The organism is Erythrobacter sp. YT30, from assembly GCF_001542875.1.
Taxonomy (GTDB): Bacteria; Pseudomonadota; Alphaproteobacteria; order Sphingomonadales; family Sphingomonadaceae; genus Erythrobacter.
In genome coordinates this window covers 1,306,919-1,534,125 of the sequence record NZ_LMAF01000002.1, presented here as the reverse complement: position 1 = coordinate 1,534,125, position 227,207 = coordinate 1,306,919, and the positions used below count along the sequence as shown (strand labels likewise).

At 56.3% G+C, this 227,207-nt stretch carries 219 protein-coding genes, 4 tRNA genes and 1 pseudogene (2 of these 224 running past the window's edge); 126 read left to right on the top strand and 98 right to left on the bottom strand.

Annotated elements, in window-relative coordinates; translation table 11 throughout:
• Positions 1-642: the 3' portion of a glutaredoxin family protein gene (locus AUC45_RS12065; protein ID WP_067602847.1), read on the top strand. It extends 105 nt beyond the left edge of the window; the window shows 642 of its 747 coding nt (coding positions 106-747); its start codon lies off the left edge, out of view; the stop codon is at positions 640-642.
• A gap of 65 nt (positions 643-707) precedes the next feature.
• Here AUC45_RS12065 and AUC45_RS15600 read toward each other — a convergent pair whose 3' ends face one another.
• On the bottom strand, positions 708-1,148 hold the full coding sequence (locus AUC45_RS15600; protein WP_082701111.1) for a helix-turn-helix domain-containing protein: 441 nt from the start codon (positions 1,146-1,148) through the stop codon (positions 708-710).
• An 83-nt stretch (positions 1,149-1,231) separates the two neighbouring features.
• Here AUC45_RS15600 and AUC45_RS12055 point away from each other — a divergent pair, with 83 nt between their 5' ends.
• The 9 genes from AUC45_RS12055 to AUC45_RS12015 all read left to right on the top strand — a co-directional run bounded on the left by AUC45_RS12055 (position 1,232) and on the right by AUC45_RS12015 (position 11,539).
• The gene (locus AUC45_RS12055; protein ID WP_067602842.1) at positions 1,232-1,870 is read left to right on the top strand and encodes a cation transporter; all 639 of its coding nucleotides are present in this window, start codon (positions 1,232-1,234) and stop codon (positions 1,868-1,870) included.
• Positions 1,867-2,241 carry a DUF3703 domain-containing protein gene (locus AUC45_RS12050; RefSeq protein WP_067602839.1) on the top strand — a complete coding sequence of 125 codons (375 nt, stop codon included), beginning with the start codon at positions 1,867-1,869 and terminating at the stop codon, positions 2,239-2,241. The genes AUC45_RS12055 and AUC45_RS12050 overlap by 4 nt, the downstream gene beginning before the upstream one ends.
• A gap of 4 nt (positions 2,242-2,245) precedes the next feature.
• The gene (locus AUC45_RS12045) at positions 2,246-2,890 is read left to right on the top strand and encodes a class I SAM-dependent methyltransferase (RefSeq protein WP_067602835.1); all 645 of its coding nucleotides are present in this window, start codon (positions 2,246-2,248) and stop codon (positions 2,888-2,890) included.
• The gene (locus AUC45_RS15780; RefSeq protein ID WP_156423838.1) at positions 2,887-3,306 is read left to right on the top strand and encodes a hypothetical protein; all 420 of its coding nucleotides are present in this window, start codon (positions 2,887-2,889) and stop codon (positions 3,304-3,306) included. The genes AUC45_RS12045 and AUC45_RS15780 overlap by 4 nt, the downstream gene beginning before the upstream one ends.
• A 62-nt stretch (positions 3,307-3,368) precedes the next feature.
• Positions 3,369-4,607 (top strand): TolC family protein, encoded by a 1,239-nt coding sequence (locus tag AUC45_RS12035; RefSeq protein WP_067602830.1) that lies wholly within the window; start codon positions 3,369-3,371, stop codon positions 4,605-4,607.
• 11 nt (positions 4,608-4,618) lie between these two features.
• On the top strand, positions 4,619-5,767 hold the full coding sequence (locus AUC45_RS12030) for an efflux RND transporter periplasmic adaptor subunit (RefSeq protein WP_067603887.1): 1,149 nt from the start codon (positions 4,619-4,621) through the stop codon (positions 5,765-5,767).
• A 43-nt stretch (positions 5,768-5,810) separates the two neighbouring features.
• Positions 5,811-9,053 (top strand): efflux RND transporter permease subunit, encoded by a 3,243-nt coding sequence (locus tag AUC45_RS12025; protein ID WP_082701177.1) that lies wholly within the window; start codon positions 5,811-5,813, stop codon positions 9,051-9,053.
• Positions 9,054-9,087: 34 nt separating this feature from the next.
• Positions 9,088-9,510 (top strand): hypothetical protein, encoded by a 423-nt coding sequence (locus AUC45_RS16035; RefSeq protein WP_233998745.1) that lies wholly within the window; start codon positions 9,088-9,090, stop codon positions 9,508-9,510.
• Between the two features lie 55 nt (positions 9,511-9,565).
• The gene (locus tag AUC45_RS12015) at positions 9,566-11,539 is read left to right on the top strand and encodes a heavy metal translocating P-type ATPase (protein ID WP_082701110.1); all 1,974 of its coding nucleotides are present in this window, start codon (positions 9,566-9,568) and stop codon (positions 11,537-11,539) included.
• A 108-nt stretch (positions 11,540-11,647) separates the two neighbouring features.
• Here the strand turns inward: AUC45_RS12015 and AUC45_RS12010 are convergent, their stop codons facing one another.
• The 10 genes from AUC45_RS12010 to AUC45_RS11965 all read right to left on the bottom strand — a co-directional run bounded on the left by AUC45_RS12010 (position 11,648) and on the right by AUC45_RS11965 (position 22,305).
• Positions 11,648-12,844, bottom strand: coding sequence for a tyrosine-type recombinase/integrase (locus AUC45_RS12010; RefSeq protein WP_067602827.1), 1,197 nt, complete (start codon positions 12,842-12,844; stop codon positions 11,648-11,650).
• Positions 12,841-14,013, bottom strand: coding sequence for a site-specific integrase (locus AUC45_RS12005; protein WP_067602824.1), 1,173 nt, complete (start codon positions 14,011-14,013; stop codon positions 12,841-12,843). The genes AUC45_RS12010 and AUC45_RS12005 overlap by 4 nt, the downstream gene beginning before the upstream one ends.
• Before the next feature lie 492 nt (positions 14,014-14,505).
• On the bottom strand, positions 14,506-14,793 hold the full coding sequence (locus AUC45_RS12000; protein WP_067602821.1) for a DCL family protein: 288 nt from the start codon (positions 14,791-14,793) through the stop codon (positions 14,506-14,508).
• A gap of 2 nt (positions 14,794-14,795) precedes the next feature.
• A complete protein-coding gene (locus tag AUC45_RS11995; RefSeq protein WP_197409562.1) occupies positions 14,796-16,964 on the bottom strand; it encodes a DEAD/DEAH box helicase in 2,169 nt (722 codons plus the stop codon).
• 427 nt (positions 16,965-17,391) lie between these two features.
• Positions 17,392-18,345 (bottom strand): DUF1837 domain-containing protein, encoded by a 954-nt coding sequence (locus tag AUC45_RS11990; RefSeq protein ID WP_067602815.1) that lies wholly within the window; start codon positions 18,343-18,345, stop codon positions 17,392-17,394.
• Between the two features lie 99 nt (positions 18,346-18,444).
• On the bottom strand, positions 18,445-19,533 hold the full coding sequence (locus tag AUC45_RS11985; RefSeq protein ID WP_067602812.1) for a hypothetical protein: 1,089 nt from the start codon (positions 19,531-19,533) through the stop codon (positions 18,445-18,447).
• Positions 19,526-20,506, bottom strand: coding sequence for a hypothetical protein (locus tag AUC45_RS11980; protein WP_067602810.1), 981 nt, complete (start codon positions 20,504-20,506; stop codon positions 19,526-19,528). Before AUC45_RS11980 ends, AUC45_RS11985 begins: the two co-directional genes overlap by 8 nt.
• 240 nt (positions 20,507-20,746) lie before the next feature.
• Positions 20,747-21,970 carry an integrase arm-type DNA-binding domain-containing protein gene (locus AUC45_RS11975; protein ID WP_067602807.1) on the bottom strand — a complete coding sequence of 408 codons (1,224 nt, stop codon included), beginning with the start codon at positions 21,968-21,970 and terminating at the stop codon, positions 20,747-20,749.
• Between the two features lie 164 nt (positions 21,971-22,134).
• Positions 22,135-22,210 (bottom strand) — tRNA-Thr (locus AUC45_RS11970).
• A 21-nt stretch (positions 22,211-22,231) separates the two neighbouring features.
• Positions 22,232-22,305 (bottom strand) — tRNA-Cys (locus AUC45_RS11965).
• Between the two features lie 155 nt (positions 22,306-22,460).
• Between AUC45_RS11965 and AUC45_RS11960 the strand changes: the two genes are divergently transcribed.
• On the top strand, positions 22,461-23,240 hold the full coding sequence (locus AUC45_RS11960) for an acyl-CoA thioesterase II (protein ID WP_067602804.1): 780 nt from the start codon (positions 22,461-22,463) through the stop codon (positions 23,238-23,240).
• Positions 23,241-23,249: 9 nt separating this feature from the next.
• On the opposite strand, the gene AUC45_RS11955 is transcribed toward AUC45_RS11960, so the two are convergent.
• The 7 genes from AUC45_RS11955 to AUC45_RS11930 all read right to left on the bottom strand — a co-directional run bounded on the left by AUC45_RS11955 (position 23,250) and on the right by AUC45_RS11930 (position 27,954).
• Complete coding sequence (locus AUC45_RS11955) at positions 23,250-24,068, bottom strand: crotonase/enoyl-CoA hydratase family protein (RefSeq protein ID WP_067602801.1); 819 nt, start codon at positions 24,066-24,068, stop codon at positions 23,250-23,252.
• A 124-nt stretch (positions 24,069-24,192) separates the two neighbouring features.
• Positions 24,193-24,624: a winged helix-turn-helix domain-containing protein gene (locus tag AUC45_RS11950; RefSeq protein WP_067602794.1), complete on the bottom strand. Its 432-nt coding sequence runs from the start codon at positions 24,622-24,624 to the stop codon at positions 24,193-24,195.
• Complete coding sequence (locus AUC45_RS15595; protein WP_197409561.1) at positions 24,621-24,977, bottom strand: JAB domain-containing protein; 357 nt, start codon at positions 24,975-24,977, stop codon at positions 24,621-24,623. The genes AUC45_RS11950 and AUC45_RS15595 overlap by 4 nt, the downstream gene beginning before the upstream one ends.
• Before the next feature lie 77 nt (positions 24,978-25,054).
• The gene (locus AUC45_RS11945) at positions 25,055-25,618 is read right to left on the bottom strand and encodes a hypothetical protein (protein ID WP_067602791.1); all 564 of its coding nucleotides are present in this window, start codon (positions 25,616-25,618) and stop codon (positions 25,055-25,057) included.
• A gap of 12 nt (positions 25,619-25,630) precedes the next feature.
• Positions 25,631-25,978 carry a hypothetical protein gene (locus AUC45_RS11940; protein WP_233998743.1) on the bottom strand — a complete coding sequence of 116 codons (348 nt, stop codon included), beginning with the start codon at positions 25,976-25,978 and terminating at the stop codon, positions 25,631-25,633.
• A 27-nt stretch (positions 25,979-26,005) separates the two neighbouring features.
• Positions 26,006-26,602, bottom strand: a complete 597-nt coding sequence (locus AUC45_RS11935) for a hypothetical protein (protein WP_233998741.1) — start codon at positions 26,600-26,602, stop codon at positions 26,006-26,008.
• A gap of 152 nt (positions 26,603-26,754) precedes the next feature.
• The gene (locus AUC45_RS11930) at positions 26,755-27,954 is read right to left on the bottom strand and encodes an LL-diaminopimelate aminotransferase (protein ID WP_067602785.1); all 1,200 of its coding nucleotides are present in this window, start codon (positions 27,952-27,954) and stop codon (positions 26,755-26,757) included.
• A 159-nt stretch (positions 27,955-28,113) separates the two neighbouring features.
• Between AUC45_RS11930 and AUC45_RS11925 the strand changes: the two genes are divergently transcribed.
• From AUC45_RS11925 to AUC45_RS11895, 7 genes are all read left to right on the top strand, one after another.
• Positions 28,114-30,072: an alpha/beta hydrolase gene (locus tag AUC45_RS11925; RefSeq protein WP_067602781.1), complete on the top strand. Its 1,959-nt coding sequence runs from the start codon at positions 28,114-28,116 to the stop codon at positions 30,070-30,072.
• Between the two features lie 150 nt (positions 30,073-30,222).
• A complete protein-coding gene (locus AUC45_RS11920; RefSeq protein ID WP_067602779.1) occupies positions 30,223-31,062 on the top strand; it encodes a phasin family protein in 840 nt (279 codons plus the stop codon).
• 322 nt (positions 31,063-31,384) lie between these two features.
• Positions 31,385-31,744, top strand: coding sequence for an ATP-dependent Clp protease adapter ClpS (gene clpS, locus AUC45_RS11915; RefSeq protein ID WP_067603882.1), 360 nt, complete (start codon positions 31,385-31,387; stop codon positions 31,742-31,744).
• On the top strand, positions 31,741-32,250 hold the full coding sequence (locus AUC45_RS11910; RefSeq protein WP_067602776.1) for a DUF427 domain-containing protein: 510 nt from the start codon (positions 31,741-31,743) through the stop codon (positions 32,248-32,250). Before clpS ends, AUC45_RS11910 begins: the two co-directional genes overlap by 4 nt.
• Positions 32,251-32,370: 120 nt before the next feature.
• Positions 32,371-33,630, top strand: a complete 1,260-nt coding sequence (gene lptF, locus AUC45_RS11905) for an LPS export ABC transporter permease LptF (protein WP_255356308.1) — start codon at positions 32,371-32,373, stop codon at positions 33,628-33,630.
• A 15-nt stretch (positions 33,631-33,645) separates the two neighbouring features.
• On the top strand, positions 33,646-34,743 hold the full coding sequence (gene lptG / locus AUC45_RS11900) for an LPS export ABC transporter permease LptG (protein WP_067602770.1): 1,098 nt from the start codon (positions 33,646-33,648) through the stop codon (positions 34,741-34,743).
• Positions 34,740-35,258, top strand: a complete 519-nt coding sequence (locus AUC45_RS11895; protein WP_067602768.1) for a GNAT family N-acetyltransferase — start codon at positions 34,740-34,742, stop codon at positions 35,256-35,258. Before lptG ends, AUC45_RS11895 begins: the two co-directional genes overlap by 4 nt.
• Here the strand turns inward: AUC45_RS11895 and AUC45_RS11890 are convergent.
• Complete coding sequence (locus AUC45_RS11890) at positions 35,255-36,352, bottom strand: fatty acid desaturase (RefSeq protein WP_067602764.1); 1,098 nt, start codon at positions 36,350-36,352, stop codon at positions 35,255-35,257. The two genes, AUC45_RS11895 and AUC45_RS11890, sit on opposite strands and share 4 nt — an antisense overlap.
• Before the next feature lie 133 nt (positions 36,353-36,485).
• Between AUC45_RS11890 and AUC45_RS11885 the strand changes: the two genes are divergently transcribed.
• Positions 36,486-37,655, top strand: coding sequence for a hypothetical protein (locus AUC45_RS11885; protein ID WP_067603880.1), 1,170 nt, complete (start codon positions 36,486-36,488; stop codon positions 37,653-37,655).
• A 344-nt stretch (positions 37,656-37,999) separates the two neighbouring features.
• A complete protein-coding gene (locus tag AUC45_RS11880; RefSeq protein ID WP_067602762.1) occupies positions 38,000-38,794 on the top strand; it encodes a response regulator in 795 nt (264 codons plus the stop codon).
• Positions 38,795-38,814: 20 nt separating this feature from the next.
• On the opposite strand, the gene AUC45_RS11875 is transcribed toward AUC45_RS11880, so the two are convergent.
• Complete coding sequence (locus AUC45_RS11875) at positions 38,815-40,530, bottom strand: CHASE domain-containing protein (protein ID WP_082701108.1); 1,716 nt, start codon at positions 40,528-40,530, stop codon at positions 38,815-38,817.
• Positions 40,531-40,697: 167 nt separating this feature from the next.
• Between AUC45_RS11875 and AUC45_RS11870 the strand changes: the two genes are divergently transcribed.
• The gene (locus tag AUC45_RS11870) at positions 40,698-40,901 is read left to right on the top strand and encodes a NepR family anti-sigma factor (RefSeq protein ID WP_067603876.1); all 204 of its coding nucleotides are present in this window, start codon (positions 40,698-40,700) and stop codon (positions 40,899-40,901) included.
• Positions 40,898-41,542: a sigma-70 family RNA polymerase sigma factor gene (locus AUC45_RS11865; RefSeq protein ID WP_067602759.1), complete on the top strand. Its 645-nt coding sequence runs from the start codon at positions 40,898-40,900 to the stop codon at positions 41,540-41,542. The genes AUC45_RS11870 and AUC45_RS11865 overlap by 4 nt, the downstream gene beginning before the upstream one ends.
• Positions 41,543-41,547: 5 nt before the next feature.
• Here the strand turns inward: AUC45_RS11865 and AUC45_RS11860 are convergent, their stop codons facing one another.
• Positions 41,548-42,837, bottom strand: coding sequence for a dicarboxylate/amino acid:cation symporter (locus AUC45_RS11860; protein WP_082701107.1), 1,290 nt, complete (start codon positions 42,835-42,837; stop codon positions 41,548-41,550).
• Positions 42,838-42,954: 117 nt separating this feature from the next.
• Between AUC45_RS11860 and glmM the strand changes: the two genes are divergently transcribed.
• Together glmM and thiD are read left to right on the top strand one after the other, a co-directional pair.
• Complete coding sequence (gene glmM / locus AUC45_RS11855; protein WP_067602756.1) at positions 42,955-44,292, top strand: phosphoglucosamine mutase; 1,338 nt, start codon at positions 42,955-42,957, stop codon at positions 44,290-44,292.
• Positions 44,293-45,114: a bifunctional hydroxymethylpyrimidine kinase/phosphomethylpyrimidine kinase gene (gene thiD / locus AUC45_RS11850; RefSeq protein WP_067602753.1), complete on the top strand. Its 822-nt coding sequence runs from the start codon at positions 44,293-44,295 to the stop codon at positions 45,112-45,114.
• Positions 45,115-45,135: 21 nt separating this feature from the next.
• Here the strand turns inward: thiD and AUC45_RS11845 are convergent, their stop codons facing one another.
• From AUC45_RS11845 to AUC45_RS11795, 11 genes are all read right to left on the bottom strand, one after another.
• Complete coding sequence (locus tag AUC45_RS11845; protein WP_067602750.1) at positions 45,136-46,008, bottom strand: LOG family protein; 873 nt, start codon at positions 46,006-46,008, stop codon at positions 45,136-45,138.
• Between the two features lie 58 nt (positions 46,009-46,066).
• Positions 46,067-46,453 (bottom strand): curli-like amyloid fiber formation chaperone CsgH, encoded by a 387-nt coding sequence (csgH, locus tag AUC45_RS11840; RefSeq protein ID WP_156423837.1) that lies wholly within the window; start codon positions 46,451-46,453, stop codon positions 46,067-46,069.
• Positions 46,454-46,455: 2 nt separating this feature from the next.
• On the bottom strand, positions 46,456-47,016 hold the full coding sequence (locus tag AUC45_RS11835; protein ID WP_067602744.1) for a hypothetical protein: 561 nt from the start codon (positions 47,014-47,016) through the stop codon (positions 46,456-46,458).
• Between the two features lie 51 nt (positions 47,017-47,067).
• Entirely contained in the window at positions 47,068-47,682 is a 615-nt protein-coding gene (locus tag AUC45_RS11830) for a hypothetical protein (protein ID WP_067602741.1), read from the bottom strand.
• Between the two features lie 101 nt (positions 47,683-47,783).
• On the bottom strand, positions 47,784-49,370 hold the full coding sequence (locus AUC45_RS11825; protein WP_067602738.1) for a hypothetical protein: 1,587 nt from the start codon (positions 49,368-49,370) through the stop codon (positions 47,784-47,786).
• A 114-nt stretch (positions 49,371-49,484) separates the two neighbouring features.
• Positions 49,485-50,282 (bottom strand): hypothetical protein, encoded by a 798-nt coding sequence (locus AUC45_RS11820; protein WP_067602735.1) that lies wholly within the window; start codon positions 50,280-50,282, stop codon positions 49,485-49,487.
• 61 nt (positions 50,283-50,343) lie between these two features.
• Positions 50,344-52,488, bottom strand: coding sequence for a hypothetical protein (locus tag AUC45_RS11815; RefSeq protein ID WP_233998736.1), 2,145 nt, complete (start codon positions 52,486-52,488; stop codon positions 50,344-50,346).
• Between the two features lie 387 nt (positions 52,489-52,875).
• The gene (locus AUC45_RS15900) at positions 52,876-54,594 is read right to left on the bottom strand and encodes a CsgG/HfaB family protein (RefSeq protein ID WP_067602729.1); all 1,719 of its coding nucleotides are present in this window, start codon (positions 54,592-54,594) and stop codon (positions 52,876-52,878) included.
• Between the two features lie 30 nt (positions 54,595-54,624).
• Positions 54,625-55,056 (bottom strand): curli assembly protein CsgF, encoded by a 432-nt coding sequence (locus tag AUC45_RS11805; RefSeq protein ID WP_233998734.1) that lies wholly within the window; start codon positions 55,054-55,056, stop codon positions 54,625-54,627.
• 338 nt (positions 55,057-55,394) lie between these two features.
• Positions 55,395-55,925 carry a group 1 truncated hemoglobin gene (locus AUC45_RS11800; protein WP_233998732.1) on the bottom strand — a complete coding sequence of 177 codons (531 nt, stop codon included), beginning with the start codon at positions 55,923-55,925 and terminating at the stop codon, positions 55,395-55,397.
• 10 nt (positions 55,926-55,935) lie between these two features.
• A complete protein-coding gene (locus tag AUC45_RS11795) occupies positions 55,936-56,811 on the bottom strand; it encodes a DUF3034 family protein (protein WP_067602724.1) in 876 nt (291 codons plus the stop codon).
• Between the two features lie 86 nt (positions 56,812-56,897).
• On the opposite strand from AUC45_RS11795, the gene AUC45_RS11790 reads away from it, so the two are divergent.
• Both AUC45_RS11790 and AUC45_RS11785 read left to right on the top strand, forming a co-directional pair.
• Positions 56,898-57,515, top strand: a complete 618-nt coding sequence (locus AUC45_RS11790) for a methylamine utilization protein (RefSeq protein ID WP_233998730.1) — start codon at positions 56,898-56,900, stop codon at positions 57,513-57,515.
• A gap of 47 nt (positions 57,516-57,562) precedes the next feature.
• Positions 57,563-59,821 carry a bifunctional diguanylate cyclase/phosphodiesterase gene (locus AUC45_RS11785; RefSeq protein WP_067602721.1) on the top strand — a complete coding sequence of 753 codons (2,259 nt, stop codon included), beginning with the start codon at positions 57,563-57,565 and terminating at the stop codon, positions 59,819-59,821.
• 18 nt (positions 59,822-59,839) lie between these two features.
• Here the strand turns inward: AUC45_RS11785 and AUC45_RS11780 are convergent.
• Positions 59,840-59,913: transfer RNA gene (locus AUC45_RS11780), tRNA-Gln, on the bottom strand.
• A 194-nt stretch (positions 59,914-60,107) separates the two neighbouring features.
• Between AUC45_RS11780 and AUC45_RS11775 the strand changes: the two genes are divergently transcribed.
• Positions 60,108-61,391, top strand: coding sequence for a Ppx/GppA phosphatase family protein (locus AUC45_RS11775; protein ID WP_067602718.1), 1,284 nt, complete (start codon positions 60,108-60,110; stop codon positions 61,389-61,391).
• Positions 61,392-61,395: 4 nt separating this feature from the next.
• Positions 61,396-62,064: an RlmE family RNA methyltransferase gene (locus tag AUC45_RS11770; RefSeq protein WP_067603868.1), complete on the top strand. Its 669-nt coding sequence runs from the start codon at positions 61,396-61,398 to the stop codon at positions 62,062-62,064.
• Between the two features lie 26 nt (positions 62,065-62,090).
• Here the strand turns inward: AUC45_RS11770 and AUC45_RS11765 are convergent, their stop codons facing one another.
• Positions 62,091-62,792 carry a cytochrome c family protein gene (locus tag AUC45_RS11765; protein ID WP_067602715.1) on the bottom strand — a complete coding sequence of 234 codons (702 nt, stop codon included), beginning with the start codon at positions 62,790-62,792 and terminating at the stop codon, positions 62,091-62,093.
• A 132-nt stretch (positions 62,793-62,924) separates the two neighbouring features.
• On the opposite strand from AUC45_RS11765, the gene AUC45_RS11760 reads away from it, so the two are divergent.
• The 10 genes from AUC45_RS11760 (at position 62,925) to AUC45_RS11715 (ending at position 72,499) form a co-directional block, all read left to right on the top strand.
• Positions 62,925-63,818 carry a prephenate dehydratase gene (locus AUC45_RS11760; protein WP_067602712.1) on the top strand — a complete coding sequence of 298 codons (894 nt, stop codon included), beginning with the start codon at positions 62,925-62,927 and terminating at the stop codon, positions 63,816-63,818.
• Between the two features lie 94 nt (positions 63,819-63,912).
• Complete coding sequence (locus tag AUC45_RS11755; RefSeq protein WP_067602709.1) at positions 63,913-64,638, top strand: hypothetical protein; 726 nt, start codon at positions 63,913-63,915, stop codon at positions 64,636-64,638.
• Positions 64,635-65,948 (top strand): DUF4350 domain-containing protein, encoded by a 1,314-nt coding sequence (locus AUC45_RS11750; RefSeq protein ID WP_067602706.1) that lies wholly within the window; start codon positions 64,635-64,637, stop codon positions 65,946-65,948. Before AUC45_RS11755 ends, AUC45_RS11750 begins: the two co-directional genes overlap by 4 nt.
• Positions 65,949-65,969: 21 nt before the next feature.
• Positions 65,970-66,926, top strand: coding sequence for a MoxR family ATPase (locus AUC45_RS11745; RefSeq protein WP_067602703.1), 957 nt, complete (start codon positions 65,970-65,972; stop codon positions 66,924-66,926).
• A 6-nt stretch (positions 66,927-66,932) separates the two neighbouring features.
• Complete coding sequence (locus AUC45_RS11740; RefSeq protein ID WP_067602700.1) at positions 66,933-68,294, top strand: DUF58 domain-containing protein; 1,362 nt, start codon at positions 66,933-66,935, stop codon at positions 68,292-68,294.
• On the top strand, positions 68,291-69,442 hold the full coding sequence (locus tag AUC45_RS11735) for a stage II sporulation protein M (protein ID WP_082701104.1): 1,152 nt from the start codon (positions 68,291-68,293) through the stop codon (positions 69,440-69,442). The genes AUC45_RS11740 and AUC45_RS11735 overlap by 4 nt, the downstream gene beginning before the upstream one ends.
• Positions 69,439-70,377, top strand: a complete 939-nt coding sequence (locus AUC45_RS11730) for an RDD family protein (protein ID WP_067602697.1) — start codon at positions 69,439-69,441, stop codon at positions 70,375-70,377. Before AUC45_RS11735 ends, AUC45_RS11730 begins: the two co-directional genes overlap by 4 nt.
• The gene (gene bla / locus AUC45_RS11725; RefSeq protein ID WP_067602694.1) at positions 70,374-71,330 is read left to right on the top strand and encodes a class A beta-lactamase; all 957 of its coding nucleotides are present in this window, start codon (positions 70,374-70,376) and stop codon (positions 71,328-71,330) included. The genes AUC45_RS11730 and bla overlap by 4 nt, the downstream gene beginning before the upstream one ends.
• Before the next feature lie 90 nt (positions 71,331-71,420).
• On the top strand, positions 71,421-71,615 hold the full coding sequence (locus tag AUC45_RS11720; protein WP_067602691.1) for a hypothetical protein: 195 nt from the start codon (positions 71,421-71,423) through the stop codon (positions 71,613-71,615).
• Positions 71,612-72,499, top strand: coding sequence for a fatty acid desaturase (locus AUC45_RS11715; RefSeq protein ID WP_067602688.1), 888 nt, complete (start codon positions 71,612-71,614; stop codon positions 72,497-72,499). The genes AUC45_RS11720 and AUC45_RS11715 overlap by 4 nt, the downstream gene beginning before the upstream one ends.
• A gap of 3 nt (positions 72,500-72,502) precedes the next feature.
• On the opposite strand, the gene AUC45_RS11710 is transcribed toward AUC45_RS11715, so the two are convergent.
• Positions 72,503-73,633 carry an isoaspartyl peptidase/L-asparaginase gene (locus AUC45_RS11710; RefSeq protein WP_082701103.1) on the bottom strand — a complete coding sequence of 377 codons (1,131 nt, stop codon included), beginning with the start codon at positions 73,631-73,633 and terminating at the stop codon, positions 72,503-72,505.
• A 173-nt stretch (positions 73,634-73,806) separates the two neighbouring features.
• On the opposite strand from AUC45_RS11710, the gene AUC45_RS11705 reads away from it, so the two are divergent.
• Complete coding sequence (locus AUC45_RS11705) at positions 73,807-74,757, top strand: SDR family NAD(P)-dependent oxidoreductase (RefSeq protein ID WP_067602685.1); 951 nt, start codon at positions 73,807-73,809, stop codon at positions 74,755-74,757.
• Position 74,758: 1 nt separating this feature from the next.
• Here AUC45_RS11705 and AUC45_RS11700 read toward each other — a convergent pair whose 3' ends face one another.
• From AUC45_RS11700 to AUC45_RS11690, 3 genes are read right to left on the bottom strand one after another with little or no spacing between them, the layout of a single operon-like run.
• Positions 74,759-75,697: an alpha/beta hydrolase fold domain-containing protein gene (locus AUC45_RS11700; RefSeq protein ID WP_067603862.1), complete on the bottom strand. Its 939-nt coding sequence runs from the start codon at positions 75,695-75,697 to the stop codon at positions 74,759-74,761.
• A gap of 46 nt (positions 75,698-75,743) precedes the next feature.
• Complete coding sequence (locus AUC45_RS11695) at positions 75,744-76,541, bottom strand: DNA-binding domain-containing protein (protein ID WP_067602682.1); 798 nt, start codon at positions 76,539-76,541, stop codon at positions 75,744-75,746.
• Complete coding sequence (locus AUC45_RS11690) at positions 76,538-77,410, bottom strand: DUF692 domain-containing protein (RefSeq protein WP_067602679.1); 873 nt, start codon at positions 77,408-77,410, stop codon at positions 76,538-76,540. Before AUC45_RS11690 ends, AUC45_RS11695 begins: the two co-directional genes overlap by 4 nt.
• Positions 77,411-77,723: 313 nt before the next feature.
• Between AUC45_RS11690 and AUC45_RS11685 the strand changes: the two genes are divergently transcribed.
• The 8 genes from AUC45_RS11685 to AUC45_RS11650 all read left to right on the top strand — a co-directional run bounded on the left by AUC45_RS11685 (position 77,724) and on the right by AUC45_RS11650 (position 83,031).
• A complete protein-coding gene (locus AUC45_RS11685; RefSeq protein WP_067603860.1) occupies positions 77,724-78,005 on the top strand; it encodes a DUF2282 domain-containing protein in 282 nt (93 codons plus the stop codon).
• Positions 78,006-78,079: 74 nt separating this feature from the next.
• On the top strand, positions 78,080-78,553 hold the full coding sequence (locus AUC45_RS11680) for a DoxX family protein (protein ID WP_067602676.1): 474 nt from the start codon (positions 78,080-78,082) through the stop codon (positions 78,551-78,553).
• A gap of 12 nt (positions 78,554-78,565) precedes the next feature.
• A complete protein-coding gene (locus tag AUC45_RS11675; protein ID WP_067602673.1) occupies positions 78,566-79,096 on the top strand; it encodes a sigma-70 family RNA polymerase sigma factor in 531 nt (176 codons plus the stop codon).
• Between the two features lies 1 nt (position 79,097).
• A complete protein-coding gene (locus AUC45_RS11670; RefSeq protein ID WP_067602670.1) occupies positions 79,098-79,760 on the top strand; it encodes a DUF1109 domain-containing protein in 663 nt (220 codons plus the stop codon).
• A gap of 82 nt (positions 79,761-79,842) precedes the next feature.
• Positions 79,843-80,994, top strand: a complete 1,152-nt coding sequence (gene ispG, locus AUC45_RS11665; protein ID WP_067603858.1) for a flavodoxin-dependent (E)-4-hydroxy-3-methylbut-2-enyl-diphosphate synthase — start codon at positions 79,843-79,845, stop codon at positions 80,992-80,994.
• Entirely contained in the window at positions 80,991-81,500 is a 510-nt protein-coding gene (locus AUC45_RS11660) for a thioredoxin family protein (protein ID WP_067602667.1), read from the top strand. The genes ispG and AUC45_RS11660 overlap by 4 nt, the downstream gene beginning before the upstream one ends.
• A gap of 33 nt (positions 81,501-81,533) precedes the next feature.
• Complete coding sequence (locus AUC45_RS11655; protein WP_197409560.1) at positions 81,534-82,454, top strand: histone deacetylase; 921 nt, start codon at positions 81,534-81,536, stop codon at positions 82,452-82,454.
• Positions 82,455-82,482: 28 nt separating this feature from the next.
• Positions 82,483-83,031: a TIGR02281 family clan AA aspartic protease gene (locus AUC45_RS11650; protein ID WP_067602662.1), complete on the top strand. Its 549-nt coding sequence runs from the start codon at positions 82,483-82,485 to the stop codon at positions 83,029-83,031.
• A 22-nt stretch (positions 83,032-83,053) separates the two neighbouring features.
• On the opposite strand, the gene AUC45_RS11645 is transcribed toward AUC45_RS11650, so the two are convergent.
• Entirely contained in the window at positions 83,054-83,725 is a 672-nt protein-coding gene (locus AUC45_RS11645; RefSeq protein ID WP_197409559.1) for a hypothetical protein, read from the bottom strand.
• A gap of 68 nt (positions 83,726-83,793) precedes the next feature.
• Here AUC45_RS11645 and AUC45_RS11640 point away from each other — a divergent pair, with 68 nt between their 5' ends.
• On the top strand, positions 83,794-85,245 hold the full coding sequence (locus AUC45_RS11640; RefSeq protein WP_067602659.1) for an NAD(P)-binding protein: 1,452 nt from the start codon (positions 83,794-83,796) through the stop codon (positions 85,243-85,245).
• 120 nt (positions 85,246-85,365) lie between these two features.
• Positions 85,366-86,067, top strand: coding sequence for a murein L,D-transpeptidase catalytic domain-containing protein (locus AUC45_RS11635; protein WP_067602655.1), 702 nt, complete (start codon positions 85,366-85,368; stop codon positions 86,065-86,067).
• Here the strand turns inward: AUC45_RS11635 and AUC45_RS11630 are convergent.
• Entirely contained in the window at positions 86,064-87,488 is a 1,425-nt protein-coding gene (locus tag AUC45_RS11630) for a L,D-transpeptidase family protein (protein ID WP_082701101.1), read from the bottom strand. The genes AUC45_RS11635 and AUC45_RS11630 overlap by 4 nt on opposite strands.
• 223 nt (positions 87,489-87,711) lie before the next feature.
• Between AUC45_RS11630 and AUC45_RS11625 the strand changes: the two genes are divergently transcribed.
• The gene (locus tag AUC45_RS11625) at positions 87,712-88,617 is read left to right on the top strand and encodes a DMT family transporter (protein ID WP_067602652.1); all 906 of its coding nucleotides are present in this window, start codon (positions 87,712-87,714) and stop codon (positions 88,615-88,617) included.
• A gap of 136 nt (positions 88,618-88,753) precedes the next feature.
• Here the strand turns inward: AUC45_RS11625 and AUC45_RS11620 are convergent, their stop codons facing one another.
• Positions 88,754-88,909, bottom strand: coding sequence for a hypothetical protein (locus AUC45_RS11620; RefSeq protein ID WP_156423836.1), 156 nt, complete (start codon positions 88,907-88,909; stop codon positions 88,754-88,756).
• Between the two features lie 210 nt (positions 88,910-89,119).
• Here AUC45_RS11620 and acnA point away from each other — a divergent pair, with 210 nt between their 5' ends.
• From acnA to AUC45_RS15895, 4 genes are all read left to right on the top strand, one after another.
• The gene (gene acnA, locus AUC45_RS11615; protein WP_067603852.1) at positions 89,120-91,792 is read left to right on the top strand and encodes an aconitate hydratase AcnA; all 2,673 of its coding nucleotides are present in this window, start codon (positions 89,120-89,122) and stop codon (positions 91,790-91,792) included.
• Positions 91,749-92,312, top strand: a complete 564-nt coding sequence (locus tag AUC45_RS11610; RefSeq protein WP_197409558.1) for a rhodanese-like domain-containing protein — start codon at positions 91,749-91,751, stop codon at positions 92,310-92,312. Before acnA ends, AUC45_RS11610 begins: the two co-directional genes overlap by 44 nt.
• Before the next feature lie 84 nt (positions 92,313-92,396).
• On the top strand, positions 92,397-92,960 hold the full coding sequence (locus tag AUC45_RS11605; protein ID WP_067602645.1) for a rhodanese-like domain-containing protein: 564 nt from the start codon (positions 92,397-92,399) through the stop codon (positions 92,958-92,960).
• A 101-nt stretch (positions 92,961-93,061) separates the two neighbouring features.
• A complete protein-coding gene (locus tag AUC45_RS15895) occupies positions 93,062-94,156 on the top strand; it encodes a hypothetical protein (protein WP_197409557.1) in 1,095 nt (364 codons plus the stop codon).
• 592 nt (positions 94,157-94,748) lie between these two features.
• Here AUC45_RS15895 and ruvB read toward each other — a convergent pair.
• From ruvB to ruvA, 3 genes are read right to left on the bottom strand one after another with little or no spacing between them, the layout of a single operon-like run.
• Positions 94,749-95,798, bottom strand: coding sequence for a Holliday junction branch migration DNA helicase RuvB (gene ruvB / locus AUC45_RS11595; protein WP_067602642.1), 1,050 nt, complete (start codon positions 95,796-95,798; stop codon positions 94,749-94,751).
• The gene (locus AUC45_RS11590; protein ID WP_067602639.1) at positions 95,795-96,268 is read right to left on the bottom strand and encodes a hypothetical protein; all 474 of its coding nucleotides are present in this window, start codon (positions 96,266-96,268) and stop codon (positions 95,795-95,797) included. The genes ruvB and AUC45_RS11590 overlap by 4 nt, the downstream gene beginning before the upstream one ends.
• Positions 96,268-96,876, bottom strand: coding sequence for a Holliday junction branch migration protein RuvA (gene ruvA / locus AUC45_RS11585; protein WP_067602636.1), 609 nt, complete (start codon positions 96,874-96,876; stop codon positions 96,268-96,270). The genes AUC45_RS11590 and ruvA overlap by 1 nt, the downstream gene beginning before the upstream one ends.
• A 252-nt stretch (positions 96,877-97,128) precedes the next feature.
• Here ruvA and aroC point away from each other — a divergent pair, with 252 nt between their 5' ends.
• The 6 genes from aroC to AUC45_RS11555 all read left to right on the top strand — a co-directional run bounded on the left by aroC (position 97,129) and on the right by AUC45_RS11555 (position 104,435).
• Positions 97,129-98,199: a chorismate synthase gene (aroC, locus tag AUC45_RS11580; protein ID WP_067602633.1), complete on the top strand. Its 1,071-nt coding sequence runs from the start codon at positions 97,129-97,131 to the stop codon at positions 98,197-98,199.
• Positions 98,200-98,434: 235 nt separating this feature from the next.
• A complete protein-coding gene (ahpC, locus tag AUC45_RS11575; RefSeq protein WP_067602630.1) occupies positions 98,435-99,001 on the top strand; it encodes an alkyl hydroperoxide reductase subunit C in 567 nt (188 codons plus the stop codon).
• A gap of 179 nt (positions 99,002-99,180) precedes the next feature.
• Positions 99,181-100,782, top strand: a complete 1,602-nt coding sequence (gene ahpF, locus AUC45_RS11570; RefSeq protein WP_067602626.1) for an alkyl hydroperoxide reductase subunit F — start codon at positions 99,181-99,183, stop codon at positions 100,780-100,782.
• A gap of 264 nt (positions 100,783-101,046) precedes the next feature.
• Positions 101,047-103,248, top strand: a complete 2,202-nt coding sequence (gene katG / locus AUC45_RS11565) for a catalase/peroxidase HPI (protein WP_067602623.1) — start codon at positions 101,047-101,049, stop codon at positions 103,246-103,248.
• Positions 103,249-103,399: 151 nt separating this feature from the next.
• The gene (locus AUC45_RS11560) at positions 103,400-103,765 is read left to right on the top strand and encodes a MarR family winged helix-turn-helix transcriptional regulator (RefSeq protein ID WP_197409556.1); all 366 of its coding nucleotides are present in this window, start codon (positions 103,400-103,402) and stop codon (positions 103,763-103,765) included.
• A 10-nt stretch (positions 103,766-103,775) separates the two neighbouring features.
• On the top strand, positions 103,776-104,435 hold the full coding sequence (locus tag AUC45_RS11555; protein WP_067602621.1) for a hypothetical protein: 660 nt from the start codon (positions 103,776-103,778) through the stop codon (positions 104,433-104,435).
• A gap of 83 nt (positions 104,436-104,518) precedes the next feature.
• Here AUC45_RS11555 and AUC45_RS11550 read toward each other — a convergent pair whose 3' ends face one another.
• Positions 104,519-104,986: a hypothetical protein gene (locus tag AUC45_RS11550; protein ID WP_197409555.1), complete on the bottom strand. Its 468-nt coding sequence runs from the start codon at positions 104,984-104,986 to the stop codon at positions 104,519-104,521.
• An 83-nt stretch (positions 104,987-105,069) separates the two neighbouring features.
• On the opposite strand from AUC45_RS11550, the gene AUC45_RS11545 reads away from it, so the two are divergent.
• Both AUC45_RS11545 and AUC45_RS11540 read left to right on the top strand, forming a co-directional pair.
• On the top strand, positions 105,070-105,744 hold the full coding sequence (locus tag AUC45_RS11545; RefSeq protein WP_067602618.1) for a hypothetical protein: 675 nt from the start codon (positions 105,070-105,072) through the stop codon (positions 105,742-105,744).
• 43 nt (positions 105,745-105,787) lie between these two features.
• A complete protein-coding gene (locus AUC45_RS11540) occupies positions 105,788-106,324 on the top strand; it encodes a hypothetical protein (protein WP_067602615.1) in 537 nt (178 codons plus the stop codon).
• Positions 106,325-106,327: 3 nt separating this feature from the next.
• Here the strand turns inward: AUC45_RS11540 and AUC45_RS11535 are convergent, their stop codons facing one another.
• A complete protein-coding gene (locus AUC45_RS11535) occupies positions 106,328-107,233 on the bottom strand; it encodes a LytTR family DNA-binding domain-containing protein (protein ID WP_233998726.1) in 906 nt (301 codons plus the stop codon).
• Positions 107,234-107,392: 159 nt separating this feature from the next.
• Here AUC45_RS11535 and AUC45_RS11530 point away from each other — a divergent pair, with 159 nt between their 5' ends.
• Complete coding sequence (locus AUC45_RS11530; protein WP_067603848.1) at positions 107,393-107,953, top strand: DUF2306 domain-containing protein; 561 nt, start codon at positions 107,393-107,395, stop codon at positions 107,951-107,953.
• A gap of 27 nt (positions 107,954-107,980) precedes the next feature.
• On the opposite strand, the gene AUC45_RS11525 is transcribed toward AUC45_RS11530, so the two are convergent.
• The 3 genes from AUC45_RS11525 to AUC45_RS11515 all read right to left on the bottom strand — a co-directional run bounded on the left by AUC45_RS11525 (position 107,981) and on the right by AUC45_RS11515 (position 110,536).
• Entirely contained in the window at positions 107,981-108,565 is a 585-nt protein-coding gene (locus AUC45_RS11525; protein WP_067602612.1) for a Smr/MutS family protein, read from the bottom strand.
• A 10-nt stretch (positions 108,566-108,575) separates the two neighbouring features.
• On the bottom strand, positions 108,576-109,799 hold the full coding sequence (locus AUC45_RS11520) for a murein transglycosylase A (protein ID WP_082701174.1): 1,224 nt from the start codon (positions 109,797-109,799) through the stop codon (positions 108,576-108,578).
• A gap of 80 nt (positions 109,800-109,879) precedes the next feature.
• A complete protein-coding gene (locus AUC45_RS11515; RefSeq protein WP_082701098.1) occupies positions 109,880-110,536 on the bottom strand; it encodes a Tim44/TimA family putative adaptor protein in 657 nt (218 codons plus the stop codon).
• A 297-nt stretch (positions 110,537-110,833) separates the two neighbouring features.
• On the opposite strand from AUC45_RS11515, the gene secB reads away from it, so the two are divergent.
• From secB to AUC45_RS11495, 4 genes are all read left to right on the top strand, one after another.
• Complete coding sequence (gene secB / locus AUC45_RS11510) at positions 110,834-111,364, top strand: protein-export chaperone SecB (RefSeq protein ID WP_067602606.1); 531 nt, start codon at positions 110,834-110,836, stop codon at positions 111,362-111,364.
• 58 nt (positions 111,365-111,422) lie between these two features.
• On the top strand, positions 111,423-113,039 hold the full coding sequence (murJ, locus tag AUC45_RS11505; protein ID WP_067602603.1) for a murein biosynthesis integral membrane protein MurJ: 1,617 nt from the start codon (positions 111,423-111,425) through the stop codon (positions 113,037-113,039).
• A gap of 201 nt (positions 113,040-113,240) precedes the next feature.
• A complete protein-coding gene (gene trpS, locus AUC45_RS11500; protein ID WP_067602600.1) occupies positions 113,241-114,260 on the top strand; it encodes a tryptophan--tRNA ligase in 1,020 nt (339 codons plus the stop codon).
• A 199-nt stretch (positions 114,261-114,459) separates the two neighbouring features.
• Positions 114,460-115,158, top strand: coding sequence for a DUF4136 domain-containing protein (locus AUC45_RS11495; RefSeq protein ID WP_233998724.1), 699 nt, complete (start codon positions 114,460-114,462; stop codon positions 115,156-115,158).
• 85 nt (positions 115,159-115,243) lie between these two features.
• Here AUC45_RS11495 and dut read toward each other — a convergent pair whose 3' ends face one another.
• A complete protein-coding gene (gene dut, locus AUC45_RS11490; RefSeq protein WP_067602597.1) occupies positions 115,244-115,702 on the bottom strand; it encodes a dUTP diphosphatase in 459 nt (152 codons plus the stop codon).
• Positions 115,699-117,411: a phosphopantothenate--cysteine ligase family flavoprotein gene (locus AUC45_RS11485; protein ID WP_067602594.1), complete on the bottom strand. Its 1,713-nt coding sequence runs from the start codon at positions 117,409-117,411 to the stop codon at positions 115,699-115,701. Before AUC45_RS11485 ends, dut begins: the two co-directional genes overlap by 4 nt.
• Positions 117,412-117,612: 201 nt before the next feature.
• On the opposite strand from AUC45_RS11485, the gene AUC45_RS11480 reads away from it, so the two are divergent.
• Positions 117,613-118,023, top strand: coding sequence for a hypothetical protein (locus AUC45_RS11480; RefSeq protein WP_067602591.1), 411 nt, complete (start codon positions 117,613-117,615; stop codon positions 118,021-118,023).
• A gap of 243 nt (positions 118,024-118,266) precedes the next feature.
• On the opposite strand, the gene ubiB is transcribed toward AUC45_RS11480, so the two are convergent.
• Both ubiB and AUC45_RS11470 read right to left on the bottom strand, forming a co-directional pair.
• Complete coding sequence (ubiB, locus tag AUC45_RS11475; protein ID WP_067602588.1) at positions 118,267-119,829, bottom strand: 2-polyprenylphenol 6-hydroxylase; 1,563 nt, start codon at positions 119,827-119,829, stop codon at positions 118,267-118,269.
• Positions 119,830-119,833: 4 nt separating this feature from the next.
• Complete coding sequence (locus AUC45_RS11470; RefSeq protein ID WP_067602585.1) at positions 119,834-120,613, bottom strand: class I SAM-dependent methyltransferase; 780 nt, start codon at positions 120,611-120,613, stop codon at positions 119,834-119,836.
• A gap of 56 nt (positions 120,614-120,669) precedes the next feature.
• On the opposite strand from AUC45_RS11470, the gene mutM reads away from it, so the two are divergent.
• The 4 genes from mutM to AUC45_RS11450 all read left to right on the top strand — a co-directional run bounded on the left by mutM (position 120,670) and on the right by AUC45_RS11450 (position 124,824).
• A complete protein-coding gene (gene mutM, locus AUC45_RS11465) occupies positions 120,670-121,485 on the top strand; it encodes a bifunctional DNA-formamidopyrimidine glycosylase/DNA-(apurinic or apyrimidinic site) lyase (protein ID WP_067602583.1) in 816 nt (271 codons plus the stop codon).
• A gap of 164 nt (positions 121,486-121,649) precedes the next feature.
• Entirely contained in the window at positions 121,650-121,910 is a 261-nt protein-coding gene (rpsT, locus tag AUC45_RS11460; protein ID WP_067602580.1) for a 30S ribosomal protein S20, read from the top strand.
• 442 nt (positions 121,911-122,352) lie between these two features.
• Positions 122,353-123,813, top strand: coding sequence for a chromosomal replication initiator protein DnaA (gene dnaA, locus AUC45_RS11455; protein ID WP_067602577.1), 1,461 nt, complete (start codon positions 122,353-122,355; stop codon positions 123,811-123,813).
• A 159-nt stretch (positions 123,814-123,972) separates the two neighbouring features.
• On the top strand, positions 123,973-124,824 hold the full coding sequence (locus tag AUC45_RS11450) for a HesA/MoeB/ThiF family protein (protein ID WP_082701097.1): 852 nt from the start codon (positions 123,973-123,975) through the stop codon (positions 124,822-124,824).
• Positions 124,825-124,854: 30 nt separating this feature from the next.
• Here AUC45_RS11450 and AUC45_RS11445 read toward each other — a convergent pair whose 3' ends face one another.
• Positions 124,855-125,199 (bottom strand): hypothetical protein, encoded by a 345-nt coding sequence (locus AUC45_RS11445; protein ID WP_067602574.1) that lies wholly within the window; start codon positions 125,197-125,199, stop codon positions 124,855-124,857.
• Positions 125,200-125,202: 3 nt separating this feature from the next.
• Complete coding sequence (locus AUC45_RS11440; protein ID WP_067602571.1) at positions 125,203-125,910, bottom strand: NAD-dependent deacylase; 708 nt, start codon at positions 125,908-125,910, stop codon at positions 125,203-125,205.
• A gap of 36 nt (positions 125,911-125,946) precedes the next feature.
• Here AUC45_RS11440 and dapB point away from each other — a divergent pair, with 36 nt between their 5' ends.
• Positions 125,947-126,687, top strand: coding sequence for a 4-hydroxy-tetrahydrodipicolinate reductase (gene dapB / locus AUC45_RS11435; RefSeq protein WP_067602568.1), 741 nt, complete (start codon positions 125,947-125,949; stop codon positions 126,685-126,687).
• A 14-nt stretch (positions 126,688-126,701) separates the two neighbouring features.
• On the top strand, positions 126,702-127,352 hold the full coding sequence (nth, locus tag AUC45_RS11430) for an endonuclease III (protein ID WP_067602566.1): 651 nt from the start codon (positions 126,702-126,704) through the stop codon (positions 127,350-127,352).
• Between the two features lie 265 nt (positions 127,353-127,617).
• Here the strand turns inward: nth and AUC45_RS11425 are convergent, their stop codons facing one another.
• From AUC45_RS11425 to AUC45_RS11410, 4 genes are read right to left on the bottom strand one after another with little or no spacing between them, the layout of a single operon-like run.
• Positions 127,618-127,917, bottom strand: coding sequence for a GIY-YIG nuclease family protein (locus tag AUC45_RS11425; protein WP_233998721.1), 300 nt, complete (start codon positions 127,915-127,917; stop codon positions 127,618-127,620).
• A gap of 39 nt (positions 127,918-127,956) precedes the next feature.
• Complete coding sequence (locus AUC45_RS11420) at positions 127,957-129,213, bottom strand: dicarboxylate/amino acid:cation symporter (RefSeq protein WP_067602561.1); 1,257 nt, start codon at positions 129,211-129,213, stop codon at positions 127,957-127,959.
• A 7-nt stretch (positions 129,214-129,220) separates the two neighbouring features.
• The gene (dapE, locus tag AUC45_RS11415; RefSeq protein ID WP_067602558.1) at positions 129,221-130,378 is read right to left on the bottom strand and encodes a succinyl-diaminopimelate desuccinylase; all 1,158 of its coding nucleotides are present in this window, start codon (positions 130,376-130,378) and stop codon (positions 129,221-129,223) included.
• A gap of 39 nt (positions 130,379-130,417) precedes the next feature.
• Positions 130,418-131,077 carry a glutathione S-transferase family protein gene (locus AUC45_RS11410; protein ID WP_067603839.1) on the bottom strand — a complete coding sequence of 220 codons (660 nt, stop codon included), beginning with the start codon at positions 131,075-131,077 and terminating at the stop codon, positions 130,418-130,420.
• A gap of 116 nt (positions 131,078-131,193) precedes the next feature.
• On the opposite strand from AUC45_RS11410, the gene AUC45_RS11405 reads away from it, so the two are divergent.
• Positions 131,194-131,625: a VOC family protein gene (locus tag AUC45_RS11405; RefSeq protein WP_067602555.1), complete on the top strand. Its 432-nt coding sequence runs from the start codon at positions 131,194-131,196 to the stop codon at positions 131,623-131,625.
• Between the two features lie 37 nt (positions 131,626-131,662).
• On the opposite strand, the gene AUC45_RS11400 is transcribed toward AUC45_RS11405, so the two are convergent.
• Positions 131,663-132,895 carry a hypothetical protein gene (locus tag AUC45_RS11400; RefSeq protein WP_156423834.1) on the bottom strand — a complete coding sequence of 411 codons (1,233 nt, stop codon included), beginning with the start codon at positions 132,893-132,895 and terminating at the stop codon, positions 131,663-131,665.
• 84 nt (positions 132,896-132,979) lie between these two features.
• On the opposite strand from AUC45_RS11400, the gene AUC45_RS11395 reads away from it, so the two are divergent.
• Both AUC45_RS11395 and AUC45_RS11390 read left to right on the top strand, forming a co-directional pair.
• Positions 132,980-133,309 (top strand): PadR family transcriptional regulator, encoded by a 330-nt coding sequence (locus AUC45_RS11395; protein WP_197409554.1) that lies wholly within the window; start codon positions 132,980-132,982, stop codon positions 133,307-133,309.
• A complete protein-coding gene (locus tag AUC45_RS11390; RefSeq protein ID WP_067602546.1) occupies positions 133,306-133,794 on the top strand; it encodes a hypothetical protein in 489 nt (162 codons plus the stop codon). The genes AUC45_RS11395 and AUC45_RS11390 overlap by 4 nt, the downstream gene beginning before the upstream one ends.
• 61 nt (positions 133,795-133,855) lie before the next feature.
• Here the strand turns inward: AUC45_RS11390 and AUC45_RS11385 are convergent, their stop codons facing one another.
• From AUC45_RS11385 to AUC45_RS11370, 4 genes are read right to left on the bottom strand one after another with little or no spacing between them, the layout of a single operon-like run.
• Entirely contained in the window at positions 133,856-134,293 is a 438-nt protein-coding gene (locus AUC45_RS11385; RefSeq protein WP_067602543.1) for a response regulator, read from the bottom strand.
• 7 nt (positions 134,294-134,300) lie between these two features.
• A complete protein-coding gene (locus AUC45_RS11380) occupies positions 134,301-136,223 on the bottom strand; it encodes an ATP-binding protein (protein WP_067603837.1) in 1,923 nt (640 codons plus the stop codon).
• A gap of 23 nt (positions 136,224-136,246) precedes the next feature.
• Complete coding sequence (locus tag AUC45_RS11375) at positions 136,247-136,900, bottom strand: response regulator transcription factor (protein WP_067602540.1); 654 nt, start codon at positions 136,898-136,900, stop codon at positions 136,247-136,249.
• The gene (locus AUC45_RS11370) at positions 136,897-137,994 is read right to left on the bottom strand and encodes a sensor histidine kinase (RefSeq protein ID WP_067602538.1); all 1,098 of its coding nucleotides are present in this window, start codon (positions 137,992-137,994) and stop codon (positions 136,897-136,899) included. The genes AUC45_RS11375 and AUC45_RS11370 overlap by 4 nt, the downstream gene beginning before the upstream one ends.
• Positions 137,995-138,183: 189 nt before the next feature.
• Here AUC45_RS11370 and AUC45_RS11365 point away from each other — a divergent pair, with 189 nt between their 5' ends.
• From AUC45_RS11365 to AUC45_RS11330, 9 genes are all read left to right on the top strand, one after another.
• Complete coding sequence (locus tag AUC45_RS11365; RefSeq protein WP_197409553.1) at positions 138,184-138,765, top strand: phosphoribosyl-AMP cyclohydrolase; 582 nt, start codon at positions 138,184-138,186, stop codon at positions 138,763-138,765.
• 137 nt (positions 138,766-138,902) lie between these two features.
• Positions 138,903-139,097, top strand: coding sequence for a hypothetical protein (locus AUC45_RS11360; protein ID WP_067602535.1), 195 nt, complete (start codon positions 138,903-138,905; stop codon positions 139,095-139,097).
• An 82-nt stretch (positions 139,098-139,179) separates the two neighbouring features.
• Positions 139,180-139,863 (top strand): DUF2490 domain-containing protein, encoded by a 684-nt coding sequence (locus AUC45_RS11355; protein ID WP_067602532.1) that lies wholly within the window; start codon positions 139,180-139,182, stop codon positions 139,861-139,863.
• A 177-nt stretch (positions 139,864-140,040) separates the two neighbouring features.
• Complete coding sequence (locus AUC45_RS11350; protein ID WP_156423832.1) at positions 140,041-140,478, top strand: SxtJ family membrane protein; 438 nt, start codon at positions 140,041-140,043, stop codon at positions 140,476-140,478.
• Between the two features lie 25 nt (positions 140,479-140,503).
• Complete coding sequence (locus AUC45_RS15890; RefSeq protein WP_197409552.1) at positions 140,504-140,653, top strand: DUF5989 family protein; 150 nt, start codon at positions 140,504-140,506, stop codon at positions 140,651-140,653.
• 15 nt (positions 140,654-140,668) lie between these two features.
• Positions 140,669-142,507 (top strand): carbamoyltransferase, encoded by a 1,839-nt coding sequence (locus AUC45_RS11345; RefSeq protein ID WP_067602525.1) that lies wholly within the window; start codon positions 140,669-140,671, stop codon positions 142,505-142,507.
• Entirely contained in the window at positions 142,507-143,916 is a 1,410-nt protein-coding gene (locus AUC45_RS11340; RefSeq protein ID WP_067602522.1) for a hypothetical protein, read from the top strand. The genes AUC45_RS11345 and AUC45_RS11340 overlap by 1 nt, the downstream gene beginning before the upstream one ends.
• A gap of 373 nt (positions 143,917-144,289) precedes the next feature.
• On the top strand, positions 144,290-145,621 hold the full coding sequence (locus AUC45_RS11335; RefSeq protein WP_067602519.1) for a DNA methyltransferase: 1,332 nt from the start codon (positions 144,290-144,292) through the stop codon (positions 145,619-145,621).
• Positions 145,614-146,030 carry a DUF5681 domain-containing protein gene (locus AUC45_RS11330; protein ID WP_067602516.1) on the top strand — a complete coding sequence of 139 codons (417 nt, stop codon included), beginning with the start codon at positions 145,614-145,616 and terminating at the stop codon, positions 146,028-146,030. The genes AUC45_RS11335 and AUC45_RS11330 overlap by 8 nt, the downstream gene beginning before the upstream one ends.
• A gap of 14 nt (positions 146,031-146,044) precedes the next feature.
• Here AUC45_RS11330 and AUC45_RS11325 read toward each other — a convergent pair whose 3' ends face one another.
• Complete coding sequence (locus tag AUC45_RS11325; RefSeq protein WP_156423831.1) at positions 146,045-146,686, bottom strand: hypothetical protein; 642 nt, start codon at positions 146,684-146,686, stop codon at positions 146,045-146,047.
• 322 nt (positions 146,687-147,008) lie between these two features.
• Here AUC45_RS11325 and AUC45_RS11320 point away from each other — a divergent pair, with 322 nt between their 5' ends.
• The 6 genes from AUC45_RS11320 to AUC45_RS11295 all read left to right on the top strand — a co-directional run bounded on the left by AUC45_RS11320 (position 147,009) and on the right by AUC45_RS11295 (position 154,117).
• The gene (locus AUC45_RS11320) at positions 147,009-147,212 is read left to right on the top strand and encodes a helix-turn-helix domain-containing protein (protein ID WP_067602510.1); all 204 of its coding nucleotides are present in this window, start codon (positions 147,009-147,011) and stop codon (positions 147,210-147,212) included.
• A gap of 242 nt (positions 147,213-147,454) precedes the next feature.
• A complete protein-coding gene (locus tag AUC45_RS16200) occupies positions 147,455-147,793 on the top strand; it encodes a TrbC/VirB2 family protein (protein WP_067602507.1) in 339 nt (112 codons plus the stop codon).
• Between the two features lie 244 nt (positions 147,794-148,037).
• On the top strand, positions 148,038-148,655 hold the full coding sequence (locus tag AUC45_RS15770) for a hypothetical protein (protein WP_067602503.1): 618 nt from the start codon (positions 148,038-148,040) through the stop codon (positions 148,653-148,655).
• Positions 148,652-149,089, top strand: a complete 438-nt coding sequence (locus AUC45_RS11305; RefSeq protein WP_067602500.1) for a hypothetical protein — start codon at positions 148,652-148,654, stop codon at positions 149,087-149,089. The genes AUC45_RS15770 and AUC45_RS11305 overlap by 4 nt, the downstream gene beginning before the upstream one ends.
• Before the next feature lie 85 nt (positions 149,090-149,174).
• A complete protein-coding gene (locus AUC45_RS11300; protein ID WP_082701096.1) occupies positions 149,175-153,452 on the top strand; it encodes an RHS repeat domain-containing protein in 4,278 nt (1,425 codons plus the stop codon).
• A gap of 47 nt (positions 153,453-153,499) precedes the next feature.
• On the top strand, positions 153,500-154,117 hold the full coding sequence (locus AUC45_RS11295; protein ID WP_067602493.1) for a tetratricopeptide repeat protein: 618 nt from the start codon (positions 153,500-153,502) through the stop codon (positions 154,115-154,117).
• Positions 154,118-154,125: 8 nt separating this feature from the next.
• On the opposite strand, the gene virB11 is transcribed toward AUC45_RS11295, so the two are convergent.
• The 7 genes from virB11 to AUC45_RS11260 are packed head-to-tail and all read right to left on the bottom strand — an operon-like array spanning position 154,126 to position 161,376.
• A complete protein-coding gene (virB11, locus tag AUC45_RS11290) occupies positions 154,126-155,103 on the bottom strand; it encodes a P-type DNA transfer ATPase VirB11 (protein ID WP_067602490.1) in 978 nt (325 codons plus the stop codon).
• The gene (locus tag AUC45_RS11285) at positions 155,100-156,167 is read right to left on the bottom strand and encodes a TrbI/VirB10 family protein (RefSeq protein WP_067602487.1); all 1,068 of its coding nucleotides are present in this window, start codon (positions 156,165-156,167) and stop codon (positions 155,100-155,102) included. Before AUC45_RS11285 ends, virB11 begins: the two co-directional genes overlap by 4 nt.
• The gene (locus AUC45_RS11280) at positions 156,164-156,865 is read right to left on the bottom strand and encodes a TrbG/VirB9 family P-type conjugative transfer protein (protein WP_067602484.1); all 702 of its coding nucleotides are present in this window, start codon (positions 156,863-156,865) and stop codon (positions 156,164-156,166) included. Before AUC45_RS11280 ends, AUC45_RS11285 begins: the two co-directional genes overlap by 4 nt.
• On the bottom strand, positions 156,862-157,596 hold the full coding sequence (locus AUC45_RS11275; RefSeq protein ID WP_067602482.1) for a virB8 family protein: 735 nt from the start codon (positions 157,594-157,596) through the stop codon (positions 156,862-156,864). Before AUC45_RS11275 ends, AUC45_RS11280 begins: the two co-directional genes overlap by 4 nt.
• On the bottom strand, positions 157,593-158,789 hold the full coding sequence (locus AUC45_RS11270) for a type IV secretion system protein (RefSeq protein ID WP_067602479.1): 1,197 nt from the start codon (positions 158,787-158,789) through the stop codon (positions 157,593-157,595). Before AUC45_RS11270 ends, AUC45_RS11275 begins: the two co-directional genes overlap by 4 nt.
• Positions 158,789-161,164 (bottom strand): VirB4 family type IV secretion system protein, encoded by a 2,376-nt coding sequence (locus tag AUC45_RS11265; protein WP_067602476.1) that lies wholly within the window; start codon positions 161,162-161,164, stop codon positions 158,789-158,791. Before AUC45_RS11265 ends, AUC45_RS11270 begins: the two co-directional genes overlap by 1 nt.
• On the bottom strand, positions 161,143-161,376 hold the full coding sequence (locus AUC45_RS11260; protein WP_067602474.1) for a type IV secretion system protein VirB3: 234 nt from the start codon (positions 161,374-161,376) through the stop codon (positions 161,143-161,145). The genes AUC45_RS11265 and AUC45_RS11260 overlap by 22 nt, the downstream gene beginning before the upstream one ends.
• A 639-nt stretch (positions 161,377-162,015) precedes the next feature.
• Here AUC45_RS11260 and AUC45_RS11255 point away from each other — a divergent pair.
• The 3 genes from AUC45_RS11255 to AUC45_RS11245 all read left to right on the top strand — a co-directional run bounded on the left by AUC45_RS11255 (position 162,016) and on the right by AUC45_RS11245 (position 167,413).
• A complete protein-coding gene (locus AUC45_RS11255; RefSeq protein ID WP_067602471.1) occupies positions 162,016-162,981 on the top strand; it encodes a deaminase in 966 nt (321 codons plus the stop codon).
• A 95-nt stretch (positions 162,982-163,076) separates the two neighbouring features.
• Positions 163,077-165,803 carry a xanthine dehydrogenase family protein molybdopterin-binding subunit gene (locus AUC45_RS11250; protein ID WP_067602468.1) on the top strand — a complete coding sequence of 909 codons (2,727 nt, stop codon included), beginning with the start codon at positions 163,077-163,079 and terminating at the stop codon, positions 165,801-165,803.
• Positions 165,800-167,413 carry a ferritin-like domain-containing protein gene (locus AUC45_RS11245; protein WP_067602465.1) on the top strand — a complete coding sequence of 538 codons (1,614 nt, stop codon included), beginning with the start codon at positions 165,800-165,802 and terminating at the stop codon, positions 167,411-167,413. The genes AUC45_RS11250 and AUC45_RS11245 overlap by 4 nt, the downstream gene beginning before the upstream one ends.
• A 389-nt stretch (positions 167,414-167,802) precedes the next feature.
• On the opposite strand, the gene AUC45_RS11240 is transcribed toward AUC45_RS11245, so the two are convergent.
• Both AUC45_RS11240 and AUC45_RS11235 read right to left on the bottom strand, forming a co-directional pair.
• Positions 167,803-168,453 carry a hypothetical protein gene (locus AUC45_RS11240; RefSeq protein ID WP_067602462.1) on the bottom strand — a complete coding sequence of 217 codons (651 nt, stop codon included), beginning with the start codon at positions 168,451-168,453 and terminating at the stop codon, positions 167,803-167,805.
• A gap of 62 nt (positions 168,454-168,515) precedes the next feature.
• Complete coding sequence (locus AUC45_RS11235) at positions 168,516-169,346, bottom strand: 2OG-Fe(II) oxygenase (protein WP_067602459.1); 831 nt, start codon at positions 169,344-169,346, stop codon at positions 168,516-168,518.
• Between the two features lie 520 nt (positions 169,347-169,866).
• On the opposite strand from AUC45_RS11235, the gene AUC45_RS11225 reads away from it, so the two are divergent.
• From AUC45_RS11225 to AUC45_RS11215, 3 genes are read left to right on the top strand one after another with little or no spacing between them, the layout of a single operon-like run.
• The gene (locus AUC45_RS11225; protein ID WP_156423830.1) at positions 169,867-171,618 is read left to right on the top strand and encodes a hypothetical protein; all 1,752 of its coding nucleotides are present in this window, start codon (positions 169,867-169,869) and stop codon (positions 171,616-171,618) included.
• A 2-nt stretch (positions 171,619-171,620) separates the two neighbouring features.
• Positions 171,621-172,652: an ABC transporter substrate-binding protein gene (locus AUC45_RS11220; protein ID WP_067602450.1), complete on the top strand. Its 1,032-nt coding sequence runs from the start codon at positions 171,621-171,623 to the stop codon at positions 172,650-172,652.
• A 30-nt stretch (positions 172,653-172,682) separates the two neighbouring features.
• Positions 172,683-174,356: an ATP-binding cassette domain-containing protein gene (locus AUC45_RS11215; RefSeq protein WP_067602447.1), complete on the top strand. Its 1,674-nt coding sequence runs from the start codon at positions 172,683-172,685 to the stop codon at positions 174,354-174,356.
• 344 nt (positions 174,357-174,700) lie between these two features.
• Here the strand turns inward: AUC45_RS11215 and AUC45_RS11210 are convergent, their stop codons facing one another.
• From AUC45_RS11210 to AUC45_RS11195, 4 genes are read right to left on the bottom strand one after another with little or no spacing between them, the layout of a single operon-like run.
• The gene (locus AUC45_RS11210; RefSeq protein WP_067602444.1) at positions 174,701-175,639 is read right to left on the bottom strand and encodes an ImmA/IrrE family metallo-endopeptidase; all 939 of its coding nucleotides are present in this window, start codon (positions 175,637-175,639) and stop codon (positions 174,701-174,703) included.
• A 27-nt stretch (positions 175,640-175,666) separates the two neighbouring features.
• Positions 175,667-176,149: a helix-turn-helix transcriptional regulator gene (locus tag AUC45_RS11205; protein WP_067602441.1), complete on the bottom strand. Its 483-nt coding sequence runs from the start codon at positions 176,147-176,149 to the stop codon at positions 175,667-175,669.
• Position 176,150: 1 nt separating this feature from the next.
• Positions 176,151-176,786, bottom strand: coding sequence for a hypothetical protein (locus tag AUC45_RS11200; protein ID WP_067602438.1), 636 nt, complete (start codon positions 176,784-176,786; stop codon positions 176,151-176,153).
• Positions 176,783-176,992, bottom strand: coding sequence for a ribbon-helix-helix protein, CopG family (locus AUC45_RS11195; protein ID WP_233998719.1), 210 nt, complete (start codon positions 176,990-176,992; stop codon positions 176,783-176,785). Before AUC45_RS11195 ends, AUC45_RS11200 begins: the two co-directional genes overlap by 4 nt.
• 152 nt (positions 176,993-177,144) lie before the next feature.
• Between AUC45_RS11195 and AUC45_RS11190 the strand changes: the two genes are divergently transcribed.
• Genes AUC45_RS11190 through AUC45_RS16195 form a run of 3 tightly spaced genes read left to right on the top strand, consistent with a single transcriptional unit; the run spans position 177,145 to position 180,001 of the window.
• Complete coding sequence (locus tag AUC45_RS11190; protein ID WP_067602435.1) at positions 177,145-178,287, top strand: multiubiquitin domain-containing protein; 1,143 nt, start codon at positions 177,145-177,147, stop codon at positions 178,285-178,287.
• 17 nt (positions 178,288-178,304) lie between these two features.
• Positions 178,305-179,669 (top strand): ThiF family adenylyltransferase, encoded by a 1,365-nt coding sequence (locus AUC45_RS11185; RefSeq protein WP_197409551.1) that lies wholly within the window; start codon positions 178,305-178,307, stop codon positions 179,667-179,669.
• Positions 179,666-180,001 (top strand): DUF6527 family protein, encoded by a 336-nt coding sequence (locus AUC45_RS16195; protein WP_082701095.1) that lies wholly within the window; start codon positions 179,666-179,668, stop codon positions 179,999-180,001. Before AUC45_RS11185 ends, AUC45_RS16195 begins: the two co-directional genes overlap by 4 nt.
• An 83-nt stretch (positions 180,002-180,084) precedes the next feature.
• On the opposite strand, the gene AUC45_RS11180 is transcribed toward AUC45_RS16195, so the two are convergent.
• Positions 180,085-180,279 (bottom strand): hypothetical protein, encoded by a 195-nt coding sequence (locus tag AUC45_RS11180; protein WP_067602431.1) that lies wholly within the window; start codon positions 180,277-180,279, stop codon positions 180,085-180,087.
• 100 nt (positions 180,280-180,379) lie between these two features.
• Between AUC45_RS11180 and AUC45_RS11175 the strand changes: the two genes are divergently transcribed.
• The 13 genes and pseudogenes from AUC45_RS11175 to AUC45_RS11125 all read left to right on the top strand — a co-directional run bounded on the left by AUC45_RS11175 (position 180,380) and on the right by AUC45_RS11125 (position 195,098).
• The gene (locus tag AUC45_RS11175) at positions 180,380-180,853 is read left to right on the top strand and encodes a DUF2924 domain-containing protein (RefSeq protein ID WP_067602429.1); all 474 of its coding nucleotides are present in this window, start codon (positions 180,380-180,382) and stop codon (positions 180,851-180,853) included.
• On the top strand, positions 180,846-182,510 hold the full coding sequence (locus AUC45_RS11170; protein WP_067602426.1) for a recombinase family protein: 1,665 nt from the start codon (positions 180,846-180,848) through the stop codon (positions 182,508-182,510). The genes AUC45_RS11175 and AUC45_RS11170 overlap by 8 nt, the downstream gene beginning before the upstream one ends.
• Positions 182,511-182,830: 320 nt before the next feature.
• Positions 182,831-183,157, top strand: a pseudogene (locus tag AUC45_RS16190) (Arm DNA-binding domain-containing protein); the annotation flags it as partial.
• Between the two features lie 309 nt (positions 183,158-183,466).
• Positions 183,467-184,024, top strand: a complete 558-nt coding sequence (locus tag AUC45_RS16030) for a site-specific integrase (protein ID WP_233998710.1) — start codon at positions 183,467-183,469, stop codon at positions 184,022-184,024.
• Positions 183,978-184,655 carry a hypothetical protein gene (locus AUC45_RS11160; RefSeq protein ID WP_156423829.1) on the top strand — a complete coding sequence of 226 codons (678 nt, stop codon included), beginning with the start codon at positions 183,978-183,980 and terminating at the stop codon, positions 184,653-184,655. Before AUC45_RS16030 ends, AUC45_RS11160 begins: the two co-directional genes overlap by 47 nt.
• Positions 184,656-184,699: 44 nt before the next feature.
• Complete coding sequence (locus AUC45_RS16185; RefSeq protein WP_082701093.1) at positions 184,700-184,888, top strand: helix-turn-helix domain-containing protein; 189 nt, start codon at positions 184,700-184,702, stop codon at positions 184,886-184,888.
• Positions 184,881-186,032: a reverse transcriptase domain-containing protein gene (locus tag AUC45_RS11155; protein ID WP_082701092.1), complete on the top strand. Its 1,152-nt coding sequence runs from the start codon at positions 184,881-184,883 to the stop codon at positions 186,030-186,032. The genes AUC45_RS16185 and AUC45_RS11155 overlap by 8 nt, the downstream gene beginning before the upstream one ends.
• Positions 186,033-186,246: 214 nt before the next feature.
• Positions 186,247-188,796 (top strand): type I restriction-modification system subunit M, encoded by a 2,550-nt coding sequence (locus AUC45_RS11150; RefSeq protein ID WP_067602414.1) that lies wholly within the window; start codon positions 186,247-186,249, stop codon positions 188,794-188,796.
• Complete coding sequence (locus tag AUC45_RS11145) at positions 188,789-189,898, top strand: restriction endonuclease subunit S (RefSeq protein ID WP_067602411.1); 1,110 nt, start codon at positions 188,789-188,791, stop codon at positions 189,896-189,898. The genes AUC45_RS11150 and AUC45_RS11145 overlap by 8 nt, the downstream gene beginning before the upstream one ends.
• Positions 189,895-190,311 carry a hypothetical protein gene (locus AUC45_RS11140; RefSeq protein WP_067602408.1) on the top strand — a complete coding sequence of 139 codons (417 nt, stop codon included), beginning with the start codon at positions 189,895-189,897 and terminating at the stop codon, positions 190,309-190,311. Before AUC45_RS11145 ends, AUC45_RS11140 begins: the two co-directional genes overlap by 4 nt.
• Complete coding sequence (locus AUC45_RS11135; RefSeq protein ID WP_067602405.1) at positions 190,311-193,367, top strand: type I restriction endonuclease subunit R; 3,057 nt, start codon at positions 190,311-190,313, stop codon at positions 193,365-193,367. The genes AUC45_RS11140 and AUC45_RS11135 overlap by 1 nt, the downstream gene beginning before the upstream one ends.
• Positions 193,357-194,106, top strand: coding sequence for a M48 family metallopeptidase (locus tag AUC45_RS11130; RefSeq protein WP_067602402.1), 750 nt, complete (start codon positions 193,357-193,359; stop codon positions 194,104-194,106). Before AUC45_RS11135 ends, AUC45_RS11130 begins: the two co-directional genes overlap by 11 nt.
• Positions 194,103-195,098 carry a hypothetical protein gene (locus AUC45_RS11125; protein WP_067602399.1) on the top strand — a complete coding sequence of 332 codons (996 nt, stop codon included), beginning with the start codon at positions 194,103-194,105 and terminating at the stop codon, positions 195,096-195,098. The genes AUC45_RS11130 and AUC45_RS11125 overlap by 4 nt, the downstream gene beginning before the upstream one ends.
• Positions 195,099-195,435: 337 nt before the next feature.
• Here the strand turns inward: AUC45_RS11125 and AUC45_RS11120 are convergent, their stop codons facing one another.
• The 3 genes from AUC45_RS11120 to AUC45_RS11110 form a co-directional block, all read right to left on the bottom strand.
• On the bottom strand, positions 195,436-197,379 hold the full coding sequence (locus AUC45_RS11120) for a tetratricopeptide repeat protein (protein ID WP_067602396.1): 1,944 nt from the start codon (positions 197,377-197,379) through the stop codon (positions 195,436-195,438).
• Positions 197,380-197,995: 616 nt separating this feature from the next.
• Entirely contained in the window at positions 197,996-198,964 is a 969-nt protein-coding gene (locus AUC45_RS11115) for a hypothetical protein (RefSeq protein ID WP_067602393.1), read from the bottom strand.
• Positions 198,961-201,054 (bottom strand): hypothetical protein, encoded by a 2,094-nt coding sequence (locus AUC45_RS11110; protein WP_067602390.1) that lies wholly within the window; start codon positions 201,052-201,054, stop codon positions 198,961-198,963. Before AUC45_RS11110 ends, AUC45_RS11115 begins: the two co-directional genes overlap by 4 nt.
• 430 nt (positions 201,055-201,484) lie before the next feature.
• Here AUC45_RS11110 and AUC45_RS11105 point away from each other — a divergent pair, with 430 nt between their 5' ends.
• From AUC45_RS11105 to AUC45_RS11090, 4 genes are all read left to right on the top strand, one after another.
• Positions 201,485-201,724, top strand: coding sequence for a hypothetical protein (locus AUC45_RS11105; RefSeq protein WP_067602373.1), 240 nt, complete (start codon positions 201,485-201,487; stop codon positions 201,722-201,724).
• A 128-nt stretch (positions 201,725-201,852) separates the two neighbouring features.
• Complete coding sequence (locus AUC45_RS11100; protein ID WP_067602370.1) at positions 201,853-202,416, top strand: recombinase family protein; 564 nt, start codon at positions 201,853-201,855, stop codon at positions 202,414-202,416.
• On the top strand, positions 202,413-202,595 hold the full coding sequence (locus tag AUC45_RS11095) for a hypothetical protein (protein ID WP_067602367.1): 183 nt from the start codon (positions 202,413-202,415) through the stop codon (positions 202,593-202,595). The genes AUC45_RS11100 and AUC45_RS11095 overlap by 4 nt, the downstream gene beginning before the upstream one ends.
• Before the next feature lie 63 nt (positions 202,596-202,658).
• Positions 202,659-203,120 carry a hypothetical protein gene (locus AUC45_RS11090; RefSeq protein ID WP_067602364.1) on the top strand — a complete coding sequence of 154 codons (462 nt, stop codon included), beginning with the start codon at positions 202,659-202,661 and terminating at the stop codon, positions 203,118-203,120.
• Positions 203,121-203,651: 531 nt separating this feature from the next.
• Here the strand turns inward: AUC45_RS11090 and AUC45_RS11080 are convergent.
• Together AUC45_RS11080 and AUC45_RS11075 are read right to left on the bottom strand one after the other, a co-directional pair.
• The gene (locus tag AUC45_RS11080; protein WP_067602359.1) at positions 203,652-204,074 is read right to left on the bottom strand and encodes a hypothetical protein; all 423 of its coding nucleotides are present in this window, start codon (positions 204,072-204,074) and stop codon (positions 203,652-203,654) included.
• Positions 204,075-204,225: 151 nt separating this feature from the next.
• A complete protein-coding gene (locus tag AUC45_RS11075; protein WP_067602356.1) occupies positions 204,226-204,453 on the bottom strand; it encodes a helix-turn-helix domain-containing protein in 228 nt (75 codons plus the stop codon).
• 119 nt (positions 204,454-204,572) lie between these two features.
• On the opposite strand from AUC45_RS11075, the gene AUC45_RS11070 reads away from it, so the two are divergent.
• Positions 204,573-205,235, top strand: coding sequence for a hypothetical protein (locus AUC45_RS11070; RefSeq protein ID WP_067602353.1), 663 nt, complete (start codon positions 204,573-204,575; stop codon positions 205,233-205,235).
• 75 nt (positions 205,236-205,310) lie between these two features.
• Here AUC45_RS11070 and AUC45_RS11065 read toward each other — a convergent pair.
• Together AUC45_RS11065 and AUC45_RS11060 are read right to left on the bottom strand one after the other, a co-directional pair.
• Positions 205,311-205,386 (bottom strand) — tRNA-Lys (locus AUC45_RS11065).
• Positions 205,387-205,538: 152 nt separating this feature from the next.
• Positions 205,539-207,104: a tetratricopeptide repeat protein gene (locus AUC45_RS11060; RefSeq protein ID WP_067602350.1), complete on the bottom strand. Its 1,566-nt coding sequence runs from the start codon at positions 207,102-207,104 to the stop codon at positions 205,539-205,541.
• Positions 207,105-207,340: 236 nt separating this feature from the next.
• Here AUC45_RS11060 and AUC45_RS11055 point away from each other — a divergent pair, with 236 nt between their 5' ends.
• Positions 207,341-207,859: a PEP-CTERM sorting domain-containing protein gene (locus tag AUC45_RS11055; protein WP_067602347.1), complete on the top strand. Its 519-nt coding sequence runs from the start codon at positions 207,341-207,343 to the stop codon at positions 207,857-207,859.
• Between the two features lie 255 nt (positions 207,860-208,114).
• Positions 208,115-208,615, top strand: coding sequence for a PEP-CTERM sorting domain-containing protein (locus tag AUC45_RS11050; protein ID WP_156423828.1), 501 nt, complete (start codon positions 208,115-208,117; stop codon positions 208,613-208,615).
• Between the two features lie 73 nt (positions 208,616-208,688).
• On the opposite strand, the gene folK is transcribed toward AUC45_RS11050, so the two are convergent.
• From folK to AUC45_RS11030, 4 genes are read right to left on the bottom strand one after another with little or no spacing between them, the layout of a single operon-like run.
• Positions 208,689-209,165 carry a 2-amino-4-hydroxy-6-hydroxymethyldihydropteridine diphosphokinase gene (gene folK, locus AUC45_RS11045; RefSeq protein WP_067602341.1) on the bottom strand — a complete coding sequence of 159 codons (477 nt, stop codon included), beginning with the start codon at positions 209,163-209,165 and terminating at the stop codon, positions 208,689-208,691.
• Positions 209,166-209,170: 5 nt separating this feature from the next.
• Positions 209,171-210,037 carry an N-carbamoylputrescine amidase gene (gene aguB, locus AUC45_RS11040; RefSeq protein ID WP_067602338.1) on the bottom strand — a complete coding sequence of 289 codons (867 nt, stop codon included), beginning with the start codon at positions 210,035-210,037 and terminating at the stop codon, positions 209,171-209,173.
• Between the two features lie 16 nt (positions 210,038-210,053).
• A complete protein-coding gene (locus AUC45_RS11035) occupies positions 210,054-210,911 on the bottom strand; it encodes a class I SAM-dependent methyltransferase (protein ID WP_067602335.1) in 858 nt (285 codons plus the stop codon).
• Positions 210,912-210,937: 26 nt separating this feature from the next.
• A complete protein-coding gene (locus AUC45_RS11030) occupies positions 210,938-211,783 on the bottom strand; it encodes a class I SAM-dependent methyltransferase (protein ID WP_067602332.1) in 846 nt (281 codons plus the stop codon).
• A gap of 151 nt (positions 211,784-211,934) precedes the next feature.
• On the opposite strand from AUC45_RS11030, the gene msrA reads away from it, so the two are divergent.
• Positions 211,935-212,489 carry a peptide-methionine (S)-S-oxide reductase MsrA gene (msrA, locus tag AUC45_RS11025; protein ID WP_067602329.1) on the top strand — a complete coding sequence of 185 codons (555 nt, stop codon included), beginning with the start codon at positions 211,935-211,937 and terminating at the stop codon, positions 212,487-212,489.
• On the opposite strand, the gene AUC45_RS11020 is transcribed toward msrA, so the two are convergent.
• Entirely contained in the window at positions 212,486-213,733 is a 1,248-nt protein-coding gene (locus tag AUC45_RS11020) for an RsmB/NOP family class I SAM-dependent RNA methyltransferase (protein WP_067602325.1), read from the bottom strand. The genes msrA and AUC45_RS11020 overlap by 4 nt on opposite strands.
• A gap of 58 nt (positions 213,734-213,791) precedes the next feature.
• On the opposite strand from AUC45_RS11020, the gene AUC45_RS15580 reads away from it, so the two are divergent.
• The gene (locus tag AUC45_RS15580) at positions 213,792-213,962 is read left to right on the top strand and encodes a DUF1674 domain-containing protein (protein WP_082701091.1); all 171 of its coding nucleotides are present in this window, start codon (positions 213,792-213,794) and stop codon (positions 213,960-213,962) included.
• Positions 213,963-214,228: 266 nt separating this feature from the next.
• Here AUC45_RS15580 and AUC45_RS11010 read toward each other — a convergent pair whose 3' ends face one another.
• The 4 genes from AUC45_RS11010 to AUC45_RS10995 form a co-directional block, all read right to left on the bottom strand.
• Positions 214,229-215,635, bottom strand: coding sequence for a cytochrome P450 (locus AUC45_RS11010; protein ID WP_067602319.1), 1,407 nt, complete (start codon positions 215,633-215,635; stop codon positions 214,229-214,231).
• 61 nt (positions 215,636-215,696) lie between these two features.
• The gene (gene hemH, locus AUC45_RS11005; RefSeq protein WP_067602316.1) at positions 215,697-216,731 is read right to left on the bottom strand and encodes a ferrochelatase; all 1,035 of its coding nucleotides are present in this window, start codon (positions 216,729-216,731) and stop codon (positions 215,697-215,699) included.
• A 79-nt stretch (positions 216,732-216,810) separates the two neighbouring features.
• Positions 216,811-219,093, bottom strand: a complete 2,283-nt coding sequence (locus AUC45_RS11000; RefSeq protein WP_067602313.1) for a molybdopterin cofactor-binding domain-containing protein — start codon at positions 219,091-219,093, stop codon at positions 216,811-216,813.
• 3 nt (positions 219,094-219,096) lie between these two features.
• Entirely contained in the window at positions 219,097-220,092 is a 996-nt protein-coding gene (locus AUC45_RS10995; protein WP_067602310.1) for an Mrp/NBP35 family ATP-binding protein, read from the bottom strand.
• A 96-nt stretch (positions 220,093-220,188) separates the two neighbouring features.
• On the opposite strand from AUC45_RS10995, the gene hflK reads away from it, so the two are divergent.
• From hflK to AUC45_RS10980, 3 genes are all read left to right on the top strand, one after another.
• Positions 220,189-221,379, top strand: coding sequence for a protease modulator HflK (gene hflK, locus AUC45_RS10990; RefSeq protein ID WP_233998708.1), 1,191 nt, complete (start codon positions 220,189-220,191; stop codon positions 221,377-221,379).
• 2 nt (positions 221,380-221,381) lie between these two features.
• The gene (hflC, locus tag AUC45_RS10985) at positions 221,382-222,227 is read left to right on the top strand and encodes a protease modulator HflC (protein WP_067602307.1); all 846 of its coding nucleotides are present in this window, start codon (positions 221,382-221,384) and stop codon (positions 222,225-222,227) included.
• Between the two features lie 200 nt (positions 222,228-222,427).
• Positions 222,428-223,963, top strand: coding sequence for a Do family serine endopeptidase (locus AUC45_RS10980; RefSeq protein WP_156423827.1), 1,536 nt, complete (start codon positions 222,428-222,430; stop codon positions 223,961-223,963).
• 115 nt (positions 223,964-224,078) lie between these two features.
• Here the strand turns inward: AUC45_RS10980 and AUC45_RS10975 are convergent, their stop codons facing one another.
• The 3 genes from AUC45_RS10975 to AUC45_RS10965 form a co-directional block, all read right to left on the bottom strand.
• Positions 224,079-226,313, bottom strand: a complete 2,235-nt coding sequence (locus AUC45_RS10975; protein WP_067602304.1) for a transglycosylase domain-containing protein — start codon at positions 226,311-226,313, stop codon at positions 224,079-224,081.
• A 130-nt stretch (positions 226,314-226,443) separates the two neighbouring features.
• On the bottom strand, positions 226,444-226,857 hold the full coding sequence (gene msrB, locus AUC45_RS10970; protein WP_067602301.1) for a peptide-methionine (R)-S-oxide reductase MsrB: 414 nt from the start codon (positions 226,855-226,857) through the stop codon (positions 226,444-226,446).
• 116 nt (positions 226,858-226,973) lie between these two features.
• Positions 226,974-227,207, bottom strand: the end of a protein-coding gene (locus AUC45_RS10965; protein WP_067602298.1) for a glutathione S-transferase family protein. Its footprint extends 438 nt past the window's final position; only the last 234 of its 672 coding nucleotides appear in the window; its start codon lies off the right edge, out of view; the stop codon is at positions 226,974-226,976.

Sequence of the window (227,207 nt, the reverse complement as noted above, 5' to 3'; positions counted from 1 at the left end):
GTGGACGATCACTACCTCACCACCCGCGAGGAGACCGACGCTTTCAAGGAGAAGTACGGCGTCAAGACCACGCCGCAGGCATGGATCGGTGATGAGCGCATCGGAGGCTACACCGACCTCGCGGCGCATTTCGGAAACCCTGTCGAGAAGGAGGGCACAAGCTATCAGCCGGTTGCTGCGCTCTTCGGCATGATGGCACTGATGGCATTGGGTGCGGCATGGGTCGCCACCGGGCAACCGCTGTCGATCCTAACCGCCGAGTGGTTTGTGAGCTTTTCGATGTGCGGCCTTGCCTACCTCAAGCTGCGCGATGTCGAGAGTTTTTCGACCATGTTCCTGAATTACGACCTGCTTGCGAAGCGCTGGGTGCCCTACGGCTACATCTACCCGTTCGCCGAGGGGCTGGCAGGTGTCTTGATGACGGCGCATATCCTGAACGTAATCTCGATTCCCGTCGCGCTCTTCATCGGTACGATTGGTGCGGTAAGCGTCTTCAAGGCGGTCTATCTCGACAAGCGAGAACTCAAATGCGCCTGCGTCGGAGGTGACAGTAATGTACCGCTTGGGCTCGTCTCGCTCACCGAGAACCTCTTCATGATCGGTATGGCGATCTGGATGATTGTGAAGCCTGCATTGCTGTAGTTTGCTCAGCATGCGCGCCGCTAACGTTCAGGCCTCAAGCCGCACTTTCAGGACCCACTCGGCTCCTAAAGCCCTTCGACTTTTTCGTGTCGGTCAGTATCACATTGGCTGTGATCGCCGAGAGCTTCGATAACCTTGCAATCCGCTGCGGCACCACCGCCGCAAGCCTTGGCGATACGCTCCAGCTCGTTTTCCAGAGACGAGAGTTGGGCGATGCGTTGTCTGACAAGCGCAAGCTGCGTTTCGGCGATTTCGTTAGCCGTAGAACAATCCATCGTCGGGGTAGTTTGGAGCTGCAGCATCTCGCGAATGGCATCCAAAGAGAAGCCGAGATGGCGCGAATGCTTTATGAAGCTGATGCGCTTTACATCATCTTCCCGATACATTCTCTGCCCGCCGGCGCTGCGCTCGGGCTTCGTCATTAGTCCGACACGCTCGTAGTAGCGTACCGTCGTAATCTTCACGCCGGACCGCCTGGAAAGCTCTCCAATCGCTATAGATCCCATATACTTATCATTTTCCGCTTGAAGCTACAGTCACTGTAGCTTGTATCAAGCTGCCTGTCATTACGACTCGGGAAGAAAGAACAATGTCAGGCTGTTGCGAAGAAAGAGTGTTTGATGGCTTGTCACCGGCCTACAAGCGGGCATTGATTGCGGTCATAGCGATCAATGCGACCATGTTCGTTGTCGAAATGTGGGCCGGAATGACCTCCGGCTCGCAGGCGCTGAAAGCCGATGCCCTTGACTTCGCTGGGGACGCCGCAACTTATGGCCTCAGCTTGGCTGTGATCGGCGCATCCATTCGAACGAGAGCCATGGCTTCGCTGATCAAGAGCGGTTCTCTCGCGTTCATCGCCATTGCAGTTCTTGGAATGACCGCATTGCGGTTTGCAGAAGGCGTGCCGCCTGAGGCGCAGACCATGAGCCTGGTCGCTCTGCTTGCGCTCGCCGCGAATGTAACGAGCGTTATCATTCTGCTCAAATGGCGCGACGGCGACAGCAACGTTCGCTCGGTCTGGCTGTGTTCGCGCAATGACGCGATTGGCAATGTCGCGGTGATCGTCGCGGGCCTTCTTGTCGCCGCGACCGCGAGTGCTTTGCCGGATTTGCTCGTGGCAATCATGCTGGCAGGCTTGTTCCTCCGGTCGTCCATCGCCATCGCGCGGCAGGCGATGTCAGAGCTTAGGTCTGAGCGCCTTCATCTAAGTGGAAGTGAAAGCAAATGAGCGTCCTCGCGAAAGAGCGCATTCTCTCTCTGATTGAGATTGAAAAAGCCGCTTTCCAAAAAGCAAAACAAGAAGGAAATCGTGGGGCAGCGTGGACCGCACTAGAGCGCGAGCACATCCTCGGTCAGGCATTTCTCTGGCTGCATATTCGATCGCATGTTGCGATGCTCAGGTTTGCTCTCACACAAGGCGAAATTGGCGAAGCTATCGGACAGTTCGTGCGACTGGTTCTGGCACCGCTCGGCAATATGACGGGCAAGTTACCCCGGGGAAATACGGGACGGTCCAATGTGAGCGCCTTTGCGCCAATGCCCTATCCCGATGACCTCGCAGAAGTGCTGTCGCGATCTGACGAGGCTCATAGGCAATAGCAAAATGGGCATACTCTCAAACGCACAGGTAGAGCGCCTTTATGACAGGAACGCGGGCGTCTACGACCTACTGGTGACCGGGTTCCGATGGGTCGGATTGAGCCGCTGGCGCCGCAACCTCGTCGAGAGGATGAACGTCAAGCGGGGCGATCATGTCGTCGACTTGTGCGCTGGGACCGGTGCTAACCTTCCGTTCTTGCTCGACAGGGTCGGAGCGGAAGGCAGAGTGACCCTTGTGGATTTATCACAAGGCATGCTGGCCAAGGCGCGTAAGCGTGCATCGCGCCGTCAGGCAAAAAATGTGGCGTTTGTCCATGCGGACGTAGCGGGTTTCCAATTTCCAAATGGTATAGACGCGGTGATCAGCACGTTCGGCCTGGAGATGCCGCCGGACTATGCAGACATCATCGGACGCGCCTCCGATGCACTGCCTGCAGGCGGACACTTGGCGCTGCTAGGCCTCAAACACCCCGAAAGCTGGCCGCGCTGGCTAATCAATATCGGCATCCTTCTGACTAAATCGTTTGGTGTGTCGCGCGAATATGAAGAGTTTCAACCGTGGATACCCGCGCGCGAACATCTTCGTGAAGTTCATTTCCGCGAGTTTCTGTTTGGCTGTGCCTATGAATTTGTAGGCGAAAAGGCGTGAGCGGCCTCGAACAACCTTTCCAGGATAGCTCCTTGCATCATGCGCGCTGGAACCCTAAAAACACTTCAGAAATGCGACGCTTAGTCATGCCTTTTCTCGCGCTTATCGCACTGCTCTTCAGCAATCTTCTGATGCTGCCCGATGTGCATGCAGAACAGGGCGAGACGTTTGCCCACGCCGCGGACCACGTCTACGCGCATGGCGCGGAACATTTCGATGCCGACTTCCCGGATGACAGTCAGACCCAGCAGGATCACACGGGTGGCCACCATCACAACTGCAGTTTCAATCTTAGCGAAACCGGCAATCTCGCATCGAATGCATTCTGGCATCGAGAACCGTTGAAGCGGCCGCTGCGTGTAGCACCAATGGCGTCGCGCACGCCGTCCGTACCCAAGCAACCACCCAAGGCCTGACCGAAACCTTTTTCTGAGGTGAGCGCAATCCCGTTCACCCGGTTTCAGTCAGGAGATACGAAATGCGGTGCATTGCACTGGCCGCGGCGCTGATGGCCGCGTCCACCGGTTCGCAAACATGGGCACAAGACACGATCACGCTCGACGATGCGCTTGAACGCGCGGACGTTGGCAGCGGCGCGGGAGACGCTGCGTCTGCCAATCCGAGGGTTTACGGACCTCAGGCGCAGGAGGAGGCAGCGCGCGCAGCAATTGAGCAGGCGCGGCTGCGACCCAATCCGGAACTGAGCTTCGAGGCGGAGAATATTGCGGGAACAGGAGCGTTTTCCGGTCTCCGATCCAGCGAGTACACGCTGGGCTTCGCACAGCAGATCGAGCTTGGCGGCAAGCGCCGCGCGCGCATCGGAAGCGCGCAAGCATCGGCGAGGATCGCGGGGGTTCGCCGGGATATGTCGACCGCTGAACTTGCGCTGGCCGTGAGGGAGCGCTACATTGCGGCAGTCGCCGCTGGACAACGCGTCGAACTCGCGCGTGAAATCGTAGAGCGCAATCGCGAACTTGCGCGTATCGCAACCGTGCTGGTCGAGCTCGGGCGTGAGCCTCCTCTGCGCGCCATGCGAGCGCAGGCATCGCTTGCCGAAGCGGAAGCGCAATTGCAGGCTGCTGAAGCTGACGAGATTGCTTCGAGGCGAGCTCTCACTGCGCTGTGGGTGCCCACAGAAGTACCTTGGCGTGTCGCGTCTTCTTTCCCCGACATTAGTCCACCCGTTGCTACGAATGATGCATCTGATCCGCTGCCGTTGCGATTGGCCGGTTCTCGCACCGCACTCGCGCAGGCCGAGATCGCTCGCGAACGCTCGCTTGGCGTGCCGGACCCGACGGTCATGGCGGGTGTGCGGCGCTTCGAGGGCAGTAACGACCAGGCCTTCATTATCGGCGTTACCATTCCGCTTCCTTTCGGCAACCGCAACCAGGGCAACATCGCTGCCGCCGAAGCGCAGGCGCGCGCTGCGCAGGCGCAGGAAGCGATTGTCGAAGCCGATTATCGATTGGAGTTCGAGCGCACTCGAACGCTTTATCTTTCTGCCGAGACGAGGGTCGAAACCTTGTCACGCTCGAGCCTGCCGCAAGCCGAGGAGGCGCTCAGATTGGTCGAGATCGGCTATCGCAACGGACGCTTCCCCCTGATTGAAGCCCTGGCTGCCGCCGAGGCGCGCGACGCTATTCGTGAAAACCTGATCGAAGCAGAAGAGACGCGGGCCACCCTTGCAGCGCGCCTGATCTGGCTGGCGGCAGAGTGAGGATCACAGTCATGAAACGTAGCTACCTACTCGCATCCATTGGCCTTCTCTTTCTGGCTGTTATCGCGATTTGGGCTTTCTGGCCCACAGCTTCAGAAGAGCACGGCGAAGAAGAACACGGCGAGGAAACCCGCACGCTCGAGGGCATTGTGCAGATCGATCAGAGGCAAATCGAGGCCTCTTCGATCGGCATCGAGACGGTCCGGACTGGCTCTGTCACCGAGCTCGTTTTCCCGGCAACCGTCGCCGCTGCACCCAACGCGAGCGCTCGTATCGACGCGCGTGCTTCCGGGGTCGTGCGCAGCGTCAACAAAACCCTCGGCGATTACGTGCGGCAAGGAGAGGCAATCGCAAGGATCGAAAGCGCCGATGCAGCGGGACTCGCATCGCAGGTCGCAACAGCGCGCGCTCGCGTCAATGAGTTGTCGGCACTCTACGATCGCGAACGTCGCCTCTTCGAAGCAAATGTCACCGCGCGACAGGACCTCGAAGCGGCACAGGCCAATCTTCGGGTTGCACAAGCGGAATTGTCTCGCGCTCAGGCGGCTGCCGCGGCAGCGGGAGTGAGCGGCGATGGACGCTCTCTCGCCGTCACCAGTCCAATTGCCGGGCAGGTCACCAGCGCCCCGATTGTTCTGGGAGCCTATGTGTCTGCCGGCGATGAGCTGTTCCAGGTCGTCAACGCCAGCGGATTGCAGGTCCAGGTCGCACTTCCTGCAAATGATGCAGCGAGGATCAGGCCTGGGGACGAGACTACTCTTGAATTGGGGCGGGGCCGCGAGATCGGCGGGCGCGTGCGTTCGATCACGCCCGCACTTGACCCCGAAAACCGTAGCGCCACTGCCGTAATATCGCTCGCGCGGGGCGCACCTGACCTCCGACCGGGAGCATTCTTGCAGGCACGGATCCGCCCCTCGGGTGAGGCCGATGATGCGACGATTTCGGTACCTGACGATGCTGTGCAGACGGTGGAAGGGCGCGAGGTCGTCTTTGTCCGCATGGCAAGCGGTTTCCAGGCTATGCCGGTGACGACCGGTGCAAGCTCAGCGGGGCGTATAGAGATAAGGTCGGGTCTGCGCGAAGGTCAGCAGATCGCAACGCGCAATGCCTTTCTTCTGAAGGCCGAGCTCGGAAAGGAGGAAGCCGAGCATGGCCATTGATACCTCAACTCCGCTCGGGCCAGAGAAACAGCACCGATCAGGAATGATCGGTTCGATCCTTGATCTCTCGGTTCGCTTCCGCTGGGCAGTTGTGTGTATCGCTCTCGGCGTCGCGATCTGGGGTGCATTCAACCTCGCGCGTCTGCCGATCGATGCGGTGCCCGACATCACCAATGTGCAAGTGCAGATCAACACCGAGGCTCCGGCACTCTCTCCCTCCCAAATCGAAACGCAGGTTACCTTCCCGGTCGAAACCGGCATGGCGGGCATCGAAGGGCTGGAAATGACCCGCTCGATCTCTCGCAACGGGTTCAGCCAGGTAACCGCGATTTTCGAGGAGGGCACCGACCTCTATTTCGCGCGGACGCAGGTGGAAGAAAGGCTAGCAACGCTTGCCGCCTCGCTGCCTGAGGGTGCCGAGCCTTCGATGGGGCCAATCTCGACCGGGCTCGGCGAAGTTCTGATGTACACCGTCGAGTTCGACCGATCCTACGGCGAAGATGCCCCGAGCGGCGGACCGATGGGATGGCAACCCGATGGAAGCTTCGTCACCGATGACGGTGAGGTGCTGGATACCGAGGTGGCGAGAGCGGCATACCTGCGGACAGTTCAGGACTGGATTGTCGCACCGCTCATGCGATCGACCGATGGCGTTGCTGGCGTCGACACGATTGGTGGTTACGAAAAGCAGTACCTCGTGCAGCCCGATCCAGATCGCCTCGCGGGATACGGCGTTTCAATCGAGCAAGTCATCGCGGCACTGCAAGCCGCAAACCAGGCCGACGGGGCAAACTTCGTCGAGCGCGCGGGCGAGGCCCTGCTAGCCAGAGTAGATGCCCGGTTGGGTACCGTCAAAGATATCGAGCAGGCCGTTATCGCGACGCGCGAAGGCATTCCTATTCGCGTTGCCGATATTGCCACGGTTGAAGTCGGCGGTGATCTGCGAACAGGCGCAGGTTCGCTCAACGGCGAAGAGGCAGTCATCGGCACAGTGTTGATGCGCGCGGGCGAAAACAGCCGCACAGTCGCAGCCGGCGCGGCCGAGCGACTGGAAGAGGTGCGCGGGTCTCTGCCTTTCGGAGTTGCGGCGGAAATCGTCTACAATCGCTCCACCCTGGTGGATGCGACGATCAGGACGGTTCGCAACAACCTGACCGAGGGTGCGCTGCTGGTCATCGTGATCCTGTTTCTGCTGCTCGGCAATATTCGTGCCGCGATCATAGCCGCACTGGTGATCCCGCTTTCGATGCTGATGGCAGCCATCGGCATGAACCGGCTGGGCGTATCAGGCAATCTGATGAGCCTTGGGGCGCTCGATTTCGGGCTGATCGTCGATGGCGCGGTCATCATCGTCGAGAACAGTATCGCCCGTCTCGCCGCCAGGCAGGAGCATGAAGGCCGTCTGCTTTCCCTGCCCGAGCGGCTCGTCGAGACACGCCTTGCCGCGCAGGAAATGATCAAACCGACGGTCTATGGACAAGCGATCATCCTGCTTGTCTTCGCCCCTTTGCTCACCTTCAGCGGGGTCGAGGGCAAGACCTTTTCGCCCATGGCCATCACCGTGATGCTCGCGCTGGCATCGGCCTTCATCCTCTCGCTCACCTTCGTTCCGGCGATGGTTGCGCTTTTGCTGAACAAGGAGGTCAGTGAAACGGAAATGAAGCCGATCCGACTGGCCAAGGATCGCTACGAGCCTCTGCTTCGCAAGGCGCTCGCTCGCCCGTGGCCGGTGATAGGAACGGGTGCAGGAGTATTTGCACTCGCAGCGCTGATCTTCACCTTTCTCGGGAGCGAGTTCACGCCGCAGCTCGATGAGCGAGATCTGGCCGTGCAATCGCTGCGTATTCCTTCGACCCCGCTTGAGCGTTCGCTAGATATGCAAAAGCAGGTCGAAAGCCGTCTTGAGCAGTTTCCGCAGGTCGACCTGGTCTTTTCTCGCACCGGAACGGCAGAGGTCGCTACCGATCCGATGCCGCCGAATATCTCGGACGCCTATGTCATCCTCAAGCCACGAAGCGAGTGGCCCGATCCCTCGCTCACGAAGGACGAACTGGTGAACGAGATGGAAGAAGCGCTCGGCGATCTGGTTGGTAATCTCTACGAATTCAGCCAACCGATCGAACTGCGCTTCAACGAGCTTATCGCCGGGGTGCGCGGCGATGTCGCCGTGAAGCTATACGGCGATGATCTTGCCGCCATGACAGCGACTGCCAACGAAGTCGCTTCCGTTCTTGGAGGGATCGACGGCGCGGCAGACGTGAAGGTTCAGCAAGTGTCGGGGTTCCCGACTCTCGACATCGCTTTCGACCGTCCCACGATTGCGCGCTACGGCCTAACCGTCAAAGAAGTTGCGCAGACCGTTGCCGTCGCTCTGGGCGGTCGGAATGCTGGACTGGTTTTCAAAGGTGACCGTCGCTTCGACATTGTTGTCCGGCTTTCCGACGCCAATCGCAACGACTTTGATCAGCTGGGTGTCCTGCCGATTGCCTTGCCGAGCGGTGGCAGCGTTCCGTTGCGCGCCGTTGCAGAATTCAGGGTAGTGGACGGTCTGGCGGAAGTGCGACGGGAGCAGGGCCGCCGACTGGTGATCGTGTCTGCGAATGTCCGCGAACGGGATCTTGGGTCATTCGTGAGCGAAGCCCAAGCCGCGGTTGCGGACAACGTCACGCTTCCGTCAGGGTCCCTCATCGAGTGGGGCGGCCAATACCAGAATCTGCAACAGGCGCAGCAGCGACTTTTCATCGTCGTCCCGCTCGTCTTCGCGGTAATTCTGCTCTTGCTTTATATGGCAGTGGGCAGCTGGACTTCGGCATTGGCCGTGTTCAGCGCGATCCCACTCGCCCTGGCCGGTGGCGTGTTCTTTCTCGCACTACGTGGCATGCCGTTCTCTATTTCTGCTGCGGTCGGCTTCATAGCTCTTTCAGGGGTCGCGACGCTCAATGGACTGGTGATGATCACGGCCATCAAGCAGCGCCTTGCCGAGGGGCTGGCGCTGGTCGACGCAATCATAGAGGGCGCTATTGCACGTCTGCGTCCGGTCCTGATGACAGCTCTCGTCGCCTCCTTGGGCTTCGTTCCGATGGCCATTGCAACCGGAACGGGGGCGGAAGTTCAGCGTCCATTGGCTACAGTAGTTATCGGTGGCCTCATTACCGCGACCGCTTTGACGCTATTCGTACTACCCGCCATCGTCAGCCTAATCTTTGCCAAGAGAGTAGCCCAAGAAGCCGCGACGGATGAAGGCGAAACCATCGAAGCGCCGTCTCGTCCGCTGCAAGGAACGTGACGCGAGGCGAGAGGTTGGATTGAAGGAGAAGAAGATGAAGAAATTCAAGATTGCAGTAGCGCTCGCCGGCACTGGCATGATGGTCGGTCCGGCCCTGGCACAAGACGATGTCACGCCAGCGCCTCTCGCCGGAGTCTGGAGCCTAGGGGAAACGGCGTCATGCGAGGCTGGTCCGGCATGGGTATTCTTTGCAGATGGCTACTATGCGGAAGTGCAGCTTCCGGACGGAGCGCCAGCAGCCGTGGGTATCTGGCGGGATGAAAGCGATGCAATAGCCTATACTCACGCACATATGCCATTCGCGGGGCACGAACGCCCGATGAGGGTTCGTCATCTCACAATCGAAGAGCGCAGTTCAGAGCGGTTGGTCACGCGCAATTATCGAGGCGTAGCACGTATCTTTCATCGGTGCCCAGCCACGTCGCTCAAAGCGCCTGAAGGTCAGAGCGTACACTGACGCAGTTCAGGCGAGCTCTAGAGCGAGAAAGAGATCAGGGTAGGCATCTAAAGCAATGAAAAAGCATGAACACGAAGGCGACCATTCGCACGATCATGGCGGCATATTCGGTGAACGAACCGAGCTGATCTTTGCTCTGCTGTCCGGGATCAGTCTGGCAATAGGCTTCGGCATCGAGCAGCTGGCAGATCAACCCCCGGGGTGGGTTCCTCTCTCCTTCTATATCGCAGCCTATTTCTTCGGTGGCTTTTATACGCTGAAGGAAGCCGTTGGAAACGCCCTGGCAGGCAAGTTCAAGATCGATTCCCTGATGCTCGTGGCAGCCACAGGCGCTGCAATCCTGGGTGAGTTCGCCGAGGGATCGCTACTTCTGTTTCTCTTCAGCCTCGGCCATGCGCTCGAGAATTACGCGATGGGCCGGGCCAAACGCGCTATTGACGCGCTTTCGGAACTCGCGCCCGAACGCGCGACTGTTCTGCGCGATGGTTCGCCGGTCGATGTTCCCGTTGAAGACCTTGTCGTAGGCGATGTCGTCCTCGTTCGTCCCAACGAGCGGTTGCCAGCAGACGGTTTCATCGTGAAGGGCCAATCGGCCATCAATCAGGCGCCGGTCACTGGAGAGAGCATTCCCGTCGACAAGTCGCCAGCAGAGGATCGTGACGCCGCGCGCACTACGCCAGCCTCTATCAAGGCTGAATCGAGGGCATTTGCGGGCACGATCAATGGCAGCGGCGCGCTGGAGGTTGAGGTAACGCGCAAGGCCAGCGAAAGTACGCTGAGCAAAGTGGCCGAGCTCGTAGCGCAAGCAGAGACCGAGCGCTCGCCAACTCAGCGGATGACGGACAAGTTCGAACGTGTCTTTGTGCCGCTCGTTCTCTTGCTTGCAGCAGTCCTCCTGTGCGCGCCGCTGGTGATTGATGAGCCATTCAGCGAAAGCTTTTACCGCTCCATGGCCGTGCTGGTTGCGGCGAGCCCCTGCGCACTCGCTATCGCGACACCAAGCGCTGTGCTCTCGGGTGTGGCCCGGGCCGCGCGCGGCGGTGTCTTGGTCAAAGGTGGAGCCGCGCTGGAAGACCTCGGGACGCTCAAGGCGATTGCGTTCGACAAGACCGGAACGCTTACCGAAGGCGAACCTCGGATTACCGAAGTCATTCCTGCTCCAGGCGTCGACGAAACCGAATTGCTTTCTGTCGCGGTCGCGGTGGAGGCGCTCAGCGATCACCCCTTGGCACAGGCGGTGGTTCGCGATGGCAAGGCGCGCATGGACGGCGCGGCTATTCCCAGCGCAGAGAACCTCGAAAGCCTGACAGGTCGCGGAGTGAAGGCACAACTTCAGGGTGAGACCGTCTGGATCGGCAAAGCGGTGATGTTCGGAAACGACGGCTTGAAACCGCTAACCAGCGAAGTGGCCGAAACAATTGCGCAGCTTCGCGAGAAAGGCTGCACGACCATGGCTATTCGCCATGGCAATCGCGACCTCGGCGTGATCGCCATGATGGACACGGCGCGCGAGGGCGCGAAAGAAACCCTTGCGGCACTGCGCGAACTTGGAATTGAGCGCATGCTGATGATCTCCGGCGATCACACCAACGTGGCCCAGGCGATTGCTGCCGAAGTAGGACTTGACGAAGCACGGGGCGACCTGATGCCGGACGATAAGGTCGCGACAATCGAGGCCCTGAGTACCGAGGCGAAAGTGGCCATGGTCGGCGACGGCGTTAACGATGCTCCAGCGATGGCCCGCGCCACGGTCGGTATCGCAATGGGAGCCGCAGGTTCCGATGTCGCGCTTGAAACCGCTGATGTCGCGCTGATGGCCGACGATCTGCGACACCTGCCTTTCGCTGTAGGTCTTTCGCGCAGATCGCGCAGTGTCATACGCCAGAACGTCTATGTCAGTCTGGGAGTGGTCGCGATCCTTGTCCCAGCAACAATATTTGGTTTGGGAATCGGACCCGCTGTCGTGATGCATGAGGGTTCGACACTTCTGGTAGTATTCAACGCTCTCCGCCTTCTGCGATTCAAATAGAAAACGCATGATGGTGGCTATCGCAAATTCGATATAGTCTGTTCGTTCAGGTTAAAGGGAACGTAAGCTAGTGAATAAAGACATGCGCTTTCCACCCAAAGCCGCCAGCTATCTGAGCATGCGTTCGATCGCATTCCCGATTTCCTGCACCGCCTCGAGCAAATGCCCATCATCAAGATGCGCATATCGGGCCGTCGTCTGCACATTGGCATGACCGAGCAGCCTCCCGATCATCGGCAAAGTTTCCTTGTTCATCGCAGCGTGGCTGGCAAAGGTGTGACGCAGATCGTGGATGCGAACGCCGGGTAATCCGGCTTCGTCTCTGAGCCTGCGCCAGAAGCCATTCACGCATCGAAGAGGCTTGCGATAGCGGTAGTTCCAAAACGGGTATGGAATCCTCTCGAAGCGCGGAAGCGCGGCGATCACTTCGCGGGCAGCCGAGCCAAGCCATACCGTTCGCGGTCCGGTCTTGCTGTCGCGCAAGTGCAGACGGTTGCCCTTGATGTCGGCCCATTCGAGCGTAAGGATTTCGCTCTTCCGACAGCCGGTCAGCAAGAGGAGCGTGATGGCCGCACCGACGCACTGCTTGGTGCGATCCTCTGATACGCGCAGTTTTGCCAGCTCAGCACCCAGACGGGCCAGTTCATCATTGGAAAGGAACCGCTCGCACTGGCGCTTGCGGTTGGGCCGAACGGAGCGGCACGGATTGGTGTTTTCGAGCCGGTAGCCCCATTCCTCTGCCTTGTTCAGCATGTGCTTGAGGATTTCGAAGGTCCGGTTCGATGCTCCCGGCCCGGTCCGATTGTTGAGGTCCGCAAACCAGCTCGTGACGTGGCCCTCGTTGAGTTGGTCGATGTAGACACCCGCGAAGGCGTCATCGAGATAGCGACGGCGGTAGCCGGTGTGCGTTTCCAGCGTCGATGCTTTCCAGCGTGGTGCCCAGCGATCCCAATATTCGGTCACGAAGTCGGCGAAGCTCGGCGCGGAACGGATGCGCTGGCGTTCGGTGGCCGGATCGCGACCGACCTGCGCGTAGGCGATAACGCGACGCGCGACCATCTGAGCCTGATAACGAGTAAGGACCGATGCAGGCCCGATTGTCACCGTGCGCATGCGCCCTGCCATGCGGGTCTGGACGATGTAGACGTTGCGACCACTCGGATAATGCCGAATGCCGAAGCCGTGCTCGACACCCAGCCAGGTCGTCGTTCGCGCCTTGCCTCTGGGAACGAGCTTGAAGTTGACGGTTGCCCCGACCTCGGCAAGCGCCTCCTCGACGATCTTCTTGAGACTGGCGGCAGTCATGGCCTGAGACCAATCGCCTGCGCCAGCGAGCCAGATACCCGTTCTGCGGCTTCGCCGATCACGTCATCGGACAGGTGGGCATATTTTGCGGTCGTCTCGACCAGCTTGTGGCCAAGCAGCTTGCCAATGGTCGATAGCGGCACGTTGTCCATGATCGCTGTCGAAGCGAAGCTGTGGCGCAGATCATGGATACGAACGTCGGGCAAAGCGCAGCGCCGCCGGAATTTGTACCACCAGGTATCGAAGTTCAGCGGGCGTTTCCCGGTCCGGTTCGGAAAAACGAGATCGCAATCTTCGCGCCGCTCGATCCCGGCAAGGACATCCTGCGCCTGCGTGTTGAGCCAAATCACCTTGGGACCAGTCTTGCTGTCTGGCAGCAGCAGTCTGGGCGGCTTCACCCACTCCCAGCGCAGGTTCTTGATCTCGCCCACGCGCGCGCCGGTGAACAATAGCAGGCGAGCGATTGCGACCTCTGCTGGCCGGTCCGCCTCAGCATCACGCAAGGCCGCTCCGATCCGGCGATACTCGGCTGGCGTCAAATAGCGCTCGACGCTCTGCCGCTTGTAACGCGGCATGCCTCGGCAGGGGTTCGAACCTGGCCGACGCATCTTGAGCGCTTCGGCATACTTGAACAACGCGGACAGCACGGGAACGGCGCGGTTGAACTTCACCTCGCTCTCTCCCGCGCATCCATCGCGCCAGCGGTGGATGTCTGGTGGGAGGATGTCCGCTACGCGCGTGTCACCAAACGTGGGTTTGATGGTGAGCTTCCATGCGGTCCAATTCCGCTTCGTGGTCGAAGGCTTCCAGACGCGCGAAAGATCGTCCCAATAGGCCTCAACGAAATCGGCCATCGTAGGAGTGGCCTTGACCACTGCGCGTTTTGGCAATCCGTCGAGCGCGGCTTCGGCGAGGATGCGGCGAGCCTGCGCCCTCGCCAGTCCCGCCTCAAGCTCGTCGGTCCGGCCAAGGGTTATGCGACGATGCTTACCGCGATGCCGCAAGCGAACGAACCAGAAATAGTTGCCGCTCGGCCTTACGCGCAGGCCGAAGCCTGCAAGTTCGGTATCCCAGATGCAGTATTCGCGCTCGCGCAGCGGTAGTTTGCGGCGGGCAAAATTACCATCGAGAAGTGCTCTGCGCGCAGACCTTCGACGCTTGGGGACCATATGGCATTCGCCCTCGTGCAAACTGCCCCCAGAACCCTTGGAAATACTGGCATTTGCGGGGACCGAGCGGCATTCAACAGCGCCCTCTCTACCGAGCACCTTGAGCGTCTCACGCACTGATTTTATTGCACTTTTTCCCAAAACACAGCAGTGCTACTGCGTACGGTGTGCCTGTCAAGTTCCAATGTGCGCGGATGGTGCCAGTCATATTGGCTGACTGATTCTTGGAAAGCATTGGCCTTCTTCACCATCGGAGCGTGAGCAACGTTTCCTACTGTGCGGACTCTTCTGCTTTGCGCCCCTATTTCGGTCGTTCAATGCGGTCGGCTGTTCTCAAGAAAGCGAGACACTAGCGTCCGACCTACCCCGGTCAAAAAAAACCTCAATGACACAGGGTTTGAGCAAGACACCGCTGGCCTAATGTCGGCTTATCAAACTTAGTGCCGTCATATGTTGGTTGATGGAATAGGGTCGAGAGCTGTAGCTTATTGGTCAGAGGCAGGCCTTGAATGAGAACTTTTCGGTCGAACCATCGACTCGGTTGATCCAAAAGCACCTTGTTCCAAAGTCCGCCGAACGAATGCTAAAGCTATCCACGCCAGCTCCAATTTTCTCTGATGCTTCAGGGTGGCGATCTAATAGAAGCCTGAGGACGGTTTCATCTTCTTGCGATACTTTGTCTGCAAGATCGTATCTGTAGAGCATCTCTCTGAAAAAGTCTTGAGCATCTCCTTTCCTGGCAAAGTGATGCTCGCCAATCGTGACGGGTTTTGCTGGCATATTTAGTTCCTAGTTGTGTCTGCCAATGGCACCTTCTCTAATACCTCTTTGGTGATGAGATTAGGGACATTCATCCCTTCGAATTCAGGTGCATACCTTTGTATCCATCTCACGCAGCCGTTCCTATCCAGGTCATCCTGAGCAATCTTTTCATAGAGTTCGACCGCAGTCATTCGGGATAGCCCCAGCTCCATAAGTGACAGCAAAGTTTTACTCGAGACGCCAAATTCTAGAGCAACACCAATATCGAATTCCTCATCGATCAGGTCGGAGCGCTCAACTTCAACGAGATGATGGTTGAGGACATCGACGTAAGAAGACAGGTATTTGGGGGCCTTGAAGCGCGCCGTTTGCTCAACAATTTCCAACGTCTCACGGATGAGATTGGGTAGCCGGTATGAGCGCCCATTCCGCTTTTGATAGTCGATGCGGTTTCGGATAATCGTGGCAAGGGAATACCCCTTGAGCCACTCGACAACGATCAACGAATGAAGTGGAATTAGACCAGGCGGCAGAAAAACGGGTACGACGTTCACATTGACCCGCTCCATGATCGTTACGAAGCGATCATATGCGTCAACGCTTTCGGACGGCACAGGCAATAAATTTGAGGGGTCGTTCTTGTAAGCACGAAAAGCCTCCAACAACCGCTGAAGTCCAATAATGTTTACGCCAGGATGGCGGATTGCCAACTCGATTGGAAGGTCAATTTCATCTGCTATCTGCGTGAGTTTGGATTCGAGAAGTTCAATGGTTTCTGCGCTATGCCGCTTCGCCAACGGTGCCGCAGAAAGTGAGCCGAGCCGCAAATAGGTGTTTATCAGATACGCACCAACTTGTTCAAATTCATCCGAGTTCGAGATGTTGCTGTTGTCGTCGGACAGCCGTGCTTCAAGATATGAGGCTAAATCCTCATTCTGCCCTAGAACCGCGTCCGTTTCTCGTTTGATAGGATAGCGCGATCTTCCAGGCACGCCCATCGGCCAGGCTGTTGGGTGAGTTGGCTCAATACAAATTATGTTTCCTTGAAATTCATCGCCCCAGCGGCCGGCACGCCCTGCAAGGTTCCAGAAATCGTGAGGTTCCATCGGGTGGCCCCGACCTTTACGGGGGCCTCTGACCACGATCGTTCTGCACGATAGGTTTACGCCTTCAATGAGCGTGGAAGTGCAGGCCAGAAACTTGATCTTACCGCTCTTGAACAACCGCTCAATCTCCATTCGAATGAGCGCAGGCATGTTCCCATAGTGAAAGGCTACGCCGCGCTCCACCAAAGGGGCTAGCTGGTAATCTCGATGGACTGCCTTTCGGGCCAAATCTGCAAGATCAAGAAGCTCCTGATCTTTATCATCTTGCTCGTCGAGTAGCTGACTAATGAGTAGGGCGACATCTTCGGCCTCTGCCGCTCCATTGCAGTAGACTAGCGTTCCGCCACGCTCCCCAGCTGCGGCGGCAATGAAGGCTAGTTTTTTCTTTACGGTTCCAGCTTTGTTATCGAGATGCAAGACCCCCAACGGCAGGTCGCTTTCCTCTCGCACCAAGTTTAGTGTCCACTCTTTTGGCTTGCCCCTAACTTGCTCCGCCAAGATCACGTTTTGAAGGACCGTTGGCGTATCACTGTCGATTGATGATTGAGCTATGCCATCTGGCGCATCGGTTAGAAGCTCTTCTGGGTTTTGCGTGGCTGGGCTGACGAAAACAGCCTTCAAGGCGGGGTTGATCCTTGAAATTCGCTCAACCGCATCCTGGAGGATAACGCCGCGCTGATTGTCTCCGATCTTGTGGGCTTCATCGACGACCAAAAGGTCGATCAGACAATTCTCTTTGAGCATGTTTATCAGTAGGTGCAGGCGTTCCTGAGTGAAGACGAATATCACTTTCTTGTCTTGCGCTCGAGCCTCGGTGTACTTTTCGACCAAGGGTATCGAATGGACTGAGACGTTTTCGGTATCCTTGAGAAGGGTCTTCAACTCGCTTTCGATTTCTGTGACCAGTGCTCGCGTCGGGGCAAGGTAAACTGCGACGCGGCTTTCTGATGTGCGAACGTAATTGTTGAGCCATTGCAGTATCAGGAATGTCTTTCCCGATGCGGTCGGTGCGGAGGCTGAAACCCATGTGTCTTCTGTCTTGGCACCGGACCAAAGCTTTTGTTGAAAGTCATTGACGGTCAACCAAGAACCATCGGTTTCGACAAGAACCGAATCCTCCATCTCGCGGCGAAGCGCTTCAAGGCGCATTGAAACACCGAGCCGCTCATTCCTATTCGCTTTCACAAGTTCTCGGTCTTCGGCTAACTTCGCTGCCCTATGGTTGGACAGCTTTTCTAACAAGACGGCTCCGGCGTCCCTCACTTCGATTTCGGCCGACAGCGAGATAGCCGCGGTAGCAATGCGCAGAGCCGCTTCCTGGTGTTTCCGCGTTTGAGACTTGGCCAAAATGCTTGCGGCTAGGAGCAGGCGATTCCAATCGAAGGTCCGCTCGCCATCTTCTTCCCGGTCAACTTCAGTGATGTTGTCGATCTCTAATGCCACCGTGATCTGGGTAACCGCTTCGATCTCACTCGAAAGAGCCTCATCGATCAGCCAGTCAAATAGCTCCTCACTCTTCATGCTTCAGACCCAAAGCTTCTAGGAAACTCGCACGAAAACCTTCAGCTGACGGCATCGGCACGCAAAGGAACTGAATATCGAAATGTTGCAGCTTCTCCTCAAGAATCCGCTTGGAAACATTTCCGAGTCGTTTCGTCATCTCAGCTTTCGCTGCTTTAGCAATGTCTTCAGCTACTCCCTTTTCGTCTTTTCCAGGGTAAAAGTCAGCATCGAATCCGACGAGCGCCACACCGCAGTATTCAACTCGGTTTGATTGAGTAGAAGTCTTGTCGAAGTATTTCCTGAAGGCTGCTGTCAATTCGGGATCATTCAGATCAGCCTTGTCGCTAAGGAGGACCAAATCGCGCTCGCGAGATGAACCTTCATGGTCTTCTTCCAGCAAAAATGGGGCAAGAGAATTCAGGCAGTCTCGAATAGCGGTCGCCGGGTCGCCATATACTTTCGATTCTCCCCAAAAGAGCTTCAATAAACCTTCGTTCGAAACACTCGCGTAAACTCCATCAGCTCCATGATAGTGCATGCGAGAATCTGTCTTTAAGTCCATTTTGCAAAGGACTTGAGGCAATCCCAAGAAGCGCTCTGCTAGGATGTAGAGGAGCATTTCTCCACCTTCTCCAGTCTTGGAGAGATCGGTGAAAGTCGAGACAGCTTCGTGGTGAAGAGCGGTTGTGGCGCTTGAAGATTTGAACTTCGCGTCACGCTCACGTGCTGCTTGCATTCGACTCTTGGGTATTGCGTAGTCGGCAATCGCGTTGCGAAGGAATTCTGCAAGTCGCTTGGGGTTGACCCGCCCGTTTCCATCAATATTCAGGCAATGACAATGAATGCGCACACTGCAGCTATCAACAGTCAAATCCTTTTCGATCAGGCTCAGATGTACATCCAATTCTTCGGGATCGCCCGCGATAATCTCTTGCAGGTCATCTGGTGAGATCGTCGACAATACTGGTCTCCGCGACTTTAAGGGGTAGTTACTTGTACGGCGACCTGAGGTTGGTCTACTCCGTGGTTCTGAGGTGCACGCAAAAATAGGGACGCGCTATCACGGATCGAACTTTCGTCTGATGTAGGAAAATGGGCCAAAGACAATTATTATCCCCCATCCAATCAAGCGAGCTACCGCTCGCAGCCCAATCCAAGCTGCCTTCCATTGAGTTTGGGTGTGCTTGTTATCCGAGGCGAAGTTTCCTTCGGGTTGAGTGAGAAATCGTTCCCACAGCCCACCTTCCCTCAATTGTTCTTGAAGTCGTGTAGAACGCAAGGCCTCTGAGTGATCAAACGCAGGGTCCAAGTGATTGACCGCATACTCATCTAGATAACCAATACGTGCTCCAGGTCCCGTCCCAGGAATCATGAATTGGGCGAACAGCACCGGCATGTCTCTGCCACCCATATGATTGAGGACGGCTCCGACGCGATCATTCTCTGCCAGCGAGGCCCAATCGAAATCCGGTCTAACGATGCTGCCAACGGTAATCACTCGTCCAAACTTAAGGTCCTCGAACTCCGGGTCTCTCAAAACCTGTGTGAAGAGATGCGTGCCAAAACTATGTGCGATTATATCTGGCCTTTCGACAAGGCCTCTGGCTCTTGCATAGTCAATCGCCTTCCTCATTCTGCGCCCGAATGATTTGATTTGACGTTTTTGTAACGGGCGCGAAAGCACGTCGATTGTTGCCCAGCCGTACTTGTAGATCAAAATCGGAGCCGCATAACGAAGCTTATTGGCGATAAGCCAACTAAGGTCTTCCTGCCATGTTCCTCGTGTGTTGAAGCCATGAACTACAATCATCCATGGGATGTCTCTGCTTGGTTTCCCAACAATGCGGTATCGGGTGGAGACGATTGGCTCCTCGTCCTCAAGAGCGAACTCAAAGTTGCAATTTGCGCATTCACCCGCTGCCAACATACCGTCGTCGATGGTCTCGCCGCACTGGTGGTTCGGGCAGAGAAGATGATCGATCCGCCTCATCAAACCATCGACAACTTGGCTTTCAAGAAAATCGACCAGAGGTTGGTTAGGCCACGGCTCACCTCTCACTGCCGCAAACTGCTGGGCCGAGAATTCGAGCTCGGTGCCGTTTTGTTGACGACCCTTTATCTCATAGAGCCAGTCTTCGGCTTTAGTCATTTGCTGGAGCTGTGTTCAACCGGATGAAGCGATCAATGACGAAGTGCACAAATTCCCGTTTGCATTGTGCCCATATGCGGATGCGTCCTTCTTCCCCGGCGACTTCTACTGAGACCGGTTGGACCTGGTCATCGTTTTGTCGCACTGCGAACCTACCCTGAGCTCGCGTGAAAGCTTCATCGTTCACAGCTCGACGGGCTTGTCGAACAGCCTCGACTTGGTTGATTCCACCTTCGGCACTGGTTGACTTGAGTTCGACATATCCATCGTCAACTTCCATCCGAGTTTGCCTCGTTCCATCTTGGCGGCTGGCAGTCTTAACCGCTTCGGAAAGAGAGATAATCGGCCTAGGTGCATCGCAAAGTCCAATCTCTCGAAGCGCCTGCCAGACCACTGCTTTGGCTTCGACATGATCGATATCCTTGTTTCTATGGATTAGAACTACGCAGTGATCTTCATCGAAGCGCCAGATGAAGCGGACAACGCTCCTCTCGCGCATGAGCCGGTAGGCATCGAACCGAAAGAGGTCGCCATCGATCTCTCGTTCAAAGTCGCGAGCTCTCGCGCGAGGCCATGATTGCTTTCCGATGTGCCAAATAAGGGACACGCCTTGCTCATCGAGATCGATGCCGGACAGTGAATAATCATCTGGAAACTCGTAACTTTGTGGCGCTTCTAACAACTCAGCAAACTGGGTCGCTCTTATGGTCGCCGGAACTGTTTCAATCGGTATAGTCGGGCTAGCAAAGACATAGAGATGCTGGTTCCCCCAACCTTCAACCTCGGCCAGCCAGTCTTCGATGATCTCCTCAGTTAGGGCCCCGTTTTCAACCGCTTCCATGAGGTTGTTTGCAAAATCTCGTTTCGTAGTCCCGATTTTGATTTGATGCTGCCGGAGTAGTTCTTTGATGAAATCGTTCCCTTGTGCGAGAACTACGGTACGAATAACGTTCTTTAGTTCATCGATTGTCATGTTTTATTCCGGCCTCATCTATGAGTAGGCCTCAGGTATAGCAAGTACGGTACTCTTCCAAAAGGCCTAGGAAAGTCAAGGGAATGCAATCGGTACAAAGGTCGCGGAATGGAGTCGACGCATCTCAATGCGGGCCGTCAGGTAAGGGTTCAAAAAGCGCCATTACTCGGATGCGCCCCGCATAGGACATGACCACGTTGACTGTTGCTAAGTCGAAGAATTTAGGTCGCGCGGATGTCGCTATTGCCTTGCCGCAAGAAACGGCAACACCTTCGCACCCGCCTTCAAATCGTCCAGATAGTCGCTCCACCATTGGGCCATCTGCACACGCTCGTCCCAATAGTTGCCGCGATTGTAGATGCCCCTGATCGCGTTGCTGTCACCGTGCGCGAGTGACCTTTCGATGGCGTCAGGGTGCCACTTCCCGCTTTCGTTGAGGAAGGTGGATGCGGTCGACCTAAAGCCGTGCGCGGTCACCACGTCGGGGCCGTAGCCCATACGGCGCATTGCCTGGTTGATCGAGTTGTCGCTCATGTATTTCAGATGCGATTGCTGGGCGGGGAACATCTTCTCGAAGCCGCCCGTGTGACAGTGCAGCTCGCGTAGCAGGAGCATCACTTGGTCGGACAGAGGCACCGCGTGGAGGCGACGCAGCTTGGTCCGCTCGGCGGGAATGTTCCAGATCCGCTGACCCCAGTCGATCTCGGACCATTGCCCCATTCGCATCTCACCCGGACGGGTCATGATGTGAGGTAATATCTGCATGGCAATACGCACCAGCGGCGTGCCCGTGAATTCGTCGATATCGCGTAGGAGCTGACCGAACTTGTCGGGGTCCAGGATGGCTGCGCGATGGGTCACGATGGGGGTTGCCAAGGCATCGCCCAGATGGGCTGCAGGATCGCTCTTGCAGAGCGAACAGGCGATCCCGTGCCGGAACACCCTACTGGCCAATGCGCGGGTCCGGTTGGCGCTTTCACGGTGCCCTCTGCGCTCGATCTTCTTGAGGCTTTCGAGGACCTCGACCGGCTCGATATCATTGATCGGGCGCCGCCCGATGTCGGGTTCAAGTAGCGAGACATACCAGCGCGCTTTACGGATGGTCGATTCCGCCTTCCCGCTGTCTTCCATGCGCACTTTGATGAAATCCTCGGCGACGCTCTTGAAGCTGTTTCCGGCGTTCATGCGCGCCAATCGCTTCTTCCGCTTGCGCTCCAGCGTGGGGTCGATTCCGTCGAGAACCTTGAGCCTTGCCACATCCCTCCGCTTGCGCGCATCGGCGAGGGAGATATCTGGCCATGCTCCCAGAGCCATCCGCTTTTCCCTTCCGGCTATGCGAAACTTGTATCGCCAGAGCTTCGAGCCGTTCGGAAACACCTCCAAATAGAGGCCTTTTGAGTCGGTTTTCCGAAATGACACGCTTTTCGGGCGTAACCTACGGATTTCTTGCGCTAAAATCGGCATTTGGGGGCATGACCTTTCTGGCTGGCTTTATGCCCCCTTTCATGCCCCCAAATGGTGATAGACGTGGGGGCATGACGCGGGACAAAGCGGGAACATCAGAAAGTTACAAATACCCCAAAAACCGCTGAAAATCAACGGTTTCGGGACGATTTGGGAGAAAGCTCTGGTGCCGCTTACGTGACTCGAACACGTGACCCCATCATTACGAATGATGTGCTCTACCAACTGAGCTAAAGCGGCACATTCTCATTGCTGAGAAGGTGGAGGCCCGAGCCGGAATCGAACCGGCGTACACGGATTTGCAATCCGCTGCGTCACCACTCCGCCATCGGGCCGAGCCGCACTCCTTCAAGAGGAGGCGAGCGCGCGCACTAGCGATTCGCGGCGGCAAAAACAATCCTCCTCATGCGCTCTGAGCACGCCTATTCATTTCGCGACCTTCCGCAAGGTCAATCTGGACCGCGGGCTATGCCCAATGCAAAGAGGCGCCATGACTATTTCCAGCCTGCTCGAACCCATCACCGGAAAGCCCGGTCCGGCCACCCTCAGCCAAGCGAATGACTGGATGCAGGGGCGCACGCTCTACGGCGGCGCATCGGCGCTAATCGCTTTTACAATGGCTCAGCGAGCATTTCCTGATTTGCCGCCTCTGCGCGCTGCCCAAATCGGGTTTGTGGCGCCAGTGGGTGAGCAGATTGAGCTTTCAGCTGAAATCGTGAGGCAGGGGCGCAATGTCACTCAGGTTCGTAGCGAGATACGGAACGAGAAGGGCGTAGCGTTGACCGCTTTCTGGCTGTTTGCGGCAGAACGTGAGGCCAATGCAGTTCGCGCGGCTGAGCCGCTCCCTGGCTGGCCGGGTTCACCATCGGATAACGAGGTGACCATGAAGGGTCAGGGACCAAGCTTCATTCAGAACAATTTCGAAATCCGATTTGGGCAGGCAAAAGACGCTGATCACGGCGCCACGATCAGGCGCTGGGCTCGGCTAACAGAGGATCACGATCTGGATCCAGTCAGCAAGCTTGTCCTGATGGGTGATGTCATGCCGCCAGGGGCGATGCGGATTATGCAGCGCATGGGACCGATCAGTTCGATCAATTGGTCGTTCAATGTCCTCGATCCGAACACGCAATCAGAAGATGGGTGGTATCTGGCAGAGAATGCCAGCCAGCATGCTGACTCCGGTTATTCGTCCGAAAGACTGCGCATGTGGGATAGCGAAGGCCGACAGGTTCTAGATGGGCTTCAATGCGTTGCAGTCTTCGGTTAGCGCGAACCCTTAGACATCGGCGAACTTCGGTTTGCGCTTTTGCATTCCTGCCATGACCGCCTCGACCTGATTTGCCGTGCGCATAATGCCATGCTGTTCGATACTCTCTTCCAGCAGGATAGCATCTGTATCACGTTCCATCATGCTTGCCTGGAGGCGTTTCGCTGCGCGAATAGCATGCGGGTTGCGGTTCGCTATTTCGGTTGCAATCTCGGTCGCTCGGGCCAGCGGGTTTGTATCGACATGGGTGGCGAGGCCAAAACCTTGCGCTTCTTCCCCATTGAATTCGCGATTAGTGTAGATGAGCTCACGCAGCACATCATCACGCACGAGGCCGCGCCACAGAGCATAACCGCCCATATCAGGGACCAGACCCCATTTAAGCTCCATGATCGCCATGCGGGTTTCTGGGTGGGCAATGCGTATATCGGCTCCGCTCGCGATCTGAAGTCCGCCCCCGAAGCACACTCCATGCAGTGCCGCGACCACGGGAACCGGCAACTTGCGCCAGGTCATGGCCACCTGTTGAAACTTATTGGCATTGCCGTAAGTGCGCTCTGTCAGTTCAGGCTCATCGGGTGATGGCGTGCGAGTGAAACTCGCTGTATCAAGACCGGCACAAAAGGCTCGCCCCTCACCTGATAGCACCACCGCGCGCAGGCCTTCCAGTCTGTAAAGGTAGCTCCCTGCCTCAATGATCGCAGTGAACATTTCAGGGTCGAGCGCATTCATTTTTTCCGCGCGCGTTAGCCTGACCTGCGCGACACCGCTCTCGTCCAATTCAATTGAAACGCGATCGCTGACGGGTTTTTCGAGAGTAACAGCCATTTTTGAATGTCCCGTGCCTTGAATCAAATCCAGTGGCACAAGTGTGACTCTTCTCAGCGCGACTGTCCAGCCGCACCCGCTTACTCAAAGCTGCTCATTTTGCGAACACTCGCCCGCCGTAACGTCAACCTGACTGGCTTTCGCCCAAATCGCTGCAATCATCCGCATCTTTGCCTGTATCTTTAGCAAAATTGCTCGGACCGGGCGGTACGTCGAGAAAGTATCCCTTTTCCTTATGCGTCGCGAGGATGTGCGACAGTCCATAAGGTTCAAGCTTTGCTCTTACACGCGCAACATGGACAGCGACGCTGTTTGTCTTCGGCTCGAATGCGATGCGCCACACGTCGGCAAGAAGCTGCTGCTTTGAAAAGGCGACGCCTGGCTCCTCGGATAGCCTCCATAGAAGTTCGAATTCACGGGGGTGTAGACCAAGCCAACGATCCTCCACTCGGCCATCCCTATGAAATAGATCGAGCGTAACATCGCCCGCCTCACGGAACCTGGGAATAAGCGTGTCGCTGTCTGGAAACAAATTGTAAGCTGGTGTCGATGTCATAGATCCCCCCCTGCGCGCATCGAATAAACTGCAGTGCGTGTAAAAATCAGGTGGTCAGCCAACTCGATGTCCAGCGCTTCTGATAGCGCAGCGATCCGCGAAGTTACCTGGATGTCCATCGCACTTGGCCTGCAGTCACCCGATGGATGATTGTGCGCGATGATCATTACCTTAGTTTCCACATTTAGTGCTTTAGAGAATAAATCACGCATTCGTAAAGAAAGTTCTGAAGAATTTTTGCCCTCAAAGGTGATTTCGCCAAGAAAGCATCGATTTTTACCCAAAAAGACAGCGTGAAGTCTTTCACTCGTATCGCAGCTTGAGAATACACGCGACCTCATGTAATCAATCATCAATCGTAGACGCGTTTCGCTTGTGCAGTTTTTTGCAGCACTCGTAGATGACTGCTCGTGTCTAAGTTTTGAGATCATCAATTTTTCCTCTCAGTGAAGAAATCGTGTCCCAATATCCTGATGAGTGTCCACTTTTTTCCGGTGTTTTGAGAGGCGAGAGACCATTGGCGAGATATGCGCCAGTCCCTGTAGGGCCCATACTTTCGCTTGCGCTGAATATGGCGGGCAAGGCCAATGCCGAAGAACAGTAGTTGCAGCCAGCCAGGGGCAATCACCATAACGGCATAGGCGATGGGAGAAATGGCCTCGACAAGACCGCGTGCGACATGAGCTGTCATTGCGAGCAATTGCATGGCAGCTATCCACAGCATGTAATTGCGGTTCGCAAACAGAGCGCAAGTGATCCAGATAAGGCCGGCAAAAAGATCGGTCGCAGCAATATAAAATTCGATATCGCCGGATTGAAAGAAGCCGCCCCCTGTTGCCTGATACAATAGGTCAAGCAGTTCAAAAAAGACCAACCACGTGAGCGCAAAGATCCTCTCGGGACCACCTCCCCAGATCAGGGCGGCTACAATCAGAATGATTGCAACCGCGTCCTGAATAAAAGGGCGGTAGTCCGAGAAAACTAGTTCAAGCATGACGCTCTGGCATCAGCTCACGTGGCTCAGTTCGGGTGTAGCTGCATCCTCGACAATGCTTGCGCGCTCGACATCTGTTGGCACGTTTTTATCGCCAGCCATTTTTTCGCGGGCGACTTTGCTAAGCTCATCATGAACCCGCAAAAGGTTGGTCGACATTGAAAGCGCCTGGTCTTCAGCTTGATTGAGGCGCATCAGAGCGCGCTGGCCAACGTCAACCTCCACTTCTGGGTTTTGACGTGCAGAAATCATGGCCTGCTTCAAGCGGGCAAAAGCGATCATGGATTCATCGGCGAGAGCTTCCGCTTCGCGCATAAGTTTTTTGATGTTGTAGGCGTCAGCGGTCATGCGTTCGGTCATTGGTGGTCTCCACGGCCGCCTCGCTCGTCAGGCTTGGCCTTGTGTGTCCACGGAGATTGATGCCTTGCCGTCCAGTGCTTCGCTTATTGTAATCGCTGCGGTCGCCATCAAAACCACTGCAGCTAAGAACCCAAAAGCGATCACAATGATCGCTCCAAATCGAAACAAGGCGGCGTGTTCACCATCGAGCACTCCGGGGACGACTTTTGGTTCTCCAGGTCGCAACCAAGGCGCCTGTTCAACCATCGGCATAACATCGTTTATCGTCAGGTTGCCGCGGTCGTCCCGTAGAAAGGACTCGCTGACTTCTGCTGGGATTGGGACCTGATTTTTGCTGTATGCAGGTTCGCTTAACCCTGCCACCTCGGGTATTTTCGTAACGTCTTCAGAATTCGGTAAGGGGATCGCAGAGTTTGCTTCACCCCGCCCGTCCTCAGCCTGCGCTTCTCTAGGATCAGACATGGGATCTGGAAGTGTGGCGCGATACTTTTCGACCAGGTCGCCAAGGCTGCCGGCATCATAAATGTCTTTCAGGGCCCGGATATGCTGATTGATCCGGGTCTCGGATACACCGAGATCCTGAGCTATAACTTTGATCGGAACCCGACGATCAATGCGCACCATCACAGCGTGCTGTCGATCAGTCAGCGGTTTCGACGATTTCGGTGGCATCCCGGCCTCCTTAACCCGACTGATCCGCCTTACTATCTGAATGGTCTATCTTACAAATCGCTCCAGTTCTTTGGCAAAAAAATCGTAAATGCTTGAATTCAATACTAGCTTGCTGGGGCATTGATGCCCTTTGATGTGAGATAGCGCTTAATATTGCGCGCAGCCTGTCGCAGCCTCTGCTCGTTTTCAACCATGGCGATGCGAACATATCCTTCGCCTTCTTCTCCATATCCAACGCCTGGCGCCACAGCGACTTTTGCTTCGGTCAGTAATTCTTTAGAGAATTCAAGGCTTCCCATGTCTGACAATGCAGGCGGCAAGGGGGCCCAGGCAAACATGGATGCGGACGGCGGCGGGATTTCCCAACCCGCTCGTCCAAACGATTCGACCATCACATCGCGGCGTTTTCGATACAGTGATCGGTTCTCTTCAACGATGTCCTGTGGCCCATTCAAGGCCGCGCATGCTGCCGCCTGAATGGGAGTGAACGCTCCATAATCCAAATAAGACTTCACCCGCGTTAGCGCCGCAATCAATTGCCGATTGCCAACCGCAAAGCCCATCCGCCAGCCCGCCATTGAATAGGTTTTGCTCATGCTGGTAAACTCCACTGCAACGTCCTTTGCCCCCTTAACCTGAAGAATGGACGGCGTGGGATCATCGCCATAATAGAGTTCAGAATAAGCGAGATCTGATAGCACCCAGACCTCGTTATCTCGTGCCCAGTCGACCAGCCTCTCATAGAAAGCCAGATCGACGGTTTCGGCAGTGGGATTGGATGGATAGCTCACGACGAGAACACTTGGCCGTGGCACAGTGAAATTCATCGCACTTTCGAGCGAGCGCCAATAATCCTCGTCCGGTGTTGTGGGTACCGACCGAATGGTGGCGCCTGCTATAATAAAGCCAAAAGTGTGGATCGGGTACGACGGGTTTGGCGCAAGCACGCAATCTCCCGGCGCAGTAATCGCCGTCGCAAGGCTTGCAAGCCCCTCTTTCGAGCCCATAGTGACGACAACTTCTGTCTCAGGATCAAGATCAACCCCGAAGCGCCTTTGATAGTAGTTAGCCTGCGCTCGCCGAAGCCCAGGAATGCCTTTGGACTGCGAATATCCGTGCGCATCGGGCTTCGCTGCCACTTCGCACAGCTTGTCTATGACATGTTGCGGAGGCGGCTGATCAGGATTGCCCATGCCCAGATCAATGATATCATCACCACTCTGGCGAGCAGCGTGACGCATGGCGTTCACTTCCGCGATGACGTACGGCGGAAGGCGCTTCATGCGATAGAATTGGTCGTTCATTGCGTACCCTACCCACATCTGAGCAATCAAAATGACAGCAGACGTAATCATTGTTTAGGCCATAATCGGTCGAACTTGGAAGGCGTTTTCGCTAAGGTTCCCCGGATAGCCGGATCCTGGGACTCGGAATGGCTAGAAATTTGAAGGATTGATTTTGCTATGGCTTCCAAGAACTCCACAGAAAGTGCTGCGGCAGAATTTCTTCAGAGCGAACCATTCAAGGCATTTTTCGACATGCAGGGCGGCGCAATGCGCGAGATGCTGGCTTCGGCCATGTCGCCATCACTTGGCGCCGGAGATTCAAGCGCGATAAATCTGCCTCATGCTTTGCCCGAAGGCTTAAGCCTGGGCGACTTGGGGGAATGGGCAAAGGCAAGTGCCCAGTTGCAGAAGATGTGGCTCGAATTCGTTTCGCATCAAGCCTCTCAATCAGCTTCGAAAGCGCCGAACTCTTCTGGTCTTCTGGACCCGGCGCAGTGGCTGATGATTTCGCAGAGCATGCTGAAGCAAATGCCAAAGGGTCTGCTTGAAGCACAATCAAAGTTGACGCAGGACACGCTGCAATTGTGGCAAGGCGTCTTTGAGCGAATGACAGGGCAGGACCTTTCCGAAAAGGGGGCGGAGGAATTGCCCGCCCTCGAATTTCCTCACAAGGATCGGCGCTTTGCTGATCCAGCGTGGCGTGATCTGCCTGCGTTTGCACTGCTCCATCAAACCTATTTGATGCTGGCCGAGTATTTTCAGCAATCGGTGAAATCCATGGGCGGGCTCGACCCGATGAAACGGCAGCAATTGGAATTTGCGATTGGCGCGCTGTCGGAAGCCATGAGCCCTGCCAACTTCATGCTCACCAATCCGGTCGTAATGAAACGCACTGTGGAGACGCGCGGACAAAACCTCGTGCGTGGTATGGAGCATTTGATCACCGATCTGAAGCGCGGTCAGCTCACCCACACGGATCCGGACGCTTTTACTCTAGGCGAGAATCTTGCGTCGACACCGGGCAAAGTGGTTTTCGAAACAGAGTTGTATCAGCTGATCCAGTACAACCCTTCGACCAAGGATGTTTATGAAGTCCCGCTGGTCATCTTCCCACCTTGGATCAATCGATTCTACATCCTCGACCTCACTGAGAAGAAGAGCTTCATCAAATGGGCCGTCGATCAAGGCATCAGCGTTTTTGTTGTCAGTTGGAGATCAGCCGACGAGAGCCTGAAGGATGTTGTGTGGGACGACTACATCCGCAGCCAGATCGAGGCGATCGACGAGGTACGTGATCGCTTGTCAGTGCCGCACGTTCACACAATCGGGTACTGTGTGGCAGGCACCACTTTAGCTGCAACACTCGCAATTCTGGCCCGGCGAGGAGAAGCGGACCGGGTTAAGAGTGCGACCTTTTTCACCGCTCAGGTGGATTTTGAGAAAAGCGGCGACCTCAAACACTTTATCGATGATGCGCAGTTGGAGATGCTCGGCAGTCTCGGCGGTCAGGGGTACATCGATGGGCGGTATCTCGCGGCGACATTCAATGCGCTACGCGGCAAGGACCTGATCTGGAACTACGTCGTCAACAATTATCTGCTGGGCGAGGATTATCCCGCTTTTGACCTCCTTCACTGGAATGGGGACGTCACCAACCTCCCTTCGAAGTGGCACAATGACTATCTGCGTGACCTCTATCGTGACAATAAGCTGGTAGTGCCCGACGCATTGGAAGCTGATGGAACTCCGATCGATCTGACGCAGGTCGAAACACCTACCTTTGTGCAAGCGGGGCGCGAAGATCATATCGCTCCTGCCGAAAGCGTTTGGCGGATCACCGATCACTTCAAAGGGCCGCTTGAGTTCCTGCTTGCAGGATCGGGCCATATCGCGGGCGTCGTGAACCCTCCGGCTGCTGGCAAGTATCAGTATTGGCTGGGCGACAGCAAAGCCCCTTCACTTGAGGCGTTTGTTGAAAGCGCGGAGGAACATCCGGGTAGTTGGTGGCCGCATTGGATGGAATGGCTCGATGCGCAAGCGCCGAAGAAAGTGCCAGCGACCGGAAAGCGCAAGCCGGGTGGACGCGGTGATAAAGTCATCGAGGATGCGCCTGGACGATATGTGAAGGCACGTTAAATTTGCAAAGCACATGCGTGGTGGGCTTCGCAAAACTCTCCTACATCAATAAATTCAGCTCCTTAGCAATTTATTGTGCACTGCACAAAAATGCTTGACTTCGCAGTCGCAATCGCTATTTTGTGCAGTGCAACATAAAGCGAGGATGACATGGCAGAAGCCAACACCAAATCGAAAATCGATGCCGCGGCTGAAAAAGCATACGAAGAAGCGGCAACGAAAAGTTCAACTGCGAGTGCGGCCAAGGTTGCTGACGCTGTCGAAGCCGATGCGCCTAAGGCAACTGCAAGCGCCAAGACTGTGAAGAAGGCAGTTTCTGCGCCTCAGAAGAAAACTGCCACCGCCCGCAAGCCAGCTGCGAAAAAGGCTCCCGCCAAGAAAACGGCTGCCAAAACCGCAACTGCGAAGAAAACTCCGGCCAAAAAGACACCGGCTGCTCGTAAGAAGCCTGCCGCAAAGAAAACCCCGGTTGCTGCCAAGAAGGCTGCACCAAAATCGGCCACCAAGACAACAACCAAGACCACCGTCTCAAAAATTAAGGATACCATCATGGCAACTGCAGAAAAAACCGACATCACCGCACAAGCCAAGGAAATGGCTGCTGACGTTCAAGAGCGTGTGAAGACTGCTTACGCGAAAACCGGCGAACTCGCTGGCGAGCTGGGCGAATTCAACAAAGCCAACGTCGACGCAATGGTCGAAAGCGGCAAGATCTTCTTCGCCGGCGCACAAGAGCTGGTGAAAGACAACGTCGAAACCGGCAAGAACGTCGTTGAGACCGTCACTGAAGACGCCAAGAAAATGGCTGCTGTTAAGTCGCCGACCGAACTTATGCAGCTTCAGGGCGAACTCGCTCGTCGCAACTTCGACGCTGTCGTTTCTTTCGGTTCGCAGCGCACCGAAGCATGGGTCAAGCTCTACAACGATGCTTTCGCACCAATCTCGAACCGCGTGAGCGTTGCTGCCGAGAAAATCTCGAAAGCTGCTTAAGCGAAAAAGAGTTTCTGAACCGGGCCTCTCTCCTCTCTCCCAAACCCGGTTTATGAAAACGCGCCAATGAGCGCAGGGCCGGATTGATCTTTCAGGATCAGTCCGGCCCTTACTTTTGTCTGGTGGATTTGCCCGGCCAGGCATTCCAGCTTCACGAACAATGGCCCAAAGCCGGGACCATTTGAACCGTCGAGCCGTTATCATCCCTCACACATCTTGCGATCAGGCCAGCTAATCCCATAATGGAGGATCAATGAGTCGCCCTCTTCCCTCTTTCCCGTCTGCAAACGAACTGTTCAGCCTTCAAGAGGCTGCGCATTGGATAGGCAATGTCGACTCGACTGCTGCAGGCGACGATGATGATAAGAGCGGCGATGGCGATTCAGATAATGAAGTCGGCATCGCGACCAAGACCCGCACCAAGCCGAAGAAACCCAGCCAATACAAAGTGCTGCTTCTAAACGACGATTACACGCCGATGGAGTTCGTCGTGATGGTCCTGAAGCGGTTCTTCAACATGGATCTGGAACAGGCGACGCGGGTCATGCTGCACGTCCACCAAAAAGGCGTCGGCGTGTGCGGTATCTTCCCATATGAAGTCGCCGAAACCAAAGTGAACCAGGTTATGGACTTCGCGCGCAAAAATCAGCATCCGCTGCAATGCACGCTTGAAAAAGCGTGAGCCTTTTTAGCGGCCATCCCACGCCAGATCCGGTAAAACCAGGACAGGAAAGCGTCTGGGATTATCCCCGCCCTGCAATCTGCGAGCCCACGACACGCCGTATCCAGATTATCCATCACGGGGTCCAATTGGTCGACAGCCGCAATGCGTGGCGCACGCTCGAAACTTCGCATCCTCCCACCTATTACATTCCGCGCGATGATATCGCGATGGATTTCCTGAAGCCCAATCCGCGCCGGACGATGTGCGAATGGAAGGGACAAGCACACTATTTCGACTGCGTGATTGAAGACGAGAGATTGGACGCAGTCGCATGGACATATCCCGACCCCACGCCCAGTTTTGAAGGGATACGCGATCACCTCGCCTTCTATCCAGATCCGCTCGATCAGTGTCTCGTCGATGGCGAACAAATAACGCCGCAGCCGGGCCAGTTTTATGGCGGCTGGATCAGCCAATATGAAGCCGGCCCATTCAAAGGCATTCCAGGAAGTCGTTTCTGGTAAATCAATGGCTAAGGCGGCGAGGTGTATTCCGCCGTTTCAGGGCATGACGAAGCGTTAATTTCGCGCTAGGGGCGGAGCGAAAGCACGTCGAAACAAATCGCCTGAAGAGGTGCCGCCAAAGTGTCCAGCACAGTATCGAGCCCGCTGAACAGTCTCGACCGGTATATTTTCCGGCTCGTCCTGTTTCCCATGCTCGGAATCTTTGCGCTTGCCGCTTCGCTGCTGCTGCTCGACAAAATGCTGCGCCTGTTCGATTTTGTTGCGGTTGAAGGCGGCCCCGTCGGCGTTGTTTTCAAAATGCTGGGTGCATTGATCCCCGAATATGCAAGCCTTGCCATTCCCTTGGGTTTGCTGCTGGGCGTGCTGCTTGCGTTCCGCAAACTTGCGACGTCTAGCGAACTCGATGTGATGCGCGCCGTTGGGCTTTCTTATTGGCGTCTCCTGCGCGTTCCCTATGCCATCACACTCGTGCTGGTGGCCGTCAATGTCGCGCTGGTATTCTATATCCAGCCGATCAGCCGATATTATTACGAGCAGATGGAATATGAGCTGCGTTCGGGTGCATTAGGCGCTTCGATTAAGGTGGGCGAGTTCACGACTCTGGCCGACCGAATGGCGCTCAGAATCGAAGGCAGCGAAGATGATGGCCAGCGCCTTCAGGGTATTTTCGCGCGCGTAGCCAACAGCAAGGGTCAGGTGCTCTCTATCAGCGCGCGCGAGGGATCATTCCTCGCCACTCAGGACAGCCCCGACACAATCATCCTGCGCCTTTCCGAAGGGACAATCGTGCAGGATACCGGCAGCAAGACACCGCGCGTTCTTTCATTCAGCCGCCACGATCTGCCCATTGATCTGCCAGCCATCGAAGAATTCCGCGCGCGCGGCGATGAAACACGCGAATACATTTTACCCGAGTTGCTCAGGATTGGGTGGAGCCCAACAAGAACCGAAGCAGAGCGAGACGCAAGCCAGGCGACTTTCAATTTCCGCATGGTCGAAGTGGTGATGATGCTATTGATGCCGCTGCTCGCAGTGGCGCTTGCGATACCGCCCAAACGATCAACCAGTGCGCTAGGCGTCTTCGTCTCAATCGTGATGGTGGTCTCCTATCACAAGATCAATCAATACGGAGAAGACATCGCGGCGCTTGGGAGGATCGATCCAATCGTCGCCTTGTGGGGGCCGTTCTTTGTCTTCGGAGCGCTCATCATCTGGATGTTTTATCGCGTCGCCTATGTCCCCGGCGCCCAGCCTTTGGGCGCGTTGGAAACGGCGTTCGCGAAAGTGACCAAGAAACTTGGCAAACTATTCGGACGGCAACAGCCAAAGTCCACAAGTCATTCGGATGTAATGGATGCGGAAATGGCCCCGGCCGAATAACGCAGATCACATTGGATGCAGCTCGACTTTTTCCCTTCGCGCACTCTGACGCTTTACCTCGCCAAGATGTTCATCATCCGCATTCTGGCGGTTTTGGTGATGCTCGTGCTGGTGCTGATGGCGCTCGATCTGCTTGGCAATACCGGCGATATTCTGGCGCCAGAGGGTAATGGGCAGGCCGAAATCCTCAAATATGCGAGCCTTCGCATTCCGCAACTGATTGCACGGTTCCTGCCCTATTCTGTTCTGTTGGCGACCCTGATCGCGCTCGTGACGCTCAATCAGAACAGCGAAGTGGTGGCGATGAAAGCTGCGGGACTTTCCGCACACCAAATCCTTGCGCCACTGCTGCTAACCGCTGCTCTCATCGCTGCAGTCAGCTTTGCTTTTAACGAACGGATCGTTACCCGCGCCAATGCGACGCTTAAAGTCTGGGAAGCGGTCGATTACGGCCCAATCCCCGAGGAATCCGGGACGCGAGCGAATATCTATCTGACCGATGGCACGAATATTCTTACAGCATCCTCGCTTGCAGGCAGAGACGAAGATATCCGGCTGCGCAATGTCACTTGGTATGCACGTATGCCCGGTGGGATCATCAGCGAGCAGGTGCGAGCAGAAACAGCGAGTTATGCAGGGCCCGGCTGGCGTCTCAGCAACCCTGTCAGCTTCAATGTGGCTAGCGCTAAAACTGAAAGCCTCGAAAGCCTTGTCGTCGGTGAGCTTCTTACGCCTGAGCAGATTGATCTCCAATCGGTCGATCCTGATGCGCTAAGCTTTTTTGAGCTTAGTGAGACGATCGACGCCTTCGAAGCAGTTGGGCGGCGCACATCCGAAATGCGGGCGAAATGGTGGCACCGGTTGGCGGGGCCTTTGTCCGCGCTCCTGATGCCTCTGTTGGGATCAATCGCCGCCTTTGGTCTTGCGCGATCGGGCCAGCTTTTTGTCCGCGCGATCATCGGGATGGCATTGGGATTTGCCTACTTCGTGGTCGACAATGCCGCTCTCGCCATGGGGAGTTTCGGCGGATACCCGCCTTTCCTCGCCGCATGGGCGCCGTTCCTTTTGTTCTTGCTGGTGGGTGAGACTGTCCTTATCCGGACCGAGGAATGACCGATTGGTCCCTGCGCCTGGCGCGCCCGGAAGATGCTGACGCCTTTCACAGGGTTGAAGAGGACGCCGCGAAACTCCTTATCAACGAGCCAAGCCTTGAAGGCATTCCCGTACCGCCCAGTCGGAGCGCCGATGAATACCGCGAGATGATCCGACAGCGCCATTGCCTCACAGCATGCGCTGAGGACGAAGTGATCGGCTTCGCTGCTGCACGCCGCATTGAACGAGAAGTGCATTTGCACGAACTCAGCGTCGCGACTGCATTTCAGAACAAGAGGATCGGAGCAACGTTGCTGGGCGCTCTCAAAATCGACTGCCGCAACGCTGGGATCCGCGCTATCACGCTGAACACCTATCGCGACATCCCATGGAACGCTCCATTTTATGAGCGCCACGGATTTGTGATTATCGAAGATCTGGAAGCTTACCCCAGACTGGCGAAAGGCCAAGACGCGGCGGTCGAATTTGGCCTGCCGAGAGATCGTCGCTGCGCGATGATCTGTTTTCTGGACTAGCCTTTCGTCCCCATAGTGCTTTTGGCAATTCGGCCTACCAAATTCGCCATTCCGGGATGGTTTGCGCCGTCATAGGTTGAACCGTCGCCCAACTCTTCTTTCAAGCGCCGATGCGCCTCTGGTAGGTCGTGATAGGGCATGGAAGGCATCAGGTGATGAAGTGCGTGATAGCGCAGACCCACCGGCGCCCAAACTTCCGCAATCTGGCCCGGCGGGGGCACATTTACGCTGTCGAGGAACTGCGCTGTCACAGTCATCGGCTCACCCTCATTCTCCCAAAGGTGGGCGACCAGCGTGCGAAGCTGGTTCAAGGTGGCGGTAAGAGACAGGATGATAAGCGCCGTCAGCAGCGGCTGCCAGCCGAGCACCTGAGTGCTAAAAATGAGCGCCCAAGACCAGACGAACACGCCAGCTTCTTGCCAAGCTACGCGCTTTCGGAATTCACCTTCAGGCGGCTTGCGACGGAAATCTGGATTGATTGAAAGCGACGAAAAACGCTGCCACGTAAAATTCCTGATCGAAGGAATAATCACTCCCAATGGCACGAGCACAGCCGCGCGAACAATCAGTGCAATCGGCGCAAGAAGTGCAACAAGCACAAACAAAGGCAGACTCCACGGCTTCATCAGAGCAAGCGGGAGATATTCTGGATCCTCAATGGTGCCGTATTGCGTGCGCTTGTGGTGGATCACGTGCACGCCTTCGTACATGAAGCTGGGCGTCAGCAACGGGATTCCGACGAGCAAATTCCACCCTGTTCGAAAGCCCGGCAAGGCATTCTTATGAATATGCGTGAGTTCGTGGATGAACATCAGTGCGCGGTAAAGCGCCAGCGCAGCCACCAGCCCTGCAAAAATCGAAATAGCGATATTCGTAGACAAGATCGCAGCCGCAATCCCTGCATATCCGATCCCAGCTGAAATCAGCATGTCGGGCCAGTAAATACCGGGGCGCGCGTCGCCAAGGTCCTTCGTCAGATCGCGCGCTGCGCGCAGCATGTCCTTGTCATCGTTGGTCTGGAAATCGGCACGCGTTGCACGCGGTAGATCCCGCGCATTTGGTGTGGCCGAAGAATGAAGCGTGTGCATGGTCATGACTGTGTTCTCGGCGCGTTATTACCGCAATTCCTTTCCAATCGCCAAATTCGTTATGTTGGCAAGAGTGATCGAGTGGCTTGCTTGTCTAGCGCGAGCACGACAGACAAGCCTTGATCGATATCAATACGGGATGAATGGCTTGGAAGACGCGCAAATAATCATTGAACCGGTTGACGACAAGAAGGGGCGCGCCCGATTTGTCGATCTAGGCCGGGAATTCGCTGCGCGCCTGCCTCATTCGGTGCCGCAATTGCGCAGCGAGCAGCTGGAACTGATCAATCCTGCAAAGAACCCCCTATTCGGCCACACGAAGGCGCAATTGTTTATCGCGCACCGCGGTAGCCGGCCCGTAGGGCGCATTTCTGCCCAGATAGATGAGCTCGCTCTCAAATCGCCACCGGAACAGGGTTTTGGCCCCGGCACAGGTATGTTCGGCTATTTCGATGCCGAAGATGAGATGATCGCGAAAGCGCTAATCGCACGAGCAGAGGAGTGGCTAAAAGCCGAGGGTATGACGCGTGCGCTCGGCCCAATTTCCATGGCCATGTGGGAGGAACCCGGATTGCTTATTAAGGGCCAGGATCATGCGCCGATGGTGATGATGGGGCATCACCCCGTGCACTATGCAGACTGGATCACAGGGGCAGGTTATTCGCGCGCAAAGACGCTTTACACTTATGATCTCGATATCACGACCGAGTTTCCCCCGCTGGTTCAGCGCATCGTTAAATCTGGCGAGCGCAATGACCGCATCACGGTCCGCCATGTCGATAAATCGCGTTGGGACGAAGATGCAGCGATTGTCCTCTCAATCCTAAATGATGCGTGGTCCGACAATTGGGGTTTTGTGCCATTCACTCCCGAAGAAGTGGCCTATGCGGGCAAAAAACTGAAACCGATCATCAAGGAAGAGCTAAACATGATTGCCGAGGTGGATGGCCGCCCGGTTGCCTTTATGCTGGTTTTTCCGGACGTGAATGACGCGCTTGCAAAGATCAGAGGCAAGCTGTTTCCGTTTGGCTGGTTCCACATGCTGCGCTGGCTGCGGAAACCTCTTGGTGCGGGGATGCGGGTGCCGCTGATGGGCGTGCTCAAAGAATTCCAGAATTCGCGCTTGGCCAGCCAACTTGCCTTCATGATGATCAGCGCGATCCGCGAGAACGCGCACAGCAAGTACGGTTCATCGCGCGGAGAGATTGGCTGGATCCTCGAAGACAATCAGGGAATGGTCGCGATTGCTGACACCATCAATAGCCAAATAAATCGCGAATATGCGATTTTTGAAAGAACGCTGACCTAAAGCGATCAGAGCAGCATCAACAAAAAAGGCCTCTACTCCGGAGAGTAGAGGCCTTTCGGGATCGTATCACCAGCCGCTTGGACGGGAGGGGGGGTCTCGGCGGTGATAATGACATAATGCGCGGGCTGAAGAGGGGTTCCCGGCAACGATTATTTTTTCTTCTTTTCCATCCAGATCGGAGCAAAATCACGGCTTGAGCATTTCTTTTGCATCGATCAACGGGGTGCACTTGGAACGCGTTTCCGATCTCAATCCGAGGAATAGCCATTCGCGCAAAGCCCGCGATCTTGCTGGCTTATCGCGAAAGAGCGCGTTAAAGGCTGAACGAACATTCAGGAAATAATATGTCTCTCGCTCAACAAGTTGCCGCCAACCTGCCGTTCCTGCGCAGATACGCCCGTGCTCTTACGGGCTCGCAAAGCACCGGCGATGCATTCGTGCAGGCCACTTTGGAGGCGGCTCTCGCTGATGAGGAGCTCAAAGCTTCGCTCGATAACGGGCGGATCCCACTATATCGCGCGTTCAACAAGGTTTGGTCGAGCGCTTATCTTGATGTGCCGCATGCTGATGATTTGGCCGGCGAACACGAAGTCGGCGCTCAAAATCGCCTTGGATCGATAACACCGCTCAATCGTCAGGCACTGCTTTTGACGACTTTGGAGGATTTCTCTCCTGCACAGGCTGCTCAGATTATGGATATGAGCACCGAGCAGGTCGAAGGGCTCGTCGCCGAAGCGGTGGCAGAAATTGATCGCGAACAGGCGACCAGCGTCCTGATTATCGAAGATGAACCGCTGATCTCCATGCAGTTGGAAGACCTTGTTTCATCACTTGGACATGAGATTTTCGGCACGGCCGCGACACGCAGTCAAGCCGCTGAATTGCTGGGCGATAAGACGCCGGGACTGGTGCTTGCTGATATCCAGCTTGCCGATGGATCGTCAGGCCTTGATGCAGTGGATGATATTCTCGAGATCGCCAGCATGCCCGTGATTTTCATTACGGCTTACCCCGAGCGCTTGCTCACCGGGGATAGACCAGAGCCGACTTACCTCGTGACCAAACCGTTCCAAGAACAAACCGTGCGAGCCGCCATTAGCCAGGCTCTGTTTTTCGGGTCCAGCAAACCCATGGGCTGATCGGCTGGTACGGTTCGGTCCTAATCCATGGCTCTTATCTTGAACTCGCCCCGCTGACGCACGGGCACACGCATTACGCAGCGCACCCCTTCTTTTGCGAACGTAAGATCAACAGGGTTTTTGAGTTCGTGCGCAATGATCTTTTCGATAAGGTCAGTACCAAAACCCCTGCCGCGGTTTTCGCTAACGGGAGGGCCATTGCGCTCGATCCATTCGACTTCGGCAAGATCGTCAGAAATCAGAGACCATTTCACAGCTACTGATCCATTGGGCACGCTCAGGGCACCGTATTTTGCAGCGTTAGTCGCAAGTTCATGGACAGCTAGACCAAATGACAAGGCGTCATTAGGCGCAAGCTCCACGTCGGGCCCTTCGAGCCTCACGTCATGATCTGTCGCGGCGCTAAATTGTCCAAGCTCGGCATCAACGACCGATGCGATTGGCGTCGTTCCCCAATCGGTGCTGGTCAAAAGATCGTGTGTTGCCGACAGGGCCCGAATGCGCCCCTCGAAACTGTCCGCAAACTGATCAAGGTCACTCGCCCTGCGGCGCGTCAACGACAGGATCGACAGAACATTGGCGAGTGTGTTCTTGACCCTGTGATTGAGTTCGCGCGTGAGAGTAGCCCGGATCGAATACTGCTCTTCAAAAAACGCAAGGCGCGACTGATCCTCATAGGCCTGCTGGGTCAGAAGCCGGGCAAGTAGCATCAAGAGACCTGCAACAGAGAGCCCAAACAACAGGGTCAGCATAGAAAGCGGAGCGAGCACCAGACTGCGACGCGATTCGATTACCAATTGCAGCTGTCGGTTGGCGATAGTGACTGGCGATTCAAACTGGTCTGAAACACTGTCATCCAGTGATCGCGCGACAAGCAAGTGCCGTGTGTCTTTACTGCCGTCATAAAGCCTCACCCCGTATTTCTCGGGCGATGCCACTTCTATAGCTGCGTCAAGAAAACGGCCCGCGTGAAAGGGGCTAAAGACAAATCCAGCAAGCTCGCGATCATTCCCAGCTCCGCCGGGTACAGGACGATAAACAGGCATGAAAATCACAAATCCAGGGGCCGATTTGGTTTTGGTTTGAGCAAGGCTTATTCGGCCGGACGCGGTTGGCAGAACTGTGAGCAGAGCCTCTTCCATCGCGGCAGCGCGCACCGGATCTGAATAGAGGTCAAACCCGAGCTTCTGAGGGCTGCTGCCTGAATTGCGCGAAAAATAGGTCACAGGTGCCAGCGCGGTTTCATTATCATCGCTGTAGGGATGCACGCCGGGAAAGTCTGGCTGATAGGCTTCGATCCGTTCTCGAAACGCCGGGACGTCCTCTGGCTCGATAAGCTCGGCCCAGCCAATGCCTTCAGCGCCCTGGTAAGTCAGGTCGAGACGGAGTTCGGCGACAAATTGCTGGAAATCCTGTGGCGTTATGTCTTCGCGGCTGGTGAGCAAAGCAGCACCCGCGCGCAAATAGGACGAAAAGCTCGATCCCCGGCGTTCCAATGCAGATTCAATTGCTTGGCCATAAGCTTCAAGCTGAGCCTGCTCGCGCGCACGGGCATTGCTTTCTACCGCGAACACACTGAGAGCAGTGATCGCAGCCACTGCAGCAAAGATCGCGAGAGGTATGGCACGCGGGTATTCGATCAGCCAACGCCGCGTCCGGTTGGTTGCTGTTTTCGGGCCATTCACCGTTTCGGCAGACAGCTTTTCCCCGGTCGCACTGTTCAAAACTTCGCCCATTTGGGTCTGTAAAATCCCACGCTTCTATCGTGCACACTTGTGTGCACGGAACAAAAAAGCCGCGGGATCGTTCCCAAATCAGCAACAATCGCGAATATGGATTGCTTGGTTTTTATCGCCGGAGAGCAAGCTCGACTAGCGATCAGTACCAAGCTACAGAACTGAATATGGGATCCAATAAACACCCCTCCAAGGATGCGAAAAGCGCAGCTTCGCAGTCGGATGATCCCGACTGGGCAGCTGGCCTGAAGCAATTGTACGATGCGGTGGTTGAAGAAGAACTGCCCGATGCGTTCAAGAACTTGCTGGCGAAGCTTGACGACCCTGCACCGGATGGCGGTGCTGGCCCAGATGACGGTTCTCCTGCGTGACAGACAGCAAGACCAAAACAGATAAGCCTCCACCTCAGCCCAAGCGCACCGCAAAAGAGAAAGCGGAGTTCAAGCGCGAGCTGACCGAAGTGGTTCCGCACCTGCGCGCATTCGCTCGCGGGCTATGCGGCCGCCCGGATATGGCCGATGATCTGGTGCAGGAAGCGCTTTTGAAAGCGTGGGCTGCGCAGGAACGCTTTGAACCCGGTACATCGATGCGTGCCTGGACCTTTGTGATTTTGCGCAATGCCTATCTCACCGATATGCGCCGCAATCGGTTTCGCGGCGAATATGATGAGGGCGTTGCCGAGCGCATATTGACAGCGCCAGCAGGGCAAGAGGAACCCATCCATCTATCCGATATGCACCGTGCTTTGCTTACCTTGCCTCCCGAACGACGCGAGGCACTGTTGCTGGTGGGCGCTGGCGGCTTTTCTTATGAAGAAGCAGCACAAATCTGCGGCTGTGCGGTTGGAACAATCAAGAGCCGTGTGGGCCGCGCGCGAGCTACGCTCAATTCGATGTTGGCCGAAGGAGATATTCCAAAGCGGTCAATCGAAGATGAAACAGCACATCGCGCTATCCTTGAAGAGCTCGACGATGTCTCTGCCGGGTTTGACGGCAGCATCGACAAAAACTGATTTCGCTAATCCTGCGACCGATCAACCGCACTCGTCACGGCGAGGTTCATCGTTACGTTTCCTAGCGTGCGCATGATATCGGGGATCATTTCAACCGCAACCAGCAGCGCGAGAGGTTCAACCGGCACACCCATCGCAATCGCAATGGGTCCGATGGACACGACAAAGCTGATCGAACCGGGCAGGCTGACTGAGCCGACGCTGATAATGACGGCAACGCCAATACCAATCAGCATGAGCGGCATTGAAACGGTAGCTCCCGCAATCTCGGCGACATAAAGCGCGACCGCCAGGTTCATTGCCACACTGGTTGCGCGGAATATCGCAACGGCTAGCGGCAGAACAAACTCAGCAGTGCTAGGGCGCAATTTGAGGCGGGCTGCACTATCGAGCATGGCAGGGAGGCTTGCGAGCGAGCTCTGCGTGGATACGGCAACGGCTTGGGCAGGCAGGATCGCCCCAGCAAAGCGCCACGGCGCAATCCCTCCCAACGCCCAAGCCAAACCATAAGCGAGCAAAAAGATAAACCCGCCCATAGCGGAGACGATCACAATATAGTGAGCGAGTGCGGCAAACGCTCCGCTCCCGGCTCGCATACCTACTCCAAATGCCAACGCCGCAACGCCGATCGGAGCGAGCCACAATACCCAACCGATAATCAAAAGCATCGCATTGGCAAGCGCGTGGAAGAACCCAAGCAGGCTCTCGCTTTGATGCCGCGGCAATCGCGACAGCGCGATCGCAAACAGCGCGAAAAAGATGGTGAGCGGCAACATCGCAGTTTCAGCCGCCGCTGCGATGATGTTGGGCGCCACCAGAGATTTCAGGAATTCAAGCGGGCCAGGCACCTCACCGCTAACCTGTGCTCCATCAGCGATGAAGAATGCAGCGTCCTTGGGAATTTGAAAGGCTTCCAAAAGAAGCGGGAAAGCGAGCGCCGTAAACAGGCCACCCGTTATAGCCACGCCCAATACCAGCAAGATGAAACGCTGGGCTGCCTGGCCAGCGCTTGCAGCTTCGATCATTTGAGTGAGGCCGAGCACAAGAAGGCTCGCGACAAGTGGGATTATCGTCATCTGCAATGCGCGCAGCCACAAAGTGCCGATGACCGATACAATCTCTGTCACCCAAGCAGGCAGGTTCACTTCTGAAAGGCTAACCCCTGCCGCCAAGCCCAGTACCAAAGCTGCAAATGTCGCCACCACTGGCAGTTTGATCGTCACCAGTTGAAAGCGTTGTTCGACTGCAGTCGCATTTGTTTCAGAACCCGTCGGCAATGCGTTCCCCCCAGTCATTCATGTCACACTTTTTAGCTTGTTGATGGCCGCAATTGCCCTTCCCTTTGCGCGATAACCGCGCTTAAAGCACCTGACAATCACAGCGCTTCTTCGCGCGGGTAAGGGACTGCTTGAATGACACGCAAATTCTTTGGCACAGACGGTATTAGAGGCCGCACCAATGATGGCGTAATGACTGCAACGACCGCGATGCGGATGGGTCAAGCGGCAGGCAATTATTTCAGGCGCGGCGGCCACCGCCACCGCGTTGTGATCGGCAAAGATACACGTCTTTCAGGCTACATGATGGAAAGCGCCTTGGTCGCTGGTTTCACTAGCGTGGGAGTCGATGTGATTATGACGGGACCACTGCCCACCCCGGCGATCGCATTACTCACACGCGAAATGAGGGCTGATTTGGGCGTAATGATTTCAGCAAGCCACAACCCGTATATGGATAATGGGATCAAGCTGTTCGGTCCCGATGGTTTCAAATTGTCTGACGAGGTGGAGCTTGAAATAGAACGATTGCTGGAATCAGAGCCCGATCTTGCGCCTGCCGAAAAGATCGGTCGCGCACGCCGGATTGAGGATGCGCGCGGCCGGTATATTCATGCGGTCAAGCAATCCATTTCCAGCGAAACCCGCTTTGATGGGCTCAAAGTCGTGGTCGATTGCGCGCATGGGGCATCGTATCAGGTGACACCCTCAGCCATCTGGGAATTGGGCGCGGACATCGTGACACTGGGCGTCAATCCCAATGGCACCAATATCAATGACGGGGTCGGCTCCACCGCAATCGAAGCGCTTCAGGCGAAAGTCGTCGAAGAAGGCGCGGACGTTGGCATAGCGCTCGATGGCGATGCCGACCGGTTAATTGTCGTCGATGAGAAAGGCCGCAAGGTGGACGGCGATCAGATCATGGCGTTGATCGCCACGCGCATGCAGGAAAAAGAGATGCTGCGCGGGGGCGGCGTGGTGGCGACTGTTATGTCAAACCTGGGTCTGGAACGGTATCTGAACAGCATCGATCTCTCTTTGGAGCGGACCAAGGTTGGCGATCGCTATGTCCTTGAGCGCATGAAAGAAGGCGGGTTCAATGTCGGGGGGGAGCAATCGGGCCATATGATCTTGCTCGATCACGCGACCACTGGCGATGGCACCGTGGCGGCGTTGCGCGTCATTGCGAGTCTTGTTCGGAGTGAAAAACCAGCGAGCGAAATCCTGCACCTGTTTGATCCCGTCCCGCAATTGCTCAAGAATGTGCGGTATTCGGGCGGAAAGCCGCTTGAGAATACGACCGTGAAGCAGGTGATTGGCGATGCCGAGAGCGAGCTTCAGGGCAAAGGGCGCCTTGTCATCCGCCCATCCGGCACCGAACCTGTGATCCGCGTGATGGCAGAAGGCGATGATCCGGCGCAGGTAAACACCGTGGTAGACCGGATTTGCGATGCCGTGCGCGCGGCGGCTTAGGTGAGCAGTGCCCGTTTAAAGACACCCCCGCGCATTCTGGCGATTGCCGGATCGGACAGTTCAGGCGGTGCCGGCATCCAGGCCGATATAAAGACGATCACCATGCTGGGCGGTTATGCGATGACCGCGATTACCAGCGTCACGGCGCAGAACAGTGCGGGCGTTCAGGCTATTGCTCCGATGGGCGGAGAGATCGTTTATAAGCAGATACGGTCATGCGTAGAAGACATCGGTTATGACGCTATCAAGATCGGCATGTTGCATGATGAGGAGATCATCAGCGCTGTTGCAGAGGCCCTGCATGACACCGATGGCGACATCATTCTTGACCCCGTCATGATCTCGACAAGCGGAGCGGCCCTGATCGCGCCTGAGGCCATTAAAGCTATGAAAGAAAAGCTTTTTCCGGCAGCCTCCATCATCACCCCAAACCTTCCCGAGCTCGGCCACCTGGTAGGCAGAACTCTTTCCAACACCCACGAAATGTTGGAAGCGGCCTCCGAACTTGCCCAGCGCTCTTTTTCAGACATTGTCGCCAAAGGCGGACACACGGATGATGAGCGGATTGTCGATCTGCTCGTTAGCTACAAAGGCGATTTGATCGAGCAGTTTGAACACACCCGCATTCAAACCCAACACACGCACGGCACGGGCTGCACTCTGTCATCAGCCATCGCGACCTTGATGGCCCATGGCCAACCGCTGCATCACGCTGTCAGACTGGCTCGCAATTTCGTTGTCCGCGCTATTGAGGCCGCGCCGGGATTTGGTGAAGGCAATGGGCCATTGGGCCATCACGCGGTGCGAAGTCTGGCTGACTAGCAGGGTTAACGCCCCAAAAGCTTACCGCTCCAGCTCGTAAAATTCGGCAATGTGCGTCCAGGCTTCGTCGGCGGTCTCGCACCATTTGAACAGATCGAGATCCTTCTTCGAAATCGTGCCTTCCTCGGCAATCGCTTCGAAATTGACGACCCGGTTCCAGAAATCCTTGCCAAACAGCAGGATCGGCATGGGCTTCATCTTGCCTGTCTGAATGAGAGTGAGCAGCTCGAAGAATTCATCAAAGGTGCCAAACCCGCCGGGGAACACCGCCACAGCCCGCGCGCGCAGCAGGAAGTGCATTTTGCGCAGCGCGAAGTAGTGGAAATTGAGGCTGAGATAAGGCGTCACATAGGCATTGGGTGCCTGCTCGTGCGGCAGGATGATGTTGAGGCCAATGCTTTCCGCGCCTGCATCGCTGGCTCCACGATTGGCCGCTTCCATTATCGAAGGGCCGCCGCCTGAGCATACGACGAACTGGCGCTTACCCTCTTCGATAATCGCCTTTTCCGAAATCAGCCGGGCAAGCTTGTAGGCTTCATCATAATACTTGGCTTTTTCGGCGAGGCGCTGCGCCACCTTTTGTTCAAATTCATCGCCGTTCTTGGCCGCATCAATTTTCGCCTGGGCCTGATCGGGTGAAGGGATGCGTGCAGAGCCATACATCACCATGGTCGAACCAACGCGCGCTTCATCAAGCAGCATTTCAGGCTTCAAAAGCTCCAGCTGAAACCGCACCGGTCGCAATTCATCACGCAGCAGAAAATCGGTGTCGCGAAAGGCGAGCTTATAGGCGGGATGCTCGGTCTGCGGCGTGCGATCAGGCGCTTCATCCGCAAACCGGCTTTCCTCGCCAGCGTGGTAGAATTTGTGATTGGTCAGCTCTTTATCAGTCATGATCGCCCCCTAGGCGCGCAAAGCCCGCGCAGCAAGCAAGCAGTTATGCTGAAACCATTCAGCTGGCCGGGCAGCTTCCCTCTTCAAGGGTATAACGATCTTCGCCCTGCTCGACTTCAAGAGTGGCGCACCAATCGCCGTCGGTTGAAACCTTAACGCGCGAAAGTGTCGCCTCAACGCCAGGTTTAAGCCGGGTCTTGCCCGAATGCCGCGTGGTCGAATTGCCTTTGACATCAAGATGGTAGCTCACCTCAACCGCATTGTCGCTATGGCCGATTACGCGAATTTCCACTTCGCCAGAACGCGTTTCCCGTTCAAGTTTCAGTGCCTGCGTAGCACCCATATCTGCCTCCCCTGCTGTGTTCATCGCCGGAGCAGAAGCCCCTGCCACTGCTGCTGTTATTGCGCCTGTGATGCCTGTTAAGCCTATGATGAGCGCTCGCATGGTCATCCTCCTCCTTGCGGCGGAATCAGGAAAATCCCGCCATCTGGCAATTGCTCAACGCCGGGCACATCAACAGGAAGTGTATCGCTATCCTGCCCGAAGATATCGGTCGCATCCGGATTTTGATCGAGGAAAGTCGCAAGCTGATCGGGGCCGATTTCGCGTGCGATCAATTCGGGCGTTGGCTGCTGGCCGCGCTCCCGGATGACCTGCCATGCTTCAGCAACGCGGCCAAACAAGGCCGCTTCGGGTGATTGGATTGGCTTGGAAATGGCGGATTCAGGGGATTTGCCTTCTCCATCGGGCACTTCCAGATCGCCGGGCAATTGGCCGACTTCGGAACGCCTTTCATTTTCAGACGGGGTGGCTTCGATCTGGAAGTCATCGGTGCCGCCGCTCGATTGCGGGACGACGATCTGTTCGACATCCAGCCGCGATTTTTCAGGAGACGTTTTTAGTGCCAATTGCTCCGCCTCGTCTTCCGACTGGGCAAAGCCATGGCTCGTGGCAAATGCACACAACGCCATTGCTACAAGCAGCTTCGATGGCGCCTGCTTGATCACGATGATCGTTGTTTCTGGATCATGGTGTGTTCTCCCAACCGCTGCATTCTATCAGAAATTGCTCTGGCTGACAGCAATGCTCGCGCCGCCTGTCTGCTCGATCGATAGGACAAGGCCATTGCCGGCTTGCGACAGGTCGGCTGAATTATCGTTGCCCGTCTGCGAAAGCGCGAGGTCATTGCCCGATCCCGACTGCGACAGCAGCGCGTTGTTGTTATCGCCGCTCTGGTTCAGCGTCGCCAGATTGATCGCACCGGCAAGCGCGCTCTGCGTCAGAACAGCGGTGTTGCCATTGCCTGTCTGGATGATGCTCGCATCGTTGCCCGCACCAAGCGCACCGGATTGATCGACCGACGCCGTATTTCCATCGCCTTGGGTGTCGAGCAACAAAGTGTGCTCGCCATCGCCGGACTGCACGGCGGTGATCTGATTGTCGGCCCCGTTCACTCCGATATCGGCAAGATTGCCATCACCCTGCTGCGTCACCTGCGTCACATTGGCAAAGCCGATCTGATCGACCGAGACCCGGCTATCAAGACCGGCATCACCCTGATCGACGATGATCTGCTGCCCTTCGCCATCGCTGGAAACGGACGCCGTCACCTGCGCCAAGGCCGGAGCAGGCATCAACACAAGAGCAAAAGCGAGAGCGATTAGAAGTCTCATTGGATTTCTGATCCTAAAGAAAGGCCAGCCTCCTTACCATAATCATGCGAAATTCTGGAGGCGGCGACACGGAGGCCGCCTCCAGAACATGGCCGCCCGCATTATTGCGTGACGGTTGCCATATTGCCGCTGCCGCTTTGCGTGACAGTCGACATATTGCCATCGGTCATCTGCGTGACGACGGCGGTGTTGAACGAACCGGTCTGGAAAATCTCCGACATGTTGCCATTGCCAGATTGGATCAGAGTGGCGCTGTGATCATTGCCATCCTGTTCGATCAAAGACATGTTGCCGTTTCCGGACTGGCTCACCGATGCAAAGAAGTTCTCCGTCGGCGGGCTGTCTTCGCGCTGGATGATGCGGGATTCGTTGTCATCCCCGGCCTGCGTCACGAACGCGCTGCTGTCTTCGGCGCGGTTGGTGACGAATGAACGGTTCATATCACCGATCTGATCGACACTGACGAGCGATCGATTGCCGAACTGGTTGACGACCGACTGGTTCTCACTCCCGCCCTGCATGACGGTTGCAACCGCATCATTGCCGCGCTGGATGACCCGCGACGTGTTCATATCGCCGCCTTGCGATACGGTGACATCGGAATCCACCGGACGCACTCCGCCTGGCGATGACTGATCGATAAAGCTATCATTGCCGTTGCCGCCCTGATCGACATTCGCGGTTACGAATGAGCCATCCTGAATGATTTCAGACGTGTTGCTGTCACCATCCTGATTGACATCGGCCATGTTGTCATCGCCCGATTGGGTGATCAGGCTGGTGTTGAAATCGCCGTCCTGATTGTCGATCTCAGCGCGGTTACGGTCCCCTGACTGGATGATGGACGAGGAATTGTTGTCACCATTCTGATCGGAAATCCGGGCGGTGTTGTCATCGCCGCCCTGGCTGATGAAGCTCGAATTGTTCGAACCGTCCTGATCGACAAAAGCGGTGTTGTTATCGCCGTCCTGAATGATGTCGCTCTGGTTGAAGTCCTGACCTGACGCGAGGACTGTGCCCCGCCCTTGCTCATTCACATTGGCAAAGTTGTTGTTGCCGTTTTGAATGACGCTGCTGGCATTGCCGAAGTCGCGCTGCTGGACAAAGGCTTCGTTGGTAGAGCCGTTCTGGATGATTGAACTCTCGTTTGCGGCACCTGTTTGTTCAACAGTCGCGATGTGATCGCCGGCACCCGATTGCAGCACGGTTGAGAAGTTGCCGAAGCTGCCATCGCTTGCAACGAGACCGGGATTGCCCTGCGAGACCGTTGCGGTGTTGTTGCTGCTGAGCTGTTCGACAGCGGAGAATTGTGAATCGTCGATCTGGCTGATCGTTGCGCTGTTGCTGTTCCCAGACTGGGCAACAATCGAGCGCGACAGCACCGCTGCGGTGGCCGTGTCCTGGGTGACATCGGCGGTGTTACCATCGCCGCTCTGGTCAATCGTGGACTCGTTGATCGGGGGCGCAGTGCCGAGGAAATCGCTGCCGTCATCGCTTTGCGTGACATTGGCGGTGTTGCCCGCACCCGATTGGGTGATGGTGGATTCCCCGCCCGCAATCGAGCCGGTCTGATCGACACTCGCATTGTTGCCGGTATTGGATTGAGTAACGGTGCTCGTCGAATTGTCCGCCATGGCAGGGACTGCCAAAGCGAGAGCGGCTGCACCTGTTAGCAATAGCCGTTTCATTGTGTTGCTCCTTGTAGCCTCAAACCCAATGCTGATTTTGTCCGAAGGGCTCGGGTTTGAATGAGAGCTGCCCGGTCCGCTCTCACCTCTAAGAGCAGACCGGAAAGCGCTGTATTATTGGGTCACATTGACCGTACCATTCGTGCTCATGACCTGATTGACCGTCGACGTATTGCCATCGGTAAGCTGGTCCACGCGGGCAAAGTTGCCGGACATGCCCTGATCAATGCGGGAATAGTTATCGTTCCCGCTTTGCAGCACATGCGCCCGGTTATCGGCGCCCGTTTGTGTCACGAATGAATCGTTGAAATCGCCGGGTTGCAGGACTTCAGCGAATTGATTGTCGCCAAATTGGTCGACGTCGCTGTGATCAAAGTCCCCGACAATGCTCTGGTTGACCATCGCAATCTGATTGGTGCCCAACTGCTCGACAAAGCTTTCGACATTGTCGGCCTCGATCTGATCAACATAGGCGGTGTTGTTGCCGCCCCCTGCCTGGATCACCCGAGACATATTGTTCGAGGTATCCTGCGATCCATCATTGACGAAGCCCTGCTGGACTTCGGCAAAGTTCCCATCCGTGCTCTGCTCAATGTAAGAGCTTTGCGCGGAATCGTTCTGGATCACATAGGCCTGGTTGTTGTTGCCAGTCTGGAAAATCTCCGACGTGTTGGTCGGAGTTACACCCGCCAATCCGCTATCGGATTGGGTCACATTTGCGAGGTTATTGGCACCTGACTGGTCGATCAGAGAGCTTGCCCCATCGAGCGAGCCCGTCTGATCCACCATAGCCTCGTTTCCAGTGTTTGACTGGATAACGGTGCTGGTGCTGTCATCGGCCATGGCAGGCGCCGCGATGATTTGAGCCATCGCCGCTCCTGACAATCCTACCGATACAATCAGCTTTTTCATGAAAACCTCCCAAGAGGAAGAGTGGGAGCCTTCAGGAAGAAAGCCCCCACCGCTTCACATCTTACTGCGTGACAGTCGCCATGTTGCCGCTGCCGCTTTGCATCACGTTGGAGATGTTTCCATCGGTCATCTGCGTCACCAGTGCGGTGTTGTTGTCACCCGACTGCGTGATGAAGGAGCTGTTGAAGTTCCCGCCATCGACAATGAGTGTCGCAGAGTTCGTGAAACCGGTTTGAGCAATCTCAGACGAGTTGCTGTTCCCGGTCGCATCGACAGTGGCATCAAGACTGGTGCCATCCTGGGTGATCAATGACGAGTTGCCATTGCCCGTTTGGGCCACGGTTGCCTCGTTTAGGAAGCCAGCCTGGAAAATCACCGAGCTGTTGCCATCGCCGATCTGATCGATCTGCGCGTCGTTGTTTTCGCCGAACAGCGCTCCAAAGAAACCGCCCGCAGCGTCCTGACCAACGCCGGAGAAGTTGCCATTGCCCTGCTGGTTGCTTCGCACGTTCGATTGATCAGCAAGCTGACCAACGGCCGCGATGTTTCCGCCACCGATCTGATCGATGTCGATATTGGAATCGCCGCCAAGTGTGAACAGCGCGCCATCGGCGTTCTGACCAACCAAAGCGAGGTTTCCAGCACCCGCGCCCGTGCTGTCCTGATCGACAGTCAGCGTGAGATTGCTTCCAGTCTGGCCAACAAGTGACACGTTGTCATTGCCGGTCTGGGTCACGTCGATATCGCCGCCAAGAACAGCCTGGCCGACGAGCGAGGTGTTGCCATCGCCGTTTTGGATCACATCAACAGTGCCGCCGAGTGCCAGCTGGCCTACGGCTGAAGTGTTGGTGTTGCCGGTCTGCGAAACATTCACCGACGAAGCACCTGAGATTTCAAGCACTGTCGAAGTGTTGGCATCGCCATCCTGCGTCACCATCACGTTTGATGCAGCTGCCAGCTGATCAACGTCAGACACGTTGCCAGTGCCGTTCTGTGATACGTCAACTGTGGAACCCGCTGCCAGCTGATCGACATCGGAATCGTTGCCTGATCCGGTTTGCGAAACAACTACAGAGCTGTTTGCGCCATCCTGATTAACAAGCGAGTCGTTGTTGTCACCGTTCTGGCTAACGGAGGTGAAGTTGTCGGTGCCAGCCTGATTGACCAACGAGTTATTGAAGGTCGAACCCGACTGATCGACAAAGACTTCACCGCTGAAGCCCGACTGATTGATCGTCGAGGTGTCATTGTCACCTGTTTGATTGACTTGGGCAAAGTCTTCAGTGCCCGACTGATTGATGGTGCTGGTGTTGCCATCGCCATCCTGGTCATCAATCCGAGCGGTGTTGCTATCGCCGGTCTGCAGAATGATGCTGGTGTTGTCGTCGCCATTCTGATCGGTGATCCGCGCAATGTTGTCATTGCCAAGCTGATCGATATCGCTTGAGTTGCCCGAGCCATCCTGATCGACAAAACCGACATTGTTGTCACCAGACTGGAAAATATTGCTGGTGTTGAATGCGGTGCCTGGGCCAGCGCCCTGCTCGTTCACTCTGGCGTTGTTGTTGTTGCCAGTTTGAAGAATGAAGCTTTCGTTTCCGCCATCGCGTTGCTGCTGAACGAATGCTCGGTTGTCAGCGCCTTCCTGGATGATGTCACTGATGTTTTCTGCACCGTTCTGGTCGACCGTTGCGGTGTGACCGCCGCCGCCGCTCTGCGTGATGCGCGACACGTTTTCATAAGTCACATCGCCCAAACCGCTTTGGCCCTGGCTGACTGTCGCCGTGTTTCCATCGGAAATCTGAGTGATTTCGGAAAGCTGGCCGTCATCAAGCTGCGTGACAGTCGCGGTGTTTGACGAACCGGACTGATCGATGTCAGATGAATTCGTCGTGCCAAGGAACGGTGTCTCACTCGTTTGATCAACCGTGGCAGTGTTGTCACTACCGCTTTGATCGATGACGGAATCGTTGTTTGGCGGAACGCTTCCAGGTGCCGCGTCATCAGCCTGTGTCACCGTTGCGCTGTTGTTTGCACCGGTCTGATCGATCAAGGAATCGCTTCCGGAAAGCGATCCGGTTTGGTCAACGGTTGCCTCGTTATCGACATTGCTCTGATTGACTGTGCTGTTTGAATTGTCAGCCATGGCAGGTGCGGCAACGGCAAGCGCTGTCACAGATGCTGCTGTAAGTAGTAGACGTTTCATCATTCCAACTCCTCATGCGTGGTGCATCTCGCATCTTGCGACGAGGGCACCGACTTTCACTTTCGGGTTGGGACAGCCGCTTTTCCGGTCATCGAAACCCGATCCGGTACACTTCCCGCGCGGCTACCGGTGTCACCGTGCGAGACGGGAATTTTGGGAGGTTGGAGCGCTGCTGCGGCAAAACCGACAGAACAGCCGCGTGCTTGCCAAGCATATGGCAGCACGTCATAACGCCCGCGTGGACGTTAAGTTCGCAACCTGGGCAGCGTTCCCGTGAACCTGTCCAATCCGGCTCACCAGCGATCTGACGCCAATCACATTCGCTGGTGGGCCACCCTTTCTCAAACTCCGATGTTCATCGATCCCCGCGCTTTTGACGCGCAAAATTCACGAACGACGAAGTTCAATTCTTATCGTATCCTTCTCCTCTTCGAAGAGTGAGCTCAGCCATTCACCAACCGCGATTGCGGCTGAATTAAATGGCTGATCCTGTGTAACTGTTTCGTGCTCAAGCGCGGTGATCGTCGCATCTCTGACCGAGCGGCCCGACAAATGCGTGCGGGCTGCAAATGCCCGATTTTCGCGTTCGAGCGAGACCCGGACAATGGCGCGGGCATTGTGATTATCGCGGCTTGCAGTGACGAAGTGTTCAAACGCCTTTGCCCCGCCAATCCATGAATTGCCGCTGTCGACTGCGCGCCGTGCAAGCTCTGCGACGAGATCCATCGCCGCAATCTGCGTCAACCCATCAACCGAACACTGCGCCAGATTGGCCCCGCTCCAATCAGCGAAGGATGCAGCGGTAATCGGGTGCGCTTGCGGCGTGAGCAAATCGTCCGCACTGTAAGCCAACGAGACTTTCGCTGGAGCAGGCGCTGGGACTGATGCCCGAGCGAATGCTGGCACCGATGCCGACGCCGATGCCGATGCTGGCGCACGCAGCGGGACACGCACGATGGCTTGCGCATCTGCATCGGGCTCGGCCGCCATGGAAATCTGCCTCGCGGCCGCCTCATCGGCTGGCGCGGACATTTGCTGAAACGCTGGCTGCGCTACACCCGATTGCTGTCTTGGAGTTTGCGAAGGCGCTTGGCGGACAGGAGCGCCGCCTTGCGGTGCTGGCCGTGCGCCCTGATTGACAGCAGGGGCCTGACGGGCCTGCTCCATCGCCTGACGCGCGACTTTCTGTGTGCCGCATTGACCCACAACTGCGCCGCCATTGCGGGCTCTTGGCAGATCGACGAGCGTGTCGGGAATGCTATCGCGGTCCGCCACATATTGCGTCAAAAGCTGCGTCACTTCCTGTTCGGAGCTGTCAAAGCACCACAGGTCCTGCATCGCGCCTTCCATGATGAGCGAGTAAACAGACGCCTCGATCGCCTGGCGCAGCGCAAGCTCGTCGGGCTCATTATAGGTCACGCCTGCCTCAAGCTCGAGCAATTCGCGGAAAGCGACGAAGCGGAATGCATCCGCACCAACCGCTACCGATGCGATGGATTTGCGCGAGCTGACAGAGGCTAGCACTTCGCCCGTTTTCACGCTGACAGCGCGCAGATAAACGGTGACCGTGTCCTCGCGATATTGCGTGCGGCCACCAATCCCCAGCAGCCGAGCGCCAGAACCGCCCGTCTTGGTGTTGGAATCGTAACCGATAATCCCGCCTTCAAGCAGCACGCCTGCAAACAGCAGCGGAGGCAAGGCCTGCGGGTTGATCTTGGTTTCACCCAGATAGCTCGCGCGCATTTCGCGGATCACGGCGCGTTCACGCAGCAGGTTTTCCAGCCGCTCACGCTCAACAACGGTAAACCACTGGCGATTGCCCGCCTCGTGCAGGGTTTTCACAAGGATTGAAGTCGCGCCTTGCGTCACCGCGCGTGACAGCGTTTGCGCGCCATCGGTCGGTTTGAACTGCCCAGTCTGATCGGTGAAGTTATAAACGGCGACCGCAGCGCGCTGGCCCGATGGCGGAAGTGCGTTCAGCTTGGCCGTGACAGGCGTTGCCTTTGGCGCCTTTGCAGGCTCCCACATCTTGGGATTGTGCGCGGCGCATCCGGCCAAAAAGCTGGCAAGAACAGCCCCAACAGCGATTGTCTTGAATTTCTTCATTTGACCGAAATCTCCCCCCAGCTCGCAGACTTATGGTTGCAGGAGCGGGACTACGATCTCGGTGACGGAACCGTCGGCGAAATTGGTGATGGTCAGCGTGACGCTTTCAATGCCGCGCACGAAGGACACCTCCTGATCGCCAAAGCGGATGGTGCCGGTGTCCTGAGCGTTCTCACCAAAAATCAGATCGGTAACCTGCGTCGCGAGCGCCGACAACAGGCGGCTGTTCAGCGTGCGCAGGAATTGCTGGGCAGGATCGCTGCGATCAACTGCGTCAGGATCTGTGGTGTTGTTCTGCGCATTGGCGACCGCCAGAAGATGCGCTGAGTTAAAGGGGTTTCCGCCAAAGGAAGGGTTGGTGAATTCAAACACCAAATCCGATGCGGATGCGCTCGTCGTCATGGCCAGACTAAGTGCACCTGTGCCTGCTACAAGCCACACGGGCCGATACGATTTTCTCACTCTACCTCTCCATCAGTTACGCCATTTCGCGCAACGTCTCTAAGTTTTTGCGAGCGACTTTTTGAGAACGACTCGGATGTGCCTCCGATTTCTTTGAAAGTTAGTTGTAAATTAACGGGAATAGCAAGGCTTGTGGCTGGCTGAACCGAAACAGCTTTGCCAGAATTCCAGTAAACCGCTGAAACTTATGGTTTTATCATTGGTAGTAGTGGGATGAGTGTTCAGAAATGGGACAATCGCCCGCGTTTGGTGAAGGCGATATTGTTAACGCTCACGCTTCACCAGAACACAACTATGCCTGAACAGGGCAAGGGCGAGTGATCATTGAAAACGCAAGCTTATCTCTCGATCACATCCCGCGACATCGGAGCGAGCTTTGAGAGCAGCTTGTTCTGCGCGGCGAAGGGGACGTCCGCTTCGCCCATGGCCAGTTGGAGGTTCTCGACCAAAGCGTTGAGATCGGCCTTCTTCACGCCCATTCCGGCATGCGCTGTCCGCATGTCGCGACCGGAATAATCGCAGCCAGCATTGAGTAGATAGCAGAATTGTTCGCCCAGCGTCCGCTTCAGCCGAACCATGTCGTGCGCCACAAAAATGTCGGCGATCCTTGGATCGGCTTCGCTCAATTCAACGGTGCGTTCGGCAATGCGCTGGATTCCCTCACGCCCTCCAAATGCCTCGGCGAGCCGCTCCCCTTCAAAAGGCTGTGCGCCAGCATTTGCGTTGTCCTGATCATACGGATCGACCGGGAATTCACCGGTCTCAGGATCACGCACGCGCTCTTCGACGCCAAATTCCTTGTCCCAGTCCACGCCCTGTTTGGGTGCCTGCTGGAACAGCATTAGTGCGGACAAAAATGTCGAAATCATTGCATTTCCCTCAAAAAGCCAGCTGCGCGGACAAAAACGCGCCGCGCTGGTCTTCGAATGTGGCGATTGAGCCCAGATCCACATAGGCAGCCGTCAGCGTGACGTTGTCGGTCACCGCATAGGCTGCGAAAAGATCGAACCAGTCATCCTCGCCAAGTCCCAGATTGTCAGGCTTTGTGCGCAATTCAGCGCCAATCACCGCCCGGCGGGAAAGCTGGTAGGCAACCGAACCTTCAAATTCGAGCGAATAGCCTTCACCGGCTGCGCTTCCAAATCCCAGCAATCCCAGCTGGTTTGCTTCGGTGTACCGAACGGTCGCGTTGACAAGCAGGCTCTGCCTCAAAAAGAGCTTGGTCGCGCTTACCGTGTAATCTGTGCCTTCGTCATCCTGCGCTCCAACAGCGAGCGCAACCGGCCCATCAAGGTTGCGCTTGTGCTCAACCCCGATGCTGATCTGCGGCACATGCGGATCGCCGTAAACGATGTCGCCAAACAGGCGCACCTTGGCACCATAGATATCCTGATTGAGCGTAAAGCCCTGCCCCAGGCCGAGTGCTGTTCCGACATCACGAGTGTCAAAATTCTGCCTCGCATAGGACAGCTCCACCCGGTTCAAAACGCCGATAGAGACGCCGTGGCTCTGCCAGCCGTAATCCGGCAATTCGATCACGGTGACATGGGCAGAGGCCCCGATCCCGTTTTCAAGTTCGCGTCCGGCTATCGTCGACCATGTGGCAAGCCCGCCCCCGCTCGTTCCCTCAACGGTCGAAACTCCATTGGTGAGAACCAGCTTATCGCCCTCAAACCACTCAATATCCTCCGCTTGCAGAGGCGCATGCACGGCGATCAGGGTAAGGCAAATGGGAAACGGCAGGATTGATTTCATACCGCCCGATAAAGGCAACGTGGTTAAAGCGAATTTAAGCACCGGCGGATGGTTTATTAATGACTTGCGACTAACCGCGATGCGTTGTGATTTATCGTTTTTTCCTCGCGCTTTGCCTTTTCGGCGCCGCCACCGGTTATGGGCTGGCAGCATCATCTTCAGGAAACAGCCTTCGCGTCCAGATAGTGGACGAGAATGGGGTTCCCGTTCGCAATGCCGTTGTCGAAGTGATGCCCGCCCGCGGCACCCCTTCGCGCATTCGGTTTCCGTGGCGCATGGCTATGGCCCAACGAAACCAGGAATTCACGCCCGGCACGCTGATCGTGGCGAAGGGCAGCACGGTCGCCTTCCCAAATCTCGATCGGGTGCGTCACTCGGTCTACAGCTTTTCAAAGCCGGCACGGTTCGAAATTGATCTTTATGGGCGCGATCAGACCCGCAGCCACCGCTTTCCCGTTGCCGGCAGCGTCAAGTTGGGCTGCAACATCCACGATAACATGCGCGGCTATATCCGTGTCACCGAAACCCCGTTTGCCGCCAAGACCGATCACAATGGCTATGCAACGCTCAGCGATCTTCCGACAGGCTCTGCGAAACTCACGGTCTGGCATCCAAGATTGAGAGCCCCTGCAAACGAGAAGAAAAGCGCGCTTTCCATTGCCAGCGGCAAGCGCAATCACAAGATCAAGGTTAGCCTGCGGTGAAATTTGCATTGCCCAAACCTGGCTCGTTGCGATTTGGATCGCTGCGGATGCGGATCGCTGTCCTTTACGCAGCGCTCTTTGCAGCAGTGCTTGCGACCGTTGTTACCATAGCGGGCGGAGGGCTGGCGCGGTTCGGTGAGGCAAGCGCTACGCGCGATATGCAGGCCAATGCCCGCGTTTTTGACGAGATCATCGACCTAAGAGCAAACCAGATGCGCGATGCCGCCGATGTGCTGGCACGCGATTTCGGCTTTCGCGAGGCTGTTGCGACCGGTGATGACGCGACCATTGGCAGCGCCCTGACCAGTCTGAAATCCCGGTCCCGCACCGATGTCGCTTTCGTGGTGACACTGGAGGGCGAATTGCTGGCGTCTGCCAACACGCCGATCAAATCGGTGGAGTCCTTGTGGTACCGCCTCGATGAAGGGCAGGATCGCGGCATGATTGATGTGGGCGGTGAGCTTTCGCTTGCGGCCGCAGCCCCGATCAAGGCGCCTGATGTCATCGGCTGGCTGGTGCTTGCGCAGCCGCTCGACGAAGTGGAACTGTCGCGCCTCAGCGAACTCGCCGCCATCGATATCGAAGCGCGCGTTGCAAGCCAGGCTTCGCTGGATGAGGCGTTGCAAAGTGCACCCGACAACACGGTAATCGAGCGCCAGAGCGATGAGCGCTATCTCTATCACCTCTCCGCGCTCCCCGCGCTTGAAGATGAATTGTCTCCGCGATTGGTGTTGCGGCATTCACTCACTACTTCCTTGGCGCAGCTATCGGGTCTGCAATGGTTGCTTGCGCTGCTTGCGCTTGGCGGGATCGTGCTGGTGGTAGCGCTCAGCTGGCGTGTTGCGAAATCTGTCACCTCACCGCTACAAAAGCTCGCAGAGGCAACGCGTCTTATCGGTGATGGCCGTGATGTGGAGCTGAAAGTCGAATCCCATGACGAGATCGGCCATCTTGCTGGCAGCTTTAACAAAATGGTGTCCGCCATCGAAGAGCGCGAGCGGCAAATCGTCCATGTCGGCCTCCATGATGATTTGACCGGCCTGCCAAATCGCAAGCTTTTCGTCGAGCAGCTCAACCAGTCACTCGCCCGGCTTCGCGGCGATGAGCAATTGATGGTCGTCTACGCTGATCTCGACAATTTCAAGGTCGTGAACGATACGCTCGGCCATCCCAGCGGCGACGCGCTGCTTCGCGATGTGGCCGCCAATCTGTGCAAGGCGCTTCCCGAAGCACTTATAGCGCGTCTGGGCGGTGATGAATTCGCCATGCTGATCGATGAAATTCCCGATAGCGAAAGCCTAGCCTCCATCGGTGATCGCATCCAAAGCTGCTTTACGCGGACGATCGAACTGGAAGGCCAGCAGGCCGATTGCAGCGCCAGCATCGGGATCGCCGTTGCACCCACTGATGGCACCGATGGCACGACATTGATGAAGAATGCCGACCTTGCTTTGTACCGCGCCAAAAGCCAGGGCAAATCGACCTATCACTTCTTTGAACCATCGCTAGATGAGCAAGCCCGCAAGCGCCGCCAGACCGAACTCGATCTGCGAACAGCTTTGCGCGAAGGGCATTTTGAACTGCATTACCAGCCGCTCTACAGCCTTACGCAGGAGCGCCTGACCGGTTTTGAAGCGCTGATCCGCTGGGAGCATCCCGAACGGGGCCGCGTGAGCCCGGTTGAATTCATCCCGCTGGCCGAAGAAACTGGACTGATCCTCCCGATCGGCGAATGGGTCATCCGCGAGGCATGCCGGCAGGCGGCTGAATGGCCAAAGGATGTCTCGATCGCGGTCAACATCTCGCCCAAGCAGTTTTCCTATCCGGGCCTTGCGAACACGATCATTCAGGCCCTTTCTGGAAGCGGGCTTGATGCGAGCAGGCTGGAACTTGAGATCACTGAAAGCATCTTCATCGCCGATGTCGAAAAGACACTGTCGATGCTGCACAGCCTGCGCAATCTCGGCGTGCGTATTGCGCTTGATGATTTTGGCACCGGCTATTCCTCGCTCAGCTATTTGCGCTCCTTCCCGTTCGACAAAGTGAAGATTGATCGCAGCTTTGTTGAGGATCTGGGCCAGGGCGGAAACGCCCACGCAGTGGTCCGCGCGATCACCACACTCGCTGATGCGCTGGGCATGGACACACTGGCCGAAGGCGTGGAGCTTAACGAGCAACTCGAAGTACTGAAACGCGAAGGCTGCCAGAACATTCAGGGCTACCTCTTCGCAAAACCGATGGCCGCAAGCGATGTTGCCGAGCTGCTCGACGACGGAACGAGGACGCTGGCGAACAAGGTCGCTTAAGCCCTCGCGCTTTATCGCTGGATGCCCCGTGAGGATTCGAACCTCAATTGACGGAGTCAGAGTCCGTAGTCTTACCATTAGACGACGGGGCAATCGGCTGTGAGGCTGTCTTAGCGCCTCTCAAGAGAGCCGCGCATCTAGGTTTGTGCCTCGGCAAGGTCAACCCGCAATGACCGCTCCTTTGCCTGCAAATGGCATGCAACTTGCCCTTGAAGGCACCTTGGGTTAGCTTGGATGTCAGGTGCACAGGCAAAAAAGCCTGCGTGATATTTGAAGGCAGTACTTTATGGCGGAGCCGTTTCCGCCGGACGCAAACAAGAGTGCTGGTGCAAAAAAGGGCAATACGTCCGGAAAAGTAGCTGATTTTCGCTACAAGCGCCCTTTCCAGCCACAGCAAGCGCAAAGCAAGCGCCGCAAGGGCAATCGCCCTGATGCCAATGGAACAAGATCCAATGGCAAAGCGAACGCCGCCACGAAGCCCGCTCACGTTGCCAAAGACGCCGGTGTTGAAAGACATCGTTCAGCGCGTCCGATCCCTCGTCATAACCGGCAGCCTCGCCCCAATGAGGCTTATGCCGCGCTTGATTTGGGGACGAACAATTGCCGCCTGCTGATCGCGCGTCCATCAGGCAAGGATTTCACGGTCATCGACGCTTTCAGCCGGGTGGTGAAACTGGGCGAAGGTCTGGCGACAAGCGGCAGATTGTCGGACGAAGCGATGGACAGGGCCATGGGCGCCTTGTCGATCTGTGCTGACAAACTGCGACGCCGAAAGGTCCGCCTCGCCCGCTCTGTCGCGACCGAAGCATGCCGCAGGGCAAGCAATGGCGAGGCCTTTATCGAGCGGGTCAAGCGCGAAACCGGCATTGTGCTCGACATCATAAGCGCAGGCGAAGAAGCGCGGCTGGCAGTGCTTGGCTGCCACATCCTTTTGGAAGCGGGCAATGGCCCCGCGGTCATTTTCGATATTGGCGGGGGATCAACCGAGCTCGTCCTGCTGGAGCCGGGCGGTAAAGTCCCACGCATTCTCGATTGGCAAAGCGTGCCATGGGGCGTTGTTTCGCTCACCGATACCGTGGGACGCGGTGAGAATAGGCGCGAGGCACGCATTGCCCGCTATGCCAAGATGCGTGAACTTGTGTCCGAAAGCTTTGCGCCATTTGCGCAGCGTATCGCCGATTCCGCCGCACATCCCGACATTCGCTTGCTCGGGACGAGCGGCACAGTGACCACTTTGGCGAGCCTTCATCTGGAATTGCCGCATTATGATCGCAAAGCCGTCGACGGATTGATCGTCCCTGCGACTTCGATGCGTTCGATCAGCGAAGACCTCGCCGGTATGTCGCCGGAAGAGCGCAGCACTCTACCCTGTATCGGGGAAGACAGGGCAGATCTTGTGGTGGCGGGATGCGCTATCCTCGAATCCATTCTCGACCTCTGGCCCGCGGCGCGCCTTGGCGTCGCTGATCGCGGCATTCGAGAGGGGATCTTGCGCAGCCTTATGGCGTCCGAGCGGCAGGGTGAGCGATCTTTGCGCGCGCTTGAACAATTGCGTGCAGGCAAGGCTTGAAACAATGAGCCGATCAGGCCGCAATCCCGACCGCCGCGTAAAAACCGCCAAAAAGCGCACCGCATCATCAACGCGCTGGCTTGAGCGGCAGTTGAACGATCCTTACGTCAAGCAGGCGAAGGCAGATGGTTATCGCAGCCGTGCGGCATACAAGCTGATTGAGCTCGATGAAAAATTCGGCCTCATTCGCGGCAAATCGCGCGTGGTTGACCTTGGCATTGCGCCGGGTGGCTGGGCGCAGGTGGTGCGCAAGAAAGCGCCCAAGGCAAAGATTGTAGGCATTGATCTTTTGCCGACCGAACCGATCGAGGGCGTCACCATATTCGAAATGGATTTCCTTGATGATGCCGCCCCGCGAAAGCTTGAAGATGCATTGGAAGGGCCGCCCGATCTGGTGATGTCAGATATGGCCGCAAACACTGTGGGTCACAAACAGACCGATCATTTGCGCACGATGGGCCTTGTTGAAGCAGCAGCCTGGTTTGCAACCGAAACCCTGTCGGAAGGCGGCGCTTTTATCGCCAAGGTGCTGGCTGGCGGAACGGACCGGGATTTGCTCGCACTGCTCAAGAAACACTTCACACGCGTCAAGCACGCAAAGCCCCCGGCTAGCCGCAAAGGCTCATCCGAATGGTATGTGATTGCTCAGGGGTTCAAAGGGCGCGGCGAATAAGGCCCCGCCCTTATCTCAGACTATTCTCAGCTTTCAGCTGCTGCTGTTTCTTCTGACGTTTCTTCAGCGGCATTCTGCGCATCCTCAGCCGTTTCGACTGCGTCTGCATCTGCTGCTTCTTCCCCACCTTCAGCAGCCTCGGCAACATATTCTGGAACAGGAAGATTCGAACCCTGTTCGTTCATGTACAGGGCGACCGCTGCGCGGTCTTCCACCTTGGACAGGCCAGCGAAGCCCATCTTGGTGCCTTCCATGTAGCGTTTGGGAGCTGCGAGCCACTGGTTCATTTCTTCCCAGCCCCAGTTTCCGCCGAACGATGCCATCGCGTCCGAATACTGATAGCCAGCTTTCGCGCCCACAGGTGCGCCCATGATGGCGTGAAGGTTGGGACCAATGCCATTCGCCCCGCCAGCTTCAATCGAGTGGCAGCTTGCGCATTTCTGGTACACCTTTTCGCCGGCGGCAACATCAACCGATGCCATATTCAGCGCTTCGGCCATGCTCATTTCAGCAGGGATAACGCCGCCCTCTTCCTCGACGCCTTCGATTACATAGCCCAATTGTTCGGGCCGTTCAGGCGAGGAGCCGTGGAAGTACATGCCGCTGACCACTGACAGGCCAAGCCCGACAATGCCCGCGAACAGCACCCAACCGGCTGCGGTGTTGAACAGATCACCCTGATCCGATTTGGCTTCGGGCGCGTTTTCTGATGTGGTTTCTTGATTCATCCCGAGCGCCCATTAATGGGGCGTTTCGCGCGGCGCAAGACCCATCGCAACATCACGCATTGCGGTAATTGCAATTGAGCAACCCATCAGCCTTGCCGTGGCTGCATCTCGGCATTAGCACGCTGGGCAATTATGCGATCTTTTCCTGCTCCAGCTTTGCCGATTGTCGATGATCTGCGCGCCAAGGCCGCTGCCGATCCCCAGAGCGCAATTGCGTTTCAGGGATCGCCCGGTGCCAATTCTCATCGCGCAGCGGCAGAAGCGCGTCCGAATGCTCTGCCTCTGCCATGCTTCAGCTTTGAAGATGCGCTGGACGCTGTCAAAGATGGCCGCGCTGGTGAAGCGATAATTCCTATCGAAAACTCGCAGCATGGCCGGGTGGCCGATATTCACTTCCTGCTTCCAGAAAGCGGGCTTTCGATTACCGGCGAATATTTCATGCCCATCCATCACGCACTGATGGCAAAGGGCAAAGGCCCGTTGGAGGCTGCATACAGCCATCCCCAGGCACTTGGCCAGTCGCGCCACTACTTGCGCCAGCGAGGCATCGTGCCGCTAAGCTATGCCGATACAGCGGGTGCTGCTGCGTTTGTGGCGGAAAGCGATGATCCAACCATTGCGGCCATCGCGCCTGCCATTGCAGCGGAATATTACGGGCTCACCATCGTCGATGAGAATGTCGAGGATAGCGCAGACAATATGACGCGCTTTGTGATCCTAGCGGATAAACCCGCCTTTCTCACGCATGACCCAGAACTTGAGGCGATGACGACATTCGTCTTCGAAGTGCGCAACATTCCGGCTGCCCTTTACAAAGCGCTCGGCGGATTTGCGACCAATGGCGTCAACATGACGAAGCTCGAAAGCTATCAAATCGGGACTAGCTTTGCGGCAACGCAATTCTACGCCGATATTATCGGTGCCCCCGGCAACCCCGCCGTGGACCGCGCATTGGAGGAATGTGGGTTTTATTCCAAGCAATTGCGCGTTCTTGGAACCTATCCGATGGCGCGCAAGCGGGGATAAGCCGAGGTCACTGCGCCAAACCTTACCAATTCCATACCAGTGGCACGCCAATGCTGTTGCGAAACCGCCTTTGCCATGCCACCAAGCGTGCCGAATGACTTTCGCGGCACCACCGACTTTTGATGAAAGCGATGTTGCGGACCAGCCCGCAGATCCCGTTCCCTCAAACACTTTGGGGGAAAGCTGGGAGAGTGTGCGCAATGACAGCGACATTCAGTTCGAGCAGATCGAGATCCCGCCAATCCCTCCGCGCCAACCGTCCGCTTTCGAAAGGTGGCTGGATGAAGTCTTTCAATGGCTCGGCGAACTGTTCGCGCCGATTGGAACGCTCATCGCAAACACGTGGTGGCTGCTGCAATGGGTGCTGCTTGGGCTTTTGATCGCGTTTATCCTCTATCTGATCGTGCGCATGTATGGGCCGATCGCGCGGCAAGACACGGGTTCCGAAGCTGAGGAAGTGCCAGAATGGCAACCCGACAGGCAGGAAAGCCTTGCCCTTCTGGAAGATGCTGACCGTTTGGCAGCCGAAGGGCGCTTTGACGAGGCGACGCACCTGCTTTTGCAGCGAAGCGTCGGCCAAATCGCGCGGGCACGCCCTGACTGGGTTGAACCATCAAGCACAGCGCGCGAACTTGCAGCGCTGAAATCGCTTCCCGATGCGGCGCGCAAAGCGTTTGGCACAATTGCCGAACGCGTTGAGCGCAGCCTCTTCGCGTTGCGCTCTCTGGATCGCACGGATTGGGAAACAGCCCGTGCAGCCTATGCAGAGTTTGCCCTTGCAAAAATTGACGGCAGGCTCGTGAAGCGGGCGGCGTTATGAGCGGTTCTGAAGCCATAGCGACAGCGCAATCAGGCCGCGCAGCATCGCCGTTTGGCAAGGCGACGCTTTTGTTCGTCATCGTCATTGGCTTCGCTGCGTTTCTGGCGCTTCTCTATTTTCTATCGGGCGGTGATGATGGCCAAAGCGACAATAATGGCGCTGCCCACGCTGCTGCGACCGGGCTTAATGGATATGCGGGGCTTGTTCGCCTGCTGGAGAGCGAGGGATACGACGTCGAGACTTCTCGTTCGCCGAGCGGACTTGAAACCAGCGATCTGCTCGTCCTGACCCCTCCGAGCTTCATGAACCCGGAAGATCTTTCGGAAATTCTGCAGGACCGTGAGTATGTGGGACCAACACTGGTTATCCTCCCGAAATGGTGGGCAACGCTGCCTCCGCGCAATCTGCCCGATGACGTGTCTGACAAATTCAAGCGCGGATGGGTGCAATTGAACGATGGGACACCTGTCGGCTGGAGCGAACAGCTGCCTGAACCCTTCAAATTCGAGCACCAGATCGAACAGCTGGAAGACGATGAAAAACCCGGATGGCAAGGGTATGGCCTTTCTGGCGAACTGCCCACGCGCACCATCGCCTATGTCGAGGAAAGCGAGCTTTTCGCGCCGCTCGTAACCGACACCGCTGGCCATGTGCTGGCGATGAATGTCCTCGGCAGTGAAGGCAGCGAGTATTACGACAACGCCCAATGGACAGTCTTTGTCGTCGAACCTGACCTCATGAACAATTTCGGGCTCGCGGATGAAACACGCGCAGCCGCCGCGCTCGCGCTGGTGCAGGAAGCTGGATACGGCCCCGGTACACACGTCACATTCGATCTTACGCTAAACGGTTTTGGCGGGACGATGAACCTGCTCACGCTCGCATTCCGTCCGCCATTCCTAGCCGCAACGCTTTGCCTCTTGCTGGCGATGTTCATCGTCGGCTGGCGCGCTTTCCTGCGCTTTGGCCCGGCGGCTGCCAGCGGCCCCGATATCGCTTTTGGTAAGAAACGCCTTGTCGGCAATGGTGCTGGCCTGATCGTGCGCGCTGGCAGGCTTCGGCTTTTGGCGGAACCCTATGCGGCTTTGTCAGCGGCGCGCATTGCCCGCGCCATGGGTCTCGCACGGCATGATCCCGAGACCATCGATACGGCCATGCAATCGCGTCTGCCGCAAGAAGAACCCTTCACACACCGCGCGGCCAAGCTGCGCAACGCCACAAGTGCATCAGAAATCGTGCGTGCTGCCAAATCGCTGAGCGAACTGGTCACCACGATTGAAGATGCCAAGCACAAAAATTCCGGAAATTAAGAGGACAACCGCCCGATGAGTATGAGCCTAGAGGAACTGCGCGGCCTAGCGGACGCGATCCGCGCCGAAGTCGCAAAGGCGATTGTGGGTCAGGAAGAGATCATCGATCAATTGCTGGTCGCAATGGTGAGCGAGGGGCACGTCCTTCTCGAAGGGCCTCCGGGCACCGCAAAGACCTTTCTTGCCAATGCCTTTTCGACCGCACTCGGCCTCGATTTCGGGCGCATCCAGTTTACGCCTGATCTTTTGCCGGGCGATATCCTGGGTTCGAACCTGTTCAACTTTCAGACGAGCCAGTTCACGCTGACGCGCGGGCCGATCTTCTGCGAGCTGCTGCTGGCTGATGAAATCAACCGTACACCGCCCAAAACGCAGGCCGCTCTGCTCGAAGCGATGCAGGAGCGCCGTGTGACGCTGGATGGCGAAACCCACCAATTGCCGACACGCTTTATGGTGGTTGCGACTCAAAACCCGATTGAGAACCAAGGCGTCTATCCACTGCCAGAAGCGCAATTGGACAGGTTCCTGTTCAAGCTGCTCGTTCCCTATCCGGATGAGGCGGAAGAAGCGCGCATCGTCACCAGCTTTGGATCACGTCAGGGGCCACAGCGTCCTGCTGATCTTGGCGTAACTGCGGTGGCGGATGCTTCAAAACTTGTCGCGGCGAGCTCTGCACTCGGTCATGTGACAGTGGCCGAAGAGATCACCCAATATGTCGTGCGCCTTGTACGGGCGACGCGTGACCATGCTGAATTGTCGGTCGGCGCCAGCCCGCGTGCTGCTGTTCTTCTCGCCAATGCCGCGAGAGCGCGCGCTGCACTTGATGGCCGGGCCTATATCATTCCAGATGACGTAAAGGCGCTCGCTGTGCCGGTCCTTCGCCACCGTCTGACATTGAGCCCGGCTGCCGAGATCGAAGGCCGCGATATCGAAGCGCTTGTCGCCGAGCTCGTCGAAAGCACTAAGGCGCCCCGGTAACACTCAATGGCGCTATCCCGCCCTGCCTTTCTGGCCAAGCTGCCTCCTTTCCCTGTCGTCCCCACAGAGCGGGCGGCATGGACAATCGCAGGCTTCGCGCCCGTCGCGGTGGTGATCGCAGCGACCACGCCTGCGCTTTGGCTGATTGCGCCGATCGCGGCAGCGGCGTTGTTTGTGTTGATCCTGTTCGACGCCTATCTCGCCGGCAATGTCGAACATTGGGAGGTGAGCGCGCCATCAGACGCGGAAGTGGGCCAGCCAACGCCCGTCAAAGTCACTGCGCACTTCAAAAGAGGATCGCGCGCCAATGTTCGCGCAGCGCTCGAATTTGATCCGCGCCTTGGCAATGCTGGCCGCGCTGAATTCACGCTTGAAAGTGATCGGTTTGACAGCGGGCAGGCAGGCTCGGTTGAGCTGAAACCCGAACGTCGCGGAACGGCAGACGTCACGCGCGCATGGCTTCGCTGGTCTGGGCCTTTGGGCCTTGGCGCGCGCAATGCGAGCCGCGCGCTCGACACCGAAATCCGGATATGGCCCGATCTGTCACCTGTTCGCAGCAAGGAATTGCAAACCTTCCTGCGCGATGCACAAACGGGCCTCATTGCTCGGCGTATCAGAGGCGAAGGCACGCAATTTGAGTCGCTGACCGAATACGAAGCCGGCATGGATCGCCGCCGGATCGACTGGAAAGCCAGCGCGCGCCATGTTCACCTCTATGCCCGCGAGAACGAAAGTGAGCGCAACAATCAGATCGTCTTCGCCTTCGATTGCGGTCAGGCGATGTGCGAACCCGTCGATGGCATGCCCCGGATTGATCGCGCGGTCACAGCCGCACTGACCTGCGCATTTGTCGCTCTTAAAAGCTCGGACAAGGTCTCGCTTTTCGGCTTTGCTCAACGCCCGCAGATCATGACTCCGTTCGTAAGCGATGCGCGCGCTTTTCATCGTTTGCAAAGTGCAGCAGCAGGCCTCGACTACGAGGCAACCGAGCCCAATTTCACTCTCGCCCTCGCGACACTTACCGCGAAACTTCAAAGGCGCTCGCTGATCGTCCTCTTCTCCGATTTCACCGATCCGACGGCGGCGGAATTGATGATCGAGAGCATCGGGCGACTGGTTGACAAGCACCTCGTTCTGTTTGTCACTATCGCCGACAGCGAGCTTGAAGAACTCATCAACGAAGAACCTGGCGACATTGCCACAATGGCTCGCTCCGTCACTGCCGATACGCTGGCGACGCAGCGTTCGATCGTGCTTCAGCGCCTGCGCCGGATGGGTGTCGATGTGATAGAGGCGCCGTGGAATCAGATCGGCTATCGCCTGATTGACCGCTATTTCGAAATCAAGAATTCAGAGGCCATCGGATGAACCGGCCTGCGACCAAGAACCCAGACGCCATCCCAGGCGCCCCGGCTCCTCAAGAAGAGGCTGCGGGTGCAGCGACGCCCGCCAAATCGAGAGGGCGGTTCGCCAGCTTTTTCGGCAAAAGCGAAATTGCAGCGCCTGCAGATATTGAAAGCGCTGCCTTGCGATCAGACCGCTTCCGGTTGGAGCGCGAGGGCGATTGGCGCCGGCTGGAAGACATCGTGCAACGCATGGAGCGCGGCGGATTGCGGCGGATCAGCGATGACGATCTGCTCGCGCTTCCGACACTCTACCGAACGGCAGCCTCCAGTCTTTCCGTCGCGCGCGAAACATCGCTCGATGCAGCAACGCTCGTATACCTTGAAAGCCTCGTTCAGCGGGCATGGTTTCAGGTCTACGGCCCGAGAAAGGGTCTGATTGGCTGGCTGCGTGACTTTTTCCTAGGTGGGTGGAGCCGCGCCGTTCGCGAAATCTGGCTTGAATGCTGCATTGCGCTGTTCGTGATGGTAGCAGGCGCGATCGTTGGCTGGCTGCTCGTGGTTCGCGATGTTGAGTGGTATTACCGCCTCGTCCCAACTCAATTCCTCGATGCCCGCGTCCCAGGCGCAAGCCGGGAGGCTTTGGCTGAAACGCTTGCGGTAGAGCAAGATGCGGGCGGGCTGTCGGTCTTTGCCGCCAGCCTCTTCAGCAACAATGCCGCCGTTTGTATCTTCGCCTTTGCGCTGGGCTTTGCATTTGGCATCCCGACGCTGATGCTGCTCATTTACAACCTCGCCTTGCTGGGCGCGATGATGTGGCTGTTTGCGGGGCAAGGGCTGGAGGTCGAGTTCGCAGCCTGGCTGAGCGTTCATGGCACGACCGAGTTTTTCGGTATCCTGCTATCGGGTGCAGCAGGTCTTCACATCGGGCGATCCATGGCGTTTCCGGGCAATCGCACTGTTCTTAAGGCGGCGTCGGAAGCTGGCCAGCGCGGCGCGGTCGTCATGGTCGGCGTTGTCTTGATGATGGTTGCAGCCGCCCTTCTCGAAGCATTCCCGCGGCAATTGGTCGACGGTGCGCAAAGCCGCTTCATGATTGGCGGGATGATGCTCGCCTTCTGGCTTGCCTATTTCTACCTGTACCGGCCGCGTCCAGTGGGAGCGAGCGGATGAACGCACGCACCGGCATCACCCCTGTTGGCGGCGTCAACAAACGCGAGCGCACCCTAATCACGCCTGAAGGGATCGCAGTGCCCATAGTGGTAGCTTCGCGCGGCGCACGGGCTGGCGCGCTCATTCTCGATTTTCTTATCCTGCTGTTCGGAGTGATCGTAGTGAGCTGGGTCATTGATATGATCGCAGGAGGATTGTTCGACGATGGGGTCGTCGTTGATGAGACGCAGGCGTCGAATGCCCGCGAGTTTATCGCCATCATCGGCATCCTAACCGGCTTCGTGGTCTGGTACGGCTACTTCCTCGCACAGGAACTGGGCCCGCGCGGCGCAACTTTGGGCAAGCGTGCGGTGGGCATCAGAGTAGCCGCACATGGCGGCGCGCGCCTCACACCCGAAGCCGTGATCGCGCGCAATCTCTTGCGCGATATCGAGATATTCTATCCCATCGTTTTCATAATCGTACTTGCCCTCATGAGCTCATTCCAAGAAGATATGGGCGGCACTATCTGGGCTGCGACTATCTGGTTTTTCGTCTTCCTGCTCTTCCCCTTCTTCAACAAGGATGCCTTGCGAGCAGGCGATATCATCGCGGGCACCTGGGTTGTCGAAGCACCGCGCACCAAGCTTGCCGAAACTCTTTCGACCCAAGGCGCAGCTCGCGGAACGAGCCATGTCACCGGCGTACGGTATGATTTTGGCGATGAAGAATTGTCGATCTATGGCGAACGCGAATTGCAGACATTGGAGCGGATGCTGCGTGAAGCAGAGCCCGAAGCGCTTGCCGCTGTGCATGAAACGATTTGCCGCAAAATAGGCTGGGATCCGGGCGCTGGCGATGAACGCGCTTTCCTTGAAGCGTTCTACGCACAGCTGCGCGCAAAACTTGAAGGTGATATGCGGTTCGGCAAACGCAAGGCGGACAAGTATTCATGAGCAATTCCGTGCCCAACTTCACTCGCCGCATGGCAATCGGCTCTGGTCTGGCACTTGGCCTTTCAGGATGCTTGCCGCCCGATCAAAGCCCGCTAGGACGGCTCCAGTCGCGCATGCGCATCATCGAGGCGAATGCGGGCGGTACCCTGGGTGCAGAGCTGTTCGATGCGGCAAGCGGCCTTTCAATAGGTCTCAATCAGGACAGGCGATTTGGTCATTGCTCGTCATTTAAGCTCTCACTCGCCGCCAAGATTTTGAGCGCCAATGCCGCAGGTGAAATCGATGGCAACAAGCTTATTCGGTGGAGCGAGGATGATCTGATGTTCGTCTCGCCGTTCACCACACAAAGGCTGGATGAAGGCGCGACCATGCTGGAGCTTGCTGAGTTCACGCAGAAGTACTCAGATAACGCTGCAGCCAATATCCTGCTGCGCGAATTGGGTGGGCCAGCAGCGCTTACCGGTTTCTGGCGATCCATTGGCGATGATGTGAGCCGCCTTGATCGCACAGAGCCAGCGCTCAACAATGTGCCCGTCACCGAAGTGCGCGATACGACGACACCGGCGGCGATGGCGCGCACCGTCGCAAAGCTGATTTACGGCGATGCTCTGCCCGATGCAGAGCGGGCCATACTCAAACAGTGGATGATCGACACACCCACCGGCGTACGGCGTGTTCGCGCCGGGCTTGAAGAAGGATGGGTTGCGGGCGACAAGACTGGCACTTCATTCTGGCCGGGCATGGGCAGCCTTTACGTCGATATCGGCTTTGCCGAGGCCCCACAAAAAGGCGACACACCGCGCCCGCCCATCACGTTCGCCACGTATTACCGCGCCCGTGAGACGCATGACAGCATCGACCCTGCCTCTGAGGCCACGCTTGCCCAGGTTGGCAAGATCATTTCAGATTTCGTGCTGGGCGATTATCGCTTCTCAAAAATCAATCCCTTTTAGTCCGCGATCCGGAGTTCGGCACGTCGGTGCCAGCGGGACTTTCCAATCCGTTGCAATTTGCTATCCTTCGCTTCTTGGGGGGATAGGATTGTGGAACGCGCGCTCAAAATCATTGCTGGCATCCTGCCGCTGATCTTTGCTTTTGCCTTTCTGGTGCCCGTCATTGATCAGGGGATGGCGGCTATCGGAATTGCCGCACCATTCGGCCTTGCCTCTCTCACCTTTGCGCTGATTGTCGGCGGCACATGGGGATTGATCGCTACGATCACGGGGCGCTGGATATGAACGCCCATTCCGCCATCCTTCCCGATGATCTGTCGCAGCTTTCTGATGCCGAGCTCAGACGGCTCGAACTCAAGATCGCGCGCAAGCATTCGGGCATGTTCCCATGGGGAGCCGTGGTCTGGGCGTTCGCAAATATGGCGGTCTGGCTGAGCCTTTGGCCGCTTGTCTTTACCGGACTGATGCCGCTTTGGGTGGCTTTCCCCATTGCATGCGCCAACATGGCGCTCGTCTACCTGCCCACCCATGAGGCGCAGCACGATATCATTGCTAGGCCCGGCACAAAGCTGCGCTGGCTCAATGAATTGGTGGGCCATTCAACCAGCTGGATGATTGTCTATCCGTTTGAGGTTCTGCGTGTCACCCATCTCGATCATCACAGGCACACCAACGATCCTGAACTGGATGTCGATATCACCGTGAACGCACCCGGCCCGTGGCACGCCTTGTGGGGTATCATCGCCCAGCGCCAGCCTCGTGCGAAGCGCAATCGCGATTATGCCGCCGCGCTAACCCGCGCCGGGCGCACCGATCTGATCGTGCTTAGTCTTGCTTACAAGCTCGGGCACATTGCGATCCTTAGTGCACTCGCCTGGAATGGATATGCGCTGGAAGCGCTCTTCCTTTGGTGGCTGCCTTATCAGATTGCCATCACCTATATTATCTTCTTCCTGTCATGGGCGCCGCATCATCCGGGCGCTGAGCAGGGCCGCTATCGCAACACGCGCAGCTGGCGATCAAAGCTTGGCAATATCGGATCGATGGGGATGCAGTTTCACATCGTGCATCACCTGCATCCCTATATACCGCTTTACCGGACACCGATGGCGTACTGGGAAATGCGCCCTATTCTGGAAGCGCGCGGCTGCCGGATTGAAGAGCTTTAGCGATCAGTGATCGGGCGTTTCGGACGCCTCTTCGCTTTCTTCACCGCCAAAGATCGCGACTTCATTCACACCTTCGCTCGTCGCGCGGCCGCGATACATGCCCGCCGTGTTGAAGCTGAAGAGCGCATCACCGGTGTGCGTCACAAGGATGATACCGCCATCGCCGCCCAACTCTTTGACTTCGGCCATCACGGAGTCTGCGATATCCTGCGCTCGATTGACGGCATAAGCTTCGAGATCGATTTCCTCGTCAGCAGGAGCATAAACCGTCCAGCCTGACACCTCCATGCGGAGCCGCGCGCAAATCTCGTGCGCAACGCCCACGCGGATAAAGTACTCGCCCCAGCCCGTTGCAGACAGAGCGCAGCTGCGATTGTCGGCATAGGTGCCTGCGCCAATCACTGGGGCATCACCAATGCGGCCCCACCGCTTTCCTGTCATTCCGCCGGTTGAAGTCCCGGCGGCGAGATTGCCATCCTGATCCAACGCCACAGCGCCAACCGTGCCGAACTTCAGATCCACATCGAGCGCAGATAAAGCATCCGCTTTCATGCGTTCCAAAGACTGCCTGCGCGCTTCGGTGGCAAACCATTCTGGCGGGGCCGTCTCCAGGCCTTTTTCGTTTGCAAATTGCTCTGCGCCTGCACCGCTCAGGAAAACATGCGGGCTATCAGTGCGCACTTCATCGGCAAGCAGGATCGGGTTCTTGATCGATTTCACTCCGGCTACCGCGCCAGCGCTGCGATCGCGCCCGTCCATGATCGAGGCATCGAGCTCATTTTCGCCTTCCCAGGTAAACACCGCCCCGCGCCCGGCATTGAACAGCGGCTCATCCTCCATCAGCACAATCGCGGCCTTGATTGCATCCATCGAGGTGCCGCCTTCCGCCAGAATCGCTGCGCCTTCATCCAAGGCTTTCTGCAATGCCGCCTCGTACTGGGCGACCTGTTCGGGCGTCGTGTCCTCGCGCCGGATAGTGCCTGCCCCGCCATGGATCGCGATAGACCATTTGGGCTCCGACTCAGGCTCGGGCTGTTTATCTTGTGCTGTTGCGGGCGCAGCAAACATTGCGAACAATGCAGTCAAAGTGATCAAGGCAGCAGCTGCAATTCGAGTGTCGCGCAGAACGGTCATGGGTATCGGCCTTTTATCGGCGTGGTCGGTTAAGTGATCAAACGTAGGAGAAGACGTAATTCACCCCCGCACCCGCGGCAAGAGGAGATCAGGCCGCCGCCATCGCACATTCGCGAATGACGCGCTGCATCTCCAATGCTACCTGACGGCGCAAGCTATTGGAGAGCATAAAGATGAGCGCATTTGGCAAGACGAGCACGACGGACGAGGTGCTTGAAGGCAAGGATCTAACCGGCACGCGGGTGTTCGTAACGGGTGCGACATCTGGGCTTGGCAAGGAAACGGTGCGCGCCATGGCAGCGAAAGGCGCTGAAATCATACTAGCCGGGCGCAATCAGGATACGCTTGATACAGCGGTGCAGGAGATCACCTCTTCCCATCCCGATGCAAAGCTCGACACCATTGTCTGCGATCTCAGCTCACTTGAAAGCGTGCGTGCATGCGGGGCCGAAGCGCGCGAGCGGTTTGAGGCGATTGATATCCTCATCAACAATGCTGGCGTCATGGCGACGCCCAAGACGCACACAAAGGACGGTTTTGAAAACCAGTTCGGCACCAATCACCTTGGCCATTTTGTGCTGACCAGGGAATTGATGCCCCTGGTCGAAGCAGGCGATGACAAGCGCATCGTCAACCTGTCGAGCCGCGGCCATCATATTGCGCCTGTCCACCTCGACGATCCCAATTTCGAAAATCGCGATTACGAACCCTTCCTCAGCTATGGCCATTCGAAGACCGCCAACGTGCTCTTCACAGTGGGTTTGGAGCAGCGCTTCGCTGACAAGGGCATCCACGCCTATGCCGTGCATCCGGGCGGGATCAACACCAATCTCGGACGCCACATGGATGAGAAAATGCAGGAAGGCTTGATGGCGAACATCATGGCGAGCGATCCGAATTTCCAATGGAAGACCGAAGCCCAAGGCGCGGCCACTTCATGCTGGGCTGCGACCGCTGACGAGCTTGAAGGCAAAGGCGGTGTCTATTGCGAGGATTGCCATGTGGCAGAGGTCGATGATGAAAGCCGCAACAGCGGTGTGCGCAGCTATGCGATCGATCCCGACACGGCGAACAGACTGTGGGCGCTGAGCGAGGTGATGACCGGAACCCAATTCAGCAGCTGAACTACTCGGCCAGAAATTCGCTCAACAGCGCGAACGTATCCTTCGCCTCGCGGGTTGGGGTTACCGCCATGAACACGTGCGGGGCTTGGGCAAATTCGTACAGCATTGCATCAACGCCAAGCTGATTGAGCCGGGCGCTGAAAGTGCGCGAGTCCACGATAAAAAGATCATGCTGACCCGTCCAGATGCGCGTTGGTGGCAGCTTCGAAAGGTCCTCAGACGAGGCATAAAGCGGGCTGCATTCAGCGCTTGCCGGATCGCGGCCTCCTGCGAACAACTTGCCGCATTCACGCAGCGTGCCGATCTTGAGCATGAAGTCGTTCGGCTCGACCTCGGCAATTGCGGGGTCTTTCAGGGTCAAATCAAGCCACGGGGCAAACAGCGCCAGCTTTCCGGGCATGATGTCGCCCGTGCGTACCAGCCGCAAAGCGAGCGCCAATGCCATATGCCCACCAGCGCTATCGCCATTTAGGATGATCTTGGATGAGTCATGCTGCTCGGCCAGTTTGTCATAAATCTCATACGCCAGCGCATCCTGCGCTTCATGGGAGCTTTCGGGCACCACATCGTAAAGCGGCACGGTAATGCTGACCCCGCACTGATCGATCATCGCGGCGACAAGCGGCCAGTGCTCCTTGAACATCGGCAGCACGAACCCGCCGCCGTGGAAATACAGCATGTGCCATTCGCCATGGCCGGACTTTGGGTGCAACGTGACGACCTTTTGCCCTGCCGCTTCCCACCAGATCACATCATATTTCTTCGCCATTTTTGGAGGCATGGCTGCATCGCGGGGCAGCTTTCTGGTGGCCATGTAGGTTTGAAATTCGGATGCCGAATGCGGGAAAACAGGCTTGCGCCGCGACATGATCCATTTGATCGCCTTAAGCAGAAAGCTTGCCTTTTCTGTGCGCACTTGCGTCGTTGTCGCGGTTAGCATCTTGTTTTCTCCCTTGAGCGGAAGAGTGAAGCGAGTGGCCCCCAAGTCAAGTCTCGAATGCGAGAACGAGCCCTTCATTGAGCCACTCGCCGAGCATCCCGCCAGCTTTCATCGCTGCATTTTGGATGGCTTCCCCGTCAGGATTGTCGCCCGCCAAAAGACCAATGAGATCGCCATAGCTTGCGCCGTTCTGCATCGCCATAAATGCACGCGCATTGTCTGGCGCGATGATAAGAAAGGTGGGCGTTTCACCCTCGCGCCAAACAAGCACTCCGCGCTGGCCTTGCTCTGATGGAGCAGCCGGGTTGTCGCTTTCGGCATCAAGCGAGCGCCATATGCCTGCCAGATCGTGCTCCACAATCCGGGCGGTGCTGCGCGGTGTGAATGTCAGCTTGAGATTGGCCCAATCATCATCCGCAAAGTCTGCAGAGGCAGCGGCAAATTCGGCTGCGGGCAAAGGTTCATGATCAGCGGCAGAAGACGCCTCCAGCATCGCCCATTCGAGCCAGGCAAGTTCAGCGACCTCTGGATTATCACCAAACAGCTCAGCGCATGTCGCATCAAATCCCGCCCCCACAGCTTCAATCGTCCAATGCGAGGGAGGATGAGAAATCACGTGATGCATGCTCGCCTGCCGAAACGCATCATCGCCAACATAGCGCGCGGTGCGTTCAAAGCTGCTTGCAAGCGCATCCATCACCGCTGAGCGATAGTTCCCGCGATAGACCGCCATGCCCGCTGCCTGGCGATTGCCCCAGCCTGCGGGCAGGGGCGCGCCATCATCCAGAATCGCGCGCATAAACGCGGCCTGGGTTTCGGCTAAATCAGAGGCGGTGTCGCTCACGCTGGCTCCAGCAAGCTTTCGCGGGCAATCCCGCGAGCGCGGTCCAATTCGCTGAGAAGCTCGGAAAGCGGGGGGATGTTGTCGTCCCGCTCGATCATCGTTGCAACGGGCCCCGGGAGCATTGCGATGGCATCAGCATAAAGCGCCCAAACATCGTCGCAAACCTCGCGATCGTGCGTGTCGATGATGATATCACGCTCTGGCGTTGCTGGATCATGCCCCGCGAGATGGATCTGCCGCACGCGATCAAGCGGTAGGCCCTTAAGATAATCATGCGCGGAAAAGCCGTGATTTTGCGCAGAGACATAGATGTTGTTCACGTCAAGCAGCAGATAGCACCCTGTCCGGCGCGCCATTTCGCTCAAGAATTCCCACTCACTCATCTCATCTCCCGGAAAGGTGAGGTAGCTTGAGGGGTTTTCAAACAGCATCGCGCGGCCCAGCGCTTCCTGCGCAGCATCGATATTGTCGCAAACCACCTGCAATGCCTGCTCGCTAAGCGGCATGGGCAAAAGATCGTGGCTGTTATGCGCGCTCGTCCGCGTCCAGCATAGGTGATCAGACACCCATAGCGGCTCAATACGGTCTGCCAATGCGCGCAGCCGGGTAAGGTATTCGCGGTTCAATCCGTCAGCCGAACCAATCGACATTGAGACCCCGTGCAAAATCACCGGATAGAGCGCGCGCGCCTGTTCCAGAATGCGCAGCTGCCGACCGCCATCAATCATGTAATTTTCGCTGATGACTTCGAGAAAATCGACCGGCACCCGCTCTTCTTCGGGCGCGTCGAGAAAATCGGAATAGTGCGCAGATCGAAAGCCAAGGCCGAACCCGCCAAAGACATCGATCTCATTCGATTGTTGTTTCATAACGTGTTCCTATCAGCATTCTTGGCAAAATTCTTTGCAAAGTGAACTGCGATTTTGGCCATTGTCGCTCGGCAGCTATTCGCGCTTCGCAAAAGGCATTTCGGCATTTCACCTCAACGCGTTACAGTGCGCACAAGAAGGGAGGGGATGCAGCAGATCACGCTGCGCATTGTACGCGATCACGGCCACGCCTGATCGTGCAGCAAATCAAAAAAATGTGCTCGAATTGTAACCGCTCGCCATAGCCCAGCGAATGGCCAGTCAGCACCGGCTATCTCGCCGGGTACGCTGAAAAGAGTTTTGGAGACCAATGATGAACACGAAGACTATCGCTAATTTTGCTGGCCTTGCCCTTACCGCAGGTATCGCAGCAGGCCTCGCCACAACCCCTGTCGCAGCCCAAGGCGCGAAAGAGAAGTGTTACGGCGTAGCCAAGGCAGGCAAGAATGATTGCGCCGCTGGTCCGGGCACAAGCTGTGCTGGCACATCGACCAAAGACTATCAGGGCAATGCCTGGAAATATGTCGATAAAGGCAGCTGCATGAAGATCAAAACGCCCAAAGGCAACGGCTCTTTGAAGCCGATCAAACGGTAATCAAGAATGAGAGCATCGGCGGCGATGTTCAGGCACAAAAAAGCATCGCCGCCCCGCTCGACTAGGAGGTTTCAATGAACAGTATCGTTTCAATGTATCGCGGATTGGTCGGCTTTTTGTCGGGCACATTCATGGAAAGCGTCGGGCTCTTGCTAGCGCGCATCGCGCTCGCATTGGTTTTCTGGCGTTCCTACAAGACCAAGGTTGTCGAAGGCACCTTGCTTGAAATCGATGAGACGCAGTATTTCATCTTTGAAAACGAGTTTTCGGGTCTGCCAATCCCCACCGATCTTGCCGTTCCGATGGCCACATACGCAGAATTTGCGTTCCCCCTCTTGCTGTTCGTCGGCCTGTTCACCCGCTTTTCTGCGGTGTCGCTGATGATCATGACTTTGGTGATCCAGTTCTTTGTATTCCCCACCGGTGATCACTTCTGGGGCTGGGCAATCACTCCGATCGCTTTGGCACTGGTCCTGATCTCTCGCGGCGGTGGTCTGTTTGCGCTTGATCGCGTAACCGATCGACTGTTCCCTGCGAAGTCTGCATAAGATTGCACCAAGATGATCGCTGACGAACCCACTTTTTCCCGCCTCATGGTGGCAGCACAGGACGGCGATAAAGCTGCCGCCAACGTGTTGCTTACCGAGGTAGGGGTGTGGCTTGAGCGGTATTTTCGCCGCCGGGTCCCGCCGCATCAGATCGATGATCTGGTGCAGGAAGTGCTCATTGCGTTCTACACCAAGCGCGCGACATGGGATCCAGCAAGAGCTTTTCTCCCATGGCTTTCAGCCATTGCGCGCTATCGCTGGGTGGATCACCTGCGCAAAGTGTACAAGCACGATGCCAAGGAACTGATGGAAGACGACGCCGTAGATGACAGCGAAGAAGATGTTGTCCTGGCGCGCATCAGCCTTGATCGGCTGTTTGTTCAAATCCCGGAAAAGCAGGCTGAAGTGATCGAAATGGTGAAAATCGGCGGGCTCTCGATCCGCGAAGCCGCCGAAAAGACCGGGCAGAGCGAAAGCCTGGTAAAAGTTAATATCCATCGCGGCCTTAAAAAGCTGGCCACGCTGGTTGAGGAAGCTGAGTAAAATGGAAAAGTATTCGAACCGCGCAGACCTGATCGCTGCCTTGAGCGACGATTTGACCCCGGTAGCTCGGGTCAAGCCGCGCGATGGTATGCTGCTGATTGTGTTTGCGACCCTTGCAGCAGCGCTCGCATCGATTGCGATCTTTGAGTTTTGGCCGGGGATGCTGAACGGTGAGGCATCGGCGTTTTTCTGGATCACCAATGGGCTTCTTGCGGTTCTGGGAAGCGCGAGCATGGTCGGACTGGTCGGCGGCGCTCTGCCTCGTGTTGGAACGCGCGGGAATGCCCCTTTCTGGAGCGCTGCAATGCTGGCCGTGATGCCAATCGCTGCGCTTATCACCCTGCTGTCGGTCGAAGCTGGTCACGATCATGCGACCAGCTTTGCTGACCCTGCCGTGTCCTATTGGGAATGCGCAGCGTACGGCCTTTGCGCATCTGTCCTAGTGGGCCTTGCTGCGATTGTGTGGCTGCGCCGCGGAGCGCCCGTATCGATTGAACGTTCTGCTTGGCTGACTGGCCTATCTGCAGGTGCGTTCGGATCGCTTGCCTATGGCATTACCTGCCCGCTTGATGGGGTCGGCCATGTCGGCATCGTGCATGTTGCACCGGTTCTGATATCAGCACTGGTCGCACGTATCGTGGTCCCGCCTCTGATCCGTTGGTAATTTCGAACACTGAATCTGAGCAAGGGGCAGCGGCTTAACGCATGTCATTGCCCCTTCACTTTGACGCGACTATATGGACGCCATGTCTGTGAGACCCTGGCGCGATATCGAAAGGCGGCACTGCCGTCAGATCATGGTGGGCGATGTGCCCGTTGGCGGCGATGCACCCATCACCGTCCAAACCATGACCAACACCCCTACAGAAGACGCAGCGGCAACGATCGATCAGATCCGACGTTGCGAAGAGGTCGGCTGTGATATCATTCGCGTGTCATGCCCGACTGAAGAGGCAACCGCTGCCTTCCCGTTGATCACCCGCGCGGCCAATATCCCGGTCGTTGCCGACATCCACTTTCATTATAAACGCGCTCTTGAGGCTGCCGATGGCGGCGCGGCGTGTCTTCGCATCAATCCCGGCAATATCGGCTCTGCTGAACGCGTGGCCGAAGTGGTGCGCGCAGCGAAAGCCAATGGCTGCGCGATCCGGATCGGAGTGAATGCAGGCAGCCTTGAGAAAGACCTTCTCGAAAAATACGGTGAGCCTTGCCCCGAAGCGCTTATTGAGAGCGCATTGGATCATATCAAGCTTTTACAGGATCACGACTTTCACGAATTCAAGGTGGCAGTCAAAGCCTCCGATGTGTTCCTAGCCGTCGCTGCCTATCATGGGCTTGCCGACGCAGTGGATTGCCCACTCCACCTCGGCATTACCGAGGCTGGCGGATTGATCGGCGGGACTGTCAAATCCTCGATCGGTATGGGCTCGCTTCTTTGGGCAGGCATTGGCGACACAATCCGCGTTTCGCTTTCAGCTGAACCTGAGGAAGAGGTGAAAGTCGGATACGAGATGCTCAAGGCATTGGGCCTGCGCACACGCGGAGTTCGTGTTGTTTCCTGCCCCAGCTGCTCGCGTCAGGGTTTTGACGTGATCCGTACGGTTGAAACGCTGGAAAAGCGGCTTGAGCACATCAAGACGCCCATGTCGCTTTCGGTCCTTGGCTGTGTCGTCAATGGCCCGGGCGAAGCGCGCGAAACCGACATCGGCCTCACCGGCGGCGGTAATGGCAAGCACATGGTTTACCTCTCCGGCATGAAAGCACACGCAATCGATGATGAAGCCATGCTCGATCACATCGTAAAGCTGGTTGAAGAAAAAGCCGCCAAGATCGAAGCGGGTGACGAAGTGGCATTTGACCCACACGCCGCGGAAGCGGCCACGGAAGCAGCTGAGTGATCAAAGCCCTATTGAGCGGAGTGTTCGCGGCGTTCATTCTGGCAGGAGGCGTTGCGCTGACCGGCATGGCATCGCCTGCCCACGATTATCCCGAAGCAGAATCCTATGTGGTTTCGCCCAATGCGAGCGCCAATGTCGATGCCGCCCTCGCCCGTGCGGCGAAGGCCAACAAGCGCGTCCTATTGGTGATGGGCGCGAACTGGTGCCACGACAGCCGCGCTTTGGCAGGGTGGCTGGCAACTGATCGGTTCGAAGCCTTAATCGACGCAAAATACGAATTGGTCTTCGTCAATGTAGGCATGCCTCAAAGCGGCGATGGTCATAATCTCGAATTGGCAAAGCGCTTCGGGCTCCAAGATCTGCCCGGAACGCCGAGCGTGCTGGTGCTGAGTGCTGACGGCATGCTCCTGAACGCTGACACCGCGAGCACCTGGCGGAACGCTGCAAGCCGCGAGGAAGACGCGATTTACGATGAGCTCGCCATGCTCGCGGACAAGGCGGCATAAGCTCTGCTCCACGTCGTCCACCACGCTGATTACATGGCGCCGCAGCCAACGCGGGGCACTTTTCGGTTCGATAAATACTACCTCGTGATGGAGCAATTGCGCTCATCCGGCGCTCTCATCACCGAACACGCACCAGAAGCGATGCCGCGCGAATGGCTCGAAGCGGTGCACGATCCCACCTACGTCGATGAAGTGTTCCGGGCTCAGGTGCCGCGCGAAAAGGAGCGCCGCATCGGCTTTCCGGTGACAGAGCGCATCAGAGACCGGGTTCGCCACACCAATGGGGGCACCTGGCTCGCTGCCCAGCTCGCCCTGCGGCATGGCTATGCAGCAAATTCTGCTGCAGGCAGCCATCACGCGCTAGCTGACACCGGTGCGGGATACTGCGTGTTCAATGATCTGGCCGTCGCATCCAATCGCCTCATTGCTGAAGGCGATGCGCGCCGCATCCTGATTATTGATTGCGATGTGCACCAGGGCGACGGCACTGCCAGCCTCACGGCGGGACGCGAGGATATCTTCACGCTTTCAATGCATGCAGAAAAGAACTTCCCGGTGCGTAAAGCCAGATCAAATCTCGATATCGCGCTGCCAGATGGCCTAGATGATGATGGCTATATCGAGGCGTTAGATCGCAACATTCCCCGCATTCTTACTGAATTCGCACCGGACCTTGTGCTCTATCAAGCTGGCGTCGATCCTCATAATGACGACAAGCTAGGCCGGCTTGCGCTGAGCGATGAGGGACTGGAACGGCGCGATACTTACGTTTTGGAAGCCGCGCGCTCGCGCGGGCTGCCGATCGCATCGGCTCTGGGCGGCGGATATGGCGATCAACACGAAGTCGCCGCGCGCCACGCCCGATCCATGCTCACCATGGCAGCGCGCAATGCCGATTTCGCGCCGCCAGTGCCCAAAAAAAATCAGGTTAGCCATCCCTTTAGGGAGCTTTAAGTATCGTGCGCTAAGCTCGAGGGACACGATGCTACAACGAACCATCATCTTTGCGGCAGTCATTTGCGGTTTTGCCGTGCTTATCGTCCCTTTCGGAGACGACGAAAGCGCGGGTTCTGAGCCCGCTACTGAAACAGCCAACGCTTCGCCCTTCTCCGCGTCAAGCAACAAGACTTTTGCCACGAATTCCGGCTCAGGCGGCTTCGGCGGAGAGCACATCCTTTCGCGAGAGCGAGACGGACACTTCTACGCCAACGCCACGATCGATGGATCAAACATGCGTATGCTGGTGGATACCGGGGCAAGCGTGATCGCCTTGACCGGTAGGGACGCGCGGGCAGCGGGTGTCCATTGGGACGAAAGCGAAGTGCGCCATATCGGATCAGGCGCAAGCGGCGCGGTGTACGGAGTTCCGGTCACGCTCAGCCAGGTTGAGATTGGCGGCATGGAGCGGCAAAATGTCGACGCGGTCGTGATCCCGCAAGGCCTTGATATTTCGCTGCTTGGCCAATCCTATCTTTCGCAAATCGGCAAGGTCGAGATTGAGAACGATAGAATGGTCATGCGCGCACGGTAACGGATCGGCGCATTGCGCTCCATCAAAAGTAGATATCGACGTAATCGGTCAGCCCATCGCACCAGTTAAAATCGCGCAGCCGCCAATATTTGCGGTTCTGGGTGATGGCAAAGCGCCATCCTCTTTTGCTGACATTGCAGCGCCGCTCTTCATCTGGTGTGCCGGTAATCTTGATGGTGCCATCGTAGAGGAAATAGTCAGGGCCGATCTCGGTGATAAAACCCTCAATATCGAGGTTGCCGCCGTCCGTGCCTTCTTGACCACCTAAAAGCATCCAGTAGCCATTTTCGTCCACCGCGACCCAGGTCGGACCACGTTCCTCCCAGCTGATCCATTGCAGGGTTACTCCCGTGTTCCCGAACAGTCTTTCCGCCATGGTCGGATCGAGAATTTTGGTCGGCTCGGCAGGAATTTCCGCTGCTTCGACGGTCACAGTTTCAGGAGTGTCGGTCCGGCTGCTGCGAACAACGGTGAGCTCGCGCAATTCCGGATAGGGAGACGGAGTGACCTCGCTTGGTGCAGGCGGTTGAGGGGAGGGCTTGGGCGACGGTGCACTCGCTGGCGCAGCATCAAGCTGCGAAGGTGCAACCGCTGCCGCAGTCTCACCTCCATCGGCTTGGACCGAAGCAGCACAGGCGGGAAGAACCGTCATCATCGCCGCCGCGCCCAAACCGAACAGCATCCGCGTATCCATTTCACTTCCCCCAAAGCGCTATTTGCATTAGCGCGGCCTAACACGTCGCAAGGAAGGATAGACGCGATATGGCCGATCTGGAAACCGATTATCTGGTGATAGGCGCTGGCGCTGTAGGCCTGGCCTTTGCTGATACACTCCTTGAAGAAGATCCTGATTGCCACATCACAATCGTCGATAAGCACGCGCGGCCCGGCGGGCACTGGAATGATGCCTATCCCTTTGTCGCTCTGCACCAACCGAGCGCAACATACGGCGTTGCTTCCATGGAAATGTGCCCGGACCGTGTCGATACGCATGGGCACAATAAAGGCATGTATCCCCTTGCGAAACATGCAGAAATTCTTGCCTATTATCACAAGCTGATGATGGACCACATGATCCCGAGCGGTCGCGTATCCTATTACCCGCTCACCTCATACGAGAGCGGCAATGAAGGCGAACACCGCGTCAAAGGGATCCTGTCGGGCGAAGAGCAGACCATCAAAGTCCGGCGCAAGCTGGTGGATGGCACATTCTTTCAGACATCTGTGCCCACAACGCACACGCCCGGCTTTGAGATTGCGCCAGGAACGCGGTTCGCAACGCCTGCAGACCTTCCAGCTTTATGGCAGCACGCCGAGAATTTGCCCGATCACTACATTATCATCGGCGCCGGCAAGACGGCGATGGACACGGGCGTATGGTTGCTTGAAGCGGGCGTTGCCCCGGACAAGATCGGCTGGGTGCGACCGCGCGACAGTTGGATGTTCAACCGCAAGCTGTTGCAACCGGCCCATGCAGGCCTTGAGGGGTTGATCGATTTTCAGGTCGCACTGGTCGAGTGCGCGAATGGATCGGAAAACGGCGATGAAATGCTGGCCAAACTCGGCGAACGCGGCGTGATGCTGCGGCTCGATGAGGACGTCACGCCCAAGATGTTCCATTTCGCAGTTATTTCAGAAGGCGAAGTCGAGATGCTGCGCGGCATCAAGCAGGTCTTCAGGCAGGGCCGCGTCACCAGCATTGAGCCCGGCAAGATGCACTTTGGCGAGGAAACGGTCAGCCTTCCGGAAAACACGCTTTTCATCGATTGCACCGCAAGCGCTGTCCCATTTGAAGCGCGCGCAAATACACGTCCATTCTTCGATGGAGATACGATTACGCTGCAACTCGCGCAGACACCGTTTGTGCCCTACAGCGCAGCCTTGGCGGCATTTGTTGAGGCGAATTTTGACACTGATGAGGAAAAGAACAACCTTCTTCCCCCCGCTCCGCTGACCGACAGCACCGATACTTATCCTTATGCGGTTATGGCCAATTTGATGAGCACGGGTATTCTGTCGAACAATGAAAAGACCAATGAATTCAACGCGCGATGCCGCTTGCACCCAACAGGGCCTGCAATCGCGAAAATGATGGAAGAGAACGACCCGCGGCTCGCCCAGTTTGCCAGTGTGGGTAAGAAAATCCGCGACAACATGCCGGGCGTCATCGCGCTCGGCATGAAGGCCAAGGCAATCCACGAAGGGGCTGCATGAGGAAATTAGACGTGCCGCAAGCGGGTCAGAAAATGTCCCAAAATGGGAAAATGCTCTGTGGAGGGCTGCCTATTTTGACGTTCACGGGAACCTCATACTCTTGCTATATATTGTGACACCATGAAAAGACGCGATCTTCTCAAAGGCACTTTGGCCGCCGGTGCAGCGCTTACGTTGCCCGCCAAGCTTGCTGCGCAACCGGCAAAGGGCTCCCTGCGCGATCGCAAGCTTTTTGAAATTGCTGCGCGTGAGCTCAGCCGAGTGGGCGAACACATCTGGAAGCGCGATATCGTCGGCATTGCCGATTATGGCCTCCACTCCTCGCTTCCGCGCTTTCACTTTGTGAACCTGAATTTTCAATTCGTGGAATCGTATCATGTCGCGCATGGCCGCGGCTCTGATCCAGAGCATGATGGCTGGCTCAACAATTACTCCAATGTCGAAGGCTCCAATGCGACAAGCAAGGGCGCCTATGTCACATGGGAATGGTATCAGGGCCGGTATGGCACATCGGTGCGCTTGGGCGGGCTCGATCCAACCAACGACGCTGCCTTGCGCCGCTATATCGTGATGCACCAAGCCGCTTATGCCGAACCTTCGCATGTCGAACGCTGGGGCAGGCTGGGCCGCTCCAATGGCTGCTTTGCGCTGGGTGCTGAGGATTTTCGCAAGGCGCTCCTGCAGCTATCGGGCGGACGCCTGATCTACGCCGACAGCCTTGGTCTGATGGAGGACGGCAGCCTTGCCCAAGGCCCGCAGTTCAAAACACTCCAACCCGAAAGGCCGAGCGCGATGCAGCGGCATAATCCGGGCGCGTTTTAACCCTCTGCCAGAGGGTTATTCTCGATCACGATAATCTCGTCATCAATCTCATAGCTGCGATCACGTTCGCGCGGTTTTTCGAGGCTCGCCAGAACGGGAGCGTCGCGGTCATAAATGTCCTTGAACGTCGTCATCTCGCCGTTCACATCGGTCGCCATGGTGAAATACGTGATGTAAGCGGGCAGTTTCCGCTCATTCATCACCTTGGTGTATTCGCCCGAAGTTGAGATTTCGACGGCTTCTTCCTTGGTCGCGCCTTTGCCGAGGATCGCAACCATCATGGCAACTTCCAACGCGCTTTCGGTGCGAATGCAGCCATGGCTGAGCGCACGATCGGCCTTGTCGAACAGGTGGCGCGAGGGTGTGTCGTGGAAGAAAATTGCGTGCGGGTTGGGCATTTCGAGCTTCATCCGGCCAAGCGAATTGGTCGGCCCGGGCTGCTGCACCACAGTGATCCAGCCATTTGCGCCCTTAGTCGCCTTGTATCCCTTGGCCTTTGCCCAGCCAGGATTGTTAAGCACGCGCTGGCCCAGTCCTTCACCTTTGACGATGGATTGCGGAACGGTCCATGTGGGGTTGAAGACAACGCCTGAAACATCCTCTGCTAGCTGCGGTGTCGCGGTGCGGCCAGGCTTGCCCACGATCGTGCGATAACTCTTGATGATCCTGTCACCAACGGTGAGTCGCAGCTGATATTCGGGCACATTGCTGATCAGGTAGATCTTGCCAAGATCGCGCCCCAGCCAGCGCCAGCGATCCATGTTCGCGCGGATCAGCTTACGCTTCGCAGTCTCGGTTTCGGGGGTCGCAGCCAGTTCGGCTTTCAGCATGGCGTAATCGGGATGGGAGGGGTTGAGCTCCATCAGGGTTCCCGCAACATCGCCCGTTTCAAGCGCTTTCGTCAGCAGATCTCCAGTGCGATAGGTCTCGCGATCCGGATCAACCACAAACCATTGCTTGCGAGCATCTTGCGGTGTGCGGCCATCGCGCAGATCTTCGACCAACCAGCCGAAATTTCTGGACGCTATCTGGTTAAGTTCAGCCGACGGACCCGACGCAATCGCGGTTTGCAGGGCTTGCAGATCATAGTCAGCCGGATCGAGCCCTTCTGAAGCGATCCCTTCGATCACGGCGATCAGGCTTTGTGCGTTCTCGACGCTCCATTCCTGCACCAAAGGCGCGGGTTCTTCGAGGCCGCCCTGGATGATCGGCTCCGAAATCATGGCAGGCGCAGTGACCTCCTGGGTGATTTCCTCGCTCGCTTGCGCATCTGCTTCGGCTTCTTGAGCGATGGCAACACCTGAAAAAGTCGATACGCCAGTCAGCAATGCCGCGCCAGCAAGGCCGCTCTTCGTCAGTCCATTGAGGCCATGGAGCTTACCCAAGCCCACACCAGTGCCAGTGCCCGTCCAAATTCGCATAGTGCCTTACCTAATTATCCCAACCCTCAACCGAACCTGCAGCCAAGGACGCAATTCCGATCCAGTGAGGCGAGATATATCCTTTCTGCGCCGCGACTATCAACCAGATTGCCTTACAATCGCCTGAATCCTGCACATTTATTCCGTTTATCGCGCATATAAGTCGGATTGTCAGAAGATGCGCGCGTGACCTTGCTGTCGCTGACGGTTAGGGGGAACGCCAATGCAAGCGCCTTCCGCCAGCCATTCTCCCATCGCAGCTCTGTTTGCAGCCTTTGCTGGCGTCGGATTTCTGTCGCTGATGGATGCATTCATGAAGGATGCGGCGCTGGAAGCAGGCGCCTATACGGCGACCGTTCTAAGATCGCTGGCCGCGACCGCTATAATCGCACCCATATGGCTCGTCCGCCGACCCAAATGGCCCAGTCGGCCGGTTATGAAGCTGCATCTTGAACGCGGCATCATTTCCGCCTTCATGGCTCTGAGCTTTTTCTTCGCGCTCACCAAGCTGCCTCTCGCAGAAGCTATTGCATTAAGCTTCGTCGCGCCGCTGCTTGCGCTCTATCTCGCACGTATTCTGCTGGGCGAGGAGATCAAGCGCGCCGCGGTATTTGCCAGCCTTTTAGGGTTTGCCGGAACGCTCGTGATCATCGGCGGGCGCATGGGCGATGGTTCTTTTGATGAAGATGCTGCGCTTGGCATGACATCCCTGCTTTTCTCCGCCCTGCTCTATGCCTACAATTTCGTGGTGATCCGCCGCCAGTCGCAGGTTGCAGGCCCATTGGAAATTGCGACCTTTCACAGCGGCATTGGCGGTCTTGTCCTGTTGCTCTTCGCGCCTTTTCTATGGATCAGTCCGCCCACTGCCATTGCGAGCGATATCGCGGCCGCAGGATTGCTTACCGTTTTGGGCGCGATGGCGATCGCATGGGCCTATGCCCGCGCAGAAGCGCAGGCCTTGGTTCCGATTGAATATTCAGGATTTGCCTGGGCAAGCATTTTCGGCTGGCTTTTCTTTGGGGAGAGCGTGACGCTCACCACCCTTGCGGGAACGGCGCTTATTGTTTCGGGTTGCTGGATTGTGGCGCGTGCGTCATCGGCGAAGCAGCCACAAACAGAACCGGCATAGACCAAAACCGCAGCTCAAAATAAAACCGGGGCGGCTGCATAAAGCGGCCACCCCGGCGTCGCGTTTCCTTGGTCAGGGTTGGAAACGCGATTCTTTCCTCAACTAATGCGTACCCGAGAGAGTGCCCTCGTGACTGTCAGTCTGCAGACTGCGGCTCGGAAGTGGCCGCTATCGACGCATTTCCCGACGTCACGAGGGCGATTGTGAAACAGAAGCCGACCAGCATGACCGCGGCCATCAAACCTGCCCAAAGGCTGTTTTTCTGAGCCGGCGCGTCCTCGTCTGTACCCATGCTGTGCGACTCCTCCCCGCGCTTCACAACACGCAAAGGTTTGCCACGGCATTGACGCAAAGCGGTAGTAAACTCTGGTAACATTTCACCCGGGCGCGCGCGGCAAATACCGCTCTTGACCTCGCGCCCATGAAAGCGCAGGTGATCCGAGCACTTACGCGCCATTGGGATTTGGCGCTCCAAAACAAAGCCAAAGGGAAATTCGACGCTATGACAGCTATCGGCAAGGACACGCTCGCCACCCGTTCAACGCTTGACGTAAACGGCAAGCAGTACGCTTACTATTCGCTCGCCAAGGCATCAGAGCAGATGGGTGATGTGTCGAAGCTGCCGATCTCGATGAAAGTGCTGCTCGAAAACCTGCTGCGTTTTGAAGATGAAGGCTTCACGGTTGGCAAAGAGCACATCCAGGCAATCGTCGACTGGCAGCAAAATCCCAAAACAGGCAACGAAATCCAGTACCGCCCTGCGCGCGTGCTTCTACAGGATTTCACCGGCGTTCCTTGCGTTGTTGACCTTGCAGCTATGCGCGATGCGATCAAGGAGCTGGGCGGCGACACGGCAAAGATCAATCCGCAGGTGCCCGTCAACCTCGTGATCGACCACTCGGTCATGGTCGACGAATTTGGCCACCCCAAAGCGATGGAAGCCAATATGGCGCTCGAATATGAGCGCAACGCTGAGCGGTATGACTTCCTCAAATGGGGATCGAAGAGCTTTGAAAACTTCTCAGCCGTGCCTCCCGGAACCGGCATCTGCCACCAGGTAAACCTAGAACACATCGCGCAAGGCATCTGGTCGAGCGCGGATGAGAACGGCGAAATGGTCGCCTATCCTGACACTTGCGTCGGCACCGATTCGCACACAACGATGATCAACGGTCTTGGCGTGCTCGGTTGGGGTGTTGGCGGGATTGAAGCTGAAGCCGCAATGCTCGGCCAGCCGATCTCGATGCTGATCCCTGAAGTCGTCGGCTTCAAACTGACCGGCAAGATGGCCGAAGGCGTTACCGCGACTGACCTTGTCCTGACCTGCGTGCAAATGCTGCGCGAAGTCGGCGTGGTTGGCCGTTTCGTTGAATTCTATGGCGAAGGCGTTGCCAATCTGACCCTCGCTGATCGCGCAACCATCGCCAACATGGCGCCCGAATATGGCGCAACGTGCGGGTTCTTCGGCATCGATGACAAGACCATCGATTACCTGCGCCTCACGGGCCGCAGCGAAGAGAATATCGCTCTTGTTGAAGCCTATGCCAAAGAACAGGGTATGTGGTTCGATCCGGCGCACGAGCCTGTATTCTCGAACACCCTCGAGCTCGACGTCGCAAGCGTCGTCCCAAGTCTTGCCGGACCGAAGCGCCCGCAGGATCGCGTGATCCTCCCTGAGGTGGACGAGCTGTTCAACGGCGATCTTGCCAAGGTCTACAAGAAAGAAGCTCCCGTCCGCACGGCAGTCGAAGGGAAAGATCACGATATTGGCGATGGTGACGTCGTGATCGCGGCAATCACCAGCTGCACAAACACTTCCAACCCCGATGTGCTGATCGCCGCCGGCCTTGTCGCCAAAAAGGCAAACGAGCGCGGCATGCAGCCCAAGCCCTGGGTAAAGACATCGCTTGCACCGGGAAGCCAGGTGGTCACCGATTACCTCGTGAAATCCGGGCTTCAGGACGATCTCGACGCTATCGGCTTTGACCTCGTCGGTTACGGCTGCACGACCTGCATCGGCAATTCAGGCCCGCTCGCCCCGCCGATCAGCAAGGCAATCAACGGTAACGATATCGTCGCTGCGTCGGTGCTCTCAGGAAACCGCAACTTCGAAGGGCGCGTCAGCCAGGACGTGCGCGCCAACTTCCTCGCATCGCCGCCGCTCGTAGTCGCCTATGCGCTGAAAGGCACCGTCACCGAAGACATCACCACCACTCCGCTTGGTCAGGATAAAGAAGGCAATGACGTGATGCTTGCCGATCTGTGGCCAAGCAACGCAGAAATTGCCGAACACCGCGCAGCAAATATCGACCGTTCGATGTTCGAAAGCCGTTATGCCAACGTCTATGATGGCGATGAGCACTGGCAGGCAATCACGGTAGAACCATCCGACACCTATCAGTGGCGCGCAGGCAGCACCTATGTCGCCAATCCGCCCTACTTTGAGGGCATGGGCATGGAGCCTGCTCCGGTTGAAGATATCGTGAACGCCAAACCGCTCGCGGTTCTGGGCGATTCCGTCACGACCGACCACATCTCACCGGCCGGCGCAATCAAGGAAGACTCGCCCGCAGGCGAATACTTGAAGAGCAATCAGGTCGCGAAGAAGGACTTCAATTCATACGGCTCGCGCCGCGGCAACCATGACGTGATGATGCGCGGCACTTTCGCCAATATCCGCATCAAGAACGAAATGGTCCCCGGCGTTGAAGGCGGCGTAACAACATACAACGGCGAACAAATGCCGATTTACGACGCGGCGATGAAGCACAAGGCGGACGGCACCCCGCTGATCGTCGTGGGCGGCAAGGAATACGGCACGGGCTCTTCACGCGACTGGGCCGCAAAGGGCACGATCCTTTTGGGCGTGCGCGCGGTCATCGTTGAAAGCTTTGAACGCATTCACCGCTCAAACCTTGTCGGTATGGGCGTTCTTCCACTGCAGTTCACCGGCGGTGACACTCGTGAGACGCTGAACCTCGATGCGGATTGCACATTCTGCATCAAGGGTCTCGCGGACCTCACGCCTGGTCAGCAACTGGAAATCGACGTCACTCGCGGCGATGGCACCAGCTTCACTTTCACTGCGCTCTGCCGCATCGATACAGCGAACGAAATGGAATATTACCGCAATGGCGGCATCCTCCATTACGTGCTTCGCAAGCTGGCTGCGTGATCGGATGATGCGGCGCGCTTTCTTGGCAGTCGGTGGCGGGCTCTCAAGCCTGGCGCTCGCAGCCTGCGCGCCGCAATCGGATGACAAGGACGGTGCTCCAGACGTCCTCCCTTTACCTGAATTGGCGTCAGTCGCGGAGCCAAGCGAAAGCGTGCAATATGGCAGGGATACTGGAGCGAGAGCATCCCAGGCTGCCCGCATCATTGACATCGGTGTCGATGAATTGGCGGCGATAGTAGCGCGAGGCGATATCCGTCTCATTGATGTGCGCAGGGACGAAGAAGTCGCAGACGGTGTCATTCCCGGTGCTGAACACATTGCGATGGCAAGCTTTGATCCCGCAGTCGTGAGCGAGGGCGATGATCGCCCCATAATTCTTTATTGCAGGTCTGGACGCAGATCAGGTCTGGTTGCCGAGAGACTGGCAGCACATACGGGCGAACCAGCCACTCATCTTGAGGGCGGCATTCTCGCTTGGCAGGCGCAGGATAATGAGCTCGTCATGCTTCCCGCCGACTAAACCTTTATTGGGCAGCGTTCGTCCATTCATCTGTCTGACATACCTCCTCCTTCATGATCCGCGGTGAGGTCAGGAGGAAGAGACATGGCGAAACCCGTATTGCTGGCAGGTGCTTTGCTATCCGCGATCGTGGCGTCACCCATTTCCGCCCAAAGTGAAAGCAATGAAGCGCAAGAAGTCGACTATGCAGGCTTTGCAGCGCTTACCGAAGAAGTAGCGGGAATCCGGCAAGAGCGGCTTGTCCCTCTCGAACTGTTCGAAGCCTACGCGTCAAAACCTGACACGTTGATCCTCGACACCCGATCGGTCGCCGCTTTTGAACAAGGCCACATTGATGGTGCCGTCAATCTGCCGTTCTCAGACTTCACCGAGGACAAGTTGCGCAAGGTCATTGGCGATAACAAAGACCGAATGATCCTGATTTATTGCAACAACAATTTCAGCGACAACGTCTCGCCAATTCCGCTCAAGAAGGCGCCACTGGCGCTCAACATCCCGACTTTCATCAATCTTGTGGGATATGGCTACACCAATGTCTGGGAGTTGGGCGAAACGGTGACGACCGCTGACGTGGCATGGGTGGGAACGACCCCAATGGCTCAGTTCCGCGCGCAACTCTCGCAGCTGGAACAGCAGGGCCAGCAATAAGCGCCTTGGCAAAAGAAAAGGGCGGCTTTTCCTACCGGAGAGCAGCCCTTCTTGTTTCTATCGCCTCAGGTTAAGCGGCCGCGCCGTCACTGCCTTGTTTGATGCCGAATTTTCTGCGGCCAAGGATGGCTGCTGCGGCTGCACCAAATAGGATCATCATGGGCGGTGCCGGAACATCTGTGCCGCCACTCGATGTGGTGGTCGTACCGCCCGAGCTCGAAGAACTGCTCGAACTTGAAGAGCTGGACGAAGACGAACTCGACGTCGCGCCGGAGCTGGATCCGCCGGACGTGCTTGAACCGCCGCTAGTGCTGCTGCCGGAACTCGAGCCGCCGCTTGACGATCCGCTTGAAGAAGACGAGCTCGACGTGCTGCTTGAGCTTGATGAGGAGCTGGTGCTGCTCGTCATATCACCAGAGCTTGATCCGCCCGACGAACTGGATCCACCAGAACTGGATGAACCGCCTGAGCTGGAAGAACCGCCGCTCGATGAACTGCTATCGCCGCCCGAAGAGCTGGAATCGCCCCCTGAAGAACTGGAATCGCCACCTGACGAGCTCGAATCCCCACCTGAGGAGCTGGAATCGCCACCCGACGAGCTCGAGTCCCCTCCCGACGTGCTCGTATTGCCGCCGCCGCTCGAAGAACTCGAGGACGAGGATGAACTGCTGCTCGATGAAGAACTGGAGCTGGATGAAGACGATGAACTCGAGCTTGAAACAGCGCCGGTACTCGACGTCACCGCACCTGTTGAAGAGGATACGTTACCGGAACTCGTGCTGGTGCTCGTGCTGACTGCGCCGGTGCTCGACGAGACCGAACCCGTCGATGTGGAGACTTCACCTGTGCTCGATGAAACTGTCCCGGTTGAAGTGGAGACCGCACCGGTGGACGTCGATACTGCACCGGTGGATGTCGAGTTATCGATATCGATGTTGATATTGATGCCATCGCCGGGCTCGCCGCCACTCGTGGTGGTCGACGTTGTCCCGCCAGAGCTCGCGACTTGCTCCCCATCGAGGAAGTTGTTGACGGTCACATCGCCCGATGACGATCCGCCACCGCCGAAGAAGCCGCCCAGAAAGCCGCCTCCAAAACCACTAAATCCGCCGCCGCCACCGACGACAACGGGCGCTGCGCCAAACCCGCCGCCACCTTGGACAGGGGCAATCGGAGGCAGCGGAGCCGGCGCATAGGCTATCTGCGCAATCGGTGGGCATTCAATCGGATCGTAATACGCCTGGGTCGCGCCTGCGGGTAGCGGAGCCGAAGCGGCGACCACGCCGGGTGGCAGCGGCTCGCATTCGACGGTGCGCTCAATAATGCGGCGACGCTGCTCAGGGATGACACGTTCGCGCGTCTTGATATAGCGAGGTTCATTCGGGAGCGGCTGCAGCTTGGTCCCATCGCGCGGCACATCCAGATTGGTTGTGTAATCGGGATCGTCAGTGTTCAACGGCTCGGCCACTCGAACAGCCCCGCCCTGGACCAGAGCGACACCTGCGACAGCAGCGGATAGCTTTGCAGCAGCCAGTTTGAACGACATAGCTTTAGACCTTGCTTGCGTGTGAAGACATCATGCAGCGAACCCGCACCCCTGCCCCTTGCAACCCTGTAATGCCCTTCCCGCGCATCACACTGCAATAAGTTTAACCATATTTAGCCAGTCGCTTCTGCCTCAAACCGCCGAATTACCGCGATTTAGCACCTGACTGTCCCGATTTGAGACCAATTGGTTAGCTATCTGTTAGCCCCGAACAGCGGCCAATCGCGCGTTGCGCGCCTACTTTACGAATCGTCGAAGAGGCCCGGAGTGGACTGCGCTGAACCTTGGGAGGGGCGTGCAGGGGGCGCCATTTCCAGATGTTCCCACCCCGCATCGTTGAGCATTCGCCCGCGCGCGGTGCGCGCCAACAGCCCCAACTGGATCAGGTAAGGTTCGACCACATCCTCCACCGTATCACGCGGTTCAGCAAGGCCAGCCGCCAGTGTTTCAACGCCAACCGGGCCGCCCTTATAAGTGCTCGCAATCATGGTGAGGTATTTGCGATCCATCGCGTCAAGGCCAAGTCGGTCAATCTCGAGCCGGGTGAGCGCGTCATCAGCAATGGTTCGAGTAATAGTCTCGGCCTTGGCGACCTGCGCGAAATCTCTGACTCTTCTCAGCAGTCGGCCTGCGACGCGCGGCGTCCCGCGTGATCGGCGCGCAATCTCGCGCGCGCCGGTCTCGTCAATTGCCATGCCGAGCAGCCGCGCCCCGCGCGTCACCACCTGATCGAGCTCATCGTGAGTGTAGAATTGCAGGCGAACAGGAATGCCGAACCGGTCGCGCAAAGGCGTGGTGAGCAGCCCCTGCCGCGTGGTCGCCCCGATGAGTGTGAAAGGCGGCAAGTCGATCCGAACGCTGCGTGCCGAGGGCCCTTCACCGATAATGATATCGAGCGCGCGGTCTTCCATCGCGGGATAGAGCACTTCCTCAACCACGGGATTGAGACGGTGAATCTCATCAATGAACAGCACGTCATGCGGCTCAAGATTGGTGAGGAGCGCCGCAAGATCGCCTGCCTTCGCAATGACGGGACCGGAAGTGGCGCGAAACCCGACGCCGAGTTCAGCAGCGACAATCTGGGCAAGTGTCGTTTTGCCAAGGCCTGGAGGCCCGAAGAACAGCGTGTGATCCATCGCCTCGCCCCGAGCTTTGGCGCTTTCGATGAAAACGCGCAGATTGTCGCGGGCAGCTTCCTGACCGATAAATTCGGTGAGGGATTTAGGGCGCAGCGCGGTGTCGGGATCGCCAGCTTGCCGGTCGGGACCATGTAAGGGGGCGGGATCATTCATTGGAATCCCTCAAGTGTAATTAATGCGCCGACTATGATGCAAACGACTGGAACGGGTCGCAGCAACAATTGCGTTTTTTCTGCAAAGCTAGGAACTGTATCAGGCTCGTCGTCAAACGTACTATCGAGCTCTCGCTGAGCTCCATTTTTTGAGAACCTAGTAAAGGCCCGAGCGGCTTTTAAATGCAACAAAGCCGAGTCGTATGTAGACTTAACCCGCAACCCTCCAATGCCGATCGACCAAATGAGACCTCCAAAAAACCATGCGGCGGCATAGAAACGGGAGACATCGTTCACGCCTTCGGCATTTAACAAAGCAATAATTGCGCCGCCACAAACTGACAGTTCAGTCGCAAGCAGCCATTTATCAAGTGAAGCTCCTTGCTCACGATAAAAGTCTGCGATTTCTTGATGATAATCAGCATGCTCTTTGGCTGCCGCCCTTGCCTTCGCGATGTCGTCCATCTCCATCACCCAGCCGCCTTTTTCAGCGCCACGCGGATCAGGTCGCCCTCGGCTGCGTCTTCGCCCAATTCGGCGGTGGCGCGGGCGACGGCTTGGGCGGCAATCGCGGGTTTGAAACCCAGATTTTCAAGAGCGCTCACCGCATCTGCGCTCGCTCCCCCCGCTGCCGAGATCGCGCCTGCTGGCACGCCCGCGAGACCGCCTCCCGGAAGCGCGCCTGCCTTGTCTTTCAGTTCATTGACGATCCGCCCGGCCAGCTTTGGCCCGACGCCATTGGCGCGCGCAACGCTGGCCGCATCGCCAGCGGCGCAGGCATCGCGCAGTTCTCCCGTTGAAAGCGCCGAAAGGATCGCAAGGCCCACTTTGCTCCCAACACCCTGCACCTGCGTCAACAGGCGGAACCAGTCGCGCTCTGCGCTCATCGCAAAACCGAGCAGGCGCATATCGTTCTCGGACACCTGCAAATCGGTGTGGATAGTGCAGGCCTCACCCACATCGCCGAGCGCTGACAGCGTTCGCGCCGAGCAATGGACCAGATAGCCCACTCCCTGCACATCCACGATGGCCCAGTCCTCACCCGTCTCGTCCAGTCTGCCCGATAGCTTTGCGATCATGATATGTTCTTGGCGTAAGCAGCGGGGTAATTCTAGTGGGGAGTCTTTGTTTTGCGCAGCGTGTTCACGCTGCTTTGCCTCGGCCACCCGCTCCCTCCACCCTTCCACCCGGATTATCACACCGGATTACGATCCGGGTGGAAGGGTGGAGGGAGCGGGTGGCCTGGAGAGTTCCGCAAACAAAAAACGCTGCGCAGCCGTGCTCCACGACCAAGTCTCGACACTTGCGCACTTTTCGGTAAGGCATTTCCCATGAGCTGGAACACATTCGGACGCGCGCTGCGCTTTACCACTTGGGGCGAGAGCCATGGGCCGGGGCTTGGAGTGGTGGTCGACGGGTGCCCTCCCGGCCTTGCTCTCACCGCAGAGCAAATCCAGCCATTCCTCGACGCTCGCCGTCCGGGGCAGAGCAAATTCACAACCCAGCGGCAGGAGGCTGATCAGGTCAAAATCCTCTCTGGTGTATTTGAGGATACGACGACGGGCACGCCCATTCACTTGATGATCGAGAATACCGATCAGCGTTCCAAAGACTATTCCGAAATCGCCAAAAGCTATCGCCCCGGCCACGCTGACTACGCCTATGACGCGAAGTACGGCATCCGCGATTACCGCGGCGGCGGGCGGTCGAGCGCGAGAGAAACCGCGGCGCGCGTCGCTGCGGGCGCAGTGGCGCGGGCGATCATCCCAGAGGTGACCGTCACCGCCTATGTCTGCGAATTGGGCGGCGATGCAATCGATCCCGCGAACTTCTACACGGACGAGATTACTCGCAATCCCTTCTTCTGCCCTGATGCAGCCGCGGCCAAGCGTTGGGAAGAAAAGGTCGATGCCGCGCGCAAGGCTGGCAGCTCATTGGGGGCGGTGGTCGAATGCGTGGCAACTGGCGTGCCAGCCGGATGGGGCGCGCCGGTCTATGCGAAACTCGACAGCGATTTGGCCGCAGCCATGATGACGATCAACGCGACCAAGGGCGTGGAGATCGGCGCTGGCTTTAAAGCCGCAAGGCTCACCGGCGAAGAAAACGCCGATGCGATGAGCCCGGGCGACGATGGCCAACCGGTTTATGCCAGCAATCACGCGGGCGGCACCGCCGGCGGCATCTCAACCGGGCAACCGGTGGTGGTGAGAACAGCCTTCAAGCCAACCTCCTCCATCCTTACGCCGGTCCCTTCGATCACATCGGACGGCGAAGCCACCGAGGTGCGCACCAAAGGCCGCCACGATCCGTGCGTCGGCATCAGAGGCGCACCCGTGGTCGAAGCGATGATGGCGCTGGTTTTGGCAGATCACAAACTGCTGCATCGCGGGCAGATGGGCTAGGAATTGCGCCCACGAAACGCGGGCAGTCAGGCTGAAATCCACTACTGCAAGCCATAGCTTGAATCGCTTTCGGAACAATCCTTTCCGGTTCCCGTTTCTACCATTGAAATTATCGATCTTCGCAATCGCACAAATCAATTTTGATGCGCCGCAACAATCCCTATTTCGCGTGTCGAGTTCTTTTATGAAACAGGCACTTCAACCCACCAAATCCGTTTAGGAGGAATACCAAATCATGGGCATTATCGGATCAACCATCCAACCGTTCAAAGCGACCGCTTTTCAGGCCGGCCAGGACTTCTTCGACGTTACAGAGAAGGACATCGAAGGCAAGTGGGCTGTCTTCTTCTTCTATCCAGCCGACTGGACATTCGTCTGCCCGACCGAGCTTGAGGATATGGGGGAAAAATACGCCATGCTTCAGGATATGGGCGTAGAAGTCTATGCTGTCAGCACCGACACGCATTTCAGCCACAAGGCATGGCACGACAGTTCTGAGAAAATCGGCAAGCTGAAATTCCCATTCCTTGGCGATCAGCTCCACACACTGTCGAAGCAGTTCGGCGTTCTGCGTGAAGAGATGGGCCTTGCTGACCGTGCGACCTTTGTTGTCGATCCCGATGGTGTGATCCAGATCATGGAAATCACTTGCGAAGGCGTGGGCCGCAACGCAAACGAACTGACCCGCAAGATCAAAGCCGCACAATATGTACGCGCGAACCCCGGTCAAGTCTGCCCAGCCGCATGGGAAGAAGGCGCCGACACGCTGGCACCTTCGCTTGATCTCGTCGGCAAGATTTAACCGATGCCTTTGGGCGGCGCATTTCCCTCCACCATTGTGCCGCTCCGTGTCCGGGCCCACCCCACAATTGGGCCTGCTCGGACATAATCCGGCCCGAACCGCTTCACCCCCCTCCCCCCTGTCGAAGCGGTTCGGGCCTTACTAATTCCAACTGATCTGATTTTTCGACGGAGTTCGTCATGCTCGACGCCAATATGCAGAACCAGCTGAAGCAATATCTCGCCAATCTGCGCGAGCCGATTGAGCTTGTCGCGGCGCTTGATGATAGCGCCAAGTCTGAGCAGACGCGCGAACTCCTCACCGAGATCGCCGACCTTCACGACATGGTTTCCGCTCATTTTGACGGCGATGATCAGATTGCGGGCGGTCGTCGCCCAAGCTTTGTTATTCGCCGGGCATCCGATCCACAAAAATGGGTGCGGTTTGCCGGGCTTCCGATGGGGCACGAGTTTACTTCACTGGTGCTCGCTTTGCTGTGGGCCGGTGGCCATCCGCCCAAAGTGGATGCGGACTTGATTGAGCAAGTGCGCTCACTCGAGACCGATCTCGAGTTTGAAATGTTCTTCTCGCTCACCTGCCACAACTGCCCCGATGTGGTGCAAGCGCTAACTCTGATGGCGCTTGAAAACCCGCGCATCACCGCAACCCTTATTGAGGGCGGGACGTTTCAGGATGAGGTTGAAAACCGCGACATCCTTGCTGTCCCGGCGACATTCCTCAATGGCGAGAGCTTCTACAACGGCAAGATCGAGCTCGCTGAAATTCTCGCCAAACTGGATAGCGGCGCGGATGAGAAAGCAGCAGAGAAATTGTCTGCCAAAGAACCCTTCGAAGTGCTCGTTATCGGCGGCGGTCCGGCAGGTGCAGCATCGGCCGTCTACACGGCGCGCAAGGGCTTTCGCACAGGCATTGCAGCCGAACGATTTGGCGGCCAGCTGATGGATACGCTCGGCGTGGAGAATCTACCCGGCACGGTTTACACCGAAGGGCCGAAACTCGCCGATGATCTCAAAAAACAGATCGGCGAATACGAGATCGATCTGATGGATCTGGCCCGCGCGACGCAGCTGAAGCCAGCCAGCGAGGCGGGCGGCATGCACGAGGTCACCTTTGCCAATGGCGCGACGCTAAAGGCGCGATCCCTTATCCTGTCGACAGGCGCGCGCTGGAAAAATCTCGGCGTTCCCGGTGAGGCGGAATACCGCAACAAGGGCGTTGCCTACTGCCCCCACTGCGATGGTCCTTTGTTCAAAGGAAAACGCGTTGCCGTCATCGGCGGCGGCAATTCAGGCGTCGAAGCGGCGATCGATCTTGCAAAGATTGTTGGCCATGTGACGCTGATTGAATTCGATACCAAGCTGCGCGCAGATGAAGTGCTTCAGGCAAAGCTGCGCTCCATGTCCAATGTCGATATCATCACCAACGGTCAGACGACCGAGATCACAGGTGATGGCAAACGCTGCAACGGGCTGGTCGTGAAAGACCGCGATACGGCAGAAGAGCGCCGAATTGAACTTGAAGGTGTCTTCATCCAAATCGGCCTTGTGCCGAACACAGAATGGCTCACCGAAACGGGTCTTGAGCTGTCGAAGTACGGCGAGATCGTGATCGATGAAGAAGGTACGACCAATCTGCCGGGCATCTTTGCCGCAGGCGATGCGACCACGGTGCCGCACAAGCAAATCGTCGTCGCGATGGGCGAAGGATCAAAAGCCGCATTGGGCGCATTTGATTACCTGATCCGCAACGAGGCGGTTGAGGATATCGCGCAAGCGGCCTGACGCTTTTCCCGCCTTCGAACTGGTCACCAGGATTAAAAGTGAGAAGCCTCCGCTGATGCGGGGGCTTTTTGCGTTGGGGCGCCAGAACCCGATCTGTCTCCCATCCCACAGGGAAAGACTAAGTCACCGCCCATTCAATCGATCCAGTAAATCAAACTCCCCAGATTAATCGATTGGACTGATAAGACGACATCTATCATCCTGTTGCCATTAATCGAGTTTATGCGAGTCCCGCGCAGGGGCTTTTGAGAGGAGACTGAGACAATGGATGTGAAGACCGGTGATATGAGTGGCTGCCCGTTCCACGGCGATGCTGAAATTCGCGGGCTGTTTGGGCGCACCAATCGCGATTGGTGGCCCGAAGCAATGGAGCTTCGCATTCTGATGGAAGGCGGCCGCAGCGCCAATCCATTCGGCGAAGACTTTGATTATGCCGAAGCTTTCAACGCAATCGATTACAAAGCGCTGAAAGCTGACCTTACCGCGCTGATGACGGACAGCCAGGATTGGTGGCCAGCCGATTATGGCCACTACGGCCCGTTCTTCATCCGCATGGCGTGGCACGCTGCGGGTACTTACCGCACGGGCGATGGGCGCGGTGGTGGCGGGAGCGGCCAGCAGCGTTTCGCACCGCTCAATTCCTGGCCGGACAACGGCAACCTCGACAAAGCGCGGCGCCTTCTTTGGCCGGTAAAGCAGAAATACGGCAAGCACATCAGCTGGGCCGACCTCTTCATCCTTGCTGGCAATGTCGCGATTGAGAGCATGGGCGGCCCGGTCTTCGGATTTGGCGGCGGCCGTGCCGATGTTTTTGAGCCTGAAAGCGTATACTGGGGCACTGAAGAGCAATGGGTGAATGAAGGCGTTGAAACGCGCATCATCCCCGATGAAGGCAAAGCGCTCGAAAACCCGCTCGCTGCAATCCAGATGGGTCTAATCTACGTGAACCCAGAGGGCCCCGGCGGCGATCCTGATCCGCTCGCATCGGGCCGCGACATGCGCGAAACCTTTGCCCGGATGGCGATGAATGACGAAGAAACAGTCGCTTTGACCGCTGGCGGCCACGCTTTCGGTAAAGCGCATGGCGCACACCCCGCCGATACGTTTGGCGATAGTCCTGAAAGCGAAGTCCTCGAATTGCAAGGCTTTGGCTGGCTCAACGACGAAGACGAAATTGCCAAAGGCAATATCACCACTTCAGGCATTGAAGGCAGCTGGTCGAACAATCCGACTTCGTGGAGCCATGACTACTTCCGCATCCTGTTCAAATACGATTTTGAATTGGTCGAAAGCCCGGCTGGCGCGAAAATGTGGACGCCGATCAATCCTGATCCCGAAGACATGGCACCAGACGCGCGCGATCCTTCTAAGAAGGTCCGCACGATGATGACCACAGCTGATATGGCGCTTAAAATGGATCCGGATTACCGCGTAATTTCCGAGCGTTTCCTTAAGCACCCAGAACAGCTCGACGATGCATTCGCGCGCGCATGGTTCAAGCTGTGCCACCGCGATATGGGTCCGAAAGTCCGCTATCTCGGCCCGGAAGTGCCTGAAGAAACGCTGATCTGGATGGATCCTGTTCCAGAAGGCGGCGCGCCTTCCGATAGCGCGGCCTCCGCATTCAAATCGGCCATCTTGGACAGCGGCCTTACCGTTTCTGAACTCGTCAAAGCGGCCTGGGCTTCGGCTTCGACCTATCGCAATTCAGACCACCGCGGCGGTGCCAATGGTGCGCGCGTGCGCCTTGCTCCGCAAAAGGACTGGAAAGCGAACGATCCGGAAGAGCTCGACAAAGTTTTGGCCAAAATTGACGAACTGCGCGGGGATATCTCGATGGCCGATGCGATCGTGCTTGCCGGTAACGCTGCGGTGGAAAAAGCCGCCAGTGACGCCGGCCATTCTATCGCAGTGCCGTTCACCGGAGGACGCGGCGATGCGGGCGATGAGCACACCGATGCTGCCAGTTTTGAGCCGCTGGAGCCATTTGCTGATGGTTTCCGCAATTACCTCAAAACGAAAGCGGACGTGCGCACTGAAGAAATGCTGATCGACAAGGCACATTTGCTCGGCCTCTCCATGCCGGAAATGACCGTACTGGTCGGCGGTATGCGTGCTCTTGGTGCCAATGCTGGTAATACCAAGCATGGCGTGTTCACCGATCGTGTGGGCCAGCTGACGCCGGACTTCTTCACCAACCTTCTCGACATGGGCACCAAGTGGGCTCCGGTCGATGGGTCAGGCGATGAGGAATATGTCGGCACTGATCGCAAGAGCGGCGCAGAAAAATACCGCGCCACGCGTGCGGATCTCGTCTTCGGCTCCAATTCGCAACTTCGCGCAGTGGCCGAAGTCTATGCGGAAAACGGCAATGAAGCGAAGTTCGTTGCAGACTTTGTCGCGGCATGGACCAAGGTCATGGACAATGACCGCTTCGACGTCGCTTACGCGAAGTATCATGCCTAAGACCCAGGACCCCCTGCCCCCTGAGCCCTGACTGACCCCTTGAGGTCAGGGTCGCAATTGCCCCCGGTGCGTTATGCGTGCCGGGGGCTTTGTTTTGAGCGATGCGATTATGCGGTTGAATTTAAGTGTATATGCATCTATATGCATTTCCATGACTACTGATCTCGCCACCATCGTCTCCTCTTGCCACATGCAAGCTGCTCGTTCGCGCGCTCGCCGCCTGACTGCTTTGTACGAAGCAGCGTTTGCACCTCTGGAGCTCACTGGAGGTCAGTTTTCGATACTCGTAGCAGTCGGTCACGCGGGAAATCCGGCAATTCACGAACTGGCGGACTATCTCGCCATGGATCGCACCACGATGTCCCGCGCGCTGCGCCCACTTGAGCGGCGGACACTGATCGAATTGGCGAACGATCCTGACGACAGCCGCAGCAAACGCGTCACCCTGACATCTTCAGGGAGCGAACTGCTGGAGCGCGCAATTCCACTCTGGCAATCTGTCCAAAGCTCAATCTAGGAGAAGAACGATGAGCAACCATACTGCACCGAGCCCATCTCAGATCGAAATAGATGCATATGCACTATACAGAAACGATCATCGTGTTGAGCATCCCAAGGCGAATAAGGGAGGGTGGCTCTTAGGCATCGGCTTCGGCCTTTATTCGATTGCAGCGATCATGCTTTCTGCGACGGGCATCTATGCAAACAGCCATCCCGCTTTCGTCGCGATGACAGTTGTCGCCGCAATGGCGTCTCTGGTGATCGCGTATTTAACTGTCCCGTCGATCCGAGCATTTGTCGAGCGTCTTGGCCCCTATGGCCTCGCGACTTTCCATGTCTGGCGCGTGTTCGCTGCGGCAGCATTCCTCTACTACGGATCGCAGGGTTGGCTGCCCGGCCTGTTCGTCAATCTGGCGGGCTGGGGCGACATGCTCGCAGGAGTGCTTGCCGCCGCACTGATCCTTTTGCCCGTGACGACCCGCCGTATCGTTGCATTCCATGTGGTCGGTTTTGCTGATTTCGTGGTCGCAGTCGGGACCGGGTTGACGCTGCAATTGCTCGCCGTCCCAACGATGAGCACCATCGCGCACCTGCCGATCGCTCTTATCCCGCTTATCGGTGTGCCGCTTTCAGGCGCTTCACATATCGCAGCGTTTCACCTGATGCTTAAGCAGCGGAATGGCTAACTCTTGGCAGACACCGTAACGAAAAGGCCGCCGGAACGATCCAGCGGCCTTTTCATTCGTTTCAAACCAAAGACAAGGTAGACTTACTTCTTCTTCGGCTTCTTGTTCGCGCCTTTGAACATTTCCTTGTCGTAGGTTTCCGGCGCAGGCGCCGTTTCCGCTTCGACGCCAGCAGCGATTTCTTCTTCGGTCAGAAATTTGATCGCAAAGCCCAAAGCGCGCGTCTTGCCCCAGCTATCTAGGCTGACCTTGCTCTCGCCATAGGTCACGTTGACAACCGCATCGGCGCCCATCTTTTCGCCGCGTTCCCAAACCTCGTTGTAGATCTTCTGCTGCGATGGCTCTTTGCTGAAAATCGTCGCCTTGCGCACGCCGGCTGAGACCGGCCCCACAATGCGGTAAGGTTTATCAGTGATGTCATACGGGAAAACAGGCACGCCCATTTCCTCGTTCACCACGGCATGCTCGCCATGATCATCAGCCATCGCCGCACCAAGCGGCATAGCAGCCGCGAGGCCCAAAGCGGCCGCGGACAAAACCAGTCGTTTCATTAATTACCCCTCCGTCACAATGACTTGAAGCTTGTAATGCAAGTCGCAGGCGATAGACAAGAGCCATATAGGGGGATGGGGATATGATCGAAGCCTTGCTGATGCTGGCAATGCAGGGAGAGCCTGCGGGACAATTGGAACAGGATGTGAGTCCTGATCTGAGCGCTGAGGAGCAAATCGAGCAAGCAGGCGAATTGGCGGAAGCGCCTGATCCACCCGCGTCAGTTCCGCCGCCACCCGTCAAACCCATAATCGACATACCGCGCGATACGCCTGTGCGCCTTATGGTCCTCACCGAAGTTTCAACGAAGGATCACCAGCCCGGCCACCGCTTTCGCCTTCGCGTGAATGAGCCTGTACTGGTCGATGGCCGCGAAGTTATTCCGGTGGGAGCCTTTGCATGGGGCGAGTTGCTGAGCGCGGAAAAGAGCGGCAATGTCGGCAAAAGCGGCAAGCTGTCTGCGCGCCTGCTCTACATCGAATATGACGGCCTCGAAATTCCGCTTGATGGAGAGACACAGTCCGAAGGCAAGTCTGGCAAGGGTGAGACGATCCTGGGTGTTCTGGCCGCAGGACCGCTTGGCCTTTTTGCCAAGGGAAACAACGCAAAGCTGAAGGCGGGCGAAAAGATGACGGCTTTCATCGCGGAAGATGTGAGCTTTGGTGGCGATGACCCGGTAGAGCCAGTTGCAGGAGCGCAAGCTCAGATCGAGACAGCATCTGCGCCAATTTCAGCAGAGCAAGCCGTTGCCAACTAGGCATAAGGCCCGATCTTGTCTGGCCTTGTCCGTTATTTGGGCGATGTGCGCTGCTCATCCACTCACAGCGCAACAGGCCGGTGATGAGCAAACCCAGACGGCTGTGCCTGCTGCACCGCGAGAGGTCCGCGACAATCGTCTTATCATCCCCGCGAACACGCGGATCGGTTTCACATTGGCTGAGACTCTTTCGAGCAAGAAGGTCAAACGCGGCGACCTCATTCAACTGACCTTGCGCGATAGCATCACTCACGAAGGTGCGGTGATCGTCTCTGCCGGCAGCCCAGCGGTGGGTGAAATCACCCGCGCTCAGGAAAATGGCTTTATGGGTCGCGGCGGAAGGCTGGCAGTGCGGATGCTTTACCTTGATCTTCCAGACGGCCCGGTTCGCGTGTCCGGTCCCTTGGGCGATGCGGGCAAGGATCAGACGGCTTTGGCAACCGCGGTCACAACCGCGACATTGGGCTTCGTCTTCTTTGTAAAGGGCAAGTCAGCCGTCATCGAAGAGGGTACGGCTTTGGACGTCATTCTCGATCGCGAGGCACGCATTCCGTTGCCTGCTGATTGGCCGCAGCCGTAACGGTCAAATCCAGCCAGCCTCTTTCAATTCGCTCACTTGCGCTCGGCTTACCGGGGCTTCGATGTCACAGGCGAGCTTCAGGCGGACATTGCGGCCATCGCGCTCCACATCTTCAACCGCTCCGCGCGCCACCCACCAGCTGCGATGGACTTGGCGCCCGTCAATCTCGGACAAATGCGCGATCGCGTCGCGCAGTCGCATCAGCACGAGTTCTGAACCCAGTGCGGTGTGCACACGGACATAATGGTCCTCCATCTCAAGCGCGATGACATCGCTGCCTAATTCTGCAGGCAGTTGATCGAGGAGTGGATTGGAGGTTGAGGTTTCAGGCTGGGGCGCGACTGGTTGAGGTTCTGGGTCAGCAACGGGCATGGAAGGGACAGCCGCCGGTGCTACAGTCTCTCGCGATGCGTTCGCTCTCGGGCCGATAAAGTTGAACAGCAGTGTCACCCCGCCGCCAATCACGAACACATAGAAATAGCTCTTCAAAGCTTCTTCTGGAGAAGGCGTTGGAGGCCAGTTTGGCGCAAATTGCACAAAGTAGACGAGGATCGTCATTGGCACGGTCGCAATAAGCGCCGCTGCAAGCCAGAGCGGCGATTTGGGCAGATCAAGCGCTTCGTGCGCACGGTCCACGAAATAGCCCATGGGCGAATAGATCGCGTAGCCGAGATACGAAAAAATCAGCCAGGTGATAAGGCGGACGGCGAAAGGATACTCAATTGATCCGAAAGGTCCGATCACTGCCAGAAACACGCCGATCACCGTCATAATGCCAAGATCGGTGATCGTGCTACGCCAGAAACTAGCGCGCCGGCTGAGCTTTTTCGGCCCGCCGTAATCATGGGCAGTCAATTCGCCTGATTTGTTGCCGTGCTCGTTTCCCATTCCGACTAATTGCCTGCCCATTCGCGCTTCGTAAAGTGGCAAACCCTCGTAAATCGGCGGGTTTTGGCGCCACTTCGCGAAGATGGGTGCCCGGCGGCGTAGACCAGATTGCCCGCGAATGGGGCGGCGGCAATGTGGGTTTCAGCAAACACGAACCCACCTGTCAGGAGCATCGCACCAATGACTTCTCTCGTATCCAACTCGCCGCTGGTCCAGCTTTTCAGAGCGCCTGCAAAGCCCGCTTTCGACATCAGCCCGCGTGTCCGCGCAATCGTCGCCATCGCCGCAACCAGCATGAGCCTTGCTGTCATCTACGCGCTATTTCGCGGATTTACCGGCCTTGCCCCAAGCCATCCCAATACCCGCGATCTGGCAATCGTGCTGCATGTCGCAACGGTGATCCCGGCAATCCCTTTGGGCGGCTATTTGCTGCTCGCACCAAAAGGAACCAAATGGCATAAACTGCTCGGGAAAATGTGGGTGGTCTTGATGGTGACGACTGCTCTTTCAGCCTGCTTCATCAAATATGGCGGCGGTCTCGATTTTCATGTGAGCCCTATTCACATCTTCGTCCCGCTTACTCTGATTGCGTCCTACAAATTGATCGCAACCGCGCGCCGGGGCGACATGAAAGGCCACAAGCGAGAAATCCTGAGCCTTTATCTCGGCGCGCTGATGATCCCCGGTATTGTCAGCATGGCACTACCCGGACGCCTGATGCACACTTGGTTGTTTGTGTGAGCGGCAATCCTGCGACAGCTCGAACGGCTAACGCGCACGCTTCAGCACCACGTAGAGCGCACCCTCGCCACCGTGCCGGATATGGGCGCGGCGGATCGCAGCGATACTGTCAGCATGGTTGCTCGCAGCGAGCCAATCGAGCAGTTTTGCCCGGATCGCGCCGCGCTTGGTCGCCCGGTCAGCAGGATCAACGGGCCTCTCGCGCCCCGCAATCACCAGCACCACGCGCGCGCCCATCGCTTTTGCCTGATCAAGGCCGCTGGTGATCCTCGTATAAGCGCTGTCCAAAGTGTGCCCGTGCAGGTCTAGCGTGTAATCGGGCGCTATCTGGCCTGCTTTAAGCTTGCGGTTCCAATGTCCATCAAGCGTCTGATCCTGCCCGATGCGAGGGCGAGGCTTTGGAGGCGGCACGCTGGGTGTCGCAGGGCGAGTGGGCATGACAGGGCGCGCTTGTGGCTTGGCGAGGTTAGGCGCGCTGCCCGCTTTCATCTGCTCGCCTTCACCATCATGCTTTAGTATCGGGGCGCGTTTTCCGGCGAGCGGCGTCACCGATTGCGCAAGGCGCGACCATGCCGCAGCCTCTGTATCCGATAACCCGCGCGGCGGCTTCATTTTGGCGTGCTCATTGCTCGGCGTTCAACCGATTAACGGTTCCGCGCGGAAGCAATATGTATGCCTGTCCGCGCCCGCTCATCCCGCCAGCAATCTCGCGCGCTTCTTCGCCTGCACCCCAGAATGTGTCGAAGCGGTTGGCGCCTTTGATAGCGCCACCAGTGTCCTGTGCGATCCAGAGCCCGTCGGCCACATCGCGATCAAGATCGAGGAAAACGGGCGCGCCATAGGGTACAAAGCGCGGATCGACAGCGACAGAGCTTTCCCTGCGCACTGGTACACCGATAGATCCCAATGGCCCATCCCCTTCAAGCTCGCGGAAGAAAATCCAGCTTTTGTTGAGCCGCATGAGCTCCCGGCCTTCTTCCGGGTTCTCGCGGATATAGGCCATGATGCCTTGCATCGACCCTGCATATTGACCCGGCCCATCACCCAGCAGCCCGCGATCGCGCATCACGCCGCCAATCCCCGTGTATCCGCGCCCGTTCTGGCCGTCATAACCGATGCGGATGATCTCGCCCGATTCCGTCCGGATGCGGCCTGAACCCTGAATTTGCAGGAAGAAGAATTCGACCGGGTCAGCGGCATAGGCGATCACGGGGACACGTCCATCGAGCGCGCCCTCTTCAATCTCTGCCCGCTCAAAGTAGGGGACGTGATTGCCGTTCTCATCAATGCGGCCAAGTGGGGCGCGGCCTGTGCGCTCGGACGCCGGAGTGCCTTCGGGCCAGCCACGCACCAGATCATCGGGGAGCGTGTAAACGGGGACATACCCTTCGCGGTAGAAGCGCGATCCAGCGATTTCAGGTTCGAAGTATCCAGTCGCAAAGGCTTCGCCATCGCCAATCACCGCCGTTTCAAAATACGACATGAAGAACGTGTCGGCCGTGCCGGGGTTTTCAGTGGCCTTGTCGCACGCCTCTTGCCAGTCGGATGGCTTGGTGAGCCCCGTGCGATCTTCGCGTGTGGTGAGCGTCGGGCAGCTTTCGATAAAGGAGCGGAGCGCAGCCTCAGCATCAGCGTCGCTGAAGACGAGTTCGGCCCTGCCAAACCGCTCGCTTGCAATCCGCGGCCCCGCGCGCACCCCTGCCAGCATCGCGCTGGTAGTCTCTGGTCCCGGGACGCCTGTGCCAGGCACGGGAGCAGGCGCGGCAATTGGCGGAGTGCTTTCGGGAATGAGCCGGACACAACCTGCAAGCAGAAATAAGGCGAAAATCGCAAGGGGGGAGCGCATCATCATGCGCCTTTGTCTATGCCGATGGAGTGACGGGCGCAATCATCTCGCGCCGCAAGTCACCCTAGCATGCCGTCAGATCAACCTTCGTCGGTTTCGTCGAGCAGCCAGTTCGGATCGCGCGACGATGTGCTGCGGGCAAATGTCCAGACATCGCGGCTTTCGATCGCATCATCGAGCGAACCGGCGATCACATTGCCATCCTTGTCGCGGGTAACAGCAGCGATATCGGCCACAAAGAGCACTGAAATGCGCGCCATGCCGCGGTCAAGCGATGCTGAATGGATGCGGGTTTCCTCAATGCGGATGAGTGAATTATCGAGCGTCTCACCGGCAGCCTCGCGCGCGTCGATTGCAGCGATGAAGCCTTCATAAACATCATCATCGCACAGATCGCGCAGCGTATCGCGGTCACCTTCCCAGAAAGCCTCAAGCACCATTTCATAGGCAGCTTTTGCGCCGTCCATGAAAATGGGGAGATCAAATTTGGGATCGGCATTGGCGATATCGCGAATTCCGCGCTCAACCGCTGGCATCAACCCGTCCATTTCGATCGAACGAGCAGGCGCTGGCGCGATTGTTGTCGCAGGCTGAGCTGACTGAGCCTGCTGATTCGCACCCGAATCAAAGCGATGCGGGACCGATTCCTCTTCATGCTCAGCGCGGCGTCCCAGCACAGAATACAGCCGGTAGCCCAGAAAAGCGGCAAAAAGAGCGAGGATTACAATTTCAGTCACATCAATTATCCGGTTTGTAAGCTGGCAACCACACACACGTTATGCACGATAGCCTTAAGAACCTCTCACTGCCTTAATTAGGCATCAAATACAATTCAGCAACGCCTGATTGGTTGCACATTGCGCCAATTTGGTCACGTAAAGTGCAAGCAAGATCGCCAAATGCGGCAAACGGGGCTGTTTCCCGGCGCAGTTGCGAGCCGCATTGCACCCTGCTAGGCGCGCGCCAAACAATTGCCGCACTCATGGAACGGGCGGAATGAACTTGTCCTTACAAATCTTGAAAGAGCTGACCTGATGGCCGACGACAACAACGTCCTTACCGATCTAGACAACCAAGCTGCAGGCGCAAATGGCGCTGACAACCAGCCAACCGCCGCTGTCATCACGCAATATATCAAGGATCTCTCAGTCGAAAATCCGAATGCGCCCGATGTCTATCAGTGGACCGATCAGCCGCAGATCGACGTGCAATTCAACATCGGTGCTGATCCGGTGGGTGAAGAAGTCCACGAAGTGACGCTAAAGGTGAACATCACCGCGACTGCAGAAAAGGGCCAGGCGTACATTATCGAACTCGCCTATTGCGGCCTCATCGGCATCCGCAACCTGCCCGAAGAACAGGCGCACGCTTTCATGTTTGCAGAAGCGCCCCGCATTCTGTTCCCATTTGCGCGCCGCGTCATTGCCGATGCTGTTCGTGATGCCGGTTTCCCGCCGCTGATGATGGACCCCATCGATTTCAACGGCCTTTACGTCCAGCAATTGCAGGCCAAGCGCGAAGCCGAAGCAGCAGGTGCTGGCGGCGATACACCTGCCCCCAATTGATCAGGACTCAATTGATTAGGCCGAGTGATCGGATAAGCGAAAGCGCGGGCAAGATGATATGAGCCTGCTCAAAAACGTCGGGACAATTGGATCGCTGACTTTGCTCAGCCGGATCGCCGGGATGGCGCGCGAGATGATTTTCTCGCGCGTGCTCGGCGCGAATGCAGTGACCGACGCGTGGTTTCAAGCATTCATCATCCCCAACGTGTTCCGCCGCTTGTTTGCCGAAGGAGCGTTTTCGGCAGCCTTCGTTCCGATGTTTTCAAAACGGCTGCACGGGCACGATGAACCTGAAAAAGGCCTCGAAGAAGCACGCAGCTTCAGCGCCGATGTGCTGAGCGTCTTTCTGCCAGTGCTGATCGCGCTGGTTGCGGTATTCGAACTCGCCATGCCCGGTGTTATCTGGCTGCTTTCAGAAAAACCGGTTGATCCCGAAGGTTTCGATCTCGCGGTTGATTTCGCGCGGATCATGTTCCCCTACATTATCCTTGTCAGCCTGGTGACGCTGTTCACGGGGATGCTCAATTCGGTATCGCGCTTTGCTCCCGGGGCAAGCTTTCCCATCATCCTCAACATCGTGCTGATCGCGGCGCTTTTGACGGGCGAGTGGTTTGCGGCGAATTCGGGCGCGAGCGTCGAACAAATCGCATACGGCATTGCCTGGGCGGTGATGGGCGCGGGGGTCATGCAGTTTGCATGGCTGTATTACTGGACCCGCGTCGAAGGATTTCGTCCCAAGCTCTTATGGCCGCGCATCACGCCAGAGGTAAAGCGGCTCGGCATTATCGCCCTACCCGCTGCGATTGGCGGCGGCGCGTATCAGATCAACACTTTGGTGCAGCTCTATTTCCTAAATCAGCTTGAGGATGGATCGGTCAGCTACATGAACTACGCTGATCGCCTCAATCAGCTGCCGCTCGGCATCATTGGCATCGCGCTTTCAACCGCGATCCTTCCGACGCTCAGCAAATTTGTAGGCGGCGACAACAAGGAAGGCGCGGACCGCATTCAGTCAGACGCGATCGAACTGTCGATGTTGCTCACCATTCCGGCTGCGGTCGCATTGGCGATCTGCGCCGAGGCTTTTGTCACCATGATTTTTCAGGGCGGGCGGTTTGATCTCGCTGATGCGTCTGCCACCGGAAACGTGCTTGCAGCACTCGTGATGGGATTGCCTGCCTATGTGCTCGTAAAAGTGCTGGTGCCAAATTTCTACGCGCGATCTGATACCAAAACGCCGGTAGTCGCTGCCTTTATTTCGCTCGCCGTTTTCATCGCATTCAACTTCGCTCTGCTCGATACTTACGGCGTTGTCGGCGTCGCTTTTGCCAGCGTTATCGGCGCTTGGATCAATGTAGCCTTCCTTCTGATCGTGCTGGCCCAACGAGGCCATTATCGCATTCCCGGCCTTCTGCTGTTTCGGATAGCGCGCCAGGTGCTTGCCGCAGCTGCCATGGGCGCGGCCTTGTACTATGCGAACGGCCTTCTGGCAGATTGGTACTCGGCTGGCGTGTTCGCAAGGCTGGGTGCGCTCGCCGTCCTCGTCGGGGCAGCGGCTTTGGTCTATTTCGGCATTGCCTTTGCAGTCGGCGCGATTGATCGCCAGCGCATAATTCAGCTGACACGCAAACAGGCCGCGCCTTCCGACAAGACGGAAAGCGATCTTGCCCCCTAGAAATGGTGTGTTAGTAGCCGTCGCCATGAAAGTGATGACGCCCATAACCGGTTCAGCCCCGCTGCGATCTGTAGTGCGCGGGCGGGCGGCCCCTTATTGGCCGATTGGTCGATGGCTAGGCCGCTCCTGAAAGAGCCCCTGAGAGATCTCAGCGCATCGGCCTTATTGCTAGGCCAAAATCATCACTAGAAAGAATTCATCATGAGAGTCGTATCCGGAATTCAGCCCACCGGGCAGCCGCATCTTGGCAATTACCTTGGCGCCATCGTCAATTACGTGAAATTGCAGGATGAAGCACACGCTGCAGGCGGGGAATGCTTTATCTTCCTCGCCGATCTGCACGCTATCTCCATGCCGCATGACCCGGCCGAACTTTCCGCGACCACTCGCGAAATGGTCGCGACTTTGGTGGCTTGCGGGCTCGATCCATCAAAAACGGTGCTCTTTAATCAAGCACAGGTTCCCGCCCATGCCGAATTGCAATGGTTGCTGTCCGGCACGGCGCGCATGGGATGGCTCAACCGGATGACGCAGTGGAAGGATAAAGCGGGAAAGAACCGCGAAGGGCAGTCCATCGCGCTCTTCACCTATCCCGTGCTGCAGGCCGCCGATGTGCTGCTTTATCAAGCGACCCACGTGCCGGTGGGTGAAGACCAGAAACAGCATCTGGAGCTTGCCCGCGACATCGCCCAGAAATTCAACAACGATTTCGCAAGTGAGGATGCGCCCATTTTCACTCTGCCCGAACCTATCATCCCGCCAGAGGCCGCGCGGATCATGAGCTTGCGGGACGGCAATGCGAAAATGAGCAAGTCCGATGTATCCGATCTCGCGCGGATCAATCTCATCGATGATGCCGATACGATCATGAAAAAGGTCAAAAAGGCAAAGACCGATCCCGAACCTTTGCCAAGCGAAGAAGCGGGACTTGAAGGCCGCGCAGAAGCGTTGAACCTCGTCAGCATTTACGGCGCCTTGTCAGGGCAGAGCGTATCAGATGTGCTGGGTGAATTTGGCGGGCAAGGATTTGGCGTATTCAAACCCGCTCTTGGCGAATTGATGATCGACACACTCAGCCCCATCAACACGCGTTTCCGTGATTTGATGCAGGACCGCGAGGCATTGGACGCCATCCTTGCTCGCGGCGCTGCAAAAGCGCGTGAAGCAAGCGGCGATACGCTTGCCGCGGCGTACAAAGCACTGGGTCTGGTGCGCGGTTGATCGCTGCTGAGGCACGTTCAAACCCCGTTCACACCTTGGTTTTATCATATCGCGCGACAGTGGCGCCTTACTGGTTGAGGTCAGGTGCCTGCACCTTGCGCGCCGTTCATGCGGATGCGGATGGATGCAGGTGTCACGCGTGGGGAACGCAGAACGTGTCACTGACGTTTGACTCTAGTGAAAACTCAAAGGGTATGTCATGTATACAACCAAGATGACCTCAAAATCGCGCACCAGTTCCCGTGGCCGTCTGGCCCGCATCGCGCTTCCACTGGCAATCGCTGCTGGACTTTCTGCTTGCGCTCCCGCTTTCAAAGCGGATGTTTCGCGCTTTCAAAGCCAACTTCCCGCCCCTCAAGGCGAAAGCTTCGCCATTGTCGCTGGTGATCCGCAACTGGAAGGCGGGCTCGAATTTTCGCTCTACGCCGATCAGGTTGCAGCGGAGATGGCCGAACTCGGCTACACCCGCGCCAGCGATCCTTCGAGCGCATCCTTGCTGGTAAGCTTCGACTATGATGTCGATAATGGCCGTGAACGCGTGCGCACGGTGGGCGGCGGATTTGTTGGTGACCCGTTCTTTGGTCCCGGCTTCGGCTTCAACCGCGGATTCGCGTTCCGCCGCAATTACGCTTTCGGCTTCTACGATCCTTTCCTCGCCGGACCGGACGTGCGTAGCTACACCGTTTACACCAGCGAGATAGATCTGAAGATCGACAGCACCGCAACGGGTGAGCGCGTGTTCGAAGGAAAGGCGCAAGCGCTATCGCGCTCAAACCGCCTGCAAAAACTGGTGCCGAACCTGGTCGAGGCTTTGTTTGTGGACTTCCCCGGCAATTCGGGCGAAACTCTGCGCATCACGATCAAGAATGATGAAACGAAGGTGAAAGAGCTCGACTGATCGACCACACTGATATTCACCCACCAACCTTGGATGGGACGGAAAGGCGGCGCAAGGGATCAGCGCCGCCTTTTTGCGTTTGGGATTAAAGCTTTGCGTGCCCGCCTGTAGAGCCGAAACCGCCTTCGCCGCGCTGGGTGGCGTCAAGTTCTGCCACCTCATCCCAAGCTGCCTGAACGACGGGCGCAATCACAAGCTGCGCCACGCGATCTCCGCGCGCGATTGAAAAGGGTTCATCGCCGTGATTGATCAAGATGACTTTCAATTCACCGCGATAATCGCTGTCGATGGTGCCGGGCGTGTTGGGCACAGTGATGCCGTGTTTAAGCGCAAGGCCTGAACGCGGGCGCACCTGAATTTCAAATCCATGCGGGATCGCCATGGCAAGTCCGGTGGCTACCGCATAGCGCACACCTGGCTTGATCACCGTATCCTCGGCGCTGACAACATCCATACCGGCTGCGCCATCGGTTGCATAAGCGGGGAGAGGCAGGCCTTCACCATGGGAGAGGCGCTTCACCTCGACCCGCACCGGATTGCTCATTCAGCGGCCTCTTTTTGAAGCGCGGACGCGATGCGTTCGACCAGTGTCATGGCCACTTCCTGTTTCGGCATTTCATCGAGGCTTTCAACGCCTTCACCCGAAATGATGTGCACGCGGTTTTCATCGCCGCCCATTACACCTGTCCCATGCTCATCGCTCGACACGTCATTGGCGATGATCCAATCGGCGGCCTTGCGCTTGCGCTTTTTCTGGGCGTTATCGATGAGGTTTTCGGTTTCGGCGGCAAAGCCAATCACCAGCTCAGGTCGCTTGCTGCCAGCTGCCACGTTGGTGAGGATGTCGGGGTTTTCCGTCAGCATCAAGGCAGGCGGAGCAGAGCCGCGCTTCTTGATCTTTTCATCCTTGTATTCCTTGGGACGCCAATCGGCGACGGCTGCAACCATGACAGCGACATCGGCGGGCAAGGCGGCTTTCACCGCGTCACTCATCTCCGAGGCGCTTTCGACATCAACGCGCTTTACGCCTGCCGGCGTCTGGAGCCAGACGGGGCCCGCCACCAAAGTCACTTTCGCACCCAGCGCGGCGGCCGCTCCTGCAATGGCGAAACCTTGTTTTCCGCTTGAACGATTGGCGATGTAGCGCACCGGATCGATCGATTCCCAAGTTGGCCCTGCGGTGACGAGAACGTGGCGTCCTGCAAGCGGTTGATAGTTGGGATCGCTCGCAAATTCACCAACCGATGCTGTGGCAGCTTCGACGGCGGCACCATCTGTAGCTTCTTTTGCAGCGGCTTTCTTCGGGGCAGGTGCTTCCTCGACGGTCTCTTCTTCAATCACCTCTGGCTCGGATTGACGCTCGTTGAATTCGTGATTGATCGCGTCAGGATCAATCGGAGGCGCTGACCCTGCGCTGCCTTTTGAGGCAAGGATTGGTCCATCGAGATCGGGATTGAATTCAATCTCTTCTTCTTCAACCGGCGGCAAATCTTCGTCAGCGATCTCTTCATCGAGCGCTGCGTATTCTGCTTCGAGCTCTTCCTCGGTCCGCTTGGGCGTTGAACGCGGGATGATCCGCGAGAGCAATCCGCCAAGTCCGCCGCCTGAGCTTTCTTCAGTCTCGTCTTCTGGTTCCAATGCTTCAGACGCAAGATCATCAGCCGCATCGTTCGCAGCAACAGCAGGCGCGCTGGGTTCTGGCACTTCAAGACCAAGTTGCTCAGCAACAGCGCGCCAGATCGCGTCGGGCTCTGGCAGGCGACCGTATCCAAACTCGCCGCACGCCATCGGCCCCTCATCGGGATCGAGCACAAGCGTGCCGCCTTCGCGCAGGGCATCGATATTGCGCTGGGTTGAGGCGTGTTCCCACATCCGCACATTCATCGCGGGCACTGCCATCACGGGCTTGTCCGTCGCGAGGATCAGGGTTGTGGCGAGATCATCGGCAATTCCGTTCGCCATTTTCGCCAGCAAATCTGCCGTTGCCGGACACACCACCACCAGATCAGCCTCACGGCTCAACTGAATGTGCCCCATTTCGGCTTCGTTCTTGAGATCCCAAAGCGTGGTGTAAACCTGGTTTTCACTGAGCGCGGCGAGCGACATGGGCGTCACGAAGTGCTGACCACCCTTGGTCACCACGCACGTAACATCCGCCCCGCCCTTGCGCATCAGCCGGACGAGCTCGCACGATTTGTAGGCCGCGATCCCGCCGCCTACGACAAGTAGAATTTTTGGTCCGGCTCCGGCCACTTTTGACCTCTATTGGCGTGGGCGCAGCTTGACGAACAAATGCGCCAAACCTTCCCCATGAAACACTCGTATTGAGAGACCTAGCCTTCCCACGCTCATCGGCCAAGTCCCAGCGGACTTCCTTGGGACACAATGGTAAATTTTTCGCTATTGTCTGTTGGGCAGGAAGCGTAGGAAGTTGCCGGGTCGAGGGAGAAAATCATGATAATCGCGCTGCGTTTTCTGCTAATTCTGGGCGGCGGAGTGCTGCTGTTTATGGCGGCAGGCTTTTTGAGCGATCCGGTGGGATCGGGAGCGGACTTCGGACTGGTGATTGAGGGCGCGCACGCCACCACGTCTGCACGGGCCGATTTCACGGCTTTCTTTGGAGTCTCCGGCATTTGTTATCTTTGGGGCGCGCTGGCTCGGCGCGCCGATCCGCTGATCATCGGCGCTGCCCTGATGTTGGTGGCGCTGGCTGCGCGACTTCTCTCACTATTTATCGATGGAAGTTTTGAAGGTTTCATCGCGCCGATAGTGTTTGAAACGGTGTTCGGCGTTCTAGCACTGATTGGCGCAGCGGCGTTGCCGGGCACCAAAAAGCGAAGGGGCGGAATACAAAGCGCTCTTTAGACTGCTTTCCTACTCTCATCGAGAATGGCAGCGCGAAGAAAGCGCTCTTTCCCATTGTCGACTTCAACGCAAATCTCCTCGCGTGTTGAGATGAGAGCGTCCTGTCTGCACAAGCCGATTGCAGCAGTTTGAGCGGATTCAAGGCCTCACACCCCGTGTCCGTCAACCTGACCAAAATCATCTATACCGCTGTAAAGAAGAGGTTATTTTCTAAATCGTGAGGGTGACAGGGTGTAACCTTTGTCACCCTAATAGGCCGGTTATCATCAGCGCGAGCATTGCGCCGGCCCCGCCCAACCCAGCTATGAAATAGCCGAGAACCCCCGGTCCGGTCCTTTCCTTGCGATCGGTGAGCAAGCGAATTTCCGGCAGCGGCGGTGCTTCGGGCGCGCCGCCCTTGGGCGGAAACTTTTCTTCCAGACGGCGAACGAGGCCGGGAAGGCGTAGCAGGGTTTCAGTGTCTTCCTTGATGCGGTCAGCCAACGCGGATTCGGGGCCAAGCTCATCGCGGATCCAGCTGCGCACATAAGGTGCAGCGGTGTCCCACATATTGATATCAGGATTAAGCTGGGTCGCGATCCCTTCAACCATCACCATGGTCTTTTGCAACAGCAAGAGATGCGGCTGTGTCTGCATGTCAAAATCGCGGGTGATCGCGAACAGGCCATCAAGCATTTGCCCGACTGAAAGCTCTTTCACGGGCTTGCCACGCATGGGCTCACCCACGGCGCGCAGCGCAGTCGCGAATTCGCCGACCGAATGGTAACTCGGCACATATTGCGCTTCGAAGTGAATTTCGGCGACGCGCTGGTAATTGCCTGTGGTCAAGCCATAGAGAATTTCGGCAAGCCACTGCCGCGCGCGCCTATCAATGCGGCCCATGATGCCGAAATCAATCGCGACAATCGTGCCATCGTCCTCGATGAACAGGTTTCCCTGGTGCATATCGGCATGGAAGAATCCCGCGCTGATCGCCTGAGTGAGGAACGAGATCACCAGCTTTTCGGCGATCTTATGCAGATCGTGCCCGCGTGCTTCGAGTTCGTCGAGGCGCGAAATCTTGACCCCGTCGATCCACTCAATGGTCATCACTTTGCCATTGGTGCGATCCCAATCAATCTCGGGGATCCTGTAGCCACCAACACCCGACATTTCCTCGGCAAGCTCGCTGGCGGAGGCAGCCTCGCGCCGCAGATCGAGTTCAGAATTGGTCCAGCGTTTGAAATTCGCAATCGTCAGGCGCGGGCGAAGGCGTGTTGCCTCACCGCCCATCGCCTCAACATGAGCTGCCGCCCATTCATAGGTCTGGATATCGCGAGCGAACTTTTCCTTGATGCCGGGGCGCAGCACCTTGATCGCGACTTCGCGCCCATCGGTGGTGACACCCTTATGAACCTGCGCAATGCTGGCAGCGCCAACCGGGTCTGGATCGATCTCGCTGAACAGGTTCTCAATCGGTTGGCCAAAGCTGGTTTCTATAACGGCCTTGATGTCGCCAAACCGAACAGGAGGGAGGCTGTCCTGCAGGCTGAGGAGATTGTTTGCCGCTTCCTCACCAACAAGATCGGGGCGGGTCGCCAGCGATTGTCCGAGTTTGATCGCGGCGGGGCCAATTGCGCGGAATGCGCCCGCATAATCAGGTTTGCCGCTTTTGCCTGTCAGAGTCGCCCAGCGCGCAAGCTTCGCCAGCCGTTTTACAGGCGTTGGCGCGTTGGGATCATCCTCAATTCCGACAAGCGCGCGCCGCCGGGCAAGCGTAATGCCCCACCGTGCGAGACGCGTAAGATGCACAACGGGCGCCGTCACTGGATCAGATTTTCCATCCTGAATGGATCGCGACCGCGCCGCCCAGAATGATCTCGGCCTTGGTGTTCACAAAGCCAGCAGCAGCGATCATCCGCTCAAATTCTGCAGGCTTTGGAAATTTGCGAATGGATTCGGCGAGATAGCGATAGCTTTCTGTATCGCCTGCAATCACCTGCCCCATGCGCGGCATGACATGCATGGAATAGAGATCATACACCTCGCGAAAGCCTGACCATTCCGTGGTCGAAAACTCCATGCAGTAAAAGCGTCCGCCGGGGCGCAGCACGCGATAAGCCTCAGCCAGGGCTTTCTCTTTGTAAGTCACGTTCCGGATTCCGAACACAATCGTGTAAGCGTCGAAGGAATTGGAAGGAAAGCTCACATCCTCAGCATTTTGATGCGAGAAAACGAGGCTGCCCGTTTCCTCGGCCTCACTACGCTCCATGGCACGTTCGGCTCCGACATCCAGCATATCCTGATTGATGTCGGCGACGGTCACATTCGCCCCGCGATCAGCCATGCGAAACGCAATATCGCCAGTGCCGCCAGCCATATCGAGGATGTTTTCGCCGGGTTGCGGTTTCACCCGCTTCACGAACCTGTCTTTCCACCCGCGATGCATGCCGAATGACATCGCATCGTTCATAATGTCGTATTTCTTGGCGACGCTGGTGAAGACGTCGCCCACTCGGCGCGTTTTTTCTTCAGGCGAGACCTCTTCGTATCCGAAAGAGACGGTTTCGTCCGAGGGTTGTCCAGAAGATTTGGGGGTACTCTGAGTCATGTGATGCGCCCTAGAGGGAATTGCAGCATTGGCAAAGGGTGTTAGTGGGATGGGAAATGCCTGAATTACCAGAAGTTGAAACTACGGTTCGCGGTCTCGCCCGGTTCCTTGAAGGGGAGCGGATATCGCGCGTAGTTCTGAACCGCCCCGATCTTCGCCGACCGTTTCCCCAAGATCTCGTCCAGGTGATGACAGGCGCGACGGTGTCGAGCCTTTCCCGGCGGGCTAAATATGGCCTCATCCATCTCGATCGCGATCAAACGGTTGTCTTTCATCTGGGCATGAGCGGACGTTTTCGGATCGATCCTGAAGAGGCCGACAAGCACGATCACATGCTGATCGAAACGGCAGATCACGCTTTCGCCCTGTGCGATCCGCGCAGATTCGGCTCTGTCGACATGATGGCCACAGGCTCTCTCGGTGATTGGCCGCAATTTGCAAGCCTTGGCCCCGAACCCTTGGGGCCCGATTTGACGTCCGAATACCTCAAGGCCGTTCTCAAAGACAAAACGCAGTCGATCAAGCTGTGCCTGCTCGATCAGCGTATCGTCGCGGGACTTGGCAATATATATGTATGCGAAGCGCTTTGGCGTGCTGGCATTCGCCCGACAAAGGCAGGGGGCAAGGTGACAAAGCCCCAGCTTGCCCGGTTGGTGCCAGCTATCAAGGATGTGCTCGAAGCGTCCATTCGCGATGGCGGGTCATCTTTACGCGATTACGCCGCGCCCGATGGGGAACTTGGCTATTTCGCGACCCGCTTTGATGTGTATGGCCGCACTGGCGAAGCCTGCCGACGCGCGGATGGCGGCATCATCCGCCGGATCGCGCAAGGTGGGCGTAGCACCTGGTATTGCGCTAAGTGCCAAAAGTAGAAGTGCTGGCAGCAAGCGAATCCTTGACCTAGGCGGGTCTTGCGCATATGTGCCGCGCTTTCCGACGCCCGGATCGAATCTGCGGCGCCGCTTTCAATTTCGAAAACGCCTGAACATTTGGGTCGCTTCAAGCGGCCGCCACAAAACGCGAGACAGACAGAATTATGGCCAACACGCCGCAAGCCCGCAAACGGATCCGCCGCAACAATGCCCGCGCGGAAGTGAACACCGCCCGCATGAGTCGCATCCGCAGCTTCATCAAACGAGTCGAATCGGCTTGTGAAGCTGGCGACAAGGATGCAGCTGCAAAGGCTCTGAAAGCTGCTCAGCCTGAAATGGCACGCGGCGTTGCACGCGGAGTGCTCCACAAGAACACTGTCGCGCGTAAAATGTCGCGCCTTACTAAGCGTGTGGCGAGCCTCTGATTCGCGGCTTTAGCTGAGGGAAATCACGCAAGTGGTTTCCGTGGAATTTCTAAGGGCTTCGCCGGATTGGCGGGGCCCTTTTCATTTGACGGAAATATGACAAGCGCGTGCGTCAGCGAAGTCAGCTTTTCCCGCGATTCGCAGCCTGTCGAAGCTGAATTTCTTGTCAAATCAAGGACATGAACGGACGCCTGCGGGCTTGCGCCGAGTCAACAGAATTATTGCAAGAATATTAAAATTTGGTCCTTGCTTCTCAGGCCAATGCGCTCTTTATTCATTTCTCACCCGGAGCGGGACAGTCCGGGTTCTTACAGTCTAGCCGATAGGGGGTCGCTCGCAAGAAGTGCTTTTGCGGGGTGGGTGAGCTTTGCCTGTCGCACAGTGTAAAACCATCTCGGATCGCGGTTCCGGGGTTGAGAGAGTTATGGGGAATTGAAACCTGATGGTTCACAGAATTGATAAGGCGCGGGCAACGCGTCGGCACTCGGATGAAGATTTGATGGAAGATGCTGAAGCCGTAAATTTGGCTGCTGATTGGTCTGATATCAGCCAAGGCCTTCGAAAAGACCTCGGACACCAATTGCACAGCCAGTGGATCAAACCGATCCAAGTCGGCGGCATCAACAAAGAGACGGGAACGCTCGATCTTTTTCTGCCCACGGAGTTTTCTGCAAACTGGGTAAAGGATCGCTTCCACGACCGCCTGCAGCTCGCGTGGAAAATCGCCCGCAGCGAAGTGCGCGAAGTGAACATTCAGGTGCACCCTGGCCGCCGCCAGCTTCCCGAATTGCGCCTTGATGATGGTCGTCGCGCGGCAAATGACGGCGCGAGCGCCATCGCGGTGGCAGCCGGTACGATCGGCGATGCCGGTTTTACTTCGAGCGTTGGCCTTGATCCGTCGCTGACATTCGCTGCGTTTGTGACGGGTGAGGCGAACGTGCTCGCCTGCAATGCAGCACAGCGCATGGCCGCAACCGAACAGCCGCAGTTTTCGCCGCTCTATCTCAAAGCTGCGACCGGCCAGGGAAAGACTCACCTGCTGCACGCTATCGGGCATGGTTTCCTGCAAGCTCATCCACGCGCGCGCATTTTCTACTGCTCGGCAGAACGGTTCATGGTCGAATTCGTGCAAGCACTGAAAGCCAACCAGATGATCGAGTTTAAAGCGCGCCTTCGCTCTTTCGATCTGCTTCTTGTCGACGATATTCAGTTCATCATCGGCAAAGCGTCTGCTCAGGAAGAGCTGCTCTACACGATCGATGCGCTGCTCGCCGAAGGTAAGCGTCTGGTGTTCGCGGCTGACCGTGCACCGCAAGCACTTGATGGTGTCGAACCGCGCCTTCTCTCGCGTCTTTCGATGGGCCTTGTCGCCGATATTGCCGCTGCTGACATTGAACTGCGCAAAAACATTCTGGAATCGAAACTTAAGCGGTTTGCTCCGCTCAACGTGCCCGACGATGTGGTCGATTTCCTCGCCCGCACCATTACACGCAATGTGCGCGAACTGGTGGGAGGCCTTAACAAGCTGATCGCCTACGCGCAGCTGACTGGTCAAGAGGTTTCGCTCAATCTCGCCGAAGAACAGCTCACCGATATCCTGTCGGCCAATCGTCGCCGGATCACCATTGATGAAATTCAGCGCACAGTCTGCCAATTCTATCGGATTGACCGCAGCGAAATGTCATCGAAGCGCCGCGCGCGTGCCGTTGTGCGCCCGCGTCAAGTGGCCATGTATTTGTCGAAAGTTCTCACCCCCCGCAGCTATCCCGAAATCGGTCGGAAGTTTGGCGGGCGCGATCACTCCACCGTTATTCACGCAGTGCGCCTGATCGAAGATCTGCGCCAGCGCGATGCCGATATGGATGGCGACGTGCGCAGCCTGCTCCGCCAACTCGAAAGTTAATCGAAAATCTGATCTGAGACCCCCGTACGCTCCCGCTTCGGCGGGAGCTACTTCTGCCTAACTTCACAGGTTTTCCATTCCCCATCCACCGCGCTGTGCACAGGGCGTCTTATCCGCACCCTATTCACAAGGCGTCCACAGCCTGCCAACAGAGTTGTCATGGTCGACAGGTTGTTCACAAACTCACCCACAGAGGTATCGACGGGCTCTGATGCAAATGACAGCGGGCGGACGCCGTCTGGCCTCTCGCCTGCCCGTCTTGATAGGTTTGCCCGCCACATCGTCATTCCTGAGATTGGCGGCGCTGGCCAGATGGCGCTCGCTTCCAAGCATGTGGTTGTCGTCGGCCTGGGCGGGATTGGCTCGCCAGCGCTTCAATATCTGGCAGGCGCCGGGGTTGGCCGATTTACGCTGATCGATGATGACGCGGTCGATGTGTCGAACCTCCAGCGTCAGACAATCTTCACCACTCGCGATGTGGGGCACGGCAAGGCGACCAGCGCACGTCGCTGGCTCGCCAATTTCGATGACGCGCTGGACGTCGCGATTTCCGACAGCCGGATCACCAGTGAAAATGTCGGAGACCTGATTTCAGGCGCCGATCTTGTGCTTGATGGGACGGACAATTTCGCAACCAGGCTCGCTGTGTCAGACGCCTGCGTTGCCGAGCGCGCACCTCTGCTGTCGGCTGCCGTCGGCCGGTTTCAAGGACAGGTCGGCGCCTTCGCCGGGCATTTGCCCGATCAGCCGTGTTATCGCTGCTTTGTCGGAGATGCCTTCGATGCGGAAGACTGCGACACCTGCGCAGATGACGGAATGCTGGGTGCGATGGCGGGATGGACAGGCAGCTTTGCCGCGATGCAGGCCGTCCGCATATTGCTCCAGGGCGTCAGCGCGTTTGGCGATCCCATGTTCGGGCAGTTGCATATCCTCGACGGTCTGCAGCCTGGCATGCGCTCTATTCGCGTATCCAAAGACCCTGCCTGTAAGGGATGCGGAATGGGAGCCTGACCGGTTCTCCACGAAGATAAGTCAGCATCATCATGCGATGGCATACATCGCCGCGAATCCGGCGATTGCAATGAGCACCAGTTTGAACGCGAGCGATAAATCAAGCCCTGCGCCAAACGCCTCCAGATGGTTCTTGGATTGTGGAGCGTTTCGCAATGATCCAGTGCCGCGCAAGGCTGATCCGATACCCAGTAACAGGATCACGAGCGGAAATGTCACAATGGCGACAATGAGATAGAAAGAGGTGTCGCTCCCGCTATCGCACGCGCCGTCGATGCAATCAGTCCAGCTGAAAGCCAGATACAGGAAGGGCGGCACGAAAATCACCGCCGGGATGAGCGTTCTTATGGACACTCCCGGAGTGATACCAAACATGGGTTAAAGGCGTGTTTGCAGCACCTCTTCCGCCCATTGCGGCACCAGTTCACCGGCAGGGCCGTGGCGCGATTCTGCGAAGAAGTGGCTCCCCTCGCTCGGTTCAAGGTTCAGCTCCAGCGTCTCCGCTCCCGCCGCTCGGGCCTCCTGCACAAAGCCTGCCGCCGGGTAGACCGCGCCTGACGTGCCGATGCTTACGAACAGATCGGACACCGCGAGTGCTTTGTAGATACGCTCCATCTGGTAGGGCATTTCGCCGAACCACACGACGTCCGGGCGCAGTGATGGCATCGCACATGTAGGACATTTTGGCCGATCCAACATCGGACCATCATGAGGCATGCGCACCCCGCACGATGAGCACAAAGCGCTCTTCAATTCGCCATGCATGTGCAGCACCTGTTTTGATCCCCCGCGCTCGTGCAGATCATCGACATTCTGCGTCACCAGCAGCAGCTCGCCCGGAAACTCCGCTTCGAGCCGCGCCAGCGCCCGGTGCGCAGGATTGGGCTCCACCTTGGCGAGCGCCTCTCGCCGCATATCGTAAAAGCCGAGCACCAGATCAGGATTGCGCGCAAAGCCTTCCGGCGTCGCCACATCTTCGACCCTGTGTTGTTCCCACAAACCGCCTGCAGAGCGAAAAGTGTCTATGCCGCTTTCTGCGGAAATTCCTGCGCCTGTAAGGATGACGATGCGTTCAATTCCTGCCATGGAGCGCATTCTCCCACAGGCATCGGAGCAAAGGCAATGAGCAAGTCAAAAATCCGCTTCGCGATCATTGGCCATAAAGGGCGCATGGGCCTGGCTATCGCCGAAGCCGTTGAGGAAGCCGGGCACGAATTTCGCGTCGGGGTCGATCTGGGCGGCGATCCAGAGCCACTGCTTGGCCAGGCAGATGTGGTGGTCGACTTTTCATCGCCCGATGCGCTTGCAGCCAATCTCAAAGCCGCGTGCTCTGCGGGCGTTCCGATCCTTGTCGGAACGACAGGTCTCGAACAGGATCAGTTTGTCGCATTGGCTGAAGCGGCAAAGACCATCCCGGTCCTTCAAACCGGCAACACATCATTGGGCGTCACACTGCTTGCCCATCTCGTGAAAGAAGCCGCGGCAAAGCTTGGACCGGACTGGGATATCGAAGTTCTCGAAATGCATCACCGGATGAAAGTCGATGCGCCTTCGGGGACGGCAAAGCTGCTGGGTGAGGCTGCGGCTGAAGCGCGGGGAGTTAGCCTTTCGGATGCAATGGATAGCGGCAGGCACGGCCATACTGGCGCGCGGCGCGATGGCGATATTGGCTTTGCAACCCTTCGCGGAGGCACGGTTGCAGGCGAGCACAGCGTGATCTTTGCAGGCAATGAAGAGCGGATCACCCTTGCCCACTCGGCAGAAAACCGGAGCATTTTTGCACGCGGAGCCGTGCGCGGGGCAGAATGGCTAATGGGGAAACCCGCAGGGCGATACTCGATGAATGATGTTCTTGGCATCTGATCGCACAGGACAAAATGACCAAAGACCAGATTTTCGAATTCTTCCGGCGCTTGGCAGAAGGCAATCCCGAGCCTGAGACCGAGCTGGAATACGGCAACGCCTATCAGCTTGTCGTGGCGGTCGCCCTGTCAGCGCAGGCGACCGATGTGGGCGTCAACAAAGCGACGCGTGCGCTGTTTGCGAAGGTGACGACGCCGCAGCAAATGCTCGATCTGGGGCTCGAAGAGTTGATCCGCCACATCAAGACGATCGGCCTCTTCAACTCAAAGGCGAAGAACGTGATCGCCTTGTCGCAGCTGCTCGTCGATGAATATGGCGGCGAAGTTCCAGACACACGCGATGATCTGGTGCGCCTTCCCGGAGTGGGGCGCAAAACGGCGAATGTGGTCCTGAATTGCTGGTTCAAACAGGAAACCTTCGCGGTCGATACGCACATCCTGCGCGTCGGCAATCGCACAGGGCTTGCCAAAGGCAAAACGCCGGAAAAGGTCGAGGAAAAACTCGAAAAACGCGTGCCGGAGCCTTTCCGCCTCCACGCGCATCACTGGCTGATCCTGCATGGGCGCTATGTCTGCAAGGCACGCACGCCGGAGTGCTGGCGGTGTGAGTTGGTGGATTTGTGCAGCTTCAGGAAGAAGGTGCTGGAGAAGCCGAAGGGGAGGTAGTCCCAGCACTCGTGTCATTCCCGCGAAGGCGGGAATCCAAAGTCTGATCTTGCGAAACACGCAGTTGCTCACTTTCAAAAAGGAGCGACTTTGCAGTGAGGCTGCGAAAACCCGAGACTATCCAAAAGGCCGCTCCGTCACTCCTTGGATCCCCGCATGCGCGGGGATGACACTTGAGGGTGGCGCGGGCGCTAGGGGCCTTGGACACCGCACCCTTTGTCATTCCCGCGAAGGCGGGAATCCATGGACCGAGACAATAAGCCGCTCACCGGTTCAGATCATACCAAAGATCGCGCCAATCCGGATTGCCCTTCTCAATCAACTCCACCTTCCAGGCCCGCCGCCATTTCTTCAGCCCTTTTTCACGGGCGATAGCGTCATTGATATCGCCGAAAGGTTCCAGATGGACCAACCGATCCACTTTGTAGCGCTTGGTAAAACCTGCGGCGCGGCCCTCACGATGCTCCGCTATCCTCTCGATCAGACGCGTGGTCACACCAACATAAAGCGTGCCGCTTTTCTGGCTTGCGAGAATGTATACCCATGCAAAGGGCTGATCGCTCACTCCATGGATCCCCGCCTTCGCGGGCATGACACAGGGCGCCTAAACATCATCCGCCGAGATCATTTCCTCGCGGTCGATCTCGTTTGTCAGGCTCGCAACGGTTGTCGCCACCGCCGCATCGCCTGACACATTGGTTGTGGTGCGCATCATGTCCATGATCCGGTCAATCCCGGCGACCAGAGCGATCGTTTCGAGCGGGACGCCCACCGCGCCGAACACCAGCACCATCATGATAAGGCCCGCGCCCGGAATACCCGCCGCGCCAATCGCGCCCAGCGTGCCGAGGATGGAAATTAGGAAATAGTCGCCCCAAGTCAGGTCCACGCCAAACACCTGCGCGCCGAACAGGGTCGCAAGGCCCAGATACATCGCGGTGCCGTTCATGTTGATCGTCGCGCCTAGGCTGATGACAAAGCTCGCGACCGAGTTTGAAACACCCAGGTTCCGTCTCGCGCAGCGCAGTGTCACCGGCAATGTCGCATTTGAGCTTGCCGTTGAATAGCTCACCGCAATCGCATCCACGATGCCGCGGAAGAAATCGATCACGGGCAGCCGCGCGATAAACTTGATCATCCCGCCATAAATCAGGCCGATGATGAGGAAGCATCCGAGGTAGTTGAGGATCACCACAATCCCGAGTGCCTGCAGCGCCTCCAGCCCCAACGTGCCCGCAACCCACGCCATCAGCGCGAAAACGCCGAACGGGGTCAATTCCATCACGACCATCGTCACCTTTTGCATGACGATGCTGCCGCTATCGAAGATTTTGAGCACCGGCTCGCCCTCTTCCTTCGCCATCAGAATGCCGATGCCAATGAGGAGCGAGAAGATGATGAGTGGGAGCACATTGACGTCTGCCATCACCTGGACGGGGCTGGATGGCACCATTTCGAGGATCATCTGCTGAACCGTCACGCCCGTTTCCTGACGTTCCTGCGCACGTTCCAGCGCGGCGGCATCAAGGTCCATTCCGCTCGCATCGAGGCCGGAACCAGGCTGCACGATCGTTCCGATAGCTAGGCCGAGCCAAACCGCGATCTGGCCTGTCACCACGAACAGCAAAAGAGCGCGCCAGCCAACACTGCCCAGTTTCTTGAGATCGCCAATGCTCGCGACCCCTGCAACGAGGCTGAAGAAAATCAGCGGCACCACTAGCATCTTGATAAAGGCAATGAAGATATCGCCGATAATCTTGATGCTCGCGGCATCCGGCCCCCAGGCAAAACCGACGATTATGCCAAGGATGAGCGCACCGATGACGCGCTGCCACAGGGGGATTGCGAACCAGGATTTCATGGGAGAGTTACGCCTCTTCTTTGGTATCTTTGAGCGCAAGAGCGCCGAGTGCCGCGCGCCGATAGATGCGGGCTAGCACATCAAGATCAGCGATGGCGACGGCCTCATCGCGCTTATGCATGGTCGCGTTGCACAGGCCAAATTCGATCACCGGGCAGACACTGCGCAGAAAGCGCGCATCTGACGTGCCGCCGGTGGTGGATTGTTCAGGCTTGTTGCCCGTCTCCGCCTCAATCGCGTCTGCGAGCATGTGTGAAAAGGCGCCGGGTTCGGTGAGGAAAGGCTCGCCCGAAATGATCGGCAGCGCGCGCCCGCCGTGCTTTTCGGCAATGGCTGCGACGCGTTCGGAAAGGCTGGCGCCCGTGTGTAGATCATTGAAACGGATCGAGATACGCGCCTTTGCCTCTGCCGGGATGACATTGTGCGCCTTATTGCCGACCTCCATATCGGTGATCTCGAGATTGGAAGGCTGGAACCAATCGGTCCCGGTATCGAGCGTTAGTGCATCCAATTCTGCAAGGATTGCGACCATCTTGGGCAGGGGATTATCGGCGAGATGCGGATAGGCAACGTGGCCCTGCGTGCCTTCAACCGTCAGCCAGATATTGACCGAGCCGCGCCGCCCGATCTTCATCATATCGCCCAGCTGGTTGACCGAGGTTGGCTCTCCGACAAGGCACAGATCAGGCTCTAGCGCCTCTTCGCGCATATAGTCGATCAAAGCGCGGGTCCCGTGGAGCGCCGGGCCCTCTTCATCGCCGGTGATGATAAAGCTGATCGTACCTGCGTCTTGCGGGACGTCTTTCACCGCTGCGATCATGCACGCGATGGAGCCCTTCATATCGACCGCGCCGCGGCCATAGAGAAGTTCGCCGCGTTCTTCGGGTTCGAAGGGTGCGCTTGTCCAACCCTCGCCGGGTGGCACCACGTCCAGATGGCCGGCAAAGGCAAAATGCTTCGACCCTTCGGGCCCTTTGCGAATGGCAAAGAGGTTTTCGACCGGAGCCTCGTCGGTCCCTTCAGCCCCATCACCGCGCTGGAAACGGTGAATGTCAAAACCCAAAGGCGCAAGCAGCGCCTCCATCACGTCGAACACTTCGCCTGTTGCTGGCGTAACGCTGGGCGCCGCGATCAACGCCTTGGCATAATCTAAAACTTCACTCATCCCGCGTGGGGTAGCACGCCTATTGGGCGGCGCAAGCGATCACGTAACCGTATCATATTGTTCGATCACCCATTGTTCGTCTTCGGACGCGGTGATCCATTCCTGCATCCAGGCGTGTTCCCAGATCGCTTCCATATAGCTTTGCGCAAATCCGGGGACGCCGATTCCGTAGGTGATGAAGCGGGAAACCACCGGTGCGTAAAAGATATCGGCCGCGCCAAAAGTGCCGAACAGGAATGGCCCGCTGCTGCCATGACGCGCGCGTGCCTCTGCCCACAGGCCCAGAATGCGCACGATGTCTTCCTTGGCCTGGTCCGACAGGTTTTGCAGCTGGATCCGGCGGCGCACATTCATCGGCATATCGCTGCGCAAGGCGGCGTAGGAGGAATGCATTTCAGCCACCAAAGAGCGCGCCATTCCGCGCGGTGCATCGTCCTTGGGCCAGAAACGATCCCGCCCCACCTTGTCAGCAAGGTATTCAAGGATCGCGAGGCTATCCCAGATGACGTTGTCGCCATCCCACAGGATCGGCACCTTGCCGGACGATGGCTGAAAATCTTCCTGAGATTTGCGCTCTTCCCATTGCTCACCCAATAACGGCACGGTGATCTCTTCAAACGACAGGCCCGATTGCTTGGCCGCGAGCCATCCGCGAAGGCTCCAGCTTGAATAGTTCTTATTTCCAATGATCAGTTTCACGCGCGCAGTTCCACCTTTTGCCGCTGTTTCGGCCATGTCCTAGATATTCAGGCTTTCGCTGTCGAGGCTGAACAGGTTACGGGAGTGTATCAAAGAGTAACGGACAACGCCTCGCCATGAATCTGACCCAAACGCACTTACCCCCTTTCCATCTCGCCTTTCCCGTCGATGATCTTGCCGCCGCGCGAGGCTTTTATGGCGAAGTGCTGGGCTGTGCCGAAGGGCGATCAAGCGAGGAATGGGTGGATTTCAATTTTCATGGCCACCAGCTCGTCGCGCATATGAGCAAGGATGCAGGCGACCGAACGCACAATGAAGTCGATGGCGAACATGTGCCCGTCCCGCATTTCGGGTTGGTCCTCGGTATGGAAGACTGGCGCGATCTCGCCGACAGATTGCGCGCCGCAGGCATGGATTTCGTGATTGAACCCACGATCCGCTTCGAAGGCCAACAGGGCGAACAGGCAACGATGTTCCTGCGCGATCCGGCAGGCAATGCGCTTGAATTCAAGGCGTTTGCAGATCCAGCAGCACTGTTTGCGAAATAGGCGGATCGGCGGCGAGACCGGCCACTGGCAACACCACTCAATCAGCCATCTGTGCGCGAATTTGTGACTGTCTCGAAAGGGACGCGAGCCACACATCCCAAGCCGGCCTGCAAGTTCCATCCGACCATCGGCAAGTGCCAACCGTAGCAAGCCATTCTTCCAACCGGTCACCAGCCAGTGGCTCGCCTTCCGCGCGAACGAAATCTCCGAACATCTCCGCCAATTCCGGGGACCAGTCAAACAGCTGAAAAACGGTTGCAGCCCTGAATTGCGGATCCTCGGCATACAGGCGATCAAAGAATGCGAAGTATTCAGCCTGCAGATCCTGACTGCCATTCATCGTACCAGTCCTCGATGCAAAAGCCGCCGGGTCACCCGCATAGCTGACGGGACAGCCTAATTCCTGGATCATTATCGGTCGGCCGCGCGCCATATCTTTCATGATCTGAACGTCGCGTTCCCATTGGCTCTGTCCGGCGATTTGGAGTTCAGCATCAAGGCAATAGTGATTGACAGTTGCCACATCCAGGCTGTCGTTTAGCTGCGCTGCAAAATCGGGAACGGTCGAGGGCGCACCGATGGTAAGCGTAACTGTCGTCGCCAAATCAGGGTCAATCGCCTTAATCCGCCGCGCACCGGCTTGATAAAATACCAAGGCATCGCCAGCCGGAACAAGCCCGTCGGCGATCGGCGAATCCACCTCATTACCCATGGAAAGCGCCCACACATCAGGGCCAAGCAGCGGCACCATCCAGTCCAGAAATCTTTGAAAGCGCTCCAGGACTTCCGGGGATGCGAGCGAAAGGCCATCCCTCAGCTTTCCATCACCATCCAGCAGGTCTTCCGGCAGCGTTAGGCCATCGGAATCGAGCGTGGACAGGGTCACAAAGACCAGCTGTCCCCTCTGTCGCGCGGTTTCCAGCGCTTCTGCGAGAGGGGCAGCTTCGGATTGTCCGGGCTGTGTTTCCAATTCTGGCCAGTCCAACTGGATGCGGCTGATGCTGGCCCCGCTCGATGCTGCCTCATCCAGCAAGGCAGCCGAGCGCATTTGTCTATCAAAGGGGCCTTGAGACAAATCATCAAACCCAACGATGATCCCCATGTGCGGGCCATCGGCCAGTCGCGCGATTTCGAACCCGGTGTTGCTCGCTATTGGCGGCAATCCTCCAACAACAGGAGCCGGATTGGGCAATGGGCTGGCTTCATCATTCCCACATGCGGAAAGCGACAACACAGCCGCAAGGCAAGCAATTGCATAACACCGAGACATCACGTACTCCTCTGCGTCACAGAGTATAGTCGCTAGCAGCGAAGCTATTACTCTACAATACAGAATAGTGGGGACGCGGAGTTCGTGGCTTGGTCAGGTGAAATGCGCAAAGGGGTTGTGGAGTTGTGCGTGCTCGCCCTGCTCGATGATGGCCCGGCCTACGGGTACCAGATCGCGCAAAGGCTTGCGCTGCACCCATCGCTCTCGATGAAAGAGAGCACGCTCTACCTCTTGCTTGCCCGCCTCCAGAAAGAGGGATTGGTGGCAGTGGAGATGAGAGCTTCCGAGCGCGGTCCCAAGCGACGCTATTTTTCGCTCAATGCGGATGGCCGCGCGCGCCTAAAAGGGATGGCTTCGTTCTGGGGTGAAATGAGAGAGGATGTGGGTGCTGTAATCGGGGGCGAGACATCATGACATTTGGGACCGAAAGAATCGATACAGCGCATATCGAGAAAGCCATCGCGCAGCTCGAACAGTCGCTTCGAGCATCTGGCTATGACCTTGATGAAATGGGCTCAATTGCCCAAGGCGCGCGCGAACATGTCGAAGAATTGATCGCCAATGATCCTTCGGTGTCCGAAAGTGAATTGATCGCATTCATCAACGGCTTTTCCGATCCCGAGATAGCCGCATCGCCGCAACCACCAGCCAACGAGCATGGCCTGACCGGCATGTTCGCATTGGCCAGCGCTCTTGTCGGGATTGCGATTATGATTGCGGCATTTCTCTCGGCGGACCCCGATCTGGGCGGCGCGCTGATGCTGCTTGGTACATTGCTTGGTGGTGGCCTTGCCTGCGTTCTCGGATTTCTCTCACGCCGGAGCCAGACAGGCAAAATCGCAATCGCGATGGGAGCAGCATTGTGGCTGTGTCTCTTTGTATTTCTGGCCGTGCCATAGGATTGCGAGCCCTAAAGCCAGCGCGCACCTCAACAGGAGAACAGCTCGGCTGGGTGCCCCGTTATACTGCGCGCACCCGCTCATAAAGCAGCCGCGTTTCGAGCAGGTTTGAAATCCGCAAACCCACTTCGATCAGGTCAAACGGCTTGGAGACGAAATCCTTTGCGCCCAGCGCCAGTGCCTTGCGCCTTGCCTGAATTGTCGTGTCCGCCGTCAACACCAGAACGGGGCGGAATTCATCGGCTGCATCGTGGCGCGAAAACGCTTCCAGCAATTGAAACCCGTCAATCTCGGGCATCATCAGATCGAGGAGGACCAGATCAGGCTCGATATCGATATAGGTTTTAAGGGCCTCGCTTGAATCGGTGAGGCAATGCACATCGGTGTAGCCTTCGCGCTGCAGCAAATTGCGTAGAAGCACGACATTGGCTTCCTCATCATCGATCGCAAGGATGCGGCAACCGAGGATTTTCTCAGGCTCGATCAGTTGAACGGGCATGGGTGCTTCAGCTCTCCTGCGCTTCGATCACATCGGAAGACGCGGCATCTTTTGCCGCCAGACGAAACCAGAAGCGTGCGCCCGGATCGTTGCTCGAATACCCGATAACCCCGTTCATGGACTCTACCAGCGACTTTGAAAGCGCGAGGCCAAGGCCAGTCCCTTCGGTCTTCGTCTTCTTGTTCTGGCCCAACCGATCAAACGCGGTGAACAGGCGCGATGCCTTGTCAGGATCAACGCCCGGGCCATCATCCTCGACAAAGAAGGACACTTGCCCCTCGTCATCCTGCGCCGCGCCCAGTCTCACATAGCTGCCATCGGTGTTGTATTTCGCTGAATTGCCGACAAGATTGAGGATCACCTGTGTGAGCCGGCGACGATCTGCCCTGACGGCAAGCGCGCTTTCCGGCAGGCTCATTTCAAACGAAAGCCCCGCGCTGGAGACGATCGGATCGGCAAGATCATGCGCCTCGCGCAGCACGCTTGCGACATCGAGCATTTCGAATTGCAGATCCGCGCCGCCCGCCTCAATGCTGGAAATATCGAGCAGATCGTTGATCAGCGCGAGCAGGTGGCGGCCTGCCATGGTGATCCGGTCTATCGCCTCGCGGTGGGGCTCATTGAAATCCTCAACATCGATTTCGAGCAATTGCCCAAAGCCCAGGATCGCATTGAGCGGCGTGCGCAATTCATGGCTGGTGCGCGACAGGAACTCGCTCTTGGCAAGGTTGGCCGCTTCTGCCTCCTCGCGCGCCAGGCGCAAGGCTTCTTCGCTGCGGCGGCGTTCGGACATGTCGCGAGTGACTTTGGCAAAGCCTTGCAGTTCTCCGTCCTCATCGCGCAGTGCTGTGATGACAACATTGGCCCAAAACCGCGATCCATCCTTGCGCAGGCGCCAGCCTTCGTCCTCTGCCGATCCATCAGCGCGGGCGCGTTCGAGCATTTGCTTGGGAAGGAAATCGCGCGTGTCGTCTGGATAAAACGTGCTGAAATGCTCGCCAAGAATTTCGTGCGCCTGCCAGCCTTTGATGCGTTCGGCGCCCAGATTCCAGCTTGTGACTATGCCATCGGGGCTCAGCGCGAAAATCCCGTAATCACGCACCCCTTCGATCACGAGGCGAAAGCGTTCTTCACTGGCGCGCAAGTCTTCTTCGCGTTTCCTCAAAAGCGCGCTTGCCCCGACGAGGCGCTGGGTCAAACGCCCGATCTCATCGGCCTCTTCAGGCAGCTCGGTCAGCCGCTCCCCGCGCGCGAGCAATTCGGCATTGCTCTCTAGTTTGCTGACACGGCGCACGATCCCGGTCGAAAACAAGTAAACCGCGGCCAGACTTCCCAGAAGCCCCACAATCCCGCTCACCGCTGTAAGCGTCAAAAACCGCGTTCGAACATCGTCAACCAGTGCGCGGCGTTCATCGAGAACGACAGCTTCGCGCTGCTGGATCTTGTCAATTTCGCGCCGCACACTGTCGAGTGCGAGCTTGTTGGCGATCAACGCCTCTTCGATTTCCTCGCGGCTCGATGCCTGAGGGATTTCGGAAAGCGCGACCGTGGATCTCAGCCCTTCGCGCTTTTCTTCAACGACCAGAAGAAGGTCCTCAAAATACCGACTGACGACTTCATCCTCAATCGCAATATCGAGCCGCTCGAGTGTTGGCGGCAATTCCCGTTCTGATTTTCTATAGGGTTCGAGAAAGCGATCTTCGCCCGTAAGCGCATATCCGCGAACACCCGTCGCCGCCTCGGCCAGAAGCGCGTGGACCTGATAGATGTCGCGCTGGATGGCAAAGGCACGACGCACATCGTCTTCGGCGCGGGCTTCAGCGCTGCTGGCAAGGTAAAGCGATACGAGCGCCCCCAAGAGCACCGCGAGCGGCAAAGCAATGACCACCAGCCCCTTGAATGCGAGCGGACGGTCGGTCCAAAGCCGCATCGACATTGCCCCCCGATGATCTGTCAAAACGCACTTTTCCCGGTTGATTTCATTTTTTCGGCAAGGACAGCGGCTTGCGTCCGATCAGCGACGCCCAGTTTGCCTATCAAGCGTTCAACATGAACTTTGACCGTGGCAGGGCTGATATCAAGCTTGCGAGCGATTTCCTTGTTGGTCAGACCTTCGGCGACATAGCCCACCACTTCCTGTTCGCGGGGAGTGAGTATTTCAGCGAGATCGCCGGCGCGGCTCACCGGGGCGTTCGATCTCATCGCAGCGCTTACCAGATCGAGCGGGATGGCGGACTGCCCGCCCATCACTTGCTCAATTGCCGATCGCAAATCGCCAATCGCGGTATCTTTCAGAACATAACCCGCAGCGCCCGCAGCAAGCGCTTCTCGAACATAGCCTGGCATATCGTGAAGCGTTAGCATGATGATGCGCGTCGAAAGGCCCATAGCCGCGATACGGCGCGTTGCCTCCAGCCCGTCTATCCCTTCGCCAAGGCGCACGTCCATCAGGACAATGTCAGGTTTGAGATCCTGGACAAGCTCAATCGCCTGCTCACCCGTTTCGGCAAGCCCTACAATATCAAATCCATCACCTGCCAGAACCGCTCGCAAACCTTCGCGGGCAAGCTGGTGATCATCAACGATTAGAATGCGCGGCCCGCTCATCTTTGGGACCTTTTTGGAAGCGTCGCCGTGACTGTCACACCGCCCGCTTCTCCTGCTTGCCAATCGAGCGCGCCGCCAATGGCTGTCATACGCTCTTTCATCACGTCAATGCCGACATTGTGTCCGGCAAGTCCCGCCGATGCGCGCGTTTCAGCCGAAGGGCCGCGTCCTTTGTCAGCAATGCTGAGGACCATGGGATCGCTATCGAGCCGCGCTTCGATTGAAACGTCGCAAGGGCCGCCCGCATGTTTCTGGATATTGGTGATCGCTTCTTGTGCGACCCGAAACAGGGCTGTTTCGTGCAGCGAGGATAGCGACCGGTCATCGCCTTCAAGGCGGGCCGTGACATTAAATCCCTGCGTCTCCAATCCATCGGCAAGCGAATGAAGCGCTGCCAAAAAGCCAAGGTCATCGAGCAAGGTCGGCCTTAGCCCAGCGATCACTCGGCGCAGTTCAGATACAAGCGAACGCGCAACCTCGGCTTGCGAAACGCCAACAGCGCTGCTCGATTGCCGTGCTTCTGACCCTTCGAGCAAGCGCACAAGCGCGGTGGCCGTCTGCGCAACACCATCGTGCAATTCGTGGCTGACACGGCGGCGTTCTTCTTCCTGCGCTGTAAATATCTTTTCGAGCAGCATTTCGAGCGTCTTTTCGCGCTCCTGAAGTTCAGCAAGCAGCGCGCTTCGCTCGCGCTCGGTGCGGATGCGTTCAATCGTCGTGCCCATCATATCAAGCTGCATGCGAAACGCTTCGCGATCTTCGGCATCGGGAATGGCGTCCAGACCTGAAAGCCCCTCGATCACCAGTTTCGCAACGACCTGCCCATCCTGTCCCGGCGCGTAAATGTCTATGCCGGCGGCGCTCTCATCGGCAGCCGAAACCGAGCCTGATCGGCTTCCGACAAAGAATGCCAGTCGTTCGGCGCACTTACTTAATATGTCATCGAGAGTGCTCGCTTCGGCCTTGGCCAAATCCTGTCCCGAAACCGATAAAAGCCGCAATCGCGCCGCACGCGATTCAGCCGCTCTATATAACTCGCGCAGTTCGGCGATGGTTTCGCTATCGTTTGGCAGAGCGGAAATGCGGTGGTCCATGCGCCCTAACTAATGCTTCCTGCGAAAAACGCATAGGCCATTCGGCGTACGCCGGACAGCAAGCCACCCGGCTGATTACGCAAAGCTCGTCTCAACGTATCTAAAGCTCACCGGCCGCAAATGGTCGTCACAGTTTTTTGGGGGCTCCAAGTTTTTCAAAGCACCCTTTGTTCGAAAAGAGGAAGTTTTATGTCTATCTCACTCAAAAGTTCGCTCGGCCTTGCTGCTCTTGGCGCTGCTGCAACCACTGCCGTTGTTGGCATGCCTGCAATCGCGCAGAGCGCTCCTGCAGCCATCACCACCGAAGAAGTTGAAGCCGCTCAGCGCGCATGGGGCGACGGCATCGTTGCGATTTCTGCCGCACACACCGAGGGCAGCGATTACGTTGCAACCGCACGCAATCACCTCGACACGCTTTACAACTATGACAACGGCATGGTGCTCTTCAAGCCGACGCTTGCTGCTGAAGACCAGTTCCGCGGCACCTATGACGAGGCGCTGAGCTACTTCGTCAAAGGCATGCGCGCTGAAGACAGCGGCTTTGCGATTAAAGGCTGGACAGCTGTCCGCTTCGAGAACGAAGGCATTGTCACCGATGATGACAACGCGATGGCCATGGGTAACTACTACTTCACTGGCGCAGACGGCAGCGTGACCAAGGTTGAATACACCTTCGGATATGTCCGCGACGAAGACGGCAATCTGAAGATCAACACGCACCACAGCTCGATGCCATTCGCACCGGTTGCCGTGGCTTCTGCTGCCGATTGATCAAGACTGACTGAGAAAGAAAGCGCCTAAGAATCAGCCCCTCCCCCCCCTGTCATAGGCGCTTTTGGCGGGCGACATCTGACCCGGTGTCGCCCGCCCAATATTTTCTCACTTCTCCTGGAAACCACGAGTACGTCATGCTCAATTTGAAAGGCGCGCTGCTTGCAGCTCCGCGCGTTCTCCCAAACGCACGATCTGCGAGCGCGCAGAACAGCGCTGATCCTGCCGGGATCAAAGGAGACGCTGCTAGCGTTATGTCGAATGGAGAATCTTACGACATGACTGCAGACCTTTCGGACAAACTTGGCGCAGGCCAGAATAACCTTTTTTAACAGACCCTTGTTGCAGCCGCTTCTCTCTTCTTTTGGGGAGCGGCTGCATTTGTTTTTCCCTTTTCCAATCGCGAGAATACTCATGATCGTTGCACGCCGCTCCGCCATCGCGCTTTCAGCGCTTTCCACCGTCCTGATCGCGCAGCCTGCCGCAGCGACAGAAGATGATTTCAACGTGTGGACCGGCCAGTTCGTTGTGATTGATCTGGGCGAAGACAGCGACTGGTACATTCGCGGCGAAGCGCAGGAGCGTTTTACCAACGATGCCGATAGGCTGGGCCAATTGCTTTTGCGCTCAATGGTTGGATACCGCATCAGCAAAGACGTGAATATCGGCGGAGGTTACGCTTACATCCTGACTGATCCGGTGGGGCCAGTCGAAATCAATGAACACCGTTTCTATCAGGAGCTGAACGTCCGACTGCTCGACAAGGACGGGGTGACGCTCGATTCGCGCACCCGGCTTGAACAGCGCACTTTCGAAGAAGGCGATGGCACGTCATGGCGCTTTCGCAACTTTGTGCAGCTGCGCGTCCCGATCAGCGAAAACAACCAATTCGTCGCCTACACCGAGCCGTTTATTGAGCTCAACGAAACCGAATTTCAGCGCGGCGGATTGAGCGTTTGGCGTAACTTTGTGGGGGTTTCGATCCCGATTGCCAAAGGCGTGCAGGCTGTGCCCGGATACCTCAATCAAACCGTTTTTCGCGATGGCGAAGATCGGATGGATCACGTTGCCAACGTCAATGTCTTTATGAATTTCTAGACCCGCGAGCAGCCTTACTTAGTGCCGGACTTAGAGGTCCGGATCATTTTGCTTGCAATGCGCCGCTATACTTTTGCGGTATATCGATTTTGTCGATTTCTATACGATATGGCTTTCGCCGTTCGGCCCGCTCCTGTGTTAACACCTTGTTACAAATAGGGGATGGGCTGGAACAAGATGGCTGGCAACAGACACGAAGCATTTGAGGACTATCACGAGATAAAGACCTCGTCCGACAGGGCCTTTGGCCTGACGGTCGGCGTCATTCTTCTCGCGATCGCTTTTGTCAGGCTGTGGTTCTTTGATGCGGGCCAGACCAGCACCATAGCTGTGGCAGCGCCCGGCACATTGCTTGTTTTGTTCGGCATTGTCGCCCCGAAAGTCTTGTCCCCGCTCAACAAGGTATGGACCAAGTTTGGTCTGCTCCTCGCCATGATCGTCAATCCGATCATCATGGGGATCATGTATTTCGTGTTGTTCGTCCCCATCGGGCTGATCATGAAGGTCTTCCGCCGCGATGCCCTGCGCCAAAGGCCGCAGCCGGACGCGCAATCATTCTGGGTCGAGCGGGATCCCGCCGGGCCCGAACCCGAAACAATGACCAACCAATTCTGAAGGTTGACGTAGAGAGGACACAGCCATGGAGCTGCTGAAGGAACTGTTTGTCTTTTTGAAAGCGCGCAAAAAGCTTTGGATGGCGCCGATCCTGTTGATCATGTTGCTGTTTGGCGCCTTGATCGTGCTGACACAGGGCACAGCTGTCGCCCCGTTCATCTACAGCATATTCTGATCCGCGGCACAGATCATGCGCATTCTGGGGGTATCAGCGTTCTATCATGACAGCGCGGCTGCGTTGGTCGAAGACGGCAGGATCGTGGCTGCCGCTCAGGAAGAGCGGTTTACGCGGCGAAAGCACGATCCGCGTTTTCCAACCAAGGCAATCGAGTACTGCCTTTCAGAGGCGGGGTGCGGGGTCGACGGCGTTGACCATGTGGTGTTTTACGAAAAGCCGTTCCTGAAGTTTGAACGGCTGCTGGAATCCTATTTCGCTACGGTTCCAACCGGCTTCAATTCGTTCCGCATGGCGATCCCGCTGTGGATCAAGGACAAGCTGTTTCAAAAGCGCCTGCTGCGCGAGGAACTGGGCAAGATTGCAGGCACAAAATCGTGGGAGGGCTCGCTGCTCTTCACCGAGCATCACCAGTCGCACGCCGCAAGCGCCTTCTTCCCGTCTCCTTTCGAAAGCGCTGCCGTTCTGACGATGGATGGCGTTGGCGAATGGTGCACCACTTCGCTGGGTCAGGGGCGCGGCAACAGCCTTGAAATCACGAAGGAATTGCACTTCCCGCATTCGCTGGGCCTGCTCTATTCCGCTTTCACCTATTACACCGGTTTCAAGGTCAATTCGGGCGAATACAAGGTGATGGGCCTCGCGCCTTATGGTGAGCCCAAATACACCCAGAAAATCTTTGATCACCTGATCGATGTGAAGGCTGATGGGACCTTCCAGCTCAACCAGAAGTACTTCAACTATGTCTCGGGTCTGACGATGACGTCGAAGGCGTTCGACAGATTGTTCGATGGGCCGCCGCGCAAACCCGAACAGGAATTGACGCAGCGCGAAATGGACCTCGCTGCCTCTGTCCAGAAAGTGACCGAGGAAATCGTCATCAAGCTTGCCCGCTCGATCCGCAAGGAAACAGGCGAGCGCAATCTGTGCCTTGCAGGCGGCGTTGCGCTCAATTGCGTCGCGAACGGCAAATTGCTCCGCGAAAACATCTTTGACGACATCTGGATTCAGCCAGCCGCTGGCGATGCGGGTGGAGCGTTGGGAGCAGCGATCGCCGCCTGGCACCAATTCCTTGGGCAAGACCGGGCGACACCTATCGCCGGCAAAGACACGATGAAGGGCTCCTACCTCGGCCCCGTGTTCGAGCAGGACGAAATCGAGGCGCGCCTCACCGCCATGGGCGCAAAGTTCGAGACTGTCAGCGATGCAGACATGATCGCCAAAACCGCCGATGCGCTCGCCGACGGCAAAGCCATTGGCTGGATGCAGGGCCGTATGGAATTTGGCCCGCGCGCCTTGGGCGGACGGTCCATCCTCGGCGATCCGCGATCACCGACCATGCAGAAAACGCTGAACCTCAAAGTGAAATTCCGCGAGAGCTTCCGCCCCTTTGCCCCGTCCGTCAAACGCGAGAACGTATCGCAATGGTTCGATCATGACCGTGACAGCCCGTACATGCTGATTGTCGGCGATGTAGCAGAAGAAACGCGCCGCGAAATGACCGAGGAAGAGCAGCAGCTGTTCGGTATCGACAAATTGAATGTCGCGCGATCTTCGATCCCCGCCATCACCCATGTCGATTATTCCGCGCGCATCCAGACAGTGCACCAGGACACCAATCCCAAATACTGGGAGCTGCTATCCGCCTTTGAAGAGCGCACCGGGTGCCCCGTGCTGATCAACACCAGCTTTAACGTGCGCGGTGAACCCATCGTCTGCACACCCGAGGACGCATTTCGCTGCTTCATGGGCACGGGCCTTGATGTGCTGACGATCGGCAATTGCGTGCTTTACAAGGATCAACAGGATCCAAAGCTCGCCGAGGACTACACCGACATGTTCGAGCTGGATTGATGACACAAACCCTCTCCCCTGAAGCGCAGGGAACTGACAATACAAAACGGCCCATCAGCCGCGCGCTTGCCATGCTGCTGTGCCTCATTCCGGCGAGCTATTTCATACTGATAGCGGGATATGCCGCGCTCAATTTCTCTGAATACGGGGCCGATGTGCCGCGCTTTCTTCGCTATATCGGCGCCCCTTTGGCGATTGCCGGGCTGCTGATCTACGCTGGCCGCAAATTGTCGCCACCTCGCGCTGCCAATGTCGGTTTGATTTCGGCGGCCGCCTTGTTCGCGCTCCTGATCATCGAGATCATTTTGAACGCCCGCCTGCTGTTCGCGATCTTCAACATGGTCGGGATGCTCGCACCCGAAGGCGGCGCGGAAGACGCAGCCGTTCGAGGCCAATCGAACCTGCCGCCCATGTTCAGCAGCAAACAGATTCAATCCGACCTCGATATCAAGGCGCTCGATCAGTCGGTCCTTGCAGGCGCGCCCAATCAGGAAGTTCTGCTGTGCGCCAATGAGGGCGCTCCTGTCTACTACACCGCCGACCGGTACGGTTTTAACAATCCCGACACGATCTATGAGGACACAATCGACCTCGCGATCATCGGAGACTCCTTTGTCGAGGGGCACTGCCAATTCGAAGGCGACACGCTGCTTGATCGCATGCGCACGCTCCAGCCCCGCTCTGTCAGCTTCGGCATTCGCTCAGGCGGCCCTTTGCTCGAACTTGCCATCCTTGGCCGGTACGCATCGCATTATGAACCCGACTATGTCGTGATGGCATTTTTCGAGGGTAATGATTGGCAGAACCTTGAGCGCGAAACGCAGATGGAATGGCTCATGCCTGCGCTTGAGGAAGACGTTGATTTCGGTGAGCCAGAGCTGACCGAAGATCAAAAGGCAGCGATCGATACGCTGTTTCAGGATTGGTGGAGCCGGCAAGTCTCACCCACCAATGTGCTCACCAAATCCTCATTCCTGCGCAATGTCATCGCGCTCAATGAAGTGTGGAGCGTGCTGGGTCTCGATTACCCGCGAGTATCCAAAAAGCAACCGATTTACAGCGATATACTTGCGCGCTCGAAAGAGTTGACCGAGCAATGGGGCGGCAAGTTCGCGCTTGTCTATATCCCGCAGGACGTGCGGTATCGCGGCTTGCTCAACAAGTCCTTCGTCTACGATCAATTGCGCGGCGACGTGCTGGCCGCAGCCGAGGCAAACGGGATTGAAGTGATCGACCTAACCGACATATTCGCGAGGTCCGAAGATCCGACAGCGCTTTATGCGCCCGATGCGCATTTCAGCCCCGAAGGCGCCCAGGTGGCGGCAGAAGCGATCAATGAATGGGTCGTATCTCAAGGCGGCGTCAAGCAAGAGACGAACGCAGACGCCAGCCCCCAATCGGGAAGCTGAGCCAAAGCCAGCCCGGCTACCAATTGTCGCGTTGCTTTAAGAGGAAACGGATGGTGAATGGCCCAGTCCACCTCTAACCCGTCTACGGGAACTAAGTCCCGTTTGAACGGGATTTTTGGCCTAGTTTGAGTCTGTCAAGAGAACCAGACGTTCGCTTTTATCGCGTAATTGCAGTCTCTTACCACCTCAATCGGGATGCTTCCGAAATCTCAGAACGGGAATTTTTCCTTTGCTCGACGGGAATTCTCCCAACGTAAACGGCAATTGAGCAAACCCTATCAAACTAGCCGGAAATTGAATTTCTTACTTCAGCCTTACGGACGAATTTCGTTCGGTTCAGAATCACCTTTTTCAAGCATCTGGAAGGTGAAAAATGACAATCTCAAATAAACTCAGAAATGAGCTACAAGTCGAGTATCGCTCGATCGAAGAGCTCCGCGAAAATCCTGATAACGCGAAGCTGCATCCCAAGGAGCAGATCTCAAAGATCTGCCGTTCAATCAGACAGTTTGGATTTCTGGTGCCGCTCCTCGTCGATGGAGACGGCATGGTGCTGTGCGGGCACGGTCGACTAGAGGCAGCCAAGCAGCTCGGTGAGAAGACATTGCCCGTGGTGTGCATTGATCATCTCACGGAAGCCGAGCGCCGAGCGTTCGTCATCGCTGACAACAAGCTGGCGGAACAAGGCAAATGGGATGAAGAGCAGCTGGCGATCGAGTTCAACGCTTTACTCGAACTCGAGGGCGCAATTGAGATAATCGATACGGGTTTTGAGATTGGTGAAATCGACTATCTGATCGAGAAGAGCCGGGACGAAAGCGAAACTGAGGAGGCGGAGTTCCTCGCCACAGACGTAGAGCAGCGCTGCAGAGTTGGCGATCTATGGCAACTCGGCAAACACAAACTTTATTGCGGAGATGCGCTTGACCCAAAGAGCTACGAAACCTTGCTTAGTTCAGAAAAGGCGGGGCTGGTGTTTACCGACCCGCCCTACAATTTGCCGATCGCTGGTGTTGCTTCTGGCAGAGGGAAAGTTCAGCATCAGGACTTCGTGCAAGCAAGCGGAGAGATGTCACGGAAGACATTTGGTGAGTTTCTAGAGCGCTTTATCCAGTTTTCGATCGCTTCGACAAAGGATGGAGCCATCCACTTCATTTGCATGGACTGGCGGCAGATTGATCTGCTGGTAAGCGTCGGCCACAAGCAGTTTGACGAGCTCAAAGCAATCTGCGTTTGGGACAAAGGGACGGGATCTATGGGCTCGCTCTACCGCAGTCGTCACGAGTTCATCGCTGTATTCAAATCTGGCTCCGAGCCGCACATCAACAATGTCGAACTTGGCCGTCACGGTCGCAATCGTTCAAACGTCTGGACCTATCCAGGGATGGGATCATTCGGGCGAGGACGCTCTAAAGCACTGAGCCTCCATCCGACCGTCAAGAATTTGGAAATGGTGGCCGATGCCATCCTTGATTGTTCCAATCCAGGTGACCTGGTGCTTGATCCATTCGCAGGATCGGGAACGACTGCTCTAGCTGCGCAAAGAACAAAGCGACGAGCCGCATTGATCGAGCTCGATCCGCATTACTGCGACATCATCTTGCATCGGTTCCGTGAAGCGACGGGTGTCGAGCCATTTAGAGTCAGGAAAAAGGAGGCCGCAACGATTTCGCCAGCTGCAACCACGGAGGCGGACAATGGATGAAGTAGAGGATGACGATGCAGACTATGAGGTTGGTTACAAGAAGCCGCCAAAGCAACACCAGTTCAAGAAAGGGAACAAGGCTGCAGCCGGCAGGCGAAAGTCGAAACATCGGCAGAATGCTGATGCAATGTTGGCGAGGCTATTGTACGAAAAGGTAACGGTGAAGATTGATGGCAAAAGGGTCCAAATGACTAGGTTCGAGGCGATGCTGAGGAATTTTCTCAATGAGGCTCGAACGTCACCGCGCGACATGCTGCGGCTTTTTGAGCTGATCAAGGAGTCAGAGATTGACGATGTTCGTCCCGACCTTAGCGAGGATGGCCCTCGCAAACTAATCGTCGAGTTTGTCGGCAATGAAGTGAAGCCAGTTTATGATACGTGTCCTAAGGGGCCAATAGATAGCTGCTAGGAATGCCGATGCCTTTAGAGCTGATCGATGAGCTCAGCTCTTTCGCCCTCGATCTCCTCCGCGAGCTTGGCGGCTCGAGCATCAAAGGAGCTACGGGTCATGTATTGGAGCGCTATGCCCATTCTGTTGTGACCGGTGCCATCGCAGTCTTGTGACCTTTGACGATAGTTGCTGCGGGCAATCTGGTAGAGCGAGAGAGCAAAACGATTGCGAGACCCGGGATAAGGCGGCGGGCTTTCTGAAGAGAATGAGAAGGTTAAGACAACTGCGACATCGCGTGAACTATAGATGCGCGAGAAACGAACGCTTTGCCCGCTGCTGCGAGAATTGCGGTGCGCTCGAGAGAGGTCAACGCGGCTGAACTCCTCTTCAAAAATGGCTTCCGGATATTTGGTAGCGAGGCCCGCTGAGAGTTCTTCAAGCAACGCAACGGCATTGTTGCTACATTGAGCGGTTGAAACGAGCCAGACCTGATCAAGGCGCCGTTTTGCAAAACGCGGTTCGATCTCGAATGGCATTCCTGCAATCTGGATCTTTTCAGAACGAAGTGAAATCCGAAGCTGACTGGGGTCATCATCTGCCCTTCGCCGATACTGTCTCGCGCTCGATACCTCAGGAATATCACGAATGATTGCAAGTGCTTCTTCCGGTGACATGCCAACCCTCAAATCTTGCCAAAGCATAGGAGGCACGGCTGATTCAATCTGCTCGTCGACAATCCTTACGGAAGAATTGCCAGCGACGCCTGACTCATCACCTTGCTGTTCGCGCGCGTACGAGGCGGGTGGCACTACTACAACCGCAGCAGCTATGCTTCCCGCCACAGCAATCCATTGCAAGCTTTTCGCTGGAATAAACATCTTATACCTTTATGTCGTCGATAAGTGACATCACTACTGCTCGCATAGCTCGCTCAGTCAAGCAAAATGTCACTGATCGTCTGTAGATTGATCGACGACATCGGCTTCAATTGCGCGAGTGGGTATTCGACAGCGCCTCGCCGCGAACTTACGCAAGTTCCGTCTTGATAAGGGATGGAGCCAGGAAGAGTTTGCCCATCAGGCCGACATCCATCGAACTTACATCAGCGATCTGGAACGCGGTGCGCGTAACCCTTCAATAGAAGTGATTGAACGGTTGGCTATCGCCCTAGAGGTCAACGCAGGCGCATTGATCGACTAGACCGGATTTTCATTGGACTGGTCGTCCATGGGAATGAAAAACCGGTCTGTTTAGCTCTGTCGAGATGCACCACGGGACTGTTCAAATAACTAGAAAATTTGAAGAAAAAACTGAGTGGCTTGTCTGAGCCACCTTTTCAGCCACCCTGACAAACCCCGTTCTCGTCTTTGAACCCTTCTCCCATTGAATTGTGGCTGGGCCTCTGCGAGTTATTCGATAGCCTAATCCAAAAAAGAGTTAGCATGCAAACTACCTTGTTCGAACCATCCAACACTTCCATTTCGAGCGCAACCGATTGGCTTGAAAGCATTGTGTTAAGCGACATAGCAATCACGCTGTGCGTAATTGCAGTAGCGCTGCTTGGTTTCTCAATCCTTCAGGGACGTATTTCCTTTCAATTAGGAGCAAGGTGCGTGATTGGCATCTTCGTGCTGTTGTCGGCGCCTACGATTGCGGGGGGCTTTTCAACTTTAGGTTCGTCCGCTCACGACGCGGCGCCTCGAACTATTGTCGTAGAGGCGCGAGAATTGCCACCGCTTGGAGATGATCCCAATCCAAGTGCATCGCTTCGGCGTGAATAAGCGTTCGGTCGTGCGACCGAATACGCAGTTTGCACGTCGAGTCGTACGAAACCAACCGCAGTTTTGGCCGCTACCGACGCAAACAAAAGTCTTTTTTGGGGGTTACTTTTTTCTGTAGAGCTACAGGCGCTCGTACATCCGGTTTCTGCGGTTTTCAGATTTAGAAGACGCTGAACTTTCAAAACATTCGTTGACCAGAGCCGATCAGTAGTTTCCCCTACGTGAGCAACAGGGGAAGTTCTCGATGCGCTTATCAGCCTTTCTGATTGGCTCTTCGTTGGCTGCATTGGCGAGCAATAACGTCGCCAATGCGCAGTCCAGTACGGAGACCTATTCTTACGATGCTCTCGGCCGCTTGGTGAAAGTGGTGACGACTGGCACGGGCAGTCAAAACAACGGCGAAACTCAATCGATTTGTTATGACGAGGCTGACAATCGGACGCAGTATGTGGCGAACACAAGCGCTGGGGCGACTGAATGCACGCAAGGTGGGGGTTCTCCGCCACCTCCTCCCCCTCCGCCGCCTCCGCCGCCTCCGCCTCCGCCGCCACCAGGCAACAATCCACCTAATACGACCACGGATTTTGGATCTGGTCAGTGCGGAAATGCAATCATCGTCAATCTGACAGCGAACGATTCTGATCCAGAGGGCAACTACCCTCTGGCATTGGTTTCGATCATCCGGAACAGCGGCTCGGCAGTTGCGAATGTCGTCTCTTCTTCGTCGGTTGATGTGGTTTTGGGGCCAGACGGGGACTCTTCGACTTTTACCTACACCGTGCAGGACTCCCTTGGTGCCTCAGCGACCGGATTGCTCTCTGTTTCTACGAGCATTTGTGGCGGTGGAGGGCCACTGCAATGAACCAAAAGAACCTAGCTGCATCACCTTCAAAGCGATGCATCAGCAGCACCGTAGCAATGGCAAGTCTGATCATTGCGTCGATCAATATCGGTCTTGGTGAATTAAGCCTCGTGAAGGCTCAGGGGAAGTCGGGGAAGCCAGTCTGCATGACTTCCGATCGCAAAAGCGAAGACCCGCTTCTTATTGTTTTGCCCCAAGGCAATCGCTCTGCGCTGCAAGCCAAGCGGTTCAAAGTGATTCGATGTTCGGACGCGTTCGCGAACGAGAAAGAGTTCGAGGCCTGGCGCGATTCAGTATGTGATCTGGCATCGCTGCCCCTTGAGGACATCCAAAAGCAATTTGCAGCCGCCTACGGCGTTCGCGCCCAGGTACTTTGCGGATTGGCTGAGGCGGTTTCCGGCCAATGGAATCGGGGCAAGAAGCGTCGACCATAGTCACGTCTCACCAATAACAGTGGCTCAGTCCTTCATAGTGACCGCGGTCCACAGCGAAAAATACACGAAGTTTCAGGGGCATAAGATGCTGGAAAATTTGAAAAGCATTCTTGGGATCGCATTTTCAGTTTGTTTACTTGGAGCTGTCCTTGTCTCAGCATCTCCTGTAGCCGCGCAGCAGATACAGCCCCTAAAGATTGAACCTGATCCAAATGGTGTCGACCTCATTACAGGGCAAGTGCCAAATAGGGCGCCTCCGCTAACGGTTCCTGGCGCGGGGCGACTCCAATTTAGCCGGATAAACGATCTTATTCCGCACGTTCGAGGGAATGTGCCCTCAGGCCAATATGCGACTTATAATGTTAACGGTGGAGGCCTAACTTCTGGTCTTCTCAAATGCTTGGATGGCGAATGCGAGTCATATAACCAAGATGGGTCAACCCTCGTCGCAGGGCTTGGCTCGAGGACATTCAATTTCATCGAAGGCGGTACAGGCAAGCAGGTTCTATTTGATCAGCAAATGGTTTGGCAGGATATACCTGGACGACCACTGTATCTCATGTTTTTCGCGTCCTATGTGCAGTATGCCGATGGCGAGCGGCACACCTTCACATACGAAACCTACACGCAAAACCAAGGTGGCGGGGTTGTAATCAAATACCATCGCCCCCTGAAAGTGGTCACCAATCGAGGCTACGAGATTCGCTTCACATATGAATCTAATACTGGAAACACGACGACTTGGCGTACACTGGCCAGTGCTGGTATCTACAAAGGGAGTTCTTCGACAACACCTTTGGCGCAGCATACTTACAGCGGCAACACGATCACAGATATTGCGGGAAGAACCTGGGAGTGTGGTACGTGCAATGCACATTTGGATGCTATGCCTTTGGTTTCTTCAACCTCGCTCACTCTACCTGGTGAGACAGCGCCAGAGTACACCGCTACAAAGTCTCCACAACCAACCGCCTGGCTTGCGCCAGTAGCCCAGATCACAAATCAGGGCGTGACATGGAACTACTCATACCAAAACTTAACTCTGAATCAGACCGCCACTGCACCAAAGTTTAGCAAGATCACTGCAACGGGCCCACAAGGCGCGACTTGGAGCGCGGACATTCTCCATCCGGCGCTTGGCTCTCAGGTGGTTCCTTCAGTCAGAAGGATCACCAATAGCACTGGTGACGAAACTGAATACATTCACGATGTCTTTGGGAAGCTGCGAAAAATTGTCTACCCTGAGGGCAATTCGGTTCAAGTTGACTATGATGCGATCGGCAACATCATCGAGAAGCGCATAAAGGCAAAACCGAATTCCGGGCTTCAGGACATTGTGGAGACAGCCAACTATCCTGGCGGACAAGGCTTCTTACCGTGTTTCGGCGCAAACTGCTTCAAGCCTACTTGGACTCGAGACGCAAAAGGCAAACAGACCGATTACACATGGGATGGCACCTATGAAGGCTTGCTCCGCACCAAGCTTGAGCCGATCGACGCTAACAACCAGCGCCGCAAGACCAAATACACCTATGACGCTTTTCGCAGGCTGATCTCTGAAGAGGTTTGCGCAGCGAATAGCGCTGGAGCAGAGCTTACTTGTGGCACCGCAAACTCGTTCGTCACAAGCCGAACCTATTGGGGTTCGACCACTCTCCCAGCTACAGAAAGCATTACCGACGGGGTGGGCAACGCTCCGCTGACCACGAGCTACTCTTACGACGACGCTGGCCGAACCATCGCAGTCGATGGGCCGCTGCCAGGCAGCGATGATGCGATGTATTATCGCTATGACAGTGTTGGCAGAAAGACTTGGGAGATCGGACCCAAGAATGAGAACGGGACGAGGCCTGCCTCTCGAATGTTCTACCGACAATCAGACGATCAGGTCGTCAAAGTTCAGAGCGGCGTGGTCCCTGGATCAACAAACGCGACTTCGCCCACTATCCCGACATTAACACAACAAAGCGAAGTCGAAACTCAGTACAACAGTCGACGCCTGCCCAAGCGCACGATAAGTCGATCAGTCAGCGGCACTGTTTTTGAAGTTTCCCAATACAATTATGATCAACTAAACAGGCTGAACTGCACCGCCACTCGGATGAGTGCCGCTATTCAATCTGTTGACGCGTGTAGCCCGATCCTGCCCGCATCGAGCGACGGACCTGATCGCATTACTCGCAATCACTACGACACCGAGGGCCGAGTTGTCCGCATTGAGCAGGGCATCGGCACTTCGCTTCAGCGTGATTATGCAACCTACACGTTCACTCCAAATGGACAGCTGCAGAACTTCACCGACGCTCGAGGCTATCGAGCAAAGATGGCGTACGATGGGTTTGACCGTCAAAAGTATTGGTACTTTCCCGATCCCAATGCACTCAACACCCCCAACCCCAACGACTATGAGCAATACACCTATGATGTGAATGGCAACCGTACTTCGCTGCGCAAGCGCGACGGGTCGGTAATCAACTACCAATATGACAATCTGAACCAAATGACGCGCAAGATTGTTCCAGCGCGTGCGGGGCTTGCCTCAGTTCACACGCGCGATGTGTACTACAGATACGACATCCGCGGGCTGACCAATCGAGTGCGGTTTCTAAACATCAACGGGCTCGGAGAGTCTTACACTCTCGATCGCTATGGCAGAGTGACAACGGCAATAACCAACACAGACGGTGTTTATCGTCAGATCAACTACTGGCTTGATGAAGTGGGCAACCGGGAGCGTATTGGTTTTCCTATCGGTACACCGCAGGAGGCGCTGTTTAGATATGACTTCACATCTGGCGGGCAGTTCAACACGCTACGTGATCCAGCTAATGTAACGCTGCTCAACTACAATTACAGCACGTTTGGCCAGCTCTCAAATGCATGGCGAGACTCCGGCACTCCGGATCAGTCGTGGACCTACGATGGCATCGGTCGCATGGCATCGACGACGATTAATGGCCCAGGAACGGACTATGATGTCACATGGTCATTCACGCGGAATGCAGGTTCGCAGATCAAGTCCGAGACGCAAACAAACGATGATTTCAGTTGGGATGGTTTCCAGACACTCAATAGGAGTTATGCTACTAACGGGCTGAATCAGTACACAAGCGTTTCGGGGCAAGCCTATTGCTACGATGCCAATGGCAATCTCACCATGGATAGCGATTATGTCTATCTCTATGATGTTGAGAACCGGCTTGTCGAGATGCGCGCCAAGGCGAACTCGAATTGCGCTTCGATATCCTACTCAGGACAGCTCAAAGCGGCTTTGGAATACGATCCCCTCGGCAGACTTGCGAAATCCACCAACTACATCAATGGCGTGAGTCAGGGCACCAAGTCTTACCTTCATGATGGCGATGCACTTGTTGCTGTGTTCAATGCCAGTGGCTCGATTATTGAACGCCATATTCATGGCCCTGCTCAAGGCGTCGATGACCCGTTGATTAGCTATTACAACGTAGGCTCGTCGACGGACCGAAATGTTGCTCGGCATCTGCAAACCGATGCCCGTGGCTCGATCGTCTACAGCTCGGACCGGTTCAACAACAACCGCGTCATCAATACCTATGACGAATACGGTCAGCCAAGTGCGACCAACGAGGGCCGTTTCCAATACACCGGCCAAGTCTGGCTGCCAGAGCTGGGAATGTATTATTACAAAGCTCGCATTTACGCGCCAAAGCTCGGCAGGTTTATGCAAACCGATCCGATTGGGTATGAGGACAACGTCAATCTATACGGTTATGTTGGGCAGGATCCGATCAACGGGATTGATCCCACTGGCACTTGCACTGGCTCTCGGATTGTAAATACAGAAACGGGGGGTTGCAAGTTCGGAGGAAATGTGAATCCCGGTATCACGGGGTCTTTCGCGGGATCATCGACAGGTGCCTTACCCGGTCGAGGGTCCTTGGGTTCAGGAAATCTGTCAAAAGACTCTTCTCCCGGCGCACGGAACGGTGTCTCAGCAAAAGATTTATGGAAGAAGGCAGTTTGCGCTATTCTTGCTTCGTGTGGGACGACGATAGAGCCAGACTTTGAACCGCCATTAAATGATGACTTACCCGTGGACTCTCAACAGCAAGAAGAGCCACCGAAGGAAACCAAAAGAAAGCAAAGAACTACACAAGCACAGCAACGTCAGCCTCGTAGTCCAAGTCGCGTGCCGAAGGTTGTATTGCCTAGAACCACCCCACTCCCAGACAAGAAGCTGGCCAATCGCATCATAGCTGAGACAGGCAAACAGATGGCCCTTCAAGGTGGTCGAATTGTGGGCGCGGCTGCGCTAAGGTTTGCAGCACCAGTCTTAATTGTCGGTTATGGGGTAGGCGTGATAAATCCAGCACCTGCTCGATAACTCGAGCAAGGACTGCTAAATTCAATTTTCTCATGAGGCATTAATTCATGGAAGAGCTGGATAGTATCGGCGAAGCACTTAGATATGAATGGGATAGCGCTGAAGATAGACTAGAGATTTGGCATGTGCTTTCTGACTTGCCGAATGATCCAAGCAATTCACTTAAAGTGTTAAGAGGGAAAGCGGACCATGGCTCAACTTTAGCGATGATTTGTCTTGCAGACATTTTGATCCATGGCGATCACGGGATGGAGCAAAATGTGCCGGACGCGATCGCTTTGCTTAGGAAAGCCGCAGATAGAGGCTCAGTAGAAGGCCGCTTTCGGCTTGCGCAGCAACTTGAGCTGGATGATGATGTTGCGCAGGCAGAGAAGGAATACATACACTTGGCTGATCTGGGATATTCCCCAGCAATGTACAGATTAGCTAGGATCCAATGGCCCGGAGTAGGAAAAATTAGCAACAGAGAATCTGCATACTCATACCTGCAACTCGCGGCTGAAAAGGGGCATATGTATGCGAGAATTCGCTTGGCGCAATTGAAAAGAAAAGGCGAATTCGGAATGTCAATGCGATTGGTTGGTATCTTCGAGACTATTGCTTTGTTTGTCCCGATGATCTTTTTGTTTTTAAAGTACCCTTCTACTGACCTTTTACGCCGTTGATTTAAAATTCAACATGAAGCCATGATGCGTTCTACTCGTCGCCAGCCAGCGCGACGCACCACCTGCACAAACACATCGACACTGCTGCGCACATAGTGCCGCACATCCTCACGGCTCAGCTTTGATCCTGCTTGAAGAACCAGCAAAGCTAGCTGTTCAATCGCACGAGCAGGCGTATCCGCGTGTACGGTTGTCATAGATCCAGGATGACCCGTGTTGACCGCTCGCAGAAACGTAAACGCCTCGGTCCCACGCAACTCACCAAGGATAATCCGATCAGGTCTCATGCGCAGCGCAGCTATAAGCAAGTCTTCGGCAGACACTTGTGCCTCTGACAGGTCGCCCCGAGCCGCGATCAGCCCAACAGCGTTGTTATGCTTCAACTGCAGCTCGGCTGTATCCTCAATTAGGATGAGGCGCTCTTCAGAAGGTATCTCAGCAAGGAGCGAGTTCAAGAAGGTAGTCTTCCCAGTCGAAGTTCCGCCCGAGACCAAAATGTTGCGCCGCTCGCGCACCGCCTGGCGAAGGACGGTCGCAGCCTCTCGACCCATGACGCTTCTAAACCGCCGCTCAGAATCGATTTCGACGTCTGCGCTATCCATCACGTCGAATGCACCAGCATCTTCCCAATCGGATAGCGACAAATCCGCCGAGACATGCCGCCGAATGGCAAACGCATAGCCATCCCTTGTCGCAGGCGGCGCTGCCACCTGAACACGTGATCCATCGGGAAGTGTGGCCGCTAGCAATGGCTGGGCCCGGCTGATCCCTTGCGAGGAGAACGCCGCAATTTGTTTGGCAAGCCGCTCGAGAAGCTTGGTGTCGAGGCAGGGCTCCGCAATCCGCTCAATCCCTCCGCCGAGACTCTCAATCCAGATCTCACCAGGGCGATTGATCCAGATATCGGTTACGTCCTCTCGTGTGAGAACGGCACTAAGCGGAGCCAGAAAGCTATCGAGGTAGTATCCGGCTTCGGTAGTGCTCATGGCTCAACGCTCGAGAAGTCCAAATCGCGCGCAACAAACACGGAGACGCTGGTGCCGTGCTTGACCTTCAGCGTCGGCTGGATGCTTTGCTGGTCGGTAACCTGAACATTTTGAGTGCTACCAGGAAGCGCAACAATCACGCCGTCGGTTGCTTCATTGATGGCAAGTCCCACGCCGAGATCGAGCACTGACTGAAGAAGCGCTCCGCCAAAGCGTTGAAGGAACTTGCTATCCACCTTCCCACGGATACCGGCACGCCCCAACGGATCAGATGACGGAGAATCCAGCGCTACCGTCACACCGTCCGGACGGATCAACCGGGTCCATTGAACAAGCGCGCGGTTCTGACCTTGCTGAAGGCCTTCGGCATACTCTCCATAGAGGCGACTGCCACGTGGGATCAGAACGCGCGATCCGTCGAACCCCAAGACGTCGCGCTGAACGAGCGCACGCACTCCGCCGGGACGCGTAGAATCAATGGCGGTCTCAAGCACGGCTGGGATGACTGTCCCTTGAGGAATGGTGCGGGCAGGATTGAGGAAACGATCTGCCTTAACTCGATTGCGATTTCTGGGGTCTTCCTCGGCACGTGGCGCAACCTGCGGCGGCTTGCGGCGCTCAAAGACAACCTCCGGTCTAGGCGCGGGCTCGATGGCGGGATTTGGGGCAGGTGCTGGCGGAAAAGACGGTTGGGGCGATACTTGCTGAACAAGCGCAGGTGGGGCTGGCGTTGGAATAGACCGAGCATCTTGCTGGCTTGCGGGCGTCGCGTCATCCCGCACGGGCTCAATTGCCTCTCGTCCTGCAAACCGATCAGGCACCCGCAAAGGCGCAGGCGAAGTGATAGCCAAGCGACCATCGCCTTCCGGCGCAATTGCGGAAGGGACTTGGGCCGCCTCGCGCGAAGCGTTGAGCGCGTTGAACAGCACCATCCCGCCAATCAACAGAAGCGCTAAAAACCCATACAGCCCCCAATTGCTCGACGATCCAGTAGGCACAATCGGGCGTATATCATTGAAGCTGGCATCATTCGGTGCAGGCTCAGCATTTGCCGCTTCGTTCATGAGCTTTGATCCTGCTCTTTATTGCGTTTGGCCCGCGCTTTCTCTTTATCTATGCGGAATACAAGTTCCTGATGGACCCGGTCGATCACAAACCGACCATCGCGCATATAGCCATCGACCACTTCTTCATCGCCGGTTGGACCAATGGCGAACACGGCTGGAAGAGACTGGCCTTCAGCATATTCGATGATGGTCTTCTCGCCGTTATCGGTGATGCTTGCGGGTCGTACAGACTTGTCGCCGCGCAGCCTGTAGGAATAGGTCGGGCGATCAATCGGCGGTGCTATGGCTGGATTGGAGGCTTCGAAGGTTTGCTCCGGCACAAAGCGAACGAGATATGCCGCTAGCAAGCTCTGTGCGATCTCGAGGTCAAAGCGATATTCGCGAACACCGGTTTCAACGAGCAGTTGAGTGGGTAGAGCTGTAGCATCGGGTTTGACGGTCAAACTGTCCTGGTCGGCTGAGACGGCGACTTCCCAGCTTTGCCCATCATTGATGACCGCTCGCCGGATCACTTCGCCAGGCTCTAAAAGGACTGTCAAATGGCTTTCTGGTAAAACAGTCAGCAAATATGATTGACCTTTCTGCCACGTGACTTCCTGAATGCGCGGACTTTGCGCGCTCGGCGAAGGATAGACCTGGGCGGCAAGTGGCGTGGCGAAAAGTAAGGGGGCTATGGCAAAGACTAGCGCTCTCATTGAGCAGCCTCCCCTGCGTCTGGCTGCGCAATGCCATTCACTATTCCCTCTTCGGGGAGCGTCTCTGAATCCCGGCGATAGCTAATCACTTGGAACCCCAGCGGGTTCACATAGCGATCCGCTTCGCTCATCTCTGCAACTGAGAACCCATAGCCAACAACCGCAACCCAATGCTGGGATGGCTGCGGGCTAGCACCGGGATCAATACGTGTGGTGGTAAAGCGAACCATGGCGCGACCCTCAGAGAGGCTTGAAACGCTTTTAATCTCAGTTTTGAGAACCGCGCGGTTGGGCAAATAGCTCAAGGGGCTGGAGGGGTTGGTCGCATCCATTGCGCGCTGATAGGCTTGGCGTGTGGTTTGATCAGACCAGAGCGAGACTTTACGATAATCCACTTGCACGCCATCCGCGCTAAAGCTCTCTCGCGCGATGACATATTGAACCAGGAACGAACGCGTGAGCGCCGCATCAGGCGCCACTAATTGCGTGTCGAGCGGGCTTAACGCTTCGACATTGCCAGTCTGGCGATCAACCAGAAGCGTGTGGAGCTCAACCGTTTTGAGCGGGACGAGATAAACGAGCGCAATGGCTTCGAGGAGCGCAATCAGGCCAGCGATAATCGCAACGATCCAGGCGCGTTTGGCGGAGCGCTCCAGATCATCAGTGACACTGGTCGCCCAACTATCAGCAACAGGCAGATCAGACAGATCGTGATCAGGCTGTGCGTTCATGACTTTTTGTCCCGCCTTTGGTGAGAGCGCGAAGTGCGCGTTGCCGTTCTTCGATACGATGATCCCAGTCTGGGCGCATCAAAGCTGCTTCCAGCGCCTGGAAAACCCGTCTCAGATGTGCTCGTCATGGTGGTGCCAACAAGCCTCTCACTGCCAATCGAGCGTTCTCGGCGGATCGAGCTTTCGATCGTATTGCTCATGCGCTCAGCGCGCAGAACCTGAATCTCAGGTTGGCGAGCATTCGCGCCTGCAAGCATCGGTTGACCAAGCGTGCTTGGCTCGGGCCACTTCGGGAAATCTGGCAAGGTGAGCCATCCGCGATTGAACACAACCTTGGCAAGCAGCCAAAGCATCAGGATCTGGACGATTGCAAAGGCTAGCGTGATAGCAAACAGCTCAGTGGGCGCCGATGGCGTCGCATAGCCGAGAGCTCGCACCCGCAAAGCGTCCGCCAGCCATGGCTCGATAATAGCGAGTTGTACGCTTAGTGTGATGGTCGCGCCAATCGACCCGGCGACGGTTAAAGCTAGCCCGCGCAGCCATCCAGCAAAAATCCCGCGCGATTGCGTGAAGAAATAGAGTCCTGCAACAACCGGGGTGACGGCAAGCAAGACACCGGCGGCAATGCGAAGCACAGCCAAGACTCCGATCACACTCGATAAGTAGAACAGACGTGCTGTGCCATAGGCGGAGTCGTCTTCAAGTGCTGTTCCCTTAAACGAGCCACCCGGCGCATCGCTATCGATGAGCGCGCCGGTGTTGCGCCCCGCGCCAAGCTCAGTGAGGCGAACGATATCATTATCCGCTTGCTGCAGGCGATCGGCAAAGCCAGTCGCGCTACCGTTGCCGCTGCTTTCTTCAATCACGGAGGCAATCTCAGCCGGGCCTTTAAGGGTCACATCATAGATCACTGTTCTAAAGGCGGGCCATGAGAAGGCGAGCGTCAGCACAATCCCGATTTTGAGGACATCAAAGACGAGATCGCGCGCGCCCGGTGCCGGGCCAAAGAGCAGCCGAACACCAAAGAACGCAATAAAGAGCGTCAGCAGACCCGTAACCAATGTTGCCGCCAAGGAGCCCGGCTCGCCCAGCGCAAGATAGCCATAACTCCCTATCACCTGGGCCTGGCAATCAATATGCGCGAGGGTCCGCTTCAGGAACTCTTCGCCAGTGATGATTGTCGGGCACGCCATCAGGCTGCCTTCTCAAGCAGCAAATGAAGCCAATTCGCAGGATCAGGCCCGGTTTTATCGACCAGTTGATCGAACAGACGAACAGTGCTCTCGCGGCCTGACAAGATCGTCAGCAAGTCTTGCTCGCCTGATAAATCTAGACGAGCGACCACACTGTCGCGCCCATGTTTGATCAAAAAGCAGCGCGAGGTGTCCGGGAGCGTGCGCACCAAATCAAACTCATGGCGGCTCAGTCCAAAGCCATTGATGTAGTCTTCTGCGCGCGCTTTGGGGTTGATCATAAAGATCTGTGTTGCCGCCTGCTCGATGATTGCGCTTGCAATCTTGCTTTCAAGCGCATCGGCCGCGCTTTGGGTTGCAAAGCCCACAATGCCGTTTCGCTTGCGGATCGTCTTTTCCCAATCCTTGATCCGGCGGACAAAGACCTCATCATCCAAAGCCTTCCAGCCCTCATCGATGGTGATGATCGAGGGGCTGCCATCAAGACGCTGCTCCACCCGATGGAAGAAATAGAACATGGCAGGCGTGCGCGCCGCTGGATCATCAAGGATCGCGGTCATATCAAATCCGACCGTCTGAGCCGAGAGATCGGTTTGATCTTTTGGATTGTCGAACAACCAGGCCCGTTCTCCTTCGCCCCACCAGGGTCTTAGACGAGATGCCAAATCGCCGGGCTCAGGCCGCGCGCCACCCCGGAAAAGCTCGACGAGATGGCGCAAGCGGCGACGCTCAATCGGCTGCAAGTAATTGGTCTCAACCGCGTCGCGAATGTGATCAAGCTCTTCGCTCGAGGCTCCGCCGGCTAGAAGCGTCAGCCATTCGATCAGAAATTGCGTATTTTCAGGCGTCTCATCCAGTTGCAGTGGGTTGAGACCCGAAGGCGTGCCCGGCTTCAATCGATCATATTGCCCGCCAATGGCGCGGATAAAGAGTTCTGCGCCTCGATCCTTATCGAAGAAAATCGTGCGCGGCTTAAACCGCTGAGCTTGTGCTAGCAGGAAATTGAGCACGACAGTCTTGCCCGATCCTGAGGGGCCGATGACCGTGAAATTGCCGAGATCCTGCTGGTGGAAATTGAAGAAGTATGGGCCGGCCGCCGTTGTCTCAAACAAAGTGACTGCATCGCCCCAATGATTGCCTTTGGCTCGCCCTGTTGGAAAGTTGTGCAGGCTTGCAAGCCCTGCAAAATTGGTGGTCGAGACAAGGCCCCGCCTTCCAATGTAGCGAAAGTTTGCCGGGAATTGCGCCCAATAGGTAGGCTCCAGCGCGATATCTTCGCGTACCGCGTTGATACCAAGATCAGCAAGCAACGCGATCACTTCGGCGACCTGGTCATCGAGCTGTTGTAAGTCCTCAGCATGGACCGCAATCGTGGTGTGATGCTCGCCAAATCCCGCGCGCCCTGCCGCCACCTCGTCCTTGGCGTAGGTAAGCTCGTCACGAAGCGACAAAGCTTCATCTTCAGCAGACCGCATGCGGCGCAGCGCCAGGTTCATATCGCCCAGAGCTTTGCCGCGTTCCACACAGGCAAAGCTCTGGCTGACATGCAGCTCGAAAGGCAGTCGGTAAAGCTCATCAAACATGCCGGGGAATGTCGCGCTTGGATAATCCTTGATCGACACCAGCGCCACAAACCGGCGCGGCAATTGACCTGTCGGAGCCAGTTCCACCGCGTCCTGGCCAAAGCTGATCCGACGCGATGGAACAAAGTGCCCAAGATCGCCATGAGGCAACGCAACCGGACGCATGTCTGCGTTGAATAAGCAGGATAGGAATTCAAGCGGTTCCGAGCGCGGGCCATCCTCGGTGTTGTAGACACTCAAAAGGTGCGGGTCATACGCACTCAAAGACGCCATCATTGCATCGCGCGCCCGATCAAGAGCGTGTTTCTCTGCGGCGATCAATCCAGCATTTCGCTTGGCGCTCTTGGCAAACCATCCGCGCATGCGGTCAGCAATTCCGATCCGGCCCTGGAGCGGACGCCTTACAATCGTGAGGAAGAGTTCATTTACGAATAGTTGCTTGTCCGAGAGTTTTGCCTGCCACTCTTCGTCGAGCCGGGCAGAGAAGTCATCAGACTGCACGGGCTCCAGCGATGCCTCTGCGCGCCGACGGACCACATGATGGTAGATTGCGAAACGCGAGCTTCCGAGCGTCCGCAGCATCGCATCGCGCAGGCCCAGGCGGTAGTTGAGCTCGTCACTATCGGCCGTCTCGAAAAGCAGTCCGCCCAATCGGATGGTCTGCAAGAGCAAGCCATCGCGCGTTTCTATCGTCACATCATCGATATGCCGCGCATAGGGCAGATGCGCCCCTGCCGGAACCTCCTTGGCCACTATCTTGGGATCACGCGTTAGGGCCGGTAGGAATTGCATTTCCAGATCGCGTAATTCTTGATGCGCGGACAATTGCGGACCCGTTTGATCCAAAGATCAAAGATGCGCGGCTCGCGAAGGCAGGCCAGCATACCGATCCCGTGGATGGCTAAGGCTACCAGCAAGACCCACCACGCGCGGAAGATTAGAAATAGCTCAACTGCGATGACCGCATTGATCACGAAGAAAGTGTAAGTAACGCCTGCAAACATTTGGGGACGCGTCAATGCGACGAACAATGTATCCCTGCGCAGTTCGTTTTCCAAAAGTGCCCCCAAGCGCCCAAGTTCGAATCATGGGCATTGAACAATTGATACTGGCAGTAACGCTGCTGAATGCAATGCAAAACTGTCTGATATCGGCACAGCAAGAATACGATCATTCGCGCCATGATTACTTGGGCTTGTAAGTCAAAATAAAGTCGGTAGGCTAACAGGTCCTCGGGGAATGTCGTAAACCTCGAGCATCGCGATGCTCTTCAATTAGGAGACATCGTGATGAGGATTCTGTCGAAGCGTCAGGTCAAAGAGCTTATCCTCCATCGCCCAATATTATCGGGCATCAGGCTCACAAAGTCACCCGCAACCGAACCTCCGAAAATCTATGTAGGATAATCAAGGGTCATGGCTCAAAGGGGCCGAAAGCGGACTGTCCGCTATTCGGCGAGTCCCGGATGAAAGCAGATCTTGCTCATCTGACCCAATCGCGACTAATTCTGGTCACACTGATGAACACGCCCAGCTAATTTGGAATGGTGAGCTAAGACTACTGAGTCCAATTGTCGAGAGAGTTTCCATCATCAAGTTTTTCGAATATTGTCCGAGTAGGAATATTGATTCGGAGGGGCATAATTGGAAGAGCCGATAGAAGAGTTCTTAAAGAGACCATTAGAGGATCTCATCAAGCCCAGCCATTCGAAGTTGAGCAGAGGCGAAAAGGAGCGGCACCGAATATACAGTGGCGCATTGGCAGAGATCATCGAAAACTATTGGTGCGGCACAAAATACGGCGTCAAAGGCGAGTATCCACTCAATCCTCGTAGATCGCAATGGGATGATAACTGCCCGCATCTAGAAGATGAGTACCGTGGTCATAACATCGCTGCGCTGGCTGTTGATCACGATGGATACATCATCGATTTTGATTTCAATCACAATCAGATTTTTGACTCGAGTGTCGAACACGCTGAGGCGCGCTTGATCAAGCGGGTCTTCTCACTAACTCAGCTGCAAGATTCATGGAATGTTGCGTCGGCAGACAATCCGGCTGACAAGTACAGCAACGCTTTGTCGCGTGTTACAGTCTACACTAGCCTCGAGTCATGTACGCAGTGCACTGGCATTATGATGCTAGGTCGGGTGAAACGAGTAGTTTATCTCCAAACTGATCCCGGGATGTATCATGTCGGCGACTTGTTCCACACACTGACAGCTCGAAAAGATAACCCCGATTACATTGTGGCTCCTGAGCCGGTTTCAGCCACGAAGATTGGCATGAACCTCACCAACGATCTTGACACGGCATTTAGAGGCTTTGTGGAGGAAAGGCACACGGCGCAACCCTTCTTCATCGACGAAGAGGGCGAGGAGTTAAGGACGTCAAGTATCACGTCTTTCCTCTGCACCGAGGCGGCGCTGGCGCCATTCTCACGGGCTGCTCAGGCGTTTCGCGACATGGAGCTCGAAGTCCCGAAATACCGCCCCGCCAAGGAAGGCAAAACGGATGGCCCTATTTCGAACAAATGCGCCTTGAGGGAAGCACGTGAGTTCGTGGAATACGCAAAGAAAAAGGGAAGTCGCGGCACTCCTCATCGTTAGGGGTCTTGCATTGGATTGGGGTCATATGGCGCTAGACCAATTGATACCAGTTGGCCTTTGTCCTAAGATTTTCTGCCTGAATTTTGGGGGTTTATATGCGAGAATCGCATCGAGATGTGGTAACGGGAAAGAAGATTTTTGCACGTGACCTAAGAGCGAAAGATATTGGCGATCTCGCGGTTTATGGCGAAGCGAACTGGGGAAACACTACCCTCAGCGCGTTTTATCTGCGTGCCACGCTGTTCGATCATGCAGTCCTGCGGATTGATGTGTCTAGGCTTCAAGATCTTGGTGCGATCCGCTGCGTCGTAAAGCGCCCCAAGGGGGAGGACGACTTCTGCGAATTCTATGATCTGTTGGCCGACGAACCCTTAGCTAGGTTCAAGGATCCGGCTGACGACTACCTTGTTACAATGGGCAACCCAACCAAGTTTGTGGGTCAGCCAGTTTGTCTCCTTGTGTTCGAGGATCGTGAAAAGTTTCTTGATGCCCAGCGCGAGAAGCAAGCCCTCGCCGACGCTATTGAGTACTCAGATAGTTCGGCAAAACTTAACCAGAGTTTTGAGTCAGGCGAATTTCTTGATGAGGCTGCTTCGATCTTTGTGCCGCGATCTTGGGAGCCGGACGCGTCCACTTGGGGCAACTGGATCCATTGGTATTGGGGAAAAGGGTCGAACGGAAAACCCACTAAGAAGTACGCAGTTAGCAGTGCAAAACAATACAATGGAACGGTATCCGAGCAACTGGATAAGTCAAAACACGTTTTGCAACTCACGACTCGTACTAGCGCTGTCGACACAGGCCACCTCGAACCTGACTCTGCTCTCGGACGCGTGCAGCCATCAAAAGTGAAAGGCGTGCGACTGGTGGAGTTGATTATCCCAACCCAATCGCACTCACAAGAGATCGTGTCCTTCACTAAGCGAAACACCATTGAGAATTGCGAGTTCAATTTGCTGCCCTGCCGCTTGGGCGGCGGATTCGGAGGGCGATCAGCATCTCAGTTTGGATATTATGCCGCCCTCGCTGCGCTTGCGGGAAAAGGCCTCCCGGTACGCCTGGAATATGATCGTCTCGAACAATTTGTAGCTGGTATCAAGCGGCATCCTAGCCGGGTTGAAACGCGGTTGTCTTACAACAAGAAAGGCGAGATTGATGCGTTCGAATCCAACGTCTTGGTCGATGGAGGATCAGTCCAAAACCTCTCGGGTTCAGTTGCCAAACTATCGCGCCATTCGACTTTGGGAGCTTATCGGACCAAGAAACAGACTGGACGTGCGGCAGCTCTCAAGAATTCTGGCGTATTATCAGGCAGCATGCGTGGCTTCGGCATTCCGCAAGCACTGTTCAATATCGAGCAGCAGATTGATCGCCTTGCCGCGAAACTTGGAAAAGACCCGGTCGCCTATCGCAAGCAAATCGCGATCAAGACGAATGATCCAGATATCGATGGCAAACCACATCGCCAGCCCCTTATGAACGCAGAGGTGCTCGATGCTGCTTCCCAGAGCGTGCATTGGAAAAGCCGGGACAAGCGAAAGGCGGACTTCAACAAGCATCCAGACAATGCCGGAAAACGGTTTGGCACCGGAATGGCGTTTGCAATGGAAGCCTATGGGACTTCGCGCGATACTCCGGCACTTGGTCTCAGGCTCAATGAAGCTCTTGAGATCGAGGTTGTCGGCTTTCCGGTGCGCATGGGCCAAGGCACCGTTGATGGTCTAGAAAGCTTGATCCAAGGGGTGTTTGGCAGCGTGCCGGTTACGGTCCAAACCGGCCAAGGCCATCACTTGGCAAGCATTCTCAAGTCAGGTGTCGACACAAACGCGGCGGCCAAGGGTACCTTCGGGAGTGTACACGTCTTTCGCCAGATTTACGATGTCTGGATGAAGTACGTGTGGGGTCCCGAGCTTCTCAAAGAGTTGAACAAGCCAGGCGTAGACGTCGAAGTGGAGAAAATAGCCTTCGACCCGGCTGACCGGGAGATTCACTACGAGGGCATCGGTAGCGCACCTTATGAAGAAATTGCCAAGAAGGTATTGGGCTCAGCAAGAGCTGGTATTTTTGGCCTCGCCAAGTTCAAGAACACCTGGGCTTATGGTGAATTCCAAGTCGATGGTAAGAGCGAACCCAGATGGCTCGCAAGGCTGGTTTTCTCAAGTCGATGGGGCGCCACCCATTTTGTAGATGTCATGAACGCTTTCGATCCTACAAATAGAAAGCACCTTGCAAAAGAAGATCAACCGTACCGTTCGCTTTTCGCCAGCGCTGCGTGCCTAGTCGACACCGTGGTCGATTATCACGGCGTTGTTGATATCGAACGGGTCACGATAATCCTCGATGCAGGGTCGAGACTGAGCGATAAGCGGATCAAGGCTCAGATCGAGGGAGGAATTGCACAAGGCTTAGGCCACACCTTGTTTGAGAAGTACCCGGCCGGGCCGCTAGGCGGTCAACGGCAAATCAACTTTGATCGTTATGCCATGCCGCGCCTTCGGCATATGCCAAACCAGGGCATTGAGACCCAGTTTGTGGATCCAAAGAAGGGTCAACCGGTGCTCAGCAAGATCAACAACACTCTTAACATCAAGCCGAAAATTGATCTGCCCAAAGAACTCTATAAAGGTATCTCAGAAGTCTCAATCTCGCCGATCGCGCCAGCCATCGCCAATGCAGTTATCGACGCGATCTACAGCGATGTGTCTGAAGCGGATGAGAGGCGGTTCACTCACTGGCCAATAACTCCCAACGAAGTCCTCCAGAGAATGCCTGAAGAGCTGCGCGAAGACTTAAAAAACCAGGCACAGGAGGCAAAAGGATGACAACGAAACGGATCCCCTTCAAGCTTGTCACCAATGGCCAGCCCCGCAAGAGCAAGACTGAACTACCCGCTCATTGGCGCTTGATTGACTATCTGCACGAGGAGCTTAGCCTCACAGGCACCAAGTTCGGTTGTGGCGGGGGCATGTGCAAAGCCTGTACGGTAGCGATGCAAGACAACGATGGAGTCTGGCACGCCATCCCGGCCTGCTCAACTTCACTAGAGACCTGCCACAAATGGTCGATCAAGACAGTAGAAGGTTTGGCAGAAGGAAAAGAACTTCACCCTTTGCAGACCTCATTTGTCGAGGATGAGACATTTCAGTGTGGGTATTGTACGCCAGGTTTCTTGATGGAGGCCTATTGTCTTTACCAAAATCGAGAGAATGGGCTGGGAACTGACACGCCAGTTGACGAAGCCACGAAACACGCGTTGGAATCCCATCTTTGCCGGTGCACGGGCTACCAACGCTACGTCGATAGCGCAGCCGCGGCGATCAAAAAGGTTGAGAAGAAGCCGCGCGAGAAACCCGCCGCATCATCCAATAAATGGAAGCTCATTCGCTATCTTCATGAAGCAGCAGAGATCGAGAATTCGCTCATGCTGCAATATCTCTACGCCGCCTTTTCGATCAAGCAACCACGCTACTCCAGTCTGGCTGGACTGGGGCATCGAACGCCTGGCCAGCCGCATTCTCTTCTTGGCGTTGCGATTGAAGAGATGTTGCACTTGGACACCGTCAATCGGCTGCTCGTAGCCTTGGGGTCCACCCCAAATCTTGTCCGACAGGACTTTCCCTACGAACCCAAAATTTATCCGTTCGAGTTTCGCCTTGAACCTTTGTCGCACGCCTCCTTGGCAAAATATTGTTTGGCCGAAGCACCCAAGAACCTAGAGCAAAGCGACCCCGTCCTTTTCGAAGAGCTCCACGCTGCGGCACAGTGCAGAAAGCGGGTGAACGATGTTGGCAGTTTCTACGCTGAAATTCGCAAGGAGCTGAATGAATACGGGGACGCAACGGGCTGGGACGACTTTAATTACTGGGATACTCAACTTGAAATTGTTCAAGAGGATGGCGAGGTTGATCACTTCGAGTTCTTTCTCTCGGTCTACAGAGGAGAGCACCCGGCTTTCTATGGATTGTCGGATGTCTGGAGCAATCCTCGGGACAGGCGGTATCCATCTAACATATATCCACACAGAACCATGTGGCAGGGGCAGGCGCACAGTCTCCCAGAAGGCCCCGCACTCGAAATCGCGAAGCTTACAAATTTTCACTACTGGCTCACGATGAGCGTGCTCGAACTGAGCTATCGCAAGAACTGCCAATACCATGCACTAGCGCGCCGCCATATGGCCGGGCCATTGCTGCAATTGTGTTGGTACTTGCCCGAAAGGTTTGGCGTCATGCCGCCGCTGGATAAGTCCTCCTTGGATTTTGAAGCGGGCGCAAGCGATGTTCAGCAGTTGGATTACATCCTATCCGTACTAGACAAGATACAGGAAAAAGAACGCGAATATAAACACTTGCTGCCATCGGCCTATCTGATGTCGTCGCAAGAGTCGCGGCAGGAGTTGTTGGCGATGCTAGACAAAGCCGACACGCACTAGATCCCCAAGCTTGGAGCAAGATGTATGGCTAAGATTTCTTTTCTTTCCTGGAACGTTCGCCATTTCAGGGGAGATCCGGGCGCTTCGGAACGCAGTTTAAGAGGTTTTACTTCACCTTTGGAGAACTTTAGAAATCGTCGATCCCAGAAGTCCCGAACTGGGCCGTTTGCGGAATGTCTGTTCTTAGCCCACAGAAACCGGAAAGCTGACTGTCCGTTTACGACCCAATCCATGACGGCAGAGCTTCAGTGAAGAGCAGGCGAACCAACCGCGGACTTCCATCATGACGGCCATTTGAATGAGTGCTCAGGCCCACAAACAAGCAGCAAAATGGTAAGGCCTAGCGCCCGGTGATGGGCGCTAGGCCTTTGTGAGCACGGGCAATCGGCTCAGCCTCTACCGAACCCATAACTGACGCGCAAGTTACCGCGCTTGGTTTTTGCTTTCGTGATTGTCAAACCCTTCAACTCACGAGCAGAGGCCACGTGGGTCCCGCCGCAGCAAACCGGTAGATTCTCGCCGATCTGGAGCGCCCGATTGGCAAACGGGTCGCCTACGATGTTCATCGCGACGCCCTCTTCGATCGCCCGATCGATCGCCGCCTGGAGGTCTTCATTGAAACGAACCTTGTCGCCGGGCTCGCCATCGAATTCGACGCGCGCTTCACCCGGCCAGTGGTGGCCTTGTCGCGCCTTGATTTGCGCGCAGACCGCTTCTGCACAGTCTGCGATCAGATGACCGGCAGAATGCCAGCGACGGCCGTCCTGCCTCCAATCTGCGTCGACGATGAGTTCGACGGCATCGCCGATCTCGAATGGAGCGGCATCGACCACGTGGTCGACCTGCCCGTCTTCCGCGTGAGCGACGTGGTGGACGACCTGGCCAGCGATAGTGCCGCGATCGGCCTTCTGTCCGCCACCCTGCGCGTGAAACCAGGTCTGGTCGAGGCGCACAACGGTCTTGCCGTTGCATTCAACGATTGCGGTGACCTTGGCCGTGCCGATCAGGTCGTTGCTCGCCAGATAGTTCTTGAGTGTCATGTCAGTATCCTTATTTTTTCAAATTGGGGCGGGCCGACCCAAAAGGGCTGGCCCGCATGGTTTCAGGAAAAGAGCGCCAGAGACCCGTCCTTGCGCACACCAATGAAGGTGCTGAGAGTGTAGCGCGTCTTGGCGCCCGAGCACGGCATCACCTCATGGATGTGAGCGGCGTTAAAGAGGTAGGCATCGCCCTCTTCTGCACGGATCGTTACCGGTGCCGGCAGTGCATCTGTGCGCACACCGTAGTGGTCGGGCACCGGCAGACGGTTCGCGTCGTACTCGGAACGGCTGAAAATGCGGGGATAGATGCGCGTCTCCCCACCGGCCTCCGGACGTTGGAGCATCACGTTCAGCGCAAGCTGAACGTCCACGTTGGTCGCCAACAGCGAATTCGGCAGGTCTGCCCCGATGCAATCATTATGAGGAAAGAGACCTGCCCCGTTGTCTATGAAACGCATCAGGCCGCTAAAGGCGATGCCATCCTCAAGGCGAAGAAGGCCGCAGCCCTTATCCCACTCATCATCCAGCATAGTGCGAACTCGATCGATCGGATACTTTCCCTCGGGAAACATCGAGCGGCTGAGCTGCTGCCAATGTTGCGCCTTGCGGAAGTAGTCCGCGTAGAGGAAGGGATTGAGACCGGCTTCAAAAAGGTTTCCGCCGATCTTTCCGAGCGTATCGAGACCGTGATATGTCTCCTTCTCGGCGCAGGCATCGAGCTGGGAAACCGCATACTTGCGTGTTTCCTCATCGATTGCACCGCGGAAGATCGCTCCGTTCGTGCGGCCGCTGCGCAGATCGTCAGTGGCCTCCGCAATGTCGGCTGCCTCAAGGCCGGCATACTCAGCGATGCGGTCTTCCGCTTGGTTGAAATGGAGTTTTACGTAAGTCATTTGCTTCGTCCTGTGTTATGAACGAAGGCCTTGTGGCGGTCACATTTGCAACATATATGCGATGTGCCGGTGGCCTTCGTCCCCGGTGGTAACGATCGACGGGGCCCATCGTGGAACAGCGGCCTCGTCGATTTGCCAGCTGCAACGTCGTTGCGATTGGATCAGCAAAAATCTTTCGATAATCGCCTCCCGCAGCTTTTTTGCGCTGTAGGCTGACATTACCGATTCGCAGCCCCTTGTAAATCTTATAAATTTTTGGCTGTTGCGTACTCTGTTGCAAATAAGGTAAGAATAATCTCAAAGTGTTGATTTAGCGGTGAAAATAATATGAGTAAGTATTTCTCGCTATCGAATTTGATAGCTGGTTTCCCTCCCGTTCAGGTAATTTCGTTCACCTTTTTCCAACAACAGTGCATCAAAGTTCCGGGTAAAATTTGCAATGATTCGCGAAAATGACTGGAATCGCAGCCGCATTCAGCGTTACCCCCTCTCGTATCGGGGGTTATTGGAGGACCGTACTTTGGCTAGCATGCATCGCCTGGGGTTAGACGAAATCGAGGGCAGCGTTGATTTGCAGCCGACTGTGCTACGGCTGCGCAAAGCCTATGAAAGAAGCGGCGCGCAGACGTGGCGTGCCTTTCAGACGCTACTGTTCCCTCATGGCGAAGAGGACGATGTCGATCATTCGACTTTGTGGCGAATTGCCAATCGTCGCTCGAAGCGTCCGCATCCAGGCACATTGGCTAAAATTGAGGAAGCCCTGAAGGCGCAGTTCGATGAAGACCCTTTCCGCGTTGCTGCGGTCCATACCGTGTTTGCGATGCCCGCGATCCTCGCGCTTGAGAAGACCAAAGGCGTGCCTGTACACGTTGCTACAGTTGCTAGCTACAGAGGTAGAGAAGGTCGCTGCTTAGTACCCGATACGCTGTGGTCAAAGAGTCGGTGGGATAGCGAACCGCTAAAGATTGTGACGCCCGACCTGACCAACTTACTCAAGAAGGTACAGGCGGAGCACGACAGCTCCCCAACTGCTGCCCAAGCAGAAAACGGCAGCGGCATACCTTATCTGCCTTGCGATGATGATCCCATGGGCTGGTCGGCGTTCTGTTCCGGCGCGCAGGTGCGCAATCTCTGGAGGCAGGGCGACATTGATATGGCAGTCGTCAACGAGGGAATCTTCAGGGACTTCGAAGCCGACATCAACGGTAACTTGGCCATACCGGTCGCGCGCCTGTGCTACAGTACACGTGGATTGGCGCTCGTCACTCTTCTCGATCCGGTCAAATGCGCACGCAAGTACGACCTGAATGGCGAAACGCGACTGCGCATGGATGAACATCTCGAAGATCGCAGCTCACATAAAGAACCGTCTTTTGGGCACGCTCGGGCTGAGGATTTGGCGAACGATCTCGAGAGGTGGACATCGCATTATCACGAATTGTGGCGCGATTTGCAAAAGGATGCTGGCGCAGAAGGTGTTCCGCCGATCCTGTGCCCGGATGGTACTTTTGCTCGCCAGCATATCGAAGCGCTCGAGGACGTGCTCCAGAACCGGTTTAAGGATGTGAAGCTGTCGCTTTCGACCAATCTGCCTGGTGGCTTTTTGGGCCAGCGCGAAGCCTTTAATATCGGCGAGTACGAAAGGGTCCGCGACAAGCTGTTCGATTACATTTGGACTCGCGGGCGCGACAGGTCCTCATTTGGCATCACGATCGCAGTGTGGGAGCCGTTCTCGACCATGCTGCGTAGCGACTGGGATCACTTTATCCTGCAAAAGGCCAGCGAGAATGAGGATTTGGGAATTAAGCGTTTCGGCTTTATCAGCCAGAATTCATCGGCCGGATATCCCAACAATGACTTCACCTTCTCGATACAGCGCGCCGTCGGCCGCGTCGTCGCCGAGGCAACGGCGGATTACTTCCCTGCTGTCACGATGGAGCTTTATGCGCGCAAGACGTTCTTGGACGCACTTCCCACGCACAATGGGCTCGAGATGCTGAGCGACTATTTGTCGGCAATGCGCAAGGCGGCAAATGAGCTTGAAGAAACGACCAAGAATCAGCCTGACAACGACACCGTCCTAGCAGTCGCGCAGTTCCTCTTCAGCGGCCTCAGGATCGCAGGGGACTGTCTTAGCGAGTATGCTCACATGGAACTTCGCAAGCGCCGTGCAAAACGCGCCATTGCCGCGTGCCATTTCGAAGTCCAGTATCACGGCGAGTTTCTCGATTATTTAGAGAATCGCTTGCGCTCGACCGTCAGAGGAAAGTGAAAATGCCTGATCTGAAAAACTCTATTACCTTGACGCTCCTGGCTATCCTTGCGCTCCTTCTTTCGGGATGTGAGGACAAGCCGAGCGAACGCACGACGCTGCCCTATGCCGAGTTCAAGATTGCGCTCAGCGCGATGAGTTTCCTGGCGTACAATCAAGGATACACGAGCGAGAACGGGATCGATCTTCAGCCTATTTCTCTGGAGGCAGGTCCTGACGTCGTTGCTTCGCTGTCGAGCGCCTCGGAACGCTCGGGCGTAGCGGGCAATATTGCTATCGAGCCGGTTGCTGCAATGATCGCCGCGCAACGTGACCCGGTAGTCATCGCCACCGTGCTGACCAGCGACCGCCATGTGCAACTCGTGACTTTCGCGGAAAGCGGGATCACTGACGATCCGGCAACACTGCGTGGCAAACGGATTGGTTTTGTCGCCAATACGATTGGTGAGACCTATCTGCTTGGTCTGCTGGAGAGGGCTGGGCTTTCAAGGGACGACCTCGAAACTCTCAATGCCAGACCAACCGATTTGCGCTCCGCACTGGTTCGCGGCGATCTCGATGCGGCCATACTCTGGGATCCCTTCATCCAGCAGGCGCGCCGGATTTACAATCAAGGGATCAAGGCCGGGACTGCTGAAGACCGCGGAGAATTGCTGGCCCTTGTTGATCCTACGATCTTCACACTCAGAATGAATGTCGTGACCACGCGCGAAAAGCTGGAGGGATCGCGCGAACAACTGGTTGGTCTTCTCAATGCGCTCATAGAAACCGAGGGATACATCGAAGAAAACCGCGCGGAAGCTCAGGCATCTGTCGAAACATGGCTTGGGCTGGAAGCGGGTGACTTGGGAGATTTCTTCAGCACCACGTCGTTCCGGGTTGAATTGCAGGAAACCGAGCTTCGCGACCAACTTCAAGTCACGGTCAATCGGCTCCGCGCTGCCAATCCGACGTCTTTTGCTCCAAACGACTATTCGCCGTTCGTTGACTCGACGCTGTTGGTGGAGATTGCACCCGATCGAGTGTCCAACTGATACCCCACAAGCGGGAACCGTTGTAGGCAAATGACGCGAAGGAAAGACCACACGGACAAAGTCGGAAATGTCGCCATTGCTTTGCAACGTATCGCCTGGCAGGAGCTACGATCCCTCGCGATAAAGATCGGTGCGACGGTCTTACTGATGGGCGCATTATTCGCCTTTCTAGAAGCGAAATTCGGCTTTCCTAACCTGATTGGCATTGTGTCATCGATCCGGGAGCAATGGGTTCTCGGCGAATTGCAGCACGATATCGCCGTGACGTCGGCGCGTTGGTTGCTGGGATGGTCAATAGGAGCGCCCCTCGGGATTGCTATCGGCCTTTTGACCGGGCTGTCGAGAGCCTTGCGATACGTTTTTGAGGCGTCGCTCACGATGCTCCGTTCCGTGCCGTTTATTGCACTCGTCCCGGTATCAATCGTAATTTTCGGTTTCGACGAAATCGGGAAGACGTCGATCATCGCGTGGGCCGTGTTCTTCGTGTGCTGGCTCGCAACCCATCAGAGCGCGCTGAGTGTGCCGCCTGAGGACATCTGGAGAGCTAAAAGCCTCGGGCTGGGCCCGATGGCAAGGCTTCGGATCGTCATTTCTACGCATATCTCGTCATCCCTGTTCATCGCACTTAGAACGTCGCTTCTAATTGCTCTCATTGTGGTTGCCGTGGCGGAACTCACAGGTTCCACGGAGCGACCCGTTTTCGGTGACGCACCCTTTTGGACCGAAGGCTTGGGATACCGGATTTTCGAAGCCAATGATCGTGCACGCTACGACATACTCCTGTCTTCGATCGCTATGTTTTCGATCCTCGGTGTTGTCGGGGAACGAGCCTTTGTCACTCTTTGGCATATGTTGAATCATACGCTGCGGTGGGAGACAAGACGTCGTTCACGCAATGCTTTCGCCGGGAACACCGACCAATTCTCCGAAACCGAAATTGCGCAAACCGAACAGCTGGATGACGGAGCAGGAATCCGCTTCTCCGACCTTGCCATAGGTTACGCCGACCGACTGATTGTCAGCAACCTGTCGCTGGACGTGAAGCCCGGTGAGATCATTTGCGTTCTTGGTCAGAGCGGGATCGGAAAAACGAGCCTCCTTAAAGCCGCTGCTGGCATACCAGCCGAAGGCCTCTGGACCCGAGGCGAAATAAAGATCGGAACGCAGAGCCACGCTTCACCAGAGCAAGTCAGTCTTGTCCTGCAGGATGCCCCCGTCTTTCGAACGCTTACGGTTAGCCAAAATCTAGCTTTGGCCAATCAGGGCAAGTCGACTGATGAAATTGTCGCTAGAGTGCAATTTGCCCTCAAGAGATTTCGTCTTGAGCCAGTTGCGCACAATCTGGGCAGCCAGTTGAGTGGAGGGCAACGACAAAGGCTGGCGCTAGCCACCGCTTACTTAAACTCGCATGCCTTTCTGTTCTGTGACGAGCCAAACGCGTCGCTAGACGCATTTCAGAGGCGGCTGATACAGGACCTCTTCATTGATACGATAAAGTTCGGTAGTCGACGCACCACTCTCTGGATAACCCACGATGTAGATGAAGCGCTTCGCTTGGCTGACCGGATATTGGTGCTCTCCGGATCGCGGCATGGAATATTGGAACTTCCGTCTCATACTGATCATGACACTGCCGGATGGGAATTCAGCGATGAGTATTTCCAAATGCGAAGATCAATATTTGAGATGATTGAGCTGGATTGATCGCCAACCTCATCCGCTTTGGCAAAGCACGCTTTCCGTCCCAAGCTGCAACCCGCTGTCGCCCGCTTTCACCCTCATAATCGATGTTAGGCGAAGGCTCGAACTGGGCCGATTGCGGACCGTCCGGTCTGAGTTGCTATCGCGACGTAAGAGGACATTCGATTAGACGGATTAGACTCCTCGACAATCACACAAAGGCATGCACCACTAGGCCCGCCCGTCTTGCTCGGCCTGCTGGCCCCGCAACGCCTGGGAGTAGCTGGTCATATATGGCATTCCGAGGTTGGTATGGGCAGTGAGGTGACGATACGCTAACGATAACACTGCTCCTACAACGATGCTCTTTAGCGTGCTGAAACGCTTAGGACGTTTGGTTTAGCGCTGTCGTATATGCATAGCGTCAGCGTGTAATGGTGAAAAGAGAAGCTCTCGAACTCGAAGATATGCGGTTCGCCATTGTCATCGTTGAGCAAAACGTCCGCGTTCCCCAGGGGGCCGCCTTTACCGCCATTTGCGTAGTTCACGATTTCATCGAAAACAGTCGTTTCTTGAAGCCCTGAAAAGCGTGCGGCGAACGCGGTCGACTGGATGAAGTGGCGGCAAGGTTCCAACGGATTGAAGTCGTTTTTCCGGTGCCAATGGAGAGGATGGTCGGTGACAAGTCCAAGGATAGGTGTTTCATCACCCCACGCCTCTACACATCGCCAAAGCGTCGAGGTCCTCGTATTCCCAAATTTGTCTGCAAGTGCCTGCAACGAAGCGATGGAGGGTTCCATCGCACGAGCCTCTTCGATGAACCTGCCTCTTAAGAACAGGAGTCTAGCGGCTGCGAAGTTCGCCTCATTTTCGAGCTTGGCATGACACGAGGGGATTAGAGTTGTGTCATCGTCGCCTAGCATTGCGCCTTCATGCCAAGGAATAATGCTGTGCCCAATCTCGTGGGCCTCGTTCCAGCGAAATTTCAATTTAGGCTGCGAACCATCGAGCAAAATGCGCTTCTGATCAGGAATATAGAGTGCGCGAAGGTCGAACTTTCGGACCGCGTCAATCAAAAGAGCTGGTCGTAGCAATAGCTGTTTGGTTCCAACGCGGAGTTTGTGAACCGTCTCTTGTAGCAACCCAGGATCATTGGCGGTGTAGAAGCCCTTGTCGAGTTTTAGCCTGTCCCGCACGACCTCCAGACGAAGAGGCGGTTCCGGGTTGCCCAGATCGGCTAGTACGCGCTCCACTTGGGCATCGATGTCGGCTGCGACCTTCTGCTTTAGAAAACTATTCTTCGCCACCGGATCTGCGCCCCCGCACTATGATAATCAGGCTTTTTTCTTGCTCAATACAGAGACCAATGCCTCCAACGCGGCAAGCTCTTCCTCGTTGAGATCTTCCAAAGATTCCGAGCGGGCAGCATATCGGACTGCATCCTCGATATACCCACCATTCTTTGGCTTGGAGAGCCCGGAAAGCTCCATGAGTTTTCGTTGATCCACTCCAAAAGCGCCCGCAAGTTGATAGATTGTGCGTGGCTCCGGCTCATAGCTTGCGTCGTGCTCAATATTCATTAGCTCTGCGATCTCAACATCGGCTTGGTCGGCCAATGCTTCATATGACAGCTTCAGCTTGCGTCGATTAAGATGCACAAAACGGCCGAACACAATACGAGCGTCGTCGATTGATGCTACACGTCCCCCAGCGCTCGGCAGCAGCGGATCAACGCCAAGCAGTCCGGCACCGATTTCGACGCCCGCTTCAGCTTCTGCCTTTTGTGCGCACCACTCCTTTGAAATAGCGAGTTTCATATCAGCTTCCTTCCTTGGCGAATTCTTCAGCTTGCTCCGGTGTCATTTCGAAGTAGCGAAGATTGTCATAGTCCTCATCGGCGCCAAGATCGGTCATACCGACCTTGTTGGCGTAAAAATCGTTCGATTGCGGTAAAGAGTGCAAGCCGATGCGGCCCTTGAAGCCTTCTAGCTTGCTAAACTCGATTGCCGCGCGGATCAGGATCGACCCACAGCCGGAATAGTCAGGCGGCTTGCCGAGAATGTCCCGGCGGTTCCACGGCGCCGCTTCGACAAACGATACATAGACCAAGTGCTCGTTGCGCTGGCTCTCTAGGCGAGCACGCTTGGTCAGCTCGGTAATCATCATTGCCTGGGTGAGATTATCGCAAACGATCGAGAAACACTGCTCGTCTAGGCGCTTCTCGATTGCTTGTGTTTTTGCTCGCCAGTCCCAATGACGGCTTTGCGGCCAAAGCGCACGCTCGATCCCCTTGTCATGCAAAGCTTCGAGCAAGCGCAATAGCTCTGGCGTCCACTTCGCTTCCCAGTCAGCCAGGTTCTTATCAGTGATGCCATCCCAGAGCTCAGCGTCAACCATCTGACCATCAGACATGCGCTTCAAGCCAACCGGAGTTATCTCAGGCTCTTTGGTCATAGCATCATAATCTCCGACTTCTCTTTAGACGCCTCGTCTTCGAAAAAGAGCTTCCCACCCATGTCGAGCCGCTCCTCGACACGTTGGTACAAGCGCAATGCCTGCCTCATCAGCACGGTCTTACTCAGGTCTTTCTTTTCACAAAGCTCCTCCAGCACCGCCATTTCAGCATCCGTGAGGTTCAGTGTCATCGTCTTACGAGCCACGCCTATTCTCCATTAGCGCGCGCAAACTATGAGTTTCGGTTGCGATTGTCAATCTATTTTAATGTTGTAATGGCTGTTGACTAGCTATTTTTTAGCTATTAGATAATGAGGCATCAGCACAGCGAAGTGCCAATCAGACGAAGGAATTACGCATGTCAGAGGTTTTGGAAGTTGAAGATTGGGCGCGTTCGGACGACGAGAAAACGCTCCCTAAAGCCAGCGCCTATCGAGTGAGGCTGTGGGACGGCGATGGGTTCGATGAAAAGCGCCAGATTGTAGATGCCACTCCGACAGGAGCGCAGATCCTCGACGCTTTTGAGCGCCACCCGGTAAACGAATATGCGTTGTTGCTCTTGGGCAAGGATGGGTTGAGCGCGGTGGAGCCCGACGAGGTTATCGATATTTCAGATCGCCGCGCTGAACGCTTCTTTGCCTTCCGAACTGATCGCCTTTTCTACGCTACACTCGATGAGCGCCGGTTCCCTTGGGGAACTACGCGCATTTCCGCGGAGATGGTGCGGCTCATTTTCAAGATTCCGGATCGCAAACAGCTTCTGCTTGCGAAGACTGACGAGCCTGACGAAGTGCTAGAGTCTGGCGACGAGATTGATCTCGACGCCGAAGGGCTCGAACGGATCTTCACCCGCAAGGGCGAATGGAAGCTTCTCGTCCAGGGCGTATTGCTGACATTCGATGTGCCGCAAATCACTGTCCGTGATGCATTGGTGAAAGCAGGTCTCGATCCGGATCAGGGTTGGACCGCAATTCTGAAGTTCGTAGGCGCGCCCAAGGAAAGCGTGCAGCTTAACGATACGATCGACTTGTCTCGAAAAGGCATCGAAAAGCTCTGGCTCAGACCCGATCATGTCAACAACGGCGAAGCTCACGCTCCTGTAAATCGGGCCTTCGAGCTTCGCGTCGAGGACGAAGCTTATCTCGCTCGGCGCGCTGAAAGCACTGAGACAATCATCGATGGAGGCAAGCGCTGGTTTATCCTTCGCGGATATGTACTGCCCGATGGCTATCGTCAGGAAGCTGTCGATATTGCGGTCCTCATGCCGCCGAGCTACCCAGCAGCCCAGCTCGACATGTTCTTCTGCTCGCCACACCTCTCTCTAGAGTCAGGCCGTCCGATTCCGCAAACGCAGTCTCGCCAGACCATCGCGGGAGTGTCGTACCAGCGTTGGTCCCGGCACCGTAGCGGCGCCACCGCCTGGAATCCCGCGAAAGACAGCCTGATTTCTCACATCGCGCTTATTGAAGACGCTATCGCTCGCGAAGTCGGGGCAAACTGATGGGGCCGTCGCTGCGTATGCTCTCTCGCGACCACCAGTCGCTACGAAATCATGTCTTCCCAGGGGATGGCAAAGAAGCGGCAGCAATTCTGATCTGCACTCTATGCGGTCGCAATGCAGTCCGTTTGCAAGTGCGCTCCATTATTCCTGTGCCTCATCAAGCATGCAGCGTTCGCACATCGACGCGGTTAAGCTGGCCCGGAGAATACCTAGAGAAAGCGGTCGACGCCGCCGATGAAATCGGCGGTTCGATCCTACTGATGCATTCCCACCCAGGCGGGCTTTACGGTTTCTCTGCAATCGACGATGAAAGCGACGCAGTGTGCATCCCCGCATTACAGCACGGCGTTCGTCATACCGATGGAATGCATGGCTCTGCGATCATGTTACCTGATGGTCGGGTCAAAGCCCGGATCTACGACGGCGAGATGAATTGCACGGAAATACCGTCTGTCGTCTCAATCGGGCACGAAGTGTCGGACCTCACCACCAAACTATCGGAAATACCGATGGCGTTTTCCTCAGCGATGGGAGCGTCGCTCTCGGGTAAGACGGCCGTGGTTGTTGGTGTCTCTGGGACCGGGTCGATCACCGCCGAGCTCCTGGGCCGGTTGGGTGTGGGCCGAATTATCCTAGTGGATTTCGACCACGTTGAGAAAAAGAACCTCAATCGAATTCTCTATGCGACCCCTGCTGGTGTCGGGCGCTACAAGACCCACGTTTTGCGTGATGCAATAAAACGCCACCACCCTGACACTATCGTCGAAACGTATGAGTCCCCGCTCGCTCATGTCTCTGCGCTCGATGCAGTCAGCGATGCCGATGTTATGTTTTCGTGTGTCGACTCGATGGGGGGGCGGTATCATTGCGATCTGGTCTCTCACGCCTTCCTCTGTCCGCTCATCGATGTCGGGGTCGTGATTCCGACACGCCGACGCTCCGGAATTTCGGAAATTGCCGATGTCTGTGGCCGCGTTGACTTTATACGTCCCGGCGGTCCTGGGCTTTGGGACCGTGGCGAGATCACTGGCGAAGGCCTTTCTGCAGAGTATTTGCGCCAATCAGATCCCAAAGCATACGCACAGCAGCTCGATGAAGGATACGTGAAAGGCGTAGTGGAAGAAGCACCATCGGTGATTTCGCTAAATATGCGTGCAGCCAGCGCTGGGGTGAATGAATGGATCGCGCGGCTCTTTCCTTTTCGGCACGAGCCGAACAAAGGCTTCGCTCGTACATATTTCAGCCTTGCAGGCGGTGAAGAAGAGTCTTCGCCAGAGCCCAGCGTATCCGCCCCGTTGTTGGCACAGTTCTTGGGCTGCGGGTTGAGCGACAGCCTACTGAGCCGCTTAGGCATATCGTCGGCAGCGGCTGAAGCGGCATGAACATTTTTAAGCGTCTCTGGCGTCGGATCTTTCCCCGGCAACCCGATCTAGAGCTCTCCTTTGTCGAAGGCGATACACCTCCCGAAAATCTGTCTCCCGGGCACTTGGTCGTAGCCAGGGAAGGAGACGAGCTTTGGGCTGCGGCACTCTTATGTCCCTGCGGATGTGGCGAAAGGATCGAACTCGCGCTGATCGAAGAAGCCACTACGAAATGGCGGCTCGTTTCTGAGGAAAGACTGTCCCCCACACTGCATCCGTCGGTATGGCGAAAAACGGGCTGCCGTAATCACTTCTGGGTCCGAAGCGGGATGATCGTATGGTGCAAAGACTAGAGCTTCGAGCACTCTGGAAAGGATGGCGGCTTTTGGGAAGCCATCTTTGCCAAAGCAATGTCTAACATTGGGGCGCATTGCAGTCATTCCGCGATGGATTGAGCGGCGGCAGCCAGTTTTTCGATCCTGTTCACTGCATGAACTAGCTCATCGGTAGCTGCCTTTTGCCCACCTTCAGATTGAGCTCCAACCGTCAGCGCACCGGCACTGTGGTCCTCCATCAGCATGCCGATCTTGGTGCAGAGCAGGTCGAGGAGTTCGCGGTCGATGTCGTCCATGCGCACAGCAATGCTCAAACGTTGCCGCAAGTCCACTGGAAAGAGCGAAAGCTGCCAGAAAGCACTCGACTAGTGCCGATCTTCGAGCATCCATGCAGCTATGGATATCGAAGAGAAGATCATCGCCATCGAAGAGAAGATCATCGCCATCGAGGAAATGGCACCATCGGAACTACGAGCTGCTTGGCGCGACACATATGGGATCCCAGCGCCTCTTGCTCTAGGCCTTGCTCTAATGAGAAGAGCCCTAGCGGCTCGCTTACAGGAACCCGAGGCCGGCAAACTCACAAAGGTTGAGCTCCGGCAGCTTGGTGCGCTCGGTCGCAAAGACGAGCGCCGCAAAGAAGGTCGAGTATCGACCGAAGCCAAACCAGGAACGTGGCTCTCGCGAACATGGCATGGAGAAGTTCATGAGGTGGTCGTACTTGAAAGTGGCTGTGAGTATCGAGGCCAGACGTTTGGATCACTGAGCGCGGTCGCATCACATATCACCGGAGCCAAGTGGTCAGGCCCGCGCTTCTTCGGGCTACACAGTCCGCGCCTCGGAGAGTTGAAGGTGGCTGCCCATGGCTAAGGCTGAGAAGAAGCTCCGCTGCGCGATCTACACGCGGAAGTCGACGGACGAAGGCTTGGACAAGGACTTCAATAGTCTCGATGCGCAGCGAGAAGCATGTGCTGCCTACGTCTTGAGCCAGCAGCACGAAGGCTGGGCTCTGCTGCCTGAGCTCTATGATGATGGCGGGCACTCGGGCGGCACACTGGAACGCCCAGCCTTGCAGCAGCTTCTAGCTGATGTGCGAGCAGGCAAGGTTGACGTGGTCGTCGTGTACAAGATCGATCGACTGACCCGAAGCCTCGCAGACTTTGCCAAGATCGTGGACGTCTTGGACGAAACCGAGGCTTCGTTCGTGAGCGTGACCCAAGCATTCTCGACCACAAGTTCGATGGGGAGACTGACGCTCAATGTCTTGCTGTCATTCGCCCAGTTTGAGCGAGAGGTTGGCGCTGAACGGATCCGTGACAAGATTGCAGCGTCGAAAGCCAAGGGTATGTGGATGGGCGGCAGCGTCCCTCTTGGCTACAAGGCGGTCGATCGAAAGCTCGTTGTCATTCCAAAAGAGGCAGAGACTGTCCGCGAGATCATGCGCCGCTATCTCGAGGCAGATACGATCAAAGCACTTGTTGAAGAGCTTGGGAGAGATGGCTTCGTCAGCAAGCAGCATGTCTCGAAACGCGGTCGGGTGAGCGGTGGCCATCCCATCAAGCGCGGCGCGCTCAAGCATCTACTCTCCAATCCGCTTTATGTGGGTGAAGTCCGGCACAAAGATAAGACCTATCCAGGTCAACATGACGCCATCGTTGGCCGAGATACGTTCGAGGCAGTCCAAGAGAAACTCAAAGACCGAACCTCGCATGGTTCATCTGCGGGTCCCAAGCGGCGACTGGCTTTGCTCGCGGGCATGATCTTTGACGACCGCAGTCGCCCAATGTCTCCCACACACACCAAACGACACGGCCGACGCTACACCTACTATGCGTCAAACATGAACGACGATTACGAAGCGCCGGCATTGCGATTGCCCGCAAGTGAGATCGAACAGGCGGTGCGTCGCGCGGTCGGCAGATCGCTTCGGACAAGCGGAAACATTCAGAGGTTGGTTGCATCCAGGTCAGCTGATGAAAAGCTGCGGGTCTTTGAAAAGGCGCAGCAGCTAGCCACAGACGTTGAGCAGCTGTCGGTGAGTAGGGCTAGCGAGATCCTAACCAAACTTGGCCTTCGGGTTGCTGTCAGCGAGAACGAGATCGACGGATCGCTCGAGCCATCTGCGGCACTGGGTATCCAGCCGGACGATAAAGACACAACCAAGTCGGAATTCAAGATTGCGCTCGACCGAAAGAACTACGGCCATGAACCTCGCCTTCGACTGCAGCCGTCAAAACAGGACTTGGTGGCTAAGGACGACAAGCTTGTCGAATTGCTCGGTCGAGCATTTGCAGCTCGCGACCAGCTGCTTGAGATGGACGAAGGTGCCGTCCAATCGACCAAGACCACAAAGCTACGTCATCTGCAGCGTCTGGCACGGCTAAGCTATCTTGATCCCACGATCATCCGTAGCATCCTGACTGGCACGCAACCCAAGGGGCTCAGCGCTCGCAGCCTTTGGCGGATGGGTAACCTGCCGATCCGCTTCGTAGATCAACGCGAAGCGCTCGGCTTCCCCAACTCCTGAAATTTGAGAAGTAGGTCACCAAATCGACCGCGGAGAACTTCGCCCATTTCGGGCGCGAATTGGTAGGTCACCGCATCTCCTTGGTCGGCACAGCAGATTACCACCAGCGCAAAGCCCCGGAATTGCGGGCACAATTTCCACCACCGCGCGGGAGACTCCAGAAACCGATGTTCGATGGGAATGGATGGTGAGCCCTGCTGGGTTCGAACCAGCGACCTACTGATTAAAAGGCTGGCCTACCTTCGTCTGCGAATTGGCTCAAAACCTTAGGATTAGGACAGATATGCCCTGATCCTTGTCGTGTCCAATAACTCCACTTGATGCCAAGCATCGCCACGAAACGCCGCATAAGCAATCGTGGAACCGGACATAGGACGGACATGAAAACCGAAAAAATCACGGACAAACTCATCCGCTCAACTACGCCACCATCGAGTGGATCCATCTTCCTGCGGGAGCAAAGCGTAACAGGCTTTGCTGTCCGCATCACTGCAACGGGGTGCACAGCTTTCGTGCTAAACTACACAGTTGGCGGCAGGGAGCGTCGGATGACAATTGGAAGGCACCCGGCTTGGACTGTCGCGGCCGCCCGCGAAGAAGCGAAACGGCTTCGTCGATTGACTGATGTAGGGGAAGACCCGCTCGAAAAACGCCAAGCTCACCGCATTCAACCAACGATTGCCGAGTTCTATAAGAAGTATGAGAAAGAGGCCCTCACCAAGAAGGCAGCCAGCACGCAGAGAGACGAAAAAGCCATCTGGCGACGTTTCCTGCTGCCTGCCTTTGGTTCAAAGCGTCTACCAGAGGTGACCAGCGAGGATGTCGATCGTCTCCATCGCCGGATAAGCGAGAGCACGCCAGTCCAAGCGAACAGGTCTATGGCAATGTTGCGGAAGGCTTACTCCGTGGCAATCCGTTGGAACCTTGCGGACAAGAACCCAGTCTCTGGCCTAGCGATGAACCCTGAGGTTGAGCGAGAGCGCTATCTAACTGCTGATGAGCAAAAGTCATTCATCAATGCGCTTTCATCAATGCCTGAGACAGCGTCAACTCTCGCAATTTGGTTTCTAATGCTGACGGGTGCGCGAAGCGGTGAGGTGTTTGCCGCCCAGTGGTCTCAATTTGACCTCGATTGTGCAGTTTGGGTCAAGCCGAGTTCCCACACAAAGCAGAAGCGCCCCCATCGGGTTCCACTGTCAGAGCCAGCGGTTGAAGTGCTGAAGCGTGCGCAGAAGAGCACAAAAAGTGAATTTGTGTTCTCCACCAATTCTGGGAAACCAATAACAAGCATCGGACGAGCATTCGGCAAGCTTTGCAAGAAGGCTGGAATAGAGGACCTTCGGCCCCACGATTTGCGCCACAACTATGCATCGCTGTTGGCATCGGAGGGCGTTTCCTTACAAATAATCGGCAAGCTGCTTGGGCACAGCCAACCGGCGACAACAAACCGATATGCACACCTTGCAGATGAAGCACTTCGCAAGGCTACTGAATTGGCAGGAAAGAAAATTTGAGATGGCTAGGTCAAGAGACGTGAGTGGAAGCGAAGAAATCGTTCGTGCCGAAGAACTCTTCCAAAAATCTGTGCAGGATGGAAACCCCGATTTCCGATATGTCGCATTGGCCATCGCCTCCCAACCCGCCTTCCCGCCGCCCTGGGCAATGCTGGCATGCATTTCGGAACTGGAAGCCACTAGGCAGCGGGCTGCCAAAAAAGCGACAAAGGCAAACAAAATGGACCGTATGCTCGATGGCATCGCTCTAGCCTATGTTGTCGAATTGGACCGAAGGGATGATCCAAAATTTGGTGAGCAGCCCGAACCATCCTTTAACGAAATGGTGCGTCGTGCCCACCAAAACACGTTCCACAAACCTCTTCAGAAAGCATCTGAGAATGACACTTACCGCAGCTACAAAAGACAATGGGACGCTGAGCAAAACCATGCCGCAATCGAGGGTGAAAGCCCGTTTCTCGGTGTGAAGGTTACGCCGAGAATACAGGCAGTCCTAAATCAGTTTTATGCTGAGCAATTGGATGCGCCAGAAGCCACGGAGCGAGAGATATACATTTTACACGTTCTGAAATGGGCAGAGGATCGGGGCATAAATACCGACCATTTTTGGCGCAGTGAAGGGCCTGAATAGCCGCTAAAAGCCATGCAGAGACACAGGAAGCCAAGGCGACAGCAATGACAAACCAAAATGAGCTTCTTACGGAAGCCGATGTTGCAGCGACACTCCGGATTAGTGTGCGGACACTTCGGCGCTGGCATTCGCTGAGAAAGGGACCACCCCGAGTGAAGATCGGCCGCAAAATTCACTATCGCAGCAACTCTGTCCAACGCTGGATTGAGAACTCGGAGACCATTGATGCCTGATCCAACTCCAATGACCCTTCCGCAAATGCGGAGGCAGCAAAAGCGACAGTTGAAGCAGATCGAAAGCTACTCAAAAGGCGGAAGCGGGAAGATTAATCGCGAGCGTCTCAACAAAGCGGTTCAAGGCTATCTGAACTCTCGAACTGTTCGAGCACTCGCTATTGCCAAAGCTGAAGGAGTGGAAGACAACGAGATGGCGTCGCGGGCAAACGCATTGCGCGCTAAATTGGATGCCGCACAAGACTGGAAAAGTGCGCTTGCAAATTGTCGCAAGCATGTCCGTTGGCATTATGAGCCAAAATCTTATCTCGGTGTCCGACAGGTTTGCTCATTACCCACGCATTTGAAAGCGTGGCACATGATTACAAAACGCCTCTTAGAAGCCACTCATTCACCCGGCAAACACATTGCCGATTGGTCAGGCCGAGGCCGTGACCGGCAGATCAAACACATCACCGAGATTTTGACATGCCAATCCCTGTCAGTCGTTGTTGCAGACGTTTCTAGTGCTTTCGGCTCAGTGCAACCTGCTGCACTACACCAGTTTCTTGACTTGCCTGACGAATTGATCCGAGGGGCGTTGGATGCCCGGACTTTCACGTTCTCGCAAAATGTTAAGAAAAGCCGCGACGAGGTATTCCTGAAGTATCCTTGTTACCGGTTACCATCCTCAGGAATACCCCCGCAGGGTCTTTTGCAGGGTTCACCGGCATCCAATGCCATCTTCGGAGTTCTCTTAAATGATCTGGCCCATCAGCTACCAGAGAGCTTAGGCTGTTTCGTCTACTGCGACAACATAGTTGTTGTGACCGAGAACGAGCATCGCGCCCAATCGGTGAGTAACGCTCTGGCTGAGTATTTTATTCGGCATCCTGCGGGGCCGTTCTCCATTAAATCGGAGATCAAGTGCCTGAGCAATTCTGGATTTGAACACCTCGGATATGCATTCAGATGGTCATATGATCGCCCGTGGGTGGGCATGAGCGAGAAAAACTATGATAGGTTCTTTAGCTCTCTAGAACATCCCTCCTCCGTTGGCCCCAATGGCATGGATTATCTTGAAGCGTGCTTCTCGGCCTGTACGCACGAAGCAGTATGGAGTTATGCCCGAACAGCGATAGATAACGATCCCGCATGTTGGTGAGCAAGAGCTTCCCAAGCATCTATGAAGCCCGGTTTTCTGGGACTTTTGGTGTAAACTATAGCCCAAAGTGGCCCAATCAAATCAGTGGTTTGAGGTTTCTAAGTAAACTGCCCTTCCTTTGATTGACCTTTTGCGGCGTGTTGCAATATCGTCATCGAAATTAATTCCAGCACGTGCATTTTGGTTGACGGGCTAGGGAAAGGCTCGTTTCGGAATGGCAATCAAGAAGTCTCAAATTTACAGTTCGTTGTGGAGCAGTTGCGATGCCTTGCGCGGTGGCATGGATGCCTCACAATACAAGGATTACATCCTAACCCTCCTCTTCCTCAAATACATATCAGATCGCTCAGAAAGCGACCCAGAGGCGCAGATCGCCGTGCCTGCGGGGTGTCGTTTCGCTGATCTCCTTTTGTTGCGAGGTGACAAGGAGATCGGCGAGAAGATCGATATTGCCATCCAGAAAATCGCGGACGCCAACGAACTTGGTGGTGTGATAAACAACGCATCGTTCAACAACCCGGACAAGCTGGGCGATGGCAAGGATATGGTGGCGCGTCTCTCCGACCTGCTGGACATATTCAGCCGACCGGAACTCGATTTCCGCAAGAACCGCGCTGAAGGCGATGACATACTGGGCGACGCTTATGAATATCTGATGCGGCATTTCGCGGCGGATAGTGGAAAATCGAAAGGCCAGTTTTATACCCCAGCCGAGGTCAGCCGGATCATGGCTGAGGTCGTCGGTATCAACAAAGAGACCAAGCAGGATCATACAATCTACGACCCAACTTGCGGGTCAGGGTCGCTCTTGATCAAGGCTGCCGACGCTGCACCGAACGGTATGTCGATATATGGGCAAGAGAAGGACAACGCGACCTTTGCCCTCGCCCGGATGAACATGGTGATCCATAACAACGCCGACGCCGAGATGGCGCGGGCGAATACCATCACCCAACCCAAGTTCAAGAACGCAAATGATGGGCTGAAGACCTTCGATTTTGTAGTCGCCAACCCGCCGTTTTCCGACAAAGCTTGGAGCACAGGACTAGAACAGGACTATGGGCGCTTTGAGTATGGCATGCCGCCAGCGAAAAACGGCGATTATGCCTATTTGCTGCACGTGCTTGCCAGCCTGAAATCCAAGGGCAAAGCAGTTGTTGTTATGCCTCACGGGGTTCTGTTTCGTGGTAATGCGGAAGCCGAAATCCGTAAGAAGATCATCCATCACGGTTTTATCAAAGGCATCATCGGTCTGCCCGCTAACCTCTTTTACGGCACAAGTATTCCAGCATGCCTGATCGTGTTGGACAAAGAGAATGCCAACGCCCGCGCGGGCATCTTCATGGTCGATGCCTCAAAGGGCTTCGTTAAGGACGGAAACAAGAACCGCTTGCGCCATCAGGACGTCCATAAGATCGTGGACGTCTTCCAAAACCAACGCGAGATTGACGGTTACTCGCGGATGGTGCCGGTGGCAGAAATTCGCTCGGAGCAAAACGACTGCAATCTCAACATCCCGCGCTACATCGATAGCTCGGAAGAGGAAGACCTTCAGGACATCGAAGCGCATCTGAAAGGCGGTATTCCCAAGCGAGATATTGATGCGCTGGAGCCATTTTGGAAAGCGATGCCCAACTTGCGCGACGCGCTGTTCTCCGATCACGAACGCGAAGGCTATTTGAATGCCAACCATGCGCCGGATGAGGTGCGAGCCGCTATTTTAGAGCACCCGGATTTCGCTGCTTTGACAGCGAAGCTCGATGCGATTTTTAATGGATGGAGAGATGCCAACAGGTCGAAAATGGCCGCATTTGACGAAGGAGCACACCCGAAAGACTTGATCCACGAAGTCTCGGAGGACCTGCTTTCGCGCTACTCAGATGCGCCATTGATCGACCGTTACGATGCTTACCAGCACGTCATGACCTATTGGTCTGAAATAATGCAGGACGATTGCTACTTGATCGCCGAGGACGGGTGGAAAGCTGCCAAAGAAATCCGAGAGGTGTTTCGCGTTAAAGAAGGTTCCCAGATGAAGTGGCCGGAGCAACCTGATATTTTGATCCCAAAGGGCCAGAGCAAACGCGGGTTTGTAGCGGAGATCGTTCCTCCAAACCTTGTTAGGGATCGCTTTTTTGCTGACGAGAAATCACAACTAGGCGAGGTTGAAGCCACTTTGGATGCTGTCGAGCTTAGGATTGTCGAATTGGACGAAGAGCACAGCGGTGAAGATGGTTTCTTCGCCGACTGCCGCGATGGAAAGGGGAAGATCACCGTAACTCTTCTCAAAGAGCGGCGCAAAGAATTGGTCGTGGAGTGCGAGCAAGACATTGTTGCAAGTTACGAAAAGAAGGCGAAGACAGCCAATTGCGGCAAGGCGCTAAAACAGGAGTTTTTCGAGACCATTCCTGATTTTCTTGAACTAATGACGATTGATGAGATGCTTCGTCTGAACACCGAAAAAGGCAAATACGCAAAGGCGGCGCGAGAAGCCAAAGCTAAGCTCAATCAACTAATCGTCGCCAAGTATTTAGCTTTAACCGACAGTGAGATGGAGGTGCTTGTAGTCGAAGACAAATGGCTCGGTTCCATCGATGCCTTAATCAATAGAGAACAAGAGCAAATAGCTCTCAATTTAACAGGCCGCATCAGTGAATTGATCGGGCGTTACCGCGAGCCGTTGCCAAAAATTAGCGCTCTCGTTGTTGACTACGAAAAACAAGTCATAGCCCACCTACGAGCAATGGGTTTTGCCGATGACTGAAGCATTGCCATCAACGCCCGAATGGTCCGAAAAAAAGCTCGATGATCTTGTAGAATTTCTCGATGGTCAGAGACGACCCATGAAGAGTTCAGATCGGGAAAAGATGAATGGGATTTACCCCTACTACGGTGCCACCGGGGTCATTGATTATGTCGATGGCTACATTTTTGATGAAGAACTAGTCTTACTTGGGGAAGACGGCGAGAACATTCTCAGTCGCAACCTACCTCAAGCCTTTGTTATTCGAGGGAAGACATGGGTCAATAACCATGCTCATGTCATGAGGCCCAAGAACTGCGTTGATGCGAAGTTCCTTGCCTTTGCTCTAGAACGACTTGATTTCGCCAAATTCAATACTGGATCGGCCCAACCTAAGATCACCAAAGGCACCTGCAAATCGATTGGCGTGCCAGTTCCACCCACCAAACATGAGCAAACGAAAGTCTCTGAAGCTCTCAGCCACATGGACAATCTGATTGCATCGCTCGACGCGCTAGTAGCTAAGAAGGAAGCGATCAAGCAGGGTATGATGCAGGAACTCCTGACCGGCAAACTACGCCTTCCCGGCTCTACCGGCGAATGGCGTGAAGTGGCGCTGGACGATGCCTGCGAAATGAAAAGCGGATTTGGGATAACCAGTCGAAACATCTCGAAAACGGGGCGATTTCGTTGCTACGGCGCAAATGGTATTCGAGGTTTCACGGACCGAGCCACCCATTCGGGAGTGTTTCCACTGATCGGACGTGTCGGGGCACAATGCGGCAATGTAGTCCTGGTGAAAGGTGATTTCTTCGCGTCGGAGCATGCAATCGTCGCGACCGTTCGCGCTGGCTATGACCCTGCTTGGCTTTCTCTAGTGCTATCGAGAATGGGCTTGAACCGAAAATCGGAGGCGTCGGCGCAGCCTGTTTTGACAGTCTCGAAATTGAAGCTGTTAAGTCTTCGTGCCCCACCCGACGAAGACGAGCAGAAGAAGATCGCGAGTGTCATTTTCGATACTGAAGAAGAGATCAATGAACTGCAATCTCGTCGCGACAAACTTCGTTCAATCCGAAAAGCTATGTCTCAGCAGCTTCTAACCGGAATGATTAGACTGTTATGAACGAAACGCTCGCTTGGATTGGAGCCATTGGCGGCTTTATCGGTGCTATCGCAGGTATCGGATCAGCGATCTTCGCGTGGATGGAGTGGCGCAAGGTCAACCGCAAAATCGCAATGGTTGGCGACATGTCACGAGCGGGTGAGATACTTCCCACTTGGTATACCGAACGCATGATGGGCGACTATTGGACCTTCGGACTTTGGACCGTTGGTGGTCAGGTCATCGTGATCAAGCGCATCACTGGTGTTTCGGATGATGGCGAATGGATGGATGTCGAGCTTGCGACTGCCGACGAGGGGGTGATGATCGACCAAGAGAAATTTGAGACGATTTTTGCGGTAGCTGCTGACCGCACCAGTGCATCGATCAAAGTTGCAAACGTCGTTTCAGCTATGGAGCTAGTGACAAGCTGATGAGCAAGGTCGGTCAAATCGAGCGCGCAACGCAGAACCGCATCGTGGCGCTATTCGATAAACGGCTCGACTATGATTATCTTGGCGACTGGCAGGACCGCGACAACAACCGGAACATTGAGGCGGACTATCTGCGCGACTGGTTATCCGGCCAATATGACGACGACCTGATTTCGCGTGCTGTTCAAGAATTGCAACGGGTTGCAACAGACAGCGCCAACATCGCCTATGACGTAAACCACAACGTCTACAAGCTGTTGCGCTATGGCGTGAAGGTGCGGGCAGCGCCAAACCAGTCATTCACCACTGTGCATCTGATCAATTGGAGTGAGCCGGAAAAGAACCACTTCGCCATTGCCGAGGAAGTGACCGTTGCAGGGAGTGATGAAAAGGCGGCGACCAAGCGCCCGGACATCGTGCTCTACATCAACGGCATCGCCATTGGTGTGCTCGAACTGAAGCGTTCCAAAGTCTTTGTCGCGGAAGGCATTCGTCAGAACCTCGACAATCAGAAATCGCAGTTCATCAAGCCATTCTTCACCACCATGCAACTTGTGATGGCCGGGAATGATACTGAGGGCCTGCGCTACGGCACCATCGAGACACCCGAACGCTATTATCTCGAATGGAAAGAAACCGACCCTGCTGATGACCTTCCAGCAGAGCGGCTAGACCAAGACCTCATCCATATGTGCAGCAAAAAGAAGCTGCTCGAAATCCTGCACGACTTCATCGTGTTTGATGCAGGCACAAAGAAGCTGTGTCGCCCCAATCAATATTTTGGTGTGAAGGCTGCTCAGGAGCGTGTGAAGCAACGCGAAGGCGGGATCATTTGGCACACCCAAGGCTCCGGCAAGAGCCTCACAATGGTTTGGCTCGCCAAATGGGTCAAAGAGAATGTTAAAGGTGATGCGCGTGTCCTCATCATCACCGACCGGACCGAACTGGACGAGCAGATCGAAAAGGTCTTCCAAGGCGTTGGCGAGGATATTCACCGGGCAAAGAGCGGGGCGGACCTGATCGGTGTGCTTAATGACACCACGCCGCCACTCATCGGCTCACTGGTCCACAAATTCGGCGGCAAAGAAGAAGGCGATGTCGATCAATATCTGAAAGATGTTCGCAAGGCACTGCCCGATGATTTCAAAGCCAAGGGCGACTTCTACGTGTTTGTGGATGAGTGTCACCGAACGCAAAGCGGTGAGCTTCATGCGGCGATGAAGGGCATTCTTCCTGATGCGATGTTCATCGGTTTCACAGGAACACCGCTACTCAAGAAGGACAAGCAAACCAGTCTCGAAGTCTTCGGCACCTATATTCATACTTATAAGTTCAATGAGGCAGTCGATGACGGTGTAATCCTCGATCTGCGCTACGAAGCGCGAGACATCGATCAACATGTCACGTCACAAAACAAGATCGATCAGTGGTTTGAGAAGAAAACGGCTGGCCTGACAGACATTGCAAAAGCGCAACTCAAGCAACGATGGGGCACACTCAAAAAGGTGATGTCCAGCCAGTCGCGGCTAGAGCAGATTGTGAGTGACATCACGTTCGACATGGAGTTGCGCCCGCGTCTAAACAGCGGGCATGGAAACGCGCTTTTGGTGTCCGGCAGCATCTACCAAGCATGCAAGTTATATGAGTTGTTCGAGAAGACGCCGCTCAAGGGCAAATGCGCCATCGTGACGTCTTACAAACCTTCGCCGAATGACATCAAGGGCGAAGGGGATGGAGAGGGTGATACCGAAACCCTCCATCAATACGAAATCTATCGTCGGATGCTGGGCGACAAAGACGTTGAGACCTTTGAGAAGGAGGTCAAGAAACGCTTCATCAAGTCGCCATCTCAGATGAAACTCCTGATCGTAGTGGACAAGCTGCTCACAGGTTTCGATGCTCCACCTGCGACCTACCTCTACATAGACAAGACGATGCAGGATCACGGGCTTTTCCAAGCGATTTGCCGCGTCAACCGTCTCGATGGAGACGACAAGGACTATGGCTACATCATCGACTACAAAGACCTCTTCAAGAGCCTAGAAGGGGCAGTCGAAGACTATACGTCGGAAGCGTTCGAGAACTTTGACAAGGACGACGTTTCTGGATTGCTTGAAAACCGGATCAAAAAGGCAAGAGAACGGCTGGAAGAAACTCTGGAAGCCTTGCGTGCCCTTTGCGAACCTGTCGAGCCGCCCAAGGAGACCGTAAACTACATTCGATACTTCTGTAGCTCCGACACTTCAATCGCAGAGCAACTCAAGGAGAACGAGCCTAAGCGCCTCACGCTCTACAAACTAGCGGCCTCAGCCCTAAGGGCATTCGCTGAAGTCGCTGACGATTTAGGGGCAGCCGGATATAGCCGGGAAGAAGGCGAAGCTCTGCGTAAGGAAGTTGCGCATTTTCAAAATGTGCGAGACGAGATCAAGATCGCGAGCAAGGACGCTGTAGACCTGAAACTCTACGAGCCAGCAATGCGGCATTTGATCGACACCTATATCAAGGCTGACGAGAGCGAAGTCCTGACGAATTTCGACGACCTTTCGCTCATTGACCTCATTGTGGAACGGGGCGCTGACGCGATTGATGCATTGCCAGAGCGTATCAAAGGAAGCGAAGAGGCTGTTGCTGAGACGATTGAAAACAACGTCAGGAAGCTCATCATCGATGAAAGCCCAGTCAATCCGAAATACTATGAAAAGATGTCGGAACTTCTCGATGCTCTGATCAAAGAGCGGAGAGCAGAAGCGGTCGAGTACGCCGAGTATCTTGAAATGCTCGTGGAATTAGCAGGGCAGGTGAAACACGCAGGATCAAAGAGCAACTACCCGACCGAAATCAACACGTCGGGCAGGCGAGCGCTCTTTGACAATCTCGACGGCGATGCGGGCTTGGCCCTCGCCATAGAAAACGAAGTGAAGGGGTCACGGAAGGCGGATTGGCGAAATAACCGCATCAAAGAAAATGCGGTTCGGTTTGCGATCAAGCGGCACATTGATGATCCGCATTTGATCGAGACTATCCTAGCCGTGGTGCGAGAGAACAATGAATACTAGGTCGTTGCAAATTGGCGATCTAGAAGTCGAACTTGACCGTAAGCAGATCAAGAACCTGCACCTAGGCGTCTACCCACCGAATGGCCGAGTTCGGATTGCTGCGCCCCCAACCGTCAGCGAGGATGCAGTGCGCGTCGCTGTGGTGTCCCGTTTGGGATGGATTAAGCGGCACATGCGTGCTTTTCAGGAGCAATCGCGACAAAGTGAGCGATTGTATGTGTCCGGCGAAACCCACTATCATCTCGGTCAGCAATATCGTCTCAAATTGATCGAAAGCGGTGGTGCATCATGCGTTTCCATCGCATCGCAAGAATGGATTGAGCTTCGCGTTCCAACTGGGTCAGATAGGGATTTCAAAGAGCGGGCATTCCAAAGATGGCAACGTAATGAATTGCGGCAGCGAACTGCTGATCTCGTAAGCGTGTGGGCATGCAAGCTGGAAATCGCTGCCCCCGAACTATCGATCAAGAAGATGAAAACGAAATGGGGTTCATGCAGTTCGACTGGTTATCGTATTTGGCTGAACTTGGAACTCATCAAGAAACCGCCTGAATGCCTCAGTTACATCGTCTTGCATGAGATGGCGCACCTAATCGAACCAAATCATGGAGATCGGTTCGTGGCCCTTCTCAATCGGCACATGCCCAATTGGAGAAGCCAACGGGATCGGCTCAACTCTCTTCCTCTGCGTAGTGAGCAATGGCCCAAGGATGTTAGCGCAGTCGTTGAAATCGAATGAAAGTGTATGTTGCCAACTTCGGTCAAGGGAACAGCCTTTGGCCACTGGCAAAAGCCAATTCGACGTTGGCGACATTCGATGACGTTCGCATCCATCCCTTCTGGAAGGCCAACGACAGGGCGGGATACATAGAAGCTGCACAGAATGAAACATTCACGGCACTAGGACATCGACCTACGAGGCAAACCGCTGGGCGTTGGTTCAATATCGCTACCCAACTGAGCGAGACTGCAGGCGATCTCTGGATTAGCAGACAGGGTGACGAGATTTGGTGGTCGTTTTCGACCGATGAGCCAATGCGAGAAAGTCTCCAAAAATCTGATCGGCCAGAACGAAACGGTCCAGAGGTTTTTGTATTGGAAAAGCCATGCTCAGGTTGGTCTGACCGAGATGCTGATGGACGACCATTGCGATGGAATGCCCTTCACCCGAAAGCCAGAGACTTTCTCAGCACCGAGGCCACGTTCCAATCGCTCTCGTCAGGAGAGCTAAGTTACGCCGAATATGCACAAGCTCTGGTAAACGGTGAGCCACTTGATCATTGGCATGATCTTCCGGTGTTTCAGAAGAAACTCGAAGAAGCCCAATCGAAGGGTGGGCACATCTTCTCTCCAAAGGAGATTATGGCTGCGCGCCTTGCCGATACAATGCTTGGAATTGTGCGTCAGGCTGACGGGCGGACGATCCAACGCAAGACGAAGGTGAAGGTCACGACGCTATCACGACTAGAATGTGAGCAAATGGTCCGAGAGATATTCGATATACAAGAGGGATATTGTGCGTATTCAGGATTACGCATGCAATTGGATGGAGAGGAAGAGGACAAGGAATTGCTAGTCTCGCTAGATAGGATCGACAGCGATGGTCACTACACGCCGGAAAATCTTCATCTTGTTTGCCGGTTCATAAATAGGTGGAAGGGCGCTGATCCTCACGATGAATTTGAAAGGCTGCTATCGATAATAACCAATAGCGTGAACGAAACGAGCTAGTCAAAAAATGCATCTAAGCTCCTTCAGTCAAAGTGCTTGAAGGCGATTTGAAGTTGTAAAGGCTGTGGGCACTAGATCGGGCAAATCCTGGCGATCTTGACCAAATCTCAACCTCGTTTTGAACCTTTCCCATACTGGAATTGAATGAGCTTGATCTTCCCTGGGGCGCTGGTCTCACACCGTTCCACATTCTATATTTTGATGCGATCTCGTTGAGGCCCAGACGCTAACTCGACGTCGCCACCTGCCTTGCAATAGTTGCAAAGGTCAGGCGAGACCATTGCATGAACAAGAGCCTTTGGCTTGATGCGATCTTCAGGCATTGCAATCAAGTTGATCACAATCCCCCTTGCTCCTTTGCCAATCTCCGAGCCTCCTCCAAAAAACGCCCGTCACCTGGTGCCGAGAGGCCGTCTCTTTTCATCTTTTCGAACCACCCTACAACTCTAGACCATGGAAATGATGGGTCATCCAAATCCGCGAGCCTCCAATAACTCAGTGTAAGCCTGCGCCGCAAAATTGCTGAGTTTGGATTTGTTTTCGCCAAGCCTTCTCTTATGATCAGTGCGCGCCTATAGCTCTCTCGCGCTCCGGTCAGGTTACGTTGCGATGTTTGCAAGTCTCCGATGAGGTCAATGCTGTTCGCAAGATCCAATTTTAGTCTAGCGGATGAGGAGTCATTGGCAATCAGCTCGTCAAGTATCGCAATTCCTTTCTCGTAGCTCATCTGAGCTGCCATAGTGTCACCTTGTGCAGCCAGTAATTTACCGATGCTATGATGGCTTAGAAACAGGTCGCGCTTTAGGTAGCTCGGCGATAGGTTCAAGGCTTCTAGGTCTTGCCTGATACCCAACGCTTTGTTGTAACTTTCAAGCGCCGCTGCTAAGTCTCCCTTCTTGAATTGAACATCTCCGGTCTTGTCGAAAGTAACAGCCAAGTCTCTTTTCAAGTTGACCGAAGACACATCCCCCTGAGTGAGCTTTTCCAGAATTTCTAAGCTCTTTGAATAGCTCTCACTCGCTCCATTTAGGTCATTTTCCGCTAGTTGAATATCACCGATCTTTGTGTGACCAACCATAAGGCTGCGTTGGAGTGAGGCGGAGCTTGGATCTGCTGCCACCAACTTTTTCGCTATCTCTAGAATTTCATCATAGCTCTGCCGTGCTCCGGTCAAGTCCCGCCTTGCGATCTGCAAGTCCCCGATCCTGCCGTAGCTTGCCATGAGATCGAGTTGTGGAAATGCAAGCGAGGGGTTGGCATGCGCAATGCCTTGTGTGATCTTCAACGCCTCAGAAAAACTCTCTTGTGCTCCAGTAAAGTCACCTTGTGCCTTTTGAACGGTACCAATTTTTAAGTAATCCACCACAAGGTCGCGCTTGATCATGATCGACTTGGGCTGTGCTGCTGCCATCCCCTTCGTAATCGCGAGTGACATCATGTGGCTTTGTCGCGCTCCGGCGAGATCACCGGTTGCCTTTTGCACTTCTCCCAGCGCATTTAGCGCCGTAGATTTTTGGCGATCATTACTCGCTGTTTCCAACGATCTACGTGCGGCACGCATTGCTTCGGCTAGGCGTCCTGCATCAAAGTACAAGCGCTTTAGCTCAACCCAGTCCCAGTGCCTTTCTGGATCATTCTCAGTGACTACTTCGTATTGCTCGATAATCGCGGCTGTTGTGGCGCTGGGAGCAGTTCCCTTAAGCCCCAACAAAGTGACAGCAATCGAACGTGCGCGGTCGGCGATCCGCAGCTTCTCGACCTGGTCTCGTATATCTTGCTCAGCCAGCAAGATTTGGATGCCAGCCTCCGTATTCGCTTCTCCACCCAGCGCTATCAACTCCAGCGCTCTTTTCCCTTCCGTGCTTTGCAACAAGTCTGTACCCGCAACCGTTGCTGCACGAAGCATTCGGCGAAATTGATCATCTAGTGCCGATAGCTGTGCATTAAGAGCTTCGATTGTACTTTCAAATTCGGCTTCACGGGCGGCCGCTTCGGTTTCGAGTTGTTCCACGCGCTTCTTTGAGGCTTTGCCGCTGACCCTTGCTTGCCGCAAAAGCCGTTTAGCGCTGCGCCACCGTCTGTCGGCAGCCTCGGCATTCTTGCGCTCCGTGACTGCAACACCGCTTAATCGCTCATTCTCGTTAGTGAGCCTCGTGGTAACGGTGCGGTAAGTGTAGATGCTGATCGTGCCAGATGTACTTTGGGCGTGGGCTTGTTCTGACGGTACAAGCACACCAAACACCAAGGCACATGAAAGAAGAAAGAAGAAAACGCGATGCACGAAATGACCCCCAAAATGCAGCGACTGAAATGCCTACAGATTTGAAGCCGTTTACAAATTAGTCAAGAATGCTGGTTTTTTGAGTTCGGCGCGAGCCAGATTGGCACGTGCTAAAACCTGCGCGGATGCAGCCAAGCCGCTTCTTGAGGGACCAGCTAACGCATTCTTCTTTGGTCCGCTTTCACCTCACACTCTGCCTTTCAAAGTCCACAGATGTCGCACTAAAACCGGCCATTTAGCGTGCGGCCTTCAGATAGCGCTTTTGTTCAATCACAGACACCCACCCTGCAACGGTTGCAAGGAACATGGCCGCGAACGTCAGCGTCAAGCTCATCCAAGTTATCGCCAACATTCATACACGAGATTACACTCAAAATTCCCGCATGCTTTCAAGTGCTTTGCCTTGGGAAGGATCGCAAATCCGTTTATAGGTCGCCAAACGAACTGAGGATGAATTCAGGTGAATAGCAACAGTGGCAAAACACTCGTTGCTCGCTATCAGTCCGCTCCCGTTTTTATGTGGAGCCAAAATTGATGGAACCCACCGAAGTTCCAAAGCGCAGCTTACGTTACACATTCGGTCCAATGCCACTCCGTTATCACTCAGAAGATCTGTTCAAAGGTTGCATGTTTCTACATCCACCGTCTGAGGTTCTTCAAAGGAACAGGTCGCTGTCCCGCGCCAATCGCACAGTTGGTCAGAGCCGATGGATTGGCAATCCTGCCGGAAAGCGCTGACCTTAACTTGAAGGTTACGCACCCCCATGCCTTGTACGAGAAGTTCGCAGCGCCGCTTGCCTTCTACTTCCGCATCGCTTTCTCTGCTTCCTGATGAGTGAGATAGGTATATCTCGTCATCCAGAACCCGGCTTGCCCAAACGGTTTCCTTTGATGGAACAGCCGCGCCTAACAAAGCATCAGCACGATCACGGTAAACGCCATCGTCAAACTCGCTGACAAAATCCCTTAGCGCTGCACAGCTCCCACTTGGTAAAGCGTCCCACGCGGCCTGCTCTTTAGCGCTGGGCTGTTCAGCGATGCGTCGTTCAAAGTTGAGTAGGACATCCGTGAAGCTAGCCAAGGCGACCATTGGAACAATCACCGCTGATGACAGAACCGCCGCTTGCCGTAAGAAAAGCTTTCGTGGCGCGGAAGGAGGAGCGGGATCACGATTGGCCTGTTTGAACCGGGCTGCCTGCACAAGATCGCGCAAATAAGCATCGCCAATCAAAAACCTGCGCCAACCACCCGGATTAAGCCTCCAGCTTGCAAGATTATAGAGCGTGCAAGCAAAGCTCTCGGGAGGGTTTACTTGATCAAGGAGCGCTCCTATTGCGCGACCCTGCCTGCAACCATCCAATGCTGCCTCGCGGAAAAGCTTACCTTCCATCGTGTCTGCCAGAGCCGCTTCGCTCCAGCAAATCACCAAACATTTGGTATTCTTTGTTCTGACGAGTGCCTCAGACCATTGGCTCCCTCCGGGGATTGCGGTCTCGTTCCAGACATCGAGATCGTCTGTAACCATGGCATCGACAATAGCTTCGGCCTTTGAGCGATCTTCCGGCATGGCAAAAAGGGTAATCATGGCGTGCCCTCGACTTCCAATTGCGCCCGTCGCCGCGCTTCTTCCAAAAAATGCTGGTCAGCGGGAAACAAAGCCCCGTCAGCATCCATCGCTTCGAGCTGCTCCACGACCCTAGACCAAGGAAAGACAGGATCACCTAATTCTGCAAGTCTCCAAAGACTGCCAGCTACGTCGCGTCGCAGGGCAGCAGAGCTGGGGTCAGCAGAAGCAAGCTTTTCTCTGATAGCCAAGCCCCAAAGGTAGCTTTCGCGAGCGCCTGCGGTATCCCTTTGTGCAACCTGCACGTTGCCGATCCTTATATGACTGACTGAAAGATCGCGTTGCAGACTAGCCGAAGTGGGATCGGCAGCAGCGAGCTGTTCGGCTATGGCAAGGGCCGCGCTGTAGCTCTTGCGTGCACCCACAAAATCACCCTCAGCATATTGCACATCGCCGAGCCGGTCATAGCTCACCGAGAGATCGCGTTGCACGCTTGCGGAGGAAGGCGCAGCAGCGGCAAGCTTCTTTCTTATAGCCAAGCCCTTTATGTAGCTCTTTCGCGCACCGACAAGATTGCCCTCAGCATTTTGCACATCGCCGAGCCGGTCATAGCTCACCGAGAGATCGCGTTGCAGGCTTGCTGAGGAAGGCGCAGCAGCGGCAAGCTTTTTTCTTATAGCTAAGCCCTCTTTGTAACTTTCGTTCGCTCCGGTGAGCTGGCCTAGAGCGCGCTGCAAATCGCCGATTTTGGTGAAGATCACGGAGAGATCGCGCTGTAGGCTTGCTGAGGAGCGATCAGCGGCAGCAAGCTTTTCGAGTATCCTTAGCCCCATCCGATAGCTCTCTTGCGCTCCATCAAGATCGCCTTGGACGCGCTGTACGTCGCCGATATTTTGGTAACTCACGAAGAGATCGCGCTGCAGGCTTGCCGAGGAGGGAGCGTCGTCAGCAAGAAATTCTCTTATAGCCAAAGCACTCAAATAGCTGGAGCGTGCTCTTGCGAGATTTCCTTGAGCGCGCTCCACGTCGCCGAGCCGGTCATAGCTCACCGAGAGATCACGTTGCAGAATAGCAGAAGATGGGTCTGCGGCGGTGAGTTTTCCAATTATACTCAATGCCCTGCTGTAGCTTTTGCGCGCGCCGGTGAGATCACCTAAAGCGCGCTGCACATCGCCGGTCTTGCCGTAGCTCACCGAGAGATCGCGCTGCAGGCTCTCTGAGGAGGGATCAGCAGAGGCAAGCTTTTCGGCTATGGCTAAGCCCTTCCTGTAGCTTTCGCGCGCGCTACTGAGATCACCTTGCTCAACCTGCACATTGCCCAGTCCAGTGAAAGCGACGGACCGATCGCGCTCGCTTTGGGCGGTATCTAGAGACTGACTAGCTGCGTCACCAGCATCAGTGAGAAGTCCAGCATCGAAATAAAGCCTCCCAAGTGTAACCCAATCCCAATGGCGGCTTGGGTCGTTTTCCGTGACTATCGTGTATTGCTTGATGATGGATGCCGTCGTTGCACTGGGCGCTGTGCCTTTAAGGCCAAGGAGCGTGATGGCAATAGAGCGTGCCCGGTCAGCGATCCTGAGCCTATCGACCCGGTCTTGTATCTCTTGCTCAGCAAGCAGAATTTGAATGCCCGCCTCGGTATTTTCGCCACCGCCTAGTGCAATCAATTCTAAAGCGCGCTTCCCTTCTTCGCTTTGAAGCAAATCGGTGCCAGCAGCAGTGGCCGCGCGTAATGCTCTTTGAAATTCCTCGTCCTTTGCAGCAAGCTGAGCATTCAGACGTTCAATCGTCTCTTTGAATTCCGTCTCCCGATTAGCCGCTTGTTTTTCAAGCTGCGCGATGCGTTCTGCCGAGGCTCTTCCGCTCGCGCGTTCTTGTTCAAGTTGGCGCCTTGCGCTGCGCCAGCGTCTGTCGGCAACCACGGCATTTTTGCGCTCCGCGACTGCAACACCGCTCAATCGCTCATTCTCATTGGTCAGACGTGAGGTAACGGTGCGGTAAGTGTAAATGCTGATCGTGCCAGATGTGCTTTGGGCTTGGGCTTGTTCTGAAGGCAGAAGAACACCAAGGACCAACGCGCATGAAAGAAGAAACAAGAAAACGCGGCGCACGAAACACTCCCCCCAGAATGCACCATTGATACACTTTCACGTTTGAAGCCGTTTGAAGTTTAGTCAAGAAAAGGTCGCTTTTGGGTTCGGAGCGAGCCAAATTGATACGTGCCTAAATTCGTGCCGATCAAGCTAAAGGTGCTTTTTATAGGAATACCCAATGCAGTTTCGTTCGGTCCCGCTTTACCCCACACTCGGCCTTTCAAGGTCTGCAGATGTCGCCCTAATACCCGCCATTCAGTGCGCGCCCTTCAAATAGCGCTTTTTGTTCAACCTCCGACCCCCGCTTTGCAACAGTTGCGAGGGTCAAGGAGGCGTTTTCCAGACCGATGCGCAGTTAAATCCACGCATTTTTTTGGATGATTTGCCTTGGGAATGATCGAAAAGAAAATTATAACTCGCCAAACGAACTGAAGATGGAGCGCGACAAATGGCGGGCACAAAGGCAGCATGGACTAAAGAGCGGCGTGAGAAGCAACGTCGTATCATTCAAGAAACAAAGCCATGGCTGAAGTCCACCGGGCCAATCACCAAAGAAGGTAAGGCCGTATCAAGCCAAAACGCACGGATGTCGCCAGAACTTGCGCGTATTGATGCCGAATTGAAAAAGATACGGGTTCAGGCACTCGATTTGTTCTTCCGCAAGCGATGGCCAAAGATGCCCCGGTGAGACCCGTTTCGACAGATCATCAATCAACCGCTTTTCCGATCAGAGCGAGCGACATGAGCGTTTGACCTTTACCTGACCGCACACTCTCCTAGGCTAATTTTCATAAGCAAATTCAGAAGGAAGAGACCGTGCTCATCGGCTATGCGCGAACGTCCACGTATGATCAAAAAGCGGGTCTGGACGGGCAAATTCAACAACTGCTTGCAACGGGTTGCAAGAAAGTTTTCTCGGAACAGGTCAGTTCTGTTGCATCACGCGAGCAGCTTTATCTCGCGCTCGATTTTGTCCGCGAAGGCGACACGCTCGTTGTTGCACGCCTCGACCGGTTGGCACGATCCACCCGGCATTTTCTAGAGATCATGGAGACTTTGCACGACAAGGGCGTGGCACTGCGCATTCTCGATTTCGGTGGTAGTGCCGTAGATAGCAAGAGCGCGACCGGGAAGATGATGCTGACAATGTTTTCAGCATTCGCGGAGTTTGAGCGCAGCTTGCTCCTTGAACGCCAAAAGGTGGGCATCGCTCAAGCGAAGCGCGAAGGGAAATACAAAGGCAGGGTGCCCACAGCCCGCCGACAGCTGCCTGAGATGCGCAAGTTGGCGGAGGAGGGCCTTACCCCTCCAGAGATCGCCAAGCGCCTGAATTGCTCTCGTGCCTCGGTGTACAGGCTTTTGAAAGAAGACCGGGCGTGACAGAACCAGCCGAACTCTTTGCGCTCCTGACCTGCGAGTTAGAGGAAATGCATGGTCTCACCGTCGAAGGTCAGCAGTCTGGCCAACCTCCAGAAATCAATGCAGTGCTGGTGCATTCGATCCGCGTTGGACTGATCCGGTGCGACGCACTTCTTCGCAGGCTCGATGACGCAGTCTGACGAACGCTCGATCAAAAACGACTAGTTTTGGCTAGTTTCAGAGACCCCCCTACCGGAATTGAGATGCCAGAAAAGATAACACCCGATTTGCTGATTGAGCGCAAAGTTGACCACGCTATCGAAGGGGGCGAACGAGTTCCGCGTTGGGGCTGGCCCACACCGCGCTCCTACAATGGAGCGACGGGTGAAGAGCGTATTGCCGGATGGAAGAAGGTCGCTGTCGCCAGAAACCTCGACCTGTTACCGCGATCAGTAAAGTGCGAGGTGTGCCGAGTAAGAGATGCAAATGGGTCGCATACGGAAATCTACCATCGGTGCATGACAACCAAGCCAATCTGCCGATCTTGTCATTTCAAAGTGCACAAGCGATTTCAAAAACCGGAGCGCTGGCTAGCATTCATCGAGACCATGCCAGCCGCTGATTGGGTCTATGCCCTGCTCACCAGAGAGCTATCCCGCGCTGAGATGCTGAAAGTCGCCCGCGCGCCAGACGTGTTCGCTGCATTGCAAATGATGAAGCTCTGAGCAGGTCACCTCACTCCCGCCGTCACTTTCACCCGTCAGCTGATTGCGCCTCGGAATTTGTGGCAGCGCAAGTTCGGCTGATCTCTTGATCGGCGAAATCCCTCAGTATCAATTCTGGGAACTCGCTCAGACACTGCTCCGCTTTATCCATTGCCCTGAAATAGAGATAAGCATCTCCGGCTCCGAAATTGGAGATTGTTTGGACAGCGACCTGACCTCGCCCGAATTTGGTTGCGCCCCAAACTTCAATTGCTTGAAAGACCCCCGGCAAGGCTTTGCGCGAGGTCGCGACAGTAAGTCGGATTGGGAAGGCACTGTCTAGAGCTTTGGCGCGAGATCGGGTGCGGCGGACCATGGCGGACATAGACACGATGTTCCGCAATTGTTCTAGTCTATTTGCGTGCGGTGTTGTCTAGAACAATCCATTCCAGCCCGACCGACATCCATGTCAGAACATGGGAGTGAAGGACACAGCAATTCTCAGCTAGCTTCGGTGGCGAAGATAGGTGAGCTGCAAATGCGTTTCGGCATTTACCTACTCATCACCTCATTGATAGTTTCACAGGGTTGGTCAGCTGCATCGTAGGTGCGGTAGTATCGGAGGTTCTTACCACCGGCATGCTCGACGGCTTTGCGAGTTTGATTTAGGGCAGCCTGGAGTACAGCCTTCGATGCGCCAGTAAGCTGTTCCAGCAAGCCATGCTGCTCAACCGTAAGGACGTATTTGGGGCGTAGGTCAGCGAGAAAGATTGAGACCTCATTGCCAGATAAAGACGCGCTGAAGGTCCAGCTGTGAAATGAATACTGGTCAACCTCTGAAGTGCGCGCGCCTTGGCATACTAGTGCCTCGCGGACTGCTTCAATTGCAGTCCGCCCGCCGGGCTGTGTGACCTCCCCATTCTCTTCAACTTGGTCATCGGCAAAGTCGGCTTCAAATTCAATAATTCTCTTCACCTAGACATTCCTAAAAGCAGATCAAATAGATCACCCAGCCAATGATTTATAGATTTGATCGCCTATGTCCGCAATTGTGTCGAAGGCGGTCGAAGAGACTGTTCGTGCAATTGTCCAACCATCAAGTACACCTGCCTCCCAGCTTATTCAATCAGCCCTGATCGCCCTTAGACGGCTCGCCGAGAAGCTCATTCACGTCCACATCAAGAGCATCCATGATCTTTTCAATCACGTCGATGGTTGGGCTGCGCTTCCGGTTTTCGAGATGGTTCAGATAGGTGCGGTGTATGCCAATCTCAGCAGCAAACTTATCCTGCGGTAGCTCTCGTTCCCTGCGCAGGCGAAGCAGGTTCACAGCAAGATTGTGACGCAGGTCCATGGACCAAGATCAACCATGGTTGATACGGAGCGTCACCAGACGAAAGGATACAAAAAGGTCTTGCGACCTCCCATGCGTTCAGTAGACGATAGTGTGCAGCAATCGTCTCAGAGGTGCCAATGCTTGTCCTGTTCTCAATATTCTTCTTACTCTCCATCGTCGCAGCACTTGGGATCATCAAGCCTTACATCAATGGCATCTCTCGGTGGCAATTTGCGGTCGGTTCAATCGTGTCTTTCTTTGTGTCCGGGATATTCGCAGTTCTTCACGATCCCGTGGAAGAAGGCGATCAACCGGGCCGTGCGACCGAGGCAGAGATGGCTACCGAGAAACCAGACGAACCCGCATCGCAGGATGTAGCTGCAACTGTTGCAAGCGATGCCGAGAAGGATGCGAACCCCAAACCAAAATCTTCTCCAGCGGAAAAGCCTCAGAAGCCCAACAAAGCATCAGGAGCGAAGAACAATTACGCTGATGTGTCGAAACAGCAGTACTGGATCATTCAGTCTCACGACGCGATCAAAGCTCGCCTGCGCGATCCGAGCAGCGCAAAGTTCCGGAACTCTCGTTTCTACTCCGGAGGAGGCACGCCGATTACGTGCGGGGAGGTGAACGCCAAAAACGCTTTTGGCGGGTTCACTGGTTATGAGCGCTTCATTGCAACGGGTCCGGTCGGAGACCTGGCTTTCATCGCGTCAGACTTTGCCGAAGGCGACAATATCGACAATGTCTGGAACAAACTGTGTGTTCTAGCAGAGGGAGACGAGGCTTACGTGCCATAGACAAAAAGACGACCGACACCAGCCGGACACGACGTAACCGGTAAAAAACAGAGATGTGCTAAATGATTGAAAAGGTGGTGAGCCCTGCTGGGTTCGAACCAGCGACCTACTGATTAAAAGTCAGTTGCTCTACCGACTGAGCTAAGGGCCCCCAATTTACCATGAGGACGCGCGGTAATCGGAATCGCGAACCGCGCGCGGAAGCGCCCAACTAGGCAGGCAAGCGCCAGTGGTCAAGCCGCTCAATACAATTGTTTCGGCTCCAAATCCGGCCGCTGCGCGATAGAGGCCAAATCCGCCCGCTTATTCAGCGTGAGCGATGGCCCAATGATCGGCGATTTCGCGGTTGCCGGGAGCACCTTCGCGCGCTTCGGTTAGCAATGCGCGAGCCTCCGCTTTGTTGTCGCCTTGCTGCCAAAGCGACCAGCCCAGAGTGTCCATGATCTCCGGACTGTTTGGCGCTTCGGCCAAAGCGCGCCTTGCAAGAGCAACCGCCTTTTCATGCTGGCCAAGCTTTGATTTGACGGCTGCGGCATTGTTGAGAAGCGCGGGATCATTCTTCCCTGCCCCAGTCACCAAAGGCGCATAGATTGCATCGGCTTTGGCCCAGTCGCCTGCGCGAATGGCTTGGCCGGCTTCCACCATGTCTTTTTGAAGCAGCGGTGCTGCCTGTCGTTTCTGCAAAACCGAATTGATGCGCGCCACGTCCTTTGGGCTTGCGCGCTCTGCGATCTGCAGCGCGAGGAGCAGTCCGGCGCCATCCATCTGCGGATGATCGATGACCGGGGCAATCGCATTCCACGCTTTGTCAAATTGTCCTTCTTCACCAAGGCTGCGCGCCAGCAATTGGCGGGTCAGCACATCTCCGCCTGTTTGATCGACATAATTGCCAAGCGAGAGTGCCGCCATTGCATGCTGATCGCGCCGGGCATCAATCATGCCGCGCAGCCGCACGAATTCAGGCTCCCCGGCAAAGGCAGGCGGTGCCTTTTCAATGAGCGCAAATGCCTGAGAAAGATCATCTGCATCATATGCCATCTGTGCTGTAAAGAGGAGGCCGATGGGATGCGATGGCCCCGCTTCACTGGCCTTCCTAATCCAGTTAACCGCCGCTTCGGCATCGCCGCGATCGCGAGAGATTGCGGCCATCGCCAACATGGCTGTTTGATGCAAGGGCTGAACGCTCAATACCTTTTGAAAGTGCGCTTCGGCCTCGCGCGCATCGCGCGTTGTGAGCTGCAATTGGCCTGCGAAAAGGTGCGCCTGTGCAACCGGCGGTTCGATCTTCAGCGCCGGCTCAAGCCGCTCAAGAGCGTCATCCATTTTGCCCTGCGTCCACATCCGCTCAGCATCAATGGTGATGAGACGCGGGTTGTCGGGGAATTTCTCCAGACCTCCATCAAGCGTTGCATACGCCTTTTCCGGCTCTCCCGACGCGAACTGAAAGCCGATTGTCGCGATAAATGCGACCGGATTGTCCATTTCAAGCATGTCGACAGTCTTGCCAGCCGCATCGATGTAATTGCCGATCAATTGCGCTTCGGCGAGCTTTGCGCGGGCCTCAGAATATTGTGGGTCCTTAGACGTGATCCGCTCAAATTCGCTGATCGCGCGGTCTGGATTGGCAAGCGCCATTGCCGCATCGCCTGACAGCATGCGCAGCGCTGGATTGGTGGGATCAGCGTCAATCGCCTGGTCGATCAAATCAAGCGCTGTTCGAGGCTCTCCATTGGCGAGTGCCTCTTCAGCGGCAGCGACAGGATCGCTTGGACCCATATCGCAGCTCGCAAGGGCAGGTCCGAGTGCCATAACCAGTGCCGCAGCGCCGATAAGCGGCCGCCATCGCAGATCATTTGTGTGGTTTTTCATGGGCCCCGAAATACCCTAAGATGTTTAACGCCGTCTTGCGTGTGCCCCAGTGTCGGACCTTTTGACAAGGGTGGGTTTTCCGCCCGCCGCGTTAAGCATTGTAACCGCGCGAATTGGCCATTCGCTTGGTATTGGCACGCGATTTGCTCCTGTCTTGTTTACCAATTTTGGCTGCGCGCTCCAGCAAGGGGTCTCTGATGTTGGCGTGCGGCGGTAACCATCACTAGGGGTTTTGAATGAAGACGATTACCAAAACAGCGGCAGTCGCTCTTGCAGCTGGCACGATGATCGCGGCCACACCTGCATCAGCGTCTATCTTTGAATATGAAATGACGAATGGCGATGTGCTCACCATCAACACGCTGACCAATAGCGGCACGATGAAAGGCGCAAACATTGACGCATCGTTCAAAGGTGATTTCTCAGGCTTTACCGGCGGTGCCAAGCCAAGCTTTATGACAACGCTCACTGAGCTGACGGGCACTCGCAATGTTGGCAATCGTGTTGGCCTCACGCCAACCAATTGCCGCAATGGCTCAAGCAACTGCCACCCTTACATGCTGAAGAGCAACGGCAAGGGTAAGTTCAATCTGTGGTCTTGGTGGGGCAGCCCCGTTGGCGCTGGCGATTATGTGACCAAGGCTGACAACTACCGCATTGTTGATGTTCCGGCTCCCGGAATGCTCGGCCTGTTTGGTCTTGCTCTTGTTGCACTCGGCCTCGGCCGTCGTCGCCGCAAGGTTGCAGCCCAGTAATCACCCGCCGTTCGCGGCGATACCATTGAAAAAGCGCTCTCCCGGAATGCCGGTGGAGCGCTTTTTCTTTTGGCTCGGTCCTGCTTTCCGGGTTAGTCACCAAGTGTCGGATTTGTTGACAAACCCGCCGAACGCGCCCGAAGTGGCGCGGCCGTTAGCCCCGGAAATCCGGGAATCAGGGGAAGTTGGCACGGTTAATGCTTTTGCCTGATAGTTAGTTAAAATGGGTGCTCCGTGGGCGGAGTAAATGGGGGCATGATGAAGACAGTGAAGCAAGCAGCAATGGTCGCGTTGGCCATGGGCAGCATGATGGCGGCAGCGCCCGCATCGGCGACCATCTTTGAATACCAGCTCAAGGGCGGCGATGTCCTTACCATCAACACGGATACTCAAACAGGCACTTGGGTCGGCACGAATGTGAACGCGACTTTCGAAAGCCCTGATTTCGCCAGCTTCCAAGGCGGAGCAATCCCAAGCCTTTCGGCCACTCTTACATCGATTTCCGGCACGCGGATTTTCAAGGGCGCGACTGTGACGCCCTCGGTCGATCCCAATCACCCTGCCATGCTGAACACGCGCAATGAGGGTCGCATTTGGAACCTGTGGGTCAATTGGGGCGATCCTGTCGTATCGAGCGATGTGCGCCGCGGCATTCAGGGTTTCACCGAAGTCCCTGCACCCGGCATGCTTGGCCTGTTTGGTCTCGCGCTCATAGCTCTTGGCCTGGGCCGGCGTCGCCGCAGAGCTGCTGCCTGAACGCACCGATTTCACACCCAAGAAACAAGCGCCCTGCCAAACAATCGGCGGGGCGTTTTGCTTTAAAGCTTCCTCACCGCGCCATTGAACAGCGTGCCGCAAGCTGGCGCAAAGTCCTCCCACTCTTGGGATCGCGCCAGTAGGGTGCGATCTCGCTAGCTGGCACAAGCACAAAGCCTCTTGTGCGAAATTCGCGATGCGGGATCGAAAGCGACCGTGTTTCCACGATGCCGCCACTCCACAGCACGATATCAAGATCGAGAACGCGGTCCCCCCAAACCTGCCCGCGCCTCCGGCCAAATCGGCGTTCAATTCCCTTCAGATTTTCGAGAAGATCCACCGGATCATCACCGTTTTCGAGCAGACACGCCGCATTGGCAAAGCGCCTCTGGGCAGGGCCAATTGGATCGGTGCTGATGACGGAGGATTGCGCGGTCACGCGTCCAATCGCTGATAACTCCCCGATCGCCGCCAGCACCACGTCACGAGGTCGGCCAAACGCGTGATGCCGCCTGTTGGAACCCAGCGCGATCAGATAGGTGGTGCGCAATCCGCCTAGATGTCCTGCGAAATGCGCGCGTATAATTCCGGGCGGCGATCGCGGAAAAAACCCATACCTGCGCGGTGCTTTGCTGCCTGCGTCAGATCGAGCGTCGCGACGAGGACGCCTTCTTCAGCCGCGCCAAATTCTGCGGTCAAATCCCCCCACTCATCAGAGATAAAGGAATGCCCATAAAACGATTGATCGCCCTCTTTCCCGATCCTGTTCGATGCGATCACCGGCATGCAATTTGAGACCGCATGACCAATCATCGCGCGGCGCCACATGCGGCTTGTATCAAGCTCTGCATCATAAGGTTCTGAGCCGATTGCCGTTGGATAGAGCAAAACCTCCGCACCCTTGAGAGCCATTACTCGGGCAGTCTCAGGATACCATTGATCCCAGCAGATCCCGACACCGATGCAGACACTTGATCCATCATCCGAAGGGACATGCCAGACCTTGAAACCGTCATTGCCCGGGCGGAAATAGAATTTCTCCTCATACCCCGGGCCATCGGGAATATGGCTTTTGCGATAGGTGCCCATGATCGCTCCATCAGGGCCAATCATTGCGAGAGTGTTGTAGTAATGGTGCCCGTCGCGTTCGAAAAAGCTGGTGGGGATCGCGACGTTGAGCTTTGCGGCAAGCTGCTGCATTGCAATGACGCTGGGATGTTCCAAGGTAGGGCGGGCAAGCGCAAACAGCGCCTCGTCCTCTTCCCGGCAGAAATAGGGGCCTGAAAACAGTTCTGGCGGCAGGATCAGTTTCGCGCCTTTAGCCGCTGCCTCGTCGATGAGAGCGGACACAGCAGCGATGTTGGTCGCTTCCTCGTCAGAACCAAGTGCAAGCTGGAGGGCAGCAACAGTGATCGAAGTCATGCGCCGCCCGCTAGCCTTATTCGGGCTTCTTGAACAGAAGCGTCATGCGATCACTTTCACCGATCTCGGCGTATTTTTCGCGGTCCACATCACCTTCTGCAAAGCTTGGTGGAAGTGTCCAAACGCCTTTTTCATAATCGGCCGTGTCGTTGGGGTTCGCATTGATCTCGGATTTTTCGACGAGTTCAAAGCCTTTGCCTTCGAAGAAAGCGATCATCTCGTCTTCTTTGAGGTATCCGGCGTTGCCATCAACGTAATCGTCCGGCGCATCGGCCTTCGCGCGGTGTTGCACCACGCCAAGCAGGCCGCCGGGTTTCAGCGCCGCGAACCATGCATCGGCTTCCCCATCCGCAATATCCCAGCGCTTCAGGTTGTGCATCATGCGGAAAACCAGAACCCGGTCGACCGTGCCATTGACCTCTTCGGGAATGGCGTTGCCGAAGTAGAACGGCAGATCCTCTGCAGGAATGCCCATCGCTTCAGATTGGTTGGCTGAGAATGTCTCCCCGCCCTGCCGCACGCGTTCGACAAATTCCTCTCCGAGCGGTGCCGCCGCTTCTGGAGCAAATCCAACGGCGATGTATTGACCTACATCTGAAACATAGGGCGCGAGGATACGGGTGTACCAGCCGCCGCCAGGTGCATATTCAATGACGGTGTGATCGGGCTCAACCTGGAAGAACGCCAGAGTTTCCGCCGGGTTGCGATATTCATCGCGAGCCGTGTCTTCAGCGCGCAAATCGGCGGCCAGAACCTCGGCCAGCTTTTCATTTTCCGCTGTCGCTTCTGGTGTTGCGCCTTCCGCTTCGGCTGTTTCCGGAGCGCACGCGGCAAGCGCCAGCGCGCTCACCATGGCGATTGTCAGCTGTCTCATGATAATCCTCCCAGTCTCAAATTGGCTCAATCCGCTTTTCTGAACAAAAGCGTCATCCGATCGCTTTCACCGATGGCGCGATGCCGGGCCATTTCTTCTTCGCTCTGGCGGCCAAAGCCGAGCGATGGAGGTAAGGTCCAGACGCCGCCTTCGTAATCAGCGGTATCGTTTGGATTGGCGTTGATTTCGCTTTCCGCTGCAAGCTCAAAGCCGTTGGCCTCGAAAATGGCGACGACGTCCTGCTTACGCATATAGCCGCGCTGGCGCGCGCCGTAATCGTCATAGCTCGCACCTTCAGGTGCTCGGTGCTGGACAACGCCAACCATGCCATCATCCTTCAGCATCATGCGCGCCGCTTTCAGCACGCTATCGGCGCTGTTGCCGATATTGAGACCGTGCATTGAACGGAAGATCACGACCCGATCGACCGTACCGGCCAAATCTTCCGGCATTTCGTCCGTTTCAAAAGCGGTCACTTCGTCCGCCTCGACACCCATCGCCTCGGCAACGTCGGATTTGAAACGCTCGGTCCAGCCTTTCGCGCGCGCTTCTTGAGCGCGGTCGCGATAAGTGCGTGCATCACTGTCGCCATTGAACGCGATGTATTTGCCCTCGGGCATTACGTAGGGTGCGAGCACTCGAGTGTACCAGCCACCACCGGGCCCATATTCAGCGACTGTCATGGTCGGCTCGACACCGAAGAAAGCAAGCGTTTCCTTGGGATTGCGGTACTGATCACGCGCAGCGTCATCCGCGCGAACTTCAGAAGCGAGAACCTCATCAATTGATGGCGCAGAGCCTGTGTGATCATCCGCAAATGCAGGCGCGGCCAAAGCGATGGCGGCAAGCGGGGCAAGCAGAACATGTTTCATGGGGTGTGTCCTCTCTTGAGTGGTCATCTAAGAGTAAATCGGTGCGCACGGTCTTACGCCGTCAGGCAGCGATGGCAAGGGGGGTGGCCTGGGGGCTGGCAATCCCCATCGCCGTGCCTATGTCGTTGGTCGAATAGGAGAGCTTTTAGATATGGAACAAGCAATCATTGCAGGCGGGTGCTTTTGGTGCACCGAGGCGGTTTTCCGCGATGTCGTGGGCGTGACCGAAGTCGAAAGCGGCTATATCGGCGGCGAAACGTCGAACCCGACTTACAAGGAAGTGTGCACCGGTCGCACCGGTCATGCCGAAGGGATCAGGGTCACGTTCAATCCCGAGGTGACAAGCCTTTCAGAGATATATGACATGTTCCTAGGCACGCATGATCCGACCCAGCTGAACCGTCAGGGCGGCGATGTGGGCACGCAATATCGCAGCGCGATCTTCCCTCTATCCGATGAACAGCAAGCCGAAGCCAAAGCCGCGATTGAGCGCTGGAATGCTGATAATGCGGGGACTGCTGTGACCACGATCGAAGGTCTCGAAAACGGCGAACAGGCGAAGACGTGGTACCCGGCGGAAGATTACCATCAGGAGTATTGGGACGGCGAAGGCCAGCGCAATCCTTATTGCCTCGCGGTCATCCCGCCCAAGCTGATGAAACTGCGGAAGAGCTTTCAAAACAAGGTGAAAAGCGAGAACGCTTAAGGTTTGGTCCATCGGGCGGCGAAGAAGCCATCAAGCCCGCCCTGCTCTAACAACATGCCCGGATCGGTGCGGAGCCAGCCTTGCGGGGTGGGTTCAATTTTTTGAGGCAGCTCTTCACGGGTAATGGGGGCTGGCGTTAGGGCAAGCCTCTCATCGACCCACTGAGCCTGAGCCTCGCCCTCTTCGCTTTCAAGCGAGCAGACCGCGTAGACAAATGTTCCGCCCGGTTTTAGCCAAGCCACTGCGCGTTCGATCAGAGCGCGCTGTATCTCGGCCATTTCGGCGATCTGGCGCGCTCCGATGCGATGGAGCACATCGGGGTGGCGGCGGCACGTGCCGGTTGCGGTGCACGGCGCATCGAGCAAGATCGCATCGAATTGGTTCTTTGGCTCCCACTTGAGCGCATCAGCGCGCACCGGCGACGCTCTAAGGCCAGTGCGCCGGAGGTTATTTCTGAGAATATCCAGTCGGCGTTTCGACATATCGAGTGCGGTGACTTTCCATCCTGCCGCAGCCAGCGCCATCGTCTTACCGCCCGGTGCTGCACACAGATCAAGCGCATGCCGCCCTTCGCCTGCGCCGAGCAATCGCGGCGGGATCTGAGCTGCGAGATCCTGCACCCACCATGCCCCCTCTTTGAAGCCTTCGAGGCTCTCGATAGCTGTCCCGCGAGGCACCCGAACATGGCCGGGCGCAAGGCTGACCCCTCCCAGCTTTGCCTGCCATTCTTGCGTTGCGCCGGCATGCTTCAAGGCCAGGTCAACCTCGGGAGGTTGAGCCAATCCCTCCGCTGTAGCCTGCGCGCGCTCACCCCAACGCTCCGCAACAGGCGGCGGCAGTGTCGGCGCGTCTGGCAACGCGATCTCCTGCTTCATCAAGTTCGAGAACACACCATGCGCCAGACGCCTGGGACCGCCGCTCAGCAAAGGCAGCCCAGTCGCGATCACCGCGTGCGGCGGTGTCTCCAGCCTGAGCGCCTGAGCCAACATCAATCGCAGCACTGTGCGCGCTTTGGCATCGCTGGGGAGCGGCTTCTTGGTCACGCCATCGATCATGGCGTCGAGATCCACCAACCAGCGCAAAGCCTCACTCGCAATCGCACGGGCCAGCGCCTTGTCCTCACTCTTTCGAACATCGCGCAAAGCCGGCGGCGCAGCCTGCTCAAGGGTCTCGCCCCGGCGCAAAACAGCATCGCACATTTTGAGCGCAGCGCGGCGCGCGTGGATGCCGGATGGTTGGGCCATAATCCGTCGCGCCTAGACGCTCTTGAAACCAAGCGCCAGCGCACGCGTATTTATCATTATGACAAAGCAGAAATCCAAAGCCGCCAAGGACTTCAAGAAGCCTGCCCACTGGACCAATGATCCCCCGCCAAAGCCCAAAGCGGTCGATCCATTGAAGGATGAACCGCGCGAGATTTCTCCCACGCGCTATGGCGATTGGGAGAAAGACGGGATTGCTTGGGATTTTTGATGAGTTTTGGTTTCATGATCGCCCTTCCGGGCGATCGTCCTCGCTAGACGTCCTCCGGGGAATCTTCCCCTGCGGACCCGCTGCGGGCGCGCGGTCGCGCTTGCGAAATCGTGGATTTCGAGGAAGCGTGAAAATCGAACAATATCGGGTGATCGGTTCGCGGGCGCGAATCGCAAGGCCGACCGGCCGCCCGCAGGTGCCCCGCAGCCGAAGATTCGGCGTAGGGAACAGCACCGAGGATGTGCCCGCGGATGCGGGCACACATTTCAAATCTTCTTGAACGTCACCTTCAGCCCATCTTTGGGCTGTGGGATTGGCCAGGCCTGCCAATCAGGTTTGTAGCCTTCGCCCTCGGTTGCTTCGATGCGATAGCGTTGCAGAAGCTGCGCGATCAGGACCTTGATCTGCATATAGGCAAAATGCAGCCCCAGGCACATATGCGCGCCGCCGCCAAAGGGCACCCAGGCGTATTTGTGCCTTGCCTTCACCTTGTCAGGCGTAAATCGCATCGGGTCGAATGCTTGGGGATTATCCCAGTATTCATCCGAATAATGCGTCCACTGGATGTTGATACCGCACAACTGACCAGCCGGAATACGGTATCCGCCAAACTCAAACTCCTTGAGCGCGCGGCGCGGCATTGAAGGCACAGGCGGGATCATCCGCAGCACTTCCTTGAACACCATTTCGGTAAGTTCAAGCCTGCCCAAATCATCGTAGTCGAGAGGACGCGGATTGCCTTCACCATCGGGGCCACCTGTGACGGCAAAGACTTCCTCGCGCAGCTTTTCCTGCCATTCAGGCTTGGTCGCGAGATGATAGATCAGGGATGTCGCGCTGGACGTGATCGTGTCATGCGCTGCCATCAGCAGGAAGCTCATGTGATCGACCACCTGATCAACGGGCAGCAGTGATCCATCCTCGCGCGTGGCCGTGGCGAATTGGCTGAACATGTCCTGCCCGCCGCCTTCCGTCCGACGGCGATTGGTTTCCCGGGTCAAATAATCGACCATGTAGGCGCGGCCATCGACGCCCTTTTTCATCTTCGTGAACGGCAATGGTTTGCGAATAGGGGCAACCGAGGCCTGCACCATATCGACAAAGGCGGTGTTGATTTTATCCGCTTCTGGCCCCCACGGAATCCCAAGAAAGCTGTCAGCCGCAAGATCAAGCGTCAGCTGCTTAATCGCGGGCTGGAAAAGCATGTCGCCTTCCCATTTCGCCGTCTCACTGCCGATCCCGCTGTTTAGAGAGCCCATGTAGTGCCGCATCGGCGCGGGTTTGAAGGCAATGGAAAGCGCCCGGCGATCAATCCGGTGATGATCAAAATCGATCAGCATTAGACCGCGCGGGAAAAGCTGATCCAGCACCGGGCCCCAGCCTTGTTCGGAGGAGAAGATCTTGTCCTTGTTGAACAGCACAAGCTCGTTCGCTTCAGCGCCCACCAATGCGACATTCCATCCACCAAAGGCGAAATTCTTGTACACCTTGCCGTAGGTTTCGATCATGCGATTGGCAAAGCCGTGAGGATCAGCCAGCATTTTGAACGTGTTGCCGACAACTGGCAGGCCGCGTTCGCCGGGGATGTGCGCAATCGCAGCATCAGAGGGAATGCCCTCGCTCCAGTGGTCAAAGGTTGGTTCTGTCTCTGGTGCCTGTGCCAAGCTGGCCATTACGGTTGATCCCTATCAAGTTCGGTTTTGCAACTGATAGCGGTGTAAGTAATACCGAATTCTAAATCCAGCCTGAAAGCTCACGCCGGATAATTGTCTCCAGCATGGCAACACCGCTTGATGAGACATTGAGGCAGTCGAGCACTGCATATTCCTCGCCGCCAGCTTCAAGAAACTCGTCCCTTCCTTCAAGAGCGAGTTCTTCGAGTGTCTCGACGCAATCAGCAGCAAAACCGGGAGCGGCGACAACAATGCGCTTCGTGCCTTTTTCGCCTTCTGCAATCAGAGTCGTATCGGTTGCTGGCTCAAGCCATTGCGCCGGGCCAAACCGCGACTGGAATGTCGTTTCAAACCGCACTCCATCAAATTCGGGTTTCTCAGCCAGGCGTTCGCGCAAAAGCCGCGCGGTCTTGTGGCAATGACAGTGATACGGATCGCCGCGTTCCAAAGTCCGCTGCGGCATTCCGTGAAAGCTCATCAACATGACTTCAGGCTTGAAAGAAAGGGCCGCCATCTGCCGCGTCAGATCGCTTTCAAGCGCATCAAGATACACTGCATCATCGTGATAGGGCGGCAGAAACCGCAAAGCTGGCTGCCAGCGCATCTCTTTCAAGACGCGCGCAACCTCATCAAACACGGTCGCCGTGGTTGCCGCGCAATACTGCGGATACATCGGCGCGATAAGGATGCGGTCGCATCCCTTAGCCATCAATTCAGTAAGACGCTGCTCAATTGATGGCGAGCCATAGCGCATGGCGTAATCGACAATCGCGTGTTCGCCCAATTCGCTTGCGATCGCTTCAGCCTGACCAGCCGTAATATCCGCCAGGGGTGAACCGCGATCGGTCCAGACTTTGGAATAGGCTTCTGCGCTTTTGCGGGGGCGTGTGTTGAGAATGATGCCGCGCAAGATCGGCTGCCATGCGATCGGAGGTATCTCGATCACGCGCGGATCGGACAGGAATTGCTTCAGATAGCGCTTTACCGCGCCCGGTTCCGGCGCATCAGGAGTGCCCAGATTGATGACGAGCACGCCCACCGTCCCGCTTTTTACAGGCGGGTGATCATTAGGCAGGAGCTGCTTTTCCCAAGTCATACCGCGTCCAACGCACCAAAGCGACGCAGTATCCGTGAGGATCGCAATTCGTCGATCCAGCTAGGGCAGATTTGCAGGCTCATAAGCCGCTTGAAAGTAAGGGCAGACGCCTGAGGCGCAAGCCTGTCGCCGAAAACAGCGCATTGGCGATGGCAGGCGGGGCAATCACTGCGCCCAGTTCCCCCGGATCGGCGGGGCCCGCCTCGCTGGGGAGGAAATCGACTTCAATTTCGGGGCAATCAGCGAATTTGGGTAGGCCAAGATCCTCGTATTCAAGGCCCGTCGGGAGGCCGCTGCGATACCGCATCGCATTGCCCAAGGCGATGCCGATGCCGAATACCAGGCCGCCTTCGATCTGCTGGCGCGCAATGTCGAGATTGGCGATCCGCCCGATATCGACTGCGGCAGAAAGCCGGGTAACGCGAACGCCGCCCTCGCCCCTGACGGCTGTTGCGACGCAGGCTATGCGCCCGCCACTTACCGGATCGCCAATCCGGTGGCAGGCAAGACCCTGTCCGCTTTGATTGGCTCCCCCGTCCCAATTCGCCAATTGCGCGGCGCGCTGAAGGCACGCGGCAAGGCGAATATCATCGCCGAGCATTCCGATGCGGAATACGAGCGGTTCGCGCCCCGCAGCATGGGCGATCTCATCGATAAAGCTTTCCATCGCAAAGGCAGTGTAGCTGTTTGCATTCCCACGAACGCGCCCTGTGGGAAGTCCGATTTCGGTCGGCACATGCTCCACCACCATGCTCGGTAGAGAGTAAGCGGGCACTGCGCCTTCGCAGGCCAATGGATCGCGCACATCGGCGCTGTCACGGATTGCGGCCCAGCTTGTTTTGTTGCGAAACAGGCGGTGGCCAAACTCAATAGAATGTGCAGGGGACGCGATCCGCATTCGCATTGCGTCAATCGCGCCGCTGCCGGTCTGCGAAGTCTGCGCGCCCATCAAGATGAAAGCCGGGCTGCGCGGGCGGGAGCGGATAATCTCATCACGGCGCGACCATGTGAGCTGTACAGGGCGTGGTGTCTGCTCGGCGAGCTCACGCGCGATCAGGGCGATCTCAATGGCGTGATCATGCTCGAGGCGTGCATCAAAGCTTCCGCCAGCAGGCATCGGGTAAAGCGCCACGTCTTCAGCAGCGATACCGATTGCTCTTGCCGCAGCTTCACGCGCCCGTTCAGGGGCCTGGCTCGCCATCCACAGATCAAGACGCCCATCAACAAACTGTGCTGCCGCGCTCGCCGTTTCCAGCGGTGCGGCAGGTGCAGGCTCTACTTCATAGCGCCGCGCGATATCGACCCGAGAAAGGGCCTCTTTGCCAAAACCGGTTTCAGCAATTGTGAAAGACGCGCCTCCATCGACCTGTGTGCGAAGCCGGGCGGAGATATCATCGCTGCTTACTGGAAACTGCGTCTTGAAACGCGGCTTCATCGCTTTGAGGGCCTGGTCAGCGCTCCACCAGGTGTCAGCAACTGCAGCGAGCCAGCGTTTACCCTCGATCGTTGCGATATGGCCTTTGACGGCGGCCCCTTGCGCGCTGTCAAATTCCGTCAGTTCGGAGCCGTTATTGGGCCCATGGCGGATTGAGGCATAGACCATGCCGGGCAGGCGAATATCGCCAGCGAACTGGTACGATCCATCGACCTTGGAAGGCAGATCAAGGCGCGGATACTTTGGCTCGCCAGATGCGCCAGACAACACCACTTCGCTGAAGGGCTCCGGATTAAGGGGCGCGGGATCAGGCGGAGACCTGTCTGCCGCACCTTGGGCAAGTTCGCCAAAGGCAAAGCGTTTATCGGCGTGGCTGACAATGCCGTCTGAAACTTCGCATGCCGATGGATCAACACCCCACCGTTCCGCCGCTTCCTCAACGAGCATCTCGCGCGCAGCAGCAGCTGCTTCGCGGCAGGGCAGTTCGAATGCCGCCATCGATGTGCCATCCGCTGTCGCATTGAACCGCGATTGCTTGGCGTAGCTGCCCGCCAGATAAGCATCGACGCTCTCGGACATTCCTTCGCCGAATGGATCGATCAGCGCGATCCATTTTTCCGCGAGAGGGACATTGGGATACGCGCCCGAAATCGGCGCAGGCTCAACCGCGATCTGGCGCCAATCGGCGCGCAATTCATCCGCGATGATCTGGGGTAGCAGCGTTGTCACCCCCTGCCCCATCTCGAGTTGCGGGACAGCAACGCTCACCACGCCGTCTTCGGCAATCTTCAGCCAAGCGCCGAATACGTGTTCGCCTTGCGCGGGCTCAAGCGGGCTCGATTGGCCGCGCGGCATCAGCCACCAGGCGACGAGCAAGCCGCCGCCTACGGCTGCTCCTGTGAATAGCCCGCGCCTTGTAATCTGCATCGTCTAGTTCTGCTTGCTGGAAAGCCAGCGCGACAGGTGTTCTGCGACCGCATGGAATGGTGTGGCCTCGTCCGTGTCACCAGCAGCTGGTGGATTGCCCGCATCCCCGCTCTTGCGGATTTCCATGGCGAGCGGGACCCGGCCCCAAAATGGAATTTCGAGAGCGTCTGCGAACTTCTCGACGCCGCCTTGCCCGAATGGATCGCTTATTTCGCCGCAATGCGGGCAGGCATAGCCCGCCATATTCTCAACGAGACCGATAATCGGGACGCCGCCCTGCTCAAACAGCTGCCCGGCGCGCGCTGCATCAATCAATGCAAGGTCTTGCGGAGTGGACACCAGAATGGCGCCATCCGGTTTGCTGTCAGCCATCATCGATAGCTGCACATCGCCTGTTCCCGGCGGCAGATCGATCAGGAGCAACTCGGTATCGCCCCATTCAGCATCGACCATTTGGCCCAATGCCTTGCCCGCCATCGGCCCGCGCCATGCCAGTGCTTTGCCCGGCGCAACTAGGTGGCCCATCGAAAGGACTTTCACCCCGTGCGGGCTGTCGAGCGGGATAAGCTTTTTCGTTTCCTCATCCGCTGCTGGCTTACGATTTTCCGTGGCGAGCAGCTTTGGCTGGGAGGGGCCATAGATATCGCCGTCGATGACGCCGACTGTATGCCCCGCTTTCGCCATGGCGACAGCGAGATTGGTTGTGAGCGTTGATTTTCCCACGCCCCCTTTTCCCGATCCGATAGCGATGATCCTGCGCCGCGTTCGCGGCGCTGTAAGTGCAACAAGTACATCCGTGATGCCGGGGACTTCCCCAAGAATGGACTTGATCTGATTTTCGAGATCGGTTCGCCCAGCTTTCGATATATTTCCAACATCGGCAACAATTATTGCTCGTGAGCCCGACACCTGGGCCGATTGCACATGCTGCGCGACATCGGCGGGCAAGGCGGCCATTAAAGCATTGGGATCAGGGGCGGATGGAGTGTTTTCAGTCATCGAAGCGCGGCCTTAACACCAAAATCGCCCAGGTCGCTCCTCAAATTCAACCGCAAACCCCTGTTTTTTGCTCAGAGGCGTACCTATAAGAGTGACATGCAATTTATTGACCGTTTGAAAACGCGCTTTGGCTGGTCGGATCGCGGCCTTGCCATGGCAGGAAAAAACAACCCCTGGGGTAATCGCGGCGGTGGCAGCGATGATGATAACACGCCCACTGGCGACAAACCCGATGGCGGCGGCGATGGCCCGCGCAATCCGTGGTTGCCGGGTGGCGGCAAAGGTGGATCGGGCGGTGATGAGCCGCGCCGTTCGGCCAGCATTGAAGATATCTTCAAAAACCGCGGACCCGAAGGTCCCCGTCGCGGCGGCGGCCCGGGCGGTCCGAATATCCGCCTGCCCGATCTTCCCAGCGGCAAAAGCTGGGGCCCGCTGATCATCGCAGGTGCAGTGATCCTGTGGTTCCTTGCGACCGGCGTGCACCTCGTTGAGGCGAAGGAAAAGGCAGTCGTCAAGACATTCGGATCGTATAGTCATACGTTCGATCCGGGCCTGAACTTCACATTCCCTTTCCCGATCCAAACCGTCGATGTCGAAGATGTGCAGACGGTCCGCCGCGATCTGGTGCCGAGCACCGGTGAAAGCGCGAAATTGATCCTGACGGGCGACCAAAATCTTGTCGATCTCAACTATGTTGTTCGTTGGAACATCAAGGATCTTGAGAATTTCAAGTTTGAGCTCGCCGATCCGGTAGAGACGGTAAAAGAAGTCGCCGAGGCCGCTATGCGTGCATCGGTTGCCCAGAAAACGCTCGACGCAACATTCACCGGTGAAGGTCGCGCCGAGATCCAGCTGCAAGTGCGAGAGCGCATGCAGGCAACGCTCGATGAATATCAGGCAGGCATCAACGTTCTGGGTGTCGAAATTGAACGCGCCGACCCGCCAAGCGAAGTTGTCGATGCTTTCCGAGATGTCTCGGTTGCTGAACAGAACGCTGACCGTGCCCGCAACCAGGCACAAGGTTACGCGCAGCAAGTGCTCGCAACCGCAGAAGGTGAAGCCGAAGCGTTCGACAAGGTGTACGAGCAATACCGCCTTGCACCCGAAGTGACACGCCAGCGTCTTTATTACGAGACAATGGAGCGCGTCCTTGCGAAAACCGACAAGACGATCGTCGAAGCCGAAGGCGTGACACCCTATCTGCCGCTGCCTGAAATTCGCAAACGCGCACAGGCCGCTCCAGCCGAGGCGGCAGCCACACCGCAAGCTCAGACAGGAGGGCAGTGATCATGGATAGTTTCTGGACCACATATCGCGTCCCGCTTGTTATCGTAGCGCTTGCGCTGGTCGCGCTTTCGATGAGTGTGTTTGTCGTGAATGAAGAAGAGCAGGTCGTCATCATCCGGACGGGTGAACCTGTTCGCACGATCAACACCGAAGACAATGCCTACGGGCCGGGTCTGTGGCTGAAATTTCCACTCGTCGAATCTGTCCGCCGGATCGAAAAACGCGTTCTCGATCTGGAAATGACCGATGAAGAAGTGCTTTCAAACGATCAGCAGCGTCTCTTGGTAAACGCCTATGCGCGCTATAAGATCATTGATCCCATCCGCATGGTCGAACGTGCCGGCACGACCGAGGGCGTGACCACCGCTCTGGAGCCGATCCTCAACTCGGCGTTGCGTCAGGAACTGGGTCGCCGCACTTTCGCTGCCATGCTGACCGCTGAAAGAGGCAATGCGCTCGAAAATGTGCGTCAAAACCTCGATCGCGAAGCGCGGCAATACGGCGCAGAAGTGATCGACGTGCAGATCAAGCGCACTGATTTGCCTGCAGGTCGCCCGCTTCAATCTGCCTTTGAACGGATGGAATCAGATCGTGAACGCGAAGCGCGCGCTATCCGTGCGCAGGGTTCACGCGATGCGCGGATCATTCGCGCCGATGCTGATGCAGAAGCTGCACGCATTTACGCCGAAAGCTTTGGCAAGGATGCGGGCTTCTACGATTTCTATCGCGCCATGCAGAGCTATGACGAGACGTTCCGCGATGCGCGCCAGGGCGAGGAGCTGGGCGAAAGCTCGATTATCCTGTCGCCCGACAATGAATATCTGCGCCAGTTCAGAGGACGTCGCTAAGAAAAAGCGGGCACCCAGCGTGCCCGCTTTTTTGTTGAGCGACTTCCGACGAACAGCAAATGCGCTCCGGCAAACGCCAAAAGGTGCGCCGCGTGTTCAAACAGCGTTCAGCGCGTCTCAGCGCAAGATAGGCGCGTAACTGGCACAAATTGGGGAACCAACCACAAGGTGACCCGCTAAGACATGAGGAATTAAAGGACGTGACAAAAGTGCGGTATGTATACGGTTTGACAAGCGCGCTTCTGGTTGGCGGTGCGGCTGTTTCGCTGATCAGCGGCCAACCGGTAGGCGCCCAGGTTGCGCAAAACGATGAGCGCGTGATGAGCAATGTGGTGCCGCAAGCTGGCGCCCCATCAAGCTTTGCCGATCTCACCCAGCAATTGCAGCCTGCCGTTGTCAACATCGCAACGCGCCAACGTGTTGAAGTGACGCGCAATCCTTTTGCAGGCACGCCATTTGCCGAGCTCTTCAACCGCCGCCGTGGTGGCCAGAGCCAGGAGCCGCAAACCCGCGAAGCGCAATCCTTGGGCTCCGGATTTATCATCTCAGCCGATGGTTTTGTAGTAACCAACAATCACGTGGTTGCCCCGAACAACCGGGCAACGCTTGAAGAAATCACCGTCACCATGCCTGATGGGACCGAGTACGAAGCGGAGTTGGTGGGCGCGGATGCGGCATCTGATCTCGCAGTTCTCAAAATCCTTTCGGACAATGAATTCCCGTTCGTGCGCTTTGGCGATTCCAGCCAGACACGCGTTGGTGAATGGGTTGTAGCGATTGGCAATCCCTTCGGCCTTGGCGGAACTGTCACAAGCGGCATCGTCTCCGCCGTCTATCGCAACACCGGGCAAGGCGGCGCATACGACCGCTACATCCAGACCGATGCCAGCATCAACCGCGGCAATTCGGGCGGCCCTCTGTTTGACATGCAGGGCAATGTGATCGGCATCAACAATGCGATCTTCTCGCCATCGGGCGGCAGCGTAGGCATTGGATTTGCAATCCCCGCTGAGATCGCATCGCCGATTGTCGATCAATTGAAAGAAGGGCGCGAGATTGAACGCGGCTTCCTCGGCGTTGGGCTAGATCCGATCACCGACGACATCGCAGACTCCCTTGGCCTGGCTCGCAATCGCGGTGAGCTCATCCAATCAGTTCAGGATGACAGCGCCGCCGACAAAGCTGGCCTGCGCCCCGGTGACATCGTGACCAGCGTAAACGGGCAGGACGTGACTTCTGAGCAGACCGTCTCCTTCCTCGTCGCCAATCTTGAACCCGGCACTCGCGTTCCAATCGAAGTTCTGCGCGATGGCCAGTCGGTTTCGCTCACTGCAGTGCTTGGAAAGCGGCCAACCGAAGCAGAGCTTCGCGCACAGGCGCAGACATTTGATCCTGATTCCGATGAACCGATGGCGCCGGGCGAATCTGACGGAACCATCGAAGAGAAGCTGGGCTTGCAAGTGCTCGCTCTGACGCCGCAGATCCGCGGCACTCTGGGTCTTGATAGCGATACCGCTGGCCTTGTCATCGGCGCCGTTGATCCGAACTCTGATGCGGGCCGCAAAGGTCTGCGCCGTGGTGACGTCATCCTTTCCGCCAATTACGAGACGGTGGATTCAATTGAAGCGCTCAATGCGCAAATCGCGGCAGCCGAAGCCGACAATCGTGATGCCGTGCTGCTGCGCGTGCAACGGCGCGGCCAACCACCACGCTTCGTACCGGTACGCCTTCGCTGATGGGTGAACGCTCGCCCGCGTGGCGCGCGACCAAACTTATAAATAACAAAGCCGCGCCATTCACATCGAATGGCGCGGCTTCTTGTTTATGGTGAGCGCGTGACCTTTTAATGCATCAGGGAGGAGGTGGCTGCGGCCTGTTCTGCGTGGGCTGCGTCCTTTGCGGAAGCGGCGCTGGCGGCGGCGTGTTGCGCTCCGGTGGCAGAGCGCCGCCTGTGGCCTCCTCCAGGAAATCCTCGCTTACGGCAGGCGGCGGCTCATCGTTGTTCTGGGTGCCGTCTCCCCGCTCTCCATCAACGTCGAACGGGTCTTCGTCAGGATCGCGGCGACCGGGCTCAATCAGATTGCCCTGTTCGTCGATGAAGTAATAATCGTCGGGATCGCCATATAGGTATTCCTCATCCGGCTCCAATCGCCACGCTGGCAGATCAAGATCAGTGTCGAACTCCTCAATCGCGCGGTCCTTTACAGCATATCTCATGTAAGCAGCGAAGGCGGCGGCGGGCGCACGGCCGCCTTGAAGGCCCGGCACCGCTTTTGCGTCATCACGGCCCATCCACACACCTGTCGTGATCCCCGAGGAAAAACCGACGAACCAGCCATCCTTGTTCGATGACGTTGTTCCGGTTTTCCCCGCAACAGGTCTTCCGATCTGGGCGGCCTTGCCCGTCCCGGTGTTAACCGCGGTCTGCAGGAGATCGGTGATACCGGCTGCAACATAGTCGGGCACAAGAGGGGTCTGGCGCGGTTTCTCGCGCTCGTAAATCGTCTCGCCGCCCGCTGTCATCACCTTGGTGATACCATAGGGTTCCACCGCCATTCCCTTCGCTGAAACGGCAGCAAAAGCGCGCGTCATATCGATAAGGCGCACCTCGGATGATCCCAGAACCATCGAAGGAAAGGTAGAAACTGGCGTCGAAATGCCAAACCGCCGCGCCATGGATGCGACGGTGCCAAAGCCAACTTCATTACCCAATTGCGCCGCGACTGTGTTGATCGAATAGGCGAACGATGCACGCAGCGTCGTATCGCCGACATTGCGGCCATTTGCGTTGCGCGGGCTCCACCCATCGATCGTAACCGGCACATCTTTTACGGTGTCGCCCGGCGTGTACCCCGCTTCCAATGCAGCGAGATAGACAAACAGTTTCCACGACGATCCCGGCTGCCGCATCGCGCTTGTCGCACGGTTGAAATTGCTTTCGACGTAATCCTTGCCGCCCACGAGCGCGAGAACAGCGCCATCGCGATCAAGACTTACCAAAGCGCCTTGCGAGCCATCGGGCGTGTTCGCATCAATCGAGGTCGTCGCAGCGCGCTGCATCCCGACATCGATCGTGGTCCAGACTTCCAACGGCTCATTGGTTTCGGGCAGCAAGATGTCGAGCTGCGGCAGCGCCCAATCGGTGAAGTACCGCACCGAGTTCTGGCCGACTTGCTGCTTTAGCTGAACCGCACCCACATCCACCGATGCCTGGCTCGCATTGATGTATCCCTGCTCCCGCATCAGCCGCAGAACAACACGCGCGCGGTCAACGGCGGCCTGCACATCTGCCGTCGGGGAATAGCGGCTCGGCGCTTTTACCAGCCCCGCGATAATCGATGCCTCGGCAATGCTCAGCTCGGTCGCGGGGTGGCTAAAGAAATTACGGCTCGCGCTGTCGATCCCATACGCGCCGCCGCCAAAATACACCTTGTTCAGATAGAGCTCGAGGATTTCCTCTTTCGAAAACTTCCATTCAAGCGCCATTGCAAGGATCGCCTCGCGCGCTTTGCGGTCGAACGTGCGATTGGAATTGAGGAACAGGTTGCGCGCCAGCTGCTGCGATATCGTGGATGTGCCACCCACGCGAGAGCGCGCGCCGGTAAAGCCTTCGACGACCGCGCCCGTGGTACGGATCGGATCGACGCCATAATGATCGAAATACCGTTTATCCTCGACCGCGATCATCGCGTTTTTCATGTTTTCGGGAATGTCTTCATAGTCGAGCCATTCTCCAAAGCTTGGCCCCAGTTCGACAATCTCGCTGCCATCGCGCGCTCGCACCAAAATGGTCTGCGCGTTCGTGGTGGTTTTCAGCTGATAAAAGCTTGGGATCTCACGCGCTGCAAAGCCAACTGCGCAGGCAAGAAAAATGGCGGCCAATACAACGAGCGCGAGCCCCCAAAGGGTGAGCCGTTTGGTCCATCGCCACATGAATGATGGCTGGGCCGCAACCGCTCCACCACCACCTCTGCCGCGTCCCGATGAGCGCGTCTTGCGCTTCGTGCCTGATGCAGAGCGCTCAGCCGCAGCCCGCCTGGAGCCACGCTTTCCCTTGTTCTGGAGACGATCACCCCGTTTCGACATTTCGCGCCTTATAATTGCATCGCTTTACCAAGGCGTTCCGCCCAGACATCTCACATTGCCTAGACGAAATGTAACAGGGCGTGAATGTGGCAAGAGCGTGGCAAAATCCAGCGCTGCGCACCCTTTGACTCTATTCATCCCCATCCGCGACAAATTCGAGCGCGCCGGAATTGATGCAGTATCGCAAGCCGCCCTCTTCCGGAGGTCCATCGGGGAAGACGTGCCCCAAATGACTACCGCATTTCCCGCAGGTCACCTCGGTGCGGATCATCCCAAAACTTGTGTCGCGGTGTTCTTCGACGGTCTCGTCATCGGCGGGTTTGGTAAAAGCGGGCCAGCCGCAGCCGCTGTTGTATTTGGCCGCGCTGATAAAGAGGCGTGTGCCGCAGGCGGCACACATGTATTCGCCGTCTTCGTAAAACTTGTCGTATTTGCCGGTGAAGGCGCGCTCTGTCCCCGCTTCGCGCAGGATATGAAACTGCTCCGCTGTCAGGCGTTCGCGCCATTCGGCATCGGTGATGGTTTTGGGATCGTTGGGGTTCATAGAATTGCCTCTCTCGAGGCTTCATATCGGATTGCCATAGGCAATTCGCAAGCGAGTTGTTTGTGGAGCGAGCGGGTGCCTACAGCACGAGCGCCAAAGAAACTCTCAAAAACGCCTCAGCCGTCAACCTGCGCATAGTGCGCGGGCGGTTTGATCACATCCATCCGTTCGGTGAGGAGCGGGCGGAAACTCGGGCGGCTCTTGAACACCGAATACCATCCCCGCGCGCTTTCGTGACCGGTCCAGTCGATCCCGCCAAGGTAATCGGCAACCGATATCTGCGCAGCAGCGGCAAGGTCCGCCATGCTCATCGTCGGGCCTGCGAGCCAGGGTCGCGTGTCGATCAACCA

Excerpts from the sequence above, each read along its gene's own strand:
- AUC45_RS11355 (WP_067602532.1), top strand. The coding sequence starts at position 139,180 with ATGATCGTTGCACGCCGCTCCGCCATCGCGCTTTCAGCGCTTTCCACC.
- AUC45_RS11275 (WP_067602482.1), bottom strand. The coding sequence starts at position 157,596 with ATGAACGCACAGCCTGATCACGATCTGTCTGATCTGCCTGTTGCTGAT.
- AUC45_RS11245 (WP_067602465.1), top strand. The coding sequence starts at position 165,800 with ATGACAACGAAACGGATCCCCTTCAAGCTTGTCACCAATGGCCAGCCC.
- AUC45_RS16035 (WP_233998745.1), top strand. The coding sequence starts at position 9,088 with ATGAAGAAATTCAAGATTGCAGTAGCGCTCGCCGGCACTGGCATGATG.
- AUC45_RS11030 (WP_067602332.1), bottom strand. The coding sequence starts at position 211,783 with ATGAAACATGTTCTGCTTGCCCCGCTTGCCGCCATCGCTTTGGCCGCG.
- AUC45_RS11400 (WP_156423834.1), bottom strand. The coding sequence starts at position 132,895 with ATGTCTCGGTGTTATGCAATTGCTTGCCTTGCGGCTGTGTTGTCGCTT.
- AUC45_RS11265 (WP_067602476.1), bottom strand. The coding sequence starts at position 161,164 with ATGCAATTCCTACCGGCCCTAACGCGTGATCCCAAGATAGTGGCCAAG.
- AUC45_RS11125 (WP_067602399.1), top strand. The coding sequence starts at position 194,103 with ATGAAAGTGTATGTTGCCAACTTCGGTCAAGGGAACAGCCTTTGGCCA.
- AUC45_RS11215 (WP_067602447.1), top strand. The coding sequence starts at position 172,683 with ATGACGCGAAGGAAAGACCACACGGACAAAGTCGGAAATGTCGCCATT.
- AUC45_RS11200 (WP_067602438.1), bottom strand. The coding sequence starts at position 176,786 with ATGACCAAAGAGCCTGAGATAACTCCGGTTGGCTTGAAGCGCATGTCT.
- AUC45_RS11890 (WP_067602764.1), bottom strand. The coding sequence starts at position 36,352 with ATGACCATGCACACGCTTCATTCTTCGGCCACACCAAATGCGCGGGAT.
- AUC45_RS11540 (WP_067602615.1), top strand. The coding sequence starts at position 105,788 with ATGTGCGCTGCTCATCCACTCACAGCGCAACAGGCCGGTGATGAGCAA.
- AUC45_RS11440 (WP_067602571.1), bottom strand. The coding sequence starts at position 125,910 with ATGGCAGGAATTGAACGCATCGTCATCCTTACAGGCGCAGGAATTTCC.
- AUC45_RS11235 (WP_067602459.1), bottom strand. The coding sequence starts at position 169,346 with ATGACTTACGTAAAACTCCATTTCAACCAAGCGGAAGACCGCATCGCT.
- AUC45_RS11135 (WP_067602405.1), top strand. The coding sequence starts at position 190,311 with ATGAGCAAGGTCGGTCAAATCGAGCGCGCAACGCAGAACCGCATCGTG.
- AUC45_RS11895 (WP_067602768.1), top strand. The coding sequence starts at position 34,740 with ATGACCGATTGGTCCCTGCGCCTGGCGCGCCCGGAAGATGCTGACGCC.
- AUC45_RS11620 (WP_156423836.1), bottom strand. The coding sequence starts at position 88,909 with ATGGGTACAGACGAGGACGCGCCGGCTCAGAAAAACAGCCTTTGGGCA.
- AUC45_RS11140 (WP_067602408.1), top strand. The coding sequence starts at position 189,895 with ATGAACGAAACGCTCGCTTGGATTGGAGCCATTGGCGGCTTTATCGGT.
- AUC45_RS11205 (WP_067602441.1), bottom strand. The coding sequence starts at position 176,149 with ATGAAACTCGCTATTTCAAAGGAGTGGTGCGCACAAAAGGCAGAAGCT.
- hflK (WP_233998708.1), top strand. The coding sequence starts at position 220,189 with ATGCAATTTATTGACCGTTTGAAAACGCGCTTTGGCTGGTCGGATCGC.
- AUC45_RS11240 (WP_067602462.1), bottom strand. The coding sequence starts at position 168,453 with ATGACACTCAAGAACTATCTGGCGAGCAACGACCTGATCGGCACGGCC.
- AUC45_RS11350 (WP_156423832.1), top strand. The coding sequence starts at position 140,041 with ATGGCTGGCAACAGACACGAAGCATTTGAGGACTATCACGAGATAAAG.
- ahpC (WP_067602630.1), top strand. The coding sequence starts at position 98,435 with ATGGGCATTATCGGATCAACCATCCAACCGTTCAAAGCGACCGCTTTT.
- AUC45_RS11420 (WP_067602561.1), bottom strand. The coding sequence starts at position 129,213 with ATGAAATCCTGGTTCGCAATCCCCCTGTGGCAGCGCGTCATCGGTGCG.
- AUC45_RS11405 (WP_067602555.1), top strand. The coding sequence starts at position 131,194 with ATGAATCTGACCCAAACGCACTTACCCCCTTTCCATCTCGCCTTTCCC.
- AUC45_RS10995 (WP_067602310.1), bottom strand. The coding sequence starts at position 220,092 with ATGACTGAAAACACTCCATCCGCCCCTGATCCCAATGCTTTAATGGCC.
- AUC45_RS11730 (WP_067602697.1), top strand. The coding sequence starts at position 69,439 with ATGAACGCACGCACCGGCATCACCCCTGTTGGCGGCGTCAACAAACGC.
- AUC45_RS11360 (WP_067602535.1), top strand. The coding sequence starts at position 138,903 with ATGCTCAATTTGAAAGGCGCGCTGCTTGCAGCTCCGCGCGTTCTCCCA.
- AUC45_RS11635 (WP_067602655.1), top strand. The coding sequence starts at position 85,366 with ATGAAAAGACGCGATCTTCTCAAAGGCACTTTGGCCGCCGGTGCAGCG.
- AUC45_RS11335 (WP_067602519.1), top strand. The coding sequence starts at position 144,290 with ATGACAATCTCAAATAAACTCAGAAATGAGCTACAAGTCGAGTATCGC.
- AUC45_RS16195 (WP_082701095.1), top strand. The coding sequence starts at position 179,666 with ATGAACATTTTTAAGCGTCTCTGGCGTCGGATCTTTCCCCGGCAACCC.
- AUC45_RS11885 (WP_067603880.1), top strand. The coding sequence starts at position 36,486 with ATGAATGGCTTGGAAGACGCGCAAATAATCATTGAACCGGTTGACGAC.
- AUC45_RS16200 (WP_067602507.1), top strand. The coding sequence starts at position 147,455 with ATGCAAACTACCTTGTTCGAACCATCCAACACTTCCATTTCGAGCGCA.
- AUC45_RS11385 (WP_067602543.1), bottom strand. The coding sequence starts at position 134,293 with ATGCCCGTTCAACTGATCGAGCCTGAGAAAATCCTCGGTTGCCGCATC.
- AUC45_RS11130 (WP_067602402.1), top strand. The coding sequence starts at position 193,357 with ATGAATACTAGGTCGTTGCAAATTGGCGATCTAGAAGTCGAACTTGAC.
- AUC45_RS11770 (WP_067603868.1), top strand. The coding sequence starts at position 61,396 with ATGAGCCGATCAGGCCGCAATCCCGACCGCCGCGTAAAAACCGCCAAA.
- AUC45_RS15580 (WP_082701091.1), top strand. The coding sequence starts at position 213,792 with ATGACAAAGCAGAAATCCAAAGCCGCCAAGGACTTCAAGAAGCCTGCC.
- AUC45_RS11945 (WP_067602791.1), bottom strand. The coding sequence starts at position 25,618 with ATGCTTGAACTAGTTTTCTCGGACTACCGCCCTTTTATTCAGGACGCG.
- AUC45_RS11445 (WP_067602574.1), bottom strand. The coding sequence starts at position 125,199 with ATGTTTGGTATCACTCCGGGAGTGTCCATAAGAACGCTCATCCCGGCG.
- AUC45_RS11610 (WP_197409558.1), top strand. The coding sequence starts at position 91,749 with ATGGCGGCATCCTCCATTACGTGCTTCGCAAGCTGGCTGCGTGATCGG.
- AUC45_RS11875 (WP_082701108.1), bottom strand. The coding sequence starts at position 40,530 with ATGGGCGAAGTTTTGAACAGTGCGACCGGGGAAAAGCTGTCTGCCGAA.
- AUC45_RS11630 (WP_082701101.1), bottom strand. The coding sequence starts at position 87,488 with ATGCGAATTTGGACGGGCACTGGCACTGGTGTGGGCTTGGGTAAGCTC.
- AUC45_RS11050 (WP_156423828.1), top strand. The coding sequence starts at position 208,115 with ATGATGAAGACAGTGAAGCAAGCAGCAATGGTCGCGTTGGCCATGGGC.
- AUC45_RS11625 (WP_067602652.1), top strand. The coding sequence starts at position 87,712 with ATGCAAGCGCCTTCCGCCAGCCATTCTCCCATCGCAGCTCTGTTTGCA.
- AUC45_RS11645 (WP_197409559.1), bottom strand. The coding sequence starts at position 83,725 with ATGGATACGCGGATGCTGTTCGGTTTGGGCGCGGCGGCGATGATGACG.
- murJ (WP_067602603.1), top strand. The coding sequence starts at position 111,423 with ATGAGCCTGCTCAAAAACGTCGGGACAATTGGATCGCTGACTTTGCTC.
- AUC45_RS11285 (WP_067602487.1), bottom strand. The coding sequence starts at position 156,167 with ATGAACGAAGCGGCAAATGCTGAGCCTGCACCGAATGATGCCAGCTTC.
- AUC45_RS11700 (WP_067603862.1), bottom strand. The coding sequence starts at position 75,697 with ATGCTAACCGCGACAACGACGCAAGTGCGCACAGAAAAGGCAAGCTTT.
- AUC45_RS15900 (WP_067602729.1), bottom strand. The coding sequence starts at position 54,594 with ATGAAGAAATTCAAGACAATCGCTGTTGGGGCTGTTCTTGCCAGCTTT.
- AUC45_RS11145 (WP_067602411.1), top strand. The coding sequence starts at position 188,789 with ATGACTGAAGCATTGCCATCAACGCCCGAATGGTCCGAAAAAAAGCTC.
- AUC45_RS11300 (WP_082701096.1), top strand. The coding sequence starts at position 149,175 with ATGCTGGAAAATTTGAAAAGCATTCTTGGGATCGCATTTTCAGTTTGT.
- AUC45_RS11325 (WP_156423831.1), bottom strand. The coding sequence starts at position 146,686 with ATGTCACCGGAAGAAGCACTTGCAATCATTCGTGATATTCCTGAGGTA.
- AUC45_RS11260 (WP_067602474.1), bottom strand. The coding sequence starts at position 161,376 with ATGTTTGCAGGCGTTACTTACACTTTCTTCGTGATCAATGCGGTCATC.
- aguB (WP_067602338.1), bottom strand. The coding sequence starts at position 210,037 with ATGACTTCGATCACTGTTGCTGCCCTCCAGCTTGCACTTGGTTCTGAC.
- ahpF (WP_067602626.1), top strand. The coding sequence starts at position 99,181 with ATGCTCGACGCCAATATGCAGAACCAGCTGAAGCAATATCTCGCCAAT.
- AUC45_RS11845 (WP_067602750.1), bottom strand. The coding sequence starts at position 46,008 with ATGACTGATAAAGAGCTGACCAATCACAAATTCTACCACGCTGGCGAG.
- AUC45_RS11035 (WP_067602335.1), bottom strand. The coding sequence starts at position 210,911 with ATGAGACAGCTGACAATCGCCATGGTGAGCGCGCTGGCGCTTGCCGCG.
- rpsT (WP_067602580.1), top strand. The coding sequence starts at position 121,650 with ATGGCCAACACGCCGCAAGCCCGCAAACGGATCCGCCGCAACAATGCC.
- AUC45_RS11295 (WP_067602493.1), top strand. The coding sequence starts at position 153,500 with ATGGAAGAGCTGGATAGTATCGGCGAAGCACTTAGATATGAATGGGAT.
- AUC45_RS11980 (WP_067602810.1), bottom strand. The coding sequence starts at position 20,506 with ATGACAATCGATGAACTAAAGAACGTTATTCGTACCGTAGTTCTCGCA.
- AUC45_RS11940 (WP_233998743.1), bottom strand. The coding sequence starts at position 25,978 with ATGACCGAACGCATGACCGCTGACGCCTACAACATCAAAAAACTTATG.
- AUC45_RS11655 (WP_197409560.1), top strand. The coding sequence starts at position 81,534 with ATGGCGCCGCAGCCAACGCGGGGCACTTTTCGGTTCGATAAATACTAC.
- trpS (WP_067602600.1), top strand. The coding sequence starts at position 113,241 with ATGAGAGTCGTATCCGGAATTCAGCCCACCGGGCAGCCGCATCTTGGC.
- AUC45_RS11715 (WP_067602688.1), top strand. The coding sequence starts at position 71,612 with ATGAACGCCCATTCCGCCATCCTTCCCGATGATCTGTCGCAGCTTTCT.
- AUC45_RS15895 (WP_197409557.1), top strand. The coding sequence starts at position 93,062 with ATGCCGAATTTTCTGCGGCCAAGGATGGCTGCTGCGGCTGCACCAAAT.
- AUC45_RS11150 (WP_067602414.1), top strand. The coding sequence starts at position 186,247 with ATGGCAATCAAGAAGTCTCAAATTTACAGTTCGTTGTGGAGCAGTTGC.
- AUC45_RS11170 (WP_067602426.1), top strand. The coding sequence starts at position 180,846 with ATGGCTAAGGCTGAGAAGAAGCTCCGCTGCGCGATCTACACGCGGAAG.
- AUC45_RS11960 (WP_067602804.1), top strand. The coding sequence starts at position 22,461 with ATGACTATTTCCAGCCTGCTCGAACCCATCACCGGAAAGCCCGGTCCG.
- AUC45_RS11090 (WP_067602364.1), top strand. The coding sequence starts at position 202,659 with ATGCCAGAAAAGATAACACCCGATTTGCTGATTGAGCGCAAAGTTGAC.
- AUC45_RS11750 (WP_067602706.1), top strand. The coding sequence starts at position 64,635 with ATGAGCGGTTCTGAAGCCATAGCGACAGCGCAATCAGGCCGCGCAGCA.
- AUC45_RS11105 (WP_067602373.1), top strand. The coding sequence starts at position 201,485 with ATGGCGGGCACAAAGGCAGCATGGACTAAAGAGCGGCGTGAGAAGCAA.
- AUC45_RS11925 (WP_067602781.1), top strand. The coding sequence starts at position 28,114 with ATGGCTTCCAAGAACTCCACAGAAAGTGCTGCGGCAGAATTTCTTCAG.
- glmM (WP_067602756.1), top strand. The coding sequence starts at position 42,955 with ATGACACGCAAATTCTTTGGCACAGACGGTATTAGAGGCCGCACCAAT.
- AUC45_RS12000 (WP_067602821.1), bottom strand. The coding sequence starts at position 14,793 with ATGCCAGCAAAACCCGTCACGATTGGCGAGCATCACTTTGCCAGGAAA.
- AUC45_RS11530 (WP_067603848.1), top strand. The coding sequence starts at position 107,393 with ATGACTTCTCTCGTATCCAACTCGCCGCTGGTCCAGCTTTTCAGAGCG.
- AUC45_RS12010 (WP_067602827.1), bottom strand. The coding sequence starts at position 12,844 with ATGACTGCCGCCAGTCTCAAGAAGATCGTCGAGGAGGCGCTTGCCGAG.
- AUC45_RS11525 (WP_067602612.1), bottom strand. The coding sequence starts at position 108,565 with ATGAAGCCGCCGCGCGGGTTATCGGATACAGAGGCTGCGGCATGGTCG.
- AUC45_RS11650 (WP_067602662.1), top strand. The coding sequence starts at position 82,483 with ATGCTACAACGAACCATCATCTTTGCGGCAGTCATTTGCGGTTTTGCC.
- AUC45_RS11370 (WP_067602538.1), bottom strand. The coding sequence starts at position 137,994 with ATGGACCACCGCATTTCCGCTCTGCCAAACGATAGCGAAACCATCGCC.
- AUC45_RS11825 (WP_067602738.1), bottom strand. The coding sequence starts at position 49,370 with ATGAAACGGCTATTGCTAACAGGTGCAGCCGCTCTCGCTTTGGCAGTC.
- bla (WP_067602694.1), top strand. The coding sequence starts at position 70,374 with ATGAGCAATTCCGTGCCCAACTTCACTCGCCGCATGGCAATCGGCTCT.
- nth (WP_067602566.1), top strand. The coding sequence starts at position 126,702 with ATGACCAAAGACCAGATTTTCGAATTCTTCCGGCGCTTGGCAGAAGGC.
- AUC45_RS11975 (WP_067602807.1), bottom strand. The coding sequence starts at position 21,970 with ATGCCGATTTTAGCGCAAGAAATCCGTAGGTTACGCCCGAAAAGCGTG.
- AUC45_RS11920 (WP_067602779.1), top strand. The coding sequence starts at position 30,223 with ATGGCAGAAGCCAACACCAAATCGAAAATCGATGCCGCGGCTGAAAAA.
- AUC45_RS11250 (WP_067602468.1), top strand. The coding sequence starts at position 163,077 with ATGCGAGAATCGCATCGAGATGTGGTAACGGGAAAGAAGATTTTTGCA.
- AUC45_RS12045 (WP_067602835.1), top strand. The coding sequence starts at position 2,246 with ATGGGCATACTCTCAAACGCACAGGTAGAGCGCCTTTATGACAGGAAC.
- AUC45_RS12035 (WP_067602830.1), top strand. The coding sequence starts at position 3,369 with ATGCGGTGCATTGCACTGGCCGCGGCGCTGATGGCCGCGTCCACCGGT.
- msrB (WP_067602301.1), bottom strand. The coding sequence starts at position 226,857 with ATGAACCCCAACGATCCCAAAACCATCACCGATGCCGAATGGCGCGAA.
- AUC45_RS11185 (WP_197409551.1), top strand. The coding sequence starts at position 178,305 with ATGCTCTCTCGCGACCACCAGTCGCTACGAAATCATGTCTTCCCAGGG.
- AUC45_RS11765 (WP_067602715.1), bottom strand. The coding sequence starts at position 62,792 with ATGAATCAAGAAACCACATCAGAAAACGCGCCCGAAGCCAAATCGGAT.
- AUC45_RS11860 (WP_082701107.1), bottom strand. The coding sequence starts at position 42,837 with ATGACTGGGGGGAACGCATTGCCGACGGGTTCTGAAACAAATGCGACT.
- AUC45_RS11640 (WP_067602659.1), top strand. The coding sequence starts at position 83,794 with ATGGCCGATCTGGAAACCGATTATCTGGTGATAGGCGCTGGCGCTGTA.
- AUC45_RS11055 (WP_067602347.1), top strand. The coding sequence starts at position 207,341 with ATGAAGACGATTACCAAAACAGCGGCAGTCGCTCTTGCAGCTGGCACG.
- AUC45_RS11955 (WP_067602801.1), bottom strand. The coding sequence starts at position 24,068 with ATGGCTGTTACTCTCGAAAAACCCGTCAGCGATCGCGTTTCAATTGAA.
- AUC45_RS11785 (WP_067602721.1), top strand. The coding sequence starts at position 57,563 with ATGCGGATCGCTGTCCTTTACGCAGCGCTCTTTGCAGCAGTGCTTGCG.
- AUC45_RS11305 (WP_067602500.1), top strand. The coding sequence starts at position 148,652 with ATGAACCAAAAGAACCTAGCTGCATCACCTTCAAAGCGATGCATCAGC.
- AUC45_RS11000 (WP_067602313.1), bottom strand. The coding sequence starts at position 219,093 with ATGCAGATTACAAGGCGCGGGCTATTCACAGGAGCAGCCGTAGGCGGC.
- AUC45_RS11705 (WP_067602685.1), top strand. The coding sequence starts at position 73,807 with ATGAGCGCATTTGGCAAGACGAGCACGACGGACGAGGTGCTTGAAGGC.
- AUC45_RS12025 (WP_082701177.1), top strand. The coding sequence starts at position 5,811 with ATGATCGGTTCGATCCTTGATCTCTCGGTTCGCTTCCGCTGGGCAGTT.
- dut (WP_067602597.1), bottom strand. The coding sequence starts at position 115,702 with ATGAGCAATCCGGTGCGGGTCGAGGTGAAGCGCCTCTCCCATGGTGAA.
- AUC45_RS11745 (WP_067602703.1), top strand. The coding sequence starts at position 65,970 with ATGAGCCTAGAGGAACTGCGCGGCCTAGCGGACGCGATCCGCGCCGAA.
- AUC45_RS15600 (WP_082701111.1), bottom strand. The coding sequence starts at position 1,148 with ATGGGATCTATAGCGATTGGAGAGCTTTCCAGGCGGTCCGGCGTGAAG.
- AUC45_RS11180 (WP_067602431.1), bottom strand. The coding sequence starts at position 180,279 with ATGGACGACATCGACCGCGAACTCCTCGACCTGCTCTGCACCAAGATC.
- AUC45_RS12005 (WP_067602824.1), bottom strand. The coding sequence starts at position 14,013 with ATGGTCCCCAAGCGTCGAAGGTCTGCGCGCAGAGCACTTCTCGATGGT.
- secB (WP_067602606.1), top strand. The coding sequence starts at position 110,834 with ATGGCCGACGACAACAACGTCCTTACCGATCTAGACAACCAAGCTGCA.
- dapE (WP_067602558.1), bottom strand. The coding sequence starts at position 130,378 with ATGAGTGAAGTTTTAGATTATGCCAAGGCGTTGATCGCGGCGCCCAGC.
- AUC45_RS12030 (WP_067603887.1), top strand. The coding sequence starts at position 4,619 with ATGAAACGTAGCTACCTACTCGCATCCATTGGCCTTCTCTTTCTGGCT.
- AUC45_RS11155 (WP_082701092.1), top strand. The coding sequence starts at position 184,881 with ATGCCTGATCCAACTCCAATGACCCTTCCGCAAATGCGGAGGCAGCAA.
- AUC45_RS11680 (WP_067602676.1), top strand. The coding sequence starts at position 78,080 with ATGAACAGTATCGTTTCAATGTATCGCGGATTGGTCGGCTTTTTGTCG.
- AUC45_RS11070 (WP_067602353.1), top strand. The coding sequence starts at position 204,573 with ATGCTTGTCCTGTTCTCAATATTCTTCTTACTCTCCATCGTCGCAGCA.
- AUC45_RS11375 (WP_067602540.1), bottom strand. The coding sequence starts at position 136,900 with ATGAGCGGGCCGCGCATTCTAATCGTTGATGATCACCAGCTTGCCCGC.
- AUC45_RS12055 (WP_067602842.1), top strand. The coding sequence starts at position 1,232 with ATGTCAGGCTGTTGCGAAGAAAGAGTGTTTGATGGCTTGTCACCGGCC.
- AUC45_RS11020 (WP_067602325.1), bottom strand. The coding sequence starts at position 213,733 with ATGGCCCAACCATCCGGCATCCACGCGCGCCGCGCTGCGCTCAAAATG.
- msrA (WP_067602329.1), top strand. The coding sequence starts at position 211,935 with ATGGAACAAGCAATCATTGCAGGCGGGTGCTTTTGGTGCACCGAGGCG.
- AUC45_RS11815 (WP_233998736.1), bottom strand. The coding sequence starts at position 52,488 with ATGAAACGTCTACTACTTACAGCAGCATCTGTGACAGCGCTTGCCGTT.
- AUC45_RS11675 (WP_067602673.1), top strand. The coding sequence starts at position 78,566 with ATGATCGCTGACGAACCCACTTTTTCCCGCCTCATGGTGGCAGCACAG.
- AUC45_RS12015 (WP_082701110.1), top strand. The coding sequence starts at position 9,566 with ATGAAAAAGCATGAACACGAAGGCGACCATTCGCACGATCATGGCGGC.
- AUC45_RS11605 (WP_067602645.1), top strand. The coding sequence starts at position 92,397 with ATGGCGAAACCCGTATTGCTGGCAGGTGCTTTGCTATCCGCGATCGTG.
- hemH (WP_067602316.1), bottom strand. The coding sequence starts at position 216,731 with ATGACTTGGGAAAAGCAGCTCCTGCCTAATGATCACCCGCCTGTAAAA.
- AUC45_RS11160 (WP_156423829.1), top strand. The coding sequence starts at position 183,978 with ATGAAGCACTTCGCAAGGCTACTGAATTGGCAGGAAAGAAAATTTGAG.
- AUC45_RS11670 (WP_067602670.1), top strand. The coding sequence starts at position 79,098 with ATGGAAAAGTATTCGAACCGCGCAGACCTGATCGCTGCCTTGAGCGAC.
- AUC45_RS11190 (WP_067602435.1), top strand. The coding sequence starts at position 177,145 with ATGTCAGAGGTTTTGGAAGTTGAAGATTGGGCGCGTTCGGACGACGAG.
- AUC45_RS11175 (WP_067602429.1), top strand. The coding sequence starts at position 180,380 with ATGGATATCGAAGAGAAGATCATCGCCATCGAAGAGAAGATCATCGCC.
- hflC (WP_067602307.1), top strand. The coding sequence starts at position 221,382 with ATGGATAGTTTCTGGACCACATATCGCGTCCCGCTTGTTATCGTAGCG.
- dapB (WP_067602568.1), top strand. The coding sequence starts at position 125,947 with ATGAGCAAGTCAAAAATCCGCTTCGCGATCATTGGCCATAAAGGGCGC.
- virB11 (WP_067602490.1), bottom strand. The coding sequence starts at position 155,103 with ATGAGCACTACCGAAGCCGGATACTACCTCGATAGCTTTCTGGCTCCG.
- AUC45_RS11495 (WP_233998724.1), top strand. The coding sequence starts at position 114,460 with ATGTATACAACCAAGATGACCTCAAAATCGCGCACCAGTTCCCGTGGC.
- AUC45_RS11390 (WP_067602546.1), top strand. The coding sequence starts at position 133,306 with ATGACATTTGGGACCGAAAGAATCGATACAGCGCATATCGAGAAAGCC.
- AUC45_RS11690 (WP_067602679.1), bottom strand. The coding sequence starts at position 77,410 with ATGAAACAACAATCGAATGAGATCGATGTCTTTGGCGGGTTCGGCCTT.
- AUC45_RS11535 (WP_233998726.1), bottom strand. The coding sequence starts at position 107,233 with ATGGGCAGGCAATTAGTCGGAATGGGAAACGAGCACGGCAACAAATCA.
- AUC45_RS11830 (WP_067602741.1), bottom strand. The coding sequence starts at position 47,682 with ATGAGACTTCTAATCGCTCTCGCTTTTGCTCTTGTGTTGATGCCTGCT.
- AUC45_RS11330 (WP_067602516.1), top strand. The coding sequence starts at position 145,614 with ATGGATGAAGTAGAGGATGACGATGCAGACTATGAGGTTGGTTACAAG.
- AUC45_RS11800 (WP_233998732.1), bottom strand. The coding sequence starts at position 55,925 with ATGATTTCGACATTTTTGTCCGCACTAATGCTGTTCCAGCAGGCACCC.
- AUC45_RS11710 (WP_082701103.1), bottom strand. The coding sequence starts at position 73,633 with ATGACCGTTCTGCGCGACACTCGAATTGCAGCTGCTGCCTTGATCACT.
- AUC45_RS11380 (WP_067603837.1), bottom strand. The coding sequence starts at position 136,223 with ATGCGGCTTTGGACCGACCGTCCGCTCGCATTCAAGGGGCTGGTGGTC.
- AUC45_RS11760 (WP_067602712.1), top strand. The coding sequence starts at position 62,925 with ATGCGATCTTTTCCTGCTCCAGCTTTGCCGATTGTCGATGATCTGCGC.
- AUC45_RS11450 (WP_082701097.1), top strand. The coding sequence starts at position 123,973 with ATGGTCGACAGGTTGTTCACAAACTCACCCACAGAGGTATCGACGGGC.
- AUC45_RS11520 (WP_082701174.1), bottom strand. The coding sequence starts at position 109,799 with ATGCGCTCCCCCCTTGCGATTTTCGCCTTATTTCTGCTTGCAGGTTGT.
- AUC45_RS11270 (WP_067602479.1), bottom strand. The coding sequence starts at position 158,789 with ATGGCGTGCCCGACAATCATCACTGGCGAAGAGTTCCTGAAGCGGACC.
- AUC45_RS11870 (WP_067603876.1), top strand. The coding sequence starts at position 40,698 with ATGGGATCCAATAAACACCCCTCCAAGGATGCGAAAAGCGCAGCTTCG.
- AUC45_RS11480 (WP_067602591.1), top strand. The coding sequence starts at position 117,613 with ATGATAATCGCGCTGCGTTTTCTGCTAATTCTGGGCGGCGGAGTGCTG.
- AUC45_RS11115 (WP_067602393.1), bottom strand. The coding sequence starts at position 198,964 with ATGATTACCCTTTTTGCCATGCCGGAAGATCGCTCAAAGGCCGAAGCT.
- AUC45_RS11735 (WP_082701104.1), top strand. The coding sequence starts at position 68,291 with ATGAACCGGCCTGCGACCAAGAACCCAGACGCCATCCCAGGCGCCCCG.
- AUC45_RS11545 (WP_067602618.1), top strand. The coding sequence starts at position 105,070 with ATGATCGAAGCCTTGCTGATGCTGGCAATGCAGGGAGAGCCTGCGGGA.
- ruvB (WP_067602642.1), bottom strand. The coding sequence starts at position 95,798 with ATGAATGATCCCGCCCCCTTACATGGTCCCGACCGGCAAGCTGGCGAT.
- AUC45_RS11560 (WP_197409556.1), top strand. The coding sequence starts at position 103,400 with ATGACTACTGATCTCGCCACCATCGTCTCCTCTTGCCACATGCAAGCT.
- AUC45_RS11935 (WP_233998741.1), bottom strand. The coding sequence starts at position 26,602 with ATGGTGCGCATTGATCGTCGGGTTCCGATCAAAGTTATAGCTCAGGAT.
- ruvA (WP_067602636.1), bottom strand. The coding sequence starts at position 96,876 with ATGATCGCAAAGCTATCGGGCAGACTGGACGAGACGGGTGAGGACTGG.
- AUC45_RS11075 (WP_067602356.1), bottom strand. The coding sequence starts at position 204,453 with ATGGACCTGCGTCACAATCTTGCTGTGAACCTGCTTCGCCTGCGCAGG.
- AUC45_RS11470 (WP_067602585.1), bottom strand. The coding sequence starts at position 120,613 with ATGACTCAGAGTACCCCCAAATCTTCTGGACAACCCTCGGACGAAACC.
- AUC45_RS11685 (WP_067603860.1), top strand. The coding sequence starts at position 77,724 with ATGAACACGAAGACTATCGCTAATTTTGCTGGCCTTGCCCTTACCGCA.
- AUC45_RS11930 (WP_067602785.1), bottom strand. The coding sequence starts at position 27,954 with ATGAACGACCAATTCTATCGCATGAAGCGCCTTCCGCCGTACGTCATC.
- mutM (WP_067602583.1), top strand. The coding sequence starts at position 120,670 with ATGCCTGAATTACCAGAAGTTGAAACTACGGTTCGCGGTCTCGCCCGG.
- AUC45_RS11010 (WP_067602319.1), bottom strand. The coding sequence starts at position 215,635 with ATGGCCAGCTTGGCACAGGCACCAGAGACAGAACCAACCTTTGACCAC.
- AUC45_RS11060 (WP_067602350.1), bottom strand. The coding sequence starts at position 207,104 with ATGAAAAACCACACAAATGATCTGCGATGGCGGCCGCTTATCGGCGCT.
- AUC45_RS16185 (WP_082701093.1), top strand. The coding sequence starts at position 184,700 with ATGACAAACCAAAATGAGCTTCTTACGGAAGCCGATGTTGCAGCGACA.
- csgH (WP_156423837.1), bottom strand. The coding sequence starts at position 46,453 with ATGCGAGCGCTCATCATAGGCTTAACAGGCATCACAGGCGCAATAACA.
- AUC45_RS16030 (WP_233998710.1), top strand. The coding sequence starts at position 183,467 with ATGAACCCTGAGGTTGAGCGAGAGCGCTATCTAACTGCTGATGAGCAA.
- AUC45_RS11280 (WP_067602484.1), bottom strand. The coding sequence starts at position 156,865 with ATGAGAGCGCTAGTCTTTGCCATAGCCCCCTTACTTTTCGCCACGCCA.
- lptG (WP_067602770.1), top strand. The coding sequence starts at position 33,646 with ATGCAGCTCGACTTTTTCCCTTCGCGCACTCTGACGCTTTACCTCGCC.
- AUC45_RS11340 (WP_067602522.1), top strand. The coding sequence starts at position 142,507 with ATGACACAAACCCTCTCCCCTGAAGCGCAGGGAACTGACAATACAAAA.
- AUC45_RS10975 (WP_067602304.1), bottom strand. The coding sequence starts at position 226,313 with ATGTCGAAACGGGGTGATCGTCTCCAGAACAAGGGAAAGCGTGGCTCC.
- AUC45_RS11950 (WP_067602794.1), bottom strand. The coding sequence starts at position 24,624 with ATGACATCGACACCAGCTTACAATTTGTTTCCAGACAGCGACACGCTT.
- AUC45_RS11345 (WP_067602525.1), top strand. The coding sequence starts at position 140,669 with ATGCGCATTCTGGGGGTATCAGCGTTCTATCATGACAGCGCGGCTGCG.
- AUC45_RS11880 (WP_067602762.1), top strand. The coding sequence starts at position 38,000 with ATGTCTCTCGCTCAACAAGTTGCCGCCAACCTGCCGTTCCTGCGCAGA.
- ispG (WP_067603858.1), top strand. The coding sequence starts at position 79,843 with ATGTCTGTGAGACCCTGGCGCGATATCGAAAGGCGGCACTGCCGTCAG.
- acnA (WP_067603852.1), top strand. The coding sequence starts at position 89,120 with ATGACAGCTATCGGCAAGGACACGCTCGCCACCCGTTCAACGCTTGAC.
- aroC (WP_067602633.1), top strand. The coding sequence starts at position 97,129 with ATGAGCTGGAACACATTCGGACGCGCGCTGCGCTTTACCACTTGGGGC.
- AUC45_RS11755 (WP_067602709.1), top strand. The coding sequence starts at position 63,913 with ATGACTTTCGCGGCACCACCGACTTTTGATGAAAGCGATGTTGCGGAC.
- AUC45_RS11220 (WP_067602450.1), top strand. The coding sequence starts at position 171,621 with ATGCCTGATCTGAAAAACTCTATTACCTTGACGCTCCTGGCTATCCTT.
- AUC45_RS11820 (WP_067602735.1), bottom strand. The coding sequence starts at position 50,282 with ATGAAAAAGCTGATTGTATCGGTAGGATTGTCAGGAGCGGCGATGGCT.
- katG (WP_067602623.1), top strand. The coding sequence starts at position 101,047 with ATGGATGTGAAGACCGGTGATATGAGTGGCTGCCCGTTCCACGGCGAT.
- AUC45_RS11740 (WP_067602700.1), top strand. The coding sequence starts at position 66,933 with ATGGCGCTATCCCGCCCTGCCTTTCTGGCCAAGCTGCCTCCTTTCCCT.
- AUC45_RS15595 (WP_197409561.1), bottom strand. The coding sequence starts at position 24,977 with ATGATTGATTACATGAGGTCGCGTGTATTCTCAAGCTGCGATACGAGT.
- AUC45_RS15890 (WP_197409552.1), top strand. The coding sequence starts at position 140,504 with ATGGAGCTGCTGAAGGAACTGTTTGTCTTTTTGAAAGCGCGCAAAAAG.
- AUC45_RS11550 (WP_197409555.1), bottom strand. The coding sequence starts at position 104,986 with ATGAAACGACTGGTTTTGTCCGCGGCCGCTTTGGGCCTCGCGGCTGCT.
- AUC45_RS12050 (WP_067602839.1), top strand. The coding sequence starts at position 1,867 with ATGAGCGTCCTCGCGAAAGAGCGCATTCTCTCTCTGATTGAGATTGAA.
- AUC45_RS11590 (WP_067602639.1), bottom strand. The coding sequence starts at position 96,268 with ATGGAGATGGACGACATCGCGAAGGCAAGGGCGGCAGCCAAAGAGCAT.
- AUC45_RS11555 (WP_067602621.1), top strand. The coding sequence starts at position 103,776 with ATGAGCAACCATACTGCACCGAGCCCATCTCAGATCGAAATAGATGCA.
- AUC45_RS11985 (WP_067602812.1), bottom strand. The coding sequence starts at position 19,533 with ATGACTAAAGCCGAAGACTGGCTCTATGAGATAAAGGGTCGTCAACAA.
- AUC45_RS11795 (WP_067602724.1), bottom strand. The coding sequence starts at position 56,811 with ATGAAATCAATCCTGCCGTTTCCCATTTGCCTTACCCTGATCGCCGTG.
- dnaA (WP_067602577.1), top strand. The coding sequence starts at position 122,353 with ATGGTTCACAGAATTGATAAGGCGCGGGCAACGCGTCGGCACTCGGAT.
- AUC45_RS15770 (WP_067602503.1), top strand. The coding sequence starts at position 148,038 with ATGCGCTTATCAGCCTTTCTGATTGGCTCTTCGTTGGCTGCATTGGCG.
- AUC45_RS11775 (WP_067602718.1), top strand. The coding sequence starts at position 60,108 with ATGGCGGAGCCGTTTCCGCCGGACGCAAACAAGAGTGCTGGTGCAAAA.
- AUC45_RS11365 (WP_197409553.1), top strand. The coding sequence starts at position 138,184 with ATGTCTATCTCACTCAAAAGTTCGCTCGGCCTTGCTGCTCTTGGCGCT.